This is a genomic window from Ligilactobacillus faecis, from assembly GCF_029889745.1.
GTDB classification, from domain to species: domain Bacteria; phylum Bacillota; class Bacilli; order Lactobacillales; family Lactobacillaceae; genus Ligilactobacillus; species Ligilactobacillus faecis.
Window position 1 is genome coordinate 472,501 of record NZ_CP123639.1, and the last position, 230,686, is coordinate 703,186.

The 230,686-nt window shown below is 39.5% G+C and carries 176 protein-coding genes, 4 tRNA genes, 2 rRNA genes, 5 pseudogenes and 2 riboswitches (2 of these 189 running past the window's edge); of the genes and pseudogenes, 56 read left to right on the top strand and 131 right to left on the bottom strand.

Annotated features, from left to right (window positions below; all coding sequences use genetic code 11):
• The 11 genes from QFX10_RS02550 to QFX10_RS02600 form a co-directional block, all read right to left on the bottom strand.
• A 23S ribosomal RNA gene (locus QFX10_RS02550) occupies positions 1-242 on the bottom strand (it extends 2,681 nt beyond the left edge of the window).
• A gap of 154 nt (positions 243-396) precedes the next feature.
• Positions 397-469 (bottom strand) — tRNA-Ala (locus QFX10_RS02555).
• Between the two features lie 16 nt (positions 470-485).
• Positions 486-559, bottom strand: a tRNA-Ile gene (locus tag QFX10_RS02560).
• 81 nt (positions 560-640) lie between these two features.
• A 16S ribosomal RNA gene (locus QFX10_RS02565) occupies positions 641-2,205 on the bottom strand.
• Together the 16S and 23S rRNA genes with 2 tRNA genes alongside form the textbook arrangement of a ribosomal RNA operon.
• A gap of 480 nt (positions 2,206-2,685) precedes the next feature.
• Positions 2,686-3,306, bottom strand: coding sequence for a histidine phosphatase family protein (locus tag QFX10_RS02570; RefSeq protein ID WP_280606665.1), 621 nt, complete (start codon positions 3,304-3,306; stop codon positions 2,686-2,688).
• Between the two features lie 80 nt (positions 3,307-3,386).
• Entirely contained in the window at positions 3,387-4,673 is a 1,287-nt protein-coding gene (gene serS, locus QFX10_RS02575) for a serine--tRNA ligase (RefSeq protein ID WP_280606666.1), read from the bottom strand.
• Between the two features lie 319 nt (positions 4,674-4,992).
• On the bottom strand, positions 4,993-6,477 hold the full coding sequence (locus QFX10_RS02580) for an amino acid permease (protein ID WP_280606667.1): 1,485 nt from the start codon (positions 6,475-6,477) through the stop codon (positions 4,993-4,995).
• 120 nt (positions 6,478-6,597) lie between these two features.
• Positions 6,598-6,774, bottom strand: a riboswitch (Lysine riboswitch).
• Between the two features lie 51 nt (positions 6,775-6,825).
• On the bottom strand, positions 6,826-7,542 hold the full coding sequence (budA, locus tag QFX10_RS02585) for an acetolactate decarboxylase (protein ID WP_280606668.1): 717 nt from the start codon (positions 7,540-7,542) through the stop codon (positions 6,826-6,828).
• A gap of 16 nt (positions 7,543-7,558) precedes the next feature.
• Positions 7,559-9,238, bottom strand: a complete 1,680-nt coding sequence (gene alsS, locus QFX10_RS02590; RefSeq protein WP_280606669.1) for an acetolactate synthase AlsS — start codon at positions 9,236-9,238, stop codon at positions 7,559-7,561.
• A 102-nt stretch (positions 9,239-9,340) separates the two neighbouring features.
• A complete protein-coding gene (locus tag QFX10_RS02595) occupies positions 9,341-9,850 on the bottom strand; it encodes a GNAT family N-acetyltransferase (protein ID WP_280606670.1) in 510 nt (169 codons plus the stop codon).
• A gap of 21 nt (positions 9,851-9,871) precedes the next feature.
• Entirely contained in the window at positions 9,872-10,654 is a 783-nt protein-coding gene (locus QFX10_RS02600) for a zinc-ribbon domain-containing protein (protein ID WP_280606671.1), read from the bottom strand.
• Positions 10,655-10,854: 200 nt separating this feature from the next.
• Here QFX10_RS02600 and QFX10_RS02605 point away from each other — a divergent pair, with 200 nt between their 5' ends.
• The 3 genes from QFX10_RS02605 to QFX10_RS02615 are packed head-to-tail and all read left to right on the top strand — an operon-like array spanning position 10,855 to position 13,139.
• Positions 10,855-11,700 (top strand): sulfite exporter TauE/SafE family protein, encoded by an 846-nt coding sequence (locus QFX10_RS02605; protein WP_280606672.1) that lies wholly within the window; start codon positions 10,855-10,857, stop codon positions 11,698-11,700.
• Positions 11,700-12,071 carry a DUF1634 domain-containing protein gene (locus QFX10_RS02610; RefSeq protein WP_280606673.1) on the top strand — a complete coding sequence of 124 codons (372 nt, stop codon included), beginning with the start codon at positions 11,700-11,702 and terminating at the stop codon, positions 12,069-12,071. The genes QFX10_RS02605 and QFX10_RS02610 overlap by 1 nt, the downstream gene beginning before the upstream one ends.
• Positions 12,072-12,101: 30 nt before the next feature.
• Entirely contained in the window at positions 12,102-13,139 is a 1,038-nt protein-coding gene (locus tag QFX10_RS02615) for an LCP family glycopolymer transferase (protein WP_280606674.1), read from the top strand.
• A gap of 168 nt (positions 13,140-13,307) precedes the next feature.
• Here the strand turns inward: QFX10_RS02615 and QFX10_RS02620 are convergent, their stop codons facing one another.
• The 5 genes from QFX10_RS02620 to QFX10_RS02640 all read right to left on the bottom strand — a co-directional run bounded on the left by QFX10_RS02620 (position 13,308) and on the right by QFX10_RS02640 (position 17,222).
• Entirely contained in the window at positions 13,308-14,615 is a 1,308-nt protein-coding gene (locus QFX10_RS02620) for an IS4 family transposase (RefSeq protein WP_280605492.1), read from the bottom strand.
• Between the two features lie 322 nt (positions 14,616-14,937).
• On the bottom strand, positions 14,938-15,138 hold the full coding sequence (locus QFX10_RS02625) for a cold-shock protein (protein WP_280606675.1): 201 nt from the start codon (positions 15,136-15,138) through the stop codon (positions 14,938-14,940).
• A gap of 150 nt (positions 15,139-15,288) precedes the next feature.
• Positions 15,289-15,942: a metal-dependent transcriptional regulator gene (locus QFX10_RS02630; RefSeq protein WP_280606676.1), complete on the bottom strand. Its 654-nt coding sequence runs from the start codon at positions 15,940-15,942 to the stop codon at positions 15,289-15,291.
• Between the two features lie 193 nt (positions 15,943-16,135).
• On the bottom strand, positions 16,136-17,017 hold the full coding sequence (locus QFX10_RS02635) for an RluA family pseudouridine synthase (RefSeq protein ID WP_280606677.1): 882 nt from the start codon (positions 17,015-17,017) through the stop codon (positions 16,136-16,138).
• A gap of 28 nt (positions 17,018-17,045) precedes the next feature.
• The gene (locus tag QFX10_RS02640) at positions 17,046-17,222 is read right to left on the bottom strand and encodes a hypothetical protein (protein ID WP_280606678.1); all 177 of its coding nucleotides are present in this window, start codon (positions 17,220-17,222) and stop codon (positions 17,046-17,048) included.
• Positions 17,223-17,350: 128 nt separating this feature from the next.
• Here QFX10_RS02640 and QFX10_RS02645 point away from each other — a divergent pair, with 128 nt between their 5' ends.
• Entirely contained in the window at positions 17,351-17,992 is a 642-nt protein-coding gene (locus QFX10_RS02645; RefSeq protein ID WP_280606679.1) for a phosphatase PAP2 family protein, read from the top strand.
• A gap of 127 nt (positions 17,993-18,119) precedes the next feature.
• On the opposite strand, the gene tnpA (QFX10_RS02650) is transcribed toward QFX10_RS02645, so the two are convergent.
• Entirely contained in the window at positions 18,120-18,569 is a 450-nt protein-coding gene (gene tnpA, locus QFX10_RS02650) for an IS200/IS605 family transposase (protein WP_280606323.1), read from the bottom strand.
• A 74-nt stretch (positions 18,570-18,643) separates the two neighbouring features.
• On the opposite strand from tnpA (QFX10_RS02650), the gene QFX10_RS02655 reads away from it, so the two are divergent.
• On the top strand, positions 18,644-19,894 hold the full coding sequence (locus QFX10_RS02655; protein ID WP_280606680.1) for an RNA-guided endonuclease InsQ/TnpB family protein: 1,251 nt from the start codon (positions 18,644-18,646) through the stop codon (positions 19,892-19,894).
• Between the two features lie 1,708 nt (positions 19,895-21,602).
• Here QFX10_RS02655 and QFX10_RS02660 read toward each other — a convergent pair.
• Together QFX10_RS02660 and QFX10_RS02665 are read right to left on the bottom strand one after the other, a co-directional pair.
• A complete protein-coding gene (locus QFX10_RS02660) occupies positions 21,603-23,237 on the bottom strand; it encodes an APC family permease (protein WP_280606681.1) in 1,635 nt (544 codons plus the stop codon).
• A gap of 230 nt (positions 23,238-23,467) precedes the next feature.
• Positions 23,468-24,394, bottom strand: a pseudogene (locus tag QFX10_RS02665) (transposase); the annotation flags it as partial.
• A gap of 238 nt (positions 24,395-24,632) precedes the next feature.
• On the opposite strand from QFX10_RS02665, the gene QFX10_RS02670 reads away from it, so the two are divergent.
• Entirely contained in the window at positions 24,633-25,169 is a 537-nt protein-coding gene (locus tag QFX10_RS02670; protein WP_280606682.1) for a super-infection exclusion protein B, read from the top strand.
• A gap of 377 nt (positions 25,170-25,546) precedes the next feature.
• Here the strand turns inward: QFX10_RS02670 and QFX10_RS02675 are convergent, their stop codons facing one another.
• From QFX10_RS02675 to QFX10_RS02755, 17 genes are all read right to left on the bottom strand, one after another.
• Positions 25,547-33,256, bottom strand: coding sequence for a mucin-binding protein (locus tag QFX10_RS02675; RefSeq protein WP_280606683.1), 7,710 nt, complete (start codon positions 33,254-33,256; stop codon positions 25,547-25,549).
• 17 nt (positions 33,257-33,273) lie between these two features.
• On the bottom strand, positions 33,274-39,819 hold the full coding sequence (locus QFX10_RS02680) for a mucin-binding protein (protein WP_280606684.1): 6,546 nt from the start codon (positions 39,817-39,819) through the stop codon (positions 33,274-33,276).
• A 123-nt stretch (positions 39,820-39,942) separates the two neighbouring features.
• Entirely contained in the window at positions 39,943-40,083 is a 141-nt protein-coding gene (locus QFX10_RS02685) for a hypothetical protein (RefSeq protein ID WP_280606685.1), read from the bottom strand.
• Between the two features lie 302 nt (positions 40,084-40,385).
• Complete coding sequence (locus QFX10_RS02690) at positions 40,386-41,720, bottom strand: serine hydrolase (protein WP_280606686.1); 1,335 nt, start codon at positions 41,718-41,720, stop codon at positions 40,386-40,388.
• Positions 41,721-41,797: 77 nt separating this feature from the next.
• Positions 41,798-42,985: a sensor histidine kinase gene (locus QFX10_RS02695; protein WP_280606687.1), complete on the bottom strand. Its 1,188-nt coding sequence runs from the start codon at positions 42,983-42,985 to the stop codon at positions 41,798-41,800.
• A 10-nt stretch (positions 42,986-42,995) separates the two neighbouring features.
• The gene (gene croR, locus QFX10_RS02700; RefSeq protein ID WP_280606688.1) at positions 42,996-43,685 is read right to left on the bottom strand and encodes a response regulator transcription factor CroR; all 690 of its coding nucleotides are present in this window, start codon (positions 43,683-43,685) and stop codon (positions 42,996-42,998) included.
• Between the two features lie 105 nt (positions 43,686-43,790).
• The gene (locus tag QFX10_RS02705) at positions 43,791-44,510 is read right to left on the bottom strand and encodes a hypothetical protein (RefSeq protein ID WP_280606689.1); all 720 of its coding nucleotides are present in this window, start codon (positions 44,508-44,510) and stop codon (positions 43,791-43,793) included.
• 119 nt (positions 44,511-44,629) lie between these two features.
• On the bottom strand, positions 44,630-45,877 hold the full coding sequence (locus QFX10_RS02710; RefSeq protein ID WP_280606690.1) for a glutamate-5-semialdehyde dehydrogenase: 1,248 nt from the start codon (positions 45,875-45,877) through the stop codon (positions 44,630-44,632).
• Positions 45,878-45,900: 23 nt separating this feature from the next.
• Positions 45,901-46,701 (bottom strand): glutamate 5-kinase, encoded by an 801-nt coding sequence (gene proB, locus QFX10_RS02715; protein ID WP_280606691.1) that lies wholly within the window; start codon positions 46,699-46,701, stop codon positions 45,901-45,903.
• 77 nt (positions 46,702-46,778) lie between these two features.
• Entirely contained in the window at positions 46,779-47,636 is an 858-nt protein-coding gene (locus tag QFX10_RS02720) for an alpha/beta hydrolase (protein WP_280606692.1), read from the bottom strand.
• Positions 47,623-48,933 carry a PTS transporter subunit EIIC gene (locus QFX10_RS02725; RefSeq protein ID WP_280606693.1) on the bottom strand — a complete coding sequence of 437 codons (1,311 nt, stop codon included), beginning with the start codon at positions 48,931-48,933 and terminating at the stop codon, positions 47,623-47,625. Before QFX10_RS02725 ends, QFX10_RS02720 begins: the two co-directional genes overlap by 14 nt.
• A 280-nt stretch (positions 48,934-49,213) precedes the next feature.
• Entirely contained in the window at positions 49,214-56,773 is a 7,560-nt protein-coding gene (locus tag QFX10_RS02730; protein WP_280606694.1) for a MucBP domain-containing protein, read from the bottom strand.
• 457 nt (positions 56,774-57,230) lie between these two features.
• On the bottom strand, positions 57,231-58,190 hold the full coding sequence (locus QFX10_RS02735; protein WP_280606695.1) for an ABC transporter ATP-binding protein: 960 nt from the start codon (positions 58,188-58,190) through the stop codon (positions 57,231-57,233).
• A 12-nt stretch (positions 58,191-58,202) separates the two neighbouring features.
• The gene (locus QFX10_RS02740) at positions 58,203-59,300 is read right to left on the bottom strand and encodes an ABC transporter ATP-binding protein (protein ID WP_280606696.1); all 1,098 of its coding nucleotides are present in this window, start codon (positions 59,298-59,300) and stop codon (positions 58,203-58,205) included.
• 8 nt (positions 59,301-59,308) lie between these two features.
• Positions 59,309-60,334, bottom strand: a complete 1,026-nt coding sequence (locus QFX10_RS02745; RefSeq protein WP_280606697.1) for an ABC transporter permease — start codon at positions 60,332-60,334, stop codon at positions 59,309-59,311.
• Between the two features lie 5 nt (positions 60,335-60,339).
• On the bottom strand, positions 60,340-61,269 hold the full coding sequence (opp3b, locus tag QFX10_RS02750; RefSeq protein ID WP_280606698.1) for an oligopeptide ABC transporter permease: 930 nt from the start codon (positions 61,267-61,269) through the stop codon (positions 60,340-60,342).
• Positions 61,270-61,364: 95 nt separating this feature from the next.
• Complete coding sequence (locus QFX10_RS02755; RefSeq protein ID WP_280606699.1) at positions 61,365-63,002, bottom strand: peptide ABC transporter substrate-binding protein; 1,638 nt, start codon at positions 63,000-63,002, stop codon at positions 61,365-61,367.
• A gap of 488 nt (positions 63,003-63,490) precedes the next feature.
• Here QFX10_RS02755 and hflX point away from each other — a divergent pair, with 488 nt between their 5' ends.
• The 3 genes and pseudogenes from hflX to QFX10_RS02770 all read left to right on the top strand — a co-directional run bounded on the left by hflX (position 63,491) and on the right by QFX10_RS02770 (position 67,750).
• Complete coding sequence (hflX, locus tag QFX10_RS02760) at positions 63,491-64,747, top strand: GTPase HflX (RefSeq protein WP_280606700.1); 1,257 nt, start codon at positions 63,491-63,493, stop codon at positions 64,745-64,747.
• A 114-nt stretch (positions 64,748-64,861) separates the two neighbouring features.
• Positions 64,862-66,341, top strand: a pseudogene (locus QFX10_RS02765) (IS1182 family transposase).
• A gap of 86 nt (positions 66,342-66,427) precedes the next feature.
• Positions 66,428-67,750, top strand: coding sequence for an APC family permease (locus QFX10_RS02770; protein ID WP_280606701.1), 1,323 nt, complete (start codon positions 66,428-66,430; stop codon positions 67,748-67,750).
• 56 nt (positions 67,751-67,806) lie between these two features.
• On the opposite strand, the gene QFX10_RS02775 is transcribed toward QFX10_RS02770, so the two are convergent.
• The 7 genes from QFX10_RS02775 to QFX10_RS02805 all read right to left on the bottom strand — a co-directional run bounded on the left by QFX10_RS02775 (position 67,807) and on the right by QFX10_RS02805 (position 73,125).
• A complete protein-coding gene (locus QFX10_RS02775) occupies positions 67,807-68,133 on the bottom strand; it encodes a hypothetical protein (protein WP_280606702.1) in 327 nt (108 codons plus the stop codon).
• Positions 68,134-68,417: 284 nt separating this feature from the next.
• On the bottom strand, positions 68,418-68,930 hold the full coding sequence (locus QFX10_RS02780; RefSeq protein ID WP_280606703.1) for a hypothetical protein: 513 nt from the start codon (positions 68,928-68,930) through the stop codon (positions 68,418-68,420).
• Positions 68,931-68,957: 27 nt separating this feature from the next.
• Positions 68,958-70,211: a glycosyltransferase family 2 protein gene (locus QFX10_RS02785; protein ID WP_280606704.1), complete on the bottom strand. Its 1,254-nt coding sequence runs from the start codon at positions 70,209-70,211 to the stop codon at positions 68,958-68,960.
• A 372-nt stretch (positions 70,212-70,583) separates the two neighbouring features.
• A complete protein-coding gene (locus QFX10_RS02790) occupies positions 70,584-71,513 on the bottom strand; it encodes a DUF6681 family protein (RefSeq protein WP_280606705.1) in 930 nt (309 codons plus the stop codon).
• 15 nt (positions 71,514-71,528) lie between these two features.
• Positions 71,529-72,020 (bottom strand): hypothetical protein, encoded by a 492-nt coding sequence (locus tag QFX10_RS02795; protein ID WP_280606706.1) that lies wholly within the window; start codon positions 72,018-72,020, stop codon positions 71,529-71,531.
• Between the two features lie 51 nt (positions 72,021-72,071).
• The gene (locus QFX10_RS02800; protein WP_280606707.1) at positions 72,072-72,512 is read right to left on the bottom strand and encodes a Fur family transcriptional regulator; all 441 of its coding nucleotides are present in this window, start codon (positions 72,510-72,512) and stop codon (positions 72,072-72,074) included.
• A gap of 49 nt (positions 72,513-72,561) precedes the next feature.
• On the bottom strand, positions 72,562-73,125 hold the full coding sequence (locus QFX10_RS02805) for a nucleoside/nucleotide kinase family protein (RefSeq protein ID WP_280606708.1): 564 nt from the start codon (positions 73,123-73,125) through the stop codon (positions 72,562-72,564).
• 382 nt (positions 73,126-73,507) lie between these two features.
• On the opposite strand from QFX10_RS02805, the gene QFX10_RS02810 reads away from it, so the two are divergent.
• Together QFX10_RS02810 and QFX10_RS02815 are read left to right on the top strand one after the other, a co-directional pair.
• On the top strand, positions 73,508-73,675 hold the full coding sequence (locus tag QFX10_RS02810) for a hypothetical protein (protein WP_280606709.1): 168 nt from the start codon (positions 73,508-73,510) through the stop codon (positions 73,673-73,675).
• A 113-nt stretch (positions 73,676-73,788) separates the two neighbouring features.
• Positions 73,789-75,186, top strand: coding sequence for an APC family permease (locus tag QFX10_RS02815; RefSeq protein ID WP_280606710.1), 1,398 nt, complete (start codon positions 73,789-73,791; stop codon positions 75,184-75,186).
• On the opposite strand, the gene QFX10_RS02820 is transcribed toward QFX10_RS02815, so the two are convergent.
• From QFX10_RS02820 to QFX10_RS02830, 3 genes are all read right to left on the bottom strand, one after another.
• Positions 75,155-76,843 carry an IS1182 family transposase gene (locus tag QFX10_RS02820; protein ID WP_280607220.1) on the bottom strand — a complete coding sequence of 563 codons (1,689 nt, stop codon included), beginning with the start codon at positions 76,841-76,843 and terminating at the stop codon, positions 75,155-75,157. The genes QFX10_RS02815 and QFX10_RS02820 overlap by 32 nt on opposite strands.
• Before the next feature lie 160 nt (positions 76,844-77,003).
• Positions 77,004-78,173: a cation:proton antiporter gene (locus QFX10_RS02825; RefSeq protein ID WP_280606711.1), complete on the bottom strand. Its 1,170-nt coding sequence runs from the start codon at positions 78,171-78,173 to the stop codon at positions 77,004-77,006.
• A gap of 456 nt (positions 78,174-78,629) precedes the next feature.
• A complete protein-coding gene (locus QFX10_RS02830; protein ID WP_280606712.1) occupies positions 78,630-80,246 on the bottom strand; it encodes a peptide ABC transporter substrate-binding protein in 1,617 nt (538 codons plus the stop codon).
• Positions 80,247-80,413: 167 nt separating this feature from the next.
• On the opposite strand from QFX10_RS02830, the gene QFX10_RS02835 reads away from it, so the two are divergent.
• The gene (locus QFX10_RS02835; protein WP_280606713.1) at positions 80,414-82,825 is read left to right on the top strand and encodes a Xaa-Pro dipeptidyl-peptidase; all 2,412 of its coding nucleotides are present in this window, start codon (positions 80,414-80,416) and stop codon (positions 82,823-82,825) included.
• Between the two features lie 84 nt (positions 82,826-82,909).
• Here QFX10_RS02835 and bsh read toward each other — a convergent pair whose 3' ends face one another.
• Complete coding sequence (gene bsh, locus QFX10_RS02840) at positions 82,910-83,884, bottom strand: choloylglycine hydrolase (RefSeq protein WP_280606714.1); 975 nt, start codon at positions 83,882-83,884, stop codon at positions 82,910-82,912.
• Between the two features lie 668 nt (positions 83,885-84,552).
• On the opposite strand from bsh, the gene QFX10_RS02845 reads away from it, so the two are divergent.
• On the top strand, positions 84,553-85,953 hold the full coding sequence (locus QFX10_RS02845; protein WP_280606715.1) for a helix-turn-helix domain-containing protein: 1,401 nt from the start codon (positions 84,553-84,555) through the stop codon (positions 85,951-85,953).
• A 232-nt stretch (positions 85,954-86,185) separates the two neighbouring features.
• On the opposite strand, the gene QFX10_RS02850 is transcribed toward QFX10_RS02845, so the two are convergent.
• From QFX10_RS02850 to QFX10_RS02910, 13 genes and pseudogenes are all read right to left on the bottom strand, one after another.
• Complete coding sequence (locus QFX10_RS02850) at positions 86,186-86,902, bottom strand: GntR family transcriptional regulator (protein ID WP_280606716.1); 717 nt, start codon at positions 86,900-86,902, stop codon at positions 86,186-86,188.
• Between the two features lie 132 nt (positions 86,903-87,034).
• Positions 87,035-88,450, bottom strand: a pseudogene (locus tag QFX10_RS02855) (IS1182 family transposase).
• Between the two features lie 114 nt (positions 88,451-88,564).
• Positions 88,565-88,960: a fluoride efflux transporter FluC gene (locus tag QFX10_RS02860; RefSeq protein WP_280606717.1), complete on the bottom strand. Its 396-nt coding sequence runs from the start codon at positions 88,958-88,960 to the stop codon at positions 88,565-88,567.
• 18 nt (positions 88,961-88,978) lie between these two features.
• Complete coding sequence (crcB, locus tag QFX10_RS02865; RefSeq protein ID WP_280606718.1) at positions 88,979-89,356, bottom strand: fluoride efflux transporter CrcB; 378 nt, start codon at positions 89,354-89,356, stop codon at positions 88,979-88,981.
• A 23-nt stretch (positions 89,357-89,379) separates the two neighbouring features.
• Positions 89,380-90,225 carry an urease accessory protein UreD gene (locus tag QFX10_RS02870; protein WP_280606719.1) on the bottom strand — a complete coding sequence of 282 codons (846 nt, stop codon included), beginning with the start codon at positions 90,223-90,225 and terminating at the stop codon, positions 89,380-89,382.
• 4 nt (positions 90,226-90,229) lie between these two features.
• Positions 90,230-90,859, bottom strand: coding sequence for an urease accessory protein UreG (gene ureG / locus QFX10_RS02875; protein ID WP_280606720.1), 630 nt, complete (start codon positions 90,857-90,859; stop codon positions 90,230-90,232).
• A 12-nt stretch (positions 90,860-90,871) separates the two neighbouring features.
• On the bottom strand, positions 90,872-91,585 hold the full coding sequence (locus QFX10_RS02880) for an urease accessory protein UreF (RefSeq protein ID WP_280606721.1): 714 nt from the start codon (positions 91,583-91,585) through the stop codon (positions 90,872-90,874).
• Positions 91,575-92,030, bottom strand: a complete 456-nt coding sequence (locus QFX10_RS02885) for an urease accessory protein UreE (protein WP_280606722.1) — start codon at positions 92,028-92,030, stop codon at positions 91,575-91,577. Before QFX10_RS02885 ends, QFX10_RS02880 begins: the two co-directional genes overlap by 11 nt.
• A 98-nt stretch (positions 92,031-92,128) precedes the next feature.
• Complete coding sequence (ureC, locus tag QFX10_RS02890) at positions 92,129-93,850, bottom strand: urease subunit alpha (RefSeq protein WP_280606723.1); 1,722 nt, start codon at positions 93,848-93,850, stop codon at positions 92,129-92,131.
• Between the two features lie 17 nt (positions 93,851-93,867).
• Positions 93,868-94,212, bottom strand: coding sequence for an urease subunit beta (locus QFX10_RS02895; protein ID WP_280606724.1), 345 nt, complete (start codon positions 94,210-94,212; stop codon positions 93,868-93,870).
• A gap of 160 nt (positions 94,213-94,372) precedes the next feature.
• Positions 94,373-94,675 (bottom strand): urease subunit gamma, encoded by a 303-nt coding sequence (locus QFX10_RS02900; RefSeq protein WP_280606725.1) that lies wholly within the window; start codon positions 94,673-94,675, stop codon positions 94,373-94,375.
• 25 nt (positions 94,676-94,700) lie between these two features.
• Complete coding sequence (locus tag QFX10_RS02905; RefSeq protein WP_280606726.1) at positions 94,701-95,219, bottom strand: AmiS/UreI family transporter; 519 nt, start codon at positions 95,217-95,219, stop codon at positions 94,701-94,703.
• A gap of 39 nt (positions 95,220-95,258) precedes the next feature.
• Positions 95,259-96,467 (bottom strand): ammonium transporter, encoded by a 1,209-nt coding sequence (locus tag QFX10_RS02910; protein WP_280606727.1) that lies wholly within the window; start codon positions 96,465-96,467, stop codon positions 95,259-95,261.
• 526 nt (positions 96,468-96,993) lie between these two features.
• Here QFX10_RS02910 and cbiM point away from each other — a divergent pair.
• From cbiM to QFX10_RS02925, 3 genes are read left to right on the top strand one after another with little or no spacing between them, the layout of a single operon-like run.
• Positions 96,994-98,013, top strand: coding sequence for a cobalt transporter CbiM (gene cbiM, locus QFX10_RS02915; RefSeq protein ID WP_280606728.1), 1,020 nt, complete (start codon positions 96,994-96,996; stop codon positions 98,011-98,013).
• Positions 97,985-98,806: an energy-coupling factor transporter transmembrane component T family protein gene (locus QFX10_RS02920; protein ID WP_280606729.1), complete on the top strand. Its 822-nt coding sequence runs from the start codon at positions 97,985-97,987 to the stop codon at positions 98,804-98,806. Before cbiM ends, QFX10_RS02920 begins: the two co-directional genes overlap by 29 nt.
• A 19-nt stretch (positions 98,807-98,825) precedes the next feature.
• Positions 98,826-99,551: an energy-coupling factor ABC transporter ATP-binding protein gene (locus tag QFX10_RS02925; protein ID WP_280606730.1), complete on the top strand. Its 726-nt coding sequence runs from the start codon at positions 98,826-98,828 to the stop codon at positions 99,549-99,551.
• 47 nt (positions 99,552-99,598) lie between these two features.
• Here QFX10_RS02925 and QFX10_RS02930 read toward each other — a convergent pair whose 3' ends face one another.
• Positions 99,599-100,477, bottom strand: a complete 879-nt coding sequence (locus tag QFX10_RS02930) for an ROK family protein (RefSeq protein ID WP_280607221.1) — start codon at positions 100,475-100,477, stop codon at positions 99,599-99,601.
• A gap of 285 nt (positions 100,478-100,762) precedes the next feature.
• On the opposite strand from QFX10_RS02930, the gene QFX10_RS02935 reads away from it, so the two are divergent.
• From QFX10_RS02935 to QFX10_RS02945, 3 genes are all read left to right on the top strand, one after another.
• Positions 100,763-102,073, top strand: coding sequence for an MATE family efflux transporter (locus tag QFX10_RS02935; protein WP_280606731.1), 1,311 nt, complete (start codon positions 100,763-100,765; stop codon positions 102,071-102,073).
• A gap of 12 nt (positions 102,074-102,085) precedes the next feature.
• Positions 102,086-102,469 (top strand): VOC family protein, encoded by a 384-nt coding sequence (locus QFX10_RS02940; protein ID WP_280606732.1) that lies wholly within the window; start codon positions 102,086-102,088, stop codon positions 102,467-102,469.
• Positions 102,470-102,643: 174 nt separating this feature from the next.
• Positions 102,644-104,005, top strand: a complete 1,362-nt coding sequence (locus QFX10_RS02945; RefSeq protein ID WP_280606733.1) for an ISL3 family transposase — start codon at positions 102,644-102,646, stop codon at positions 104,003-104,005.
• Between the two features lie 109 nt (positions 104,006-104,114).
• On the opposite strand, the gene QFX10_RS02950 is transcribed toward QFX10_RS02945, so the two are convergent.
• Positions 104,115-108,776 carry a glycosyl hydrolase 53 family protein gene (locus QFX10_RS02950; RefSeq protein ID WP_280606734.1) on the bottom strand — a complete coding sequence of 1,554 codons (4,662 nt, stop codon included), beginning with the start codon at positions 108,774-108,776 and terminating at the stop codon, positions 104,115-104,117.
• A gap of 55 nt (positions 108,777-108,831) precedes the next feature.
• Complete coding sequence (locus QFX10_RS02955) at positions 108,832-111,786, bottom strand: GH25 family lysozyme (RefSeq protein WP_280606735.1); 2,955 nt, start codon at positions 111,784-111,786, stop codon at positions 108,832-108,834.
• Positions 111,787-111,920: 134 nt separating this feature from the next.
• A riboswitch (PreQ1 riboswitch) is annotated at positions 111,921-111,968 on the top strand.
• Between the two features lie 7 nt (positions 111,969-111,975).
• Between QFX10_RS02955 and QFX10_RS02960 the strand changes: the two genes are divergently transcribed.
• The 3 genes from QFX10_RS02960 to QFX10_RS02970 are packed head-to-tail and all read left to right on the top strand — an operon-like array spanning position 111,976 to position 113,462.
• Positions 111,976-112,464, top strand: a complete 489-nt coding sequence (locus QFX10_RS02960; RefSeq protein ID WP_280606736.1) for a QueT transporter family protein — start codon at positions 111,976-111,978, stop codon at positions 112,462-112,464.
• Positions 112,465-112,476: 12 nt separating this feature from the next.
• Positions 112,477-112,704, top strand: coding sequence for a DUF2829 domain-containing protein (locus tag QFX10_RS02965; protein WP_280606737.1), 228 nt, complete (start codon positions 112,477-112,479; stop codon positions 112,702-112,704).
• Positions 112,704-113,462, top strand: a complete 759-nt coding sequence (locus QFX10_RS02970; protein WP_280606738.1) for a 3-oxoacyl-ACP reductase — start codon at positions 112,704-112,706, stop codon at positions 113,460-113,462. Before QFX10_RS02965 ends, QFX10_RS02970 begins: the two co-directional genes overlap by 1 nt.
• A gap of 52 nt (positions 113,463-113,514) precedes the next feature.
• Here the strand turns inward: QFX10_RS02970 and QFX10_RS02975 are convergent, their stop codons facing one another.
• The 3 genes from QFX10_RS02975 to QFX10_RS02985 form a co-directional block, all read right to left on the bottom strand.
• The gene (locus QFX10_RS02975; protein ID WP_280606739.1) at positions 113,515-114,363 is read right to left on the bottom strand and encodes a DegV family protein; all 849 of its coding nucleotides are present in this window, start codon (positions 114,361-114,363) and stop codon (positions 113,515-113,517) included.
• A gap of 81 nt (positions 114,364-114,444) precedes the next feature.
• Entirely contained in the window at positions 114,445-114,963 is a 519-nt protein-coding gene (locus tag QFX10_RS02980; RefSeq protein WP_280606740.1) for a GNAT family protein, read from the bottom strand.
• 11 nt (positions 114,964-114,974) lie between these two features.
• Positions 114,975-115,703, bottom strand: a complete 729-nt coding sequence (locus tag QFX10_RS02985; protein WP_280606741.1) for a TerC family protein — start codon at positions 115,701-115,703, stop codon at positions 114,975-114,977.
• Positions 115,704-115,938: 235 nt separating this feature from the next.
• Between QFX10_RS02985 and QFX10_RS02990 the strand changes: the two genes are divergently transcribed.
• Positions 115,939-117,606 carry an IS1182 family transposase gene (locus QFX10_RS02990; RefSeq protein ID WP_280605715.1) on the top strand — a complete coding sequence of 556 codons (1,668 nt, stop codon included), beginning with the start codon at positions 115,939-115,941 and terminating at the stop codon, positions 117,604-117,606.
• 35 nt (positions 117,607-117,641) lie between these two features.
• Here QFX10_RS02990 and nhaC read toward each other — a convergent pair whose 3' ends face one another.
• From nhaC to QFX10_RS03010, 4 genes are all read right to left on the bottom strand, one after another.
• A complete protein-coding gene (gene nhaC / locus QFX10_RS02995) occupies positions 117,642-119,018 on the bottom strand; it encodes a Na+/H+ antiporter NhaC (protein WP_280606742.1) in 1,377 nt (458 codons plus the stop codon).
• A 395-nt stretch (positions 119,019-119,413) separates the two neighbouring features.
• Positions 119,414-120,250 carry a YitT family protein gene (locus tag QFX10_RS03000; protein ID WP_280606743.1) on the bottom strand — a complete coding sequence of 279 codons (837 nt, stop codon included), beginning with the start codon at positions 120,248-120,250 and terminating at the stop codon, positions 119,414-119,416.
• Positions 120,243-120,656 carry a helix-turn-helix domain-containing protein gene (locus tag QFX10_RS03005; protein WP_280606744.1) on the bottom strand — a complete coding sequence of 138 codons (414 nt, stop codon included), beginning with the start codon at positions 120,654-120,656 and terminating at the stop codon, positions 120,243-120,245. The genes QFX10_RS03000 and QFX10_RS03005 overlap by 8 nt, the downstream gene beginning before the upstream one ends.
• 55 nt (positions 120,657-120,711) lie before the next feature.
• On the bottom strand, positions 120,712-121,809 hold the full coding sequence (locus tag QFX10_RS03010) for a low temperature requirement protein A (RefSeq protein WP_280606745.1): 1,098 nt from the start codon (positions 121,807-121,809) through the stop codon (positions 120,712-120,714).
• 201 nt (positions 121,810-122,010) lie between these two features.
• On the opposite strand from QFX10_RS03010, the gene QFX10_RS03015 reads away from it, so the two are divergent.
• Genes QFX10_RS03015 through QFX10_RS03025 form a run of 3 tightly spaced genes read left to right on the top strand, consistent with a single transcriptional unit; the run spans position 122,011 to position 124,296 of the window.
• On the top strand, positions 122,011-122,709 hold the full coding sequence (locus QFX10_RS03015) for an amino acid ABC transporter permease (protein WP_280606746.1): 699 nt from the start codon (positions 122,011-122,013) through the stop codon (positions 122,707-122,709).
• 13 nt (positions 122,710-122,722) lie between these two features.
• A complete protein-coding gene (locus tag QFX10_RS03020) occupies positions 122,723-123,466 on the top strand; it encodes an amino acid ABC transporter ATP-binding protein (RefSeq protein WP_280606747.1) in 744 nt (247 codons plus the stop codon).
• Positions 123,467-123,483: 17 nt separating this feature from the next.
• Complete coding sequence (locus QFX10_RS03025; RefSeq protein WP_280606748.1) at positions 123,484-124,296, top strand: transporter substrate-binding domain-containing protein; 813 nt, start codon at positions 123,484-123,486, stop codon at positions 124,294-124,296.
• A 729-nt stretch (positions 124,297-125,025) separates the two neighbouring features.
• Here QFX10_RS03025 and QFX10_RS03030 read toward each other — a convergent pair.
• The 11 genes from QFX10_RS03030 to QFX10_RS03080 form a co-directional block, all read right to left on the bottom strand.
• Positions 125,026-126,012 carry a beta-1,6-N-acetylglucosaminyltransferase gene (locus QFX10_RS03030; protein ID WP_280606749.1) on the bottom strand — a complete coding sequence of 329 codons (987 nt, stop codon included), beginning with the start codon at positions 126,010-126,012 and terminating at the stop codon, positions 125,026-125,028.
• 603 nt (positions 126,013-126,615) lie between these two features.
• The gene (locus QFX10_RS03035; RefSeq protein ID WP_280606750.1) at positions 126,616-127,392 is read right to left on the bottom strand and encodes a tyrosine-protein phosphatase; all 777 of its coding nucleotides are present in this window, start codon (positions 127,390-127,392) and stop codon (positions 126,616-126,618) included.
• A 5-nt stretch (positions 127,393-127,397) separates the two neighbouring features.
• Positions 127,398-128,129: a CpsD/CapB family tyrosine-protein kinase gene (locus QFX10_RS03040; RefSeq protein ID WP_280606751.1), complete on the bottom strand. Its 732-nt coding sequence runs from the start codon at positions 128,127-128,129 to the stop codon at positions 127,398-127,400.
• A 16-nt stretch (positions 128,130-128,145) separates the two neighbouring features.
• Positions 128,146-128,916 carry a YveK family protein gene (locus QFX10_RS03045; protein ID WP_280606752.1) on the bottom strand — a complete coding sequence of 257 codons (771 nt, stop codon included), beginning with the start codon at positions 128,914-128,916 and terminating at the stop codon, positions 128,146-128,148.
• 31 nt (positions 128,917-128,947) lie between these two features.
• The gene (locus QFX10_RS03050; protein ID WP_280606753.1) at positions 128,948-130,162 is read right to left on the bottom strand and encodes an O-antigen ligase family protein; all 1,215 of its coding nucleotides are present in this window, start codon (positions 130,160-130,162) and stop codon (positions 128,948-128,950) included.
• A 72-nt stretch (positions 130,163-130,234) separates the two neighbouring features.
• Positions 130,235-131,206, bottom strand: coding sequence for a glycosyltransferase family 2 protein (locus QFX10_RS03055; RefSeq protein ID WP_280606754.1), 972 nt, complete (start codon positions 131,204-131,206; stop codon positions 130,235-130,237).
• A gap of 4 nt (positions 131,207-131,210) precedes the next feature.
• Positions 131,211-131,984: a DUF4422 domain-containing protein gene (locus tag QFX10_RS03060; protein WP_280607222.1), complete on the bottom strand. Its 774-nt coding sequence runs from the start codon at positions 131,982-131,984 to the stop codon at positions 131,211-131,213.
• Positions 131,985-131,993: 9 nt separating this feature from the next.
• On the bottom strand, positions 131,994-133,217 hold the full coding sequence (locus QFX10_RS03065) for a glycosyltransferase family 4 protein (protein ID WP_280606755.1): 1,224 nt from the start codon (positions 133,215-133,217) through the stop codon (positions 131,994-131,996).
• A 19-nt stretch (positions 133,218-133,236) separates the two neighbouring features.
• Entirely contained in the window at positions 133,237-134,241 is a 1,005-nt protein-coding gene (locus tag QFX10_RS03070; RefSeq protein ID WP_280606756.1) for a glycosyltransferase family 8 protein, read from the bottom strand.
• Between the two features lie 278 nt (positions 134,242-134,519).
• Positions 134,520-135,512, bottom strand: coding sequence for a dTDP-glucose 4,6-dehydratase (rfbB, locus tag QFX10_RS03075; RefSeq protein WP_280606757.1), 993 nt, complete (start codon positions 135,510-135,512; stop codon positions 134,520-134,522).
• Between the two features lie 236 nt (positions 135,513-135,748).
• Entirely contained in the window at positions 135,749-136,276 is a 528-nt protein-coding gene (locus QFX10_RS03080) for an RNA polymerase sigma factor (RefSeq protein ID WP_280606758.1), read from the bottom strand.
• Between the two features lie 252 nt (positions 136,277-136,528).
• Between QFX10_RS03080 and QFX10_RS03085 the strand changes: the two genes are divergently transcribed.
• From QFX10_RS03085 to QFX10_RS03110, 6 genes are all read left to right on the top strand, one after another.
• Positions 136,529-137,275, top strand: coding sequence for a hypothetical protein (locus tag QFX10_RS03085; protein WP_280606759.1), 747 nt, complete (start codon positions 136,529-136,531; stop codon positions 137,273-137,275).
• Positions 137,276-137,381: 106 nt separating this feature from the next.
• On the top strand, positions 137,382-138,248 hold the full coding sequence (locus tag QFX10_RS03090; protein WP_280606760.1) for a DegV family protein: 867 nt from the start codon (positions 137,382-137,384) through the stop codon (positions 138,246-138,248).
• Between the two features lie 308 nt (positions 138,249-138,556).
• Complete coding sequence (locus QFX10_RS03095; RefSeq protein WP_280606761.1) at positions 138,557-140,365, top strand: heavy metal translocating P-type ATPase; 1,809 nt, start codon at positions 138,557-138,559, stop codon at positions 140,363-140,365.
• Between the two features lie 144 nt (positions 140,366-140,509).
• A complete protein-coding gene (locus QFX10_RS03100) occupies positions 140,510-141,385 on the top strand; it encodes a beta-1,6-N-acetylglucosaminyltransferase (RefSeq protein ID WP_280606762.1) in 876 nt (291 codons plus the stop codon).
• Between the two features lie 310 nt (positions 141,386-141,695).
• Entirely contained in the window at positions 141,696-142,694 is a 999-nt protein-coding gene (locus tag QFX10_RS03105; RefSeq protein ID WP_280606763.1) for a glycosyltransferase family 2 protein, read from the top strand.
• A 2-nt stretch (positions 142,695-142,696) separates the two neighbouring features.
• On the top strand, positions 142,697-143,728 hold the full coding sequence (locus QFX10_RS03110; RefSeq protein ID WP_280606764.1) for a glycosyltransferase: 1,032 nt from the start codon (positions 142,697-142,699) through the stop codon (positions 143,726-143,728).
• A gap of 43 nt (positions 143,729-143,771) precedes the next feature.
• Here the strand turns inward: QFX10_RS03110 and QFX10_RS03115 are convergent, their stop codons facing one another.
• The 10 genes from QFX10_RS03115 to QFX10_RS03160 all read right to left on the bottom strand — a co-directional run bounded on the left by QFX10_RS03115 (position 143,772) and on the right by QFX10_RS03160 (position 155,575).
• Positions 143,772-144,947 carry a hypothetical protein gene (locus QFX10_RS03115; protein ID WP_280606765.1) on the bottom strand — a complete coding sequence of 392 codons (1,176 nt, stop codon included), beginning with the start codon at positions 144,945-144,947 and terminating at the stop codon, positions 143,772-143,774.
• Entirely contained in the window at positions 144,947-145,987 is a 1,041-nt protein-coding gene (locus tag QFX10_RS03120) for a glycosyltransferase (RefSeq protein ID WP_280606766.1), read from the bottom strand. Before QFX10_RS03120 ends, QFX10_RS03115 begins: the two co-directional genes overlap by 1 nt.
• Positions 145,980-147,008 carry a glycosyltransferase gene (locus QFX10_RS03125; protein WP_280606767.1) on the bottom strand — a complete coding sequence of 343 codons (1,029 nt, stop codon included), beginning with the start codon at positions 147,006-147,008 and terminating at the stop codon, positions 145,980-145,982. The genes QFX10_RS03120 and QFX10_RS03125 overlap by 8 nt, the downstream gene beginning before the upstream one ends.
• 126 nt (positions 147,009-147,134) lie before the next feature.
• On the bottom strand, positions 147,135-148,565 hold the full coding sequence (locus QFX10_RS03130) for an oligosaccharide flippase family protein (protein ID WP_280606768.1): 1,431 nt from the start codon (positions 148,563-148,565) through the stop codon (positions 147,135-147,137).
• A 2-nt stretch (positions 148,566-148,567) separates the two neighbouring features.
• Entirely contained in the window at positions 148,568-149,683 is a 1,116-nt protein-coding gene (glf, locus tag QFX10_RS03135; RefSeq protein ID WP_280606769.1) for a UDP-galactopyranose mutase, read from the bottom strand.
• 277 nt (positions 149,684-149,960) lie between these two features.
• Positions 149,961-151,673, bottom strand: a complete 1,713-nt coding sequence (locus QFX10_RS03140; RefSeq protein ID WP_280606770.1) for a putative glycosyltransferase family protein — start codon at positions 151,671-151,673, stop codon at positions 149,961-149,963.
• A gap of 117 nt (positions 151,674-151,790) precedes the next feature.
• A complete protein-coding gene (locus tag QFX10_RS03145) occupies positions 151,791-152,981 on the bottom strand; it encodes a hypothetical protein (RefSeq protein WP_280606771.1) in 1,191 nt (396 codons plus the stop codon).
• 18 nt (positions 152,982-152,999) lie between these two features.
• On the bottom strand, positions 153,000-153,383 hold the full coding sequence (locus QFX10_RS03150) for a GtrA family protein (RefSeq protein WP_280606772.1): 384 nt from the start codon (positions 153,381-153,383) through the stop codon (positions 153,000-153,002).
• A gap of 166 nt (positions 153,384-153,549) precedes the next feature.
• Complete coding sequence (locus QFX10_RS03155; RefSeq protein WP_280606773.1) at positions 153,550-154,482, bottom strand: glycosyltransferase family 2 protein; 933 nt, start codon at positions 154,480-154,482, stop codon at positions 153,550-153,552.
• Positions 154,483-154,513: 31 nt separating this feature from the next.
• A complete protein-coding gene (locus QFX10_RS03160) occupies positions 154,514-155,575 on the bottom strand; it encodes an acyltransferase (RefSeq protein ID WP_280606774.1) in 1,062 nt (353 codons plus the stop codon).
• Positions 155,576-155,962: 387 nt separating this feature from the next.
• Here QFX10_RS03160 and QFX10_RS03165 point away from each other — a divergent pair, with 387 nt between their 5' ends.
• Positions 155,963-157,348 carry an amino acid permease gene (locus QFX10_RS03165; RefSeq protein ID WP_280606775.1) on the top strand — a complete coding sequence of 462 codons (1,386 nt, stop codon included), beginning with the start codon at positions 155,963-155,965 and terminating at the stop codon, positions 157,346-157,348.
• 132 nt (positions 157,349-157,480) lie between these two features.
• Here the strand turns inward: QFX10_RS03165 and QFX10_RS03170 are convergent, their stop codons facing one another.
• The 8 genes from QFX10_RS03170 to QFX10_RS03205 form a co-directional block, all read right to left on the bottom strand.
• Positions 157,481-159,268, bottom strand: a complete 1,788-nt coding sequence (locus tag QFX10_RS03170; RefSeq protein WP_280606776.1) for a putative glycosyltransferase family protein — start codon at positions 159,266-159,268, stop codon at positions 157,481-157,483.
• A gap of 35 nt (positions 159,269-159,303) precedes the next feature.
• Positions 159,304-162,285 carry an alkaline phosphatase family protein gene (locus tag QFX10_RS03175; RefSeq protein ID WP_280606777.1) on the bottom strand — a complete coding sequence of 994 codons (2,982 nt, stop codon included), beginning with the start codon at positions 162,283-162,285 and terminating at the stop codon, positions 159,304-159,306.
• A gap of 206 nt (positions 162,286-162,491) precedes the next feature.
• Positions 162,492-164,969, bottom strand: coding sequence for a glycoside hydrolase family 68 protein (locus tag QFX10_RS03180; RefSeq protein ID WP_280606778.1), 2,478 nt, complete (start codon positions 164,967-164,969; stop codon positions 162,492-162,494).
• 256 nt (positions 164,970-165,225) lie between these two features.
• Positions 165,226-167,187: a PTS fructose transporter subunit IIABC gene (locus QFX10_RS03185; protein WP_280606779.1), complete on the bottom strand. Its 1,962-nt coding sequence runs from the start codon at positions 167,185-167,187 to the stop codon at positions 165,226-165,228.
• A gap of 21 nt (positions 167,188-167,208) precedes the next feature.
• Complete coding sequence (pfkB, locus tag QFX10_RS03190; protein WP_280606780.1) at positions 167,209-168,123, bottom strand: 1-phosphofructokinase; 915 nt, start codon at positions 168,121-168,123, stop codon at positions 167,209-167,211.
• Positions 168,120-168,875 carry a DeoR/GlpR family DNA-binding transcription regulator gene (locus QFX10_RS03195; protein WP_280607223.1) on the bottom strand — a complete coding sequence of 252 codons (756 nt, stop codon included), beginning with the start codon at positions 168,873-168,875 and terminating at the stop codon, positions 168,120-168,122. Before QFX10_RS03195 ends, pfkB begins: the two co-directional genes overlap by 4 nt.
• Positions 168,876-169,064: 189 nt before the next feature.
• A complete protein-coding gene (locus QFX10_RS03200) occupies positions 169,065-170,408 on the bottom strand; it encodes a PFL family protein (RefSeq protein WP_280606781.1) in 1,344 nt (447 codons plus the stop codon).
• Between the two features lie 186 nt (positions 170,409-170,594).
• The gene (locus QFX10_RS03205; RefSeq protein WP_280606782.1) at positions 170,595-170,861 is read right to left on the bottom strand and encodes an ACT domain-containing protein; all 267 of its coding nucleotides are present in this window, start codon (positions 170,859-170,861) and stop codon (positions 170,595-170,597) included.
• Positions 170,862-171,045: 184 nt separating this feature from the next.
• Here QFX10_RS03205 and QFX10_RS03210 point away from each other — a divergent pair, with 184 nt between their 5' ends.
• Together QFX10_RS03210 and QFX10_RS03215 are read left to right on the top strand one after the other, a co-directional pair.
• The gene (locus QFX10_RS03210; protein WP_280606783.1) at positions 171,046-172,416 is read left to right on the top strand and encodes an MFS transporter; all 1,371 of its coding nucleotides are present in this window, start codon (positions 171,046-171,048) and stop codon (positions 172,414-172,416) included.
• Position 172,417: 1 nt separating this feature from the next.
• Positions 172,418-172,852, top strand: coding sequence for a MarR family winged helix-turn-helix transcriptional regulator (locus QFX10_RS03215; protein ID WP_280606784.1), 435 nt, complete (start codon positions 172,418-172,420; stop codon positions 172,850-172,852).
• Positions 172,853-172,938: 86 nt separating this feature from the next.
• On the opposite strand, the gene QFX10_RS03220 is transcribed toward QFX10_RS03215, so the two are convergent.
• Together QFX10_RS03220 and QFX10_RS03225 are read right to left on the bottom strand one after the other, a co-directional pair.
• Positions 172,939-175,548, bottom strand: coding sequence for a C39 family peptidase (locus QFX10_RS03220; protein WP_280606785.1), 2,610 nt, complete (start codon positions 175,546-175,548; stop codon positions 172,939-172,941).
• 132 nt (positions 175,549-175,680) lie between these two features.
• Positions 175,681-176,382 (bottom strand): NrtR DNA-binding winged helix domain-containing protein, encoded by a 702-nt coding sequence (locus QFX10_RS03225; RefSeq protein ID WP_280606786.1) that lies wholly within the window; start codon positions 176,380-176,382, stop codon positions 175,681-175,683.
• 435 nt (positions 176,383-176,817) lie between these two features.
• On the opposite strand from QFX10_RS03225, the gene QFX10_RS03230 reads away from it, so the two are divergent.
• Both QFX10_RS03230 and QFX10_RS03235 read left to right on the top strand, forming a co-directional pair.
• Positions 176,818-177,159, top strand: a complete 342-nt coding sequence (locus QFX10_RS03230) for a hypothetical protein (RefSeq protein ID WP_280606787.1) — start codon at positions 176,818-176,820, stop codon at positions 177,157-177,159.
• Between the two features lie 219 nt (positions 177,160-177,378).
• Positions 177,379-177,627: a hypothetical protein gene (locus QFX10_RS03235; RefSeq protein WP_280606788.1), complete on the top strand. Its 249-nt coding sequence runs from the start codon at positions 177,379-177,381 to the stop codon at positions 177,625-177,627.
• Positions 177,628-177,672: 45 nt separating this feature from the next.
• Here the strand turns inward: QFX10_RS03235 and QFX10_RS03240 are convergent, their stop codons facing one another.
• The 3 genes from QFX10_RS03240 to QFX10_RS03250 all read right to left on the bottom strand — a co-directional run bounded on the left by QFX10_RS03240 (position 177,673) and on the right by QFX10_RS03250 (position 179,578).
• Positions 177,673-178,440, bottom strand: a complete 768-nt coding sequence (locus QFX10_RS03240) for an epoxyqueuosine reductase QueH (protein WP_280606789.1) — start codon at positions 178,438-178,440, stop codon at positions 177,673-177,675.
• 375 nt (positions 178,441-178,815) lie between these two features.
• Positions 178,816-179,142 carry a carboxymuconolactone decarboxylase family protein gene (locus tag QFX10_RS03245; RefSeq protein WP_280606790.1) on the bottom strand — a complete coding sequence of 109 codons (327 nt, stop codon included), beginning with the start codon at positions 179,140-179,142 and terminating at the stop codon, positions 178,816-178,818.
• A 13-nt stretch (positions 179,143-179,155) separates the two neighbouring features.
• A complete protein-coding gene (locus tag QFX10_RS03250; RefSeq protein ID WP_280606791.1) occupies positions 179,156-179,578 on the bottom strand; it encodes a cupin domain-containing protein in 423 nt (140 codons plus the stop codon).
• Positions 179,579-179,953: 375 nt separating this feature from the next.
• Here QFX10_RS03250 and QFX10_RS03255 point away from each other — a divergent pair, with 375 nt between their 5' ends.
• Positions 179,954-180,976, top strand: a complete 1,023-nt coding sequence (locus QFX10_RS03255) for a branched-chain amino acid aminotransferase (RefSeq protein ID WP_280606792.1) — start codon at positions 179,954-179,956, stop codon at positions 180,974-180,976.
• A 34-nt stretch (positions 180,977-181,010) separates the two neighbouring features.
• Here QFX10_RS03255 and QFX10_RS03260 read toward each other — a convergent pair whose 3' ends face one another.
• Positions 181,011-181,760: a flavodoxin family protein gene (locus tag QFX10_RS03260; RefSeq protein ID WP_280607224.1), complete on the bottom strand. Its 750-nt coding sequence runs from the start codon at positions 181,758-181,760 to the stop codon at positions 181,011-181,013.
• Positions 181,761-181,913: 153 nt separating this feature from the next.
• On the opposite strand from QFX10_RS03260, the gene QFX10_RS03265 reads away from it, so the two are divergent.
• Complete coding sequence (locus QFX10_RS03265) at positions 181,914-183,359, top strand: amino acid ABC transporter substrate-binding protein/permease (RefSeq protein ID WP_280606793.1); 1,446 nt, start codon at positions 181,914-181,916, stop codon at positions 183,357-183,359.
• Positions 183,360-183,397: 38 nt separating this feature from the next.
• Here the strand turns inward: QFX10_RS03265 and QFX10_RS03270 are convergent, their stop codons facing one another.
• The 3 genes from QFX10_RS03270 to QFX10_RS03280 all read right to left on the bottom strand — a co-directional run bounded on the left by QFX10_RS03270 (position 183,398) and on the right by QFX10_RS03280 (position 186,550).
• The gene (locus QFX10_RS03270; protein WP_280606794.1) at positions 183,398-183,940 is read right to left on the bottom strand and encodes a 5-formyltetrahydrofolate cyclo-ligase; all 543 of its coding nucleotides are present in this window, start codon (positions 183,938-183,940) and stop codon (positions 183,398-183,400) included.
• 66 nt (positions 183,941-184,006) lie between these two features.
• A complete protein-coding gene (locus QFX10_RS03275; protein ID WP_280606795.1) occupies positions 184,007-186,145 on the bottom strand; it encodes an ATP-dependent Clp protease ATP-binding subunit in 2,139 nt (712 codons plus the stop codon).
• A 177-nt stretch (positions 186,146-186,322) separates the two neighbouring features.
• Positions 186,323-186,550, bottom strand: a complete 228-nt coding sequence (locus QFX10_RS03280; RefSeq protein ID WP_280606796.1) for a helix-turn-helix domain-containing protein — start codon at positions 186,548-186,550, stop codon at positions 186,323-186,325.
• Positions 186,551-186,838: 288 nt separating this feature from the next.
• On the opposite strand from QFX10_RS03280, the gene QFX10_RS03285 reads away from it, so the two are divergent.
• Positions 186,839-188,146 carry an IS4 family transposase gene (locus QFX10_RS03285; RefSeq protein WP_280605492.1) on the top strand — a complete coding sequence of 436 codons (1,308 nt, stop codon included), beginning with the start codon at positions 186,839-186,841 and terminating at the stop codon, positions 188,144-188,146.
• A 352-nt stretch (positions 188,147-188,498) separates the two neighbouring features.
• Here the strand turns inward: QFX10_RS03285 and QFX10_RS03290 are convergent, their stop codons facing one another.
• Positions 188,499-189,749 (bottom strand): RNA-guided endonuclease InsQ/TnpB family protein, encoded by a 1,251-nt coding sequence (locus QFX10_RS03290; RefSeq protein ID WP_280606797.1) that lies wholly within the window; start codon positions 189,747-189,749, stop codon positions 188,499-188,501.
• A 73-nt stretch (positions 189,750-189,822) separates the two neighbouring features.
• On the opposite strand from QFX10_RS03290, the gene tnpA (QFX10_RS03295) reads away from it, so the two are divergent.
• On the top strand, positions 189,823-190,278 hold the full coding sequence (tnpA, locus tag QFX10_RS03295; RefSeq protein ID WP_280606798.1) for an IS200/IS605 family transposase: 456 nt from the start codon (positions 189,823-189,825) through the stop codon (positions 190,276-190,278).
• A 50-nt stretch (positions 190,279-190,328) separates the two neighbouring features.
• On the opposite strand, the gene QFX10_RS03300 is transcribed toward tnpA (QFX10_RS03295), so the two are convergent.
• Positions 190,329-190,805: a nucleoside 2-deoxyribosyltransferase gene (locus tag QFX10_RS03300; protein ID WP_280606799.1), complete on the bottom strand. Its 477-nt coding sequence runs from the start codon at positions 190,803-190,805 to the stop codon at positions 190,329-190,331.
• A gap of 205 nt (positions 190,806-191,010) precedes the next feature.
• Between QFX10_RS03300 and QFX10_RS03305 the strand changes: the two genes are divergently transcribed.
• The 9 genes from QFX10_RS03305 (at position 191,011) to QFX10_RS03345 (ending at position 199,284) form a co-directional block, all read left to right on the top strand.
• Complete coding sequence (locus QFX10_RS03305; protein ID WP_280606800.1) at positions 191,011-191,757, top strand: deoxynucleoside kinase; 747 nt, start codon at positions 191,011-191,013, stop codon at positions 191,755-191,757.
• A gap of 58 nt (positions 191,758-191,815) precedes the next feature.
• A complete protein-coding gene (locus QFX10_RS03310; RefSeq protein ID WP_280606801.1) occupies positions 191,816-192,697 on the top strand; it encodes a CPBP family intramembrane glutamic endopeptidase in 882 nt (293 codons plus the stop codon).
• A gap of 71 nt (positions 192,698-192,768) precedes the next feature.
• Positions 192,769-193,242: a universal stress protein gene (locus QFX10_RS03315; protein WP_280606802.1), complete on the top strand. Its 474-nt coding sequence runs from the start codon at positions 192,769-192,771 to the stop codon at positions 193,240-193,242.
• Between the two features lie 491 nt (positions 193,243-193,733).
• Positions 193,734-194,603 (top strand): YitT family protein, encoded by an 870-nt coding sequence (locus QFX10_RS03320; RefSeq protein WP_280606803.1) that lies wholly within the window; start codon positions 193,734-193,736, stop codon positions 194,601-194,603.
• Between the two features lie 31 nt (positions 194,604-194,634).
• A complete protein-coding gene (locus QFX10_RS03325) occupies positions 194,635-195,309 on the top strand; it encodes a Firmicu-CTERM sorting domain-containing protein (RefSeq protein WP_280606804.1) in 675 nt (224 codons plus the stop codon).
• Positions 195,309-195,908, top strand: a complete 600-nt coding sequence (gene xrtG, locus QFX10_RS03330; RefSeq protein ID WP_280606805.1) for an exosortase family protein XrtG — start codon at positions 195,309-195,311, stop codon at positions 195,906-195,908. The genes QFX10_RS03325 and xrtG overlap by 1 nt, the downstream gene beginning before the upstream one ends.
• Positions 195,909-196,038: 130 nt before the next feature.
• The gene (locus tag QFX10_RS03335; RefSeq protein ID WP_280606806.1) at positions 196,039-197,376 is read left to right on the top strand and encodes a TIGR03111 family XrtG-associated glycosyltransferase; all 1,338 of its coding nucleotides are present in this window, start codon (positions 196,039-196,041) and stop codon (positions 197,374-197,376) included.
• Complete coding sequence (locus QFX10_RS03340; protein ID WP_280606807.1) at positions 197,369-197,752, top strand: 6-carboxytetrahydropterin synthase; 384 nt, start codon at positions 197,369-197,371, stop codon at positions 197,750-197,752. Before QFX10_RS03335 ends, QFX10_RS03340 begins: the two co-directional genes overlap by 8 nt.
• On the top strand, positions 197,752-199,284 hold the full coding sequence (locus QFX10_RS03345; RefSeq protein WP_280606808.1) for a TIGR03766 family XrtG-associated glycosyltransferase: 1,533 nt from the start codon (positions 197,752-197,754) through the stop codon (positions 199,282-199,284). The genes QFX10_RS03340 and QFX10_RS03345 overlap by 1 nt, the downstream gene beginning before the upstream one ends.
• A gap of 54 nt (positions 199,285-199,338) precedes the next feature.
• Here QFX10_RS03345 and QFX10_RS03350 read toward each other — a convergent pair whose 3' ends face one another.
• From QFX10_RS03350 to QFX10_RS03415, 14 genes are all read right to left on the bottom strand, one after another.
• Entirely contained in the window at positions 199,339-200,409 is a 1,071-nt protein-coding gene (locus tag QFX10_RS03350) for a GGDEF domain-containing protein (protein WP_280606809.1), read from the bottom strand.
• 100 nt (positions 200,410-200,509) lie between these two features.
• Positions 200,510-201,211 (bottom strand): EAL domain-containing protein, encoded by a 702-nt coding sequence (locus QFX10_RS03355; protein WP_280606810.1) that lies wholly within the window; start codon positions 201,209-201,211, stop codon positions 200,510-200,512.
• A 236-nt stretch (positions 201,212-201,447) separates the two neighbouring features.
• A complete protein-coding gene (gene rlmH, locus QFX10_RS03360; protein ID WP_280606811.1) occupies positions 201,448-201,927 on the bottom strand; it encodes a 23S rRNA (pseudouridine(1915)-N(3))-methyltransferase RlmH in 480 nt (159 codons plus the stop codon).
• Between the two features lie 214 nt (positions 201,928-202,141).
• Positions 202,142-203,452, bottom strand: a complete 1,311-nt coding sequence (locus QFX10_RS03365; protein ID WP_280606812.1) for a S1C family serine protease — start codon at positions 203,450-203,452, stop codon at positions 202,142-202,144.
• A gap of 95 nt (positions 203,453-203,547) precedes the next feature.
• Positions 203,548-204,366, bottom strand: a complete 819-nt coding sequence (locus QFX10_RS03370) for an MBL fold metallo-hydrolase (protein ID WP_280606813.1) — start codon at positions 204,364-204,366, stop codon at positions 203,548-203,550.
• A gap of 89 nt (positions 204,367-204,455) precedes the next feature.
• Positions 204,456-206,123 carry an IS1182 family transposase gene (locus tag QFX10_RS03375; RefSeq protein WP_280605405.1) on the bottom strand — a complete coding sequence of 556 codons (1,668 nt, stop codon included), beginning with the start codon at positions 206,121-206,123 and terminating at the stop codon, positions 204,456-204,458.
• Positions 206,124-206,259: 136 nt separating this feature from the next.
• Positions 206,260-207,069, bottom strand: a complete 810-nt coding sequence (locus QFX10_RS03380; RefSeq protein WP_280606814.1) for a two-component system regulatory protein YycI — start codon at positions 207,067-207,069, stop codon at positions 206,260-206,262.
• Between the two features lie 3 nt (positions 207,070-207,072).
• Positions 207,073-208,419, bottom strand: coding sequence for a YycH family regulatory protein (locus tag QFX10_RS03385; RefSeq protein ID WP_280606815.1), 1,347 nt, complete (start codon positions 208,417-208,419; stop codon positions 207,073-207,075).
• Positions 208,409-210,274 (bottom strand): cell wall metabolism sensor histidine kinase WalK, encoded by a 1,866-nt coding sequence (walK, locus tag QFX10_RS03390; RefSeq protein WP_280606816.1) that lies wholly within the window; start codon positions 210,272-210,274, stop codon positions 208,409-208,411. Before walK ends, QFX10_RS03385 begins: the two co-directional genes overlap by 11 nt.
• Before the next feature lie 18 nt (positions 210,275-210,292).
• Positions 210,293-211,006: a response regulator YycF gene (gene yycF / locus QFX10_RS03395; protein ID WP_280606817.1), complete on the bottom strand. Its 714-nt coding sequence runs from the start codon at positions 211,004-211,006 to the stop codon at positions 210,293-210,295.
• Positions 211,007-211,187: 181 nt separating this feature from the next.
• A tRNA-Lys gene (locus tag QFX10_RS03400) sits at positions 211,188-211,260 on the bottom strand.
• Between the two features lie 81 nt (positions 211,261-211,341).
• A tRNA-Lys gene (locus tag QFX10_RS03405) sits at positions 211,342-211,414 on the bottom strand.
• 134 nt (positions 211,415-211,548) lie between these two features.
• Complete coding sequence (locus QFX10_RS03410; protein WP_280606818.1) at positions 211,549-212,109, bottom strand: ECF transporter S component; 561 nt, start codon at positions 212,107-212,109, stop codon at positions 211,549-211,551.
• 21 nt (positions 212,110-212,130) lie between these two features.
• Entirely contained in the window at positions 212,131-212,955 is an 825-nt protein-coding gene (locus tag QFX10_RS03415) for a pyridoxamine kinase (RefSeq protein WP_280606819.1), read from the bottom strand.
• 211 nt (positions 212,956-213,166) lie between these two features.
• On the opposite strand from QFX10_RS03415, the gene QFX10_RS03420 reads away from it, so the two are divergent.
• Positions 213,167-213,538 (top strand): DUF1304 domain-containing protein, encoded by a 372-nt coding sequence (locus tag QFX10_RS03420; RefSeq protein WP_280606820.1) that lies wholly within the window; start codon positions 213,167-213,169, stop codon positions 213,536-213,538.
• 133 nt (positions 213,539-213,671) lie between these two features.
• Here QFX10_RS03420 and QFX10_RS03425 read toward each other — a convergent pair whose 3' ends face one another.
• Entirely contained in the window at positions 213,672-214,913 is a 1,242-nt protein-coding gene (locus QFX10_RS03425) for a NupC/NupG family nucleoside CNT transporter (protein WP_280606821.1), read from the bottom strand.
• Positions 214,914-215,884: 971 nt separating this feature from the next.
• On the opposite strand from QFX10_RS03425, the gene QFX10_RS03430 reads away from it, so the two are divergent.
• The 3 genes and pseudogenes from QFX10_RS03430 to QFX10_RS03440 all read left to right on the top strand — a co-directional run bounded on the left by QFX10_RS03430 (position 215,885) and on the right by QFX10_RS03440 (position 220,675).
• Positions 215,885-218,554, top strand: coding sequence for an HAD-IC family P-type ATPase (locus QFX10_RS03430; RefSeq protein WP_280606822.1), 2,670 nt, complete (start codon positions 215,885-215,887; stop codon positions 218,552-218,554).
• Between the two features lie 115 nt (positions 218,555-218,669).
• Positions 218,670-220,085, top strand: a pseudogene (locus tag QFX10_RS03435) (IS1182 family transposase).
• Between the two features lie 89 nt (positions 220,086-220,174).
• Positions 220,175-220,675 (top strand): acyl-CoA thioesterase, encoded by a 501-nt coding sequence (locus tag QFX10_RS03440; protein ID WP_280606823.1) that lies wholly within the window; start codon positions 220,175-220,177, stop codon positions 220,673-220,675.
• Positions 220,676-221,609: 934 nt separating this feature from the next.
• Here QFX10_RS03440 and pflA read toward each other — a convergent pair.
• Positions 221,610-222,443 (bottom strand): pyruvate formate-lyase-activating protein, encoded by an 834-nt coding sequence (gene pflA / locus QFX10_RS03445; protein WP_280606824.1) that lies wholly within the window; start codon positions 222,441-222,443, stop codon positions 221,610-221,612.
• A 36-nt stretch (positions 222,444-222,479) separates the two neighbouring features.
• A complete protein-coding gene (gene pflB, locus QFX10_RS03450) occupies positions 222,480-224,741 on the bottom strand; it encodes a formate C-acetyltransferase (RefSeq protein ID WP_280606825.1) in 2,262 nt (753 codons plus the stop codon).
• 291 nt (positions 224,742-225,032) lie between these two features.
• On the opposite strand from pflB, the gene QFX10_RS03455 reads away from it, so the two are divergent.
• Entirely contained in the window at positions 225,033-225,371 is a 339-nt protein-coding gene (locus tag QFX10_RS03455; protein WP_280607225.1) for a potassium channel family protein, read from the top strand.
• A gap of 6 nt (positions 225,372-225,377) precedes the next feature.
• The gene (locus QFX10_RS03460; RefSeq protein WP_280606826.1) at positions 225,378-226,604 is read left to right on the top strand and encodes a chloride channel protein; all 1,227 of its coding nucleotides are present in this window, start codon (positions 225,378-225,380) and stop codon (positions 226,602-226,604) included.
• A gap of 63 nt (positions 226,605-226,667) precedes the next feature.
• On the opposite strand, the pseudogene QFX10_RS03465 reads toward QFX10_RS03460, so the two are convergent.
• The 4 genes and pseudogenes from QFX10_RS03465 to QFX10_RS03480 form a co-directional block, all read right to left on the bottom strand.
• A pseudogene (locus QFX10_RS03465) lies at positions 226,668-228,238 on the bottom strand (IS3 family transposase).
• Between the two features lie 170 nt (positions 228,239-228,408).
• Positions 228,409-229,707, bottom strand: a complete 1,299-nt coding sequence (locus QFX10_RS03470) for an adenylosuccinate synthase (protein WP_280606827.1) — start codon at positions 229,705-229,707, stop codon at positions 228,409-228,411.
• Between the two features lie 194 nt (positions 229,708-229,901).
• A complete protein-coding gene (locus tag QFX10_RS03475; RefSeq protein WP_280606828.1) occupies positions 229,902-230,207 on the bottom strand; it encodes a hypothetical protein in 306 nt (101 codons plus the stop codon).
• A 93-nt stretch (positions 230,208-230,300) separates the two neighbouring features.
• Positions 230,301-230,686 carry the 3' portion of an NCS2 family permease gene (locus tag QFX10_RS03480; RefSeq protein WP_437178597.1) on the bottom strand. Its footprint extends 925 nt past the window's final position, so only the last 386 of its 1,311 coding nucleotides appear in the window; the start codon falls outside the window, past its right edge; the stop codon is at positions 230,301-230,303.

The following is a 230,686-nucleotide window of genomic DNA, read 5'->3' on the forward strand; positions in this document are numbered from 1 at the left end:
AGGGAATCGAATTTTCTTTCTCTTCCTGCGGGTACTTAGATGTTTCAGTTCCCCGCGTCTACCTTCAACTGAGCTATGTATTCACTCAGCGATAATAGGCGATAAAACCTATTGGGTTTCCCCATTCGGAGATCTCCGGATCACAGTTTACTTACAACTCCCCGAAGCATATCGCAGTTAGTCACGTCCTTCATCGGCTCCTAGTGCCAAGGCATCCACCATGCGCCCTTAATAACTTAACCTAAATTATCTTACGATAATGGTTATGAGTTTAGCGATACAAACTAATTTGTTTTAAACTCTTTAAAACGCGGTGTTCTCGGTTATTTTAATTAACAAAGAAATAAAAGATATTATCTAGTTTTCAAAGAACAAGTTTGATGACTACGTCATCAATGGAGCTTAACGGGATCGAACCGTTGACCTCCTGCGTGCAAAGCAGGCGCTCTCCCAGCTGAGCTAAAGCCCCAAAATATTTATTTGAATGGGCCTAAATGGACTCGAACCATCGACCTCACGCTTATCAGGCGTGCGCTCTAGCCAGCTGAGCTATAGGCCCAAATAAGCACCTTGAGAAAAGTAAATCTCTCAAAACTAAACAAAGCATTCGATAAAGTGCAGGTTTCCGTAATATCCTTAGAAAGGAGGTGATCCAGCCGCAGGTTCTCCTACGGCTACCTTGTTACGACTTCACCCCAATCATCTGTCCCACCTTAGACGGCTGGCTCCAAAAGGTTACCCCACCGGCTTTGGGTGTTACAAACTCTCATGGTGTGACGGGCGGTGTGTACAAGGCCCGGGAACGTATTCACCGCGGCATGCTGATCCGCGATTACTAGCGATTCCGACTTCATGTAGGCGAGTTGCAGCCTACAATCCGAACTGAGAACGGCTTTAAGAGATTTGCTAAACCTCGCGGTCTTGCGACTCGTTGTACCGTCCATTGTAGCACGTGTGTAGCCCAGGTCATAAGGGGCATGATGATTTGACGTCATCCCCACCTTCCTCCGGTTTGTCACCGGCAGTCTTGCTAGAGTGCCCAACTAAATGCTGGCAACTAACAACAAGGGTTGCGCTCGTTGCGGGACTTAACCCAACATCTCACGACACGAGCTGACGACAACCATGCACCACCTGTCATTCTGTTTCCGAAGAAAAAGTCCTATCTCTAGGATTGTCAGAAGATGTCAAGACCTGGTAAGGTTCTTCGCGTTGCTTCGAATTAAACCACATGCTCCACCGCTTGTGCGGGCCCCCGTCAATTCCTTTGAGTTTCAACCTTGCGGTCGTACTCCCCAGGCGGAATGCTTATTGTGTTAACTGCAGCACTGAAGGGCGGAAACCCTCCAACACTTAGCATTCATCGTTTACGGCGTGGACTACCAGGGTATCTAATCCTGTTTGCTACCCACGCTTTCGAACCTCAGCGTCAGTTACAGACCAGAGAGCCGCTTTCGCCACTGGTGTTCTTCCATATATCTACGCATTTCACCGCTACACATGGAGTTCCACTCTCCTCTTCTGCACTCAAGTCTCCCAGTTTCCAATGCACTACTCCGGTTAAGCCGAAGGCTTTCACATCAGACTTAAAAGACCGCCTGCGTTCCCTTTACGCCCAATAAATCCGGATAACGCTTGCCACCTACGTATTACCGCGGCTGCTGGCACGTAGTTAGCCGTGGCTTTCTGGTCAGATACCGTCGAAACATGAACAGTTACTCTCATGCACTTTCTTCTCTGACAACAGGGTTTTACGATCCGAAGACCTTCTTCACCCACGCGGCGTTGCTCCATCAGGCTTTCGCCCATTGTGGAAGATTCCCTACTGCTGCCTCCCGTAGGAGTTTGGGCCGTGTCTCAGTCCCAATGTGGCCGATCAACCTCTCAGTTCGGCTACGCATCATTGCCTTGGTAAGCCTTTACCCCACCAACTAGCTAATGCGCCGCGGGCCCATCCGAAAGCGGTAGCCGAAACCACCTTTCACATAAACACCATGCGGTGTTCATGGTTATGCGGTATTAGCACCTGTTTCCAAGTGTTATCCCCCTCTTTCGGGCAGGTTGCCCACGTGTTACTCACCCGTTCGCCACTCAACTCTTTATCGGTGAGTGCAAGCACTCGGTGATAAAGAAGTTTCGTTCGACTTGCATGTATTAGGCACGCCGCCAGCGTTCATCCTGAGCCAGGATCAAACTCTCAATTTAAAGTTTGTGACTCTTTATTTTTACTAGCGAATTGACTTCGCAAAATGTTTATTTGCTCTTATCGCTTAGATAAGAGACCCTGCACATTTGCTTATCGAAACTTTGTTCAGTTTTCAAAGATCTACTTGATAATCAGTTGCCGAAACAACTTCTTTATTATATCATCTCTTAGAAATTATGTCAACAATTATTTTTTAAATAATTTATTAAATGATTTCTAGGCGACTTATTTATCTTATCAGATCAACAATGATCTGTCAATAAATATTTTAAATTTTAAATCGTTGTCTTTAGCAACAACTTTTATATGATAACATCATCAACAACTCAATGTCAATAATTACTTTTTAGCAAGTTATTTGCTCATCTCAACGACAAATAATATCTTACCAAGATACGCGACTGCGGTCAACAATTTTTTTAAATTTTTTAAAAAAAAGAACCGTGGTCACTTCACAGATCACGACCGCGGTTCTTTTACTATTTTAGATGTTTTGTGTAATTCCAAGTTTTTAATTCAAAATCTTTGAAATCATCGGTCTCAAGTACTGTGATCGAAGTATTAGCGACTAACCCTTCTTTTCTGATCGTATTAAAGTCTGTGCCTAATAACGATTTCACTCCGATCGAGATCACTAAGGCGTGAGCTGCTACTAAAACATCATCAGTTGGATGTGCTTGAAAGATCTTTTCTAATTCGTACGTGACCCGTTTTTTTAAATCTAAATAGCTTTCAGCATTAAATGAGCTTCCATCAAAATGGAGTGGATCATGAATGAAATCATATAAGCGCGGATCACTACTATGCTTAGCGATCGGATCACCATCCCAATCACCAAAGTCAAATTCTCGCAATTCATCTGCCGTTATGATCTCAGGCCTTACTTTTAATTGGGAGATCACTGCTTTAGCAGTATCTTGGGCCCTTTTTTGCGGGCTAACATACGCTTTAGCAAAGGACACATCTTGTAAATAAGCACCGGTCTTTTTAGCATTTACGATACTTTCAGCCAATAAAGGCGAGTCGACTCGGGCTCCTTGTAAAATATCAGCTTGATTGAACTCTGTTTTTCCATGGCGTACAAAATAAAATCTCGTCATCTCTTCTACCACTCTTCTAAAAATCTGTTTACTAAAAGCTTACCTTCAGTCAAAACTAAAGGTAAGCTCAACGTTAAATATTATGCTTCTGGATCATCTTTAGTGATCTTTTCTAAACCACCCATATATGGACGTAAAACTTCTGGGATCGTGACCGAACCATCTTCATTTTGATAGTTTTCTAAAATGGCTGCGACTGTACGTCCAACAGCTAACCCTGAACCATTCAAAGTATGCACGAATTGTAATTTACCATCGTCATCCCGATATTGGATGTGCGCGCGTCGTGCTTGGAAATCTTCACAGTTCGAACAACTTGAGATCTCACGGTACGTATCTTGGGCTGGCATCCAAACTTCAAGATCGTGAGTCATAGCCGCACTAAAGCCCATATCACCAGTCGAAAGTGTGATCACGTGGTAAGGTAACCCTAGTTTTTCCATGATATTGCCTGCATTTTGCGTCATTTTTTCTAATTCTTCATAAGAATTTTCTGGTTTGGAAAATTTGACCATTTCAACTTTATTGAACTGATGCATCCGGATCAAACCACGTGTATCACGACCAGCACTGCCAGCTTCAGACCGAAAACTTGGTGTCAAAGCTGTGAAATAAACAGGGAGATCTTCTTCTTTGATCACTTCATCGCGGTAATAGTTAGTCAAAGGTACTTCAGCAGTCGGGATCAAAGTCATATCTTCGCCGTTTACTTGATAAACATCTTCTTTGAACTTAGGAAATTGTCCTGTGCCATACATTGTTTGGGCATTTACGATATATGGAGGTAAAACTTCAGTATAACCTTCTTTAGCATGTTCATCTAACATGAAGTTATATAAAGCACGTTCTAAGCGAGCGCCCCACCCTTTATAGTAAACAAAACGTGCCCCAGAAACTTTTGCGCCTCTTTCAAAATCTAAGATCCCAAGGTCTTCGCCGATATCCCAATGAGCTTTAGGTTCAAAATCAAACTTACGGGGTGTCCCGACTTTGCGGATCTCAACGTTGGCTTCTTCGTCAGCCCCAACTGGGATCGTTTTATTTGGTAAATTAGGTAAGCGCGCTGCCATATCGTGGACGAGCGCTTCAACTTCAGCTAATTTAGCATCAAGCTCTTTGATCTTGCCCCCGACAGTCCGCATTTCCATGATCGCTTCGGTCGCATCTTCTTTATTGCGTTTAGCTTGTGCGATCGCTTCGGAAACTTCATTGCGCTTTTGTTTCAAACTTTCTGTTTCAACTAAAAGTTCGCGTCTTTCTTTATCTTTTGCTAACAAAGTATCGATCGTTTCAGCCGCTACTCCACGTGTTGCTAAACGTTCTTTGATCTCTGTTGGATTTTGTCGGATCATTTTGATATCTAACATATATCTGCACCCTCTATAATATAGAGTTTTTCCTTTCTTAAAATGAATTAATCGAAAAAAAGAGCCATTCCATCCCCTGATTGGGACGAAAAGACTCTCTTCGCGGTACCACCCAAGTTCGACTAAGTCGCACTCGATCAAATAACGGTCTCCCGTGCGGCATTACCCGCCCATACATAGTTACACTGGAGTTTCAGCTCACGGTTTCCACCGACCACCGTGTCTCTTGCTTGCTTACTTATGGCGAACTTTGATGTTTCGATTATTTATATCAGTATCATAATATTAATTTTGCAAAATAGCAAGTCTCTTTCACCACTTATTCGAGCGTCTCATCGATCTTTACTTGTTTTTCAAGTTTTTCTTTTGAAATATCATGTGGTGTCAGATCGACTTGCTCTAGCGGGATCAATTTCGTCTTATATTTGACTTTATAGTAAATGTATAAGATCAAAAAGAGAGGCACTGACATGTAGGAGACCCCGATCGCTTGCCAGTTGAAATCTTTGAACGACTGGATATCTTGTCCAATGATCACTAAGATACATAAGATCAAGGCTAAGATCGGTCCGATTGGGAACCATTTAGCCTTATATTTCAACTCGCTTAGCTCATGTCCTTGAGCCTTAAAAGCCCGACGAAAACGATAGTGTGAAACAGCGATCCCGATCCAGGCGATAAAGCCTGTCAAACCACTGGCACTCACTAAGAAACTATAAACTTGATTACCAAAAATACTTGCTAGGAAAGTAAAGAGTCCCACTAAAGTCGTGCCTAAAAGCGCAAAAACTGGGATCCCATGAGAGTTGATCCGTGAAAACATCTTTGGGGCATCCCCATCGACTGCTAAACTAAAGAGCATACGCGTTGAAGCATACATCCCTGAGTTAGCTGCTGATAAAACTGATGTTAAAATAACAGCATTCATCACCGAAGCTGCCGAAGCTAAACCAGCACGTCGAAAGACTAAAGTAAACGGACTGATCGCGATATCACTTGCTTCAGAACCTAAAAGGTTAGGACTTGTATATGGAATGATACATGCGATCACAAAGATCGAAAGGATGTAAAAGAGCAAGATCCGCCAAAAAACTTGTTTGATCGCTTTTGGCAAACTCTTTTCAGGATCTTTAGTCTCACCTGCTGTGATCCCGATCAATTCAGTCCCTTGAAACGAGAAACCAGCCACAACAAAGACGCTCAAGATCGTTGGGATCCCCCCAACAAAAGGTGCATCTTTATATGCAAAGTTTTCTAAATAAGTCGCATGTCCACCTAAGATCCCAAAGATCGTTAAAAGCCCAACTGCTAAAAAGACTAACACAGTGATCACTTTGATCAATGCCATCCAATACTCGGCTTCACCAAAAGATTTGACCGAAAGCGCATTGATCGTAAAAATGATCAGTAAAGCCCCTAGACTAAAGATCCACGAAGGAATATGGGGGAACCAAAATTTCATAACTAAAGCAACCGTCGAGATATCGACTGCTAAAGTGATCGCCCAGTTGAACCAATAGTTCCACCCCATCGCAAAACCAAAAGCCGGGTCAACAAAACGTCTTGCATAGGTTGCAAATGATCCAGTTACAGGAAGATAAGTTGCCATCTCCCCTAAAGAAGTCATCAAAAAGTAGACCATCAAACCGATCCCTAAGTAAGCGACTAACGCGCCTCCTGGACCAGCCGTCGAGATCGCCGAACCACTTGCGACGAATAACCCAGTGCCGATACTTCCGCCAAGCGCGATCATTGACAAGTGCCTTGTCTTCAACGAGCGCTTCATCGTATTCTTCTCTGCCATAAAAAAATCCTCCTATTTTTTAGAGAAGGCCATGCAAGCAATTAAAAAACGCATCTTCGCCTAAATGTCGAAAATGCGCTTGTTTTTATCTATCAAAATATTATCAAAATCAGTTCATTTTATCTCGATAGCGCTCCGCAGTTCTAACTGCGACAGTCCTTAGTCTCTTAAACTAAGGCCCAGTTACACTAAAATAAAGTTTAGCTCCCTTCGGCAAAGACCCCTTTCACTGTTCATCTGCGTTGCTTTATCAACTCCAAACAGCTACTGATAGTCTTTGCGACCTCTTCTCCGACAACTCTGATTTTAACTTGGATCTGCGTTGATTGCAAGTAAAAATTTTGTGTACTACCCTTCTGCTTGCTTGAGCTGAGCATGAAGACTTGCACTTTCGATCTGTTCAGCTAAAAAGCTTTCATCTTGGAGTGGAAAATGTTGTTCAACAGTCGCAAACGGTTCGACTGAGATCTTACCGCTCGCCAATTCAAAATCTAACACATGGCCCCCAAAACTCTTTGCGTCATCTAAAAAATGCAAGTGATATCCAGCAACTGCCATCCCATCAAAAAGTCCTGGCGCATAGTACCCTAGCAAAGTCCCAGTAACATTTTGTTTTTCAAAAACAGTTTGGGCAGCTGCTACTGCAGTTAAAGGTGGATAGGGTGGTTCTTGTTTGGCCACAGCCCGTGTTTTGACTTGTTTAAAGCGCCCCGTGGCTGTGACTGCAAAAAACAAATTTTTATACGGATACTTCGCTAAGACCGCTTGTTCAAATGCCTTTTTATCCAAAGCTTCACCTTCAAAAGTATCCTTTTTCTGCGCAAAATGCACAGTTGCAAAGGGAACTTTTTCAGATTGCTCCAAGATCCGTACCCGACCAGTACTTTGAACTAAATAAGGTGTCCCAGCTAATAAGATCATCTCACCATCAAGTCCACTTGCCGTTCCGATCCCATGATCGCCGTGCTCTAACAGTTCGGCTACTGAGAGCGTCCCGTTAAAAAGCCCTGGGACAAGCATCCCCAACGTTCCGTGTTGATAAACTTTTGCTTCTTTTTGTTTCATCGCATTCACCTTCATTTTAGTGGAGTTGATCTTCTAAGATCGATTTGCCTAACTCATGGTTGAAACTATAATCAACTGGGATATCAACGATCGTTGGTCCTTTTTCCTTAAATGCTTTATCTAAAACAGCTTCTAACTCGGAAGCTTTATTGACCCGATAACCTTTTGCCCCAAAGCTTTCCGCATATTTGACAAAATCGACTGGCCCAAACTTGACAGCAGCAGCTTGCCCATATTTCATCTCTTCTTGGAATTTGACCATGTCGTAATTGCCGTCATTCCAAATGATATGCACGATATCTAGATCAAGGCGCACTGCAGTTTCAAGATCTTGCGAAGAAAAAAGAAAACCTCCATCACCAGAAATAGAAACGATCTTTGTCTTAGGGCGCACTAAAGCCGCTGAGATCGCCCAAGGCAAAGCAACACCTAACGTCTGCATCCCATTACTAAAGAGAAGATGGCGTGGTTCGTAGCTTCGGAAATGCCGTGCCATCCAAATGTAAAAACTACCCACATCGACCGTAACTGTCATCTCATCAGTAACACGATCTTGAAGTGCTTGAATGATGCTCAATGGATGACTCAAAACTTGATCTTTTGTCACTTCAGGGGGAACATCTCGCTTTTGGAGCGTTTTTCGGAGTTCTTCTAAATAGGCTTTAGCTTCTTTCGGGACTGAATAACCTTTCATATATGGTAATAAAAAGTCGAGTGTCTGCGAAATATCACCGACTAATTCGCGCTCTGGTTGATAGTGCTTATCGATCTCAGCCCGCATTGAATCGATCACAACGATATTTGCACTGCGATCTGAATTCCAGTTACGTGGCTCATATTCGATCGGATCGTATCCGATCGCGATCACTAGATCACTTTTCTTCAAGAGCTGATCCCCAGGCTGATTACGGAAAAGTCCAACCCGCCCAAAGAAATCGTCTTCTAATTCGCGCGGAATGATCCCAGCACCTTGGAAAGTCTCGACAACTGGTAAATGCGTTGCTTGGATCAAACGCCGGATCGCGTCTGTCGTTTCTGGATCTGACGCGCGCATCCCTAATAATAAGACAGGTAGTTTAGCTGCTTTGATCCGTTGTGAGAGCAAAGTCGATTCGATCGGACTGGCTGGTCCAAGTTTAGGCGCTTCTAGCGGTTCGATCACACTTGTCTTGACTTTAGCATCAGTCACATCTTGTGGGACTGAGACAAAACTTGCACCTTGTTTAGCTGCTTCGGCTTCTTGGTAAGCGTTGGCGATCACTTCTGAGATATTTTCTGGTTCTTGGACTTCAGCACTATATTTCGTGATCGGTTCAAATAAGGCCGCGTTTTTCATGCTTTGGTGTGTCAAGCGCAAAAGATCAGTGCGTTGAACTTGACCAGCGATCGCCAAGACTGGATCACCTTCGGCTGTCGCAGTCACTAACCCCGTTGCTAAATTAGACGCACCTGGTCCCGAAGTCGTGATCACGACTCCAGGGCGGCCTGTGATCCGTCCGATCCCTGCCGCCATAAACGCCGCATTTTGTTCATGTCTTGTCAAAATAAATTGTGGTGTGCGTGGATCTTTTGGATGCTCTAAAAGTTCAAAAACGCGATCGATCTTCGCACCCGGGATCCCAAAAACGTATTTGACATCATGATTGATCAAACTATCAACGATCGCATCTGCACCATAATATTGTTTCTCTGTCACGGTTCAATTGCCCCCTATCAAACTAACTTTTGCTATTACACAATATTTCATTACTGTAATTAATTATAGCACAACAAAGAGCCCACACAGTTGGTGAGCTCTCTAGGCTAATTCTAAATAAAAAAGTTGCTGATCTTTATTTTCATTTTCGACATACCAATCATCGACGTGATATTTTTCACCGGCTAAAAAACCATTTTTCAATAAAACTTTGCTTGAAGCTTGATTATGCCTTGCAACTCGGGCTTCTAAGCGCTTGAGTCCTCGAGCTTTAGCGTATGCGACCACGGCTCCCAAAGCTTCACTCATATAGCCTTTATGCCAGTAATCTTCATTCAAGGCATATCCTAGCTCACATACTTTATCTTTGTGTGCGACTTGATAAAGTCCGATATTGCCGATGACTTTTTGCGTTTCTTTGAGTTCCAACATCAAGCTTCCAGCACGCTGTAACATCGCACCAAATAACATCGCCTGAGGTAACGTTTCACAGCAACTAAAGCCTGCAGCACGTGCAACTTTTATTTGATTGGCATATTCAAATAGATCTTCAACATCAGCAGATCCAAAGGGACGCAAATATAAGCGTTTTGTCTCCAGCCGTACTTCCACCGGATCATTCATCCCCTTAACCTATTTTCTTCGTTTGTCTCGTGACTTGAAAGTATAGCGTTCATTTGTGAGCGCTTGTGGTTTTAGTGCTAATAACAAACAGATGATCTCTCCGACTCCAGTTAATAATAGGAGCAAATAAATAAGTGGGATCTCTGCATCATGGAAACGCCGCGTCAAAGCAGTCAAGACAACTAATAACCAAAATGTCATACAGATAAAAGAGAAAAAGCTAAGCACTGAAGCACGATCAAAGGTAAGTGAAGCTCTTAAAGTATCGATCAAAAGAAACCCACACGTTATCACGCTCAAAAAGAGCAGATATGAGCCTAAGAGACCATACCAAAAATCAGCCCGTCCCATTCGTTTGTCAGTTTTAAAACAGTCCTTTAACATCAATTTAGTGGATGCTATTAATCCTGGACGTTTTGATTCGTTCCTAGGAAGTTGCAATTTAGCCCGTAAAGCTTCTTCTTTTTGTTGTTTTTCTTGGATCATGCGCGCATTTTCTTGGCGGATCTGCTCGATCAGATCTGTCAATTCAGTCGCATCAGTCTCGAGTCTACTCTGCTCATTCTCAGATGCAAGGGGCTCTGGTTCTTCTTTTGGTGTTTCTTTATATTCAAAGATCGCCTGATCATGACCACAATATGGACAGTAATTTGAATTGACCGGGATCTGCTCTTCACATTTACGACACGGCTTTTTTTCACCTGCAAGATCACGCTCTTGTAAAACACCGCAGTAAGGACAATGCGTAGCTTCAGTAGCGATCTTACGGTCACAACGTTGGCAATAATACATTTTTTCTTCCTAATATATGACTTTGACTAAGATCAAAGCCATATAGTTTTCCTTTCCAGATAAAAGATAGTCTTACTTAGATGATATCATATTGTTATTTTATACCCAAACTCAAGACTTTTATTATTTTTTAAGGTTTAACGAGGGCTAATTTGTTAAAATTAGAACTGTATATTATTTTATCAAAGGATGATTTTATTATGTTAGACACAGCCTTGCTCATGTTATTAGTCGGCATTTTTGCTGGGATCATGGGTGCTATTCTTGGGATCGGAGGTGGAATGATCGTCACTCCGATCGTCACTTTAGCGATGGGGCTCGATATCAAATATGCGATCGGGGCCAGCATCGTTGCCGTGATCGCTACTAGTTCAGGTTCCACGATCGCCTTTTTAAAGGATGATGTTTTAAATTTGCGCGTTGCGATGTTTTTAGAGATCGCAACTACGATCGGAGCGATCATCGGTGCCCTTTTGACTGGTGCCTTTGATCCTACGATCTTGTATGTGCTATTTGGGAGTTTACTTGTCTTTTCAAGTTGGAATATGTACCGCAAGATGCGCGCTGGCAAAGAAGTCTTAAAACGCGTCCACCCTGACAAATGGGCGGAAAAGCTCAATTTGAATAGCTCTTATTATGATAAAAACTTAAAAAAACAAGTTGATTACCAAGTCGAAAATATTCCCGGGGGCTTTTTGATCATGCTAGGTGCTGGACTAGCTTCTGGCATGCTTGGGATCGGCTCTGGCGCGTTTAAAGTGATGGCCATGGATGGTGCGATGAAAATGCCTTTAAAACCATCGAGTGCCACAAGTAATTTAATGATGGGCGTTACTGCCGCCGCAAGTGCAACAGTCTACTTTTTTAACGGTTCGATCCGCCCAGACATTGCTGTTCCGTTAGCTTTAGGGATCTTAGTTGGTTCAACTTTTGGGAGCCGGATCATGCAGATCTTACCGTCAAAAGCGATCCGGATCATCTTTATCCCGATCTTACTTTACTTAGGTCTGCAAATGATTCTTAAAGGATTTGGGGTGACGATCTAATGACAGAAAAAAAGACCACACGAAAAGAAATGCTTGAAGTTGAGATCGTGATCGGTAAGATCATGCGTATTGGGGTGATCATCGCCGCTTGTGTGATGCTTCTAGGCTTAATGATGTTTTTTGCCACTGGCCAAAGCGGTTATCCAGGGACGACTTTTCCAACGTCATTTACTGCGATCTGGCAAGGTCTCTTAGCTTTTAAAGCTTATGCTTACATGATGGCAGGGATCTATCTTTTGATCTTGACGCCTGTTTTACGCGTCGTGATCTCGATCTATGCTTTTTATAAAGAACATGACTATCTTTATGTCAAGATCACAAGCCTTGTTTTAGCGATCTTGATCCTCAGTGTTTTTATCGGTCATCACTAATTTATCTTTTAAGGAAAGGAACGCTCATTTATGGCAAAGCAAAATGACCGTGAGATCCAAAAATCAGCTAGAAAGCATACATCTAGCAAGGCGCGCGCTCGTGGTTGCTTTTTTTGGTTTCTTTTGATCTTTGTGATCACAATATTTTTAGGTGGAAAATTTGTCAATGAAAAATATATTGTAGCTCGTAAGGCGGCCGACTCGATCTATAGCCCTTCTAAACAAAAAAAGACACGCAACGTTTCACAACTCTTAAAAGCTGGGCGCCCGATCTCGATCTTGATGATGGGGACTGACACAGGAGCTTTAGGGCGGGATTTTAAAGGACGAACAGATACTTTGATCGTAGTTGTCTTAAATCCAAAGACCCCAAAAATGACAGTCGTTAGTCTCCCACGTGATGCCGAAGTTGCTGTTTATGGCTATGAAGATGCTTTTCCAAGTAAGCTAAATTCAGCGTACGAATATGGGGGATCCCTGACAGCCGTTGAAACAGTCCAAAAATATTTAAATGTGCCGATCGATTTTTACGCAACGATCAACATGGGTGGCTTGGAAAAACTGATCGATGCAGTCGGCGGGATCGAAGTCGATCCGCTTTTGACTTTTAGTTATGACGGTCAAAGCTTTACTAAAGGCCAAAAAACTAAGATGAATGGTAAACGCGCACTCGCCTATGTTCGGATGCGTTATGACGATCCACGAGGTGACTATGGTCGCCAAGATCGCCAACGTCAAGTCTTAACGCAAGTCGCTTTTAAAGGTGCCGACGTTAGCAACCTTCTAAATGAAAAATTTTTAAAAACGATCTCTAAACAAATGGTGACCGACCTAAGTTTCAACGATCTCATTTTGCTTGGTCTCAAATACCGCGTTGCTACACATGATATGCAGACCGATAGTCTGAACGGTCAAAGTCAAATGATCGCCGGGCAATCGTTTGAGGTCCCGACAACTTCTGAAAAACAACGGGTCACTGACCTTTTACGGGCTGCTTTAGCTCTCAAAAAGGCGCAAACTGGTAATACTTTGACTGATTCAACAACGATCGATACGACTCAAGATTGATCTAAACGAAAAAAAGGCATCTTAAGGCAATGTCATTAAGTTAAGCCTACAGTACTAAAGATTAGATATTGAAAAAGAGATCAGAAACATATTTTGTAGTTATCTGATCTCTTTTTATCACGACAAATAAGCTGATAGTTAATCAAATTTTTTTATCAGCACGTTCTTTTATGTTATTCTGTAGTTGAATCCTGATGCTTTTCTTCTGCTGGATGATCTTTTATAATGCCGACCATTCCTGATTGGAAGAATATTTTTAGAAATATAGGATTCTAACCGTTTTGGTGGGGATTTTCCTCTAATAAAAGATCTACACAGTCTCACAGCGACTGTAAAATTAACTTTATATTGATATGATCGAGCCTTTTCTTGGAGTGATACATGATCTATGATCATTTGGGTGAAATTGTACACTATAAGTTTAGCGTAGATCTCTTGAAGGATCCCCACTATTTTTTTAGCGTGAAAGTTCAATAATCCCAAGGTATGTTTCAATGTCCTGAATGCTGTTTCTATCCCCCAACGTAAATGGTAAAGCTTTTTTAGTTTCCAAGCTGGATATGAACTTTGATTTAGATTAGTTACTACAGTCACATCCTTGTCTTCGGATACAGAAAAACGTACTATTCTAAATTCAAGTGAATAAAATTCAGTTGGGTCAGCTTTCTTGGTTTTTTGTGATAAAAAATCGAAGGTCACATTGGCCGGTATAAATCTATAAGAATTACGTTCTCTAAATAATTCCTTAGTTTCTCTAGTTTGTTTACGTGTTAATTTTAGTGTGAAATGTTTATCGAATTGGCGTTCATCTGGAAGTGCTATTCCACTGATCACGCCATTGTTGTTTCGTACTCTGATCAAGAAAGACCAACCTTTTTCTTGGATGTGCGCTAAGGTATTATAAGATTCATATCCTCTATCGCCAATAATGAGCGCCTTAGGGATTTTAGAACGAGCGATCATTTTATTCAAGGCATTGCGCTCATTATCCATACCTTTTTGGACGATCACATCTGTATAAATTTGTTTGTCTAAGTCAAAGAGTGCGTTAAGGTGAAGTAAATTATAAGCTTTGCGACCATTTGGAGATGGAAAATAAGAGCTTTTATCAGTTGGATCAGTTGGGATATGAATACTAGAGCCATCGATAGCTAGGATCCTGATTTGACTTTGAGTGTTTTGTGATAATCGATCGGAAAACAGATGGAAGAATTTTTTAAACGCCTCAGCTTTTACTTTATATCTTTGTTGTGTAAAAGCTGAAACAGTGAGTTCCGGTATACCTCCTGTTAGTTGTGATAATTCACTTAGAATAGTCCCGCCACCCATTGATAGAATATAAAGTAGCGTGTCTTTAAAAACAAGTTTTCTCTGACGTATAAAATCACGTTTGGGATCGACAACATATTTTTCTTTTTCTTGGTCGATCGAGTCAAGGGTAGTTAAAAATAACTTTTTCAGTTGTGCTATATTCATAATGCTCACCTCCGTACATTAATAATCTCTATTAACGTCATAGATGTCAAAAAAGAGAGCTTGTATCAAATTTCTAAATTGAAATTTGATACAAGCTCTCTTAACTTAATGACATTGGCATCTTAAGGGTGTCTTTTTATTTATGTCATAATCGTCTTCTTTATCTATGTTCGGAAACAAATTTTTTGGAAAGTAATATAGTATCGTACTAAGGTTTAGTAGTGAATCTAGGCACAACACAAAAAAGAGAAAAGTATCTCAGAAATCTTCTGGGGTACTTTTCTCTTATAGAGGCTAATTACGTCACAACCTCTTGATGCTTTTAATCTTTTACAACGTTTGCGGCTTGTGGTCCACGTTCGCTTTCTTCAACATCAAAAGTCACATGTTGACCTTCTTCTAAAGTCTTGAAGCCTTCACCTTGGATAGCTGAGAAGTGAACGAATACGTCACTACCATCTTCGCGTGTGATGAAGCCAAAACCTTTGTCTGCGTTAAACCATTTAACTGTTCCTTGTTCCATAATATGAGATCCTCCTCGTGCCAAAATGGCATAATTAATTGTAATTCTTGATCGGCACATTGATGGAGAAAGTTATAAAGAAACATCCTAGCCACAATACCCTATACAAAAATACGATTTAATTATAGCATACGGTTATCTTGATTGATACTAAAACGCCTTGACGAAGATGTAATGTGCTGCTTTGTGACCAATACTTGTCTCTTCGCCACTTTCTTTAAAGCGCAATTTGATCGGACCTTCAAATGGGGCATGCTCTAAAACTTCCAGCTGATCGCCGATCTTGATATCGATATCGGCCAAATAGGCTAATAGTTCGTGGTTATCAATAAAACGGTCAACGACGAGCTCAGAACCGTCTTTAGTATCAGCCAATGTTAGGTGACTCTCTTCTTCATAGTGTCCCAATTTATCTGGGATCACGCCCCCATGTGGACAATGATCTGGATAGCCAAGAAATTTTTCTAAGTGATCCATCAAATTATCACTAGTCACATGTTCCAAAACTTCTGCATCACTATGCACATCTTGGAGCTTATAATTTAACTTTTCAACTAAAAAAGTTTCCCATAGACGGTGACGACGAACTAATTTCTCAGCAACTTTAACGCCTTCTTCAGTCAAAGAGATCCCCGCGTATGGTGTATGCGTTGCTAAACCTTCTTTGACTAACTTATTGACCATTTCAGTCACTGAACCGGCCGCAATATTTAAACTCATTGCGATCTGTTTATTTGAAACTTGCTGTTTCCGACCGCCTAATTCGAATATTATTTTTAAATAGTCTTCCTTTTTAGGTGTCATCTCAATCTTACCTCTATTAAAATACGTCGACTGTCGCAACAGTTACTAACGTGATGTTTTATCCATGATCCAAGGATAAAACTTTTTCTTTAAATCATCTCAACAATATTTGAGCGTAGGCAAAGGTATGGTCCTTAGCCCATACCTTTCAGTCCATTATACACTAATTTCCATGCTTGAATCTAATAATAGTTTAGAGCTCAAGATGCTCAATAAGTGTCTGCATATCGGGCGGGAGCGGGGCTTCAAACGTCATTTTTTTGGCAGTAAACGGATCGATGAAGTCTAACTTCTGAGCGTGCAGCGCTTGACGTGCGATCAATTCTTGCGATCCGCCATAAAGCTTATCCCCTAAAAGTGGATGCCCGTTAGCACTAAAATGAACTCTGATCTGATGAGTCCGTCCGGTATGCAATTTAACAGCAACTAAACTCGTCCCATGAGCATGACCTTTGACCCAATATTCTGTTTTAGCTGGCTTTCCATCTGAAACGACCCCATAGCAAAATGAATCTGCTAAACGTCCTAACGGTTCCTCGATCAAGCCATGTTCAGGAGTGACTTTACCAAAAACAAGTGCCAAATAACGTTTATCTAACATAGCTTTTTGCTTGGCCAATAACGTTTGACCGAAACTATGTTTTGCAAATAAAACAACTCCACTTGTATACCGATCGAGCCGCGTAATGATCCGCGGTGTCTGCGTGCCATCTTTTTTTGTAATTAAATATCCTTTGACGCGATTGACTAAAGTGTCCGTCTGGTTACTTGGTCCAGGTACACTTGTCAGCCCTGCCGGTTTATCCACAACGATCCAATGCTCATCTTCATATAAGATCGTGATCGGCGCAAAACTTGGCGCCACATGCTCTTCTGGCGGATCAGGAGGCAATTCTAAAGTGAGCTCAACTTTTTTAGGTAATAAAACAGGGACGGCAGTTTTGACTCCATCTAAATAAACTGTGCCATAACCCTTTTTTATTTTGCCATAAAGACGTTGGCTCACTCCTTGCCTTAAAAGAAAATTTTTTAATGTCACTTCTTTAGCATCATTTTTTTGCCAAGTGATCTTCATCTGTAATAAATTCCTTTCACTTCAACTTTTAACGCCAATAGATCATCATTAAAATATCAAAGACCATGACCATGATCAACAAAACGAGCATAAATTTGACCCAAAAATCTTGACTGATAAAAAGTGGCGTTACTAATGTCTCAACACAGTATATATATATCCCGATCAAAATGACCGCCATCTCAATATAATTTCTCTTATGCATGACTTTTCCTTAAGCAAAATTGATTTCTCTAAAAAATATACCAAGCATTGCCTAAGAGATGCAAATAATAGTGTTAAAATAAGAAGTAATGCTTTTAATGGCAAATGATTTTTAGACCGAGGTTTTCTATGTTACATGTCAAAACAAAAAAATATCGTCCGTTTATAGCAAGTATTTGCTTAGTGATCTTTGTCAGCCTAGCTTTTTTAGTCGAAACTAAAGTTAGCTTGATCACCCAGCTCGATTCTACGATCCAAAGAGCTTTAGTTCCTTATACGACAGCCAATATGACAAATTTAGTCGAAAAGATCACCTTTTTAGGCGGCCCTGAAATGGCCTTTGTCTTTTCACTTCTTTTGTGCTTATTCATCTATTTAAAACATGATCTGATAGATGCAACTTGGGCATTATTGAACGTCATCAGTTGTAATTTGATCAACTATTTAGTTAAAAATCTAGTTGCTCGTCCACGCCCAAGTGATAAACTCGTGGCGATCGGGGGCTATAGCTTCCCAAGTGGACATACTTTTGGAACAGCACTCTTTGTTTTTTTAGTACTCCATTTCCTTTTACCACACTTAAAGCGGATCAGTTCCAAAGCGTTATGGATCTTTCTTGGTGGTTTTTGGATCTTAGTGATCGCATTGACCCGGATCTATCTACATGTTCATTATCCAACTGATACGATGGTAAGTTTTTTCCTTGTTTCTTTTCTCTTTGAAAGTTCACTCATGATCTATGCAGCTGTTCAAAAAAGATATTATTCTTAATGACATACATGAAGAGATATTCTTAAATTTCAAAAGCGTTTATGCTTAGAGATATATTTATTTTTAGATTTTTAATGAGATTCAGCCGGAAATCCCGTGACTTCAGTCATGGGATGGATAGGCCCTGTCAAGCTCCGTAAGGGGCTTTTTTCATCTCATTGTATTTTTGATCGTTTATATATTTTTCAACTACTTCTTTACTCATATTACCTAACGTGCTCATGTAGTAACTAGGAGACCATAAATGACCACTCCAGTATCGAGACTGCCGAATTTCCGGGTGTCGACGTAAGAAAATAAAGGCACTTCTGCCTTTGAGCGCTTTGATGGCGCTAGTCGGTGCCTTGCTAGGCGGAAAGCTAATTAAGACATGAACATGGTCAGGCATAACTTCCATTTTCTCGATTACGATTTCGTTATCCTCGGCTACTTGCCATAGGATATCCTTCATTTCGTTTGATAACTCATCAGTAGTAAAAGTTTTATGACGATATTTAGTAACCCAAATTAGATGGAAATGGAAGTTATAGATATATCGTCTGGTATATACTGCGTCTTTGATTTTATCTTTACTCATTTTATTTACCCCTATATTTATTATCATTGACATATGATACAATATCATTATATCAATTAAGGAGGTGGAATTAAATGAAATCAATGGCGAAAATGCAATATCATTATGGCCTGAAAATGCGTTGCTACCCTAGTGACCAACAAAAGCAGTTGATTAAAATTAACAGTGACGCTAGTCGCTTTATCTATAACGAAATGGTTGCGATCGGTAAGGAACTGATGCAACTTCGCAGAGTTAAGTTACCGATTGACACAGTCCAGGAGCGTATTAAGCAACTAACTATGCGTCAAAACGCTAAACAAATGTCTAATCACTATCAATTTTTAGAAGATAAACGAATTGACAGTTTGGCGAAAGCTAATGCCATTCAGAACTACCGAAAAGCTTGGAATGCCTTTCGGAAGGTTCACACTGCTGGTGTTCCTAAATTTCATCGAAAGAGTTATCGCTGGCGTTATCAAACCAATTGTCAATACCCAGGGCAAAAGACTGCGTTGCTAACTAACGGTACAGTATGTTTTCTAGATAATAGCCATATCAAAGTACCTAAAATAGGATTGTTACGTGTTGCCGGTTCCCAAGCACGTCTCTTGAGGAGAATGTGTGAGACTAGAATTGGTACTGTGACATTGACTAAAGATCCAGCGGATCACTTCTTTCTATCAATGCAACTAGCTTCAGATGAATCTTTTGTTAAAGTGTCCAAAGCTAATCACGGACATATTGGAATTGATCTTAATACTGATAATTTCTTAACCGATAGTGACGGTAACACAGTTCCTAACCCACGATATTATCGTACTATTAAAGGCAAATTAGCTAAAGAACAGCGTATTCTATCTAGACGACAACGCCGTGCCAAGAAAGAACATCGCTCTTTACAGAATAGTAAAAATTACCAAAAGCAACGCTTGTTAGTTGCTAAACTCCATGCCAAAGTAATGAACCAAAGACATAATTTCCTCCAACAAATCTCTACTGCACTAATCAAGAACCACGATTTAGTAGTAACTGAGGAGTTGCGTAGTAAGAATATGCTCAAGAATCATGCTTTAGCGCTTAGTATTTCTGACGTTGGCTGGCGAACATTTCTCGGCATGTTGGCTTATAAAGCTAAGCTGTATAATCATCAGTTCGTGACTGTCAGCCCGAAAAATACTACTCAAACTTGCAATGATTGTAGTTTTATCATGGGAACTAATAACACCGAGAAACTAACCTTGGCTGATCGTGAATGGACGTGTCCTAATTGTGGTATTCATCATATTCGTGATTGGAATGCAGCTAAAAATATTCTGGATAAGGGAATTGCTAAATTATCCTAGCTTATCTGTCCCTATGGCAACCTGGGGACATAAAAGGCGTTGGTAATTAGACGACCGCTACTTGATTGCAACCTTGGTTGGTCAAGCAAGTTGTCCCTATCTACGCAAATTGTGGTCTGAAATTCACGAGGATTTTCGGCTCACAAGCCATTGACTTTAGTCAGTGGTGGTTGACTTTACAATTCAAGCGCAATTGTCCAAAGCATTGATAAAGCTCAATTGCTCTGTCCCCAATACTAATGAAAAGAGATTACGATAATATTTGAAAAAATCCATACCAGCTGTAATAATTTATATAGTCACACTTGAAAGGAATGGTGCCTAGATAATTATTTCAAACATTATTGACAAGATAAATAAATCTTAAAATCGTAAATTCAACCACTAACATCAATTTGACTGATAACACCCCAAGATCTGCAACATCTTGGGGTGTTTCCTAGTGAAAAAATTGCTATATTTTAGATAGATGGAGATTTGAACTACCCCAACTTAACCTAAAACTGCCGTTTCTTAACGGTTTGAAGTTGGTGATTTTGGGAACACAGCAAACTTGCCAGTCTAGTTTTTCACTAAGTCGGTAGCGGTCACTGCTTTGTTACCATTCACAACACGTTTTTTAGCTAATTTTCTTTGATGTTACTTGTCGATCAGCAGGAGTGATGAACTTTTAGAGTTCTAACTGTAACGTCTGATCTTTCAGCCGTTTCTTTTGTTTTTATCATTGACATAATACTCATCACACACTTTATTTTTTCTATAGGTGTTACATCTTTTAATATGTTTTGGCAACAGTTAAACTACTCCCAACACTGTAAAATCAGAACAGTAGCAGCTAAACATAGCCACTTCTTTTGGTTCTAACATCGCCATAATATCTACCTCGCATTTTACAACAAGGTGATTTCTTCGTTCGCTCCGAACCAAATGATTAATTCAAAGTTTTCTTTTTATATTTTTAAGATTATTATTAAAAAGATTGATTTTTAATTAAATTTATTATAGAATTTATAACTGAAAGGTGCTTTGATCATCTCACCTTTCATGTCTAATGCTCACCTACAGTTTTTATAGTTGCTTCTGTAGAGCTTAGACTATCAATTCCGCTGTGTGCCCTCGATAAACGGGGGCATTTTGCTTATATATTTGAGAATAACACCTTAACAACAAAATTCCTCGTCAATCTTAAGCGAACATAGAAAATATTTCCATTGTGTAGAGGCAAATAATTACTAGGCCGAATGTTTACTTCTACTCATTGGGATTAACTAAGGTTCAAAACAATTACTTAAATTTAGAATGTAATTTCCCAAGATTTATTATAAAGCATAGTGGAGTTGGTTAAAGTGCTCAGATGTGGTGCCCACAGAATTATAACTTTCTGAGAGGGTTAGTTTCCAAAAACAAGTTAAAAGATATACTTTCTCTGAGCTATATGTTAAATTTATATTAAGAGCTAACTAGCGTGGTGGCTCAGTTAAACTCTTCTTTGCTCGAGGTCGCTTTGTAGTTTTCAAGGTCTATAAAGCCAACTCGTATTATGTTTTCACTCTCGATGCGAGATCGAGAGTGTTTTTTTTGATTCTACCAAACAAAAAGCCCCGCTAAATAAAATATCGAAACTATGTAGATCAAATGCTAAGCGCCACATAATCAGAAAAAATTACAGTTTTTCCTTTCCTAATTTTATTTACTACCGCATCCTACACTAAGAAAGTTTTACCTTTTCATTCAGACGATCAGCTTCCTCTAGATCTGGGTTGATCAGCAACCTGCTTTTTAGCCCCCACCAGTAGAAAAATAAACTTACGATAATGATCGTCAAGAAATCATACGGATATTTGAAAAAATCATTCCCATGAAAACCACGACTACCAGCATACGACATCACTGATAGAAAGACAAGATAGCATAAAAACCAACCACCACTTTTTAGTTGCTCTTTTAAAGAAGTTTGCTTGTTCTTTAATTCATAGTAAATATAAAGCGGTAACCCAAGTGCGATCGCTCCGATCACTTGAACAGTCGTCGGCCACATCGCCCAATAGATCGCTAAACTCGCGATCACAAACGTCACTGGTGCAACTAGTGGCATCCATTTTGACTGCACTGGACGGGTATAGTTTGGTCGGAGCTTTCTCAGTGAGATCACTGTGACTGGTCCTGTCGCATACGCTACTAAAGTTGCCACACCCATCACACTTGCTAGCAAACTCCAATCACGAAAGACTAAGACTAAAAGTGTCCCCACAAATAAATTAGCCAAATAAGCCAAACGTGGATTACCATATGTGCTATCGACTTCACTTAACCACTGCGGGATCCGGCGGTTGCGCGTCATCGCCGCTAACGTCCGTCCTGACGTTGCTGCAAAAGAAACACCTGTGCCAAACGGTGAAATGAAGGCATCTAAATAAAGTAAGATCGATAACCAATGGAGCCCAAGTAAGATCGCAATATCTGCAAATGGCGAGGCAAATTTTAGTCCACTCCAACCAGCTTTAGCTAACTGTGCTGGTTCAACGGCTCCAATAAAAGCGACTTGTAAAGCAATATAGATCACCGTTGCAACTGTCAATGAGATCGTGATCGCCCAAAAAATATTTTTCTGTGGATCTTTGATCTCACCCCCGATATTGATCACTGTTTGAAAAGCATTATATGACAAGATGATCCCCGAAACAGTCGTTGCTTCAAAGATCGGACTTGTTCCATTTGGCATAAAAGTCGCTAGTGAGTGTCCAAAATTTTCACTATGAAACCCAGAATACATCAATAAAGTGATCGTAAGTAACGGTACTAAGATCTTAAAGACTGAGATCAGATTAGTAAAGCGTGTCAGCACACTGACTGACCAAAAGTTGATCAACGTAAAAACGACCATAAATAAAAAGACGATCCCTAGTCCCGCTAAAGTCAACTGACCTTGGCGCATAAAGTTGCTCGTCCAATTAGCCCATGACCACGGCCAAGTGCTCATATATTGGACTGCTGCTACCGCTTCGATCGGGATCAAAGCTACTAGTGAGAGCCAGTTGGCCCACGAAGCGATAAACCCAACCAATGGTCCGTGGCTATACTGGGGGTAACGACTCATCCCCCCGCTTTCAGGAAGCATCACACCTAGTTCGATATAGTTGAATGCGATGATCCCGATCACAAAAGCCCCGATCACCCATGAGATCACCGCGGCTGGTCCTGCAACAGCGGCAGCTTCACTTGAACCAAAAAGCCATCCCGAGCCGATCAACGAGCTGATCGCAAGCATCGTAGCTGAAAATAAACTTATCCTTCTATTTTTCACTTTTATAAATCCCCAAATTCTTTTAGCGTTACTTTTCATTGTAACATATTCTTTCTAGACCAAACTCACCTAAAACACTTACAAATTTGCATAAGCATACTCTTCTATACAAGATGTAAGCAAGTATATCAAATGATTATATCTTAAAAAGAAATATAGCTTTGCCTTTCCTAATTTTATTTATTACCCAGGTTCCTATATCCTAACTTGAGGTAATGACATTGACTAGCGCCGGTAACTTTAGAGTATGGCCCACCTTGTTATATTTTCTAATTTGATAAGATCAAAAGATCAGCTACCGCATTTTCATCTCTGTCCATAGCTACACCACATTCATAACAAATATATTCATTATGCTTATACCATCAAGGCCAACTTTATCTTCACCAGACTTAATGAAGTCCAACTTAGGACAACACTGCGTGCTAAGCCAGTATTTATAGATTACTTTTTCACTAATACTTGTCTAAAGTGGTCGAATAATGAACGTTGTAGCTCTTTAGAAACAACATGTATCATCTGTTTTTCTTGGCTAGATCTTCTATCGCGATCTGATTGTAGTTAATTACTAACTTAGTAGTAAACTTTTGAATAATGTCACGTTATACCAGCCACTTTACGATTATCCCGCTGTAACTTTGGTCTCGTCTTAACGTAATTATTTGTTTTAGTAGATTTTTTACCATCACAACCCGTTTTTTAGCCAAATTTCTTTGATAATGCTTAATACGTTCATAGAGTCATTTCAAATTATCTGGCAAAGTATTGATCTTACCGTCTGTGTAGTTTAGATGTCCTACATTGGCGTCAACAGCTAAGTTCTTACCTGCCTTTTCATCTCGACTCAAAAAGTAAATTAAAACAACTCTTAATTTATCTTCTAAGTTCTTAACAATTTTAAATATAATATCATATCAAGTTTTGATTCCCAGAGACCTCTCTAAGCGTAGTTCCCCCATTAACACTCTTAACTAAATCTGCTTCAAAGCCTTACCTAGATCAAAAATCGCTAATTGTAAATAGCAAACAGATAACAAGTATTGCCAATTTTCTTTATTGGCTATTGATTCATCACAGACTTTACGCTCACTAAGTCGAGCTTTCGTATCTTCTAAAATCAACGAGCTATCGTAAATATCATTCTATAAAGCTAAATCTTGATTCCGACAAAAACATCGATAATCATATAGATCATCCTATCTTGCCCCTATATTTCCTTAAACTAAACGGCAAGAAAACACATGAATAATACTTACCAAATCATCTACAAGTTCTTGTATCGGTCTCTATGTAACTTGGCAAAATACCCTAGCACTGAAGAATACATGTTATTCAAACACAGTAGGATCCTATGTCCATAACTAACAATTCACCCAAAATTAACTTTATAATTATATTCAAATCTTGTTATAATTATGTTTAGGGGGAGATAAAATGCTGAATATAAAAGCTATAATAAGTATTTTAAAATTGAGTATCAAGGAACATTTTATACTGTACTTTTTTGCTTTTTTAATGCTGATGGGAAATTTATTTGAAAAAGCATTGCACCTAGAATGGCTTTATAATAATTCTGCTTGGATAATACCTTTATTGACATTATTTTTTATCGCCATTTTAACTGGTGAATTCCTCGAAAGTAGACAAAGAGAATTCGCAGAAAAAAAAGTTTTTAAGAAAGTTCATTGGAAGAAACATCATAAACAGTTACAATACAAGAATTATATTTTAAACCTTAAAGGTAGAAAAAAAACAATAGTATATTCGATGTATGAGAGTGATCGACATAGAGGTTACCTTAATATCTACGATTCGGATGTATTGGATTTATTAGGACATGAAGTTATTATTCCACCGAGTAAAAGAATATTAGTCGATCACTACAGTAAGGTCATAAAACATAATGAAATACAGCAATTGTTTATCTTAGCACCTATGGCTGTACAGATAATCGAAGAAAATCTACTGTAAGACTGGCAGACTGAGTCATCAGCGTACGTTCTCTGGTGACTTTTTTGTATATCCTCAAAAAACAGCTATATAGGTATCTGACATGCTCCTTAAATCTCGTTATTCTTCCATTTTTATAGTGTTTCAACAGAAGTTTCCAGTCTTTTAAACATTTCTTTTGATTTTATTATTGGCATATACACACTCCATATTTGCTTATATTCTAAAAATGTCACTTGCCCTGTTTTATTTATAAATACATCTGCGACTTAGCCTGCCTATACCCTCAAAAAAAAAGAAAAGTACCTCAGAAATCAATTCCTCTAAGGTACTTTTCTCTCATAGAAGCAAATTGTGGTATTACTTCCTTAAGATATCCTATTTAACTGTTTAATCCACTACTTGTTTCTTTTTCTTCGTTCTCTTTGACCTAGTTCTGTGGCGCCTAACAAGGCTGCTCCACTCAACAATCCTAGTCCTAGTAACATTGACTCTTCATCGTTTTCATCACCAGTTTGTGGTAATTCACCTACAACTTCTCGATTCACGATCTGGTTTTGATCCAAAACTTGATTTGAACCTTCTGATGATGCTTGTCTTTGGTTTACCTGAACTTTCTGGTCACTTTCTTTCCCCTCTCCAACAGATGTCGGTGTTACGGAGTTTGGCTTGGCTGGCTCTGTGACATTTGGTTCACCTGCAGTGTAATAGTATACCGTTTGACTTTGATTCTTCATATCTGGTGTCAATACTCTTCCAGCCACTACTAGTTTATCTGGCGTATATCCATCTATAGCTGGAACAACACTTGGATCTATCGTCCCATCACCATTCCATACAATTTCGATCGTCTCACCTGTCACCTTATCGATCACATATGTCGGCGTAAAGACTTTTTCTACCACACTAGGTGGAAACGCTGGCTCGCCTTTATGAGGACCATTACCGTAAACATAGTTGATCGTATCAGTAACAGTTACTGGGATATCTGTAACTGTTTTTGTTCCATGTTCTAGATAAACATAGTAGTCTTGCTGTTTGTTCGTATCTTCATCAAACATTCCCTCACTAGCCTCAGGCTGTGCATAAACTAATTCATAACCTTTTGCACCGTAGTCTTGAAGCCTATTACTATATTTTGTTCCGGCTTCACCACTTAAGTGTTGGATAAAGTCTGTGATCTCTTTTCCATCACTTGGAGTATATCCAGTATTTTTGGTCTTTGCACCGTTAACGTCAATATAATGGATCGTCACCAGTTGCTCCCCAACATAGTAGTTGATCGTATCTTTTAAGTTTGCGCTATTATGGTTGAGCTGAGTTGCACCAACTGTCGCTTTATCTGCCACATATCCTGCAACTGTTGGACTTGCAACCGCTTCTGTCATTTGCGCTGGACTCCATGTTGTAGCCAAAACCTCTTTGGTTACTGCATCCAACGTATTTCTTGAAGTAAAGACGTAGTCTTTTTCATATGTCTGTGCGACTTGCCCACCCTTCAGAGGACCATTGCCATAGACATAATTAATAGTTTGTTTGATCGTCTTTGTTTCACCATTTTCTTCTAAACGACCATGTTTCAAGATAACTTCAAAGATCTGATCCACATTCTTATCATTATCAAAGATCGCATCTGTTGGGAAACCATCATTCACTAACACGTACCCTTTATTTGTCAACTCTTTGATCTTGCCCACCGTCGTATATTCGATCTTGGCGTTATTTCTACCTGTAACACTATCTGAACCTAACTGTTGTCCTGTCGTTTCATCGATATAATTGATCGTTGCTTTTTGATCATCATAGTTGTAAACGACTTTTGTATCTTTCCCTGGATCTTCTGGAGTGATCGTCGGTACTTCTGGCGTCATTCCTGGAATATTTGGTACTGGTTGATCTGGGGTCGTCTTACTTGGATCAGTCGGATCATTTGGATACTGTGGATTTGGTACATCTGGGATCGGATTACCATCTGGATCTACCGGAACGATCTTGCCTAATGGGCGGTAAACGACTTGTTCAGTCAAGTTTTCTTGCACTGTGTCTTTAGCGTTTACGACTGCTTTATCAACATAGTACCCTTCAACAACTGGAGATTTGACTGCATCATATTGTGACTTGTCAGCCGTCCACGCTTCGTTAGGGTTCTTGACTTCTCCTGTTACCGTATCGATGAATAACGTCCGCGTCCATGTGGATGTTTGCACATTGTCATCAGCAACTTTGTTGCCTTGTTCATCAACATAAGTGATCGTTGATGTGTAGTCTTTGCGGTATTGATCTTTAGCTGGCCATTTTGGTCCGTTTGGATCTGGATCGTTAGGGTTCACTGGAGTTTCTGGTTCGTGTGGATCATTTGGTCCAACTGGCTTTTCTCCGTGTTTCAAGATAACTTCAAAGATCTGATCGACATTCTTATCATTATCAAAGGTCGCATCTGTTGGGAAACCATCACTTACTAACACGTACCCTTTATTTGTCAACTCACTGATCTTGCCCACCGTCGTATATTCGATCTTGGCGTTATTTCTACCTGTAACACTATCTGAACCTAACTGTTGTCCTGTCGTTTCATCGATATAATTGATCGTTGCTTTTTGGTCATCATAGTTGTAAACGACTTTTGTATCTTTCCCTGGATCTTCTGGAGTGATCGTCGGTACTTCTGGCGTCATTCCTGGAATATTTGGTACTGGTTGATCTGGGGTCGTCTTACTTGGATCAGTCGGATCATTTGGATATTTTGGATTTGGCACATCTGGGATCGGATTACCATCTGGATCTACCGGAACGATCTTGCCTAATGGACGGTAAACGACTTGTTCACTCAAGTTTTCTTGCACTGTGTCTTTAGCGTTTACGACTGCTTTATCAGCATAGTACCCTTCAATAACTGGAGATTTGACTGCATCATATTGTGACTTGTCAGCTGTCCACGTTTCATTAGGGTTCTTGACTTCACCTGTCACTGTGTCAATGATCAATGTTCGCGTCCATGTGGATGTTTGCACATTATCATCAGCAACTTTATTGCCTTGTTCATCAACGTATGTGATCGTAGCGGTGTATTCCTTACTGTATCGATCCTTTGTAGGCCATTTTGGTCCATTTGGATCTGGATCGTTAGGGTTCACTGGAGTTTCCGGTTCATGTGGATCATTTGGTCCAACTGGTTTTTCTCCGTGTTTCAGATGGATCACTACATTTTGATCAACATCATCATTGTCATCAAATGTTGCTGGTAATCTATCTTGACTCACTAACACATAGCCCTTGTCAACGTAACCATGGATGATCTGTTGGTAATCTTGGAGAACACCTGCGCCGATCACACTTGAACTGTCACCAACGGCTAATCTCACTTCGTTTTCTAAGACTCTACCATTATCACCATCATCGATCACTGTATACGTCAATACTTGTTCATTTGCGCTGTAGTAGACTGTCACTTCACTGTTTTGACTAGCTGAGGTGACGGTTTGGGCTTCGACCACAGCTTTATCAGCTGTATAACCAGCGATCGTTGGACTTGTTACCGCCACAAACGTATCTGTGGCTGGATTCCAGATAGGATCACCAACATTTTGTTTTGTCACTTGATCTACTTTATAGGTCGGCACAAACGTCTTTGTCTCGGTTACGCTATCAGCTGCTCTTTGACCTGCTTTTGGTCCGTTACCATAAACATAGTTGACTACTCTTGTGACGTTTACTGGTGTACCTTCTACGTCTCTTAACGTATGCGTCAAGTAGACATAGTAGTTTTGATCGACACTTGGATCAGTATCAAAAGTCCCAGCGCTTGCTTCTGGCTGTGCTTCTACGAGCTCATAACCAGCTTGTCCGTAATTCCACAACGTATTGGTGTAACTTTGGTCTGCTTCACCTGTCAATGTTTGTAGTTGGGCTGTCAATTCAGTCCCTGAGGTCGGCGTATAACCTGTACCTTTTTCGACTCCGTAAACGTCCACATAGTGCACTTTTACTGTTTGAATCCCAGCAGTATACGTTACGACATCATTTAAGTCAGTCGATTCATGCGTCAAACTTTGACTACCAACATTTGTCTTATCAGCGACATAGCCGGCAATTGTTGGGCTCGTTACTTCTAGTGTTGTTTGTGGCTTGCTCCAAACAGTAGTCAGCACTGCTTTCGTTACTGCATCTAACGTATTTCTTGAGGTGAAGACGTAGTCTTTTGTATACGTTCTGGCTGCTTCTTCACCTTGTTTTGGTCCATTGCCATAGACATATCTGATCGTTTGTTTGATCGTCTTCGTCGCGCCGTTTTCTTCTAAACGACCATGGTTTAAATGGATCACTACATTTTGATCAACATCATCATTGTCATCAAATGTTGCTGGTAAGTTATCTTGACTCACTAAAACATAGCCTTGATCAACATAACCATTAATGATCCGTTGGTAATCTTGGAGAACACTTGCGCCGATTACACTTGAGCTGGCTCCAACTGCCAATCTCACTTCGTTTTCTAAGACTCTACCATTATCACCATCATCGATCACTGTATACGTCAATACTTGTTGATTTGCGTTGTAGTAAACTGTCACTTCGCTATTTTGACTAGCTGAGGTGACTGTTTGAGCTTCGACTACAGCTTTATCAGCTGTATAACCAGCGATCGTTGGACTTGTCACCGCCACAAACGTATCTGTGGCTGGATTCCAGATCGGATCGCCAACATTTTGTTTTGTCACTTGATCTACTTTATAGGTCGGCACAAACGTCTTTGTCTCAGTTACGCTATCAGCTGCTCTTTGACCTGTTTTTGGTCCGTTACCATAAACATAGTTGACTACTCTTGTGACGTTCACTGGTGTACCTTCTATGTCTCTTAACGTATGCGTCAAGTAGACATAGTAGTTTTGATCGACACTTGGATCAGTATCAAAAGTCCCAGCACTTGCTTCTGGCTGTGCTTCTACGAGCTCATAACCAGCTTGGGCATAGTTCCACAACGTATTGGTGTAACTTTGGTCTGCTTCACCCGTCAATGTTTGTAGTTGAGCTGTCAACTCAGTCCCTGACGTTGGTGTGTAACCTGTACCTTTTTCGACTCCGTAAACGTCCACATAGTGCACTTTTACTGTTTGAGTCCCAGCAGTATACGTTACGACATCATTTAAGTCAGTCGATTCATGCGTCAATGTTTGACTGCCAACGTTTGTCTTATCAGCGACATAGCCTGCAATTGTTGGGCTCGTTACTTCTGGTGTTGTTTGTGGATCGCTCCAGATAGTATCAATAACAGCCTTGGTTACTGCATCTAACGTATTTCTTGAGGTGAAGACGTAGTCTTTTGTATACGTTCTGGCTGCTTCTTCACCTTGTTTTGGTCCATTGCCATAGACATATCTGATCGTTTGTTTGATCGTCTTCGTCGCGCCGTTTTCTTCTAAACGACCATGGTTTAAATGGATCACTACATTTTGATCAACATCATCATTGTCATCAAATGTTGCTGGTAAGTTATCTTGACTCACTAAAACATAGCCTTGATCAACATAACCATTAATGATCCGTTGGTAATCTTGGAGAACACTTGCGCCGATTACACTTGAGCTGGCTCCAACTGCCAATCTCACTTCGTTTTCTAAGACTCTACCATTATCACCATCATCGATCACTGTATACGTCAATACTTGTTGATTTGCGTTGTAGTAAACTGTCACTTCGCTATTTTGACTAGCTGAGGTGACTGTTTGAGCTTCGACTACAGCTTTATCAGCTGTATAACCAGCGATCGTTGGACTTGTCACCGCCACAAACGTATCTGTGGCTGGATTCCAGATCGGATCGCCAACATTTTGTTTTGTCACTTGATCTACTTTATAGGTCGGCACAAACGTCTTTGTCTCAGTTACGCTATCAGCTGCTCTTTGACCTGTTTTTGGTCCGTTACCATAAACATAGTTGACTACTCTTGTGACGTTCACTGGTGTACCTTCTATGTCTCTTAACGTATGCGTCAAGTAGACATAGTAGTTTTGATCGACACTTGGATCAGTATCAAAAGTCCCAGCACTTGCTTCTGGCTGTGCTTCTACGAGCTCATAACCAGCTTGGGCATAGTTCCACAACGTATTGGTGTAACTTTGGTCTGCTTCACCCGTCAATGTTTGTAGTTGAGCTGTCAACTCAGTCCCTGACGTTGGTGTGTAACCTGTACCTTTTTCGACTCCGTAAACGTCCACATAGTGCACTTTTACTGTTTGAGTCCCAGCAGTATACGTTACGACATCATTTAAGTCAGTCGATTCATGCGTCAATGTTTGACTGCCAACGTTTGCTTTATCAGCGACATAGCCTGCAATTGTTGGGCTCGTTACTTCTGGTGTTGTTTGTGGATCGCTCCAGATAGTATCAATAACAGCCTTGGTTACTGCATCTAACTTATTTCTTGAGGTGAAGACGTAGTCTTTTGTATACGTTCTAGCTGCTTCTTCACCTTGTTTTGGTCCATTGCCATAGACATATCTGATCGTTTGTTTGATCGTCTTCGTCTCGCCATTTTCTTCTAAACGACCATGGTTTAAATGGATCACTACATTTTGATCAACATTATCATTGTCATCAAATGTTGCTGGTAAGCTATCTTGACTCACTAAAACATAGCCTTGATCAACATAACCATTAATGATCCGTTGGTAATCTTGGAGAACACTTGCGCCGATTACACTTGAGCTGGCTCCAACTGCCAATCTCACTTCGTTTTCTAAGACTCTACCATTATCACCATCATCGATCACTGTATACGTCAATACTTGTTGATTTGCGTTGTAGTAGACTGTCACTTCACTGTTTTGACTAGCTGAGGTGACTGTTTGAGCTTCGACCACAGCTTTATCAGCTGTATAACCAGCGATCGTTGGGCTTGTCACCGCCACAAACGTATCTGTGGCTGGATTCCAGACTGGATCACCAACATTTTGTTTTGTCACTTGATCTACTTTATAGGTCGGCACAAACGTCTTCGTCTCGGTTACGCTATCAGCTGCTCTTTGACCTGCTTTTGGTCCGTTACTGTAAACGTAGTTGACTACTCTTGTGACGTTCACTGGCGTACCTTCTACGTCTCTTAGCGTATGCGTCAAGTAGACATAGTAGTTTTGATCGACACTTGGATCAGTATCAAAAGTCCCAGCACTTGCTTCTGGCTGTGCTTCTACGAGCTCATAACCAGCTTGGACATAGTTCCACAACGTATTGGTGTAACTTTGGTCTGCTTCACCTGTCAATGTTTGCAGTTGAGCTGTCAACTCAGTCCCTGAGGTCGGGGTGTAACCTGTGCCTTTTTCGACTCCGTAAACGTCCACATAGTGCACTTTTACTGTTTGAGTCCCAGCAGTATAAGTTACGACTTCATTTAAGTCTGTCGATTCATGCGTCAATGTTTGACTGCCAACACTTGTCTTATCAGCGACATAGCCGGCAACTGTTGGGCTCGTTACTTCTAATGTTGTTTGTGGATCACTCCAAACAGTAGTAAGCACTGCCTTCGTTACTGCATCTAACGTATTTCTTGAGGTGAAGACGTAGTCTTTTGTATACGTTCTGGCTGCCTCTTCACCTTGTTTTGGTCCATTGCCATAAACATATCTGATCGTTTGTTTGATCGTCTTTGTCTCGCCGTTTTCTTCTAAACGACCATGATTTAAATGGATCACTACATTTTGATTAACATCATCATTGTCATCAAATGTTGCTGGTAAGCTATCTTGACTCACTAACACATAGCCCTTATCAACGTAACCATTGATGATCCGTTGGTAATCTTGGAGAACACTTGCGCCGATCACACTTGAGCTTGCGCCCACTGCTAATCTCACTTTGTTTTCTAAGATCTTACCATTATCACCATCATCGATCACTGTATACGTCAACACTTGTTCATTTGCGTTGTAGTAGACTGTCACTTCGCTGTTTTGACTAGCCGAAGTGATCGTCTCTGCTTCGACCACAGCTTTATCAGCTGTATAGCCAGCGATCGTTGGACTTGTCACTGCCACAAACGTATCTGTAGCTGGATTCCAGACCGGATCGCCAACATTTTGTTTAGTCACTTGATCTACTTTATAAGTTGGCACAAACGTCTTCGTCTCAGTTACGCTATCAGCTGCTCTTTGACCTGCTTTTGGTCCGTTACTGTAAAAACGTAGTTGACTACTCTTGTAACGTTCACTGGTGTGCCTTCTACGTCTCTTAACGTATGCGTCAAGTAGACATAGTAGTTTTGATCGACACTTGGATCAGCATCAAAAGTTCCAGTACTTGCTTCTGGCTGTGCTTCTACGAGCTCATAACCAGCTTGAGCATAGTTCCACAACGTATTGGTGTAACTTTGGTCTGCTTCACCTGTCAATGTTTGCAGTTGAGCTGTCAATTCAGTCCCTGACGTTGGGGTATAGCCTGTACCTTTTTCGACTCCGTAAACGTCCACATAGTGCACTTTTACTGTTTGAGTCCCAGCAGTATACATTACGACATCATTTAAGTCTGTCGATTCATGCGTCAATGTTTGACTACCAACACTTGTCTTATCAGCGACATAACCTGCAATTGTTGGGCTCGTCACTTCTAGTGTTGTTTGTGGCTCGCTCCAAACAGTAGTAAGCACTGCTTTCGTTACTGCATCTAACGTATTTCTTGAGGTGAAGACGTAGTCTTTTGTATACGTTCTGGCAGCTTCTTCACCTTGTTTTGGTCCATTGCCATAGACATATCTGATCGTTTGTTTGATCGTCTTCGTCTCGCCGTTTTCTTCTAAACGACCATGGCTAAGGTGAATCACCACCAACTGATCTACAGATGAATCTGAATCATATTTATCTGGGATCTCAGACATACTTTCAATAATATATCCCTGTTTTTTATAATCATCTGCGATCTTTTGGTAGCGTTGATAGATACTTAACGGAACATCTGATTCTGATTCACCTGTCCCAAGCAACGTTTCTGGAACAAGATCTTTGTTTTCAGTATCATCTATCACTTGATAATTGAGCACTTGTTGCTCAGGAGCATAGTAAACGGTAAAACTCAGATCACTTTCTGGCGTTTCATGCGTTACATTGATACTTTCGATCTTTGCTTTGTCTGGTGTATAGCCTGAGACAGTCGGACTTTGGACTTCAACAAATGTTTGTGGACTGCTCCAAACTGTATTGATAACTTCCTTAGTTACTTTATCGATCGTATCGACAGAAGTAAACGTTATTGGTTGCGAAGTGTACATTGGCGCTGCAACGTCACCTTTATGGATCCCACTAGCATATAAATAATTGATCTTTTCTGTTAATGTTACTGAAGATCCTGCCTTATCCTCTGTATCATGCCGTAAATGGACCACTAATGTTTGATCGACTGTTGGATCATTATCATAGTTATCAGGCACTGGATCTTGGCTGACTACAACATACCCAGCAGCTTTATAACGTTCGATAATATTTTCATAATCACTCTTAGTCGAAGCACTGACTTCTGAATTTGATAAACCACTTCCAAGCTCTTGCTTGTCTACTAACGTAACTGGTGTATATCCTGCATCAGTTTTGGTGCCTTGATCATCGATAACAGTCACACGCAGAGTTTGGAGATCTTCAACATATTTGATCTCATACACTTGAATATCTTTGTCAGTATTACCATCATTTTCAGTGTTATCAAAAGTCAATTTAGCTGCCAAAGCCGCATCTAAACTGCTATATTCTTTTCCGTCTGGCGCAATAACTGTATAGCGGTAATTTTGACGTCTAAACGCCAAAGATCCATTTGCTAACGTAGTTGCATCTGAAAGAACAGGCGTTCCATCGGCACTATAGAACATCGTTCCTCCAGATACCCCGTCATTATAGAACGGAGTGGTATTTTCTGCCTCAGCTACCGTTGTCGGGAGCTCTTTTGCAGGATCGTTTTTACTGATGATCACAGCCTTTTGGAAATCACCAACATAATTAACGATAAAGTTTTGCGTGGCACCAGAGATATCACTGGTACTATCAAATGTTCCTTGAGCTGCTAAAGCTTCTGCTAAAGTATCATATTCACTGCGTCCATCTTTATCTGTCAGTAGTTTACCCGTACGATCGACTACTGTGATCGTATAGTGATATCCTTTACGAGCTAATTGTGCATCCGTTACACCAAAGCTGATAGTGCTGACCCCTGTAGGATCTTCTTGGAAGTTACTTCCAGTATTTGCTTGAGGATCACCAGTCGCAGTCGCCAACTCAGTCCCACTAAGCGAGCCTTCAAGCAAACGAGCCTTATCGACTTGATAGACCCTTGTCACCACAGTAGAACCATCTGCTTGTAAAAGAGTACTTGGTGAGAATGTGTTTCGTGTGAATTTATATCCAGTAATAGTTTCAGGAGGATCAAGCACTAAAGCTTTCCCCGCTTCACCAAAAAGATCACCATTTTCAATGACATACTCGCCAGTGCTTGGATCTAAAGCAGCTTTACCTTGTACTTCTTTGTAACCATTGATCTGATTTCCATCTTGATCAACGATCTTCAAAGTAGCATAAGTCGCATAAGTATCAGTAACTGTCCCTGGGATTAAAGAGAGCTGATTTTCATAACCCATGACTTGTCGTAAAGTAACTTTCTTCGACATATTATGCTCACTTGTTGGTGAATATGCGTTAAATTGGTAAACGACCTTGTTACTTTCACTTAACGATGGCACATATAATACCAACGATTTGATCGTTGACCAATCAGTTACCTGGTCGACAGTCTTTAATTGACTTGGGAGGGCCTGACCACGAGACCATGTTGAACCATCCTCAAAAGTCAAAGTCGTTCCATCTGCACTCAGTGTAGCTAACTGCGTCGAATAATACACTGTATGTGCATCATTAGCATAGTTATTAGTTGGGTCAACCGTTAGTGACCCAGATCCACTAATATTTAGCGTAAAATCTTGGGTCGCATCAGGATTATTGCCATCAGCCACTCCAGCTTGTGGCAGATTCATAACTGAAATAACGCCTTTTAACGGATCAGACGTATTGTTGACTATACTTAATTGTAGTGTCTGGAGCCCCGTCTTCTTCCCATTAACGTCAATATAATCTTGGGTCGGATAGTTCAAACCACTAGAAGATAAACCAACATCAGCAGTCCCTTTGATCATTGGCACAGGCTTAACTTCAACAGGCGCAATGATCCGCATATAACTTAGATTATTTCCAGGTGCTACCATTAGAGTATCCGCACTTGTGCCATCATCAAACTCAATTTTCGTTTTCTGCGCGTTAGCTAAATTAGAATTACTAAAATCTCCACCGACTTGAATCCAACTAGTATTACTGTCAGCATTAACATTAGGAGCATAGGCACGTAAACCTGCAGTTGACACGCCCATTGCTTGTAGTTGTGCTGCAGTATATAGATCCAAAGTCTTATTATTTGCTTTATCTTCATAGGCATACAGTGTTTCAAGCGTCTTAGCAGTATCAAAGCTATTTACTGCATCGGCACGAACTTTCAAAATAAAGTTTATTCCAGTATCTGGCTGCATCTCGTACCCTGTCCCAGTCCAGTCAAGCACAATAACACTTTGACCATTAGTATTATGTTTTCTAGACACTTTTGGCCTCGGTATGTTATCCGAACCTTCACCAGAAAATTTATAAATCGTAGATAATCCAGAGTACTTCACTATGTCCGTTTGATCAGGAATAGTTAAATATACAATTGGTTCTTTAACTGTGCTATATTGTACAGGCCATCTTCCTCCTGGTCCATCAGTTGGAGTGTTATTGGCTTTTCCTTCCAATATGCCACCAGCATCAAGGTTGGTCCTATCGTTCGCAACGCTTTTACTACCATCCGAATTAAGCGAAATTTTCAATTCACCATCCGGACTAACAACACTTTGATTATTTCCATATCCACCTGACACAGGTAATCCGTTCGCAGAAATATTAAGCTTTCTTTCAACTGCTTTTTTGATTACCATTTTCACAGAAACTTTCTTATGTTCACTTTCAACGCTTATATTTGAAATATACTCTTTTCCATCTTGGGCATCAGTATTCAAGTATCCCAATACACTAACGTACCCTGTTAGGACATCATTCAGACCACCATAGTTATTAGATGCCTGAATAGCATTAGCGTAATAAGGAACATCTGGGGTGACATCATAACCTGAAATTTTCACACCTTCAGGCAACTTCTCGCCATTACTAAATTTTCCAAAATGGTCTATAAGTCCAGTAATTGGATTATAGCTTTCACCTGCTTGTAAGCGTTGGGTGATTTTATGAGTGACCTCTTCTCCGCCTTCAGTAACTTTTCCAGTAACAACAACAGTATATCCAGTTTGTGCTGGATTATATGATCCAAAATCTGCATAGTCGCCACTTACATTATCTAGTGGCATGACTATTCCAGTACTCGTTATCTCAGATGGAAAATCAAAATGATACGTAGGCGTAAAACTAGTTAAGCCATTTGCTTGTAAACCAACTGCATAAAGTACTGGAGCTGCAGGAAAACCCTCCTTCGAGGTTGGCAAATTTCGCTGAATAGTTCCCGGAATAATAGTTACATTAGGTGACTTAACACTATCATACGTTGAGCCAACCGACGCAGGCACAGTTACTACCTGATTATCTGTACTATACAATACACGAAGGTTAAAATTCTCACGTGCGGCTGGAACAATAACTCCACTGGCGGTTGTTGTGTCATCCCTTGATATCACTGTTTCGTTAAATGACTCGCCATCTTTTAGCGCTAAAGTAGCATCTAGACTTTCATTAGTATCAATATTTATTTTTCCAAAATAATGTTTTTCGCCATCACCCAAGTCATACCAACCCGAAGGCTTTTCACTAGAACCGGTCGTCTGAATATCTGTGTAACGTCCAACAAAAGGTATGACCCTTTCATTAGAATAATCATTATTTAAAAAAATAGGGAGTTTCTGTGATTCCACAACTATTGCTGTTCCCTCTCCATTTGGTTGGGATATCTTAAGTACACCATTCAAGTACATCCCTCTAATCGGTGTGTCTTTAATTAGTTTGTCTGTTGCTTGTTGGTCCAAAAGAAAATGCTCTGGAACAGGAATATTCAACTTTAAAAATCCTTGAAGTGCAGTACCCTCGCCATAGTCTAAATGAACGATATAAATATAGTTTTCATCAGTCGTACGCTCATTTTTGTTAGCATTATCATATGGTTCCACAAAACAATCTGACACACTCGTCTTTTTTTCCAATACTACTCTATTTGTAGTATTGCTAGGCGCTTCAACCCCATTGATGAAAAATTTGATTTCCTGATATGCCCCATTTACAAGTATATGAGGAATTGCATCATTTCTGTACGGCTTGTTCGACTGACTAGCTTGGCTAAATGGTTCATTAAAAAAGTCAAATGCTGGCATCGTCTGCGTTCTAGTGACAGTAACATTATCAGGAACATCAGAAATCGTCCAAGTAAAAAGTACGCCATCACCAACTTTTTTTCTTTCAGGAGATCCGGTCGGTGTTGAGAACCACGGCACACTTTGAGGTAGGTCACCAGAGTCGTTGGGCCTCTTAGGCGTAATGAGCATACTGAACTTGTCACCTTTTTTACCTGTATATGATATTGTCATACCGAGTTTTCCACCATTTGAAAGTCGAGAAGTAGTATACGTATATTCTTTGGAGCCATCTTCTAATACTTTAGGGGCAGACAAAGTTCCATAGTTATCTCCTTTTGTTAAAGAGGTCAAACCAACTGATCTACCATCAGTCACATCTGCTACTTTAGGTTCTACACTTGCAGTAGTTGCTAATAACGAAGTTTCTAATTTATTTGTTGCGACTGAACGTGCTGTTCTTTTCAAAGGCGTTAGATCTTTTTCACGCTCTAAAAAGTCAATATTTGCTTTTGTATGTAGACCATTTACTTGACCTTGAACTTTTGCTGGTTCATCGGTTTGTTTTTGCTCACTAGATACTACTGAAGTGGCTGTTTTTGTTTCAGTCACATCATTATTGACTTTATCAACTACGTTTTCTTCTTTTGCTGTTGCTTGAATTTTGTTATCGGGAGTTTGCTCTCCTACCTTATCATCCTTAACCACCTCAACAGGAGCATCCTTTTCAGCAGGCGTACTTTCTTGCTTACTACCAGTCTCTGCTTGCCCCTTAGCACTCTCATCTTGGTCTTTTGGAGCATCTTGTCCATTGGATGTTTCAGTTTCCTTTGCAGTAACTTCTCCTTGACTAATAGTCCCTGCTTGAGGTTGGTCTACTTTATTTACAGCATCACTTTCCACAGTGTCTTGCGTTTGCTCTGATATCGTTTGGGGCTTGTCCGTAGCAGTTTGCTCATTTGATTCACTAACCTGTTCTTTTTCAGGCACTGAGGATTCAACAGTTTGACTAGATGAAGCATTTTCTCTTACTTCACTAGCATTTATCACCGCATCTGACTGAGAGGTCTCATCTTCAACATCATTTTGCGCAGTCGTATTTGTTAGTGGCGCCTCATCAGCAGAAACTTGTTGTACGAGCGTAGCAGTGCTAAAGAGCGACATCCCAGCTACGACCCACACTTTCTTCCTTTTATATAACTTATACCGTTTCTTCTCCTCAGTCGTATATTTAAACAGTCGCGAATTTGCATTATATCTAAGCATACTCTATTCCCCCTAACATAGATAATTACGTTCAGTAATACTTAGATCAAATTTTATGAGCCTTACGCACATAATTATATTTTTATTAACTTTAACTAAAACAATAATAGACCATCATTAAATTTATGTAAAGATATCAATATCAATATCAATATCAATATCAATATCAATATCAATATCAATATCAATATCAATATCAATATCAATATCAATATCAATATCAATATCAATATCAATATCAATATCAATATCAGATTTTAGCAATCTTTATCTCCATTATTTACTCTATTTTATAATTTAACTTTATTTTAATATTTGAATTTATCGTTATAATATCAAACCTTTTCTCATACTTCGTGTAATTCATAAATATTAAATCAACATTTGACTATAAAAAAATAATTATACTAACAGAGATTGTAATGTTAGTTTACTCAAATAAAATTATTTTACACGTCTCCATTTTTCTTTTTAAAAATTGGGAATATATTTGCAAAAAAAAACTCCCCACAATTCTCTTGTAGGAAGTGTTTGTAGGAATATCCATACCAGTTGACGGATACCCGTTAAAATAAACTTGTCACAGCACGCCAACCGATCACAAAGATATTTGCTTTCTTGACTTCACTTGTCGTTTGAGCTTTGGCACTCAAATGAGTCGTACCATCTAAGTAGTAGAGCTTTTGATCTTTAGCTGTAACTTCTAAAGTACCAACGATCTGGCCTTTTTTCAATGGAGCTTGTAGCCCATCTTTTTTGTACAACTTCTTATCTCCAACTGCCTTAGCTTGGAGTTGCTCCTTTGTGACCCCACTCTTTAGCCAGACATCTGTCGTTTGCCCTAGAGAAACTTTTGTTGTCAACTCTTTCCCATGGTAAACTGGCAAAGTATTTGTCTTTTTGAAAGTCATACCTTTAGTTAAAGTTGTGTAGGTGTAATTATTGTAGCAATATGACATGATCTTTTGTGTTTCTTCAAAGCGCGAAAGATCTTCTTGACTATCATGTTTAGCCCCTAAAACGATCGTGATCAAACGATGACCACCTTTATTGACTGTAGCTGCAAAACAGGCTCCGGCTGAGTCAGATGTTCCCGTTTTTAAACCATCAACTGGAAGTTCACTGTAGGCTTTAGCTAAGCCAGGTAACATCCAATTCCAGTTTTCCATTACTGTTTGATCAGTCCCGTTATTAAAGTTCATCCGTTTGATCTTTGTTGTCTCTAAGACCTCAGGGTAATCTTTTAATAAACGTTGCGATAAGATCGCCATATCTTTTGCAGAAAATTTATTTTCGGCTGTATCTGAAGCCCCTGGATATTTTCCATCTTTGACTTCACCATTTGTCAAACCGTTTGCCGTATAGATCTCAGCGTCTGTGATTCCCATCTTCTTAGCTTCTTTACGTGCTAGATCGATGAAATTTTTTTGCGTTCCGCCAACGGCATCAGCTAAAGCCATCGCAGCTCCATTGGCTGAATAGATCAAAGTTGCTTGGTAAAGAGACTTGACTGTATAGCTCTCACCTTTTTTCAAAGGTACGTTGGAAAGCGTCGTATCTTGGCTGACTTCTTGAGCAGCATCACTTGGGGTGACCTTTTGATCCCATTTGAGTTTTCCTTGATCGATCGCTTGTAAGACCATGTAAGCCGTCAAGAGTTTTGACATCGAAGCGACAGGTAAAGTCTGCTCTGCATTTTTAGCATACAAAACTTGTCCTGTTTTAGCATCAACTGCGATCGCAGCTTTAGCATCGATATTCAACGAACTGTCTGTTTGGTCAGGTAAAGTCGCTGCGCTAGCTTTAAGGGCAAAAAAACTTGCCACACTTAAAGAACTAACGACAGTCAAAACTGTAACTAAAGCCAAGAATGGCTTTTTTAGTTGTTTAAAAAATGTCATTTGTTTGATCCTCTCACTTAACTTCATCTATTAGAATAACGAAAATATCATTTTAATTCAATCAAAAAAACGGCCCTTTAGTTAGCAGTGGCCGTTTCTTTACGATTGGTCCGTTTTGTTTTTAATAACTTAATCGCCTGTGTTACAGGAAAATGCATCACAAACTGTGTCAATTTTTGATCTGAAGTCACATAAATATAGCCGTTGTGCAATTCGACGATCCCTTGTGCGATCGCAAGTCCTAAACCTGAACCACCTGTTTCGCGTGAGCGTGAGCTTTCAGCTCGATAAAAACGGTCAAAGATCTGATTCAATGACTTTTCTGGGATCTGTTCACCATCATTTGCGATCACGACTTTCAATTCTTTAGAAGTGACTCGCTTGGCCTTTAAATAAATATGCTTACCACCAGCTCCATACTTTAAAGCATTTGAGACTAAATTATTGAAGACCCGTGCCAACTTATCAGCATCAGCTTCCATTACTAACGGTGCATCTGTTATTTCGACCTTGATCTGCATCCCTTTCTTATTTGCTTCTAACTCATAGCTAGCTGCGATCTGTTCTAGCATCGCTCCTAAGTCAAGTTGACGCACTTGAAGCGTCACTCCTTCTTGTCTGACTTTAGTGTACTCAAATAGATCGTCGACTAAAGACTTCATCTGGTTAGCTTTTAAAAAAGCGGTATGCGTATATTGCAATAACTCGTCTTCACTTGTATAGCGCTTATTTTCGATCAGGCCTAAATAACCAATGATCGAAGTCAAAGGTGTCCTGATGTCGTGGCTGACATTTGTGATCAATTCATCTTTAGAACGTTCGATCCGACGCTCTTCTTCCATTGCACTGATCGTACTATCGACTAGCGAGTTGACGCTTTCTACGACACGTTGCATTTGCCCTGTCAACTTGAACGGAATCCGATGTTCAAAGTGCCCCGAGGCGATATAATGCAATTCTGCGATCACGTGACGTAGTTGCATTTGCCGATAACGTCGCATCAAACGCCAATAGACGATCCAAACATCAGTTAAGAGCATCAAAAAGGTAAAAAGTCCACCCCAACTCCAAACTTGGAGATCAGTCGGTCCAAGCAAAAGCGAGGTCTTGATCTGAAAGATACCATTTTGCAGACCAGGATTAGTCGAGATCTCTTGATTGATGATCATAAAGATCGACATATTGAGCAAGAGCAAAATGATGATCGTAACGATCCCTTCACCAAAGAGCTCACTTTTTTCGCGCGCTGTCAATGAAAATTTCATCATGATCCTATTAACGTGCTTCGATCTTGTAACCTACGCCCCAAACTGTTTGGATGACTTTTTCGCCTCCAGTCGCCTCTTCGATCTTATCGCGTAAATGACTGACATGGACCATAACAGTTTTGGCTGAAACAACTGATTCTTGTTGCCAAACGCGTTCAAAGATCTCATCGGCAGAAAAGACGCGATTTGGATGACTTGCTAGAAGATACAAGATCCCAAATTCCAAGGCTGTCAAAGAGATCTCTTTGCCATCGACTGTTTGGACTTCATGTGAATCTTTTTTGATTATCAATGAACCAGCTTCGATCTGATCAGGCTCGCTATTTTTGACTTCATGTTGTGAACGACGTAAAAGTGATTTGACCCGTGCCATTACTTCAAGTGGGTTGAATGGTTTTGTGACATAATCATCAGCCCCTTGGACTAAGCCTTGGATCTTATCAAGATCATCTGTCTTAGCTGAAAGCATCAAGATCGGGATCTGACTATCTTTTCTCACTTCACGCACAACTGCCATTCCATCTAATTGTGGCATCATCACGTCTAAGATCATCAGATCGATATCTGGATTAGTATGGATCTTTGTGATCGCTTCCTTACCGTTGTATGCTTTTTCGACTTCATAGCCTTCATTTTTTACATAAATGCTCAACAATTCAACGATATCTTTATCATCATCAACGATCAATATTTTCATCGGTATTTCCCCCTTGAAATTCAAGCTTACTCGTAACTTCATTTTACCAAATCCTTATTTAGATAGGTTTAAAAAATTCTCTAAAATTAAGGTTTACGTTGCTTATTATTTAACTAAAAAAACTTTATCTTTAATTGCATCAAACGGTTGGTGCAAAGTATTCAAGCTAGGCACATAATTTAGTTTGGCTTCTTGCCAAAAGCGCTTTGAATTAGTCGCTCCGTTTTTTTCGCCGATCACGATAAAACGTCCAGACCACTTTTTTTGCCGTAAAAAGGCTAAGATCTGCTGATCTTTAGTCGTTGTTTCTGGGGCCCATGCTAAGATCAAATTATTGACTTCAGTGTAATATCTTTGCACTGCTTCTAAAGCATCTAGCCGATAAACTTTTGTCCACGGATCTGGACGCTCATTATCTTGCCCTTTCCAATCGAGCTCATCAACTGCAAAAGTCGCTGGCAAATTCTTGGCTAATAATGCATTACCCGCCATCAACTCTATCGTTTTTCCTGGATAAAGCTCTTGTTTCAATGCCTCACACCAAGCACTTGAGAAGAGATGCCAGACCCCAAAATTTTCGATCGCAACTTGTCGCACTAAATTTAAAACGCGTTCAAGTTCAAATAATTCAGGGTGATCTAACAAATGTCGCTCTAAATAAGCCGTGGAAAAACCTAATTTAGGTAACGGCGCTTTAGGTAACTCTTGCTTTGCCAAAGCACTTAAAGTCGCTTTGACTGCTTGGATCTGTGCCCTAGCTGGGCTAAGACTTGCCACTTGATGTTCAAATTCAGATAACGTTGCTAAATACTTGCCATATTCCACTTCAAAACCTTCTATAAATAACACTAGATCAAACAATTTAATTCTATCTTAAAAAATAGTAACGTCAAGATTTTTGCTAAATACCCCAAAAAAGCTAGACCTTAGCCTAGCTTTTCTTCTTATTGTCTGATCTGACCGTTACCAGTGATCACATACTTTGTCGTCGTTAAAGCCTCTAGTCCCATTGGTCCACGCGCATGTAATTTTTGGGTCGAGATCCCGATCTCGGCTCCTAATCCAAAAGCAAAGCCATCGGTAAAGCGCGTCGAAGCATTGAGATAAACACACGCTGCATCGACTTCGTTTAAAAAGCGTTGCGCATTTGTTTGATCATTTGTCACGATCGTTTCTGAGTGTTTTGTGTTATGTGTGTTGATATGTGTGATCGCATCTGTCAAAGAATCGACAACACGTACTGCCAAAATATAGTCATTGTATTCTGTATCCCAGTCACGTTCATCTGCTAAAACGCTCGCATCACCTAAGATCTCACACGTTTTAGCATCGCCGCGCAATTCAACATGGTATTTACCAAGGGTATCAGCAACTTTAGGTAAAAATTCTTCGGCTACAGCTTGGTGGACTAACAACGTCTCAGCTGCATTGCAAACTGAAGGACGCTGACATTTAGCATTTTCGATAATCTTTAACGCCATCTGGAGACCTGCACTTTGATCAACGTAAACATGACAATTTCCAGCTCCTGTTTCGATCACAGGCACTGTTGCTTTTTGAACGACAGTCTGGATCAAACGGGCTGAACCTCGAGGGATCAAAACATCGATATAACCATTCAATTGCATGAATTTTTCTGCAACATGATGCGAAGTTTCTGTGATCAATTGGAAGATATTAGGATCGAGTCCATTTGCCTCTAAAACGGCACGTAAGATCTCAACAAGCTTTTTATTTGTCGCTAAAGCTTCTTTGCCCCCACGTAAAATGACTGCATTTCCCGCTTTAAAACACAGACCGCTAGCATCGACAGTCACATTAGGCCGAGCTTCATAGATCATCCCGACCACTCCAAGTGGGACCCTTCTTTTGACGATCTGCAAACCGGCTTCATTGACCCAACCTGTATCGATCTTTCCGATCGGATCAGGCAAAGCTTTGACTTGTAGCAAACCATTTGCGATCTCTTTGATCCGGTCTTCATCTAAACGCAAACGATCGACAAAGCTTGCTTTGAGGTCTTTAGCTTGAGCTAGATCTTTTTCATTTGCTGCGCAGATCACCGCGCTATTTTCTAATAAAGCTTGCGCCATCTTAGCTAAAAGCTCATTTTTCTTTGTTGTTGGTAGTAAAGCTAGATCATAGGCTGCTTGTCTGGCCTTTGTTCCCATCATTTCTAGATCAAGTGTCATTTATCTTTTTCCTTTCTTTTGCTTTATTTGGCAAAAAGTGTGCCTAATGGTTCACCCGCTAATAGCTCATCGATGATCATCGGTTCTTTACCATTAGCTAATAACATCATGCGATCTTCAGCTAACATTCTTTGGGCAGCTTTTAGCTTCGTTGCCATCCCACCTGTTCCAAATTTTGTGCCTTGGCCACCACCAGCTTCTAAGATCTTCTCATCGATCGCCCTGATTCGCTGATAAAGTTTAGCATCTGCAAATTTGCGGGGATTTTTATCGTAAAAACCATCGATATCTGAAAGCATGATCAAGAGCTCTGCATCAACAAGCGAAGCCACGCTTGCTGAAAGTTGATCATTATCACCAAATTTAGTTTTATGATCTAATTCATCGACTGCAACAACGTCATTTTCATTAACGATCGGGATCACGCCCCATTGTAAAAGACGCTCTAGTGAATTCAATGTATTTTGACGACTTGTTGGGTAAGCTAAGACGTCATGCGTTAAAAGAACTTGTGCGATCCGTTGCCCGTAAAGAGTAAAACGCTGTTGATAAAGTGCCATCAAGCCACTTTGCCCGATCGCCGCCAATGCTTGTTGTGCTGAGATCGCTTGGGGTCGTTCATGGAGGCCGACACGCCCCATCCCAACACCGATCGCCCCTGAAGAAACTAAGACGACTTCTCGACCTTCATTGACTAGACCTGTTAATATATAGCAGAGTTGATCGAGTGCCTTTAAGTTGAGCTTCCCATTCTCATGGACTAAAGTGCTTGTCCCCACTTTGACGACGATCCGTTCTGCCTTGAACTGACGCTTACTTACCATACATCCTCTATCGCTACATCCTTTGATATAGCGTTCCTTTCTTTTTTCTTGACTGCTTCTTTTATTATACTATACGATCAACTATTCTTTTTACTTTTAGGTTTTTGCCCTTGGTTTTGCTGTAAAACATAACGTTCTAATAGATCAATGATCTGATCATTTTGCGGAAGATCAGAATGTTGTGCATCTTGCCCAGTTACTGTGATCTGGGTAAAATGCTTCACAGCTCCTTGATAGATATATTTTCCAGCTTCAACACTGCGTTCTGGAACGAGTCCATCTGAATCATAAGTTTCAGTTCCCGCTACCGTATAGACTGTCAGATCTCTTGGAAGTTGATCACGTTTTTGGATAAAATCCGCTAGCATTTGTGTTTTTCTCTGAAGTGATGTTTCTGAAAAATTATAAGGTGTGCCGACTGTCATCAAAACTTTCGGCGTTATATCGTAATCAGACATGTAATTTTCAAAAAACGCAGTATAGATCAAGCCCCCATTTGAGTGTCCAAATGCTTTAAAATTATTGAATTCATATTTTTCACTTAGTTCAGCAAAAGCCTTGTTGAAAAGTTTTGCTTGCTTCAAAATATTATTGTAACCGTCTTTGTTGTTTTCAAAACCAACAACAATAAATGGTTCTTCATCTTTTGGACGGATCTTTCCAGAGTATTTGATCGTTCCGTCATTATAAACTTTGACTTTCAGTAAGCTATGTTTTTTGGCACTACGCTCATTGATCTTTTCAACTAAACCATCAAAGCGATTTTGCGTAGCAGAGCTTCCAGGGATCATGATGACTGGCGAAAGTCGTGAATTATGCCAACGCGCAAGATCTTTTACATTTGTTTGACTCCAAAAATAAGCCGGGATCGCTAAGAAGAGGCAAAAAAAGATCACGCAAAGTGATGCGAGCAAGCCTTTTTTATTTAACTTCATCTAAATGCTCTTCCTTTCTGCGCTCACGCTCTAATTCATCTGTCACACGTTCTGCAAATTTGACAAAGGGAATATATAATAGAATATCGCTAACTAATAAAGCTAAAGTAAAGCCTAGGACTGACCAAGAACCATTTGTCCCGATAAAGGCATAGAGAGGCCCCGGCGTTGAAAGTAAAACTGGATAAACGGCAGGCAATAACCCTAATTTTAACGCCAAAGCACCCATTAAAATATTAAAAAGTGGGATCAAGGTAAATGGGATGACATAAAAAGGATTAAACAAAACTGGTAAGCCGATCATCAAAGCTGAAGAGCTGTTGAATAAAACTGGTCCTGCTGACCAATAGGCTAACTTACGCTCATTTTTCCGTTTGGCAACTATCATCAAAGCTAAGGCTAAGGCAAGTGTTGCTCCAGTTCCTGCGACCATTCCAAAACTAAAGTAAAGTGTATTCGCATTATATTTATCTGGGATCTGGCTCAAGTCACTGTGAGTCAAAGCATAACTCAAATTTTTCAAGGCACTTTGATCACTGTCAAATGTATTATTAGCATACGGTCCACTGAGGCCGATCCATGAAAAGAGCAAACTGAGCCAGGCAAAAAAAGTCACACTTAAAACACTTTGACTTTTTAGCGCATTACTTTGGAGCCAGTTATCGATCACTGTAAAAACTTGATATTTATACAATAAACCAAATAATAAGTTAGCTCCTACAGCTAAGACCAAAGCCAACGTCAAGGGTAGGAGCGCTTGAAAAGAACGTTCTGATAAAAAACGATTATCTTCAATTTTTTTGATCGGTGGCGTTAAATAATTAAACAAAAGTCCTACGACATAGCCTAAAATAAGGCCCAGGAGCAACCCATTAAAGCCTAAAAGGTCGAGCCGAAAGGTGAAGTTTCCCGCCGTTTTATTCATACCTACATTTGGCTGATAACATAAAGCCAAAAAAACTAACATTCCTGTTAAACCAGCCATCTGTCCGTCTCGACCGGCCAATTTAGCAGTATGTCTGGCTGCCAAGAGCGCGGCCAAAACTGAGATCAACCCTGCAGTCAACATATAGATCGAACCTAACGCTTGATTTGCTGCTTTATAGTGAGGCAACCACTCTGAAAGATCGAGCAGATTACCTAAAAAACCATCTGGATATAGGAGTGAAAATTCAAAAACTTGAGCAAAACTTCCCAATAAGATAAACGGGAATAAGACTGTAAATGTGCGTTGGATCACTCTAAAAAATATCATTTTCCGTACTTTTAGTCCAAAAGCCACGATTTTTTCTTCCAATTTTGATCCCTTCTTTAAGCATAGATTTTAAATCGTTAACACTAGTATACAGTTTTATTCATTCTAAAAACATAGACTGAGTTGAAATAACATGATCTTAGTAACTACCAGAGCATCACCCCTTTGATCATTAACAACTTATTAAGTGATATCTAGCTATTACAAAACAAAAAACCCCTAGGGTAATCTAAACGACCTGTGATTACTCTAGGGGAATTATTTATTTTATAGAAAGTGATCTAAACATATCTGATAGAGATCACTTTTCTAATCAAACCGATCAGTTCTCTTTTTCGTCATCCTTTTTCTTAGCGAAACCGATGATCCCTAAGAGACCAGCTATGATAGAAGCACCTACTGCAGCTAACGTATTATTTTGTTCATCACCTGTTTGTGGTAACTCGTTTGCCTTAGTTTCACCTTCAGAAGCCACTGGTGATTTTGCAGGCTCTTTAACTGGTGTCTGAACATTATTGACTGGCGTTGCTTTTGGCGCTTCTGGAGTTCCAGGTGTTTCCTGGTTTTCTGGTTTTTCAGGTGCTCCTGGATTTTCTGGAGTCCCTGGTTTTTCTGGTGTTACTGGTACATAGATCACCGGTGTATCTTCACCCGGTTTATCTGGCGTAACTGTTGGCACCACTGGACGATAACCCGGGATCTCTGGTACTGGTTGGTTTGGTACTGTCTTACTTGGGTCAGTTGGATCGTTTGGATATTGCGGTGTTGGTACATTTGGAATTGGGTTTCCATTTGGATCAACTGGAACGATCTTACCTAACTTAGCGTACGTAAAGGTTACTGTGACGTTGTCTTTACCAAATTTACCTTTAGCGTTATCTGAAGTCTTGATCAAGTAGTAACCATTGATAACTTTGGCATCGCCTGTGACGTCGTACTCTGTACCTTCCTTGTAGTCTGTACCTTTAGTTACAGAAGCAGATAGTTCGTTACCTTCTTCATCTACGAAGCGTTCTGTCAAGCTATACTTGTCTTCTACAACTGGCACATAGATCACTGGTGTATCTTCACCTGGTTTATCTGGTGTCACACTTGGTACTTCTGGACGATAACCTGGGATCTCTGGTACTGGTTGGTTTGGTACTGTCTTACTTGGGTCAGTTGGATCGTTTGGATATTGCGGTGTTGGTACATTTGGAATTGGGTTTCCATTTGGATCAACTGGAACGATCTTACCTAACTTAGCGTACGTAAAGGTTACTGTGACGTTGTCTTTACCAAATTTACCTTTAGCGTTATCTGAAGTCTTGATCAAGTAGTATCCATTGATAACTTTGGCATCGCCTGTGACGTCGTATTCTGTACCTTCTTTGTACTCTGTACCTTTAGTTACAGAAGCAGATACTTCGTTACCTTCTTCATCAACAAAGCGTTCAACCAAGCTGTACTTGTCTTCCACAACTGGCACATAGATCACTGGTGTGTTTTCACCTGGTTTATCTGGTGTCACAGTTGGCACTTCTGGACGATAGCCTGGGATCTCTGGTACTGGTTGATCTGGGACTGTCTTGCTTGGATCAGTTGGATCATTTGGATATTGTGGTGTTGGTGCATCTGGAATTGGGTTTCCATCTGGATCAACTGGAACGATCTTACCTAACTTAGCGTACGTAAAGGTTACTGTGACGTTGTCTTTACCAAATGTACCTTTAGCGTTGTCTGAAGTCTTGATCAAGTAGTATCCATTGATAACTTTAGCATCGCCTGTGACGTCGTACTCTGTACCTTCCTTGTAATCTGTACCTTTGACAACTGTTGCGGATACTTTGTTTCCTTCTTCGTCAACAAAGCGTTCAACCAAGCTGTACTTGTCTTCTACAACTGGCACATAGATCACTGGTGTGTCTTCACCTGGTTTATCTGGTGTCACGGTCGGTACTTCTGGACGATAGCCTGGGATCTCTGGTACTGGTTGATCTGGGACTGTCTTGCTTGGATCAGTTGGATCATTTGGATATTGTGGTGTTGGTGCATCTGGAATTGGGTTTCCATCTGGATCAACTGGAACGATCTTACCTAACTTAGCGTACGTAAAGGTTACTGTGACGTTGTCTTTACCAAATGTTCCTTTAGCGTTGTCTGAAGTCTTGATCAAGTAGTATCCATTGATAACTTTAGCATCACCTGTGACGTCGTATTCCGTACCTTCCTTGTAATCTGTACCTTTGACAACTGTTGCGGATACTTTGTTTCCTTCTTCGTCAACAAAGCGTTCAACCAAGCTGTACTTATCTTCTACAACTGGCACATAGATCACTGGTGTGTCTTCACCTGGTTTATCTGGTGTCACGGTCGGTACTTCTGGACGATAGCCTGGGATCTCTGGTACTGGTTGATCTGGTACTGTCTTGCTTGGGTCAGTTGGATCGTTTGGATATTGTGGTGTTGGTGCATCTGGAATTGGGTTTCCATTTGGATCAACTGGAACGATCTTACCTAACTTAGCGTACGTAAAGGTTACTGTGACGTTGTCTTTACCAAATGTTCCTTTAGCGTTGTCTGAAGTCTTGATCAAGTAGTATCCATTGATAACTTTAGCATCACCTGTGACGTCGTATTCCGTACCTTCCTTGTAATCTGTACCTTTGACAACTGTTGCGGATACTTTGTTTCCTTCTTCGTCAACAAAGCGTTCAACCAAGCTGTACTTATCTTCTACAACTGGCACATAGATCACTGGTGTGTCTTCACCTGGTTTATCTGGTGTCACGGTCGGTACTTCTGGACGATAGCCTGGGATCTCTGGTACTGGTTGATCTGGTACTGTCTTGCTTGGGTCAGTTGGATCGTTTGGATATTGTGGTGTTGGTGCATCTGGAATTGGGTTTCCATTTGGATCAACTGGAACGATCTTACCTAACTTAGCGTACGTAAAGGTTACTGTGACGTTGTCTTTACCAAATGTTCCTTTAGCGTTGTCTGAAGTCTTGATCAAGTAGTAACCGTTGATAACTTTAGCATCGCCTGTGACGTCGTAATCTGTACCTTCCTTGTAATCTGTACCTTTAGTTACAGATGCAGATAATTCGTTACCTTCTTCGTCTACGAAGCGTTCTGTCAAGCTGTACTTGTCTTCTACAACTGGATGGTATGGTACAGGTGTATCCTTACCTGGATCTGTTGGTGTCACTGGGTTTGGATTATCTGGTTCATATCCTGGTACGTTTGGCACCGGTGTTGGTGTTACCTTACTTGGATCCGTTGGATCTGTTGGGTATTGTGGTGTTGGCACGTTTGGAATTGGGTTTCCATCTGGATCTACTGGGATCAACTTACCGTTTGGTGCGTATGTTACTGTTACTGTGTAACTATTATTTTCATGAGTAAGCGTTACGCCGGCTACGTTGTTTCCATCTTGATCTTTATCAACACTTACCAAGTGGTATCCTGGTACGACTGGTGATTTAACACCGTTGATCGTTTGTGATTGTGACCATGTTAATGGTGTGATCCATGCTCCAGTTACCTTATCAAGTACACCACTGGCTGTGAATTTGACAGCTTGTTCAACTGAAGCGCTGACTTCTTCGCCTTTATTATCAACATACTTAATGGTACGAGTTACGTTCTTTGTAAGAGCGTTTGGTGCAGTACCATCTGGGTACTTAGGTCCATCTGGATCGTTTGGATTGATCGGTTGCCCTGGTGTTTCTGGACCTGGTTGGTCTGGATTTACTGGGACTGTTCCGTGTACAAAGTCGATGTAGAAAATTTGAGTCTTACCATTATCGTTATCAAATACAGCGCCTTCTGGGAAACCGTTATTCTTGAGTACATATCCCTTATTTTCTAACTCAGAAATTCTTGTTTGAGGGTTGTAAACAATTACCGAACCTGCTTCACCCTCGACCTTATCTGCTTCGCCAATAGTAACGATCTTAGCTGGATCGTTGACATCGCGATAAACGATTTGAGCAACTTGTTGCTCTACTGGCACATATGGTACTGGTGTATCCTTACCTGGGTCTGTTGGTGTGACTGGGTTTGGATCTACAGGATTGTAACCTGGAATATCTGGTACCGGTGTTGGTGTTACCTTGCTTGGATCCGTTGGATCTGTTGGGTATTGTGGTGTTGGTGCATCTGGAATTGGTTGATTATCTGGTCCAACTGGAATCAACTTACCATTTGGTGCATACGTTACTGTTACAGTGTAACTATCATCAGTATGTGCAAGTGTTACACCTTTAACGTTATTACCTTCTTGATCCTTATCGATGCTTACCAAGTGATATCCTGGTACTACTGGTGACTTGACCTCATTGATACTTTGCGCTGATGTCCAAGTCAATGGTGTGATCCATGCTCCAGTTACCTTATCAAGTACACCACTGGCTGTGAATTTGACAGCTTGTTCAACTGAAGCGCTGACTTCTTCGCCTTTATTATCAACATACTTAATGGTACGAGTTACGTTCTTTGTAAGAGCGTTTGGTGTAGTACCATCTGGGTACTTCGGCCCATCTGGATCGTTTGGATTGATCGGTTGTCCTGGTGTTTCTGGACCTGGTTGGTCTGGATTTACTGGGACTGTTCCGTGTACAAAGTCGATGTAGAAAATTTGAGTCTTACCATTATCATTATCAAATACAGCGCCTTCTGGGAAACCGTTATTCTTGAGTACATATCCCTTATTTTCTAACTCAGAAATTCTTGTTTGAGGGTCGTAAACAATTACCGAACTTGCACTACCCTTGACCTCGTCTGGGTTACCAATAGTAACGATCTTTGCCGGATCGTTAACATCACGATAAACGATTTGAGCAACTTGTTGCTCTGCTTTTACATAAATGACAGGCGTATCTTTTGTTGGATCTGGTGGCGTCACCGTATTTTGACTTGGTGTGTAACCATCGATCGTTGGTACTGGTTCATCCGGTATTACCTTAGTTGGATCTGTTGGATCATTTGTGTAAGGTAGGTTTGGAACATTTTCAGTTGGATTCGTTGGATCTGGAATTGGATTACCACTTGGATCTTGTGGCACAATATTTCCGACCTTCTTATAAACAACTGTATATGTTCGATTGCGTTGAGCATCACTAGCTCCTGGAGTCGTAGTGAATCCACCAGTGATCACCTTATCATTGTCATCACGGCTATAACCACGAACTGCTACATAACCGTTGATAACTGGAACATCTTCTGCCGTAAAGTCATGACTAGTAGCGTCCCAAGATCCGCGACTGATCAGTTCATTAGTTACAGCATCATAAGTATCACCTGAGTAGTTGAAATCAAAGTTTGAAACTTTAGTTGGGCTAAGTTCGTTTCCACTTTCATCAACATACTTGACTGTTTGTGAAGCTTTTACATTTTGATCGTTATCAAGTCGTGTACCATTTTTAACATAAGTTACAGTAATGTTGATATTATTACTATCTTTAGTAATACCATTAATTGCTGCAACATTATCACCATCTCCATGCTCTGAAACACTGTCAACATGATAGCCACGTTCAGCAGGTGAAGTTACTGCGGTAAATGAACTATTGACTGGTGTCCAAGTGATTTTTGGTGCTGCTGTGTTAGCAGTATCAACTATCCAATTGCCATTATCATCTTGCTTAGCGTTGACTAATTGTCCAGTTACCTTGCTGATGTATGCAAGTCCGTTAAAAGTAAGTTTTTGTTGTGCATTAGTTGGGATCGTCCCAGTGAATGTAGAACCATCGCTATTAACATAATTAACATTTAAAGTAACATCTTTAGTTAAAGCATCTGGACGAGCATTATCAGGTGTATTGTTAGGAACATCTTCCGGTGGAGTAGTTGGTGTAACTGGTTGGACACCTTGGACAAAGCGAACTTCAAAAACTTGTTCTTTGTTTTTATCGTTATCAAAAGTTGCATCAGCTGGGAAACCATCGCTTACAAGAACATAGCCTTTATCAGTAAATTCTTTGATCTTATCTGCTGTTGAGTATTCGATCCTAGCATCGCTCTTACCTGAAACACTGTCAGTGGCAAGTTGTTGATCTGTCGTTTCATCAATATAGTTGATCGTTGCTTTTTGATCATCAGCAGTATACAAATAGGTTTTTTCATTGACTGCCTTATTGATTAGACCTCTGAGGTTCCATTGACCACCAAACGAATCACCTTCTGGATACCACCAACCTGGTCCCTCGAAAGTCACGCCCGTGTTACTTGTGCGTTTTTCGCCTTCTGCCAGATATTGAATTTTAGCGATGTACCACCGGCCAGCAGTTCCTTTATGTTTATCTGTACCACTAAACCAACCAACCAACTTATACGTCTTATTATCACTAGTCCAAGTCTTAAAAGTATAAGCCTGCTGTGCCTCAGTAACTTCAGTTTGAAACGGACTCCATATCCGAAGGGTTTCGATTGTATGTGGTCCCACAATCGTTGTATCTTTATTCCAATAGTCCTCGCTATCCACACCAGCTTCTAAATCGCTTGTTTCAAAAATTTTGGTAAATCCAGTCATATCAAGTGAATTATAAACAACTGGGCCTGTATAGCTAGGATCTTGAAGCCACAATTCTTTCTTTAATGTTCCGGCTGCATCCTGTACAATTGCTACCACCTTTGTTAAATTGTTAGCGTCATAAGAAGAAAGATATACTGTACCTGGAGTGAGCCCCCTAGCTTCCGAAGTTGTAGTCTCTTTAAAAGTATACCCCTTAAATTCTCGTTGCCCTGATGGGGTAACTGTTTGACCACCAATTATGGTTTGCTCATAACGGGCAATCTCTCTTCCGTCCTCAGTCTTGTAATAAGTAGTATATGTCCCATAAGCCGGCACTAACTTTGCAAAATAACTAACTCCTTGAGAGACATATTTGATGTTGCCAAAGCTTCCCTCATTGCCACTAGATGTATCATATTTAAGAAATTTACCATCATCAAAGGCTACCGTTGTTCCAGGGGCCACGACTGTACTTACTGAAACATCACCACTGTTCTTGTTAACCAATTCTACCAATACATCTTGGGTCGTGGGGTCCGAATTGAGGGAGTAACGGATATAATAACCGTCCCTAATATATGACATTGGAGACTGCCACTCAAAGGTGTGCCAGCCCTCTTGACTAGTTGAAGCATAACCATCTGGGGCTTGCACGTCTTCGACTTTTGCTCCATTTGGATTGCTCATCTCTGGATCGGCTACTGTATCTTCATTATCTAAGATCCCTGTGCCATCTCCAACAGATTGAGTAGGCGTTGCTTCTGCTGTTGCAGCTCTAAAAGACACCGCCTGCCCATTTTCTGAATGGGGTGCTCCCTCAGTTGACAAAGAAGTGTCTACTTCATCCTTGGTCTCTTTGGTTTCCGAACTTGCTGTATTCTCTGACTTGTTGGCATCACCCGTCTTTACATCGCTAGTTGGATCAGAAGATATATTCTCAGCATCTTGCCCACTAGTCGATACCGTCACTTCTTTGTCACTGGTTTTTTCAGAATCAGAAGTATCAGCAACCGCCACAGAAGAGTTGTTTGATTCAGTAGTTTCTGAACTTACTGTATCCTCTGCCGTATTAGAACTATCTGTCTGCGTATCCTCAGTTACATTAGAAGACGTATTCGCAGTATCTTGTGCACTAGCTGATAGAGTTACTTCTTTAGCACTGATCCTCTCAGAATCCGTTGTATCAGCAACTGTCTCTTTTACTGTATCCCCATCAGTATTAACAGAATCATCAGCGGAAACACTATCGTTACCACCTGAATAAAAAGCAAAAGTCGTCCCGATCAAAACAGACGCCACACCAATGGTGAACTTTTTGATCGCAAAACGCTGTTTTTTCGGTTCCATTTTCTCGTTCCACAAATTATTATTGTTTTTCGAGAGCATAATATATGACCTCCCTTTCTTTAATCAAAATTAATCAATTTATTAAATTAATTCTACACTTCTAAAGAAATTATAGCATATCAGAAATGTAAAATGGGTTTAAAACTCTCATATGTACTGCATACATTCTAGTTTTATTGTTTTATACAATATTTTCTTCAAAAACTCGAACAAACAAAAAACTGCATTGGAAGCGTTTGTATTTTTTTAAAGGTGTCGCCTTTTGCTTCCCTTCTTTCTTTAGCAAAATTTACGTAATAACTATAACTTTTTTGTTATGATACTTTAATGAATCCTCATAGAATTTCTAATATCAACCGCTAGATGATGTACTTTTTTTACAACTCCATTTTTTCCAGTCCAATAAAAAGCGACCTAACTTCAGAAAATACTGAAGCTAGGTCGCTTTGCAATTCAACTATTTAGTTATTCATTTGAAAAAGCTCGACTGAGCCTCTCATTTCGCCACTTCATAACTCTGGGCTTTCTTTTGATAGGAAGCTATCTCTGATTCTGCACAACGAACATAATGCCCTGGTGTGATCTCATGTAACTTACGCGTTTGTCCTTTGCGATCATCTTCGATCGAAGCATCGTATTCTAACTGCTTACGATTTCTTTCAAATTCTGGATCTGGTTCAGGTACAGCCGAGATCAAACTAGCAGTATAGTCATGTAACGGTTTAGTATAAACTTCCTCAGCAGGCCCAACTTCGAGCAAACGACCGTAATGCATGACCCCGATACGATCAGAGATATATTTCACCATCGAAAGATCATGGGCGATAAAGAGGTACGTCAAACCTTTTTCAATTTGCAATTCTTTCAACAAGTTCACGACTTGAGCTTGGATCGAAACGTCTAACGCTGAGATCGGTTCGTCAGCGATGATAAACCGTGGTTCTACCGCTAAAGCACGGGCGATCCCGATCCGTTGCCGTTGTCCCCCAGAAAATTCATGCGGATAACGACTGGCATGATCACGATTCAAGCCAACTGTTTCTAAAAGATCTTCCACTTTTTTGCGCCGATCTTGTTTATCTTTCGCCAGCCCGTGGATATCGATCCCTTCAGCTACGATATCTTCAACGGTCATCCGTGGATTGAGCGAAGCGTATGGATCTTGAAAGATCATTTGCATCTCGCGACAAAATTCAAGATGTTCTTTACGTGAATTCAACTTGCTGACATCTTTACCATTAAAGAGGATCTGACCATCTGTTGGCTCATATAAATGGATGATACTGCGTCCGGTCGTTGTCTTACCCGAACCAGATTCACCTACGAGCCCAAAAGTCTCACCTTCATAGATATGGAAACTAACATCATCGACAGCTTTGACCATGCTAGGTTTGCCCACACCAAAATATTGTTTTAAGTGCTTGACTTCAAGCAATTTCTTTTTCTTTTCTGGCATTCCTGTATCCCCCTAGCCTTCTTTGTTTTTAGCTGCCGCTTTTAGATCTGCTTCACGTCGATTTTTAGCCACTTCTTCTTGTTCTTGGATCTCACGCCAGATCTTAGCTCGGCGCATGACCTCAGCTGGTGGCTCGATCTTTGGCGCATCAGGATGCAAAAGCCACGTTGCCGCGTAATGCGTCTCAGAAACTTTGAAAAATGGCGGTTGCTTCTTTGCATCGATCTGCATCGCATATGGATTTCGAGCTGCAAACGGATCACCAACCGGCGGTTCTAGCAAATCTGGCGGTGTTCCTGGGATCGCTTCGAGTTTTGTACTCGAAAGTGTTGGCATTGAGTTCAAAAGCCCCCAAGTATATGGATGTTTTGGATTATAAAAGATCTCATCGACAGTGCCATATTCGACGATCTGCCCTGCATACATTACGGCAACACGATCAGCCATGCCAGCAACAACACCTAAGTCGTGCGTGATGAAGATGATCGAAGTTTCGATCTTTTCTTGTAATTCTTTCATCAAGTTCAAGATCTGGGCTTGGATCGTCACATCGAGCGCTGTTGTCGGTTCATCGGCGATCAAGATCTCAGGATAACAAACTAACGCGATCGCGATCACGATCCGTTGCCGTTGTCCCCCAGAAAATTGGTGCGGATAATTATTGATCCGCTTTTCAGCATCTTTGATCCCAACTAACTTCAAGATCTCAAGTGCTTGTGCCAACGCTTTTTTCTTATCCATATTTTTATGGACCATCAAAGGTTCGGCGATCTGGCGCCCGATCTTCATCGTTGGATCAAGCGAAGTCATTGGATCTTGGAAGATCATTGCGATATCTTTACCACGGATCTTTTGCATTTCTTTTTCTGTCTTTTTCAAAAGATCTTGGCCGTTGAACATGATCGAACCACCAACGATCTCAGCGTTATTAGCTAATAAGCCCATGATACTTTTAGTCGTAACTGACTTACCTGAACCAGACTCACCTACGATCGCTAACGTTTCACCTTTATTTAAATGGAAACTCACATCACGGATCGCTTTAACATCGCCTGCATACGTATGGAAATTGATCTTTAGGTTTTTAACATCTAAAATTCTTTCAGCCATAGTCTAACCTACCTTCTAGTTTTTGGATCAAATGCATCGCGGAGCCCGTCACCAAGTAAGTTAAAGGCGATCATCAATACACACAACACAATGGCTGGGTACCACATTTGATATGGTAAAAATTGGAAATTCTTTTGTCCTTCATTCAGTAACACACCGAGAGAAGTTTCTGGTGCTGAGATCCCGATCCCGATGAAACTAAGGAAAGCTTCAAAGAAGATCGCACTTGGGATCGTGTACATCGTTTGAATGATGATGATACTTGATAAGTTAGGCACTAAGTGTTTCCAGGCAACTTTGACTGGCGATTCACCTAAAGTTCGCGCCGCTAAAACATATTCTTGACTCTTCAACTGCAACGTCTCTGCCCGGATCATCCGCGCCATCGTTGTCCAACTTGAGATCGCGATCGCTAAAATGATCGAAGCCATCCCCGGTTTCAAAACAACTAACATCAAAACAACGATCACTAAACTTGGCACAGACGAGATGACTTCGATGATCCGCTGCATGACATTATCAGTCCGTCCGCCTTTCCAACCTGAAACGATCCCGTACGTGACCCCGATCGTTAGATCAAAGAATGTCGCTACAAGCGCTACGATCAACGAGATCTTTGTCCCATAAACGATCCGTTGTCCTAAAGAACGTCCTAAATAGTCTGTTCCTAATAGGAAATACTTATCTTTAGGTACGCCTGCTTGTTCATACTTATCGACCCAGGTCCCAGCCACTTTAGCCTTTCCGTTCAACCCATTGATATCAACACCTGGGATCTTAGTTGGTAAATTAGCGTATTGGGGTTGCGATTTGACCAACGTATCACGGTTGACAAAAGGTGTCGACCCAAAAGAAACGACGATCATAAATAAGACGATAAAGAGCGAAACGAGCGCACCTTTATTTTTTTTCAAACGCCGCCAAGCATCTTGCGTAAAGGTCAAAGAAGGAGCGGCGATCTTTTCAGCATCAAGTTCATTTTCAACTTGAAGTGCTTGAAAATCTTCTGCGGTAATCTTCATTTTTTCTTCCATAATGATCAATCCTCATTTCCAGCAAGTCTGATCCGTGGGTCGATGATGCCGTAGACGATATCTGTCAATAAGATGACCGCCACTAAACCAGCTGAGTAGAGCATCGTTACCCCCATGATCGTTGGGTAATCGTTAGTCAAGATCGACTTAACGAACTGCTCCCCGATACCTGGGATCGAGAAGATATTTTCAATAACCATCGAACCGGTCATCAAGGCAACAGTATATGGCCCGATCAAAGTTACTAACGGGATCAAGCTGTTGCGTAAAGCATGATGATAGACGATCTGGAATTTGCTCAAACCTTTAGCGCGGGCTAACTCGATATAATCCGAGTTCAAAACATCGACCATCCCAGTCCTGACAAACCGGGCCGTTTCTGCTAAAGGTCCTACCCCTAAGGCAATCGTCGGTAAGACGGTGTAGGCAAAGCCACCCCAATCGGCGATCGGGAACCAACCTAATTTCAAAGCAATATAGTACTGTAACAAGACCGCTAAAACGAAGTTAGGTACTGATTTCCCTAGGATCGATAGCACTGTAACTGTTGTATCGACCCAAGTATTTCGGTTGATCGCAGCGATCGAACCAAAAACGATCCCGATCGCGACCCCAAAGATCATCGCTTGGATCCCTAATTGAGCTGACGCTCCGATCCGGCTAGAGATCAAATAGGAAACAGGTTGATTACTAAATTGGAATGATGTTCCTAGATCACCGTGGAGCATCCCACCGATATAGAGCAAGTATTGCATCCAAAGCGGTTTATCGAGACCATATTGTTGGTTCATGATCGCGATCTGTTCAGGTGACATTTTTTCTTGGTTTGAATATGGCGTTCCGGGCATGAGCTTCATCAAAAAGAATGTGATGGTCGCTACTAAAAACAGCGTCAGCACCATATAGAAAACCCTTTTTAACAGGTATTTCTTCATAGATATATCCTCTCGATCTTAGAGATGTTTTTTTGCTAAACAACGCAGGATTAGTCGTCCTGCGTTGTTGTTAGTATTTAGATCAATGATCTATTTTAGTTGCCAGAGATGTATGTTTCTTTAAAGTTATAGCTAGCACCAGCTGAATTGTAGATGATATTCTTCACAGATGGTTTGATCATCCAAGGTTGTGCCCGTTGATAGATCGGAGCGACCCCTTGATCTTCCATCAAGATCTTTTCAGCTTTGACCATGTCATCCCAACGTTTGGCTGGATCGTTGACGTCTGTTGTCTTCGAAGCTTCGATCAAGCGATCGTATTCTTCATTCTTCCATTTACCATCATTTTGTGCGTTATCTGATGTCATAAGATCTAAGAATGAGATCGGATCAGAGAAATCTGCGCCCCAAGCTGTCATCACGACATCAAAATTACCGGCATCTGAGCGTGCTAAACGCGTCTTGAATGGTACGTTTGAAACTGTGATCTTAACTTTATCAGAGCCAAATGTTTCTGTTAAAGCACTTTGTAAGAATTCAGTCGTCTTCTTACCACCATCAGTATCATCGCTTAAGATCTGGAATTCGAGTTTATCGCGTCCAAGTTCTTTTAGCCCTTCATCAAAGAGTTTTTTAGCTTCTGCTTTGTTATAATCAACACCTGATTTAACATAAGCTGCATCAGCAAAATCTTTACCGTTACGTTCAGCTAGACCACTTGAAACAAAACCTTTAGCTGGTGTTGAAGCCCCAGCTAAAACTTGTTTGACGTATTGGTCACGATCCACAGCTTTGGAGATCGCTTGGCGGATCTTTAAGTTTTGGAACTCAGCTTTTGTTTGGTTGAATTGTAAGTAGAAAGTCGTCGCTTCTTTACGGGTCAAATAGCCTGTTTGCCCTTTGAGCTGTTTAGCTTGTTCAGCACCTAAGGCTGTCGCATCAACTTTACCTGATTGATACAAGTTGTAAGATGTTGAAGAAGATTTATTGACACTGTAGTTGATCGTGTTCAACTTAACTTTGTCTTTATCCCAGTAGTTTTTGTTCTTTGTCAACTTCCAAGATAAGTTAGAACCTGTCCAACCTTCAAGGACGAACGGTCCGTTATAGACCATGTATTTTGAAGCCGTTCCGTATTTAGAACCGTATTCTTCAACTGCTTTTTGATTTTGTGGGAAGAAGGCTGGGAAGCCCATCAACAATCTAAAGTAAGGGACATTCTTTTCAAGCGTTACGACTAACTTGTAATCACCATCTGCTTTGATCCCTAATTCACTCGGTTGTTTTTCTCCGTTCATGACCGCAGTTGCGTTTTTAATACCTTCAAATAAATATGCATACTGAGAACCTGTTTTCGGATCAACTGTTCGTTGCCAAGAATAGACAAAATCTTTGGCAGTAACTTTATCACCATTTGACCATTTAGCGTTTTTACGAAGATCAAATGTATAAGTCAGCCCATCGTTTGAAACAGTTGTCTTAGTCGCGATCCCTGGTTCGATCTTAGCATTTTTACCGATCCGATAAAGACCTTCTAACGAATTATTCAACTGTGAGAAACTTACCGTATCTGTTGCCTTGGAAAGATCCATCGTTGGCAATTCAGCACTTTCGCTCCAATTGAGCACTTGTTTATCAGCAGTGCTCTCATTTGAGCTTTTACCACAAGCAGCTAAAAAAATCGCTGATAAGGCTACAACAGCACCTGTTTTAGCAAATTTAGCTAATTTCATATATTCACAACTCCTTAATAATTGCTTACATCATCCTACTAGATAACTTTGACTAAAATATTATATGAAAACACAATTAAAATCAAGTATTTATTCTAATTTCAGATGAATAAATTTATACATTTTCGCATACCCCCTTGAAAAATCCGCGTAAACCAGCGCTAATATCAATTTTTTTCGACTCATTTTTACTTAAAAAATTTTCCTGATTTTTCTAACATTTCAGTGCAAACAAGGCTTTCAAACAGCAGGAGTTATGAGTGATTTTTGAGCAACAATCTCATATTTTGCTGATCCAAACTTAAATTTTGCTCATTAGCAGATAAGAGAACAAGTAGTGGTATAATTCAGAGTAAATGCATATATACTCTACAAGAAGATAAATGTGAGGTAGAGTTTTTACGTTCAAATAAAAAAGAAAGGAAGGCTATATTTCTTTTTCAGAGCTGCACTGCATCTCTGCTTACATTTATATAGCATCAAATTATATGACACCTGTGATCTTAGCTGGTATCGAAAACGAAACTGAAAATTTTTCTTATACGATCGCTGAATTAGATGCTTTGGCTACCGCTGCAGATCTGCAAAGTACGCGGATCTTCAAGCAGAAACTCGAGCATCCGATCGCTGCTACTTATTTGGGCAAGGGTAAGGCAGAAGAGATCAAAGAAGCAGCACTCCAAACTGAAAGTGAGATCTTAGTCGTCAATGATGAATTGACTCCGACCCAGATCCGTAATTTAGAAAATATTACTGGGCTAGAAGTGATCGACCGCACTGCTTTGATCTTACGCATCTTTTCAAGCCGGGCGAAAACACGCGAAGCTAAGCTCCAAGTTCAGATTGCTAAATTAAATTATCAATTACCCCGTCTCCATACAAATTCAGCTGAAAAACTGGATCAACAAACTGCTGGGGGCGGTTTTACTAACCGCGGGGCTGGGGAAAAAAGACGCGAGCTAGACCGCCGCGTCATCCAAAAGAAGATCAGCGCTCTAAACAAAGAATTAAAAGAGATCGCAAAAGAACACGAGACAAAGCAAAAACAGCGTCTTCGCTCAGATATCAAAACAGTCGCTTTAGTTGGCTATACAAATGCTGGCAAATCTACAACTTTGAATGGTCTCTTGCAACTCTTTGGTCAAAATAAAACAAAACAAGTCTTTGAAAAAGATATGCTATTTGCAACGTTAGATACTTCGGTACGCAAGCTGACTTTTCCAGATAATAAGTCACTTCTTCTAAGCGATACAGTCGGTTTTGTCTCCAAACTGCCTCATCAACTAGTCAAAGCTTTCCGCACAACGTTAGCCGAGGCTAAAAATGCGGATCTTTTATTACACGTCGTCGATCTTTCAGATGAACATTATCAAGCGATGATCGAAACGACTGAGCAAACTTTAAAAGAGATCGGTGTAAGTGAGATCCCTATGCTATATGTTTTTAATAAGGCCGATAAGCTCAATACAAAATATCCTGTTTTAACAGGAGACGAACTGACATTTTCTGCCAAAGATCCAGCATCTTTACAAGCTTTGGCCGAGCTGATCAAAACTAAACTCTTCAGTGACTATCAAACACAAACGTACTTGATCCCGTATGACCAAGGAAGTATAGTTGAACGCTTGAATAAAGAAGCCCATGTCATTACGACCAAATATCTACCGGAAGGAACGCAGATCACCGCCGAAGTAGCACCCGTTTTTGCTCAAAAATTAGCTTCTTACCAACAAACAAACAACTAAAAAAACAGCGTCGTTACTGCACGCTGTTTCAGAATGTAGACTAAGTCATCAGAGTATGTGCTCTGGTGACTTTTTTTTGTATAATTAAAGAAAACGGTTACGGAGGTGCTCATTATGCTTCACAAAAGTGATCCCAATCTCAAACGCTGTGAATATGCTCGTACTTCTCTAGATGATTTGGTCCCAAAAGATCATTTACTCCGTAAAATTGATCAAATTATTGATTTCTCTTTTATTTATGATCTTGTCGAAGATTCCTATTGTAAAAATAATGGTCGTCCTAGTCTTGACCCTGTACTACTCATAAAGATTCCTTTGATCCAAAATCTATTTGGTATTCGTTCTATGCGTCAAACGATCAAAGAAATTCAAGTTAATGTCGCTTATCGATGGTTTCTAGGACTAGGTTTAAATGATCCTGTTCCTCATTTCTCTACCTACGGTAAAAATTATAAAAGAAGATTTGCTGAAAGCCATGTAATAGAAGCTATTTTTGCTCATATTTTGAAACTCTGTTTAGAAAATGATCTTATCGACACAACTGATATCTTTATTGATGGAACTCATTTGAAAGCTGCTGCTAACAGCCGTAAATATACTACTGAAGTTATTGAAACTAAGTCAAAATTTATGAGTGAAGATCTCGAAAAAGAAATAAATGTAGATAGAGCTAAACATCAAAAGAAACCCTTAAAAGAAGAAAAACCTAAAAAAAAACTAGACAAGTAAAAATATCTAAAACTGATCCTGATAGTGGATGGTTTCATAAGGGTGAACACAAACAGGTTTTTGCCTATAACGTTCAAGCTGCCTGTGATAAAAATGGGTGGCTCTTAGCTTATGTGGTCGGTGCGGGAAATATCCATGATACGCAACTTTTTCCTGAAATATTTGAAAAAGTACGGAAGTACGACCCACAATATATTATCGCTGATTCTGGCTATAAAACACCCACGATCGCACACTTTTTACTATCTCAAGGCATAATTCCCATTCTTCCTTATAAACGCCCAAGGGGCAAAGTTGGTACGCTTAGACCCAAAGATTTTGTTTATGATGAATATTATGATTGTTATTTATGTCCTGGCGATCAAATCTTAATGTACTCCACAACTAATCGAAGTGGTTATCGTGAATATAAAAGTGATCCTACAATCTGTGAAAAATGTCCTTTACTGCACAAATGTACACAAAGTAAAAATCATCAAAGAGTTATCGCTCGTCATGTTTGGCAAGATAGTATGGAAAAATGTGAGGATATCAGGCATCAAACTGGCTCAAAATTAAAGTATGAAGCGCGAAAGGAGACGATCGAAAGAAATTTTGGTTCGGCAAAAGAATATCACAACTTGAGATACGCCCGAGAAGTAGGAATTGATAAAATTCTAGCTAAAGTCGGGTTGATATTTGCGTGCCTAAATCTAAAAAAATTGGTAAAAATACTGGGGAAAAACCCTGTTATATTCGTATATTTCAAAGTATATAGTCATAAAAATACATAAAAAAACAAACTCTATCCATTTTGAATAGAGTTTGTCTACGTTCTGAAACAGCGTCGTTACTGCACGCTGTTTTTTTAGTTGCCGATTTTTGAGTAAAAACATTTAAAATAAAACTTTTAATGTTTTCTAAAATATGCTACCGTTTAACTTATATTAATTCTAAAAAGGTTGGTGTCTCATGGAGAAAAAAGAACAAGTCCACTTAGAGCGTTCGATAGACCTATCTTCTGCTTTAGCTTTAGTGATCGGGACCGTTATTGGTTCTGGAATCTTTTTTAAACAAGCTTCAGTTTTAAGTTATTCTCACTCAACAACACTTGCTCTTTTAGCTTGGTTTTTGGGGGGCGTCTTGACTTTGACAAGTGGTTTGACTATCGCCGAGATCGGTTCCCAGATGCCACAAACAGGCGGATTATACATCTATATGCATAATCTGTACGGTAAAATTTGGGGCTTTTTATCTGGTTGGATGCAGATCACCGTTTATGGCCCTGCCGTGATCGCTGCACTAGGAGCTTACTTAGCGATCCTCTTACAAGCTTTTTTTGGTTTTGATCAAAGTTTAACGCCTTATGTCGGTGTTTTATCAGTCATTTTGATCTCTCTTTTTAACTTCTTAGCCAATCGCTTCGGTTCGGCGTTACAGATCATCACGACGCTATGTAAACTTTTACCGATCGCTTTGATCATTATCTTTGGTCTCTTATTTGGTGATCAAAATGCATTAGGTCAAGTATTAGCGACACAAGCTGCGACGCCAGCGGGAAATTTTGGTGTTGCGATCTTAGCGACTTTATTCGCTTACGATGGTTGGATCTTGATCGCCAACATGGGTGGGGAGATCAAAAATCCGCAAAAGATCTTACCCCTTGCGATCATCCTTGGTCTCTCAGCCGTTTTAGTGATCTACGTTTTAGTTTCATATGGGATCTTCAAGACGATGCCGGCTGAAATGATCCAACGCTACGGTGAAAATGCGACGCCACATTTTGCAGTAATGGCCTTTGGACCTTTAGGTGGCAAACTCTTAAACATCGGGATCATCATCTCGATCATTGGTTGTATGAATGGAAAAGTCATGACGATCCCACGGATCATGTATGCAATGGCCAGAAACAACGAACTGCCTTTTTCAAAACAGTTAGCCTACATCAATAAAACGATGCATACTCCGATGGTCTCGATCTCAGTGATCGCGCTGATCGCTTCAGGCATGATCTTGACTGTCGATCCTGACCGCTTGACTGAGATCTGTATCTTTACGATCTATTGTTTTTATGTAATGACCTTCTTTGGGATCTTTAAGTTGCGCAAAGTTTCTACTACTAAGAAACGGCCTTTTTCAGTTCCACTTTATCCATTCACACCGATCGTAGCGATCTTAGGAGCTGCCTTTGTGCTAGTCAGTGAACTTTTCTCTGACTTAAGTGGGGTTTTGATCTCTCTTGCGATCGTCTTATGTGGAGTCCCGCTTTACTACTGGAAAGAAAAGCACAAATAGCCAAGATGTCGTTCATCTGTTTCCAGCTACTTTCAGAACGAACACGCGCTATTTAATTAGACCACTTGATCGATAAAGATTGCACGAATAAAAGAAATAATTATGAGGATAAGGTAAGGGATCATAATAAATAACAACGTAATTTTACTTTCTTTGTGGCAAAATTTATTGGATATAAAAATGAAACTGATAGCGCCTGTCCAAAAAAGCATCCCTAAGACCTCCCAAAGATAGCCTCCACTACCATCTCGGATATTACCCTCAGTATACTCATTTAGAAAAGGGAATTTTGCAGTAATACCTGCATATAAACAAAATAAATATCCACATACTGATAAAGTTTCCAAAAGGAAGAAAAGGATCTTCTTAACATTTTTTGCCATATATTTAATATTCCTTTCTTGGTAAGGTAAAATAACTACCACGTTTAGTGATAGTACAATTATATTGTCACTAGGCTATCTACGCAATTTCTAAAGGGGCACGAAGTAATATCGTCCTGAGTTTTTGACATAAATAAAAGGCATCTTCGATTTCTCGAAAACTGAGAGCTTGAAGATGCCTTTGTTTAACTTAAAAAATGTTTTTTCTACCTTATGAGTAAACACTAATTTTTAAAGGGTCTCTTTGTTAGTGTACCTAGCAACAAAAATGTTACAGTCACTTTTTAACGATACCAATAACAGTTATAGGCACGGTGGTAATTATAACGATAGCATGTTTTTTGGTAAATGATGATCCAGCACCGCTTTTGACAAGGTTGACCTTCACCGGCCGCTGTTGGCGCTGTTGGGGCCGTCGGAGCGGTTGGAGCCGTTGGGGCAGTCGGGGCAGTCGGGGCAGTCGCTGCAGTTGTATCGGTCGCTACCGTTCCGGCTTTTCCGGCTGTTCCTGCTGTCCCAGCAGTACCAGCCGTCCCTGCTTGAGCGATCACATCTGTTTTAGGACCACAAGCTGTTTGAGCCATTTGGGCCGTGTCTGCCGTTTGAGCGGTCGGCGCAGTCGGAGCTACTTGCGCCACTTCACTTGTTGTGGGCACATCATTTGGACCAGCAACTTGCCCAGTCGGAGCGGTCGTCCCAGTTGCTGCAGTTGGGGCAGTATCCGCCACAGCGACTGTTCCTCCAAGCGCAATAAAAAGACAAGTGGCAATGGTTGTGAAAAAAATTTTAAATTTCATTTTTTGATTTTCCTTTCTTTAAATGATCTATTCTTCTAAAGTTTGTGAATCTGAGCCAACATGACTTGTCTTGACCCAATGAGTCTTTTTCCGAAGCTTATTATAAAAAGCTAGCAGGATCGCAAAATAAAAAAGATAGTTATACACTAGCATGATCAATAACAGCCACAAAGCATTGAAAAATGTTATCTGTCCGGTCACTTTGCTATACCGCTCCATGATCCGAACGTTGATCCAAGTATTGATCAACAATAAGATCACTGCTAAGAGCCAATAACGCGCAAAAAAAGCAATGATAAAGAAAAAGACCAAAATATTAGCTAGACCAGTTACGATCGAGATAAATGGTAAGAAGAGATAAAAGGTCATCTCTAGCTTCGCTCCAAACCTCAAAGTTCGACTGCGTAAGATCTTGGACCAGTATTTAAAAAGGCAATCCAGCCCACCTTGACACCAACGGGCTCTTTGCCGAATAAACGGAATAATCTTGGCAAGTGCTTCTTGATAAATGATAACTTCTCCAGCATAGTATGTTTTTTTTCCTTGTAGTAAAAAGCGCGTACTGAATTCAAAATCTTCTAGTAACGCATTGCCCCAAGGCCTCGTCTCAGGACTGGCATTCAAGCGAATGAATTGTCCGTTACCTGAAGCCGCAGCATTTTTTAGCCGATTGCGAATATTTTGGATCCAGTTATTGATCACGATAAATTCAATATCTTGCAACTTTTGGAGCCAATTTTGTTCTGCAAACATTCCAACTCGTGTCTGTACAAGTGCAAGCTCAGGATCATTTTCAAAAATCGCGATGATCCGCCGATAACTTGCTTCACTCAAGTAAGCATCAGCATCTAAAACACCACAAACGATATTCTTTGTGCCTGCGTTTGCTTTGATCTTTTGATAAGCCCAGTTCAAAGCTTCACCTTTTCCCGTTTGTGCTTCTGGTAATTTGCGCTGCAAAATTTGGACTTTTGTCGTTTGGTGTCGCTTGAGCAAAGCTTGAGCTAACTGAGCGGTAGCATCGCTTGAAGCATCATCGATGATATACATTTTAACTTGTGGTAGTTTTTCTGTACTGCGTAAAAAATTATTGATCGTTTGCTCGATCACAGACGCTTCATTCAAGGCTGGAACTAAGATCACAAGCTGGTCGATCTTCATTTTTGGTGGTAATGAAGTGACTTCGTCTTTTCCCTCACCAAATGTTAATAAGATCAAACACCAAAACAAATAGATCCCCACACCGACTAATGAAATACTAAAAAAGAGTTCGATCTTCACGTCAATCCTTTCCCCCTACTTAAGAAACTCACCCATCCTGCAATTGCTAGTCTGATCACACTCCTTTGCTTAGTTTTGCCTAAAGTTTATTATATTCAAATTAGACTTCCCACCTTTTTTTATAAGATATTTCTTTAAAAAATTACTAATCGCTTTTTTAGGCAAAGATCTAGGCAAATCAAGCTAAGGCGCTCGTTCAAACAGCTCAAGTCCTTAACGGGCCATCAAGTAGTGGCGCTTTTTTGTGAAAAGAGAACTACAAATCCTTCAGATTTTTTAAACTCTATTTGTTGCTTACAAAATTCAAATATCTTTTTTAACAAATAAAAAAGGCCTTCTATGCTTTGGGCATAGAAGACCTCTTACTTTTTCTTAGTTATTTCGATTTTTAGCACGCCGACTCAAATGTTCTTTTTCCAATTGTTTCTCACGCGCTTCAAAGTCTTGTTCTTTTTGACGGAATTCATCTTTTAAACGCGCTTCAAAGTCTGGGTGCGCTTCGCGTTCACGATAAGCGATCTGGATCTGTAGCTCATATGGTTCATCTTTTTGCATCATCGTCGAACGACCAGCAAATTTGTAAGGTCCCTTAGCTAAAAGTACAGTCGCAAGTGAGAGTTGATACCGCTTGAGCGCTTCATAGCCTCTTAATAGTCCAACTTGTGTCACTTCACCTAATTCGACCGCCTCGATCTGATTGACACCACCGTATACAAGGAGCTTGCCTTTCTTTTCACGCAATTCATAGTACGGCAGAGCGACTGGCGTGGCTAAAGCGTAAAAACGTTCTCCTGTCTTGGAACTTTTGAAAAGCTCTTGATCGTTTTTACCAGCAAAATCTAATTTAAGATAGCCGATCTTTTCTAGTTGAGCAACGACTGCTTTAAGATTTTCGCGTTGCTTAGTACTGAATTTAAGCGTTGATGGCAAAAATTCGTTTTGATCAAAGATCCCATTTGTCTGAACGAACCCTGGTGCAACTTGGCTTTTTTCTTGAGCCGTTGTATCTGGGATCTTGATCCCAAGTAATTTTTCGATCTTAGGTGAGATATCAAATTTTGAAGTCTTATCTGGGGTAAAGAAATACAAAACGTTTAAATACGTAAAGTATAACAAGATCAAAAAAACAAGGATAAAAAGTGAGCCTCGTCCGATAAAACCATTTGCAAAAAAGCGATAAGCTACATACAAGAGATAGAAGTTACCGATCCCACCAACGATCGTATAGATCCGTCCCTTTAAAGTTGCATTCATATTGAAATAGCCGATATAGCTATTGATCATGCCTAAAAGACTAAACATCGTCTACCACCTCTACTATTGAGTTGCACCGTTTGTTGTTTGTTCCTCTGTTTGGCCAGCCTCTTGTTGGTTATTCGTCGCTGGAGTAGTTTGTGAGCTACTTTGTGCACTACTGCTACTTTCAGTTGTTTGCCGCGTACTTGTACTTGCACTAGCACTTGAGCTGCTTTGCGTTTGCTGTGTCGTATCATTTATTGCACTGCTTGAGCGCTCACTTGCTTGGCTTTCATCAAGTTCATCTGCAGCTTTTGTTGAGGAACTATCACTTGAACTTGTTTTATTCGCCGAAGTACTTTCTTCCTCATCATCTTTTGCACTACTACTAAGAGATGAGGTCGATCTATTTGTCCGTAGCGTATCAGAACTGCTACTCGTGACTACACTAGACACGGCTTTTCCTTCATTTGTATGGGTCACTTTATTGACCGCGACATTAGTTGCACCTAGACCAAGAACGATCGATAAGATCGCAAATGGTGTTAAGATCGGTGGCGTTCGATATGCCATATTACAACCCCCTTAATTCCTTATGATACTCGAAAATCCTTCTTATTTACGTTAAATATCAGTAAAATTTTTTCTTTTTTGGGTACACTCTGGACAAAGACCATATAGCTCAAAGCGGTGCCCAGTAAGCGTACATCCAGCCAACTGATCGTCAAAAAGCGTGACTGGACATAACTCAACTTCTTGAACTTTACCACAAGCCTGACAAATAAAATGGTGATGGTGGAGATTACCAAAATCACATTGATATTTGACGCACGATCCAGATGGTCTTGTTTTAGTTTCGATGATCCCGATCTCACTAAAATCTTTTAGGTTACGGTAAACAGTATTATAACTCATTCCAGGATAAAGTTCTTTCATATGTTCAGTTACTTGCGTAATGCTGACATACTGGTCTTTGAATCCTGAAAGATACTCTAACAGGCTCCTACGCTGTTTAGTTATACGATAGTGGTGGCTTTGTAAAAGCCGGATCGCTTCATTTATCAACTCATCGCCCCCTAAAGAATAATTATTACTATTTACTATAATAGCATGCTCATCCCGGTGTGTCAGTGACAATTCGTTTAACTTGAGCTAAAGTCTTTGCTAACTCTTGATTTACAAGCACGTGCGCCACAGACTCTAACTCAGGCGAAAGCTTCTCATCTCTTTTAGCTTCTTTACTTGCTAGGCGTTGTTTGATACTAGCCAAATTATCGCCCCGTGCTATGAGGCGTTCTTTTTGGAGCTTTTTAGACGGGACTTTCAAAAAGATGACCGTCAGTAGCTCCGCGGGTAATTTTTCTAAATACGCCTTGACGCCTTTTGTATCTAAAACGATCACTGCTTTTCCCGTCGGTAAGAGAGCTTTTTTTAAACCTTCAAAAGAAGAACCATAAGCTTGCCCGTCATAGACCACCGTCTCTAAATAATGTTTACTTTTAAAACTCGTTGCTGTTTCAAAATAATAATCATGTCCATCTTGCTCTGTCGCCCGTCTTTTTCGCGTCGTATGGGTGATCACTTTGGTAAAACCTGACTGGACTAGAAAATCTTGGACAGTTGTCTTACCACTCCCAGGCGCACCGCATAAAATGACTAACTTTTGTTGCTTTTGCACCACTTTGATGATCCTCTCTAAAATTCATATTACTTGCAAAATCAAATATTTCACGGTAACATTGAAAGCGTTGACAGGTAGATCTATTCTTTTAGATTTAACTGTCAACTTAATTGTATCAAAATATTGGCTCAGCATGTTCGCTCGTTGAGACAATTTGGTATTAACTAGATACCAATAATTAAAATATACCGTATGTTCGCTGATTTGACCATACGTTTACGAACTTAGATCTTTTTACAAAAAAAGCTCACGCTGAGTTAGATCCACACGAAAGGTAAAATGTGAAGTGGAAAACATCATAAACAGACGATATCGACTTTTATGAAAGGACAAACTATCTTTCTTTCGGATTCACATTTTAGATAGTAGGGCAGAGGCTATGAAATTTGGTGAATTTTCAAAAGCAAACTACTCGATCTCGCTTGATACCAAAAGCCAACTCTTTAGTGCCCGTTCAAATGAAGAACCTAAATTTGAAGCAACGGGCGTTACGATCCAAGACGCGCTTATGGCACTTGAGAAATTGAGTTCAAAAACAACTAAATAGTTGCTAAAGACCGGAGTTTAGCTCCGGTCTTTTAGCGAATACTAATTGACATTTAATATATTAATAAGTATCATAAAGTAATTAAATTATTTAAGAAAAGGGGTATCTGATCTATGAGTATTAAAGAGCGGATCTTCAGGAAAGAAAATCTTGATCGTTATTTGGTGGAAGATCGTCGATTTAATAAGACTCTTGGCTCAGGCGATCTGATCTCGATGGGGATCGGAGCTGTGATCGGAACTGGGATCTTCATCTTACCCGGGACTGTGGCTGCCTTACATAGCGGTCCAGCGATCACGATCTCTTTTGTGATCGCAGCCCTTGTCTGTTCGACGGCTGCCATGTGTTACGCTGAGTTTTCTTCCGCCTTACCGATCGCGGGAAGTGCATACTCATTTGGTAATGTCGTGTTTGGCGAGATCGTAGGTTGGTTTTTAGGTTGGGCATTGGTCCTAGAGTATATGCTCTCTGTAGCTGCTGTCTCGACTGGGTTTTCGGCATATTTCAAATCACTTTTAGCCGGTTTTGGCTTGCACTTGCCAAATGCGCTCAGTGGTCCTTTTAATCCAGCCAACGGAACGTATATCAACCTACCGGCGATCGTGATCGTTTTATTTATTGCATTTATTTTATCTAAAGGTGTCCGGACATCGATGACGATCAATACGATCATCGTTTATGTCAAGATCGCGATCATTATCTTGTTCTTATTAGTCGGGGTGTTTTATGTCAAGCCAGCCAACTGGGACCCATTCATGCCATTTGGGACTAAAGGCGTTTTAGTCGGCGCAGCTCAAGTTTTCTTTGCCTATTTAGGCTTTGATGTCGTTGCTTCTTCAGCGGCTGAAGTCAAAGAGCCAGAGAAAAACATGCCTAAAGGTATCATTGGGACGCTTGCGATCTGTACTTTACTTTATATTTTAGTTTCGATCGTTTTGACTGGCATGATCTCCTATACAAAATTAAACGTAGCTGATCCAGTCTCCTTTGCGCTTTACGCTGTCAAGCAAAATTGGGTCGCAGGAGTGATCTCAGTCAGCGCCTTAGCAGGAATGTTTACGATGATGGTCACGATGGTCTATAGCTCTTCACGTTTGATCTACTCGATCGGGCGTGACGGCCTTCTACCTAAATTTTTAGGTCAAGTCAATGAAAAGACTAAAGCTCCAGAAAACAGTATGTGGATCGTAACTTTGATCATTGCCTTTACCGGTGGTTTCTTATCGTTAGGCCAATTGACGAACCTCGTTAACATCGGAACACTTTTAGCCTTCATGTTTGTTTCATTAGGGGTCTTACCACTACGAAAGCGTAAAGACATTCCAAATAATGACGGTTTTAAAGTACCTTTCTATCCAGTCTTGCCGATCATTTCTGTTATCTTATGTGTTGTGATGCTAGCCCAACTTTCTTTAGAAACTTGGCTTGCTGCTATCATCTGGTTCATCTTAGGTATGATCATTTACTTTAGTTACGGGATCAAACATAGTAAATTGAACGAACAAAAATAAACCCAAAATAAGAGGCTGTGACATAAGTAGTCTCTATAAGAGAAAAGTATCTCAGAAATCGAAAATTTGATTTCTGAGATACTTTTTCTTTACGTATTTTGTTTATCTTGGTCACTACTGTGACTAATTTGTTGATATTCATTGCCAAAACTACAATGCCCATTTCCTTTTCGACTCTTTCGCTCCCCCTAACTGAGAATCGGTTGAATCCCAAAGAAGCCTTCAATCTTCCAAAAACAGGTTCAACATCAATTTTGCGCCGTGCATAGATTGATCCAGTATTAGAAGATGAAAGTAAAGCTCGTTGTTGTGCTTTAAAATATTCCCAGGCATTATTGACCATGATCTTCCTTACGTGTCCACTTTTAGTTAAGGCTCGGGGATCTATCAAATGATCATCATCAAATTTTTCAGCAGTATATACTTTAAAATCTCTAGTAAATCCATACTTATCAGTTCTTTTAGAATAGTTTGAAAAATTGAATCTAACACCGTTAAGGTCTAAATAATAGTCATCTTTTTCATTATAAGACCAATTCATGATTTTATGATCATCAGTTTTCCATTTGCGACTATTCTCTTTGAGCATTGTCCCATAAGGGATCAAAACGGTGCGATCACCGTAATTATCGTCACAAAAACGATAATTACTCTCAGAACCATACCCAGCATCAGCAACGATAGTTGAACCAAGTACGCCATTGTCATTCAAATGGTCAATAAAAGTAGGAAGCGTTCTTGTATCAGTTGGATTAGCAAATAACTTATACCCGGTAATAAACTGGTTACTAGTAGCAATTTGAAGATTATAAGCAGGTTTTAGTTGTCCGTTTAACATTGGATCTTCTTTTACACGCATAAAAGTAGCATCATGGTCAGTTTTAGAGTAACTATTTCGTTCTCTAAGGATGTCTTTTTGTTTTTGGTGATTTTGCATTTTTTCTTTACGCGTTAATAGTTTTTTGTAGGTTGCCTTTAATTTTCGACGTTCTTGTTTCGCAGGGTTCGGCGATACTTGTCTAGTTTCTTCGACTTTTTGATCTAAAGCAACTAGATAATCTTCAAACTTGGCAATTATTACATCTAATGCTTCCAAAGTCAGGTCAGATCCTTTGGGGATCTTTCCGATAACTTTAGCTTCGTGGAGCTCGCCTAAAAGTTCAACAACTTTTTGACGATTGAGCTCATCAAAACGAACGACATTTTTCTTCCAGACAAAAGAATACTTATTAGCATCCGCAAGGATCTTCGTACCGTCAATGAAAGAAATGTCATCAATCAGATTATGTTTTTTTAGAAAAGCTGTCAATTTAGTTAAACTCTCTTGTGTTAAGGTAGCTAACTCATCAGAGATCCGAAAACGACAAATAGTTCGATAAGAAGGGACTTGATCAGCGATCAACCAACCAGCAGGCTTATTTTCGCGAGCAAATCTCTCAATTTTTCGACTACTAAAGATACCATAGCTATAAGCAAGTAAAGTGAGCTTTAGCATAGCAGCTAGATCATATTCACGAGGGCGTCCAAATTGATAGTTATACTTGAGTTCTAAACTTTCAACAAGTTCATTGATGTAGAGAGCTGGATGATTTTTTTCAGGAATATATTCTAAAGAGATGTTCAAAATAGTCTGATTAATGTTATAATGACTGTGTATCATTTTATGTTATCCTTTCGAGGGTAATTGTGAGGTAGCCGGGCGTGGCTACCTTTTTTCTTTGATTATAATTCAAAAGCTGGATATATGAAACACGAAGGTTTCCATACATCCAGCTTTATTTTGTAGACTTATGTCACAGCCTCTTATTTTATTAGTTTTATTCAGCTTTTTTTTGCCGCATGATCGCCTGTTTGATCATAAACGGTGCAATGATCGTCGTCAAGATGATCACGATGATCACGCCTGAATAGTACTCACTTGTTAAAAGCTTAGCACTATAACCAACTTGAGCGATGATCAATGCCATTTCACCACGTGAGACCATCCCTGCTCCAATGATATCTGCTGAATGCCAACTCATTTTGAGCATCTTTGCCCCAGCACCACAACCGATCCACTTAGTGATCAAAGCTAAGATCGTCAACGGAATAATAAAGATCAAATCAGATAAAAATCCATCAAAGGTCATGTGTAACCCGATACTTACAAAAAACATCGGGATAAAGACGGCATAGCCGATCGGTTCGACACTTTCTTCGACTTCTTTTTTATAAGCAGTCTGTGAAACTGCGACACCAGCAAAAAACGAACCTACGACGCCACTTAGACCGACCAATTCAGCTAAGTACGCCATACCTAAACAGATCACAAGTGACATCAAGATCACCGAAGAGGCTACTGACATTTTTTCACCTAAGCCCATCAAAAGTGGAGTAAGCCATTTGAAAACCACGTAGATCCCTACAAAATACAAAGCTTGGAACGTCAAACTCAAAGCCAAGTTCGATTGGACATGGCCACCACTACTTTGTGCCACATCGCTAAAAATGCTGACTAAAACACTTAAGATCAACACTGCCAAAATATCATCGATCACAGCTGCTCCTAAGATCGTCGTCCCTTCTTTAGAGTCTAATTTTCGTAATTCTTTTAAAACTTCGACCGAAATGCTGACCGAAGTTGCCGCAAATGTCACCCCTAAAAAGAGAGACTGCTCGTTATTAAAAGAAAATAGACGTCCAAAAAGATAAACTAGACCGATCGGAACAACGATCCCACAGACAGCCACTGAAAGTGAAGGTTTCAAATATTTCTTTAAAAGTCCAAGATCACTTTCGAGTCCAGCCATGAACATCAACAAGATCACGCCGATCTCAGAAAAAGTATGCACAAAGTCATTTTCAGTGACCCACCCTAAAACAGCTGGTCCTAAAATTATCCCTACTAATAATTGCCCGATCACGGCTGGCATACCTACCCGCCGACTAAAATGCCCGGCTAAAGCAGTTGTGATCAATACTAAACTTAATGTACCTAAATATGCCATTTCTTTCTCATTCCTTTCTCTTTGCCGACCATATGCCCTAAAACTATGTAGCATTATATTACATAATTAAAAAAATATAGCCTTTTCTTACCTAGATCTTATTCACTTCTGACAGTCCTAGTCGCCTCATAGACCAACTAGAAAAAAGTTAAAACCCTCTTCTTCGCGCTTAAAGAGCTCGCTTTCTCTGAATTTTCAAGTTGACCGTCACCAACTCGCATAAGACTGCTGTCATTTTGGCTAAAAACAACTTTTATACGCTCTTCAAAGCGTCTGACTTTTTCTAGCACTCATAAACGTTGCCTTACAGTCGTCAGTTTAAGTTACTTTCAATAAGAATAATTATAACTAAAATTTAACCGTTTTGCTACTAAAATACTTATATATCTATTAGAAAAAAGCCGAGAAATCAAAGTTCTCAGCTTTTTTGCCTAAATATTAAATTTTAGCTAAGGACTATTCTACCTCGACATCACGATACAAAAGCACTGTGCCATAAGGTGAGATACTTAAGCCTTTGACTTTAGAAGATAGTAAGTAAGTCATCGCACCTTGATAGACTGGCGCAGTATACGTATCATCTTTGATCAACTTTGTTTCAGCGTCGATCAATGTTTCCCACCGCTTAGCTGGATCGTTAGCGTACGTCGTAGCAGCTTGATCTAGATCGTTCCAAAAGGCTTGGTTCGTATAATCTGTATTCAAGTGATATTGTCCCCCATCACTGATAAAGTTGACGGGATCAGCATAGTCAGGCTGCCATGTTCCATAAACAACATCATAGTTATAGGCAGTTGTCGCAGCTAACCGCGATTTGAGCGGGATCGAGCGTAAATTGACTTTGAGCCCAGGAAGGTTTTCCTCAAGTTGGCTTTGCAAATAAGTTGCAACTTGTTTGGCTTCATTTGTATCAGATGATAAAACTTCTAAAGTCAACTCATCTTGCCCCAGTTCTTGCTTCGCCAAAGCCCATTCGGCCTGCGCCTTCTTCTTATCATATGGTAAAAGGTCGCCAGCTTGTTTACGATATTCTTTATCTGTCGCAGAGTTATAAGCAAAGTCAGCTGGTACGATCCCATTTAACGGAGTCCCAACATTCAAAACATTTTTAACTAGTAGCTGTTTTTCAAAGCCTTGGGCGATCGCTTTTCTAGCGTGAACATTGCCTGTGATATCTCTTTTAGTATTAAAACCTAAATAGCCGATCAACGGGATCTTTTTCGTATGATAACCTGGATCATTAGCATATTGTTTGGCAAACTCATTACCTAAGATCGTATAGTCGAGCTTGCCTGTTTGATAAAGTTTACCCGCAGTTGAAGTATCTTTGACGACTTGGATCTCAGCTTTAGCTAATTTGACCGCCTTTTGATCCCAATACTGCTTATTTTTTACGTAATTCCACTGGTCATTCGTCCCTTGCCAGCCACTGACAACAAATGGTCCATTGTAGACAGCATTTTTAGAAGTCGTACCGTATTTTGAACCAAACTTTTCAGCTACTTTTTGGTTCTTGGGGAAAAACGGAGCCCCAGTCAACAATTCATCCAAATAGCTGATCGGAGCTTCAAGTTGAACTTGTAGCGTCTGATCATCTAGCGCTTTGACTCCTAGTTGAGTAGGTGAGAGCTCTCCTTTACGGATCGCTTGCGCATTTTTGATCGGGTCTAGTCGTTGTGAGTTTGGTGAAGCTGTACTTGGTGAAATGATATTTTGCCAAGCATAAACGTAATCGCTAGCTTTAACTGGATCGCCGTTTGACCACTTAGCCTTTTTGCGTAATTTGAAAGTATATATCGTATGCTCTTCATTTGAAGTAACACTTTGAGCTCCAGCTAAAACTGGCTTGCCTTTTTGATCAAATCGATAGAGCCCTTCAAAGGCATTATCCATCGCTTCTAAACTGATCATATCACTGTACTTGGCCGTATCAAGCGTTGCCATTTGGTCACTGACTGCTGAGCGGATAGTTTGAGTACTAGCCTGTTGGTCATTTTGAGAACGACCACAAGCACTTAAAAATACCCCCGTTACGATAACACCCATCAAGGCAAATAATTGCTTTGTCTTCACGCAAATTCCCCCCATCTTTTTGGTTTACGTAATATATTTTGCCCTATTTTTTATGAATTAGCAATCATTTCTACTTACAAATAGGAAATGTTTCTAAGACTAGCTTTTCAGTTATCAAAAGGCTACAATACTTCTTATATATTTATAATTTTAAAGGGGGGCTTTCTTTGAAACATCACCAATTTGCACATGTCAACGTTCCACTAGAACAAAAGATCTGTGAGCTAAAGCAGATCGGTTTTTTGAATCATGACGTCAAACGGACCGAAGAATTAAATGAACTCTGGTTGCTCTTTTTAAATCAAGCTTTACCACAATACTTGACGAAAAGTGCTAAGCAAGTTCAACTCAAAACTTTTTTAGCAACAGCAGAATTAGATCTTTTGAGTTATCTCGAACAAAAAACTGTTGATCTACATACTTTTTATAATGTCGGGCTCCAGTTGCTCTTATTTCGTCCTGGAGTCGACTTTAAACTTAGCGATCCTTTGAGCGCTATGGAACGTTTAGGACTCTATCATGCCGAGAAACTTACGACCCACACTGATCTTTTAGGGGCTTGGTATGACCTTTTGTGTACTCAAACACGCTTAGGGCAAACGTTACTTGATCATTTGGCAGGACTTGGGTATTTCACCAAATTTTATGACCTTCCTGCGATCAAAAAACCACTCTTTTTTAATGGTAAAGCCCAACCGATCTTTGATACCTCAAAGCTGATCTATGAAGTCGTCTATATCGAATCCGACTTAGATACTGACGAAGATGGTCACTGCGACCTTTTGCGTGCAGAGATCATTCGCCCAAAAGAGACTGAACACGGCTTAAAAGTCCCAGTACTTTATACGGCTAGCCCTTATCATCAAGGAACAAATGATGATGATGGCAAAAAGTTGCTCCATCCGGCTAATGTCGCTTTACAGCACAAAACACCAACGACAACTTCTAAGCCAACTTTTCTACGCTCCAAACCAAAAAAAGCCCCCCAAAAAAGAACAGTCATGGGCCGTTCCACCCGGGCTGAAGAAACATTCGGTCGCGAAACATCCTATAGCTTAAATGATTATTTTCTCGCCCGTGGCTTTGCCGTTGTTTATGCAGCTGGGATCGGCACTAAAGGTTCTGACGGACTTCGAACTTGTGGTGATCTTGCCGAGACAAGTTCGACGATCGCGATCATCGAATGGCTGACAGGAAAACGGAAAGCTTTTACAAATCGCACAGAAAACATCGAACTCAAAGCATGGTGGTGCAACAAAAAGGTCGCGATGACTGGCAAGTCTTACTTAGGCACTTTAGCTATCGCAGCCGCAACGACTGGTGTTGCTGGGCTTGAAACGATCATCGCTGAAGCAGCGATCTCAAGTTGGTATGACTATTATCGCGCTGGCGGTCTTGTTGTTTTTCCAGATGGTTTCATCGGTGAAGATGCTGACGTCTTAGCCCAAGAATGTTTAAGTATGAAACAAGATTTTGCTAAATATCGTGAAGTTCGTTCTTTATGGAAAGAAAAACGCGCTCAGCTCACACAAGAGCTCGATGAAGCAAGTGGTAATTACAATGCCTTTTGGGAGGCCCGCAACTATCTCAACGATGCTCATCAGATCAAATGCGATCTAGTCTTGATCCACGGACTCAATGATCAAAATGTCAAACCTAAAAATCCTTATCAGTTACTAGAAAAGGTCGCTGACCTCCCTGTGGCTAAAAAAGTCATCTTACATCAAGGGGAACACATCTATATCAATAATCTAGCTAGTCTTGATCTGACTGACATGCTGAATCTCTGGCTCTCACATAAACTTTATGGCTTAGATAATCAAGCTAAAGAATACTTGCCTGATCTTCTTGTCCAACAAAACACAGCACCTGATGCTTGGATCACACCATCCACATGGGGTAGTGCAAAAAAACAGATTTTTACTTTAACATCAAATAATGAGTTATCTAAAACTGCCAAGCAACCACTTACAGAAAAAATGTCTTTTGCAGACCACCTTGACCAAGCAACTTTTGCACACTACACAAATGATCTTGCCAAATGGCATACTGATCTTGTTGCAAATAAAGCACCTTTAAGCGCAAATAGTTTGCACTTTGTCACCGAGACCTTGACTTCACCTTTGACGATAAACGGCGTTGCTAAACTTAAAGTCTTTGTTGCAAGTAGTGCTGACCATGGTCTTTTAAGTGCGATGCTAGTTGATCTAGGTGAAGCAAAGCGGTTGCAAAAAAAGCCTACACTGTTAGCTGCGAAAGCTTTAAATTCTGGTTTCCGCTGGCGCGTAGATGACCTTGTCGGCTTTACGTACGGTCCAACGACGCCTTATCAGATCATCAGCAAAGGTCACATCAATCTCCAAAATCGCACTGCGCCGTGGCAAAATGATGAACTATTTCCTGGGACATTTTATGATGTTGAGCTTTCTTTCCAACCAACATTTTATACTGTGCCTAAAGGGCGAAAGTTAGCTTTGATCATCTATGCCACTGATCTGAGCGCAACTTTACGTGGAAATGAAGCGCTGACTTATACATTAGCAGACGCTCCTAATCACTTGATCTTACCCCTTGAATAAACAAGCCGTTATTCTTACTAAAAAAGACATCAGCTAATCCCTTTCTGGGCTTTGCCGATGTCTTTTTGCTTAAGCTACCACTTTTTAATTTTGATAGTGGACATTTTGTTCTGTTAACAATGGATAAACGTTTGGTTCTGAGCCATCAAGATCTACTTTGTGAAGATCAAGCGCAGTCAATTGCCGATTATCATAAGTCGAATAATAAAGGAGACCCTTAGCTGTGTTGTAGCAGACCGAATAGATCGTATGTTCGAAATGTCCTTCTTCTAATTCACAACAACCTTTGACTTGCTCAACGGAATTTAAAATATGGAAACATTGACTCACACTGCTCATTTCCGTTGGTTCACAAATCGAGTGTGCTTTAGTGAAAACAGCCCGCGCAAAACGCGAAGAAGATGTTAGATCACCAGGAAGCCCAAATGTCCCCATCCCACGACTATAAACAGGTAAGTCGACAGCTGGCGCAAAGGTATTTTCAGGAGTCTTAGCTGAAAGACCACGATATTTGCTCAAAGTCAGCAACTGTTTGTCAAAAGTCGGATTGTTTGTTAAAACACCAACTGGATCATCAGAGAGCTTTAGTCCTGAAGCCAAAGGTTCAACAACTAGTGTTTGTTCTTTATCAGCTACGATCCAATGTAATGGCGATAACGGCAATTGCTCACTGAAAGGAATGTTGACCAAGTTGATCTTTTCGAGCAATGCTTTAGCTTCCGCAACAGTCTTGCATTGTCCTAAAATATACGGAATAAATTCAAAAGGTGTCACATTCAGTTTTTCTGGCACTTCTTCCAAGTAGACAGCATTTCCTTCAAAATTCAAGCCTGCCATAGAAAGGCCATATTCATTGACGGCATCATAATAGAGCGGAACATCATCAAAGATCGCAGCGATCCCGATCAACGCATAGTGTTCAGTTAGATCCTGAAGCTTTCTCATTTTAAAAGGATAGTTGCGGGGGGTGATGACTGCCTTTTCGCCGTAGGAAATGTCAAGGTCAAAGTTTCGCCCGAGATAATGTTCTTTTGATAAAAAAGATACTGCTGTACACATCAATTATTCATTCCTTTATATAAAATTTATTTTTATGTATCGATCCTATGTAGGTTTAGTTACAGGGCAATTTATCGTAAGCTTTTAGTGAGGATATTATCGTATGTTGCTTTCGAACAGTGACAGACAATAGCAGTCCATAAATCATACTGTTTTCTAATAAAACCGATCGGTGTCTCAAACACCTTACGCTTATAATATACTTCTAAATGCCACTATTTGATAATCTAAGTTTTTTATTCTATTTAAAAAAACGAGTCATTGTGAACTCAAAACTAACTTTAGCTAGCTACCTCTTTAAAAATTTCATCATTTTTTAGTTTAAAAATTCGATAAATTATTCAATACTGTAAATAATATACTTTAAAAAGCATTCTGATCCTTGTTGATATTGCATGTTTTGCTCAACCTAATATATAATTTTGATGTTTAAGTTTTTATAAAATTATTATTTATGCACAATTTTGGCCTCAAGGAAAAAATTATGTTAGCTATTCTATAAATAACCAATAATTTATTAAATTCAAAAAATTTCAAGAAAGGGAATATAAACTTTCTACAGATATCGTCGCACCTTGATGCTATTTGTTCAACATTTTATATGGCACACTTCTATGCACAACGAACAACTTTTTGATCACAAAAGTCTACAGATCTACTCTTTGCTGATGGAACTACACCTTAAAAATAACCATCTTTCAAAGACCGAACTCTGTACATGTTTGAAGATCACTGCTCCAACTTTAACGCAACTGATCGAGCATATCAATAGCTTTGATCCTCATATTTTAACAGTGACTCGTCACGAAGTCATTTTAGAGTTACCGTATAAAAGTTCAACGATCACAAACTTGAACCATACATTACTAGCAACATCACCTAAATTTCAGTTACTTGATACTTATTTCAAACATTCTTACTTAACGCGAGAAGAAGCCGCGCAACAGTTGAATATCAGCTTGACTTCGATCAACAAATTAGTAGGCGAATGCAATACTTTATTAAAAGAGTTCAAACTTGAACTCAAGCAAAATATGGTACGTGGTTTAGGGATCCAATATTTCTATTTTTATTACAACTTTTATTGGAATAATCCTCATATCGGGAACGGTCTAGACAATATCGTGCTCTCTGACCATGGGTTCAAAGACTTCGCATTCACTAAACTCAACTGTGACTTAAATATTATTCAAGTCCAGCAGATCAGTCTTTGGCTCTCATTACTCAGTGCTAAACATGAATTGCTTCAAAAATATTTTGTACATGAAGAGCGTCCAGAAAATTTTTATGCGATCCGCGAAACTCCTCTTTTTCAGATGCTATTGACGTATTTCAAACAAAACTGGACTTATTTGAACGTTTCCATCATTGAATACTATAGTTATTTGACCTTTATTTTTCTAAATATCCACAACGTGATCTACTATCCGATCACAGAGATCAACTCGCTTTTTGTTGGTTCTGAATGCCAACAACTTTTAGAACAAGTAACGACGATCTTGACTAATAGCTACAGTTTCAATGATAACTTTATCTCTTTACGAAGTAGTTTATATTTTACGATCAATAAACTTCTCTTATTAGACGGTTACTATTATGCTTACGACGTACTAGTCTTAAAAAACAGTGCCCGTAAAACACAGCCTTTTGAAGAAAAAGTTATCCAAGAGATCCTTCAGATCCCAGTCTCCTTAGGTTTCAAACTTCCTGCCTATAAATTGACTGCCATTAGAGACAATTTACGCATGATGATCTATCCGTATAAAAATTTGAAACGTCAAGCGCTTCAGATCGGCGTGATCTCACAACTACCGATCGCAACTCGGTATGCTTACATCACAGGCATGCAAAATATTTTGAATAAGGATCATAACGTTGTTGTCAGTGATTTTGTCGCCCACCATCACTATGACTTGATCATTTCTGACTTTGAACTGACAGAACCACAGCAATTTCATACTCCGATCTTGACTTTAGATGATCTCAATATCCAAAGTAATCTCACTTTATTAGAAAAAACGATCGCTAAGCTTGAAAGTGAAAGCTATCAACCGCTTATATTGCAATAAAAAGAGGGCAGGCATACTACCTTGCAACAAGTTCCTTGCTGTAAAATTTTTAAAGAGATGTGCAAAGTCGGCTACTCAACGTTATAATTTTATGTTATCCTTTCGAGGGTCATCGTAAGGTAGCCGAGCGTGGCTACCTTTTTTCTTTGATCATAATTCAAAAGCTGGATATATGAAACACGAAGGTCTTCATATATCCAGCTTTATTTTATAGACTTATGTCACAGCCTTTTTATTTTTTTCGGTCTAAGATCGTATAGGCATGTTCGCCATTATACGGATGGCGACTAAAAGAATATTCAAAGGGGCGTCCGTCTTGTAAATAAACGACTTGTTCAACTTGTAAGATCGGATCATGTTCGGCTGATCCGAGATATTTGATATCGTTAGCAGTCGCTTTTTCTGCTGTGATCTTGCGAAAAGCACTTCCGATCTGAAGATGAAGCGCTTCATTCAAATACGCATAGATCGAATTCAATAGTTCATGCTCACTTAACCCTGGGATCAGCTCGATCGGCATAAAAGTATGCTCGAGCGCATATGGTTTATCATCGACAAGTCGCAAACGTAAGATCTCATAAACTGGTTCATTTTTTTGCAATTCGAGCCGTTCTCTGACTTCTTCTGAAGGAAATTTTACATCAAAAACGATCGGTCGGCTCACAACTTTTCGATCGCCTAGTTGTTGACTAAGTCCTCCATACTCATCAACGGGGAGAGCATCACGCTGCGCTAAAGCATTTTTCCGTACAAAAGTTCCGGCCCCCCGTTGCGCATAAATATAACCTTCGATCGCCAAAATATCTAATGCTTTTTTTACAGTCATGCGACTTGTTTTAAATTCTTTAGCTAAAGCATTTTGATCTGGGATCAAACTTCCAGCCGGATAATCCCCAACTAAGATCCGATGCTTAACAGTTTCTAAGATCTGTTTATACTTTGGTTCCATTGCTAACGCCCCTTTTTGTATTTACTTTAACTTCATATTATCAATACTTTTATGATAAAGTAAAGTTAAAAAGGTACTTTTTATAAAGAAAAGGAGTTGGCAAACCAACTCCTTCCAGAACGTAGACAAACTCTATTCAAATCGGATAGAGTTTGTTTTTTTATGTATTTTTATAACTATATACTTTGAAATATACGAATATAACAGGGTTTTTCCCCAGTATTTTTACCAATTTTTTTAGATTTAGGCACGCAAATATCAACCCAACTTTAGCTAGAATTTTATCAATTCCTACTTCTCGGGCGTATCTCAAGTTGTGATATTCTTTTGCCGAACCAAAATTTCTTTCGATCGTCTCCTTTCGCGCTTCATACTTTAATTTTGAGCCAGTTTGATGCCTGATATCCTCACATTTTTCCATACTATCTTGCCAAACATGACGAGCGATAACTCTTTGATGATTTTTACTTTGTGTACATTTGTGCAGTAAAGGACATTTTTCACAGATTGTAGGATCACTTTTATATTCACGATAACCACTTCGATTAGTTGTGGAGTACATTAAGATTTGATCGCCAGGACATAAATAACAATCATAATATTCATCATAAACAAAATCTTTGGGTCTAAGCGTACCAACTTTGCCCCTTGGGCGTTTATAAGGAAGAATGGGAATTATGCCTTGAGATAGTAAAAAGTGTGCGATCGTGGGTGTTTTATAGCCAGAATCAGCGATAATATATTGTGGGTCGTACTTCCGTACTTTTTCAAATATTTCAGGAAAAAGTTGCGTATCATGGATATTTCCCGCACCGACCACATAAGCTAAGAGCCACCCATTTTTATCACAGGCAGCTTGAACGTTATAGGCAAAAACCTGTTTGTGTTCACCCTTATGAAACCATCCACTATCAGGATCAGTTTTAGATATTTTTACTTGTCTAGTTTTTTTTTAGGTTTTTCTTCTTTTAAGGGTTTCTTTTGATGTTTAGCTCTATCTACATTTATTTCTTTTTCGAGATCTTCACTCATAAATTTTGACTTAGTTTCAATAACTTCAGTAGTATATTTACGGCTGTTAGCAGCAGCTTTCAAATGAGTTCCATCAATAAAGATATCAGTTGTGTCGATAAGATCATTTTCTAAACAGAGTTTCAAAATATGAGCAAAAATAGCTTCTATTACATGGCTTTCAGCAAATCTTCTTTTATAATTTTTACCGTAGGTAGAGAAATGAGGAACAGGATCATTTAAACCTAGTCCTAGAAACCATCGATAAGCGACATTAACTTGAATTTCTTTGATCGTTTGACGCATAGAACGAATACCAAATAGATTTTGGATCAAAGGAATCTTTATGAGTAGTACAGGGTCAAGACTAGGACGACCATTATTTTTACAATAGGAATCTTCGACAAGATCATAAATAAAAGAGAAATCAATAATTTGATCAATTTTACGGAGTAAATGATCTTTTGGGACCAAATCATCTAGAGAAGTACGAGCATATTCACAGCGTTTGAGATTGGGATCACTTTTGTGAAGCATAATGAGCACCTCCGTAACCGTTTTCTTTAATTATACAAAAAAAAGTCACCAGAGCACATACTCTGATGACTTAGTCTACATTCTGAAAGGAGTTGGCAAACCAACTCCTTCTTCTTATTTAGCAAAATCACTTAAATCAGTACGTAAAACGACCTTTAACCCTAAGTAGACCGCTAATAGACCTAAAAGCATATTAGCTGCGATATAGCCTAACCCGACTAAAATATGTGTGGCATCAAATAGATCAACGATCCCATCTGCAAACGATGAAAAAGTCGTCAACCCACCACAAAAGCCGGTTGAGGTCAATTTACCAAATTCAGCCGATAAATTTTTCTTGAATAGACCAGCACTGATCAAGCCGATCAAAAAACAACCACAAACATTAACGACTAAGATCGCAAATGCTTCTGAAACACTAGGACCGATCAAAGTTTCACAGACATACCGCAAAGCACCCCCAAAGAAACAACCGATCCCAACTAACCATAATTCTGTCGATTTTTTCATTGCAAGTTCCCCTCAACTTTAAAATAGCCGTCCTAAGCCTAGGCCTAAGTAGACACAAACGATACATAAGACTACACTACCGCACCAGTAAAGTGCCCCGTGCGCAAACTTTTGTTGTTTGAAATATTTAAACGTCTCAAGTGAAAAAGTTGAGAAAGTCGTTAAACCGCCACAAAAACCACCGGCTAGTAAAGTGTTTCCAAGTTGAGATAAAGATCCTTGGGCAACTAAAGCGGCAAAGATCCCGATCAAAAACGAGCCGACTAAATTAGCAGCTAAAGTTCCATACGGAAAAGTAGCTGTTTTTTTGTTGAACCAATCTGAAAACAAGCTTCGTAAGCAGCCGCCAAAGAAAGCGCCTAGACCAGCAGCCCCAAAGCCAAGCCAAAATGTCATTTTTATTCCTCTTCTCTTACACGTTAACTATAAGTTCGATCATTTTTCCGTAATTGTAATGGAGCATAACCTTTGAAGTGTTCACGGTAAAATTCGATAAACTGATTTTGGATCTGACGATTCATATAACCATCAAAACCTAAGATCCGTAAAACTGCCCCATTATTTTCCAGTAAGGAGATACCAAACCTAACATTTTCTGCTTTTTCTACGATCGCTTCGCGTGCTTGAGCAACAAAATCAGCATCGATCTTTTCATCGATCACAACGACCGAATTAAAGTTAGTATATCCTTCAAAATAACCTAGCTCATCTAGTTGATCCTCATGTGGAGTACATAACAAATAATCATTATACACTAATCTGCCCCCAACTTTGATGCGCGTCCGCATTCCGACATCACGATATTGGAAACGTTTTTCATCTGGTGACCAACCACTAGTTAAGCCGTCTGTTAAGATCAAAGAAGCATTTTTGGCTAGATCGATATCCATATATTGACGGTAATAAGCATTCTTATATGGAATCACTTCGTCCATATAGTATTCCAAAAAGGCACCTTCAGCTAATCTGATCGTTGTTTCCTGACATGTTTGTTTTAAATTATCACATTTATAGACATAATTCGGTGTTTGAGTCGTTAAAACAGCATGGGCATCTTTTTCTAGTTCGATATCGACTTTGTACTGTTCACCTTCAGTAAAGCCACCACCAGTTGAGATCAGGAAATAATACGGTAACTGGCCTTCAGTTGCTGGAATAACAGAAGAGATCCGCGAATTTCCCTTATGATATAGTCTTTGCGCGATCGTTCGACCATTTCGTGGGAGAAATTTCATCTCGATCACGCCATCGTACTTCTTTTCCATCTTATTAGTTTTCCTTATCTTCTAAATCTTCTAGTAAACAATTCTTTTTGATCCAAGCGATCACACTTTGAAGACCTTCATCTTTTTTCAAGTTGGTAAATAAGAAAGTCCCGTCATTTCTAAACATCTCTGAATCGCTCTTCATCCGTTCAAGATCTGCCCCAACATATGGTGCTAAGTCGATTTTGTTGATGATAAAGAGGTCGGATTTGATCATCCCTTGACCAGCTTTCCGAGGGATCTTTTCACCTTCGGCCACATCGATGATGTAGATCGAAAAATCAACTAACTCTGGACTAAAAGTTGCAGCCAAGTTATCGCCACCACTTTCAACAAAGATGATATCAAGTTCGTTGTTGAAACGCTCTTCTAATTCATCGATCGCGGCTAAGTTCATCGAAGCATCTTCACGGATCGCTGTGTGTGGGCAGCCACCTGTCTCGACCCCGATGATCCGGTCTTCACCTAAGACCGAATTTTTTACCATAAACTCAGCATCTTCTTTGGTATAGATATCATTTGTGATGACGGCCATATTGTAGTCATCTTGCATCGCACGTGTCAACCGTTCGATCAACATCGTCTTTCCTGAACCAACTGGTCCACCAACACCGATTTTAACTGCTTTTTTCATTTTTTAGTCCCCCTACGACATAAATAATCTTGAGCCTTGTGTTTCATGTTTGATCTGAGCTAATTCAAGTCCCGGAACATTAGCCCCTAAATAGGCTTCATCAAGCTTTTTGACCACTGGATAAAGATCACCTAAAAGCGCGATCACATCATGCAAAACGACTTGCCCGTCACGTTGACCTAACGGGATCGCCCGAACTGCATTTTGGACCATCGTTGAACCGATACTATAGCCATACATCATAAAAGTATCCATTAAAGATAATTTTTGATGTTTAGCAAAGATCGTAAAGACGATCGCCGGACTCCCAGCTGATTCGCCTGCCTTGATCCGAGCTTCATAAGTATCAAGCGGTTTGATCGTCCCATACATCCGTTTGATCAAAGCTAACATCTGCTTTGCGATCAACTTTTGACCATTACGCGTTTCAAGTGCTAATGTCGAATTTGTAATAATGTCATCATATTCCCATAATTTTTCAAGCTCATCTTTTTCTAAAGCCCGCCAACAAAGAACGGTCAAAAGACCTTCACCGTATTTGAACTGTGATTTGAAATAATTTTCGAACCATGTTTGAAATTCAGGTGCTTTTTTGATCCGACGGTCATGAAGATAGTTTTCCATCCCAAACGAATGATTGAATGTTCCGATCGGAAAAGTTGAATCACAGATCTGGAAAACTTCAAGATGATCTAAAAGTGTCTGCAATTTGTGCTTATTTTCCATTTGTTAAATCCACATAACGCAAAGGTTCAGTCAATTGCGCCTTTTCTACCGTATATTTTGTTTGACGTTGATCTAAAGTCTTGACCACAACGGGATCAAAAAGCAAAGTGATCTGACCATTTTCAACTTGGACTGGTTTATGCAAGTTACCGAGCAAGTGCGCTAAAACGCCCATATCATCGATATCCTCTGGTACGATCTTGATAACTTCATCTGGTAAAACGCTCAAAACAACTAAACGCTTTGGTCCGATCTTAAAGGCGGAACCATTTTCAAGTCCTTCGCTGTCATCATCTAAACGAATCCCATAATCGTTGCCATGATCGGAAGTCACACGTAAGATCCGCTTAGTTAGATCATCACTCTTAACGAGACAAGTTTCGATATGATAAAGTTCTAGATCATTGATCTCATCAACATTTGCAAACACTTTTGTTAAAATCATGTTGTATTCCTCCATTATTACCCAAACAAAGGGCCGAGACGATCGGTCCTGCCCTTTGCTCGATTATCTTCAAGTTGTATTTTTACTTACTCATCTTTTTAGAAGAGGTAGTAACGTTGTGCTAAGGAAGCTGTCTTGATCGGATCACAAGTGATCAATTTACCGTCGATCGTAACATCGAATGTATGTGGATCAACTTCGATCGTACTTGGCACATAGTTATTCAACTTCATATCACGTTTTGTCAAATTACGAGTGTTATGCACTGGTAAAACGATCTTGTCTAAGCCAAGTTCTTCTTTGATACCATGGTCATAAGCATATTTTGAAACAAAAGTAATATTTGTTGCACCGACAGCTTTACCTTCAGCACCATAAAGATCGCGCATCATCCGTGGTTCAGGTGTTGGCAAACTTGAGCTTGCATCCCCCATGATACCGTATGTGATCATCCCACATTTTAAGACCATCTTAGGCTTTGTCCCAAATTTTTCAGGTGTCCAAATAACTAAGTCAGCAAATTTACCAACTTCAACAGAACCGATGTAATCTGAAACACCGTTGACGATCGCAGGGTTGATCGTGTATTTAGCCACGTAACGCTTGATCCGATTATTATCGTTGTATTCACTATCGCCTTCAAGTGGGCCACGTTGAGCCTTCATCTTGTCAGCTAATTGCCAACAACGCATAGCAACTTCACCAACACGCCCCATAGCCATCGCATCAGAAGTCATGATACTCAAAGCACCCATATCATGTAAAACGTCTTCAGCTGCGATCGTTTGTTTACGAACACGTGATTCAGCAAACGAAACATCTTCAGGAACTTTAGGGTCAAGGTTGTGACAAACCATGACCATATCAAATAATTCATCGATCTCATTATCTGTATATGGGTTAGTTGGGTTAGTTGAAGAAGGCAAAACATTCTTTTGACCTGCAACGACCATGATGTCCGGCGCATGTCCACCACCAGCACCTTCAGTGTGGAAGGTGTGCACTGTCCGACCTTTGAAGGCATCGATCGTATTATCGACAAAGCCACCTTCGTTCAATGAATCGGTATGTACGGCAAATTGTACATCGTATTTATCAGCAGCTTTCAAGGAATTATCGATCCCAGCAGCTGTAGCACCCCAGTCTTCGTGAGTCTTGATCGCACAAGCCCCAGCTTCGACCTGTTCACCGATCGTTTCAGGAACATCACCAGTACCTTTAGCCATGACCCCTAAGTTGACTGACATATGATCTGTCGCTTGTAACATCCGGTGAATGTGGTAAGCACCGGGAGCACATGTCGCTGAGTTAGAGCCATCAGCTGGACCAGTACCACCACCAAAGAGCGTCGTGATCCCGTTGTCTAAAGCTGCGTGAGTCAAACCAGGCGATAAGTAGTGAACGTGTAGATCGATCCCACCAGCAGTAACGATCAATCCTTCACCGGAGATCGCTTCAGTACTTGCACCGACAACAAAGTCGATGTCATCCATATTATCTGGGTTACCACCTTTACCGATCGCTAGGATCTTGCCATCACGAATACCGATATCAGCTTTAATGATCCCCGTATAATCGATGATCGTTGCTCCTGAAATGATCGTATCAGCAACAAGGGGATTATCTTTCCGCATTTCAGTTGCGTTTACTCCCATGCCGTCACGTAAAACTTTACCGCCACCAAATTTGCTTTCTTGACCGTGAACAGTCAAGTCTTTTTCGATCGCAGCAAACAAGTTCGTATCACCTAAACGAACACTGTCGCCTACAGTTGGACCAAACATTTGGGAATATTGTTTTCTGTCCATTTTGAAACTCATAAACTATTCCTCTTTTCTTAGCTTAACTTGTGGTCAAGGCCACGATTGTCATTATCTAAGTAGCCGTCGACTTTATCATTGAAACCAAAGACACGACGTTTACCACCCATATCGATCAAAGACACAGTCCGTTTTTCACCAGGTTCAAAACGAACAGCTGTCCCAGCCGGGATGTCAAGGCGCTTACCCCATGCCTTGTCGCGATCAAATTGTAGACCACGTTCATTAGCTTCATAGAAGTGGAAGTGAGAACCGACTTGCACAGCACGGTCACCAATATTTTTTACTTCAACTTTGATCGCATCGTAGCCTTCGTTACATAATACGGGTTCGTCAGCTAATTTATATTCTCCTGGAACCATTTGAATTTCTGCTATATAAATGTGACTAAGTATCGTCAACTATAAAGAAGACGATATTTAAGAAAGAAATATAGTTTTTCCTTTCATAAATTTAGGCATTTGCCTTAAGTATCGTATGCTCATCAGTTGCACATTTTAACTTTCTAACTGATAGATCCAATTATTGGATCGGATCGTGGATCGTAACTAATTTTGTTCCGTCAGTGAAGGTCGCTTCAACTTGGATCATTGGGATCATCTCAGGAACACCTTCCATGACATCTTCACGAGTCAAAACTTGACGACCTTCATCCATCAATTGAGAAACCGTCTTGCCCGCACGAGCACCTTCTAACACAAAACTTGTGATCAAAGCCACACTTTCAGGATGGTTCAATTTGATCCCGTTATTCTTTCTGTTTTGAGCGATCATGCCAGCTAAACTGATGATCATCTTTTCACGTTCACGCTCTGTTAATTGCATATTTAAAACTCCTTTCTGCTACAGTTTATTTAGGCCAAACGCCAGTCAACATCATAAAGCCTGGGATCCAGGCTGTGATGATCCCTTCTAAAACGCCTAACCAACCGACAAAATTGCCGAGATTTTTCTTCATAACTGTTTCGATAAAACCTGTCAACCAAAGGATGCCCCATAGCCACCAGATGATACCATACCAGGCGTTACCGCCGTAACCTTGGAAACATAACAATCCTGCTGGGATCGAGTTGATAGCTACAAATAAGCTATACCAGCCATATAAACGTTGATCGAGCTCATAGATCGTATTTATTGCCGTATAAAGGTATGTAAATGCGAACAAAAGTCCTGTTGCGCTTGCGTAATACCAGCTAGGATCTGCATTTTTAGCCACACCGATCGAGATCGCGATGATATTTAAGATCAAACCTAATCCACCAGTAAAGATGTTCATCACAACGACCGATTTGTCATTGATTTTTGTTAGTCGGCAAAGCCCATTACTCATCAAGACCATGCCAACATAAAGTAAGATCACGCCTAACACTTAGTTTTCACCTCCCTTCAAGTCGACAACTAGAAGAAGCTATTTTTCGTCGTAAGCTGTCTCTTCAAGTAAGGTCTTATCCAAACCTTCTTCGATCTGTTTTTGAGTTGGTTTGATATTTGTAAGTGCACCTAAGATCTTGAGTAAGACGTATGTCAAGATAAAGGCATAGATCGCAACTAACACGACCCCACCAACTTGAACGAGCAATTGGTGAGCACTAGCTCCGACACCATTGACTGTCTTATCAGCCAAAAGTCCGATCAAGATCGTTCCGGTAAAGCCACCGACACCATGAACGCCCCAAACATCTAAAGCATCATCCCAACCTTGTTTTTCGCGGAAACCAACGGCTAAATTACAGATCACACCAGCAACGATCCCAACAATGATCGCAGAACTTGGTGCAATATAACCGGCACAAGGTGTGATCGTGGCTAGACCAGCAACTGAACCAGTCATAACATCGACAAAGTTGATCTTGCCACGTAAAACTTTAGCCATGATCAACCAAGCGATCATCCCAGTTGCAAGCCCGATCAAAGTATTCGTAAAGGCCTTTGTAGCTAAAGCACCAGCCGAAAGAGCTCCACCTGAGTTGAAACCAAACCAGCCAAACCAAAGAAGTCCTGTCCCGATCGCAGCTGCCATCAAGTTATTTGGATGCATTCCTTGTTTAGCGACTTTTCGTTTTCCTAAAACAAAAATACTTGCTAAAGCGGCAAAACCGGCTGTCGTATGGATGACAGTCCCACCAGCAAAGTCAACAAAGCCCCATTTTGAGAGGAAGCCTTCGCCCCAGACCCAGTGACAAACTGGGATATAAACTAAAAGCGTCCAAAAGATCAACAATAAAATGTAACCTTTAAGATTTAAACGTTCTGCAAAAGCCCCAGTCATCAAAGGTACTGTGATCACACAAAACATCAATTGGAATAAAAAGAAAAGTGCAAATGGGATCGAAGCTGCATGAACTGCATTTGGAACAAGCCCCACGTGTGCTAAACCAAAGTAATCAGTAAAGTTTCCGATCACCCCATGGATATCTTTCCCAAATGCAAGGCCAAAGCCACCATACATCCAGATCAAAGTCACGATCCCCATCGAGATGAATGACTCCATCATAATAAATAAGATACTGCGCTTCCGAGCTAGACCCCCATAAAAGAAGGCAAGGCCTGGTGTCATCAAGCAGACCATCGCAGTACAAAGCATCATAAAGGCAGTATCGCCACTATTAATTGCCATATGTAGTCCCTCCAAAATTTTTTCAGGTAAAAATCCTTCGCATTTAAATCTACTCTTATTTTTAGAATGAAATCTTTTAACTTTTTAATTCAAATAAAAAAAAGGCGTTTCCGCCTACTGTTAACGTCTAAATATCGTTAAAATATTTGTACTTCTCTATTTTGTAACGGCTTTTTTGAGCTTTGAACGTTTACTTTATCGCTCAAAATCGTAAAAATAACACAAAATTATGTTTTAAAGTAATATATAACGGACTTTTAAAAGCAAGATTCACCCTTATAATTTCCTTGTATCTTAAATCTATTAAATAGGTTATGCGCAGGGAACAAAATATTTGAACAAATTTAGTCAAAAGCACTACTTTCAGGGGAGGATAAAGTTAATGAGCAAAGACGCTTTGTTCGAGTTGCACTTACACAGGACCACATTTTACATAGTAAAAGTTAGTTTTATCGTATAGAGCACATTTTGTATCAGTCTTTTTAGTGATTTTAGATACCGCAATTTTTAGAAAAGAGGTTTTATCATGCATATTCCTGATAATTATTTGAGTCCTGCCACATGCGGGGTCTTATTTGTTGCTGCAACACCTGTTGTAGCGATCTCACTTTCCAAAACTAAACAACAGTTGACCAAGAATCGCGAATTAGCACCAATGCTTGGGATCTGTGCTTCGCTTTCATTTTTAGTCATGATGTTCAATGTCCCGATCCCTGGCGGAACAACAGCCCATGCAGTCGGCGCAACGCTACTTGCGATCCTAGTCGGTCCGTATGCCGCGTGTGTCGCCGTCACCGTCGCGTTACTACTTCAAGCTTTTCTTTTTGGTGATGGTGGTCTTTTAGCTCTTGGCGCAAATATCTTTAACATGGCATGTGTCATGCCTTTTGTTGGCTATTGGATCTATGCTGCACTCAAAAAGCATGGTCATGATCGTTTAGGAGTGGTCTTAGGCTCTTATTTAGGGATCAACGCTGCCGCCTTTTTAGCTGGGGTCGAACTTGGGATCCAACCGATCATTGCAGTCTCGGCTAACGGACAACCACTATATAACCCATATCCATTGAGCATCGCAGTTCCTGCGATGATGTTTGCTCATTTAGTCGTTGCTGGGGTCGTTGAAGCATTCTTTACTTACGTCGTTTACGCCTTTGTCAAAAAAGTCGCTCCAGCTGAGATCTACGCCCCAAGTCGCGCAACTTCAGCACAAGCAGCTAAGATGAAAACTGGATTCAAATATTTCTATTGGTTGATCGGGGCAATGATCGTCTTGAGTCCCCTCGGTCTTTTAGCTAGTGGTACTGCTTGGGGCGAATGGGATACAAGTGAATTATTAGCCAAAATGCACGCTGAACACTTAGGAAATACTTTACCGCATGGTATGGCACACGGGATGAGCTTCAATGCAGCCTTCGGTGGTTATACTGTGCCAGGAACAGCATTACCTTTAGGTTATATTTTAAGTGCAGTCACTGCAGTTTTAGTTTTCTTGATCATCGGGAAGATCTTGATGGCTCTTGGTACAAAACATGAACAACTCAACTGATCCAAAGTTGCCAACTTGGCTGACTACAAAAAATGATACCCATTTAGACTTTAAGAAAAAACATGATTTTGTTGGAGTCAATATTTCTTCGATCGGTAAACTGCTCCACTTTTTGACAAATGTTACGCCAGTCTACCATGTAGACTCCTCGCCGTGGTTTCGCGTTTGTTCGCTCTTACTGACGACCTTGCTCGTCTTACTGTCGCAAAATGTGATCTTCTTGTGGGCAGTCTCACTGATCATTTTAGGTCAGATCGCTTTTTTCCCGGGCAATGCGATCTTAGCGATCCTTAAAAAGTATTTCAAACTCATACTTTTTACTTTGATCTTTATTTTACCTAGTCTGCTTCTGAGCCATAAAGCAGATCTTGCTCTCTTTTTGATGCGGATCGGGACTTTGCTCCTTGCTTTAGCTTATTTTTCAGGTACCACGTCATGGCAACAATTTATTTTAGCGTTAAAACAACTTCACTTTCCAAGCGTTTTGATCTTAACGCTTGATATCACTGTAAAATATTGCTATTTAGCAGGGATCTATCTGCAAGAATCACTGTATAGCATCCGCTTTAAAACTCTAGGTCAAAAAGCTTCACTTCATTTGCTCGGTAATTTGATCGGTGAACTATACTTATCGCTCAAACAACGGATGAATGATCTTTACCAAGCAATGGTCTTGCGCGGTTACAAACTTTCAAATACAAATAAAATGCGTCCTCGCTTTCAAAAACACGATCTCATCCCAGGCCTGATCTTACTTGCGATCTGTGCTTTGTTTATCGTCATGCGGGGCTAGTAAAAGGTGAGAAAATTTTATGATCAAATTAAGTAATGCCGTCTTTGACTACGACGGACATGTCGCTTTAGATAAAGTTTCTTTAGATGTTTTTCCAAATGAGACTTTAGTCATCATGGGACCAAACGGCTCAGGGAAATCGACTCTTTTAAAGATCTTGACTGGCTTTTTTCCACTTCATGCTGGAGAATACTACTTCAATGATCTAAAGATCGATGAAGCTTTCTTAAAAGACCCTAGTCAAGCAGCTAAACTTTACGAAAAAGTCGGTTTTGTTTTTCAAGATAGTGACGTCCAACTTTTTAATATGAGCGTTGCCGAAGAACTAGCTTTTGGTCCACGACAACTAGGTCTAAGCCCTGCTGAAGTCGACCAACGCGTAAATGACTGTTTAAAATTACTTTCGATCGAACATTTAGCTGAACGTGTCCCGTATCATCTTTCTGGTGGCGAGAAGAAATTGGTCGCGATCGGGAGTGTTTTGACGATGAATCCTGAGGTCTTTGTTTTAGATGAACCGTTCAATGGTCTTTCGCCACACTATCGCACTTTGATCGTCGAGCTTTTAGATAAACTCCACCAAAGTGGGAAGACGATCATCATGTCAAGTCATCATTTTGGTCAGATCAAAGATATCTGCGATCGCGTCATCTTATTTTCTGAAAAACATCGGATCGAACGGATCATGCCTAAAGATCAGATCTTGGCTGACCCAGTTGAATTGAAACACTTAAGTGTCCTCTAAACCAAAAGAAGCCCCCTTTCGGGAGGCTTCTTTTGGTTTAGTAAACTTTATTGTTCAACAGCTTCTTTAGCTAATAATAAGCACCCTGTGATCCCTGCATCGTCTCCTAATTGAACATGGACGATGTAGTCATCGAGGTCTGGCGTGCTAACATAATCTTTCATCTGTTCTGCAAAAGAACGACGGATCATTGGGAAGAGTTGCTCTTGTTTAGAAACACCACCACCAAAAATGATCTTTTCAGGTGATAAGATCAAAGTTAGATCAACACATGCTTGAGCTAAGTAGTAAGCTACGATCTCCCAAGCTTCATCATCTTTAGGAATATCATAAGCTTTAATACCACCTTGGCGCGCTTCGATCGCTGGACCAGCCGCTAACCCTTCCAAACAATCTTGATGGAAAGGACAATGTCCGGCATATTGATCTTTTGGATGGCGCCGCATCACGATATGACCGATCTCTGGATGTTGGTAACCTTCGATCACTTTGCCATTGATCACAACACCGCCACCGATCCCAGTGCCGACTGTCAAATAAACACAGCTATCTTTGCCGTAAGCTGCACCTTTTTTTAATTCACCGTAAGCCGCACCATTAACATCAGTCGTCCAAGCGTACGCCACATCAAAGCGTTTTTTCATTTCACCTAAGAAATCGTAGTTTTTCCAACCTGGTTTAGGGGTATTAGTGATATAACCATATGTCTCTGACTTACGATTAACATCGATCGGACCAAAGGAGGCGATCCCGATCGCAACTAGCTCAGTTTGATATTTTTCAAAAAATTTAAAGACATTTGCCATCGTTTCAGCTGGTACAGTCGTCTTGATCGAAACGCGTTCGATAACTTTTAGATCTTCATCTGCGACCGCACAAACGAATTTTGTTCCACCAGCTTCGATCGCACCATATAATTTACTCACCATTAATCACTCCTGCTAAAATAGTAATCGTTTTCTTAATAATTATATTAGCGCAAAGTAAGCGTTTTGAAAAGTAAAAAATCAAAAATATGTTAAACGTTTAACATTTTTTCTTTCAACTCGCTCAACTAGTATTTTACTTTAAAATTTGTTAAAATCATCTTTGCTTTCTCAAATTAAATAAGGGTCGCAAAATCGCCGGGTTTTGCCAAAAAATAACGCTAGCCGATCTTCTGACAGGCGATCATGATTGATAGAGGAAGATCAAACATTGGAGGTATTTTTTTGCAAACACTCAGTATCAAACGTGAAGTCGGGCAATACATCGTGCGAAATATTTTTGCTTCTTTAGGTCTTTCCTTATATGTTTTAGTTGATACGATCTTCATTGCGGCTGCAGGCGGTTCACTTGGCTTAGCGGCATTGAATATCGTATTACCGTTGTTCAATCTCTTCAATTCCCTAGGGCTTTTGTTTGGGATCGGCGGGTCTACGATCTACTCGATCAATAAGCTCAAAGATCCTAAGCGCGTTGAATCGCTTTTTGGGCAGTTGTTGCTCTTTTGCTTTTGCTTAGGCGCGTTACTTGCACTTCTTTTTAATATATTCCCGACCCAAGTTTTGACACTCTTAGGTGCTAATGCCCAGACGATGAATGTTGCTTTACCATATATGCGCGTGATCGTCTTAGGAGCACCATTTTTTATGTGTAATTATGTTTGTGTCAATTTTATTCGAAATGACGGCAACCCTCAGCTTACGATGTGTGCAACTTTATCTGCTACCGCCGTGGTCGTTATTTTAGATTGGCTTTTGATCTTTGTTTTTGATCTTCATATGCTTGGAGCAGCGATCGCAACACTTTTTTCACCATTGACAAGTTTAGGTGTCTTGACTTTGCATACACGCTTTAAAAAAAGACAGCTTAAACTCAAATGGGCGTTGCCAACTTGGACCAACTTAAAAAAAGCAGCTGCTCTAGGCATACCTTCCTTTTTAACTGAGATGAGCACTGGGATCAGTATCTTTGTTTTCAACTTGGTTTTACTGCAACTAAGTGATAATTATGCTGTTGCTGCTTATGGGGTGATCGCAAATATCGCGGTCGTCGTTTTAGCTCTGTCAAACGGGATCGCACTAGGCGTCCAACCGATCGCTAGTCGCGAGTATGGCAGTCACAATTGGGATCACGTCAAAGAAGCGATCTTTTTAGGTTTAAAAGTTGCTTTAGGTCTTGCTTGTATCCTATATTTTGTCTTAGTCTTTTTCAAATATCCGATCATCAGTGCTTTTGACCATGATCATTCACTTGCTTTGCTCAAGATCGCTACTAACGGGCTGCCCCTTTATTTTCTAAGTGTTTTTTTTGCCAGCCAAAATTTAGTGATCATGTTATCATTAGTAGCGATCGAACGGGCTAAAGCGGCCTTTGTCCTTTCGCTTTTACGAGGTTATTTTATCTTGATCCCAAGTGTGCTCTTGTTTGCACTTCTCTTCGATCTGAACGGAGTCTGGTTGAGTGTGCCGTTCACTGAAGCTTGTGTCTGGGCCCTTGGATCGTATTTCTTATTCAACGCATTAAAAAATAAACAATAGAGGTGTTTTATCTTGAAGATCAAACGTTTTGATCATATCGTTCTCTCCGTTACAAATCTGACAAAAGCTGTCAACTTCTATCACGAAGTCTTTGATCTCCCTGTTTTAGAAGAACTTAGCACTACCGATCGCAAAGTCATGCGCTGTGGGCATCAGCTTCTTTACTTACAACAGCTCGATGCGTTTTCGGAATTGACACCGAAAACACCGACGAGTGGCAGCGCTGATCTTTGTTTAGTCGCAAGTGATCCTTTAGAAAATATTCTCAATCATTTGAAAAGTTACTTTATCGAGATCATTGCTGGACCAAAAGAAGCGGTAGGGGCCAATGGAAAGATGCACGTCATCTACTTGAACGATCCCGACGGAAACTTGATCGAACTTGCAGTTTACTAAATCACAAAAAAGAGGCTCTATACTTTTTGCTGTGTAATGATAATCTGTTCATTACACAGCTTTTTTGATATGGTATGTAAATAAAAATTTTTACACAAAAAAAAGAGCCATAATGGCACCTTTTTCTCTTGTGTATACAACCACGAAAACATCATTAGAAAGTATGGTGACATTATGACTTCTTTAAATTATACTACATATTCTGTTGATTCGATAGTTAAATCTTGTCTTGATATCAGTGATCCTCATCTTCACTTCTCTAATGAACCTTATGATGAAATGATCAATGGTATCTCTTATAAAGTTTTTCAAGCTACTATCAGTTTCTTGCCTCACGAATTAACGAACTTTCGTTGTAATAATTGTGGCTTTACCACTTTTTACCGTAATGGTTACACTCCTAAACGACTCATTCGGATCCCAGCTGTCAACGCCACTCATCAAACTACTATCCAAGCTCGTTCAGCTCGTATCCGTTGTCGCAATTGTAATTCAACTATTTCTGCCAAAACTACGCTCCTACCTCCAAATTGTCAGATCTCTTATTCACTTAGAGCTAAGATTGCCACTAAACTAAGACATGACATTTCCGCTAAAACGATCGCTTATGAAGAAGGTGTTTCTGCTTCAACAGTTAACCGTATGTTATCTCATACTCGTTCTGAATTTCGGAATAACTTCAATTTCTTACCGCTCCATCTTTGCTTTGATGAATTTAGAGGTACTCACAATGGCTATCATTTTATTTGCCTTGATTCGGATAATCATGTTATCCAAACTATCTTACCTAATAGGTTTAAAGATACTATCATCAAGTATTTTATGAAATTCCCGGAATCCGTCAGACAGTTAGTGCGCACCGTCAGTTGTGATCTAAACTCTTACTACGTTGATATTGCTAAAACTCTATTCCCTAATGCTAAGATCATCATTGATCGTTTTCATATAGTTCAAATGCTTAACCAAGCACTTAACTCTATGCGAACTGATTTGATGAATAGCTTTGAACGCAGCTCTAAAAACTACAAACTATTTAAGCGGAATTGGAAATTATTCTTAAAACGCTATGACGACCTAGATTGTACCCATCAATTTTATGAACGTTCACTAAAAATTTGGACTACTTCAGAGCGCTTAGTAAATTTGGGACTTAAAGTTGGTGATCAAACCTTTAATGAAGCTTACTGGGACTATCAACGTTTATTAGAGATCATCGTCGCTCCAACTAAAAACAAAATAGACATCTTTAAACAACGTATTAACGAAGTTCATCAAAAGTACCTTATTAAGCGTACCTTAGCTACTAAATCTGAAAAAGTTCTTTTATCGTTCTTTGACAATTTAGACGCGATCATATCTGCTTTAGATCCAATGTATTCACGTTACACAAACGGTCCTTTGGAAGGGATCAATCGGAAGATCAAACAGATACAACGTACTGCCTATGGATATAGAAACTTTGATCATTTAAAAGCACGCATTTACCTTCAAACCTATCTTGGAAAAGATACAAGAAGTTCCATGAAGATAGCCTAGACCATCTCCATGGAACTTCTAAAAAAATTTAACTTTACACAGTGGTTGACAAAGAGCCAAAAAAGAAGACTATCTGCCAAAAACGCAGATAGTCTTCTTTAGTTTAAGTTTAAGCTTTAGCTTCGCCCCAAGTTACAGTTGCTTCGACTTTAGCTGTCAAAGTTTCACCATACTTAGCTGTTTGATTATCGTTGTAGAAGTTCCAAGCTTTTTGTTCGGCTGTTTTTCCTTCGGCCAACCAGAAAACATAGTGGTAAGCTTCGCCAGTGGCTGTGTAATACGTTTTATTACCTTCAAGTGCCGTTGTGACACCCCCAAGGCCACTTCCGATCTTTTCTAAGTTAGTTTGACCGAGCGCTTGACCTTCTTCACCGCGCAAAAGTGCTTGGGCGCTTTCAGAAAGTGCATTGGAAACTTCATTTGCGCTGACTGTATCTCCAACATTCAAGGCATCTTTTAATTGAACATTATCACTGTTCCAAATTTTATCGACTTTAAAGGCAACACTTGAACTAACTTTTTCAGGTGCTTTTGGCGTTTCATAACCAGTTAAAAAGCCGTTATACATCTTAAGTGATTGTAATGGGTAGCCTAGATCATCGAATAAAGCAACGTTATCCCAAGTCGAACCACCCCAGGTCGGTTTGCCTTCATAGTACATCACACTATCTGGTGCATAGCCAACGGCATGTTTAGAAGCCCAACCAGTTCCGTACTTGTCAGATGCATCTTTGTTGTATTGCCAGTTTTCCCAACCAGCTTTTACTGGGATCCAGGCTGGTTCCCACCAGAAACCACCTAGACCACCTTGAGCTACTAAAGCTTTATACATATCAGACATGGCATCGACTTGGCCTTGTGGATCGTGGCTGTAAGCTTGGATCTCAGAATCAGCTCCGATCGAATTTCCTGTTCCATCAGAATCACGCACATTATTGATCCAACCTGTTTCTAAGACGACAACTTTTTTACCAAATTCGTCTTTAGCTAACATTTGCACACCTTCTAAACTCTTTGGTGTGTTTGCGCCCCAACCCATATTAAAGTCTTTATACCAGCCGTTACCGTCGTGTGTTGACCAGAATGGGTAATAAGATGTCCCTAAAAGATCATAATCAACGTTATTGTTTTTCAAAGCTGTCATGATATTACGGTATTTCGTCACATTTGGTGTTTCTAATTGGATCGCGATCTGCGCATTTGGCAATACTTTACGAACGGCTTGTGAACCCGCATTTAAATATTGTGAGATCAAAGCGGCTTTTTGTTTATTGCCCCAAACATCTAAATAAGATTCACCGCGGTCACGGTTTGAATAGATCCCAAAGACCCCATTTGTGATCTCATTTCCGATCTGGACCATACCAACATCAACGCCAGTGGCTTTAAGATCGCCTAAAACTTTACTTGTGTAATTATAAACGCTCTTAGCTAAAGCATCACCAGATTGATCGACCCAAGCTTTTGGAAGAGGTTGTTTAGCTGGATCAGCCCAGAAATCTGAATAATGGAAATCAAGCAAGACTTTTAAGCCATATTTTGAAGCATCTTTAGCCATTTTGACAACGTTAGCTTCACTACATGCCCCACCAGCATACGTTTCGTTTTCAGCATCGAATGGATCGTTCCAAACACGTAATCTGATCCAGTTGACTCCAGCATCAGCTAAAACTTTATAGATCGGTGCTTCGTTGCCAGCGAAGTCGTAGAATTTCACGCCAGCATCGATCAATGATTGATAACTACCGATATCGACCCCACGGATCATATCTGAAGTCATCCCAGCGATCGGTTCGACTTTAACTGCATCATAACGTAGGCCAGTATCTGTCCCTGTCTTATAAGCCAGATCGATCTGTTCTGTTGTCATTTGGCTCGTAGGTGTGCCTGCAGCTGGTGTCTCTGGTGCAACTGGTGCGCCCCAAGTCAATGTTGCTGAATAGCTGACTTTGATCGGACCACCATAAACAGTATCTTTATTAGCAGCTAAGAAAACAGCTTGCTTGCCGACTGTTTGGCCATCAACTTTATCGTTCAACCAGAAGACATAGTGGTAAACGTTCCCGTCTGTTCCTTCATATGTCTTTTGTCCTTCAAGACCACTTTCATTTCCAGCTAGACTGCTAAAGATCATATTTAAGTTTTGTTCACTGATCTTTTCGCCTTTAGGCCCTGTCAATAAACTTTCTGGGATCTTAAAGCTTCTAAGATCAGCTGTTTCAAGCACACTGCCTGGTGTTAGGCCGTCTTTAGCCGTTATGTTGACCCCTGGTGCCGTATATACATCGCTGACAGTTACAGTCACAGGTGAAGTTGTCGTTTGGACTTGTGAACTAGTATTGTCACCTAAAGTAAAGACGACCACCGCCACGTTCATCCCGTTTTCAGTTTCTTTGACACCTACGCCAAGAGCTGTCTTAGAAAGATCACTTAAAGCTGGATAAGCTTGCATAAAGTCAGCGACGATATTTTGAAGCCCTTTTTCCTTGTCACTTTGCGTATAACTCTTGACCCAAACGACATCAGCCTTACCAGTAAATAAAGCATTATTCTTCAAGTTAGTTTGCACAGCTTCACTTGTAGCGGCTAAATTGCTTCGGGCAACTAATTGTGCCACATCATGTACGCTATAAGCTAAGTAGTTATCATTTTGGTTGTCCCAATCATGATCGATCTTTTGACCAGTTGTTGTTTCGATCTTTTTAGCGATCTCTTGTGCGATCTGTTCCCGATATGCTTGAGTCGTCATTGGTAATAAACGACCTTTAGCATCAAAAGTATAATCTTTGCCATCAATGTTATGGCTTCCTGTATACATCGCACCATCAAACGTATCAAAGTAGTATTTATCATCAGCGATCTCTTGCCAACCATATTGCATTTGACCGTTTGGTGCATAGTAGACCGTCTTATTTTGTTCTGGGATCTTCACAAAACCTGTCTTCATTGCGCCGTCAAACGTATCAAAGTTATACCAATTGTTATTGATCTTTTGTTGGCCATATTGCATCTTAGCTGTCGTAGGACTGTAGTAGACTGTCTTGTTTTGATCTTTGATATTTTGGAAACCAGTTAAAACTTTACCATCATTACTGAAAAGATACCAATCTGCCCCAAGTTTTTGTTGACCAGTAGCTTTCAAAGCACCATCAAACGTATCAAAGTTGCGGGTAACGCCAGCGATCTTTTGTTGACCGTAAAGCATCCAGCCATCTTGGTTATAATAAACGATCTTTTGTTGTTCTGGAATATATTGGTAGCCTCGTTGCATGGCCCCATTTTGGGCAAATAAGTACCAATGTCCGTTGATCTTTTGTTGACCTGTCTTCATTGCCCCGTTGAAGGTATCGAAGTAACGTGTGGCATTATTGACCCATTGCCAACCATAAAGCATCCAACCGTCTTGATTATAGTAGACCGTTTTATTTTGTTCTTTGATCGTTTGGAGTCCCCGTTGCATAGCTCCGTTTTGATCAAATAAGTACCAATGACCATTGATCAAACGTTGCCCTGTTGTCATCGCACCGTTGAAAGTATCAAAATAACGTGTGGCATTATCGATCCAGTGCCAGCCGTATTGCATTTGACCGTTAGCTGCGTAATAGACTGTCTTATTTTGTTCTGGGATCTTTACAAAGCCAGTCTTCATCGCGCCGTCAAATGTATCAAAGTTATACCAATTGTTATTGATCTTTTGTTGCCCATATTGCATTTGACCGTTTGGTGCATAGTAGACTGTTTTATTTTGTTCAGGGATCTTCACAAAACCTGTCTTCATCGCGCCGTCAAACGTATCAAAGCTATACCAATTGTTATTGATCTTTTGTTGCCCATATTGCATCTTAGCTGTCGTAGGACTGTAGTAGACTGTCTTGTTTTGATCTTTGATATTTTGGAAACCAGTTAAAACTTTACCGTTGTTATCAAATAAGTACCAATTGTTGGCGATCTTTTGTTGACCTTTACCAACAAAGGCGCCAGTGACTTCGTTTGTTTGGTAAGTTTGCCCTGCGATCGTAACTGTCCCATGTTGCATTTGACCTTTTTCATTGTAGTAAACTAACTTATCTTGGTCTTTGATATATTGAACTCCAGTTTGCATCGCACCATCGAACGTATCAAATAAGTACCAGTCACCATTGATCTTTTGTTGACCGTATTGCATTTGATGATCAGTCGGATCGTAATAGACGACCTTATTTTGCTCTGCGATCGTTTGGAACCCAGTCATGTAGTTTCCAGCGGTATCTTTTAAATACCAATTTCCGTTTTCTTTGACTTGAGTATAAGTTGGGGCTTCTTTAACTGGTGTAGTTGCATTTGTTGACGCAACGTCTTTTGTTTTTTGCGCTGTATCAGGCGTTTTTGTTTCTTCTGCTTGAATTGTAGCAGCAGGTGCCGCTACTGAAGTTGTTTGTGTTGGCGCCGTTTTTTCTGTTTGAGTTGTTTCACTTGCTGTTGTAGCTGACGCTTGCAGTTCATTTGTTTGAGCCTCAGTCGTTACTTCTTGTGGTGTTGCTTTTACATCTGTAGCAGCTACTGTTTGAGCCTCTTTTGTAGCCTCAGTCGTTGTTGCATCTGGTTTGGCAGTTTGTGTCGCAGTTTGCGTTGAAGCCGTTTGACTGACTGCTGTCGTTGCTTCGGCTTGTGTCGTCTCATCAGCTGAAACAGTCGTTGTCATCACTGTTCCAAGGGCAAAAGTCGTGATCGCTGCAAAGACCCACTTCTTACCAGCTTTATACATTTTGTAGTGAACTTTTCTTTCAAACATTATCTCTTTCGCTACTTTTTTATTAAAGTAGCTTTCTGACCTCTTTTCTTCTAAATTATTTCATTGCACCGGTGACTGGATCAAAGTAATACTTTTTCCCAGCAATGGTCTGTTCGCCATAAAGCATTTGACCATTTACATCGTAGTAAACTGTTTTATTTTGTTCTGGAATTTTCACAAAACCTGTCTTCATCGCACCATCAAATGTATCAAAGTTGTACCAATGGCCGTTGATCTTTTGTTGACCGTATTGCATTTGGCCATTGCCACTATAGTAAACTGTTTTATTTTGTTCTGGAATTTTCACAAAACCTGTCTTCATCGCACCATCAAATGTATCAAAGTTGTACCAATGGCCGTTGATCTTTTGTTGACCGTATTGCATTTGACCGTTTGGTGCATAGTAGACTGTTTTATTTTGCTCTGGGATCTTCACAAAGCCAGTCTTCATCTTACCGTCAAACGTATCAAAGTTATACCAACTGTTATTGATCTTTTGTTGACCATATTGCATCTTAGCTGTTGTAGGACTGTAGTAGACTGTCTTGTTTTGTTCTTTGATATTTTGGGAACCAGTTAAAACTTTACCGTTGTTATCAAATAAGTACCAATTGTTGGCGATCTTTTGTTGACCTTTACCAACAAAGGCGCCAGTGATTTCATTTGTTTGGTAAGTTTGCCCTGCGATCGTAACTGTCCCATGCTGCATTTGACCTTTTTCGTTGTAGTAAACTAACTTATCTTGGTCTTTGATATATTGGACTCCTGTTTGCATCGCACCATCGAACGTATCAAATAAGTACCAGTCACCATTGAGCTTTTGTTGACCGTATTGCATTTGTCCATTGCCATTATAGTAGACTGTCTTATTTTGCTCTGGAATTTTCACAAAACCGGTCTTCATCGCACCGTCAAATGTATCAAAGTTGTACCAATGACCATTGATCTTTTGTTGGCCATATTGCATTTGTCCATTGCCATTATAGTAGACTGTCTTATTTTGCTCTGGAATTTTCACAAAACCGGTCTTCATCGCACCGTCAAACGTATCAAAGTTGTACCAATGACCATTGATCTTTTGTTGACCGTATTGCATCCAGCCATCTTGGTTATAGTAGACTGTTTTATTTTGCTCTGGGATTCGCACAAAACCGGTCTTCATCGCACCATCAAACGTATCAAAGTTATACCAATTACCATTGATCTTTTGTTGACCGTATTGCATCCAACCTTCTTGGTTATAGTAGACTGTTTTATTTTGTTCTGGGATATATTGAAGACCACGTTGCATCTCACCGTTGTCGTTGAATAAATACCAGTGACCATTGATCTTTTGTTGACCTACAGCCATTTTCCCGTCAAATGTATCAAAATAATGTGTTGTATTACCGATCCATTGCCAACCGTAGACCATTTGCCCTTTATCATTGTAGTAGACGGTCTTATTTTGTTCTGGGATCTTCACAAAGCCAGTCTTCACCGCACCCGTTGTAGCGTCAAAATTGTACCAGTAGCCTGCGATCTTTTGTTGACCGTATTGCATCTGACCATTTGTTGCATAATAAACAGTCTTGTTTTGTTCTGGGATCTTCACAAAGCCAGTCTTCATCGCACCCGTTGTGGTGTCAAAATTGTACCAATGACCATCGATCTCTTGTTGACCATATTGCATCTGACCATTTGGAGCATAGTAATGCGTCATGTCATCTACTTTTTGGAGACCTGTCAAATACTCGCCTGTCTCGTCATCAACTAAATACCAATGTCCGTCTTTATTGACTTGAGAAGCAGTGTTAGCTGTCTTAGAACCTAACAATAGACCGTTGAAATCAGTCGAAAGATCGAGCGTCCCCATCGCTTCACGCCCTGGAATATATGCTGTCGAAGAAAATTGCCAAGCACCATAACCTTCGGCACGCCATTTCTTTTCGTAATAACCATCACGCACAGGTTCATATGGGTATTGAGCTAACCACGTTTTATCTTTGCCAACGGTGTTGATCGCAGCATCACGATAGAGGTAGCTACCAGATGTATATACCCCGTGGTTCTTATAACCAGCTTCGGCTAAAGCACTCCAAAAATGATTTAGATTATCAGCAATATTGACACTATATGTGCTTTCATCTTCCATATCAGCAAAAATAAGTGTATCTTTAGCTAGATCTAATTTTTGTAAAGTCGTTGCCATATGTTGTCCTTCGGCATAACCACTTGAGGCATTATCAAAGGTCGCATAGTGGTAAACAGAAATGTTGAGCCCAGCTTCACGCGCCTCATGGATCTGCTTTTGGGCTGCTGGATTGACATAACTTGTCCCTTCAGTCGTCTTGACGATGACAGAACTTACGCCAAGCTCTTTTAATTTATTAAAATCATCTTGTGTCATCCATGATTGATAAGAAGCGACATCAACTGCGTCACCTTTTACATATTGTGGATCCCCGATCGGAAAATGTGCAGGTGTGTCAGTCGCACGTGTAGTCGCTTTTGAAGTCTCTGCTGTTTGCGTAGCTTCAGCAGTCGCAACAGTTGTTACTTCAGCTGTTTTATTATCTGCTGCGCTATCTTGTGAAGCTGTTGTCTCAGCCTTAGTATCTGCTGGTGCTTGTGTGCCCGCGTTTTTTTGCGCGTCTAAATTTTGCTGTGCATCTACCACAGTCGTTTGTTCTTTATTTTCATTTGAGACAGTAGCAGTCGCTTCTGTTTGAGGTGTCGCAGTCGTTTCTGCTTCTGTTTGTTCTGCTGTAGTTGTAACGTTATCTGCTGTTGCCTTTTGTTGACCGCTTTGCGTTGTTAAAAGATCGCTTGCAACTTGTTGGCTATTTGGTTCAGCCGTTACTTGTTGTTGAACTTGGGTTTGTTTCGCAACTTGATCGGCTTTAACGCTTTGTTCAGTATACATTCCAGCCGAAAATGCCATCACAGTCAAACTTGAAGCAACGAGTAACTCTTTTTTATGTAATTTTTTATATTCAAAAAGAGCCTTCTTTTTACGTCTATAATCCATACTTAGCTAGATCCTTTCTCTTAAACAAAATTTAATATTCAAGCGTATTTACGTGGCTATTATAACATTTTCTTAATATTTTATGTAGAGATAATTCTAGAATTGCATTTTCAAGGTTTTCTTTCTATACTATAGTCTTGGTGGTTCGTGACCATCCCACCGTAATAAAAAACTAGGAGAGATTTTTTTATGTCAAATACTGCAACTAAGACGCTCGAATTAGCTAAAGTCGGCGTCGTCGCCGCTTTATACGTCGCTTTTACTTTGATCAACCCTTTGAGTTTTGGAGCTGTCCAACTGCGCTTTTCTGAACTATTTAATAATTTTTCTGTTTTCAATAAGCGCTATATTTGGGCAGTAACTCTTGGCTGTGCGATCGCTAATCTATTTTCGCCTTTAGGGATCGTTGATGTGATCTTTGGTTCTTTGGGAACTTTAGTCATGACATCTTTAAGTTACTTTGTAACGCGTAAAATGACCTCAGTTCCGAAAAAATTGATCTGTTGTGTTTTGATCTGTACGTTGATGTCTTGGAGCGTTGCTTTAGAATTATACTTTGTCAGCGGTCTACCATTTTGGGCAACATACCTCTCAGTTGGGGCCGGCGAATTTATCTCGATGGCTCTTGGAGCAGTTGTCGTTTATCTTCTGAATAAGACTGTTGACCTGACAAAATAATGAGGTGAAAAAATGACTTTTGAAGAGATCTTACCTGCTTTAAAAGCTGGAAAAAAAGCTGTTCGGACCAAAGGTTGGGGCGCAAGTGAAGAATATATTTTTGTCGTCTCCGATGACACTCTAGCTGGTGAAAAGATCAATCCATATTTGATGATCCGCACACAAGAAGAACCAGCACTTTCTCAATTTATGCCAACTTCGTGTGATGTTTTAGCCGATGATTGGGAGCTTGTCGACTGATGAGCCAATACCAGGAATTTTCAACAAAAGTCGTTGGCGGAACTGGTGTCGCTTCTGGGATCGGGTTAGCACAAGCAGAAGCTTTTTTACAAAATGGAGCAACTTTCTTTGGAGCTGATCTCCAAGAGACAAAAGAGCTTAAAGCTTTGCAACAAAGCTACCCTGATACTTTTCATTTTTTCAAATGCGATGTCCGTAAAAGAGATGAACTTCAGGCTTTTGCCAAAAAAGTTTTGCAACAAGCTGGTCAGATCGACATCTTGCTCAATACGGCTGGGATCTTGGATGCTTACCGTCCGACTCTTGAAACAAGTGAAGAACTCTGGGATGATATTTTCAACACAAATCTAAAGAGTATCTTTTTACTAACAAATGAATTCTTACCCACGATGCTGGCGCAAAAAAGAGGTACGATCATCAATATGGCTTCGATCGCAGGTCTCGTTGCTGGTGGTGGGGGGGCAGCTTATACCGCTAGTAAACATGCGATCATTGGTTATACAAAACAACTTGATCTAGATTATGCACCAGTGATCCGGGCTAACTGCCTTGCCCCAGGTGCGATCAAAACGCCGATGAATCAGGCCGATTTTTTAGGGGAAGCTTTGATGGCTAAAGAAGTCGCCCAAGAAACTCCTGCCAAACGTTGGGCCCAGCCAGAAGAAGTCGCTCAGGCAACTTTATTTTTAGCCAGTCAAGCAGCAGACTACATTCACGGTGTTACTTTACCGCTTGATGGTGGTTGGCTTGAAAAATAAAAACTAAAGAAGCTACGCAACTAGTTATAAAAACTAATTGCGTAGCTTCTTTTTAAGCATAGATCCAACTGATCAACAAACTTTTTTCACCCGTATGGACTCGGATCGAAGGCTTAAGTCGCGCTACAGTAAACGTTGCAGTCGGTAAGTCTTGTTTGAAACGCTCGAGCCATTTATCGGCTAATTCACTTGAACCGACATCATACATCAACATCAACTGAAGCTCAGTCGGATCAGCTTGAGCGATCTGTTCTAAAACTTTTTGGTAAACTTTTTTCATGCGCATCCCTGTGTCTAACACGGCAAGCTTCCCATCGTCAGTAAATTCAAGTAATGTTTTCAAATGCAAAAGTGCATTTGAAAAAGCAGGCGTTCCGTTGGATACGTAACCTGTCTTTTTTAAATTTTTGATGTTATCGATCACGATCGTTTGTGTTTTAGCTCTTAGCTCTTCTAAAGCTAAGATGATCTGAGCTGGACTTTTTTCTAACAGTGCTAATTTTGCCGCATAGCGGACCATTTGCGCTTGTGCTGCTCCAGTTGTATGTGAATCAAAGATCTTCACTTCCAAAGCCCGTTCTTTTAAGGCTGCATAAGAGCGCAAGTTGTCGTCTAACCCAGTGATCCCATTTGAAAGATGGATGCAGATCACTGTCTCATAACCAGCTTGGGCCAACTCTTGCATCGCCTCTGCGATCAACTCTAAAGAGACTGGCGCAATATTGATACTTTCTTTTGTTTGCTCAGCTAAGCTAAAAAGCTCTTCATCTGCTAGATCTTGGCCTTCAAAATATGTTTTTTGTCCGATCAAAAGTGGTAACGCTAAAAGTTTGACTCCGAGTTTTTTAGCCTCGGCTGGGGTCAACCCAGTCGAACTATCAGTCAAAATTGCTGTTCTCATTTGTCACATACCTATCTTTAAACTATTTTCGCAGACTAAAAAAGCCTAACTAACTCATTCTAACATATCTCTTTGACCCTGTTACAGCGCTAATGTCCATAACGTCAAAGGAAGTGTTTTTTCAGCTAAAACAGTCGTCGTCTCTTGCTTAGGTAAAAAACCTTGGCATCTCAAAAAGTGCTTGGCATTTTCATCTGTGCTCAAGCTTGAAGCAAGCATCGTTGTATAACCTTCACGCTTTAAACAACTTCTTAAAACTTGCATGACTTTGGTAGCTTTACCTTGACCTAAATGCTTTTTAGCGCCGATCACGAGACCTAAAAAAGCACTTTGTGTTTTAGGATAGTCCAAAACAAGGTCGACGATCAAGACCAATTCGTCTGCTTCATAAAAACCTAAATAAAATTTTTGTTCGGGAAAAACACCCGCAGGTAAAGTCGTCAGATCGGCTAAAACATCTGCTTTTGTTAATTCATGCGCTAAAAACTGAGCGTGATAAGCTGGATGCTCTTTTTGCAGAGCATAGATCTCTTCTAACTCAGCCTGCGTAAGTAACTTGACTTGATATGGTGTCAATAACTCTAAACGTTTGAGTAACATCTTTTATTCCTTTAATTTCTAAACTTGTGAACGATCAAAGTCACGATCACTGAGCCTAAGACAACGATCCCAAATGCAGCGGCTGGGATCTCGATATCGATCATCGGGATCGTTAAAAAGAGTTTGATCGCGATCAGGCCGATCAAGAAATAAGCCATCACCTCAAGCTCTGGGACAAGATCGATCAGACGCATGATGATCTCAGCGATCCCCCGCATACATAAGATCCCGATCAAGCCCCCGATCAAAACGATCACTGGATTAGGTGAGATCGCTAATGAAGCTAAGATCGAATCGACTGAAAAGACGATATCCATCAATTCGATCGAGATCACGACTGACCAAAAAAGGGGTAATAATGGCTTGCGCTTTCTTGCATTTTTGCGTTTGACTCGTTCGGGGTATTTCATTTGATAAAAATGATTCAACGATAAATACATCAAATAGCCTGCACCTAAAACTTTGATCTCCCAAAAGTTGATCAAATATGAACCAACTCCGATCAAAAGAAAGCGGAAAAGATAGGCACCCCAAAGACCATAAAATAAAGATTTTTCTTGTTGTTTCTTATCTGGGAGCTTTTGCGTTTGAGCTGCTAAAACGATCGCATTATCGACTGACAAGAGACATTCGATCAAGACTAAAGAAAAGATGATCATCCAATCTTCCCCAGATTCGATCACAGTTTTCCAGTTTTCTAGATCAAAAAAAGGACTATATAATTTAACTAAAATATCCACTATTTTTCTTCACTTTCTATGCTAGATTTTATCCCCCGTCTATCCTACCATACCACCCCAGATTTTGGGATATCTAAAGCTCTTTTTTTAAAATATCTAAAAAAGGGGCTGGGAAAAAACTCAGTTCTAATAAAGAAAGAGGCTCACGTCGAATTTTTTTCAACGTGAGCCTTTTCATATGATCGATCTCTTGCTAATATTAAGTTGACCAAAACCAATAAAGGAGAGACCTACCATGTATAAAAATTATAACACATCTGAGCTGGAATTAGATATCACTTATTCAATGAAATTACCTGATGATCATATTGCTGTTTTGATCAGTCGCTTTGTTGATTCGATCCCCCAAGATATTCTTTTAGAGGACACTTCACATACCGGTCGTCCAGCTTTTCATCCAGCTATGCTTTTAAAAATGACTTTATTTGCTTATCTTGAATCCGTCTTTTCTGGTAGAAAGATCGCTAAATTGAATCAATACTATCTTCCAATGATGTGGTTAAGTGGAAATACTTCTGTTAGTTATAAGACTATCAATAACTTTCGGTCAAGTGATCATGCTAAAAAGATCATCGAAAAAACCTTTGTGCTGTTTACTTTGCTTCTATCTAAAAATGGTATGTTAGATGCCGATGAAGCTTTATTTATTGATGGTACTAAATTAGAAGCTGATGCTAATCGCTATAGTTTTACCTGGAAAAATGCTTCTGATAAGTTTGAAAAGTCGCTTGATGAAAGAGTAGCTAAGACCTATGACGAGCTGATCCAACACCAAGTTGATATCGCTATTTCAAAAGATATGCTGGGGTCCAGTGATGCGATAAAGGAGCTTATTAAGGGGACCGATCTTAAATTAGATGCGATTGAAGAAGATATCGCTACTGAACCTAAAGTCATAAAAGGTGGTTCAAAAAATAAGCGAGCTCGTCGAAGACTAAAAAGCATCAAACGCAAACTCCAAACTGATCTTCTGCCAAGAAAAGAAAGATACGAACGTAATAGGAAGATCTTTCAGGGACGAAATAGCTTCTCAAAAACAGATAATGACGCTACTTTTATGCGTTTAAAGGAAGATCATATGAAAAATGGGCAACTAAAGCCTGCTTACAATTTACAGATCGCGACTAGCGGTCGCTTTGTCCTACATTATGATATATTTCCTAACCCAACGGACACACGGACATTAGTGCCATTTTTAAAATCTTTTACTAACTTAGAACTATTCAAATATATAGTGGCGGACGCTGGATATGGGAATGAAGCTAACTATCAGGCTGTTACTGATATGTTTGAAAAGATCCCATTGATGCCCTATCCAATGTATCAAAAAGAACAGAGTCGTAAATACAAAAAAGATCCACGCAATATCAAAAATTGGACATATCATGCAGAAGATGATTATTATATAGATCCTGACGGTGTAGTATTTAAGTTTCAAAGATACAGTTCAAGTGTGGACAAATATGGATTCAAAAGAAACTTTAAAGTTTATGTAGCTGATATTTTCCAGGCTACTAAAGAACTTGAAAACTTAGCTAAGACGCCTAAAGGCTATCAGCGAACTAAAGCCATAAATTATAACTGGGAATTTTTTAAAAATAGTGCCACAGAAGACCTTTCAAGTGAAAAGGGTTCAAAGATCTACGCGAGAAGACGTACAGATGTTGAAACCATTTTCGGAGATATGAAGGGTAATTTTGGCGTACGCCGAGTACATGTTAGAGGAGAGAAAGCAGTTCGAAATGAGATCGGACTGATACTTTTGACGATCAATATATCAAAATTATGGCACCTATTCAAAGAAATAGGGGGAGGATTTTTGAAAAAACGATCCGAAAACAAGCATAAAAGAAAAATACCTGATCAAATTTCTCAAAAACGAGATTTGATCAGGTATTTTTAGTTCAGGCTAGTAGTTTTTTCCCAGCCCCTTCTTGACTAAACCGTTGTTTGCCGATCGTACTTGAGTCCGATCCCGGTGATCCCGCTTAAGATCGAAAAGAGTGGACACAAAAGGCTAAAGAAAGTAAATGGTAAAAAGGCCAAAACTGGGATGCCTAAAGTCGAAGCTGCAAAAGATCCAGCTACGCCCCACGGGATCAAGTAGTTGATCACGCTTCCCCCGTCTTCTAGAACGCGGCTCAAACTCAACGGATCAAGTTTCAAACGTTCAAAACTCGTCTTGAACGCCCGCCCTGGTAAAATGACAGAAAGATATTGTTCACCAACAAAGAGATTGATCGCGATCCCAGAGAAGATCGTTACAGTAACTAATTTTCCTGGCGTGTTCAATTTCTTAGCCAAAGGATCCATCGCAGCCGCAACGATCCCAAACTTCATCAAAAGTCCACCAAGTGCTAAGGTCATGATGATCAACGAAACGGTTCCCATCATGTTACCGATCCCGCCACGAGTCAATAAAGCATTGACATCTTGATTATTAGTTTGAGCAACAAAACCTTGTTCCACTAAAGTTGCAAACTTTTTGATCGTGTAATGTGGATCGTTGATAAAGATCATTGCCGTTGAAACAAAGATGTTGATAAATAAAGTTGGGATCGCTGGGATCTTGCACCAAGCACAGACAAACATCAAAATGATCGGCAAGCTAGCCCACCAATTGATCGTAAAAGTCTGTTCTAAAACTTTGATCGTTGTTTCAACTTTTGTCATATCTGGTGTTTTACTTGCATGACCTAAAGCTAGAAAACCTAGAAACGAAAGGACAAAGGCTGGGACCGTGGTCCACATCATGTTTTTGATGTGGGCAAATAACTCAGAACCCGCAACAGCTGAAGCTAAGTTAGTCGAATCAGACAAAGGGGACATCTTATCACCAAAGATCGCTCCTGATAAGATCGCTCCTGCAACTAAGGCTGGGTCTAAGCCCATCGTAAGCCCCATCCCTAAGATCGCGATCCCGACAGTTGAGATCGTTGTAAAACCACTACCGATCGAAAGACCTACAAGTCCACAAACGATAAACGCCGATGGTACAAAGAACTTGACGCTCAAGCTATTGAACCCAAAGACCATCAACGCTGGAATGATCCCTGCCTTGATCCAAACAGCGATCAAAGTCCCGATCAATAAAAAGATAAAGATCGGAATGATCGCCGTTGTGATCCCCTCGGTAATCCCTTGATGGATCTCCTCAAAACTTGCTTTTTTTAAACGTGCCCAACCGATCAACAAGGCGATCACAAATAACACCGGAACTTGAGGCGAGAGCCCAAAGCCGATCACCCCTGTTCCTAGAAAAACTAACATCAATAACAATAAAATAATTGCTTCATTAAAACTAACTTTTTTCATTTCAGTTCCCTCCGTCTATATTTTTTGGCCAGCTGTTTTTTAGCTTGCGATAACGCAGTAAGCCCCCACATTTTTTCATCTTTTAGCCCCCTTGAAAATAAAAAAAGCCGTCCCTAAATAAAAGGGACGACTAAATAAACCGTGGTACCACCCAGCTTAAGCAAGCATCTGAAAAGCTCACTTCACTTTCGCCGGTCAGATAACGGTCCGGTCTTTCCGTTCAGAATCTCGTCGTATATATTTGGTCCAGATCACCCTGACCAGCTCGCATCGACCGCCGGCTTTCTGACTCCCAGATGATTGACTACTTGGTACGACTTCTGTTGCTTATCATAATACTGATTTTATGAGACCTTGTCAACTGTTTTTTAAAATAATATTAAACTAATATTAAATCACAATAATTTAGCTAATTCAAACCCATAAGCACTGCGCACATCTTCTAAAACAACGAACGCCTGCGGATCAAGTTCTTCGATCTTACGCATCAATTTGACTGTATCTTTAGCTTCACAAATACAGTAAATAACTTTTTTCGGCTTTTGACTGACATAGCCTGTTGCTTCCAACAACGTGATCCCAGTTTGGTTGAGCTTCGCCAAAGCGCAAGCGATCTGCGCACTTTTATCAGAGATGATCATAAATGAGCGTTTGACGACAAATACTTCGAGCATTTTATTCAAAACATACGCTGAGATATAAAGCTCGATCACCGTCAAAAGCATATTTTCAAAACCGATCACCACGAAGGAAGGGACAGCGACTAAAAGATCAAAAAATAATAAAGCACTCCCAGTTTTGATCCCCAAAAATTTATTGACGATCTTAGCTAAGATCGTACTGCCAGCGATCGTGCCGTGCCCTTTGATGATGATCGCCATCGCAAGCCCCATCAAAACGCCGCCACTGATCGCTGCCACAAGTGGATCATGTAGTTTGAAGTGCCACAAAGCAGTAAGACGCAAACAAACTGAGATACTCCCCACCGCTACAAGGGTATAGAAAACAGTCCGTTTGTCTAAAAGTTTCCAACCGACAAATAACAATAAGCCATTCAAACACAGATTCGTCAAACTCGGTGGAAGCTTCAACCAGTAGTAAAAGATCGTCATCAAGCCTGTTACACCGCCTTCGCCTAAATGGCTCGGCAATAAAAAGCAGTTGATCGCTACAGCATAACAAAATGCCCCGCAGACGTTCAAACTCAAAGAAGAAATAAACTTTTTAAGCATGTGTTTGTTCATCCAATTCAAGTTCTAGGTTGAATTCTTCAGGGTATTTAGCTTGCGCGCGCCCACTCAAATAACCTTTGATCAAAGCGTAGATCTCGGCTCGCGCTGTCGCATTGAGATTTTCCGTTTGAAAAGTCAGCTGTGCACTAGATGAGAAAAGTTCGCTCAAGTCAAACCCATCATAGGAACGTCCGCTCAAATAATCGAGCGAGACTCCAAAATATTCTGCAAGTTGGCGCACTTCTAAATATGAGGGCGTCGTCGTACCTCGCTCCCATTTGCCGATCTGTGAAGCCGTCTTTTTGCGTTTAGCATACGGCACTGCCATCGCATTCAATTCTTTTGCTAGTTCAGGTAAAGAAAGCCGAGCTCCTGTGCGTAAAGCTCTCATTCTTTCTGGAAACATCCGATCACCTACTTTGATTTGATTACTTTAATTTTAACATTGATCGCGATGCTTGTTAGCCTTTTTGTTGCCGAAAAAGCGTGTAACCATATTCCGCGCCACACAACAACGTCAAAAGACTTAGAAAGCCTAGTGGATCGTTTTTTTGCCAAAAGAGGCCTAAACAACCCAAACAAAAGATCACTAAAAACCAGAGGAGATCTTTTAACTGTAACCGATACTTTGCTTTATTGTAGACACTATTGCTAAATGTTCCTAGATAAAAACCTAAAAGGCTCAAGATCGTTATTCGAAAAAGAAAATCACGCGAAAAAGTTGTTTCAGTGATAAATAAGACACTGACTGTCAACGTCAAAAGGCTCAAGATCAATAAAGCATGGCTATACATCAGCGTAAAACCACGGGTCTGTTGGTGATGATCACTTAACTCTTCGATCTGTAACGTATAAGTTCCAAATAATGTGAGCAAAAGAAGAAAAACTAGGATCGAAGCAGGCGCAAAGAGCGTTCCTTTAAAATAGCTCGTGATATTGACAACTGCTTCTCCAAAAGTGATGATGATCAATAAACTCAAACGCTCAACTAAATGTGGAAAATTGACATTTTCCGCAGCAAAAGAACGATAGATCACAAGGGGCGCAAGAAAGCCGACTAAATAACCGGCTTCAACAAAATAAAGTCCGTGAGTATAACCTAGGAAAACACCGCTTGCGATCAAAAGTGCTTCAAGACTCAAGATCCCTAAAAAAGCACGCACATCTAATTTTTTACGTTCGGTCTGGGAAACCCCCAAAAAATATTGGATAAACAAAGCTACTATGATCACAAGCATCGCTTGATTGAAACTTTGAAAAGTTACCGTCCAATCAGTATTGATGTTATTTGCAACTGAGATCATCGCAAACATCGTCACTAAAAGGCCCCCACGATCAAACGCTCTTTGCATTCCAAAACGATTGATATAGACAGTTTGATATAACCAAACTTGGATGATCACGATCACTACCAATACAAACTGTAAGTAGGTCGTCAAAGAAAGCCCACCATGATGTGGATGATGGATCATCGCCGTCATTTTTGCGACAGCATAGACAAAAACAAGATCATAAAAAAGTTCGAGCATCGAGACTTTTTTGGCAATAATTTTATTCATAAATTTCCCCCTAGATCATTTGCTAAAACTTTTGTTTTATCATACTAGGAAGCGTTTTTCTTGTCAATTTCAACTAAATTTAAAAAAATTAGCTATTTATTTTAATTGATTCTTGCTTTTCTATTGCTTATTTAGTGATAACAACGTACAATAAACTAGTCTTAACTTACAAAAAGTACATTAATAAAGGTGGTGGCTCAAATGTGGCAGATAGTTTGGTCTTCATTGCCGCAACTGATCAATGCTGGGATCAAGTATACGATCCCCCTTGCAGTTATTTCGTTTGCTTTAGGGTTGATCCTCGCATTGATCACGGCTTTGATCCGTATTTCACAGACTAAAGGTCCATTTTTGATTATCAAAGCAATTTTCAGATTTTACGTCTGGCTCTTTCGGAGTACGCCTCTGATCGTCCAGTTATTTATCGTTTATTTTGGTTTACCATATCTCAAGTTAAAGGGGATCGCTCCTGACGGGATCAAGTTAGAACCATTTACCGCTGGGATCATCGTTTTTACATTGAACACTGGAGCGTATGCTTCTGAAACGATCCGAGCTGCGATCGAATCGATCCCTAAAGGCCAATGGGAAGCAGCCCAAGCTATTGGAATGACCCGTTATCAAACGCTCTTTCGGATCATTATCCCCCAAGCGGCGCGAGTCTCACTTCCGCCACTCTCAAATAGCTTTATCGGGTTGATCAAAGATACTTCACTTGCTTCAACGATCACGATCGTTGAAATGTTTGAAGTCAGTCAGCAGATCGCCGCGGAAAATTATCAACCTTTAGTAATGTACTGTACGGTGGCTGCCTTATATGCGATCTTGTGTACGATCTTGTCTTTTATTCAAGGTTGGCTCGAAAAAATAACGACACGTTACGTCAAACCACAGATCTAAGGGGGCAGTCAAAATGTTAAGACTTGAAAATGTAACTAAAACTTTTGGGAAGCAAAAAGCTCTCAAAGATATCACAACAACTTTTAAAGATCACGAAACGACCGTTTTAGTTGGCCCTTCTGGTTCAGGTAAATCAACTCTTTTACGTTCTTTGAACTTATTAGAACGACCTGAAAGTGGGTTGTATGATTGTGATGGCATCCAACTTGATTTTGCTAAAAAGATCACGAAAAAAGAAACACTTGCTGTCCGTCAAAAAACGGAAATGGTCTTTCAAGACTATAACCTTTTTCCACATTTAACTGTTTTAAAAAATATTATGGAAGGTCCAGTCCACGTTTTAAAAGAAGATAAAAAAACAGCCGAAAAGCGTGCGTTAGCATTATTAGAAAAAGTTGGCTTAAAAGATAAAGCTTTAGCTTACCCAAGTCAGCTTTCTGGGGGGCAAGCTCAACGTGTGGCGATCGCCCGTTCATTAGCGATGCGCCCGCGCTATATTTTACTAGACGAACCGACAAGTGCTTTAGATCCTGAGCTTGAGCTTGAAGTTTTAAAAGTCTTACTTGAACTTGCAAAAGAAAAGCAGTCGCTCATCATCGTGACGCACAACTTAGAGTTTGCTCGGCACGTAGCCGATAAGATCCTCTTTATCGAAGCGGGAAAGATCTTTTTTGAAGGAAAAAAAGACGATTTTTTCAATTCAGACAACCAGCGGATCAAGGACTTCATCAATGCAATGACACTTGATGCTTTATAAGAAAGGAAAAATTAAAGATGAAAAAAACACTTAAAACACTTTTAGTCACAACTGGACTTTTAGGCTTAAGCTTTAGTTTAGCCGCCCTTAAACCAACAACAGCTAAAGCAGCTGAAAAGCTCCCTACTCAAACGACCAAAGAATTAAAAGATAAAGGAACTTTAACGATCGGACTTGAGGGAACTTTTGCACCTTACTCTTACCGTAAAGATGGGAAATTAACTGGTTTTGAAGTTGAACTTGGCAAAAAGATCGCTAAAGAGATGGGACTCAAGGCTAAATTTGTTCCAACAAAATGGGACGGTTTGATCGCTGGGGTCGATACTGGAAAATTTGATATCGTCTTAAATAACGTGACGATCACAAAAGAACGCCAGGAAAAATACCTCTTCTCAAAACCATACATCTACTCCCATTTTGCTTTGATCACAAAGAAAAATGCTGATCTAACAAAATTAAGTCAGATCAAAGGGCAAAAGATCGCGGCTGGAACTGGGACTGATAATGCGCTTGTTGCTAAAAAATATAACGCTGACGTCGTTCCATCTTCTGACTTTACGACTTCACTTGATTTGATCAAACAAGACCGCGCTAAAGGTGCGATCAATTCGATGTCAGCTTGGTACGCTTATAAAAAAGATCACTCAACTAAAGGTCTAAAAGCAACTGATGTTTCCAGTGAAGAAGATCCAGCTAAGATCGGTGCTCTGATGGCTAAGAAAAATACTGCGCTCCAAAAGAGCGTCAACAAAGCTCTCGATAAACTTAGAAAAGACGGACAATTAGAAAAACTTTCTAAGAAATACGTCGGAGGCGACATCACAAAATAAGCGCACATAAAAAAGAGTGGTACGGATCCTAAGTACCACTCTTTTTGTGTGAGAAAAAATCTCAGAAAGCCCTTCACTAAAAGGGAGCTAATTTCGCTCAATTAGAGCCATCTCTGTAAAGCTCTTAACCAAATAAAAAATCCCCAGTTATCGGAACCAACGACAAACTCGGGGAGTAGAGGAAATATACTGTATCAACTAACTATAACTAATTAGCCTGTTAAGTCAATTTATTTATATTTAAATGATACTATACTAATAATGAAAACGCAATACAAAAAAATACACTTAAAATATTTTTAATGGAGACTGGAAATTTATGTTAATCGTTACCAGAAAAAACAAGCTATTGTCGAGAAATACGACAATATGGATGAAAAGTTCTATATCCAACTTTTTTGCGCAAAAAAAAGGACATTATGTCCTCTCGTTTACAATGGATCCACCATAAACTAATAATAATCTCTGAAGTAAAATCGGCAGCATTGACCTAAAAGTTCAGTACTAGCGCTTTATTCGCAAAATCCTCCCGAATACTAAGTCGTTTTCATATCTTCCAGTTAACTGGACATGCTTTAAATAGCCCTCGAATCGTTCTCACTAGATCATTGAATAAGCTCTGCCTAATATAGACGAAATACTATGAATTTTATTTTCGTATCCATATCATATCTTTCTAGTGAATACTGCTTTACCAAATACTTTATATACTTATTTTCTGTAAAGTACCTATTTTGCACACTGTACACGAATAAACTTCTTCAATTCTGGTGATTTTTCAAGATCAAATTTTCGCGCAAAAAAATGACCTAATTCAGTCGCATCCTCTAATCTATGTTCATCGCCATCTTGCCACACATATGGGGAACTACCAGATAGGCCTTCTTCCCACCAATTGATATATCTTAAATTTCCTTGTAACTCATCTGGCCGATCATGAAGTTCAGCCTGTAAATAAAGCTTATCTTCCATTTTTTCTCTGGATATCATCGTTGGTATAAAAACTTCATCACAAAGCACTGAGCGCTTAAAAACGTGCTCAATATATTTTTCATTTTTAATAAGCATTTGGGCTGCTTCATCATCGATCGTGAACCATTGCGATGCATACCCCACTTCAGTTAGACCATTTTGGGCTAACCAATTTTTCTTTAACATTTTTTGGATCTTGACGCCCAATCTATCTGCTTTTTGATAAAATTTCCCTAATGATTTTACACGTAAATTTTTGCTTTGCATTCGATTGAAATAATGTTTATATTTTACGCGCTCATCAATTTGATTTTTCTCTTTGATTTCTGAACTAACATTTGAAATGAAAATCTTATTAGGATGTTGATCAAAAAATGCATGGATCTTATCTTGTGATACTAAAGGAAGATCACTTCCTGACAGAAGATGATAATATTCATAATGCCGTTTTCCCGCTTCTTCTAGTAAAATCATTTCTGCTTTTATAAGGCTATAATCGCCCCAGCGAACATCTATTCTTTCAACTAACCGCACTTTAGAGACACTACAAGCACTTTCTAACGCTTTAAGTTCAGACGGTGATATTGTAGCTTTTTTATCGATCATTAAAAAAATATCGTTACGCTCGTCGTCTAATAAGCCAAGTAAAAATTTAAGTTGTTCAAAATTATTATGCGCCATTATCAAATATGCGTGCCTCTTCATTTTCAATACCCTCTCGTAATATAAATTTTTAGGGGACATCTTCGATACCCCGCAAAAGATCAAATAAAATATTTCTCAATATATCCAGATTTACCTTCGATATTGTGGTCCACCTAAGATAAAATTCATTAGGAAAGGATCCTTATAAGTAGTTATATTCCCCTTTGTTGCCTGACTTCTTAAAAAGCATAGTGCCTAGACCACTGTTACATGCCAACACGATGTTTGTTGCGTCACTTGTTGATCGAATACGGCAATAGGATTCTGCTATGCGAGGATGTTATAGCCAGTATTATCTTGGATAGCCAATAGTATCGAAACCACGATCTCAGTAAGAAGACATATTCCTGAATAGAGAGTTCTGTCAAAAGAAAACTAACGAGCATTTCCCATAACATAATAAGCACAAACAAGCTGTCATTATAACCGCGCAAAAAAATTTACGCGTCTGGTTTACACCCTAACTAAGTGAACCGTAACTCTATATACCAAATGCTAGAATCAGTCTTAGCCGAAGAGTTCCCAAACTAGGGCGTGAGAACTTTTTTCAAATCCGATCACGATCTAAAGGTACTAAACATATCCTTTTTAACTACCTATATTGAATATTCTCTCTTTTTTTATCCAATGTGCTTTATTTGCTCAAAAGAAGAAAAATTTCTTTTTCTTCTTTAGCTTTTGATAGTCCTTTGCAAAAACTGGTTCAGAATTTAAGATATTCTCAGCATTTTTTTCAAATGAATATGCTACTTCTTCACCAAAATCAGCACCGATTTTCTCTAGAGCTTCACGTAAAACAAAATTACGTCCACTAAGAACATGTGCATCAGAAGCTACAACTTGAACTAAACGGTTTGCTACTAGTTTTCTCGAAAATTCGGCTACTTCTTCGCCAAATCCTCCGATATAACTTGTTGCCGTTACTTGGGCTAAAGCTCCTTGCTCAATAAATTCATATAAAAGATCCGGATTTTTTAAGATCTCTTTGTTACGTTCTGGGTGAACGATCATTGGGATCGTTCCGATTTTTTGTAGTTCAAAGATCAACCGCTTTGTATACGCTGGAACATTACCATGTGGTAGCTCCAATAGCATGTACTTTTTACGTACATCTGCCCCTAAAAGATCAGCATATTTCTGTATCAATTCACCATTGATATGTACTTCTTGACCAGGAAAAACTTTTAATTCAATATTCCGCTCATCTAACTCTTGCTGGAAAGAATCAACTGCTTTAAGTACATCTTCCTTATGATTAATATAATTTCGATCCAAATGGTGGGGTGTCGCTAAAATATGCGTCACTCCATCTTTTATTGCAGCATTGGCTAACTGTAACGAATGCTCTAAATCAGGCGAACCATCATCGATCCCGGGTAAAATATGACAATGTAGATCTACAATTTTTTCAAAATTCATTGATCTCACTTCTCACTTGCTGTTTTGCCGTAGTAACCATAATAACCTGCTTCATCACTATTAACATCATTTAAGATCGTCCCGATAAGTTCACCGTGAACATGTTCGATCAAGTTAACTGCTCTTCGAACATGTTCTTTTTCAGCAACATTTTCACGAACTGTCAGGATCGTTCCATCGACTTTAGTTGCTAAAATCTGTGCATCCGTTACAGAAAGAACAGGTGGAGCATCGTAAATAACAAGATCAAAGGCTTCTTGTAAACTATAGATCAATTTCTCCATTCTTTTTGAACCAATTAATTCAGAAGGGTTAGGAGGAACTGGACCGCTTGGTAAGACGTACAATCCTTCAACCGAGGTTTTATAAAAAATATCATTGACACTTGTTTTGTGTTCGGTTAAGAAATTCGTTAGTCCAGTTGGGTTACTTATCGCAAATGTTGCATTGATCGTTGGACGTCTTAGATCTGCGTCTACAAGCAAGACTCTTTTACCTTGTCTTGCAAAAGAAACTGCCATATTAGCTGCAACTGTCGACTTACCTTCAGAAGCCGTAGCTGAAGTCATTACGATCGATCTAAATGTTTTATCAACACTTGAAAATTCAATATTTGTACGAATCGTATTGAATTGTTCCATGTTCACAGATGAAGGTTTAGCTACAGTAACTAGATAAACCCCTTTTTCCATACTATTAGTATCAAGTTCTCTTTTTTTCTTTTTAAATAGCTTCATTTTTCAATACCTCTCGCTACACTCGTCTATTATCTTGCCAATTACCTGGATCTTTTTCATCCTTGACAACAACTCTAGCCACATTATAATCTCTGTCACTCAAGTTTAAGTGATTTACTTTCCCCAAAATCGTCAAGCCCAGCTCTTCAACAAGGAACTCTTCACCATTGATCGTTGTATCTCTCATTTCAGCAATAAATGCGATCATTAAGCCGACCATTAAGCCAACAAGAGCTCCTAAAGCAAGATTCAATTTTTTCCTAGGTGAAACTGGATCTGTGTCAACTGTAGCTTTATTTACAATCGTAACATTATCAACTTTCATGATCTTTTTGATCTTACGGGTAAAGACATCCCCGATCATATTGGCAATATCTGTAGCAACATATGGATTTTTATTAACAACTGTTACACTAATAACTTGTGAGTTATTTTCATTAGAGATCGAGATATCACTCTTTAATTGATCGATACTACCAGTATAATTATCTTTTTGTTTTGCTTCTTTCAAAACATCATTCAAGATAACACCTTTTGTCAAAACATCTTTATATGTTCTGATCGCCTGTAGGTCAGCTTGCTGTACATTATATTGAGCGGCTACGTCATTTGTCCGTTGATTAACTAAGAGATCAACAGTCGACTTATATTTAGGTGTCATAAAACCAAATGTCACTACTACTGCAACTACGATCCCAATGCACATCCACGTAATGATCATCGCCATATGCTTCTTAAATATATTTAAATACTGTGTAAAACTTATAAAATTCTCTTTATTATCCATCTAAAATTTCCTCTTCTTTACTAAAAATAAATTATGTTAGCTTTTGACAAAATGTAGCTTTATTTGAAATAACTAAAAACCAAGCTAAAATAAATACCAATAACAATGAACCATAAACGATCAAAATAAATAATATAGCAATGACTACTAAAGAAAAGATCCAGATTTCATTTTTATATTTGATCCCCATTACTAAAACTTTTATCATCGGATAAGCATATAGAGCTGTCAAATATATCCCACCATATGCCAACATCGCTGACCAACCTAAGCTATACCAAGCTTGGTTCATTCCCATATACATATAGAAACGTTCTGCCGCCATAAATTGTTGGATCGAAGCTAAATTATCTAATCCTGACCCCATAAATGGATGCAGCAACCAAGCATAATATCCAGCTCTAAAATCATCTGCTCTCAATGATGTTGATAAAGTATCGTTAGATGATTTAAAGTTTAAGATCACTATGAAAATATATACTACTACAAGGAGTAATATTGGGATGAACGTTCTTAAAATAAGTTCGTACTTATTGCCTCTAATTTTCTTTAAGAAGTACCACAAGATCACAAAAAGTGCTACAACAACAGCCGTAGTCGAAAGCGTGGTAAACATTGCTACCAATAAATAAACTGTCTTCCTAGAATGATCTTTTCGGACAAAATATCCGTAAGTAAGCGCAATGATCAACACAAATGCGTACATTGGTGCTTCAGGATAAATACCAGAATTTCGAAAGATATTGATCCCCATAAAATTATATGTCTGACTCTCAAAATAGATCTTTAAAAAATTTTCAGTACTGCGATATCCCCCCCAAAAATATTCTGTTTCACCAGTTGTTGGAATAATCCTTAAAACTGAGATCAATAGCCAACATACAATGCTAACTATCGCTAAAACAACTACTAATAAATAAACTTTGTCGATCACCCCATTGATTATCGTATGTTCTTGAGAATTTTTGATCCCCAAATAGATCACGAACAAGGCAAAGAGCATGATCACTAACATATAGGTGACACGATCGAACTCACTGTATACGCTAGCCGCATAGAGATAATATATCCCTAATAAAATTACATAGACCATCACTCGCAGCAATAGTAAACTCAATTCATTTACGCTGACCCTATTAGTCATCAATTCAACAGTGATCGCAAGGCAAAGTAGAACTAACACTACTGCATAGATATATTTGGCAGGATAAACTAGACTATAGATACTTGAACTACATACGATCAAACTTCCCGCTATCAAAAATTCTAAGATGGAGATCAGTTGTTGCCATCTCGATTTTTTTTCATAGGTTCCCAACTAGTTCACACTCCCACTTTTCACTTGTCCTCTCAACTTTTTGATCAAAAAATATAATCTAGTTTTCAATAATAGATACTTGACCTTATTCTTTTTATTTATTTTACCATTTGTTTCATAAAAACGCTGATCGATCTCATTGATCAAACTCGCTGTATATTTACTTCCATAACTTTGATCCAAAAACAAAAAAAGCATGTTTAATTCTAAATTGATCAATCTATGACTCACTGCTGGATAATTTTCAGCTATGTAGGTCGCGATTTCTTCTAAATTTAACTTAGTATCCAAATAATCTTGATATTTCCAAGTTTTAGTGATCGAATTCATATTATTTTGATAATAATAGTACAAATGCTTATCTAGGTATCCTATCTTTTGGCTGTTTCCTAATAAGCGATAGGTCGTCCCTAGATCCTCATAAGTTCTTCCCTCAGGAAAATAGATCCCATTATTCTTGAATAGATCTAATTTTGCTAAACTCGACCAAGCGTAGTTACCAAACCGGCAATCAAAAAGAGCGGTTAAAGCTTCGTCTGGTGTATATAAACCATCAGGTCGATCGGAGAACCATTCTTGTTTTTTATATTCAGTTGAACTTTGAGCTAGATAGAAATCAAAAAATACCATATCTACCTGCTTTTCTTCTAAATAATCAACACACATTTCAATTAGCTCAGGGGCGATCCAATCATCTGGGTCTAAAAAATAGATATATTTCCCTGTTGCCTCATCTATCCCTGTATTTCTTGCACCTGAAAGACCTTTATTTTTTTGGTTGATCAATCGATAACGCTTGTCTTTGGCTACGATCTCTTCTAACAATTTTTGGGTGTTATCAGTCGAACCATCATTTACAAAAATTACCTCATAATTACTATACGTTTGTTGTTCTAAGCTTTCAACACAGCGTGCGATATAATTTGCAACATTATAGGCTGGTATTACGATAGAGACTAGACTATCAGCCATTATTTCATCCCCCCAAGATTTTTTTAGCTACATAGGAGCGTTCTCTAGTTCGCGTATCAAATACTGGCAAATACTTGATCTTCTTTTGTGGATCATGTTGTAACCATACATTGAAGAGACGTTCTGATAAAAAACCATATATTCTTGCTTGATAATCATCATAGTCTTTGATATCAACTCTAATTTCAACTTCTTCTAAAATATCAAAAAGCCATTGACAATACTTATCGAACTCTTCTTTAGAAGTGTAACACATATTGAATTGACTAAATTCGTTCCCTGCTAAAACTCTATCAAATGTTGCTGTATATTCTGGATAAATTTCAGAAATGACATCCCTAGTAGTTACCAGATCTTTTTCATAATGGAAGTTGACATAATTTTCATAAAGATCTTTTTCACCATCTTCTAAGGCGATCTTTTCTGGAACGATCCAGTCATTTTCTTCTAAATATTTATCTAGCCGAGCGATCTTTACCGGATTTACCCAACCTTTGAACAAAGCTTCTGCATATTCTGTTAATTTGCTCTTATCTGAAAAATATCGTCTATAGTGAGAGACACCTACATTTTTCTTGTCTGAATTTTTCCAGATCCAATACATTCCTGTAAGCTCACAGTAATTCTTATTTTTTTGTGAAATATTTTCTTCAGTATCATCATACAAATAATTATCGACACCTTTTAAATTGACCCGATTACTAGTAGCTCCTACTAATAAGTTACTATAGCCTTCAGGTAATTTATAGCTATTTTCCTTATGTGTCATTACATACATTGTCACTTTCTAGTCCTCCAATTTGGTTACAAAATCGTTGTAGAATTCCTTTGTTCCCCAGCCCTTTGTTTTTTGTTTCAACAACTCTGTCATTTGCTCGCGTTTTTGCTCATCATTAGCCAACATTCGTAATGCATGCGCAATATTATCACTTATTTTAGCATCAGGTTCTAAAATAATACTTGATCCACGCTCAGCATATTCTGGTGTCCCACCAGTATTTGTCGTTATCAGGGGTTTATATGCACTTAAAGCTTCAATGATCGTCAAAGCCGCAGGTTCATCCCACATTGATGGTGCAGCTACTATATCAGCTAAAGCCAGTATATCTGGCATTTCTTCATAATTTATAAATCCACTAAAGACGACACGATCTTTCATTTGATCAGCCAACTCTTTGATCTCTTCTTCATAAGGGCTTTTCATCCCACTACCAAAATAATAGCTACCTACGATCAATAACTTCGCCTTGATGTCTGGCACTTGTTTCCAAGCTAAAAGCAATTCTTTGATCCCTTTTTCCTTATTTAATCGTCCTGAGAACAAAACTACTAATTCGTCATCTTTTATGTTAAATCGTCTTTTCAATTCTTTTTGACGCTCAACTGTTAGCTTACGTCTAAATTTTTCACTATCGATCTTATTACGTAGAACATCATACTTGATCGTACTATCTCCGACTGTGTCTTTTAAGGTTCCATTGATATAATTGCTAACGCCTAATACTTTATGAGTGTTTAAGATCACCTCTTCACAGCCATACATGCTTTTTACGACATTATGCAAGTGATAGTAGTAACGACCTGCATATTTAAGATAATTCTTACGTTTTTTCAACGTCATGAAAAGAGTAGCATGATTTTCTAAGACAACTTTATCATAGTCATTTTTTTTCAGAGCTACTGATACTTTATCAATAAAATGCAGCCGTTGCAAAATATATCTATATGACATCCCTTTCGATTTTCTTAAGATCTTAGTACAGATAAAATAGATCATCAAGTCAAGTAATTGAATTATCTTTGGTGTTTTGATAAAGCTAAACGTTGTATTTTTATACTTTTTGCTAAACTCTACCGCCTTTTCGTCGTAGGAAGAGAATATATGGAACATTAATTTTTTCTCTTCTTCATTTTCATCTATCAAATTCTCGACCAGGGCCTCAACTGCCCCACCCCTAGTGGCTGGAACTGGAAAATATCCCGTAGTTACTACCGCTATCTTTTCTTTCATCACATAACTCCTCTAGTTGCTACTTATTATTGCTCCTTAATCTATAGAAGACTGGTCTCATATATATTTGAAAACCTGCAGCTAGTATCAATACTAAATGTTTCGGTAAAATTTTGACTAGCCTTTTGAATTTTTTAGGTTTTCGACTCCTAAAATCATCTTCAGTCCAATCACTTTTATCCCTATAACTGATCCACAAATCTTTCAATGGATGAGTACATCCTACTTCCCACGGTCTTTGTGTCATAAAGCTACTAGTATAATGAATGATGACTGGATCTTTCTTCGCAACTGCGATCTCTTCTTGACTATAGAAAGCATGGGGACTGCGGTAAAGCTTTAACTCAGCATAAGTAAGCTCATATAACACTGATACCATATTGTAGCGTGGATCTAATACCTTAGTTCGATCACTTAAAACTGCATTTAGCAATCCTTGATCTCCTTGCTGTATTTCGCCACCATATTGATTCATTACAGCTAATAAATCATCTTCAACATTGAATGAGCGCCACTTCTTCAGATCGATCAACATGATGCCTGAATTAAACATTACTGCATCTTCAGCTAATCCTACATTTCTCCGATAATACTTACTAAATGCGTCATTAAAAGCACCTATGATATTACCGTCTAAGTCTAAATTCCATAATTCGCTCAGACTACTTACTATTAACGTATCACAATCCAGATACAGCACCCGATCGATTTCTTCAGAAAATATCTCCGATAAAAAAATTCTAGCATACTGACTAACTGAACCCCTATCGGTATTTACACGCATACCTATCTTATTTTCAATATTCGTGGCAACTACCCAATTAGGGGTCGACCTTCCATATTTTTCACAGAGATCCTCTATCTTTTTCTTATTTTTGCTAGAAATATTAGTATCTAATATTGTTAATGAAATATTTTTTGCATCTTGGTTATTTTCAAAAAGAGATAGTATTGATATTCCCATAATTGGGGCAAAATTATCGTCTGCGGCATACACTACATTATATGAACTATGTTGAAACATTTTTAATTACCATCTCCCATTTAAAAAATTAGTTCCTTTTATTAAGATAAGCTATATTGTATGTGGCGGGCGAAATCATTTGACTTCGATATTTGATAAATAGACTATAATTACAAGAAACAACATTTTTTCTAAAAAGCCCTAGAATTTCTTAAAGATACCACCAGATATATTCAACAATGATCTTTTTTCACAATACGAGCTTTGTAAGCATACTATATGTTGGATCCTATATTTAAGTAAGCCCCAGCCTCCATTTCCTCTAAAATTTTTGTGCGTCAATCACATTTAAACATCGCCTGCTCTTTTAATGGTCGCCACCAATTTTCATGCTCTAAATACCACGCTACTGTCTCGGCAAGTCCAATATCAAAAGTATATTTAGGGCGCCATCCCAGTTCAGACTCGATTTTTGTAGGATCGATCGCGTAACGTCGATCATGGCCTAAACGATCACGGACATGTTCGATAGAATTTTCATCAAGTGCTAACTCTTTAACGATCATATTTCCGATATCATTGTTAGTCCGCTCATTATGCCCACCAATATTATAAACTTCGCCCTTACGCCCTCTATGTAATACAAGATCAAGTGCTTGACAATGGTCATAAACATGGAGCCAATCACGAATATAATTACCATCACCGTAAATCGGTAATTTTTGTCCATCTATTCCATTTGAAATCAGCAAAGGAATCAGCTTTTCTGGAAATTGATATGGACCGTAGTTATTTGTGCAACGTGTAATATTTACATTTAAGCCATAAGTTTCATAGTAAGCCTGAACAAGTAGATCAGCTGAGGCTTTACTTGCGGCATATGGAGAATTAGGCGCTATTGGGGTCGATTCATTAAAATATCCTGTTTTACCTAAAGTCCCATAAACTTCATCCGTAGAAATTTGCAAATACTTTTTGATCGCTAATGCTCTAGCAACATTCAAAAGCGATACAGTTCCTTGAACATTTGTTTTTACAAAAATCTCTGGTCGTAGTATCGAACGGTCAACATGGCTTTCAGCAGCAAAATTAACGATCGTATCGATATTATACTTTTTAACTAAATATTCAACTAATTCTTGATCAAGAATATTTCCGTGTACAAAAAAATAATTAGGGTTCCCCTTTAAATCGTCTAAATTATGTATATTTCCCGCATAAGTTAAAGAATCTAAGTTGACGATCCGATATCTTGAATATTTATTTAATATATAACGTATAAAATTACTACCAATAAATCCTGCTCCACCAGTTACAAGTAAGTTCTTCATTGCTTAGTCTCCTCGTAAAACATTTCCGAAATATAACTATTCTTCTGAGATAAGATCAATTTATAGGTATGTAGTAATCAGCATAGTTTTTTAACGATTGACCTTTTTACATTTTCGGCAATAAATCACCTCTGAGGCTCGATAATTTTCATCTACTTACACCGTATTATGATTACATATATTTTCATAAATTTCCATTACATTTACGTTACATAATTGACAAATTTACTACCTATTTACCCTTTTTCATTTTCCTTGTTTAATCTTTTATATTTTTCTTGCAACTTTTTACGCAAATTGTAGACAGTTTGCCGGCTGACGCCCAGTCTCAACGCCACTTCTGTAGGAGTTTTCTCTTCAAATATCAGTAAAATTAGGCACTCCTGTTCCAGAGGACGACAATTTTGATAGAGCTCTGACAAAAATTCTTGCTGTACAACTTTTTTTTCGGCTCCGTTGCTGACCCCACCTTTTTCTAATAAAATTTCATCACCAATGTTTGCCTCTCTAAGCTTTAATTTGTTTTCTTTCCGCAACAGATCAAGCAAACGCCAGGTGACATTTTGATAGAGATAAACGTTCAATCTTATTTTAGGAGAACGCTTATAGTATTCTTCATACGCTTTAGCATAGCTGATCCGTGCTTCTTGGAGAAGATCTTCATATATCGGAGCAGTGCGCATAACATGCAATTTTTTTAAGACGCCATAGATCAACTTTTCGTGTTCAGCTTCAAATAAATACGCAAATCCTTTTTCATACATTTTTTCTCACCTCATATTTAAAACTGTTCCTACCATATAAAAAAGTTGATCTTTGTCCTAGACTGCATATCTTCATAAAAATACCTGCATTCAGACTCTGAAACACCACTTTTCCTTTAAAAATAAAGCGTTGACGCTACAGCATTGCCATGTATTTTTTTTATAAAAATTCAGTAAAAAGATAATCATGTTTATTTAATTATTTTTCTTCAATAAAGTACTTATAATATGTATAAAAAAGGAGGGTTTTATATGCATCACATCCACTTGCTCCACCTTGATAAAGAGGGATTAACACACTTATATGAAAAAGGGACCTATTTTCCTGAATTACGTTTGAATCGTTATACGACCTTATTGATCTTAGACTGTCACGAACTTGCCTTACCTAAATGCCGTTCTTTAGTTATTGACGCAGCTTTAGGCGTTGTCTTTAGCGAACGTACGACGACTTACCTCATCAACCATTTTATCGACCAACAAACAGTCGACCTGCTTTTTATCCGTACGCTCCTCACTACTCTTTTCCCAACTAAAACGCCGTGTCTTCCTTTTGTTTGGGGCGAGATCGCCTTGATGCCTTTGGGCGGGCAGACACGTCATCCAACAAGTTGGGTCATGCTCCACCATGCTTATCACAATTTTTTATCAGGTCCAAATGAAGTTACCTTTATCTTTAAACAAGATCAAACATTGCGTTTTCAGATCCCGATCAACAAAAAGATCTATACGACTAATCTGCAAACGACTCTTGATCTATATGCCACGCTCCATCATTTTATCGATGAGATCGTGACTGAATTCAATTCGAGTTTGCCACATTTAGCCCACTTAGCCCTTTCACGCTCAGAACCACAGTTTTTTCCTTCAGCCAAACAGATCTTACAAGCGCAGTTACCATTTTTTGTCGGTCTGACTTATCGTCATGCTGGGATCTTTTCACTGGAACAAGTCCAAATTTTAAGCAACCAACTTCAAAAGAAATATGGACGTTTGTAACGCTAGCTAGACTTAGATTCTATGTCTTATTGATTCACAAGCCATAAAAGTTATAATATAATGGAAATGACTATAATATGAAGCTATCCAAGGAGCGGTACGCATTATGACACAACCGATCAAAATCGTTACTGATTCATCAGTTCAATTAACGCCAGAAGAGATCAAAGAACACAACATTACGATCATTCCTCTTTCTGTTGAGGTCAATGGTAAAAACTATATCGATGGTGAGACGATCACCCGTAAAGAACTGGTAGATGAACTTAGAAAAGGCAATATCCCCAAAACAAGTCAACCAGCCATGGGACGTTTTATCGAAACATTCGATCAACTCGGAGCAGATGGTAGCAAGGTCTTAGCGATCTTGATCTCAGATGTTTTAAGTGGAACTTATGAGACTGCTCTGACGGCTGCTGAGATGTCTGAAGCCGACGTAACTGTCATCAACAGTAAATCGACCGACCGCGGGCTAGCTTTTCAAGTTTTAGCGGCTGCTAAAGATACAAAAGCCGGCAAAACGATCGCAGAGATCAAAGCACACTGCGAAGACATCTTCGCCCGCACGACGATCGATGTTTTAGTTGATAATTTAGACTGCTTAGTCGCTGGTGGACGCGTCAGTCGCTTTGCTGGAGCCTTGACAAAATTGATCAACTTAAAGATCATCGTACGTTTACGTGAACATAGTTTAGATGTTTACGCTAAAGGGCGCAGTCGAAAAACATTTATCAAACATTGCAAAGAATTAGCTGAGCGTCATCAAAACAATCCGATCGAAGCTCTCTCACTTTCAAATGTCGGGACTGATCCCGAATTTTTAGAAAAGATCAAAGATACTTTGCTCCCAGCCGACAGCCAAGCTACTTATATCGCACGCTTGACTAGCCCGATCATCATGACGCACACCGGCCTCAATGCAGTTGGGGTGATCACTTTAGCAGAAAAACCTGAACCAGAAGAATATCGTTAAATGTTTTGAGACACTCCAACGAGTGTCTCTTTTTTTGTCCTAATTGAGAATATTTTTCATTTATCTTTTGAACAATTAAATTTAAAAAAACCTTATATATCAAGCTTTTGCCACTTGTAATTGAGAATGATTTTTATTTAGAATCATTCTAATTTACTTTGTTTTTTTTGAGTGTTACGGTTTAAGTGGAAATAATAAGACTTACTTCTACTAAGAAAAAATGTGAGGTAGAACAAACACTTAAACTAAAATGAAAGGACTAGCTATCTTTTTCTTTAACCATCACATTGAGATAGCGGGACAAAACAATGAAACACTCAACTAAACTTAGTTTGATCATTTTGATCGCGCTCAGTGCAGCTGTCCTTGAATTTGGTTTTAAAGCTACTCTTAGCGCTCAGATCATCGTGACTTTGACAGGTACTCTCATGGCTTTATCAATGTTAGTCGAAATGATCAAAACTTTACGTGCTGGCAACTATGGCGTCGATCTTTTGGCGATCACTGCTGTAGCAGCGACCCTTGCGGTAGGACAATACTGGGCTTCCATGATTGTGTTGATCATGTTAGTCGGTGGTGAGTCTTTAGAAGACTATGCCGCTAAAAAAGCCCACACTGAGTTAAAAGCGTTGTTAGATAATTCGCCTCAAACTGCACACAAGTTAACAAAAGACGGAGAAACTAGTGATATCAGTGTTGAAGAAGCTCAGATCGGGGATAAACTTCTCGTTCGCCCAGGAGAAACAGTTCCTGTCGATGGACATATCATTTCTGGGAGCAGTCTCTTTGATGAAGCGAGTTTGACAGGTGAATCACGCCCGATCGCAAAAGATCAAGGCGACACGATCTACTCTGGTTCGATCAACGGTGACAGTGCGATCACGATGGAAGTCGACAAACTCGCTAAAGACAGCCAATATCAACGTCTCGTTCAATTAGTCAAAGAAGCAGACAGCACACCAGCAGATTTTGTCAGACTAGCTGATCGCTATGCCGTCCCTTTTACCGCGATCGCTTTTGTGATCGCTGGGATCGCCTGGTTCTTATCAAAAGATCCGGTTCGTTTTGCTGAAGTTTTAGTCGTTGCCTCACCTTGTCCGCTGATCTTAGCTGCTCCAGTCGCGATCGTTTCAGGGATGAGCCGTTCTTCGAGAAATGGGATCGTCGTCAAAACTGGGAATGTGCTTGAAAAGCTTGCCAGCGCTAAGACCGCAGCCTTTGATAAAACGGGCACGATCACTAGTGGGCGCTTATTTGTCGACAAGGTCGTCCCAACTTCAGGTACGACTAAAGAAGAGCTTTTACAATACGCTGCTAGCGCTGAACACTCTTCAGGTCACATTTTAGCGCGTTCACTTTTAGCTTATACTTCAAAACAAGCCCTTAGACCCTTAGCAGTCACTGAGTTGATCGAAGTTACTGGTAACGGCGTCAGCGCCAAACTCAACGAACAAACTTTAAAAGTCGGAAAAGCTTCTTTTGTCGTTTCTGAGCCTCAAAAGCTCACTTTACCAAATCAAACGAGTATCTTTGTTTCCCTTGATGGTAAATATCTTGGCTATATCTCTTTTATCGATAAATTACGGCCAGAAGCTGCTGAGACGATGCAAGTTTTAAAACGCCATGGGATCAAAAACTTATTGATGTTGACTGGTGATCAGCCACAGATCGCCCAAAAGATCGCTAAAGCCGTTGGGATCACGACGGTCAAAGCCAAACTCTTGCCTGAAGAAAAGATCCAAGCTTTAAAAGATGTGCCTAAAGCAGAGCATCCTGTGATCATGGTCGGAGATGGGGTCAACGACGCGCCTTCTTTAGCTGTGGCTGATGTGGGGATCGCCATGGGGGCTCATGGAGCGACCGCTGCTAGTGAGTCAGCAGATGTTGTCATCTTAAAAGATGATCTCCTAAAAGTCGCTAAAGCCGTCGAGATCGCCCAAGACACGATGAAGATCGCGCGCCAAGCAGTTTTGATCGGGATCTTTATTTGTATCTTCCTGATGTTAGTTGCCAGTACTGGGGTGATCCCAGCGATCATCGGAGCGCTTTTCCAAGAAGTGATCGATACCGTTTCGATCCTTTGGGGCTTACGAGCTCGTTTTTCAAAAGAAAAATAAAAAAAGACGCATTTTGTTGCTAAGGTAGCAAAATGCGTCTTTTTGAGCGAACTTTTCAACTTGTTTTTTGACGCTTAGATAGCTAAGATAAAAATAACGGAATCTAAACGAAAGGAAGGTCTCAAACAGACCTAAATCATTTTTATGCAAGCTATTTTGATCTTAGCCCACAAAGATGTCGAACACGTTAAGCGTCTGGCGCTCAAATTACAGCGCTCGTTTGCTATTTATATTCATTTTGATCAAAAATTAAAACTCACGCCAGCCGACCAGGCTTTTTTTGAAAAACATGGGATCCACTATATCTCAGAAGTCGCCGTCAACTGGGGCAGTTGGAGTATCGGCGAAGCAACAGTCCGCTTGATGCAAAAAGCGTTAGCTGACCCCTCGATCACTTACGTTCACGTTATTTCAGGACAAGACTGGGTCACTCAAAATGTCCCCAAACTCTATCAGCGTTTTGAAAATGACGACAAGATCTACATGACTTATGAGCGTGCACGTGACGTCAAAAAATCTGGAGAACCGATCATCTGGTGGCAACAATACTACTTTAACTATGACCGCATCAAACGTCGAACGCTCTTTGGTAAGATCTATCACCGCTTTTCGTTAGCTATCCAAACACTTTTACGTGTCAATAAGTTCAAACGTCTCGGGATCGAGCTTGAGATCTATGCTGGAGCTAATTGGGTCGATCTGCCACGCGATGCTGCTCTTTATTGCTTAGATTACTTAAAGACCCACCCTGATCTGCAAAAGATGCTTGCAACTGGCTGTTTTTCAGATGAATTTTGGATGCAAACGATCTTATGTAACGCACCTCAATTTACTTCACGGATCACAAACGACCATCACCGTTTCATCAAATGGGAACCACAACATGGCAGTTATCCAGCGATCTTGGACGAACGTGATCTATCTGCTTTAAAAGAAAAAGAATACTTCTTTGCGCGCAAATTAGAATCTGGTCTTTCAGATACTTTGATCGCTGAACTCGACACTCATAATCAGAATTGAGCACGAGAAATAGATGCAACATTGTATAAAAAATAGTATCATGGTTACTGAGTGCTTTATTTACCACAGCCTATTCTGAGGAAGATAAAGTTTTATTTGTTTAGCAACTAAAAATGATCCTAACAGTCTCAGATCCATTGGAAAATCAAAATGTGGAATGGATCAGTCTCTCCTGCGGATCCCTACGAGTTAGACTCGTTTTCATCAAAGAGTTTCTACGATATTTTTATGAAAGGACAGGCTATATTTTTTCCAAAAAAACGACTTAGCTCTTTTAAGTCTATTTCACACGTTATATAGCAATATCATTATGCTGATCTCTTTTATCATTCCGACTTACAATGCCGTGAAAACATTAGAAAGAACAGTCGCTAGTATCCTGGACCAACAAATGGAGACTGATTACGAAGTCTTACTTGTCGACGATGGTTCAACTGACAAGACTTTAGCATTAGCTCAAAAGTTGGCACACGATCATCCAAAAGTAAAATGTTTCACAGCAGGACACGGCGTTTCACACGCGCGAAATATCGGCTTAGCTCATGCTAAAGGAACATACATCACTTTCATCGATGCTGACGATCACTATTTACCCCAAACATTACCTCAAGTCGTAACAAAGTTGAAACAGACTGATAGCGATCTAACTATTTTTAGTTTTGAGCATGGGCAAACTCCTGTCATTTTGAATTTAGCTGGACTAGATCATGCCCAAAGTCTAGCCTTGATGCTCAGCAAGCCAACAAACTATCTCACTGCTTGGGGAAAATTCTTCAAACGTTCATTGCTTATCAAACACCAGCTCTACTTTGATGAAGAGCTCACGATGGCTGAAGATAGTGACTTTGTGATCCGCTATTTATTAGCTTGTGAAACGATCGTCTCCTCTGATTTGGTCATCTATCACTATACGATCGATACACCTTCGGCTACCCGAACTTTTGATGAGACTAAAACAGCACGTTATTTAACAGCGTTAGCTAAACTCAAACCGTTGATCGCAAAAAGTTCTGAACCGCTGACGACAAGTTTTTACAAATATGTTTTGATCCAACTAAATATCATCGCCGTGCGCACGATCTATCCGAAAAATAATCCTGAAACATCACAGGAGAAAAAGCGACGCTTAAACCGCGTCCTACACGATCCGGTGATCAGTGAAGCTTTACAAAAGATCTCACTTAAAGATTGTTTGACACCTCACTTACTTCCCGGGTTATTTTTAAAACTTCAGTGGCGCGCATTAGCGATCGCATTATTCAAATTACGTAGTCAACAAAATTATAATAAGGAAAATTCTAGCAAATAGTTATGAAATTAAAGTTTTTATGTATGTTTCTTTCTGGCACCGGTGGCACAGAGACTGTCTTAGTCAAAGTCTTGAACGAACTTTGCCATCAAAATGAGATCGAACTCATCTTGACCAATCGACCTCAAGAAGATACTTGGTTAAAAAAGCTCGATCCAAAGATCACGCTCAGTATCTACGAAGGGAAGTTCAAACGTCTTTCTCGGATCGCTTGGACTTTCTTGACCGCTTCAAAAGATACATGTTTTATCTCACTTAGTCCTAAAATGATCAAACTTGGGGCTAGGCTGCGGCAGTTATTTCACAAAGACTATAAACTTATCTCTTGGATCCATTTCTCATTAAATGAGCAAAACATGTTTGATGCGCAAACAACTTTACCGTTAGCCGACGGGCATCTGGCGATCAATTCTGTGATCAAAGAGCAACTCATCAGTTACGGGATCGCACAAGAGAAGATCTTTTTGATCCATAACCCGATCGAACCAGTCGCTAAAGCGCTCAAACCTAGCACTAAACCTAAAAGTTTCTTTTACGCTGGTCGGATCACTTTTTTAGGTCAAAAAAACCTCAAAGAACTTTTAGATGCTCTAGCTCTTGTTGAAGATGCAACGTTAGATGTCTATGGTACAGGCGAAGATCTGGAAAAATGTCAGACTTATGCTGCTTCACTAGGGATCGCAGAGCGGATCACCTGGCATGGCTTTACCGCTGAGCTTTGGGAGCAGATCAAGGTCAGGCCAAGCGCTTTGATCTTGACTTCGACCTTTGAAGGATTACCGATGATCGCGCTTGAAACTGCTGCACATGGGATCCCGATCATCTGTAGTAACTTTAATGGCTATCGGGACATTTTACAAGAAGATCGCAACGGTTTCAGTTATCAACTCCACAACATCGAGCAACTTGCCCAAAAGATGAATATGATCGATCAAGTTGCCTTTGGACCAGAGCAGATCAAGGCTAGTATCCAAGCTTTTTATCCGCAAACTTATTTTAAAAATTTTGAAAAAGCCTTGCATAAATTAAAATAGGAAGTTCTCATCACTCTCGTATGAAGTAATGAGAACTTCCTATTTATATTGCTTGCTTTTGCGGTAGTTTGGCAAACAACGCCAAGAAGATAAAATTATATGAGATATTCCAAAGGTGTTGGTCGATCCCTGAAGTTAAAATAACTAGTAGAAAACAGATGATCCAGTAATTTAGTTCAACTTTTTTGAATCTTACAAAAAGCACATAGATCAATACAAGTAGTAGTGAAAAGACAACTAGACCATGCATCATCAATGTCCGGACATACGATGAATCAAGATAGAAATAATCTAAGATCTTAAAGCCACCACCAAAACCATTTTGGTAAATGAATTGCCCTAAGATCGGAACATTATAATTTTCAAAAGCCACATGCTCATAAAAAAGCCGCCCTGACAGAAAATTATTTATCTTTGCCAACAATCCAAACTGGGGCGAGTAAAAATATCCCGACAAAATGATCACAAAAATGTAAAGCGTACTCAATAAACTTAAGGCTTGCGCACTTAACTTTTTCAAAAAAACATTTAAGCGTTCATAAAAGAAAATACATCCGATCAATAAGAGCATCAACATCAGATCGATCCGAGTATCAGTTACGACATAGATCAATAATGTCAACGCCACATAAGAGATATACTCAGCAACAGTCAACTTAAAGCGTTTTAAAACAGCATAAGCCATCATCATAAAAAAGACTCGGGAAGCTAGATCAGTTGGATAGACAGCCCCAAGAGCAAAACGTAACGCTGGTGAATCACTGCGCGTTACGATCACACTCTTTACGCTCCCTAAGCTTGAAAACACAAAGGCCAGACCGATCACAAAAAGATTGACACTGAGAAAAACTTTTAAGATCTGATCGATATTGATCCCTTGCGCACCAACGATAAAAAATAAAAAGTAAAAGATCAAAAATTCGTCGGCACTTGTTCCAACTGCAAACAAAACTACTTCCAACAAGAAAAAGATCGCTAAGTCTTTTAGATCATGTTCATCTAGAAAAACGATCTTTAATAAGACTAAAAACGCAGGTAAAGCAGAGAGATAAAAGATCCCGCGCTGGGTGATCAAAAAATTGACTAACATCGTTCCTTTGAGTGCCATCGCTAAAAGATAGATACTCAAAGCCCCTAAATAGATCCAGGTCCTTAGCTCCGGAAAGCGTGTCGTCAACTTCGCCTTGTACTTATTTCTAACCGTCATTAATTCTTCCATTATGCTCGATCCTTTTCATCTGTTAACTTTGCTACTGCAGTTTTGATAAAGTGTCCTGTACGTAATTTTTCTGCTAAAGCAACTGCATTTTTTTTCATCGTTGAATATTCTTCCGGACGCATCGTTTCTAAGCGACTGGCAACATCTGTTAAACTTTCAACGGCAAAACCCAGGTTATTTGTTTCGACAAAATCAGCGAGCGCTGCTTGGCGCCAAACAATGATCGGTAAGCCACTACTCAAATATAACGAAGCTTTATGGGGATCATTATATTTAGTATACTCACCAAAGAGCCCATCACATTCAGTCAAACTCGTTCCGTCCCAAACAAGGCCAAAATTTTGCGTCAAATATTTAGGTAATTCTTCTGGACTATAGACCCCTAAATATTGTACATTCGTCGGATAATTAGCTGCAGGATTTGGTCCAAAAAGTTTCAGCTGAAAATCAGCTTTGGCTAATTTAGTCAAAAATTTCGATTTTTCTAAATTACCAGCAAATACGACTGAACGATCAAACGTGTAAGTCTCAGCTAATTTTATCGGATTATGGTAATCAAAGAGACCTAGATCAACGAGCGGTGTTTTGATCCCTTGAGCTTTTAACCAAGCATGCATCTTTTCATTATGATCGATGATCCCGTCGACTTCATTGAAAATTCTCAATTCATTTGCCACAAATTCGGGGTCATCTTTAAAGAGCCGTAACGTTTCGATGTCATGGATCACCAGATATAATTTAGCATTTGTATATTTTCGGATCGCTGCGATCAAAACGTTTGTCAAATAAGTCGAGTAGATCGGATATTGTAACAAGATCATCTCAGCTTTGATTTTTTTTAAGACTCGGGGAATATAGACTTTGCCTAAATAAAGCTTGTGCAATTTAGCTTTAAAACTGGCATCTTCAGGATCTAGGTCGAGTTTTAACGGTAATCTTTCAAAATTTTCTTGTTCTAAAAAGTATAAAATATCTTCTTTAGCTTTAGGTCCGGCATTATTTTTCTTTGGATCTTCAATCGTTAAAATATATTTACTCATTTTTTTCCTCATCATCTAGTTTTTTGATCAAAGTTTCGATCGCCTGGCGCATAAAATATCCATGTCGCATTTTTTTTGCAATTCTGACTGTATTTTCATAAAGTTCAGTATACTCTCTAGGCGTCAAGCGGTCTAAAATATCACTTACTTCAGTTAAGCTTTTGACCGTTAGCCCACAACCATACCGTTTGATAACTTTGGCAACAGCGGCTTCTTCCCAAACAATGACGGGAAGACCAGAACTCAAATAAAGTGACGTTTTGTGGGGCGCATTATATTTGAGATATTCGCCAAAATTACCACTACACGTTGTAACTTCTGGTCCATCCCAGATCAGACCAAAATCAGCCTTGAGTTTTGTCGGTAACTCTTCAGGACTGAAGACTCCTTGATACGTGATCGAGCTAGCGTATTCATCAAGCTGTGGCTCCTTGCCAAAAAGCAGTAATTTATTTTTTAACGCATATTTTTTCAAAAAAGTTGATTTAACTAGATTCCCAGCAAAACAAAGACTCTTATCATAGGCATGTTTAGGTTGGATCGGTTGGGGATTGTCATAATCCCAAATATTCAATTCCGTGATCGGAGCCACGACATTTCTATCTCGAAGCCAAGTCGTCATTTTAGGACTCAAAGAGATCAGTCCGTCAGCCATTTGTAAAAACTCTAACTCCTGCTTATTTTCGTCAGCATGCTCTTTGCCAACATGTAATCTTAGCGCTTCGATATCATGAATGACCAAGATCAATCTGGCGCCCGAAAGATGCTTGATACCGTTCAAGATCCATCGACGGAGAAAAACTTTTCCCGAAGGAAATTGGACGATCACATTGCCCTGTCTGATCGTTAAAAAGATGAACGGTAAGACAAAAAAAACGTATAAAACTTTGGCCACTTTACCATAAGGCGTATCAATGACCTTATAACCTTCTGCTTTAAAAAACTCATTTGTATCTTCTTTTGCCTTTATCCCACCATCTGCACGTACACTATCATGCCATAATAAGACATAATTTTCCATTTTCTGAATCCTTTCCTTAAAAGCAAAAAGTAACTGCTGTAGTAACTTTATTGTATCAAAAAAATTTCTTTGATATAGCGCTACTTTTCAAAAAAAGAGCCACGCTCGTTTAATACGTGACCCTTTTTAAGCTCGCTTTACTTTACTTTTTATGATCTGCTCAACTTGAGTCAACGACGTTGGGCGTAAAATGTAGATCATCACTACATAGACCACGACGCCTAACAAGATCTCTAAAGCTAAGCTCAAGATACTTGTTTTAACTGTATTACTCAAGAAAAAGACGGGGATAAACATCACGATCCCAGCGATCAAATATTTGGGAATATTGATAAACATCTGCTTAAGTTGCACGATATTTCTAATATACCAGAGTTGGTAAGCGGTCACCATAACTTCAGAAAGTACAGTTGCAAACATTGCCCCATTCAAGCCCCAGAGATAGATAAATGGGAAGTTGATGATGATATTGATGATCGCGCCTAACATGACCGAAGTCGTAAAGGCTTTGACTTTATTTGTTGGTAGTAGATATTGTGTCCCAACGGCATTACTCCAGGCGATCAAAATGATCACAATAGATTCGATCAACATCGCTGGCCCAACTGGTCCAAAACCTGCGCCAAAGAAATATGGACCTAATTGAAGTGAGATCGCAGCGATCCCAAACATCATCGCCATCGATAAGAGTGAGATAAAATCAAACGATGTATAGAGCAACTTATTGACTTTTTCTTTATCTCCCTTAGCAAAAGCTGCCGCCATATGCGGTAACATAACTGTTCCAAGCGAAGTCGCTAACGTCAAGACGATCTTGATCAACTGATCAGCATTATTGTAATAACCAGAATACTTCGCACCGATCATCGCCCCAAGCATCGTTTTATTCAACTGCAAGTAAACTGAAGTCGCAACTTGCGGGATAAATAACGAGACAGTCGCATTGAAATGCTTGAACGGATGCAGATCACGTAACTTGACTGGCACTAGCAATTTACGCAATTGTGGCCATAAGATCAAATTCCCAAGTAAGGCTGAAAAGCCCACAATAAAGATATAGAGACCAACATCGCCAGCATCTCTAACTAAAGTCAAGATCAAGACGACTGATAACAATTTAACAAACGTATTGCGGATCACAGTCTTTTTAAAATCTTCGATCCCCATATATAGCCATGAGATATCAAACGCGACCGCGATGACGTTGATCGATTGGATCCACAGATACCACGTATATTTCGTGTAGATCTGTAAAAAGATGATGAACCCGATATATGTTACTAAGGTCGTTAACGTCTTTAAGATCTGGATCTCCCAAAAAGTTTCTGAGAGTTTTTGCCGATCTTCTCTGCGATAAGCGATCTCACGGTTGCCATAATAACCGACACCAAGACCTGCAACTAAAACAAAATATTGGATGATCGAATTCGTATATGCATTAGCACCGACACCAGAAGCGTGTAGCACACGGCTGATATACGGACTTGTGATCAACGGAACGATGATCGCTAAGACTTGATAACCCGCATTATAGAGGTAATTGCGGAGAACCTTCATTTTTATTCACCAAATTCCTGTGCAACTGTTGTCAAAGCAGCAGAGATAACTTGATCCATATTATAATAACGATACTGGCCTAAACGCCCACCAAAGATCACATTTTGAGCTTCATTAGCTGCCAATTCTTGATATTTTGTATAAAGTGAATTGTTCTTCTTATCGTTGACTGGATAATATGGTTCATCGCCCCGTTTCCAGTCAGCTGGATATTCACGGGTGATCACAGTCTTATCTTTATCACCTTTGCCGAATTCAAAGTGTTTATGTTCAATGATCCGAGTGTATGGTGTTTTGGCATCTGTATAGTTGACGACTGCATTTCCTTGGTAGTTATCAACATCTAAGTTTTCTGTTTCAAAGCGTAAGCTCCGATATTCTAATTCACCTAATTTGTAATCAAAGAATTGATCGATCATCCCAGTGAAGAGAACTTTATCATAATCAGCTAAATACTGGTCTTTCTTGTCAAAGAAGTCAGTCTTTGTCTTAACTGTGATCTGGGGATGATCCAACATCTTTTCAACGATCTGAGTATAACCGCCGATCGGGATCCCTTGGTATGTATCGTTGAAATAGTTATTATCGTAAGTCAAACGTACTGGTAAACGTCGGATGATGAAAGCTGGTAATTCTGTTGCTTTCCGCCCCCATTGTTTTTCCGTGTAGCCTTTGATCAATTTTTCATAAATATCAGTTCCGATCAAAGAGATCGCTTGTTCTTCTAGATTTTCTGGTTTTTTACCTTTTAAGACTGCACGTTGTTCATCGATCTTAGCTTGGGCTTCTTCTGGTGTCACGACTCCCCAAAGCTTATTGAACGTATTCATATTGAATGGTAAGTTATAGATCTCACCGTTGTAATTTGCGATCGGTGTATTTGTGTACCGATTGAATTCTGCAAACTGATTGACATATTCCCAAACTTTTTTATTTGAAGTGTGGAAAATATGTGCGCCATATTGATGAACTTGGATCCCGTTGACCTCTTTTGTGTAAATATTACCTGCAAGATGATCACGTTTTTCGATCACAGTCACTTCATGCCCTCGCTTAGCAGCTTCATTTGCAAAAACAGCTCCAAACAAACCTGCACCAACAACTAAATATTTAGACATTATTATGTATCCTCCAAAAATGTTCAATTTATTTAATCAAACAAAAAGCCGTCTAAAGACGGTGATCCTTTTTGCATTATACCACATAACATTATGTGCGCCTACTTTTCCAAAAGAGCAAATATCAATAAAAAAATATTACCAAGTTTTTGATGTTGCTAAAAACAATTTTTTCACTAGATTTCTCATGATCAAGTAAGCCGTTTCCTACTCAAGTTATCCTACAAAAAAGCAGCTAAAGATCTTTGTTTTTGATCTTAAGCTACTCGAGCATATTTCACTGTGAAATATTTTGACTCTGTTTAGTTTTATTGCCTCGTTTGCAAGAGCTTAAGCTACCATACACCAACAAAATAAAGATCGTTGAAACTGAAATGATCTTTGCCAGCTTGATCTTATTATTTGGTACATATACAACTTTGACATCATACTTGCCCTTATTTAGATCTACAAGCACTGTATGCCGACTAGATATGCCTGACATTATTTGTTTTTTGTTAGCGTAGACTTTGTATTTAAAGCCACCGTAGGCTAACATTGGTAGATCGACCTTTGATCGTTGAGTAAGTGTAATATCTTTAAATACCACACCATTGACGATCCCTTTTGTTTTTACAACTTTAGTCTGCCCATTGATAATAGCTCTATGATCTTCTAAAGCGCTATAGTATTCAGTCGCTTTCTGAGGCCAATAATCCAAACTTCCTACGCCATTATAATTTTTATTGACTATATTGTTATAATTTTTTGTATTACTTATTTTAAAGTTGACAAATGGCAAGCTCTTTGTCATTGTTGGCCTATAATCTAATTCTGTATAAGCAGTTCTAGCATTAAAAAAATCTATACTATTGCTGAGCCATAAAAGGACTGATAAAGTGAGCAAGACGCCACAATAGACTCTTCTAGAAAAAATTTCAACAAAAAGTCGGTCAGAGACTGAAACGACCAGTGCAATGACTAGAAAGACTAATAATACTCTAAATCTTCCAGGCCACTGGATCATTTTTAGCGGTGTTTTGGAAAGATAATACCATAAAAAATTAGAAATATTAGTTAACATGACTGCATAGATCAAGGCATACATCGCTAAATATTTTTCAGAAACAGTAAATTTTTTCCAGGCACAGAGACTAATTATAAAGGCAAGCGCCACAACTATCCCTAAGATCACATTTATTAATGAATTAGAAAAAGAAGCAAGATTTTCACCTGTTATCGCCGCTTTAAACTCTGTAGTGTATATTGTGGTATCACTGTATATGCTCCTAAACGAGACCCAATAAAATAAAGTTGCACTGATCGTTACTAAGATAGCCAAGCCAAAATAAATATAACGTCTCACATCAATCTGCTTTACAAGAGCTGTTAGGAATAATAATGCTACTAAAGATGAATATATCAATGTGCTGAGCAAATGAGTATATATCACCCCTGTCATACCCAAACTAAGGATCCACCATTCTCGCATATTCGTAAAGAAGATCGCATAAGCTCCATAAGCGATCATTGGCAAGAACAACATTGCTGAAGCTTGGCCTAAGCTAAAGCTTCCAAAATAGATATCAAAGCTGTAGGCAGAATAGGTATATAAAAGCGCAAATAGTACGGCTTTATATCTTGAATGCCAAAATTTATATGCGCTAAAATATGCGATCACACTCGTTAAAAGCAATAATATGTATATCCCTAAATAAATTGCAGTTATTTTGTTTTTTACGACTAACATGGCTACTGCTAGCGGATATACAGGTAAAACACCATACACCATATTTACTGCTGTCCCGACATTATTCAAACTTTGAGTATTCAAGTAACTAAATATATGCCCACTTTTCAATGTATTATATACTTCTGATACTCTATTTAGATGAAATCCCATATCAACACCAGTATACAAGATCCCATGCCTAATAAAGGGTACGATAGCGATCAGCCCCGTAACTGTCAGCAAGAGTAGATCCCAAAACATTTTTTTATTTCTTACCAAAATTGATGACCCACTATACTTCTTTCCTAAATACAATGTGATTTCAGAAAGAAGATAGTTTTTCCTTTCCTAATTATTTTCAACACAAATCTTTTTTTACCTTGTTGGGTTTAAAAGTCAGCTATCCAACCGACTGTTTTGCTCTAGCTCTTTTCTGTCTGCTTTTAGACGCCTCCCCAATTGAGCACATGCTGCTAACGGTAGAATATTATATGAAATACTCCAAAAATGGTGATTGATCGCCATACTGAGCACGACAAGCAAAAGAGCGGCAACAATACTATAAGCCTGCACTTGAAAGCTTCTTTTAACAAGCTGACCTAATAAGCAAAGCATGCCAACAAAAAAGACGATCCCAAACATCATTAATGCCTGAATAAAAGCAGAATCAATGAAATAATAAATAGCGTATCCACGCGGATCACCAGTACCATTTTGATAAATATATTGACCAAAAAGGCGAAGTGGGTAGTTATCAAAGGCGATCTTGCCAAAAAATAACCGTCGTGAAAGTAAAATATCTAGCTTTTGATAGAAGGGAGACATGGGAGCATAAGCATACGTGAGCAATAGATCTAGGCCTGCATACGCCATGATCGCTCCACTAACTTTTAACGCTCCTATTTTTTTCAAGAAATAGAATAAATATCTCTGGTAGCGTAACATTCCTAATAATAACAGCATCAAAAGTGCATCTAAACGGCTATTAGTCACTGCAAAAACTAGAGTTGCGATCAAACTTAAATAAACTAGCTCTTGTCGGTTTAATTTAAAGTCTCGATAAATAGCATAAGCTAACATTACATAAAAAATATGCGAAGCTAGATCTGAGGGAGACGCTAAACCTAAACCAGCGCGTGGGATCCCTTCCCCTTCTCGCCAAAGAATATTATTAGGAAGTAGCTTCAAAAGCGTCGCCCCATAAACACCGAACAACAAACTCAGTTCGGTGATAAGATACGTCTTTAATATCTTTTGATAGGCGATCTTATAGGCGCCTAACATAAAACACGTAATAAAAAACGGATCAAGCTCGCGAGCTTGCTTACACACAACAAATAATAAGGTGAGTCCTCCACCAAATACTAAAAGTTTTTTCAAATCATGCTGATCTAAAAAGAAAACTTTAACTAAGACTAAAAAGGCTGCGAACTGTGAAAATCGTAAAAAGAGGACGATCGTATTTAAGCCATAGACTCTAGAAAACGTTGTTCCTGCCATAAAATTAACGATTAAATACAAAACTAAACTAAAGAAATATAATCGTTCACCTAATCTATTTTGATTCAAGTCCAGTGTTTTTATCATGATCATTTCATCCTTAAATCACACTTCTTCTTTAAAAGCCCAAAAGCGTTGCCCTAGATAATTCAAGCCAACAAAAAAGACTGAACCAGCTAACATTGCAAGATTATTTTGCACATGTTGATCAAAACCTGTGAACATCCAGACTGCTAATGGCTTCGCCACTCCATAAGCGATCAGGTAGCAAACCGTGATATTGACCGTAAATTTAACGATCGTCACTATACTTTTTGACTTATTTTGGAAAGTATAGTGTTTATTCAAAAAATAACTTAAAATACTGCCAAAAATATAATTAGAAGCCGATGATACCCAATAACTGAAATGAAAGAAGTTATAAAAGATAAACATTATGCCCATCCCAAAAATCGTATTGACGATCCCTACTAAGATGAACTTCAACATCGTTTTATCAAATAAATTTTTAAGTTTACTTATGATAAGTATCAGTCCCTATATCTTATTTTTTCTTCTTGAATAGTGTAACACATGCTTTTTTTCTTCTAAAACTGCTATTTACCAATTGAAAAAGTTCCTCGATCTGCTAGATTTGTTTCACGTGGAACATCATTTATTTCTTTTCTTTGATAATATAGACCGGTCTATTTTTCACCTCAGTAAAAATTTTCCCGATATATTTGCCAACGATCCCCAAACAAAAGAGTTGGATCCCGCCGATAAATAACATGATACAAATAGTAGAAGCCCAACCACTCGTTGGATCACCGTGGACTAAGTAACGAATAATGATAAATAAGATCGCAAGTCCTGAGATCACTGAGGAGCCAAAACCAACGAAGGCCGCAATATCAAGTGGAAACTGCGAAAAATTTACGATCCCGTCGATCGAATATTTAAAGAGACTCCAAAAATTCCAACTAGTTTTACCGGCTACTCGTTCTTGATTTTCATAATTTAAATATTTAGTTTTAAAGCCGACCCAACTAAAGATCCCCTTAGAAAAGCGATTATATTCACTCATTTGAAGGATCGCATCGACCATTTGACGGGTCATCAACCGATAATCACGTGCGCCATCAACGATCTCTGTGTCTGAGATCTTATTGATCAGCCTATAAAACATTCGCGCAAAAAACGATCGTACTGGTGGTTCTCCTGCCCGATCGATCCGGCGAGTCCCCACACAATCATAGTCACTTGTCTCCACGATCTCAAGCATCTCAGGCAACATCGCTGGCGGATCTTGCAGATCGACATCCATTACGGTCACATAATCGCCGGTAGCTTCGCGCAATCCACAATATAGTGCTGCTTCCTTTCCAAAGTTACGTGAGAATGAAACATAGTGGACATGCTTAGGATCTTTGGCCTGTAACGCTTGCATCTCTTTTAAAGAATTATCTGTCGAACCATCATTAATAAACCAATATTCTAGTTCGACTCCTTTGAGTTGATCTTTTATTTCCTCTACTGCTTGATAAAATAAAGGGATCGACTCTTCTTCAAAATAACATGGAACAATGATCGATAATTTTTTTGTCATGATATATTCCTCTAACTTAATAATAATTGCTTTATGGTATCAAGATCTTACCTAGACGGAGCTTTTTGATCAACAATACACAAGGCGTGAGTATAAAATATGCGATGATCGGCAGGATTAAAATATGGATCAATGAACTCAAAACCTCAAGGTAAGCCGGCCAATCTCTAACAGATGTTTTGAAGACGATCTTATCAAAAAATGCATAGAATAGTGGGTGTAATATATATATCCCTAAACTTGCACCTGAAAAAATTTGAAAACTGGCTAAAATTTTTTCATTATTGATCTGCGCAACTACTCGTTTAACGATCAAATATAAAGCGACCGAGTATAAAAATGACGAGTAACCACTTAAGAAAATATATTTACCGTCAGTGATCACATCTGCAAGCGAAGCACTCAAAGTGAGCAAGCCTAAAAAGATCAAAATATTTTGAACCCGCTTAGAAAAATAATCTTCTCTGATCAAATAGCCCATTAAAAAAAAGCCTAGCCACGACGATGTAAGTAACGGTTGTGCAATATGTTGCGTAACAAGTTGATAACCTGTTACATGGCTCACATAACTTAAGACATCATTAAAAAAGAAATAAATACAAACGACATAACACAAAACGTCTTTGTGCTTATCTACTAAAGTTGAAAAGATCGGTGTCACTAAATATAAAGCAATAATTGCATAAAAGAACCAAAAAAGATTATTGATATCATTATTCAAAAAAGCTTTGATAAATTTAGCAAAACTTATCCCTGCACTATGATCAGATGGTCCAGGAAACGCTCTGAATTTTGCATCAAAAAAATAATAAGCGAGCGACCAAAATAAAAAAGGTAGTCCGACTCTTAGAAAACGTCTTTTAGCAAATTCTGCTGTTGTTTGTCGTTTGCGATAAGTAAGTAAAGTTGCCCCTGAGTTCATGAAAAAGATAAAAACAGCGGGAATGCATACTGCCTGTAATATTGTCGCTAATAGATAATTCGGTGCATCTTTACCCCCAAAATGAGCTAACTGTGCTGAATGTAAAACTAACACAAAAAAAATAGCGATACAATTTAATACATCTATGTAATTCAACCTTACTCTCTTCATTCTCATTCCCCGATCTTTCAGTTAGTTATGTAGATCTTTAGCTTAGAACTACTATATACACTAAGAAGTATATTACATTTTTTTGCACTATACTACAAATTTTGACTTACTATTGTTAAAAATTTCAACTTGCATGTCCCTAGCCTTAATGGTATTCTAACCTTATAACAATCTCATGGAGGTCAATTATGCTATATTTTAGAGCATTGATAAACTTGAACAATAACACAACGACCACCACCTCAACCACAACTATTTAAGCTGGTTGGGGCTCTTTGAGATAATTACAGATGCCGATAAAAGCTAACTGACCAGCCTAAGACTAACTAGATCTTCAGGAGGGCAGTTAGCTTTTTTATCTATTCAACAAGAAATGGGGAATTTATTATGAGTAAGGAACAAAATGAGCAATCGCATCAACATTTGAATCGCTCATTGACATCAGGCCAAATGGAAATGATCGCCTTAGGTGGCACGATCGGAGTCGGACTTTTCATGGGATCAACTTCAACGATCAAATGGACTGGTCCTTCTGTCTTACTTGCTTATGCTTTTGTTGGGATCGTTTTATACGCAGTAATGCGTGCTTTAGGTGAAATGATCTACATCAAACCTGGGACAGGATCTTTCGCTGATTATGCCACTGATTACATCCATCCTTTAGCAGGATATTTAACTAAATGGAGCAATATTTTTCAATATATCGTTGTTGGGATCAGTGAAGTCATCGCTGTGACACAATACTTGAACTTTTGGTGGCCTGATCTACCCGACTGGGTCTCAGGCCTTGTCGTGATCATCACTTTGACTTTAGCTAATCTGGCTTCTGCTAAAGCTTATGGAACGCTTGAATTTTATTTTGCGTTGATCAAAGTCGTGACGATCGTTTTGATGATCGTTGTTGGTCTGATGGTGATCTTTTTAGGTTTTGGTAACGGTTGGCATCCACTTGGACTTTCAAACCTTTGGTCACATGGCGGTTTCTTCACTGGTGGCTTTAAAGGCTTTATGTTTTCACTTTCGATCATCGTCGGTTCTTATCAAGGGATCGAACTTTTAGGGATCACTGCTGGGGAGGCTGCTGATCCTAAAAATGCGATCGTATCAGCAGTCAAATCGATCGTGTGGCGGATCTTGATCTTTTATATTGGTGCGATCTTTGTGATCGTTACGATCTATCCTTGGGATCAACTAGCTGCGATCGGCTCACCTTTTGTTGAAACATTTTCTAAAGTCGGGATCACTGGAGCTGCTTCGATCATCAACTTTGTTGTTTTGACAGCAGCTATGTCTGGGGCCAACTCAGGGATCTATAGCTCGAGTCGAATGCTCTTTAAACTTTCGATCGACCGTGAAGCACCAAAAGTCTTTAGTAGACTTTCTAAACACGTTGTGCCAAATATCGCGATCTTAGCGATCTCAGGTGGGATCTTACTTGGCTTTATCTTAAATATCATCATGACAAGTTTGAGCAAAAGTACAGCTAATCTTTTCGTGGTCGTTTATAGTTCCAGTGTTTTACCTGGGATGATCCCGTGGTTTGTGATCTTACTTTCTGAACTGCGTTTTCGACGCCAAAACCAAACAGCACTGACAGAGCATCCTTTTAAGATGCCACTTTACCCTTTTTCAAATTATTTTGCGATCATCTCGCTTTTAGTGATCATGATCTTTATGTTCATCAATCCAGATACGCGCGTCTCAGTCTCAGTCGGAGCGGCCTTTCTCCTGCTCTTAACAGTGATCTTTTTCCTCAAAGAGCGTAAGAAATAACTAAAATGAGGCTGAAAAAACTCGATCACTAAGTAAAAATAACTAGTTATGACATTAGAAAAACGCTAGGGACAACTTTTTAAAGCACTGTTCCCTAGCGTTTTTGCTATTTTGAATTTTTTCAGCCTATTTTTATTGTTGTGTTTTCTTGCATCGAATAAGATCCCACAAGATCCAACCAAGCAATAGCCCCCAACCCAGCAAAGCAACTTTTCCGCCTAAAAAGAACCAGCGTGATGGCTGATAGCTGATCGTTAATTGGTGTTTTCCTTTGGGAACTTGGAGTGCGATCGTTTGCCGTTTGCTATTTTGATAGCTCACCTCTTGACCGTCAAGGATTACGACCGTGTGTTTATAGTGGATGATCGGTAGGTCTAACATCGTTTGTTTAGCTAGATCTAATGTATAGTCAAAACGATTAGCTTGGGTGACTGGCCTTAACGGACTGCTTTTTCCATCAACATAAGTTTCATTGCTGATGATGCTATAAACATCTTTATTAGTTCGGTAAGCTTTTTCCCAATCCATCACGATATATTCTAAAAAGTGATCTTTTTTTAGCGTCTTAGTCGGAAAATAATCGACTTCGCCTGTTTGCGCCCAATAATCAAATGGGTATTGATAATTCTTATTGTTCAAAAGCCCAGCGTACAAGATCTTTTGTTCACCTGGAGCTAATTTTTTCAATACGGTCGCTTTATTTTTTTCAGTCGATGCTAAGCGGTCAGTCAAATTACTGATCGAACCAAAATAACCTAACAACATCACGATCAATAAACTACAGACAGTGGCCTTTTTTCCTTTTGGTGTCAAATACCACTTTTGCCGAAGGAAAAAAGTCTCGAGCCCCCGGGCAGCTAAGATCGCAGTAAATAAAATAACATAGATCAAATAACGGTACGGCAATTGAAGCACCGTCAAAAAGGTCCCGTTAAAATATTTCCAAGGAAATACTGAAGTCGAGAGCAGTGTCAAGATCAACGCTGCCACATATAAAGGAAGCTCATAAGAATCTTTTTTGATCCACTTCCAGCCACTCAGTAAGACAAGTAATAAAACTAGGCCTACACTCGAGCTTGTCGCAAGGTTACTAAACGAAGCAACGACAACTTCACCTAACGTTTGCAACATTCCTACTCCAGGATAAGTAGCTGTGATCCCTTGGCCTACATAATCGGTCAACAGTGGGATCAAGATCGGCAAGCCTAAGATCAATACAACTAGCGCACTTGCACACAAGGTCAATAAACGCGACCAAGCCAGCTTTTTTTGTTTGAATGACCCCCAAAGTAAAAGACCAACTAAGATCTCAGCCGTCAATAAAACGCTCAGCATATGACTATAAAGTAATAAAGTCATCCCAAGCGAAAGCAAATACCATTTCGAACGTTTTCCCCACATAACTTGATAAAACCCTAAGAAGACTAAAGGAATAAACGCTGTGGCCACAAATTCTCCGATCACAAAACTAGCCGGTCCAAGATACAGGTGATACGGCGCCATAGTGTACAAAAGAGCAAACAGCAGGCTTCTTACATGAGCATTTTTTGAAAAAGACAACATGCTAAAATAGCTGATGACCATTGTCAAAAAGAGCACACCTGCGACCCAAGCATAGTACGCTTGAACTGGCGCTAAAACAAAGCGCAATAACGCCCACGGGTAGATAAAAACAACTGGATAAAACAAAAATGATCCGACACCTGTTCCTTGAAACGTTGAAGTCGCAATATAAGTAAACAAACTACCTTCTTTTAAATTGCGATAGATCTGTTCAACACGCGAGGCGTGAAAAAGCCAGTCGACTTGTGCTGCGATCCGCCCAGTTGTAACTAACGGACTGACCATGAGTATGGCAAGCAATAAAAAGAGTAATACGACACTGCAATTGATCATGAAATTATTTTTTTTATTCAACATTTAATATCTCCCCCTCTAAGAACTCAGTAAATCTCTCACTTGTCAAAATTTTCTTTTGCCAGATATTGTTTTCCAGCAGTTATATCATATTGAACTAGTTGATAATCATGCAAGATCTGCTTTTGTTCTTGGGTAAGCTCTTTTTTAGTAACTTGAGCACCTTTTTCATCGATCAATTCTAAGCTTGTATTATAACTATTACTTGTACTCTCAGAAGTGTTCATCGTAAGTGCTGGAAGTTTATTAGTCACATCAGTCAATAAAGCATAATAAGCTGAGATCTTTGCATTGGTCTGCTCAGTCGTTAACGCTGGAAAATCAGTTGGCGTAACAAGCTGAGTCGCTTTTGTCAACTTTCTAGCGCCTAATTTCTGAGCATAAGCATTTGAATAAATAAAGTAATCCGTCTCATGTAATGTCAGCCCATACTTTTTCATATCGACTGTTGGATAAATACCTGGTAAATGATCGCCGTAAAAAACAAAGGTGATCGGTTTATCGATCAGATCGATCTGTTTGATGAACTCTTGTACAGCTTTATCAGAGTGGGATAATCCTGTGGCGTAGTCCTTGACCATCGTCTTGACATCTGCACTTGCTGCTTCACCTTCTGGTTCAAATTTATTTGAATCATTATAGTAGTGCTTATTATATGGATAATGATTTTGCATCGTAACTAAATTGATAAATAGCCCACTTTTAGCTTGCTTTATTTGAGCTAATGTATTCTTGTAGGCAGTCTCATCTGAAAGATACGGACTTCGATCGATCTTCTTTTGGTACTTGATCGGATACTGACTCCCAAGATACATAAAGCGATCAAACCCAAATTTTTGATAAACACTTTGTCGATTATAGTAAACGCCTATATATGGGTGGATCGCAACTGATTCTGGGAAATATTGTGTGATATTTGGAGCATAGCTTTGCCTTGAAACTAGTTGCGTATATGGCGTCGGTAAAGTTGGTGAGAAATTAGCTAAATTTAGCCCAGTTAGCGCCATATATTCCATATTTGCAGTTCCACCACCATAACCTGAACTAAGCATATAGCCTGAAGTCGTTGCTTGTTTTAAAGAACGCACATAGGGGATCGGATCATTTGGCAAAGCGAGCCCTGGAATACGCGTTGGATCAGCAAAACTCTCACTTAAACCAAAGATCACGATTTGATCGCCTAAGTTATTTTTCCGTGTTTTATTGATCTGTTGTGCTCGTTTTGTATAGCGCCTAGCGATCTCTTGCATCGTTTTTTCAGAATAATCTGCTGGCTTAGCCATGATCTCGACATCAAGGTTGTTCACAAATTGCAAAATCGGACCATTTCTTTGTGCTCCAGCTAATTGGTTATAAAAAGTTGGTAGATTCCCAATTTTATCCATAAAGACTCTGACATATGAATTAGGATGGTTGATATAAAAAGAACTGCTAAAAAATAAAATCGGTACAAACACCCAAATCAAGCGTTTTGGCCAGCTTTTTCTACCAAATGGATATTTTCTTTCCAGATAAATACTCAAACCGACTGCTAACGCCAAGACACACAAAGCAGTGATCACGATCCAATTTTCTACCATACTAAGTAAACTACCGAGGGCTTTGACCATCGCTAATTCAGATGGTATGATCGGCTCGGCTCGAGTCTCGATCTTTAAGCGGTTAGCAACTGTCCAAATGATCACAAATGAGCCTACCAAAATCTCTGATAGCCAATAACGATCTGTTAAAGCCCAAACAAACTTAAACAGTAGGCAGATCACAACAGTCGTTAATAAGACCTCGATCTGACGAGCCCCTAATGTATAAGCAAAAATATTATAATGAACATCGACATCGATCTCGATCGACCATGACGTATTCATAAATAAAAATGACAGACAAGCCAAGATGTAGGCCCCTATAAGTCCGCTCAAATAAGGCATATGACTCTGACAAAAGTCTCTGACTTGAACTAACCGTTCTTTGAGCCATTGATCTGCTGTTTCGACAGTAAAAGGAGGTAAAGCTTTTGTGATCTTCTGTCCGATTCTTTGTACAAATGGTAAATTGATCAAAATAAAATTGATAATAAAAATACAACTTAATCCTAGCACGACCTCTAGTGTTATAAGACCGGCTACTTTCAGAGTAGCTTTCCCAACTACTTTATCATTAAATGCGATGATCATATTAGTTACATCGTTTAAGTTACTGATCACTAATACAGAAAGGACTAAATATTCTACATGGCCTCTCATTTCAAACCCCAAATACCTCTTGAGCAATAAAAATAAGCAGACCGCTAGCGCTACAGTGAGAAACGAAGCTGCAGTATAAAATCTTCCTATCGTATTTAGATCATTATGAGCCGCCATTGAAAATGTCGGCATAATAGCGGCTAACAATAGTTGCAAAACTACGCTCACACTTAATAAGCACCAAACTTTGCCATTCGTCAATTTTAACGGTGCTATAGTCAAAGTGCTCCCAAGATAAAACAACGCTAAACTTGCCACTATTGAATCTCCACCACTAGTACCAAAGATATCTTTATCAAAAATCATCGGTAATAAAAAAATGATCCCTAAAAAGACATATGTAAAGTAAGGCGCTTTGGCAACTATACGTTGATAAAATGGCAATAACACTAAGCCTATGATGATCCCAGTTATTATTGGATACGTATTACGTAAAATCGGTAAAAAAACACCATAGAGCAACCAGGCCGAAATATCTTTCTCTACTAAAAAATATACCAACGCCATCAAAAGACCACAAAAAAAAGTATACAGCCAAAACTTTGCAGCTTTTGCAACTGGATTTTTACTTTGAACACTATATGCTCCTAACCCAAGCAAAAGTAGGGGTTCCCCGATCACTGTCAAACTATGGAACATATTTAATGAACTTAACTGTAATGACGGTTGCGTATAGTATGAGACTACATTTGGAGTCGTAGCCCAAAATAGATCAGCAGTTGCAAATATAAATACCCCCACGAGCATTATGATCTGACCTTTTATCGAATTATCTTTCACTTTTTCACCGCCTGAATTCTTAAATTAGATACAAAGTTTATGATACACTACATCAGTTCTGATATTCAATGCTGACTAATTGCTTCAGCTGGATCTCCCACTAGTTTAATAGCACTAAACAAAAAAACACTAGGAGATCCTAGTGCTTTTTTAGTAGCGTAAATATCAGATTTTACTTTGGACTAAGTTTTCCCAGTCCTAAAAATTTAGTTTGAACGCCGCTTTTTAGTTGATCTTAAGCCTAATCCCATCAAGACCGCACTCATGCCAGCTGCAAGCATAGCTAAACTACCACCTTTTTCTTCATTCAATTGTGGTAATTCAGTTTGTGTATCTTTAGCAACATGCGAAGTTGGTTCAGTTGGAACAACGTACTTATCAGGTACAACTGGTGTTTCTGGCGTTGTTGGTACTTCTGGCACACTTGGTGTCTCTGGAGTCGTTGGTACTTCCGGATTACTTGGTGTCTCTGGAGTCGTTGGTACTTCCGGATCACTTGGTGTTTCTGGTGTTGTTGGCACTTCTGGTACACTTGGATTTGTTGGTTCAGTTGGTTTTGCTGGCGTATGTGGTTTTAAGCCATAACCGATCAGATCCCAATCAACTGGCTTTTCACGTTCGCCTGGTAAAGCAGCAGTTTCAAGGGTTCCCATCATTTCAGGATTTTCACTACTATCATCCCAGATCCAATCACCTTGGTTAGTCATTTTAGCTAATACTTGAGTCGTCCCATCCGGGTTAATTTGAACTAAAAAGCTTGGTGACCAAGTAGAGTTCTTACCTTCACCTGCTACTTCACCACGATTCGTCATATATGCTGTAACTAAGACACGGTCACTATATCCCTCGACTGGAACGGCATAGTATGAATAAGTCGCAGTTCTCCAGTTAGCAGGAACTGAGGCAGTCAACACTACTCCAGAACTATTCAACGGACGATAGCCACTCTTCAAATTATCTGAAACATAACCCAGCATAATAACGTTATCACCAACCGTTTGGTTAGCCTTTGTGATTAAATCAGTATCTACACCTCTAGTCAACCGACTAGCTGCAAATAAGTAATATTTATCTCCAAGTTTTACAACATTAGGACGTTCGATCTCATCGCTTACCATTGGAGCAGTTACCAAAGGATCAAAAATAGTTTCCACTTCTGGACGTTTTTGATCATTAGTTAATTTCAAAATTCCAATAGCTGCATTAGCCCACTTAGCACGTGACTTTTTATCAGCATTACTTAAAATATTAAAGAAACTATTTGTATTAAAAGCTGCATCGCCACCATAGTTAGACCATTTATAGATCTGGTGCTCACCCTGATAGTCTTGCATTCCTGTATTAGCTTCAAAAACTAAGTAGCGATCACCATTTTCATCTTCTACAACATGAGAATCACGCAAAGTAAAGTCATCATCAAAAGTTTTATGATTTGCCCATTGATCATAAGTTTGGTAGTGATAGCCATCACCAGAAAAGATCACACGATCATTTTCAACTTTAGCAATCGAAACTTCATTATTATTGTGATCTAAGTAGATTGTTGCAGTCGCTACACGTTGATCATTGTGGCGCCCATTTCCGGTATTATTCTTAGTATAAAATAATTGGATGGAATTGTCTTTGTTTACAATAGCTGAACCAGACCATTCTTGAATATCTGGTGTTTCGTTATACCCAAAGATCGAACCTGCATTCTTCCAATGTGAGAAATCATTATCTCCATATTTATTATAGAGTAAGTAAAGATGGTTATCTTCATATCCTGGACGTCCCATCATTGCGATCACAAGTTGATATCCGTTCCAATTTGAAACATATCCTGTTTGTGCATCTTGAACAGGCCAAGAATCCCAAATATCTAAGTCGGCATATTCACCTGTCTCTGCATCACGTGTGTATGCAGCTGGCATATTTTTGATTTGTGAGGCATTAAAATATGGAATAGCATAACGTGAATCTTGATTGATCAAAGCATTTGCAATGTCTTCAAAGTTTTTGTAAGTCATTTTCGTTCCATTTGAATCATCTACAATAACTTTATTTAAAGCATTGATTTGTTCATCAGTTAAATCATTAGTATTTAACTTAGCTTCATCTGCAATTTTTTGAGCTGTCTCATTTAATGTTGGACGAGTACTTTCATTTTTTACTGTCGCTTCAATTTTTGTAACTGCAGACGTTGTCTTATCGCTATTTTGTGTAGCTAACTTAGCTGTTGTTGAAATCTTGGTCTCACTAGCTGTCGTAACTTCGTTGTTTACTGATGTCGCGTCTTTTGAATTTTCCACGCCAACAGTTGTATCAACTTTTTCTGTTTGTTCTGGTACTGATGCTTGTACTGAGCTAGCTAACTGAGCTTCATCCTTACTCGTATCCGTTACGTTAGAAGATGTAGTTTCTTGTGCTTCAGATATGTTTTTTTCAGCACCTGACTGAATATCACTATCGTTTGTCACCTCTTTTTGATCAGCTTGTGTAGTTAACTCCACCTCATCACTTTGTGTTTTTGCGACACTCATTTCAACTTGAGGTGTATCTTTTGCTGTTACTGTATCATTTTGATCGGCAGATACTGCATTGGTCCCAGCTAATAGTGAAGAGGCTACAACAGTTGCTACGACCCAATGCTTACCAGACTTATACATTTTCTTACGTTCGATCACAAGTACTCCTTCTTTCATTATAGTTATTCATTCAATATGTTAATCGTTTAACATATATATCATCGGTGCTATGTTACTATAATTTTTTAATTTTTTCAAATTATTTTTTACGTTTTATGTAATTAAATACGAAAAAAGTTCAAAGTTACTTTTAATAAGCTTTTTAGCACAAAAAAGGTAGTCGAACTTTCTAAAACTTTCGACTACCTTTTTTCATTTCTACTTTATAAAGAAAAGAGTTAGTTAAACAGATCAACTAACTCTTCTTACTTTATTATTTACGTTCTTTTTTCCAAAGACCTAAGATCACACCAGCGATGATCGAACCGATCACAACTGCCCCGATGTAACCTAATGGATTCGTAGCTAATGGTGTTACCCAGAAACCGCCGTGTGGGGCTGGCACAGACACATGCCAAAGCCCAACAAGAGCTCCCCCGATCGCAGAACCGATCACACATGATGGGATCACGCGACCTGGATCTGCACTAGCAAATGGGATCGCACCTTCTGTGATAAAGGAGAAACCTAAGACCCAGTTGGAGACCCCAGCACGACGTTCTTCTTCAGGGAATTTATTTGGGAAGAAAGTCGTTGCGATCGCTGTTGCAAATGGAGGAATCATCCCGCCGACCATCACGGCTGCCATCAAACCAGCAGCTGCAACAGATTTAGGATCGTTAGCAAAAGCCCCAGAAGCAAAGACATAAGCAGCTTTGTTGAATGGGCCTCCCATGTCGACGGCCATCATCCCAGCTAAAACAAGGCTCAAGACAACAGTATTTCCTGTTCCTAAATGATTCAAGAAGTTCGTGATCCAAATGTTGACTGTTGAAAAGATCGGATTGATGATGTAATACATGATCAACGCAATGAACAACAAGCCTAAGATCGGGTAGATCAACATTGGCTTCATACCTTCAACTGAACGTGGTAAGTTAGCACAAAGCTTCTTTAAGCCAACCATCAAGTAACCAGCGATAAAACCAGCAGCGATCCCACCTAAGAAACCAGCAGCCGATTTAGCATCTGACATTACGTTTGCTGTATAAGCTCCGCCAAATGACCCAGAGTAAACTGTCGCCATGAAACCACCGACAAAACCAGGCATCAAGGCTGGACGATCACCGATCGCTTCAGCGATATAAGCGGCTAAAACAGGGACCATGAAGGCAAAAGCCATGTTCCCAGCGTTATTTAAGAAGATAAAAGCTGGTGATTTAGCGCCTCCCATATATTGCTCAACGATAAAGGAGATCGCCATCAAGATCCCACCACCAATAACAAATGGTAGCATGTGAGAGATCCCGTTCATCAATTGTTTATAGATATTGCCCCAAACTGAACCGTTCGAGCTTTCTTCTTCGTCTGCTGTAGCATCAGAAGCACTAGCGTGATAGACCGGTGCCTTATCTTCTAACACTTCATTGATCAATTTTTCTGGTTCTTTGATCGCGTCTGTTACCGGACGGTTGACTAATTCTTTACCGTCAAAACGAGCCATCTCGACTTTTTTGTCAGCTGCCACGATAACACCTTTAGCTCGTTTGATCTCTTCTGGTGTCAAACGGTGCTTGATCCCTTCAGAACCATTCGTTTCGACTTTAATGTCGACGCCCATTTCTTTGGCTTTTTTCTTCAAGTTTTCTTCGGCCATATATGTGTGCGCGATCCCATTAGGACAAGCTGTTACGGCAACGATATATGGCTTAGAATCATCGACTGGTGCATTTTGAGCTGCTTTTTCTTGTTCTTCTTGAGCTTTATTTTCAGCTTCTTTTTTAGCCACAGCTTTAGCAAAAATATCTTGTACTTTTTGTGGCGTATCAGCTGCTTTCAAAGCACTAACAACTGCTGGATCAAGTAAAACTTGTGACAAAGCAGCTAAAGCTTTTAAGTGCGTGTTGTCGCCACCTTCTGGGGCAGCGATCATAAAGAACAAGTGCGCTGGTTGCCCGTCCATCGATTGATAATCGACACCTTTGACACTGCGCGCAAACATCACAGCTGGTTTTTTGACAGCTTCATCATGTGCATGTGGGATCGCGATCCCATCGCCCATACCAGTTGAGCCTTCAGCTTCACGCTTTAAAATATCTTTTTTGTAAACTTCTTCGTTATCGATGATGCCATGTTCGTAAAGATTATGCACCATTTCATCGATAACTTCTGCTTTTGTCGTGGCATCAAGATCCATGATCATGATATCTGTCATCAACAAATCGCGAATATCCATTCTTTGCACTTCCTTTTTGTTTTATTTATACTCTTCGATCTTGATCAATGGTAAGATCTCATCGATCTTTGCTTTATCAGCAAGATCTTCAGAAAAGGCTGTGGCTGAACCACAAGCTAGCCCATAGCGGAAAGCTTCCAAGGGATCATTTGTTTTAGCAAATGTTCCAGTGAACCCCCCGATCATTGAATCGCCAGCACCGACAGAGTTGACCACGGTTCCCTTTGGTGCATACGAACGGTAAACTTTATCTTTTGTGATCATCAGACCACCATCGCCAGCCATTGAGATCAACACGTGTTGGGCTCCCATTTCAAGGAGCTTTTTCCCGTATTTGACGATATCAGCGATACCATCTAACTCAACATCAAACAATTCCGCCAATTCATGGTTATTTGGTTTTACGACCAATGGCTTTTCAGGCAACGTTTTTAACAAGCTTTCCCCAGTCGTATCGATCACAAATTGGGCACCTTTTTGGCGGATCACTTTGATCAGATCAAAATAAAAATCATCGTCTAAACTTGGGACTAAACTCCCTGCAAAAATAACGACATCATCTGGTGTCAATTTATCAAATTGTGCTTTGAAACTAGCGATCTCTGCTGCGCTCAACTGCGGTCCACGCCCGTTGATCTCTGTTTCAGCTTGTGCTTTGATCTTTACGTTGATCCGCGTGTCGTCTTTGATCGGAGTAAAATTCGTCTTCAAACCTGTCTTCTCTAAAGCTTCTTTGACAAATTCACCTGTAAAACCACCAAGGAAACCCAAAGCTGTATTATCAAGACCAAGTTCTTTTAAGATCCGTGAAACATTGATCCCTTTGCCTCCAGGTAATTTGTTATCATAATCCATTCGGTTGACTTCGCCTAAAGTCAATTCTTTTAATTGGACGATGTAATCGATCGATGGATTGACGGTTACAGTATAGATCATCTTATTGCCCCCTGAATCGTTGTTTGTTCACTATAGCGTGCGTTTAACTGTGGTGAAAGACCAGTCGTAATGATCGTAGCTTGCGAAAGATCAGCAACTTTGACAAATGAAACGATATCAAACTTAGTCGGATCAGCTAAAACAAAAGTTTCCTCACTTTGTTCTAGTGCCATTTGTTTGACTTCAGCTTCATCTGGATCAGGTGTCGTAAAGCCATATTTATGGTGGATCCCATTTATACCTAGAAATGCTTTATTGAATCTAAATTGACCTAAGTAACTGACAGCTTTGACACCTACGATCGCTTTAGTCGTGTTCTTCAAAGCACCACCAACTAAGATCGTCCTGATCCCACGATCAGCTAGATATGACGCATGTAAAACACCGTTTGTTACAACTGTTAGATCATGCTTTTCTGCTAAATATGGGATCATCGCTAAAGTCGTCGTCCCTGCGTCTAAGTAGATCACATCATCATCTTCGATCTGTAAGACAGCTTCTTTAGCCAGGAGCGCTTTTTCAAGCACATTTTTAGTGGCTTTGCCATCCATGTCTAACTCTTGTTGAAGCGAATGTTTGATCTTTGCTCCACCATGGATCCGCACTAAGCGTCCTTGTTCTTCTAATAGTTGAAGATCACGCCGCGCCGATGATTCCGAACAAACGGCTCGTTCACAGATCTCTTGTAGCTTAACAACGTTGTTTTCTTTCAACATCTGCATGATCAGTTGTTGCCTTTCTTCTGCAAGCACTTTCATTACACCTCCCAAATTATCTTAGCACTCATTTAGCTAAAAATCAATCACAAAACTTCAAAATCATCCAAAAACGAGCAAAAAGTATGCAAAAATTTCCTAAAAAAAGATACTAGTTTACGCTTTTTCCCACATATCCTAGTATCTATCGCTCCTATTTATTCAATTTCTTTCAAAAACATTCGCCTAATTCTTAAAACTATGGATCGGAGCTGGGATCGATCCACCACGTTCGATCAACTTTCGACTATCAGCACGTACATAATCCATCAGTGGCGCATAGCCTAAAAGTCCGCCAAATTCAACTTCTTCTCCTACCTTCTTTCCTGGGACTGGTAAGATCCGAACTGCTGTCGTCTTATTATTGATCATCCCGATCGCTGCTTCATCGGCAATCATTCCACTGACTGTTGTCGCAGGGATATCTCCAGGAACGGCGATCATATCAAGGCCAACAGAACAAACAGCTGTCATTGCCTCTAATTTAGCTAGTGAAAGCGTCTTTTCTTTAACAGCTGCGATCATCCCTGCATCTTCCGAAACGGGGATAAAAGCACCTGAAAGTCCGCCAACATGGCTACAAGCCATAATACCACCTTTTTTAACAGCATCATTTAGTAACGCTAGTGCTGCTGTCGTACCATAGGCCCCTACTTGTTCCAACCCGATCTCTTCCAAGATCTGTGCAACTGAGTCGCCCACTGCTGGCGTAGGTGCTAACGAAAGATCAACGATCCCAAAAGGCACATTTAGACGCTCAGATGCGATCGTGCCAACTAATTGTCCCATACGTGTAACTTTAAAAGCCGTCTTTTTGATCGTTTCCGCCACCTCATCTAAAGGTCGACCTTTGACTTTTTCTAGCGCCACTTTGACAACGCCTGGTCCAGAGACGCCAACATTGAGAACGACATCTGGCTCAGAGACGCCATGAAATCCACCAGCCATAAACGGATTATCTTCGACTGCATTGCAAAAAACAACTAGTTTAGTATTAGCACGATAATCGATTTTAGCTGCTTCAGTGATGACTTCACCCATCTGACGGACTGCATCCATATTGATCCCACTCTTGCTCGAACCGACATTAACTGAACCACACACAAGTTTAGTTTGTGTCAAAACTTCTGGTAAAGAAGCGATCAACCGCTCATCTGCTTTAGTCATGCCTTTTTGCACAAGCGCAGAAAAACCTCCGATAAAGTCTACTCCTAAATCTTTTGCAGCACGGTCAAGCGTTTTTGCATATTTAATATAATCTTTAGCCTCAGAATCTGCTGCCACTAAGGAGATCGGGGTCACCGTGATCCGTTTATTGATGATCGGGATCCCATATTCCATCTCGATCTGCTCAGCAACTTTAACGAGGTCCTTAGCCTTAGTCGTAATTTTAGTGTAGATCTTTTGGCAAGCTTTATTACTATCGCTATCAACACAATCAAGGAGGGAGATCCCCATTGTGATCGTGCGTACATCTAAGTTTTGGTCTTTAATCATCTGGATTGTTTCTAAGATCTTTTCAAATTCCATCGACTCACACTGCTATATATAATATAGTCTTCCTTTCTTGATTTTAATTAATACCGACAACATTAGTGTTTTCATATCTTAACAAATAAGAAATGACACTTGATCTTTCAGATTTTTCTTTAGCATTTGATACTCGATACAATATTCGTCCTACATTTTAACTTTCTCACGAACGTTATATCACTTCTATAGTTGATGCATCGCATTATAGACAGCTTCATTCCTTAAATTGATCTCCACTTTTAGCTCTTGCCCCAAGGCAGATAGCTTAGTCTCGAGCTCTTTTAGATCACACTTTTCGGGAATATATACCGCCATCATCATCGTAAAATATTTATCTAAGATCGTCTGGCTGATATCTAAGATATTGATCTGTTCTTGTGCCAAAAATTGACTCACAGAAGCAACGATCCCGACCTTATCTTGTCCCACTACTGTTAAGATAGCTTTCATCATGTACACCTCATTTTCAAACTAAGATCACTATACTACTATATTTTTCATTATACATTTCATTCCCAATCATTTTCTAGTTTAAATATCATCATTTTGTAATCACACAAATACATTGCAATTAAATGCAATAGCATGTATCATATTAAATGCATTTACATTTATTTTTGAAAGGAATTTTTTAATGGTCAATATCGCTAAAACGATCGATCCTAAGATCAGGCTGATCGTAACTGCTTTGCTTTTATTCTCTAGTTTTATCAGCTTAACGAGTCAAACGATGATGATCACTGCTTTGCCTGTGATCGAACATGAAATGGATACGAGTTTGACTTTAGTTCAATGGCTCACAACAGGCTATACTTTGATGATCGGGATCATCACTCCGTTATCGTCTAATATGTATGAAAAATTTAAAAATCGTAATGTCTTTTTGAGTACGATCGCAACATTTTTACTTGGAACTTTGATCGGTTGCTTTGCAACGAATTTTTGGTCGTTGCTCTTAGCCCGGCTCGTACAGGCCTGTGCTAGCGGGATCTTGATGTCCTTTCAAATGACAACGATGATCTCGATCTATCCGTTAGAAAAACGCGGTACGATCCTTGGAATGTCTGGCCTTGTGATCGCATTTGGACCAGCGATCGGACCAACGCTTTCTGGTTTGATCGTCAATAGCCTAGGTTGGCGTTACATTTTCATCATTGTCTTTCCACTGATGATCTTAGTTTGGTTGATCGGTTTCTTGGTATTTCCTAATTTTACGACACCAAAAGAGATCAAGATCGACTTTTTCTCAGTCTTTTTATCTCTTCTTGGTTCTGGCTTAACGCTTGCTAGTTTGACCTTTTTCCAAACACAAGCTCTGCTTGGTTGGATCATGTTACTAAGTGGTCTTTTGATCTTATCTTTCTTTGTCAAACGCCAACTCACTTTAAAACAACCGATGTTGAAAGTGCAATTGATCAAAAATCGTTCTTTTAGACTGATGACTTTAGTGGGGATCTGCGCTTTTATGGTCTTACTTGGCACAGAACAAATGCTCCCGATCTTTACCCAAAACGTCTTACACGTCAATAGTATGGTCTCTGGGATGATCCTCTTACCAGGAGCAGTCGCCAATGCATTGAGTGCTGCTTTAGTAGGCCGTTTTTACGATAAACACGGTCCAAAATATCTGATCATCTCAGGGGGGATCTTGATGTTGATCGCAGCGATCCCCTTTGTCTTTATCTCTAAAACAACACCGCTTTGGCTTTTAACAGTCGCTTATATGTTGCGCATGATCGGAAATGCTCTTGTCTTTTCTCCTGCGATGTCAGAGGCTTTCATCGAGATCGCACCTGAAAATGTCAGTCATGCCACAGCACTCAATAACAGCTTACGTCAAGCCTTTGGCGCTTCTTCTGTTACACTCTTGATCGTTATCGCCAATATCCCAACGAACTTTATCACAGGAATGCGTCTTTCGATGTGGACGACTGTTATTTTAGTTTTACTCATGCTTTTTGCTTTTCTCACTTACTTGCGCCACAGTCCACGAAAGGAAGCTTAAGATGGTCAAAGAAGTCGACAAATATGCCTCGATCTTTAATAATAAAGTGCGCCAGGAGTTGAACTATCACTGTGAGCAACTTGGCTTAAGTGAATCAAATTACTTTTACTTAAAATTTCTTGCAGAAACGCCTGGGATCAGTCAAAACTATTTTATCGACTCACTTCACCGCGAACAAAGCGTCGTGACTCGCCAGATCAATCGCCTCGTACAAGATGGTTGGATCGATAAAAAAATCTCTGCGACTGACCATCGACGCTCTGAACTATATTTGACTGAAAAAGGGCAAGGTGTTTTAAAAAAGTTAGATGCGATCACTGCTCTAGTTGATGAACATGCTTTAGCAGGTCTGACTTCAACAGAAGCTGAGACTTTTGCGCACCTCTTAAAAAAAGCTGCTTTAAGTTACTCAGTCGAAAAATACACAGATCTGTGAGATATTTCTCGGGAAATACTAAAAGTCTCACTTCTCTAAGACAAGTGTCAGAGAAGTGAGACTTTTTTATTTGCTGTCAGAAGTTATTAATAACTTAACGCTCTTTGTCTATCAGCATTCCAATGCGTATAGAATTGTCCAAGTGTCAGCTGTTCTTTATGAGCAGTCCAAGGATTGTTATAATAAACGAGCCCATTATGATACCCAGTTAACGTAACCGCATGATTTATAAAACCATTCATATGCGCTACCCATGCCACAACTAAATGGCCTTTTAGCAATTGTTGGTATATCTCAGACCAGCTAGCTCCTGTCATGACCTTGCTAGTGCCTAGGTGATGATCGACTACTGGAGCTACGCCTGTGGGAAAGACCCACCAGCCAGTCACACTAAATGGATCACCAACAAAGCCATAGTCTCCATTGTTACTTCGTGGCATTTCATGAGCTAGTTGGATCTTATTAACATCTTTTCCCGCATAGCGCAACATCATTGTTACCGCTGTTATCTCACAGCCAGTAGGCAATTCAGGATTTTGTCCGATAACTTCAGCATCATTTAACACTCCAATGATCGAACCTGTAACTAGATCTGTATAATATGTTATCTTCCCTGCACGAACTGTTCCATACTGCATTTGCCCATTATTAGCATAGTAGACTGTCTTATTTTGATCAGAAATATATTGAAGTCCAGTCTTCATCGCTCCGTTGAATGTATCAAATAAGTACCAATGACCAGCGATCTTTTGTTGCCCATATTTCATTTGACCTTGGTCATTATAGTAGACTGTCTTATTTTGATCAGCCAAATATTGGAAGCCTCGCGCCATTACACCCGTAGCAAGATCAAAATAATACCAAGCTCCATTTAATTTTTGTTGGCCTGTGATCACCTGCGTGTGATTCAATAAATATGTTTGTCCTTTGAGGGTTATGAACTGTTGTCCTAAAACTCTAAGGATCCCAGTGGTAAAATCATATGTTTTACCATCTAAAATGATATTACCTACTGTTTGTTTTCCATCCTTAGCGTAATAACTCAAAGTTCCAGTTTGTCTATCATAACCCGCACCATCTATTTTTAAAGCGCCTGTGATCGGATCGAAATAATATTTGGCTTGTTCTATCTGTTGTACCCCATACAACATCCAACCATCTTGATTATAATAGACTGTTTTATTTTGCTCGGGAATATTTTGGAAGCCTCGTTGCATTGCACCTTTTTGATCAAAAAGATACCAATGGCCATTCAGCTTTTGCTGTCCGATCGCCATCTTACCATCAAAAGTATCAAAATAGCGGGTCGCATTATCGATCCACTGCCAGCCGTATTGCATTTGTCCTTTTTCATTGTAATAAACTATCTTATTTTGAGTCGGAATATTAACGAAGCCGCGTTTCATCGCTCCGTCATACGTATCAAAATTGTACCAATGACCATTCAATTTTTGCTGACCATAAAGCATCCAGCCATCTTGATTATAGTACACAGTCTTATTTTGTTCGGGAATATTTTGGAAGCCTCGTTGCATTGCACCTTTTTGATCAAAAAGATACCAATGTCCATTGATCTTTTGTTGTCCGATCGCCATCTTACCGTCAAAAGTATCAAAATAACGCGTTGCATTATCGATCCACTGCCAACCATATTGCATCCAGCCATCTTGGTTATAGTACACAGTCTTATTTTGTTCGGGAATATTTTGGAAGCCTCGTTGCATTGCACCTTTTTGATCAAAAAGATACCAATGTCCATTGATCTTTTGTTGTCCGATCGCCATCTTACCGTCAAAAGTATCAAAATAACGCGTTGCATTATCGATCCACTGCCAACCATATTGCATCCAGCCATCTTGGTTATAATAGACTGTCTTATTTTGCTCGGGAATATTTTGGAAGCCTCGTTGCATTGCGCCTTTTTGATCAAAGAGATACCAATGTCCATTGATCTTTTGTTGTCCGATCGCCATCTTACCGTTAAAAGTATCAAAATAACGCGTTGCATTATCGATCCACTGCCAACCGTATTGCATTTGTCCAGACTGAGCGTAGTAAACCACTCGGTCATCTTTTAATTTTTGAAAGCCTGTATACTGCGTATTAGTTTGTGGATCATACAAGTACCAATGGCCAGCTTCCTTTTTCTCCACATAGTTTTGAGGTGTTTTGAAATCAGCCTTTGGATTTGAAGTATCCTTTTGGTTTTCTGAGCGGATCTCTTGTTTCTCAAGTGTGCTTGAACTCTGGGCTGGTAATTCTTTGACCACTTGCTTTGAACTTTCTGAAACGCTCTCAATAGAAGTTTCGCCTGAACGATCAAGTTCGACGGCCTGATCTGTAGTCGTTTTTTCAGTTGTAACTTTTGGAGCAGTTTGACTTGAACTTTCAGTTTCCTCAGTCACTTTATGTGAATCTTCTGAAGTAGCTGCGTCATTTTCTTTTGTCACGGTCGCTGATAAAGTTGGGACTGTTGTTTGCTCCTGACTTTCTTTAGTTTGCGTTTCAGTGTCTGTTTGTGCTGTCGTTGCTGCCACTTGGCTAGCAGTATTCGTTTGGAGAGCTGTATCTGCTAAAGCAGGCCTCACATTTACACTGGCCCCTAGAGCTATCCCTAAAAAAATCAACGGTAACATGACCCAGTGTTTTTTGGCTTTGTACATCTTATAGCGAAGCTTACATTCACGCTTTAACATCTCTTCACCCTTTCTATTTTTTAATTAACTTTATAATAATTTAATATTTTTTTGATTTCAATTTTTTTGCGTAATTTAAAAGACCAACTTGCTTAGCAATATCTGCTTGCAAGTTGGTCTGATCTTTTTTACTCAAAATTGAACTTCATCTTTTAGTCGATATAAGCGCGCTGGACGTCCAGGGCTCTTTTTCATCACTTGTCCGACTTCGACTAAGATCTTACGGTGCGTCTTTTTGAAATTTGAATTATCAAGCTGATTGATCTTGATCTGCAAAAAACTTGCATAGACGCTCCGCGCTTCACGTAATGTGAAACTTTCACCTAAGATCTTTAAGATCAAAGGCATTTGTTCAAGCGAACGTTTGATATAACGACATGCGTATTGTAGGGCATATTCATAAACTAACGGGCTTGTTTTATTTACTTCGTGATATTTAGCTTCATCTGCGATCGCCGTGAGTGAAAAAGCTACTTCACCGCGATAAAGCTGATATTTACTATTGCTCGTCCGTAATGTAAAAAGTTTATGCACTGTTGTATCTAGCGTTGGATAAAAAGGCAAATAGGTCATATACACTAAAATGACTTCACGTTCCCCAGCATGAACTAATGTTGGATGTGATAAAGTCGTCAGCTGTTCGACATGATCGGCATCTAGCACTTGTCCTGTGACCTGTTCTGTCAACCGTAAGATCGCTTCTGTGCCACTTTCAGCTTGTCCCAAATTTGTTTTGGGGAGTTGCCAAGTGGCATCGTGCTCTAAGATCACTTTGACCTGTTCTGCTTCACGGTCATAGCACCACATAATATTTAGCAATTTTATGTGCATCATTGTCCCCACTTTCAAATTCTCTTGACTATATTTCTACCATGGCTTAGCTAGATCAATAATTTCCTAGTCTTTTGGCGCAATCTTCAGCAATGATGTAACTCAAAAAGACGCTGCACCCAACCTAATAGAGTCGACCAGTCAACAAACTTTCAGAATGGCTCCTAAAAACTCTCGTGGACAACTTTACGACTCGTTTGGCAATTGCTTTGTTTCAAAAATTATTTGTAAGCCGCTTAAACTAAAAATTCAAGTTTAGCTTAACTGGAACTGATCTGATCCCCTCTATACCGTTAGCAAAAGCCTTCGGTACTATTTTCTTAAGGTCTGTTGAGCTAGAGCTATCTAAGATAGCATAATGTTTGTCATTATTATATTTTATAATGCATTTTAGTCAGCTATAATAAGGGTAAAACTAACTTAAGGAGTGTAACGATCATGTTTCATTTGATCCCAGACGATCTTGCTCAAGCAAAAGAAAAATTGGCTTGGCTCAAAGAAAATGGCTATGAAACTTCCACGATAACAAGCGTTACCAATGATATGACCAAAGACGGCGTCCAAGATATGCTAGACGTTGCGCTTGAAGGTCCTTATTTTGGTACTAAATGGGAAAAGCCTGGTCAAGTCTTACTCATCACAGATGCTACAGGAGCTAAGATCTGCCAAGTTTTGCCCCGTCAAGGATTCACATCATTTTTAGCCGACCTGGAAAATAACAATATTTTATATTGGCGTAATCTTTCAGCTCAAGTCAGCCAAGCGATCGGTAGTGATTAACTCTTAGTAATAACTAACATTAGCACATCTTTTATTTTCAAACTAGTTTCTTTACGTCCCTCTTAGACACGTAGGAGGCTAAAACCCTTGAAAACATTGAACAAAACTTGAATGATTAAGAAATGTTTAAATGTTTTTATCTTTATATCAATGAAAATTGACTTGCATTTACATTTTACTGTGATAAAATTTAAGTAATTTTTCAAGGGGGAAAATATTATGGTTAAATTTAGACGTATTCCTGCGTTTGAATCAAGTACACGTAAAGATCTAGTTGTCGAAAAAAAAGATATCCAGATCTCTGGTCATACGATCAAAAATGTACCAGTTCAGGTCGAAGATACAAAGTCTGAAGAAATCAACTATCTTATTTCAGACCCGATCTTCAAACGTCTTTATTCGCTGATCAGAAAAAACAGCGAAGACGTTGTCCTTGATTTTGACAATTTGTCGTCTAAACAAATTTGATTAAATTATGAAATCCAACCACGCTCAAAGTAAGCGTGGTTTTTTTTAGACTTCTTTTCCGTCTATCTTAAATAAGATCCCAGCAAATTCAGTAGCGCCATCTTTATCTTTCATAAATTCTAAAGCTTCGCGCCTCGTTTGGCTCAAGTCGATCCCTTGTTGCTTAGCTGCAAATATACATCCACAATAACACTGGCGGTAAATATCATATTCTTTACACATCTCGACTGAGCGACGATACCCGTTACCTTTTTTGAAATCACTTGGTAAATAATTAACATCGTAAAAACTTTGAACTTCGATCCCAACTGCATTGATGACTTGCGAATTTTTATGAGGGCTGATCGTCAATGCGCTCCCAAAGTAATCAAAACCTAACTCGACCGCTTTTTTAGCGACCATATCTAGCCGATAATCAAAGCAGGCGCGACACCGATCACCACCTTCGGGTTCTTTTTCTAACCCCCGGACAGCTTGAAAATATTCTTGTGGTTTATACGGAGCCGCTAAAAATTGAACGTTATTTTCAGTTTTTTCATTAAAATCATGAATAAATTTTTGTTGGACATATTCCCGCCGTTGATATTCAGTACGCGGATGGATATTTGAATTTGCAAAATAAACAGTCACATCTGCAAACTCCGTCAAACGCTCGAGAGTCGTTGTGCTACATGGGGCACAACATGAGTGCAATAAGATCTTAGGCCGTAATTCATTTTTTTGCCACGTAGCGACCATCTTCATCATCACTTTATCGTAATTGATCTTTTGATTTAAGTTCATTTTGGCTAAGATCTCTTGTAGATCGATCATCGGTAGGCCTTCTTTCGTAAAATTTCTAAGTCAAAGTATAGCACAAGTCACAGTCTTTTTACGGTATAATGAGATTAAAGTTTTTATCAGGAAGGTGTTGAAGAGGCTTTTTTGCTGTTAAAATGGAACGATATCGTCTAAAACTCATCTGTTTGAGCGTAGTTTTACTTTGCTTAACGTTTTTAGCTGCAACTGCTTTTAGCTATTTTTGGTTTTCAGCTGGCAATAAATGGCTCCTGTTGGCTTGTTTGCTCTTCCTCTTTTTAGCGTTGAGCTCCTTTATCTCCACGCTTGTGATCTTATTCTTACCACTTTTACGAAAATTAATGCAGAACAATAAAAAAACAAAGTGATCACTAACGACCACTTTGTTTTTTATTGTTCTTCTTGCCAGATCTCTTTAGCTAAACCAAAAGCCGACCATGCTTTGGGCCAGCCAACATAAAAAGCTAAATGTGTAATGATCTCTGCGATCTCATCTTTCGTGATCCCATGAGCTTTTCCTAACATCATATGGGCTTTGACTTGTTCAAAATTGCCCCCTGAGATCAAAGCAGCTAGTGTGATCATACTCCGATCATGAGCAGAAAGTTGCTCTTCGCGTGACCAAACTTCACCAAATAAAACATCATCATTTAATTGGGCAAATTTAGGCGCAAATTCCCCTAAATTATCGCGCCCTGCTGTTTGTTTCTTGACCATTTTTCTTACCTTTCTATTCTTGAGCAGTCAATGCATCATACCAAGCATCACTGACTTCTTCACACCATTCGCTCGTGCCTTTAGTGATCGCGATATGCGCAAACCAGCTAGCTTTTGTCGCTCCATGCCAATGTTTGATCCCTTCGTTGATCTTGACTGCATCCCCGACTTTCAAAAGACGTGCTGGCTTGCCTTTTTCTTGATACCAACCTTCGCCAGCTGTTACTAGCAAAAGTTGGTAGCCATCGTGATGAATGTGCCAATTATTGCGACATCCAGGTTCAAAAGTAACGTTAGCAACATTGACATCAACGTTATCATCGCCTGAGATCAAAGGCTTCAAATAGCTAGCTTTATTAAAATATTTAGCGTAAGCTTCATTTTTTGCGCCAAATCCAAATGGATCATTTTTGGCTTCCCGTTCAAAATTACTCATCGATAGCACCCTCTCTATATTTTTCTCTTTTAGTCTAACCTTTCTATTATTTAATGTAAAATACTTATATCAAGTAATAAATCATCCATTTTAAACATCGTTTTAGAGCATGCTAATAAGTTAACTACTTGGGCAATTTTATTAAAAATAAAATAAATTAAACGACCGTTTTTAGTCTATCTGTGATATACTTCACTCAACATACATAATGCTTTATGTAGGCGTGTTCATCAGAAAGTGTAAAAATGAGGGGTGCACACGCTGAGCAAACATACCTGCTCAGGAAAAGTCGTTTTCAAACTCATAGAAAGGAAAAGCTATATTACTTTCTCTTAGTTAATTACTGAGCCTTTATTTTGTATAGTAGGGTCGCATATGTCAACAGTTGAACTAGATTGGGAAAACTTAGGATTTGATTACATGGAATTACCATACCGCTACCGGGCCTATTATCGTGACGGTAAGTGGCAAGAAGCTGGCCTAACTACAGATGCCAACATTACTTTAAATGAAGGTTCACCTGTTTTTCACTATGGTCAAGCTGCTTTTGAAGGACTTAAAGCTTATCGGTGTAAAGACGGCAGCATCAATCTTTTTCGCCCTGATCAAAATGCCAAACGTCTCCAAAACAGTTGTCAACGGCTTTTGATGCCTGAAGTACCAACTGACATGTTTATCGAAGGCTTAAAACAAGTCGTCAAAGCAAATGAAGCCTATCTTCCACCTTATGGTACTGGAGGAACTTTGTATTTGCGTCCAAATATCATCGGAGTCGGACCAAACATCGGGGTGCACCCAGCTAAAGAATATATCTTTACGATCTTTGCGATGCCAGTCGGAAACTACTTCAAGGGTGGTTTGACGCCAACTAACTTCTTAGCTGCTGATTATGATCGGGCAGCCCATAAAGGTACAGGGCAAAGTAAAGTCGGGGGAAATTATGCTGCTAGTCTTTTGCCTGGCGCTCAAGCTAAGGCAGCTGGCTTTGCTGACTGTATTTATTTAGATCCACTGACACATACTAAGATCGAAGAAGTCGGATCAGCTAACTTCTTTGGGATCACCAAAGATAACGAATTTGTCACACCAAAGTCTCCTTCGATCTTGCCAAGTGTAACTAAATATTCTTTACTCTACTTAGCTAAGCACCGGCTTGGGATGGAAACAAAAGAAACTGATATCTATTTAGATGATCTTGATCATTTGACTGAAGCTGGCGCTTGTGGGACAGCTGCTGTGATCACTCCGATCGGTGGCTTCCAGATCGGCGATAAACTTCACGTCTTTTATTCCCAAACTGAAGTCGGACCAGTTACTAAGAAGCTTTACGCTGAGTTGACTGGGATCCAATTTGGAGATGTCAAAGCACCTGAAGGGTGGATCGTCAAAGTCGATTAAAGCTAAAAAAAACGTCTCAAGTCGAGGCGTTTTTTCATTTGCGCTTATGTTTGACGACAGTAAAGAAATGTAAAGTGACTGCTAGTAAAGTATAAAAGATCACTACAAATGAGATAAAATTATTCCAAAAACCTAGCGTCTGCCCTAATAAGTGTAGTAAACCAGCTTGAATAAGCATCGTAATAAAAGCCATCACAGTAACGATAAAAAATAATTCAACATAACGTTTCATGCGCTGATCATCCTTTTTTTCTGCATTTCGTGCTTTTTGCCCTAATTTCAAGAGCTCTGTTTTTTTCTTAGGTGAAAGTTCCGTTATAAAATACGTATTTGTTTGAACTGCTTCGCCTAATTTGAGTAATCCGGCTGTCGTTAAGACTTTATCCATCGTGCGCAAAGCGCTATCAGTCACCCCAGTCACTAGATTCTCAAACGTCTTACTGTAACAATTTGTTAGAAGCAGGTAATGTTTGTCTTTAAATGTTGGCAGTGGATGTGGATCACCTTTTTTGTCAAAGCGTAAGATCTGAGCCCGTAAAGCATCTAAAAAGCTTTTCATTATTCCTGAAAGTCCCCCAAAATACGTTGGCGCCGCTAAGATCCAAACGTCTGCTGCTTTTAATTTTTCCAATAATTTTTGTTGATCTTTACTGTTTGGTGCCAGATCATAGTCGAGCAAAAAGATCGTTTCTGTTTCTTGTTGTGTACCTTTGAGTACTTCATTCAACATTTTGCCAGTGATCCCATCTCGCTTATAGCACCCCGCGATCCCGATGATCTTCATCTTCTTTCCCTTCTTTATCACTTAGTATCCTTATCTTACTGCTAAGCCGACTTCTTTGACCAGTATCTAGCTTTTTAAAATTTTAACTAAGCCTAAATTCAGTGTTATGGTATATTAATATATATATCATTTTTTAGTTTAAGGGGAATGCTTATGTCGAAAAAGCTACTTATCATCTTAAGTACGCTATGTACTTTGCTTTTTTTTACTAGCTTTAGTAGCACAGCTAAAGCACAAAAAACTTATCAGATCGGAACAGATGTGACTTATCCTCCATTTGAATTTGCAAATAAAGATAATCAATACGTTGGGATCGATATCGATATTTTAAAAGCGATCGCAAAAGCAGAAAATTTCAAAGTCGAGATCAAGCCAGTCGGTTTTAACGCAGCTGTTCAATCGCTCCAATCAGGACAGTTAGATGGGGTCATGGCTGGAATGGCGATCACTGATGAACGTAAAGTAAAATTTGATTTTTCCAAACCTTACTATAAAACTGGTTTTGTCATGGCAGTCGCTAAAGATAGTTCGATCAAAAGTTTAGCGCAACTCCGTGGAAAACGCGTTGCTTTAAAAACTGGGACAGCCGCCGCAGAATATGCGCTATCATTAAAAGACAAATATGGGTTTTCAACAGTAACTTTTGATGATTCTGATAATATGTATAACGATGTTGTCACTGGAAATTCAGTCGCTTGTTTTGAGGACGATCCAGTCATGCAATATGCGATCAAAACTGGAACTAAATTAACGATCGTCACTAAGCCAGCACGTGGGGGCTACTACGGTTTTGCCGTTGCTAAAGGTAAAAATCAAGAACTCTTGCAAAAATTCAATGCTGGGCTAGCTAAGATCAAGCAAAATGGTGAATATGCTAAGATCAAAGCCCGCTATTTGAGCACAAAAACAGTCAGTCAACAAAAAGAAGCTAAAACAGATAGCGCAAATGAAAGAACTTTTTGGGGCTTGCTCAAACAAAATCGCGAAGCCTTGTTGAAAGGTCTGGGTGAAACACTTTACTTAACGATCGTAGCGATCTTTTTTGCAACGATCTTTGGAGTTATCGTTGGTCTTTTAGGGATCTTACCTAATAAGTTTGCTCAAGGACTTTCAACAACGATCATTTATATTTTCCGAGGCTTACCACTCCTTGTCTTGGCACTCTTCATCTATAATGGGATCCCTTCCTTAACTGGGGTCAAGATCCCTGCCTTTATCGCTGGGGTCATTACTTTGATGTTAAATGAAGGAGCTTATACCGCTGCCTTTGTCAAAGGTGGGATCGAAGCTATCGATAAAGGGCAAATGGAAGCAGCCCGTTCATTAGGTCTTCCTTTTGGTAAAGCGATGCAAAAAGTCATCTTACCCCAAGGTTTGAGGCTGATGGTCCCTTCATTTATCAACCAATTTATCATTACATTAAAAGATACTTCGATCTTATCGATCATTGGGATCTTAGAATTGACTCAAACAGGTAAGATCATCATCGCCCGTAACTTAGAAGGTTTCAAAGTTTGGACGATCATTGCTTTGATCTACTTGATCGTGATCACGTTACTTACTTGGCTCTCAAATTACGTTCAAAAGAAAATGAATTAAAAAAATTCCGGCAAGTTCATTGCCGGAATTTTTTTAGCTCAAAGTGTGATCAGCTGATCGATCGGAATATCAAAAGCTTCCACGGTCCAAGTTGCCGTTGGATAAGCCATTGCCGGGGCGACTAAAGCGATCTTATTTCCTGGGAAATCTTTTAAATAACGATCGTAATAACCGCCCCCAAATCCGACCCGATAGTGTGTATCAAGTGCAAAAGCGATCCCCGGAACGATCAGCAGATCTATGTTAGAAATGATCCGTTCAGGAACATATTTAGGCTCTAAGACCCCAAAAGAGCTTCGTTCTAGATCTGCCGCTGTCAAAGCTTCTAAAAAGATCATTTGCCGTTTAGGTAACGTTCTTGGAAAAGCAACTTTTTTCCCTTCTGCATAGGCTTTTTGAATGAGTGCTTCGGTCGGAACTTCGATCTCACCTGCTAACGTCACTCCGATCGAGCGAGCGTTTTTCCAAGCCGATGTTTGCACTAATTTAGCTAGCAAATGTTGTGCGGCTTCTTTTGTCGCTTCCTTTTGCGCTGCTAATTTAGTTAGTTGTTGTTGACGAAATACTTTCTTTTCAAGCATAGTAGTCCCCCCTTTTCTTTATCTTACTACAAAAAAAGGATCGAGTTTCCCCGATCCTTTTAAAAATTAGTCTTCTTTATCTTCTTTAGTAGCATCGTCAGTTTGACGTTCTTTAATGACTAATTCACCGTCTTGCATAACAGCTTCTAAATGCTTAACATCAATGTTTTCCAAGTAGAAGTCTGTAACTTTGTCTCTGATCTGTTGTTCGATCACACGACGTAATGGACGTGCCCCCATGGCTTCATCGTAACCTTGTTCGATCAAGTAGTCTTTTGCTTCTTCATCAACGACAAGGTCGATATCTTTCTTAGCTAAGTTGCGGTTAACGTCACTCAACATCAAATCAACAATGTGGTGTAAATCTTCTTTGTTCAAATGCGAGAATTCGATCACACCGTTGAAACGGTTCAAGAATTCTGGTCTGAAGTATGGAGCTAAACGCTTCATGATCTCTTCATCTTTTTGATCATCACCTGTCAAAGCTTCATTACCAAAGCCGGCGTTTGAAGTTGCAATGATGACAGTATTCTTGAAGTTGACTGTATTTCCTTGACCATCTGTCAAGCGTCCATCATCTAAAACTTGTAATAACAAAGTAATAACTTGTGGATCTGCTTTTTCGATCTCATCTAATAAAACGATCGAATATGGTTGACGACGAACACGTTCTGTCAAAGTGTTGCTATTGTCATCATAACCAACATAACCCGCTGTCGTCCCGATCAATTTCGAAACAGCCGTCCGATCAGAGTATTCAGACATATCTAAACGAATGATCGCATCTTTGTTACCAAACATGTCGTAAGCCAATTGTTTAGCTAATTCTGTCTTACCAACACCTGTTGGTCCAACAAATAAGAAGGAACCAATTGGTCGATTACCGTCATCAAAACCAGCACGGTTACGACGAATAGCCCGTGAAACGGCTTCAACAGCTTCATCTTGTCCGATAACTTTACCCTTCAAACGACTTTCGATGCTTCTCAAGCGTTCGATATCACTAGCCCCCATCTTCGAAACTGGGATACCAGTCAAACGTTCAACTGATTCAGCCACATCATTAACAGTTGCAGTAACTTTTTGAGCTTCAGAATTACTGTTCAATTGTTTTTCTAATTCATCGATCTTAGCTTTAACATTCAAAGCTTCTTCATAGTCTTCTTTATCTGCTGCTGCTTGTTGTTCATCTTTAGCCTTCTTGATCTCAGCTTCAAGTTGTTTGGCATCAACAACTGTATGTTGTGATGCTAAGTGTGCTGAAGTCATATCTACAAGGTCGATCGCCTTATCTGGCAATGTTCTTTGTGGGATATATTGAACTGAGAAATCAACAGCAGCTTTCAAAACATCATCTGGTAAGATCACGTTGTGGTGATCTTCATAAAGCTTTCTGATCCCTTCTAAGATCTTCAATGTGTCTTCTGGACTTGGTTCATTAACGACAACTTCATTGAAACGCCGTGCTAAAGCAGCGTTCTTCAAGATCGTATTCCGATATTCGTCTTGTGTCGTAGCCCCGATCACAGAGATCTCGCCCCGTGACAAAGCTGGCTTCAAAATATCAGCAAGTCCTTTAGAACCACTATCACCGCCAGTTGAACCAGCCCCTAAGATCTGATGGATCTCATCAAAGAAGAGGATGATATTGCCAGCTTCTTTAACTTCGTTGACTAAGTTTTGAATATTTTCTTCAAAACTACCACGATATTGTGTACCAGCTTCAAGCGAAGAAATATCAATACTTACGATCTCTTTGTTCTTGATCGCTGCTGGAACATCACCTTTGACGATCGCTTGCGCAAGTCCTTCTACAACAGCCGTCTTACCAACACCAGCATCCCCTACTAAAACTGGATTGTTCTTTGTTCGACGTGCTAAGATCTCAGCTGTTTCTTGGATCTCTTTCTTACGTCCGATAACAGGATCTAACTTGCCTTCACGTGCATCATTTGTCAAGTTACGTCCTAATTTTTGTAAAACGCTACCTTCTTGTTGACCAGCTTGTTGCATTGCTTGTTGTTGCGCTGCAGCTTGTTGATTTTGTGGAAGTTTACCTGTTTGACGATATTGTCTGAATTCTTCCGGTGTCACTTCATGACCGTTGATCATGTAGCGACTGTTTTCATTACCTAAGCCATTGTTTCCCCATAATTGATTGAAAATGTCGTCCATATCTCCAAAAGGATCTGTATATCTTGCCATAATTATCCCTCACTCCTGTTTTTAATAACTCTTTCTTTATAACATCTGTAATTTACAACTTATTTTTTGAATTTGCAACCAATAAGACTCACACATCAAAAAGCCCAAGTTCACCTAGCACATATCGTACTTAACTAGAGCTTTTTTGTCATAAACCGTTTGCCATCATCGACTTAGTCACTTCCAAGTCAGATAATTCTCCTCTAACTCTTGCAACACTTGCCACATCGTCACGTGCTGTGCTTTAGCTAAAGCATCAAGATCACGGAGATTCAGAGAAGTCGCACGGGTCTGTTGCTTATTGAACGATTTATGCAGGGTCGTATATCCATAACCCGACCTCTTGGATACTTCATAGATCGTGAGTTCTTTTTCACGTAAGTACCCTTTGATGTCGATCTCCACGAAGGTCACCTGCCATTTCGATTTTTAGGAGAAGATCATCATTGATCATCCTCACAAATATAGTATATCACATCTGTGGAGTTTTACAAGTGTAAAATACCAAAAATGTGAAATAATTTTTAAAATTATTTCATACTCTTTTTTATGTAAAAAAAACACCACTGACTAGCGCAATGTCATTAAGTTAAGAGAGCTTGTATCAAATTTCAATTTAGAAATTTGATACAAGCTCTCTTTTTTGACATCTATGACGTTAATAGAGATTATTAATGTACGGAGGTGAGCATTATGAATATAGCACAACTGAAAAAGTTATTTTTAACTACCCTTGACTCGATCGACCAAGAAAAAGAAAAATATGTTGTCGATCCCAAACGTGATTTTATACGTCAGAGAAAACTTGTTTTTAAAGACACGCTACTTTATATTCTATCAATGGGTGGCGGGACTATTCTAAGTGAATTATCACAACTAACAGGAGGTATACCGGAACTCACTGTTTCAGCTTTTACACAACAAAGATATAAAGTAAAAGCTGAGGCGTTTAAAAAATTCTTCCATCTGTTTTCCGATCGATTATCACAAAACACTCAAAGTCAAATCAGGATCCTAGCTATCGATGGCTCTAGTATTCATATCCCAACTGATCCAACTGATAAAAGCTCTTATTTTCCATCTCCAAATGGTCGCAAAGCTTATAATTTACTTCACCTTAACGCACTCTTTGACTTAGACAAACAAATTTATACAGATGTGATCGTCCAAAAAGGTATGGATAATGAGCGCAATGCCTTGAATAAAATGATCGCTCGTTCTAAAATCCCTAAGGCGCTCATTATTGGCGATAGAGGATATGAATCTTATAATACCTTAGCGCACATCCAAGAAAAAGGTTGGTCTTTCTTGATCAGAGTACGAAACAACAATGGCGTGATCAGTGGAATAGCACTTCCAGATGAACGCCAATTCGATAAACATTTCACACTAAAATTAACACGTAAACAAACTAGAGAAACTAAGGAATTATTTAGAGAACGTAATTCTTATAGATTTATACCGGCCAATGTGACCTTCGATTTTTTATCACAAAAAACCAAGAAAGCTGACCCAACTGAATTTTATTCACTTGAATTTAGAATAGTACGTTTTTCTGTATCCGAAGACAAGGATGTGACTGTAGTAACTAATCTAAATCAAAGTTCATATCCAGCTTGGAAACTAAAAAAGCTTTACCATTTACGTTGGGGGATAGAAACAGCATTCAGGACATTGAAACATACCTTGGGATTATTGAACTTTCACGCTAAAAAAATAGTGGGGATCCTTCAAGAGATCTACGCTAAACTTATAGTGTACAATTTCACCCAAATGATCATAGATCATGTATCACTCCAAGAAAAGGCTCGATCATATCAATATAAAGTTAATTTTACAGTCGCTGTGAGACTGTGTAGATCTTTTATTAGAGGAAAATCCCCACCAAAACGGTTAGAATCCTATATTTCTAAAAATATTCTTCCAATCAGGAATGGTCGGCATTATAAAAGATCATCCAGCAGAAGAAAAGCATCAGGATTCAACTACAGAATAACATAAAAGAACGTGCTGATAAAAAAATTTGATTAACTATCAGCTTATTTGTCGTGATAAAAAGAGATCAGATAACTACAAAATATGTTTCTGATCTCTTTTTCAATATCTAATCTTTAGTACTGTAGGCTTAACTTAATGACATTGCTGACTAGCGGTGTTTTCATAGATATTTTTCGTCAACCACCACTGACTAAAGTCAGTGGCTTGTGAGCCGAAAATCCTTACAGATTTCGAACCACAATTTGCGTAGATAGGGACAACTTATTTGACCAACCGAAATTGTAATCAAACAGCGGTCGTCTAATTACCAACGCCTTTTATGTCCCCAGGTTGCCATAGGGACAGATAAGATAAGCTAAGCTAGTTTAGCTATTCCCTTATCAAGAATATTTTTAGCTGCGTTCCAGTCACGAATATGGTGAATACCACAGTTAGGACAAGTCCATTTTCGGTCATCTAGCGTTAGTTTGTCCGTCCCATTAGTGCCCATCACAAAGCCACAATCGCAACATGTTTGGGTAGTGTTTCTTGGATTGATTGTGATAAATTGACGCCCATAAAGCTTTGCTTTATAAGCCAACATGCCAAGAAATGTTCGCCAACCAACGTCAGAAATACTAAGTGCTAAAGCATGATTTTTAAGCATATTCTTGCTACGCAACTCTTCGGCTACTACTAAATCGTGGTTCTTGATTAATGCAGTAGAGATTTGTTGGAGAAAATTATGTCTTTGGTTCATTACTTTGGCATGGAGTTTGGCAACTAGCAAGCGTTGCTTTTGGTAATTTTTACTATCGCGTAAAGAACGATGTTCTTTTTTTGCACGTTGTTGCCGTCTAGATAAAATGCGCTGTTCTTTGGCTAATTTACCTTTAATAGTGCGATAATATCGTGGATTAGGAACTATGTTACCTTCACTGTCGGTTAAGAAGTTATCAGTATTAAGATCAACTCCAACATGCCCATGAGTAGCTTTGGCCACTTTAACAAAAGATTCATCTGAAGCTAACTGCATTGATAAGAAGAAGCGATCCGCTGAATCTTTAGTCAACGTCACAGTACCAATTCTAGTCTCGCATATTCTTTTCAAAAGCCGTGCTTGCGAACCGGCAACACGTAACAGTCCGATTTTAGGGACTTTGACATGGCTATTATCTAGAAAACAGATTGTACCGTTAGTTAGCAACGCAGTCTTTTGCCCTGGGTATTGACAATTGGTTTGATAACGCCAGCGATAATTCTTTCGATGAAACTTAGGAACACCAGCGGTGTGAACCTTCCGAAAAGCATTCCAAGCTTTCCGATAGTTCTGAATGGCATTAGCTTTCGTCAAACTATCAATTCGTTTATCTTCTAAGAATTGATAGTGATTAGACATTTGCTTAGCGTTTTGGCGCATAGTTAGTTGCTTAATACGATCCCTAACTATGTCAATCGGTAGCTTAACTCTGCGAAGCTGCATCAGTTCCTTATTGATCGCAACCATTTCGTTATAGATAAAGCGACTAGCGTCACTGTTGATTTTAATCAACTGCTTTTGTTGGTCACTAGGATAGCAGCGCATTTTTAGGCCATAATGATATTTCATTTTTGCCATTGACTTCATTGGATTTCACCTCCCTTATTGATATAATAACATTATATCATGATGTCAATATATTAACAAAGGAGACCATATTATGACTAAAGAAAAAATCAAAGAGGCCATTTATACTCGTCGTTATATCTATAATTTCCATTACCATTTGATCTGGGTAACTAAATATCGCAATCAGACTTTTACAACCGAGGCCTTATCTAACGAAATGAAAGCTATCTTGCAGCAAGTTGCAGATAACAATGACATCGTAATCGAAAAGATGGAAGTCATGCCGGATCACATTCATATGCTGATCAGTTTTCCGCCAAGCAAAGCGCCGGCTAGTGCCATTAAGGCGCTCAAAGGACGTAGTGCCTATATTTTTTTACAAAATCATCCAGAAATACGACGTAGCCAATATTGGGGCGGTCATCTTTGGTCGCCAAGTTACTATATGAGTACATTGGGCAATATGAGCAAAGAAGTTGTCGAGAAATATATCAATGACCAAAAATATACAGAAACAAACAAAAAGCCCCATAAAGAGGCTCAATAGTGGCCTATCCATCCCATGACTAAAGTCACGGAATTTCCGGCTAGGCGTCATTAAATAACTGGACGAGGACAATATTTAGGCATCAAAAGATCAAAGTCATAAGCTTCTAATGCTTTAAGTCCTTCTTTTGTAACATCAAAGTAAGCTGTCAGACCTTGAGCGATCATCAAATTGACTTCTTTTTCACTGTCAAATTGGATCACGATCACAGGCGTCCGTGTTGCATAAGCATAACCGATCTCAAAAGCTGTTCCTGAGTCTGGTTCGTTTTCTTTTGTTTCTTCTAACTTGTAATCAACGATCGCAACGACCACATCGCTTGCATCGATCTGAGATGTGTCTAGTTGAAAAGCTGCTTTTTGCCATTCTAAGCTTCCAAATTCAGCTTTTGTATATTCATTTTCATGTGGGACAAAGATCGCTTTTTCATCGATCGTCGGATTTTTTTCTAAAGCTGCTTTAACTTGGGCGATCCGCTCTTTTTGTGCTGGACTAAAAAATGGTGATGCTAAATATACTGATTTCATCAAGTTCTCCTCTAAAAGTTAACATTATTATACTTCAAGTATAAATTATTCGTATTTTTTCAGCAAGTGATATCTACCCACAAGATGTTGTGGGTCTTTAAAAAAATACACAAGATACGCTTTATTTTTTACTGATTTCCGAGTATGATGGTTAGAGGTAATTATAATAGTTAACGATTTTTAGAGAAAGGATGCTTCAATCATTTTGATCACACTATCAGGAATCATCGGCTCAGGTAAGTCGAGTTTAACAGAGATCTTAGCCCAAGAATTAGGCACTAAAGCATACTATGAACCAGTTAAAGATAATCCCGTCTTGCCGATCTTTTATAAAGGTAATGAGATCGCAGCCAAAAAACGGGCTGCTGGCGACAAAGACGCTACTAACCCCTATGCTTATCTTCTTCAAACTTTCTTTTTGAATCGACGCTTTGCAATGATCAAAGCTGCGATGCAAGAAGACAATAATATTCTTGACCGTTCGATCTATGAAGATGAGATCTTCATGAAGATGAACACTGAAATGGGTAATGCAACAGATGTTGAATATGATATCTATAAGAGCTTACTTGCGAATATGATGGAAGAGCTCCCCTTTGCTTCACATAAAAAATCTCCCGATCTGATGATCACGATCAAAGTTTCTTATGATACGATGATCAAGCGGATCGAGAAACGGGGCCGTGAATATGAATTAGTCGAACGCGATCCTTCTTTAGTTGAATACTATCAACGTCTCTTACGTCACTATGACATTTGGATGGCAGAATACGATTCTTCACCATTACTCGTGATCGATGGCGATAAATATGATTTTGTCTCAAATGTAACTGATCGTGTTGCTGTTTTAGAACAGATCGAAGACAAACTTTTTGAATTAAACAACCTTGATGCACAACAATTAGCTCGTTTGAAAGAAAAACACGTTGAATTACTCAAAGAGATCGGTTAAAAATAAAGTTAGGTCGACTTAGACCTAACTTTATTTTTTTCGAAAGTGAGGTATCTTTATGCCACTACACACAAAACGTCCGTTCACTTATCCACTTTGGATCTATTTGTCATGTTCCCTGCTCTTTCTAGTCGTTTTAAGCCTCGCTCAATTGGCAATACCTACCTTGTCTGAAAATAGTGGCTGGCCTTATTTTTTGGCTGTCATCGTCATTCTTTTTACGCTCTATCTTGCAAGCTCAAGAAATTTATTAAACCAACTCAAAACTACCTTTGAAGTACAACGCCCTTCCAAAAAGATGCTTCTTTATATGATCAGCTGTCTTTTTTTATGTCAAACGCTCTTTTCTTTCAGTGATGGGCTGGTCGAAGGGCTACTAAACTTTATTGGCCACAGCGCCACTGAACAGATCGAAGCTGCTAGTGGTAGTAGTACAACTTGGTCGATGTTTTTTTATACGATCTGTCTTGCACCTTTATGCGAAGAATTGCTCTTTCGCGGTTTTCTTTACCAGAGTTTTTTAAAGTGCGGTAAAAATTTTGCTATCTTTTTTTCCGCACTGCTCTTTGGACTTTACCATGCCAACATCGTGCAAACGCCTTTTGCTTTTGTCCTAGGGATCGTCCTTGGCTATATAACGGCTATTTACGGCTTGAAATATGCTATTTTCTTACATATTTTCAATAATCTAGTCCTCGGAGAGATATTTGATCTTTGCTTGCAACATTTTCCCCAGATCAGCGGGCCATTGCTCGAGATAACGCACTTTAGCTTCGTTTTGATCGCACTTTATTTCTTATATCACTACCGCACAAAGATCAAATACTTTTATCAAAGGGCACCTTTTTCAAAAAAAGTTTGGCGCCAAGCAACTTTCAATTTGCCGTTTTGTCTGATTTTAGTGACAACGTTTGGCTTGATGTTTCTCACCTTAAACTAGCTTATTGCTTGCAGTTCAACAAAGTTAAGCGTTATGATAAAAATAAATCATTAAAGGCAGGGTGAAAGGTTATGACAGTTACTTATAGACAGATCCTAGTTGCAGTCGATGGTTCTAACGGGGCAAACGCCGCCTTGAAAACAGCGGTCGAAGTTGCAAAACGTAATGATGCTCATTTAGATATCCTCCGTGTTTTAGATCTCAACTCACTTGAATACGGTGGCGCTGGGATCGCCTTAGACGGTGAACAGATCTACCGCATCGAACAAGAAAATGAACAATATCTGCTCGAACTACGTAATGATCTGATCAAAAAGTATGACTTCAGACCAGAACAGATCAATGTTCATATTCGTTTTGGAAACCCTAAACTCGTGATCGCAGAAGACTTTCCTGAAGAATATCAGTCTGATTTGATCATTGTTGGTTCGACTGGCAAAAATATCTTACACCGGATCGTTACTGGTTCAGTCGCTGCTCACGTTACCCGCGTAGCAAATTGTGACGTTCTCGTTGCCCGCACGACAGAGGCTGACCTCAAATAGTTTTTTCTAAGAGCTCGTAAAAGGGCTCTTTTTTTAGCTAAAACGGCGTTGCGCCTTGAATATGAGTGTGGTATCATAAGCTCCGTTAGTGTCACTTATATCCTTGATGCTGCGCGGTAAAGCAATTTTACTGCGCAGTTTTGAGACACTTTCCTCTACTGCAGCTGATCTGTCTTAGTTTTTTGAGTATTTGCGGTACTCGTTTGCTTGACAATATCAGCTGCTTTTTTAGCGCTTCAATAAAATTTTTTGGTCATTCATTTAATGATATCCCCATTTTATTATAACTTAAGTATTAAAAAACTTTTATATATCACCATAAACTTGGCAAGATCTTTCACTTGTATAAGAAAACGCAGTTAAACAGATCATTTTAAACTTGATAAAATGAACTTTTTTTAATTTTTACCCAAAAAGTACATCACCTAATAGGTGTATAATGTTGTTATTCTTGGCGTTTTATACTTTTTTATAGAAATGAGGGATAAGCTATGTTAAAAGCTTTAGTTATGTTCACTAAACAAAAGCATGTCAAAAACTGCTTCTTAGCCGTAACTTACGGGCTACTTTCTGCGATCGCCGTCAATCTCTTTTTGAATAACGCACAATCGTATTCGATCGGCGTAACTGGGATCGCCCAACTCTTACAAGCGATCTTAGCGGCAACAGGGATCCACCTCACTTTGAGCCTTTTGATGTTTCTTTTGAATATCCCGTTGTTTATCTTTGCTTGGCATGCTTTTGGCTTAAGGTATATTACATATTCGCTTCTAGCAGTCATCTCAAGTATCAGCTTTATCCAGCTTATCCCAGAAGCTGTGATCGTCAAAGATCCACTGACTAATACTTTGATCGGCGCGGCCCTTGTCGGGATCGGCGTTGGTTTTTGTTTCAATAACGGTTTTTCGACTGGGGGAACAGATATCATCGTTAACTTTATCCAATTGCGCTATCACAAAAAAGTCGGCTTCGTCAATAATCTGATCAACAGCTTGATCTTGATCATCACGGCCCTTTTCTTTGATCTAGGACGGACAGTTTATAGTTTGATCGGGATGCTCGTGACAAGTTATTTGATGGATCATTTCTTTATTTTACAAAAAGACGTCAATATTTTGATTTTTACTAAAAAATCAGCTCAGATCACTGATAGTTTAAAAAAATTCGTTCACGGAGCAACACTTGTCCAAGGAACGGGAGTCTATACCGGTGAACCGACCGATGTGATCATTATCGTTGCGCAAAAAAGCCAGTTAAATTACTTAAAACATTTGATCCAGGCAGTCGATCCCGATGCCTTTATCAGTACGCAAAGCGCAAACGCCGAATTAGGAAACTATCAACGCGTCTTTGACGCTTAACGTTCGAGCAAGTTAGAAAGGTTTAGTAGTCATGAAAAAATTTTTGTTATTTTCCACATGTTTATTCACATTCTTGTGTTTTAGCCCTGTTGTCAAAGCTGATCAAAAGATCACGATCGATGGTAAATTTGATGATTGGAATGATGTTCCTAAAACAGACATCTCTTTTTCTTATGATACTTACAACATCAAACAGATGGCACTCTTAGCAGACGACAAAGATCTTGATCTTTACATCAACATGTCACCTTACCGTGGCAACGGTTATAGTACTTTGCAACCTGCTGGCTATCAACTTTGGATCGGTGAGCGGCATTATTTTTTAGACTTTAAATCAGTCGACGGTCAATATTTTGACAGCAATAACTTAGCTCCAGGAAGCTCAAAAGAATTCAAAGTTTATATTTATGAAGAAAACGGTCGTGTCAATAAACTTTCTGCTACTTCTAAAGGTTATGTGACACGTGAAAAAACTGACTTGAGTCACAACGATATCGCCGAAGTCAAACTTCCATTGCGCGATTTTGAAGTCGATAGCTTAGTCGATCAAAAGATCACGATCAAAAATTATAACCTGGGTGATCAAGAACTTGTCGTTACTGGAGCTAGTACAAGTCCCTATCTTCTAGCAGCACTTGGTGCACTCTTTGCCACTAGTTTTGTTTATTATAAAAAGCGTTCTACTAAAGTTAGGTGGCTCGGTTGATGTTATATACGACGATCTTTTGGATCTGCTTTAGTTTATGGATCTATGCACTCTCAGTCTTAAAACGCGCTAAACTCGCCGGCTTTTATTTTATCGTTGGTAGTATCGGACTTTTTGCGACATGTATCTTTCTTTTTCAAGATTACTTAGTTTGGCTGTTTTCAGCGGTTCTTTGTCGTAGTTTAAGACCGATCGGACTCTTTACAGGTCTTTTTTCAACTGTAAACGATAATTTGCTCATTTTAAAGCGTCCTTTAGAGACACTTTACGTTTACCTTGATTTTGAATGCTCTGGCGTGATCGAAACGACTGCCTTCTTTGGTCTGATCATGTTTTATCCCCTCTATACAAGAAAAGAGCGTTCATTTTTAGCTTTGACTGGAATAGCTTATATTTACTTTGCTAACTTCTTTAGGATCTTATTGATCGTAGGGGTGCTCCAAATGGGTGGTAGCACTTGGTTTTATTTTGTACACTCGATCTTAGGACGTTTATTTTTCTACGTTTTGATCATTACTTTATACTATAACGTCTTTACCCGTTCGCATATCGTACAAAAATATCTCCAACGCCTCGAGCCTGGGGCAACACTAGCTTAAAAAACTGTCGTACAAAAAGTTAAATGTGGGTCAGACAGTTTTTTTAGGTCTGTAAAATTATTTAGAAAGGATAAACTATATTTCTTTTTCGTCGCTTTTTGACGCCACATCGATATAGTAGATTTCTCTGATGGCTTTGATCTTTTCCCGGTTAGGCTTTTGGTTAGCTTGGCTCTTGATCCCGATACTTTTTGAATTTTTACCTACTTGTAGCTATTTTTTGCGATTGCGTTTCTTTAAAAAAATAGCTCCTCCTCCAGAGCCATTGACCTACTTTCCTTATATCACAGTGATCATCCCCGTCTATAATTCTGAAAAAACGTTATATAAGTGTCTAGCTTCGCTCAACGATTCGACTTATCCAAATAGCTCGATGCAGATCATCGTAGCTAATAATCACAGCACTGATCAAAGTTTTGCGGTCTTTGAGCGAGCGCGTCATGATTTCAATCGTTTGAATCTTCAGTGGCTCGAGACTGATCCTGGCAAAGCGCGGGCCTTGAACGCTGCGATCTACAATGCACGCGGAAAATACATTTTAAATATCGACAGCGATGGTTTTCTTGAAAAAAATGCGCTTTTAAATATCGTTACCCGGTTTGAAAATGATGCCCAGATCTTAGCTTTGACGGGGACGATCTTGATCAATAAAGAATTGATCAAACAAACTAAGAGCTGGAAATTGCGTTTTTTACAGGCTAATGAATATTTTGAATATACACGCGCTTTTCTAACTGGTCGGCAGATCGAAAGTGCTAAAAATCAGCTGTTCACTCTTTCAGGGGCTTTTTCAGCTTTTCGCAAAGAAACGCTCTTTCAAACTTTTTTATATAATCCACAAACAGTTGGCGAAGATACTGAGATCACCTTTCAGATCCGAACCAAGCTCAAAGGAAAGATCGTCCTCTGTCCAAATGCGATCTTTTACGCTGAACCAGTTGAAAGCTTAGCCGCCCTTTATTTACAACGGCAACGGTGGCAACGGGGCCAGATCGAGACGGCCCAAGCATTCATGCAAGAAAATGCTGATCTAAAAACTTTTTTCAGCAATTTTATGATCCGTAAGATGATGATCGACCACACCTTTATTTTTTGTCGGATCATTTGGGTCTTTGGGTTATTCGTCTTAGTCTACCTAGGCTATTCGCCATTGCTTTTAGCATGCTCACTAGGCTTATTATACTTGTTATATATTTTTAACGAGTTTTTGAATCTCTTGATCGCCCTCCATTTTTTGCGCGATTTTCCAAAAGAAAAAACATATCTCCGCCACAAAGCCTGGTGTTGTTTGACGATCCCTTTTTATAATCTACTTTGTGCTTTGATCCGCTTGCTTGGGATCATCAATTCGATCACTTTCCCAGCTAAGTGGCGCGCTCAAGAATTTTCAAGTGAATGGTCACAAGTGACCACTATCGTCAAAAAAGATCTTAAACATTTAGCTCAAAGGAAGGATCAACATGAATAAAAAATATTTTTTTAAGATCACAAATTATTTAAACGCAGGACATGCGATCCGCTGGGAAGACAGTACTGGACAAACACATATCCATACTTGGGAGATCATCGCTCAGATCTCAACTTTCAAGCAAGACGCTTTTCCTGCTTACCGTTTTACTGCGATCGAAGAACGGCTCCTACGTATTTTAGAGCCTTTTTCACAACAAGAGTTGAATTCGATCCCACCATTTGACAAGCTCAATCCAACTTTAGAAAATTTTACCGATCATCTATTTAATGAATTTGATCGTTCTTTAAACGAATTATCTTGCCAATTGGCAACTTTAGAAGTTTCTGAATCACCAACAAGAAGTTGTGTGATCACGAGAAAGGATCGCGAATAATGCGTTTGAAGCTTTTTGCTAAAACTAAAACTAGTATCAATTGGATCTTCACTATTTTTATCTTTTTAACGACGTATTTTGCATTAGTTTCACCTAATTTTACTTTAGGGGAGACTCAGACTCCACAAACACTTGGCGCGAAAACGACTCACATCACCTTACTTTTTTTAGGGTGTCTCCTCGGTCTTTTCTGGGGTTGTTGGGCTAGTTCTAAATTTCGAACTTTATTGCAGCGCCTCTTTATTACGCATGCCCTGCTCTGCTCAAGTGGACTCTTTATTTTAGCGCTTTTATGGCAACTCGCCTTTTTATTTGCTGTTCATCCAGCATTTGGTTTTGACGTCACGGCTTTGCACAGTGCCGTAATAGATCCAACTGACCGTGAATTGATCGGCTATTTTAGTTCAAATACAAATAATCTTTTTTTGCTCCTGATCATGCATAAGTTAAGTCAGATCTTTGGCACGCATTCATGGTTTTTCTTTGCCAGTTGTTCTGTCTTCTTGACTTTTTGTAGCGCTTGGTTAAATCTCCTTTCAGTTTGGGTCTATGATCGGACAAAGTTACCAGCTATTTTATACATTCAAGCACTCTGGCTTTTTGTTTTCCCGATGTCAGTCGTTGCTTATTCCGATATTTGGGTCTTACCGCTAGTCTCTTTAGTGATCTTGTGCTATATTTTGACTTTCCATAGTTCTTTAAAAACAGGACGGCTCTTTTTTGCAGTTTGCTTAGGCGTAACAGTCGCTCCGCTCTACTTTATCAAGCCTTCAGCTGTGATCCCCCTCATTGCTATGGTCCTTAGTGAACTTTTATTTGCAGTGGCTAAAAGACCAGCTCACCTAAAACTTTTTTTGGCTTGTCTTAGTCTAGTTATTTTAGGAACTGGCCTTAGTTGTTCCTACACAGATCATGCGCTCAAACAGCAGACTTACATTGCGCTTTATCCCGATAAAACGATCCCCCCGATCCATTTTATCAGTATGGGGATGACTGGAACTGGTGGTTACGATCCAAAACAAGCTTTGGAGATGGCCAAATTACCTGACAGAAAAGCTCGTGTTACTTATTCGAAAAAGATCATCAAACAACAGCTACATAAAAAAGGTTTCTTTGGTTATTTACGCTTTTTATTTTTCAAACAGCAACGTAACACTGCCGACGGAACTTTTAGTTGGTTGCTCGAAGGCCATTTTATCAAAGGGCAAGCGGCTACCAAAAGGCCCCATGGCTTCTTTCAGCAATTTGTTTATCCTAAAGGTCGTTACTTAGGCGATTTTCGTTATTTGGCACAAAGCTTTTGGTTATTCTTACTGCTGATCATTACGCTTGGACGTAATTTCAAAGCTCCTACGCCTTTGATCGTCATGTTAAAATTAGCGATCCTTGGCGGCTTTATCTATCTACTTATTTTTGAAGGTGGGCGGTCGCGGTACTTGATCCAATTCCTTCCCCTCTTCTTGCTCCTAGGTTCGCTTTCACTCACTAATACTTGGCAAATTTTAAATAGATCTTTTGCCTGGATAAAATGACAAAGACCTCACTTAAGTTAAAGTCAAACTAACTTAAGTGAGGTCTTTAGTTTTTTACAAAGCAGTAGCTAAACAGATCCGACCACGCCCTTGTTTTTTAGCGTTATACAGTGCCATATCAGCTTGATGTAAAGCTTCTTGCACAGCATGTGTCGCCGTCGCATGAGCGATCCCACATGAAAAACTCAATTTGATCGCTTGTTTATCTTCAGTTATAAACGGCGTTTGTTGTAATTTAGTCTCAAGTTCGTTAAAGAACTCCCAACACGTTTGAAGAACTTCTTCTTCGATCAAAACACAAAATTCTTCGCCACCAAAACGGTAAACTTTACAACTTTGTCCAAAATACCTCCGACAATTTTCACGTAAAAAATTAGCGAAATAGCGCAAAGCTTCGTTCCCCTCTAAATGACCATAAGTATCATTTATTTGTTTAAAATGGTCAAGATCAAGCGCACAGATCGTGGGAAAATGTTTTTGTTGTTCGAGATGCTCATGAAAAGCAGTGTAATTCAACAGATCAGTCAAACCATCATGCGTACTACTATATTCGATCTGAGCATATTTATTTTCCTGTGAGCGCATGTATTGATGGTAAAGATTATCAAATAAGAGCAACGTAAAGGTCCCTAGGCCTAACCATGCTAAAGTTGAAAAATCGATCTCAGTCTCTAAACCATAAAGGCTCCATTCGATCACAGGCGCTAGTAGCGTCAATGTGATAAAAGTAAGCGCAAAGCCTAAGTAACTTCTGGTCAAAGCCTTTGTTACATAGCATAGAATAAATAAAATAAACGTTTCTAACACAAAATTAGCGATAACATTAAATTTGATCAATTGTTCAGCATACAAAAATATCACGATCGTCAGAGGCGTTAGCGCCAGTAAAGTCGTTCCAAAGTATTTTCTTCCCATAAAAAAAACGGTCATCGCGATCATATATTGAAAATAAACATATCCCAAGGTTGAAAGGGAGAATTTTAAAATAAAATACTCTTGGATCAAATATACAGCGGCCGATACTGGATACGCCACCCACCCAAGCTCATATTTAAGCAAAAAATCGTGGAAAGCCAATTTCCCTAAAAAAATACTTGCGATGATCGTTGGTAAAACAATTGTCATAATAAGAAATTCGTACACCAATGCTCACCTACTATCAAAAATATAGATACGCTCTACATTGTAGTAGAAATACATTCAGATTAAAAATAGTGCAAAACATTTATGTTACTATCGGCCAAAAGTTTCCTTGCTGAAGGCAACGTAACTCTTTTAAAGTTTGAACGAGCTGATCATCTTCAACACCTTCGATGACTAACATCAGCTCCTTTTTTTCACAATAAGCGCGATACTTCTGAATGACCTTCAGTTTAGTTGCTTCTGAAAGGGGGGCTAACTTGAGCAGTGAAAGTTTGAGCGCTAATAAATTTTGGCTCATGCTATAATGTTCGATCATCCCGTAACGATTTATCCCTGTTCCGACATCATCTAAGACCATTACATAGCCGAGACTTTCAAAACCTTTTAAAAAACGGGTGATCGTTGCTGAATTTAAAAAGATCGGTTCTTCAGTGATCTCTAAAATAAGTTGTTTTCGTAATGATTTGAGTCGATTTAAGAATTTCCACGTAGCTGTAAAACACAATTGTTGTGGCGCTAGATTCAAACAGATCTTTAAGTTTGGATCGGCTTGTAATCGTCTTTTCAATTCAGCTTCTTGCCAGTTTAAAAAAAGTTTATTTGCCAGCTCATCATTCAAAACAAGTTCGAGTAACTGCCTTGGTAAACGTCCTGTTTTTTTTGAACGGATCAAAAGCTCATAACTGACCACTTTTTTAGTACCGTCTTGTGGAAAAAAGACGATCGGTTGCAAAATACATGTAAGATCCCGCAATTCCATACTTATCTGTTCAAAAATTCTCATAATCTACAACACATCCTTAAATTACTTCTTAATTATAACAAGACATTTTATAAATACAAAGAAGCAGGTGGCATGATCTTTGATAAATTTGACCCGAACAGCTCTCGAAAGAGTACTGGCTATACGTCTACTACGAAGCTTTTGGCCATAGCATTTTTTATTTGAAATAAGATCGTCTTCTCAGATCACTCTTATATAATATGAAAAATTTTTAACTAAAAAGTTACTCGTTTTAGTCACTTATGATATGGACTTCCTTGTTCGATCATAAATGCACGATAGATCTGCTCTGTTAAAACTAGGCGCATCAACTGATGTGGAAGCGTAAAACGTCCAAATGAGATCTTAGTTTGAGCTCTTTTTAAAACAGCTGGACTCAAACCTAACGAACCTCCGATCACAAAAGTCAGATCACTATGACCGTACGTCATCAGCTGCGTGAGTTCTTTGGAAAATTCTTCTGAAGAGCGTTCCTTTCCCTCGATAGCTAATGCATAAACATACTCTTTATCTTTGATCTTATGCAAGATCCGCTCACCTTCTTTGACTTTGACGCCTTCCATTTCAGCGGGACTTAGCTTTTCTGGAGCTTTTTCATCAGGAACTTCAATGATCTCAAATTTACAAAATTTACTGAGGCGCTTCGCGTATTCTGCGATCCCTTGCTTTAAATACTTTTCTTTGAGTTTTCCCACACAAACGATCTTAATATTCATCTTTTTTCTCCTTTTTCCACAAGTTATCCACAAAGTTATCCACATTTCCACAGAGTGGACCACAAGATATTGAACTTATTCTTCAGATATCCCCCATATTTATGGGGAGAATTTTATTGACTTCAAATATGTATTATTATGCACAAGTTAAAAAGTCACGTCAATAAAAAAGAGTAAGAGTCCTTAACAGCACTCTTACTCTTTTTTAGCTCATCTATTCACCTTGATCTGAATTCTCATTTGATGAAGTTGTTGTATTCGAATCATCAGCTTCAAGTGTCAATTTAACTTTTGTCTTTTGTTCTTTTCCTTCGTGATAGTAGCCGACTTCAACTGTATCCCCGATGCTATGTTTGTAAAGAGCTTGGCGTAAAGTTGCTAGATCAGTGACTTTAGTCCCCCCGATCGAGGTGATCACATCATATTTGGCGATCCCACTATCTTTTAGCGGGGAGTTATCTTCGATCTTCATCACAACGACACCACTTGTAACATCTGTTGGTAATTTCAAAGTGCTCTTGCGTGCACTTTCAGAAATATAATCAAGGTCAACTAACGAGATCCCTAAAGCCGGTCGCTTGATCTTCCCATTTTTAACTAATTCATTGATCACCGAAACGACTTCATTACTTGGGATCGCAAAGCCCATCCCTTCAACAGTCGCTGAGCTTGAACCAGAACTAGAAAGTTTCATCGAGTTGATCCCGATAACTTGCCCCGCAAGGTTGACTAACGCTCCCCCAGAGTTCCCTGGATTGATCGCTGCGTCAGTTTGGATAACAGTTGCTTGCCCAGTCGTGACACCATTACTATTCGTTACATCGATCGTCCGGCTTTTAGCAGAAATGATCCCTTGCGTCAAAGAAGTAGCATATTCAGAACCTAGTGGCGAACCGATCGCAAGCGCCGTCTCCCCTACTTTGATATCATCTGAATTGCCAAAACTTGCAACTTGTTTAACATCGTTTGCACTGATCTTTAAGACAGCTAAGTCTGTAACAGCATCATGCCCTACGACTGTTGCTGAAAGTTTCTTTCCGTTGCTCAATAAGACTTCAACTTTATTTGCACCAGAGATCACGTGGTTATTTGTAACAACATATGCAGTATTCCCACTCTTTTTATAGATCACACCTGAGCCTTCACTTGTCGCAGTCTGACTTTGGCTCGAACTACTGCTTTGACCAAATAATTCTTCTAAAGAAGAGCTGGATTGTTGCTCTGAGTAGGCTTCGACCGAAACAACAGCATCTTTGACTTTATTAAAAGCTGTTGTCGTTTGAGTACTAACGTTGACTTTAACGTTACTTGTCGAGGTCACACCTTGTGAATTGCTAGCTAACTGTGAAGACGCATGGTCTTGATAATAATTATAACCACCAACAGCTAGGCCACCACCGACAAGCCCTGAAACGAGTCCTACTAAAACGATCTTACCTAGACCATTTTTAGGTGCTTTTCTTTGTGGTGCTTGCATACTGTCATTTGCTTTGAATTCACCATCAAATTTTTCATCTTTACTCATCAAGTTCACCTCTTAAGTCGATATATAGCTATTATAATAGCTCTTTTTTACCTAAAATATCCATAATCCTAATTAACTTTAAATTATTTTTAAATTTAAAAGACACTTAACGCTGTCGCTTGACTAGGATCAGTATCACAGAGAAGGAAATCGTGATCAACACCTAAGTCGTGTTCTTTCAAGTAGTTAGCTACTGTCAAATGCGCTAACTGCTTAACGTTATTTTCTTGACTCAAATGTCCTAAGTATATCCGCTTTGTCCGTGCACCTAAGATCTGCACTAAAGCTTCTGCACTGTCTTCATTTGAGAGATGTCCCCGATCGCCTAAGATCCGTTGCTTCAAAGACCATGGATAACTCCCTGCACGTAACATCTCAGTATCATGATTACATTCAAATAAATAACCGTCAGCATTTTTCACGATCCCAGCGATCTTTTCAGAGACATAACCCACATCCGTCACGATCGCAAAAGTCTTATTAGCGTGTTGAACAAGATAAAATTGTGGATCAGCCGCATCATGTGATACGCCAAAACTCTGGACTTCTAGATCAGCAAAAACTTTTTCACTGTCGCGGGCGAAAACATGCTTTTGTTCTGGTCTTAACTTACCGATCTTAGGCGTTAAAGCTTCCCAAGTAGCTTCATTAGCATAAACATCTAGACCATACCGCCGCGCTAAAACACCCACACCTAAACTATGATCGCCGTGTTCATGTGTCACTAAGATCTTATCAACATCCGCTACCGTTTTACCGATCGAATTCATCAAAGCTTCGATCTTTTTGCCAGACAATCCTGCGTCAACTAAGATCTTTTGGTGTGGCGTTTCGATATAAGTCGCATTTCCACTACTTCCACTAGCTAACACACTGACTTTTAAGCCATCAGATTTTGTTTGCTCTTGTCCCATCTAAGATTTCCTTTCTAAAAATCGCTATTATTAATATAGCACTTTTTGAAACTAAACAAAAGGGGCTGGGAAAAAACTACTAGCCTGAACTAAAAATACCTGATCAAATCTCGTTTTTGAGAAATTTGATCAGGTATTTTTCTTTTATGCTTGTTTTCGGATCGTTTTTTCAAAAATCCTCCCCCTATTTCTTTGAATAGGTGCCATAATTTTGATATATTGATCGTCAAAAGTATCAGTCCGATCTCATTTCGAACTGCTTTCTCTCCTCTAACATGTACTCGGCGTACGCCAAAATTACCCTTCATATCTCCGAAAATGGTTTCAACATCTGTACGTCTTCTCGCGTAGATCTTTGAACCCTTTTCACTTGAAAGGTCTTCTGCGGCACTATTTTTAAAAAATTCCCAGTTATAATTTATGGCTTTAGTTCGCTGATAGCCCTTAGGTGTCTTAGCTAAGTTTTCAAGTTCTTTAGTGGCCTGGAAAACATCAGCTACGTAAACTTTAAAGTTTCTTTTGAATCCATATTTGTCCACACTTGAACTGTATCTTTGAAACTTAAATACTACACCGTCAGGATCTGTATAATAATCATCTTCTGCATGATATGTCCAATTTTTGATATTGCGTGGATCTTTTTTGTATTTGCGACTCTGTTCTTTTTGATACATTGGATAGGGCATCAAGGGAATTTTTTCAAACATATCAGTAACAGCCTGATAGTTAGCTTCATTCCCATATCCAGCGTCCGCCACTATATATTTGAATAGTTCTAAGTTAGTAAAAGATTTTAAAAATGGCACTAATGTCCGTGTGTCCGTTGGGTTAGGAAATATATCATAATGTAGGACAAAGCGACCGCTAGTCGCGATCTGTAAATTGTAAGCAGGCTTTAGTTGCCCATTTTTCATATGATCTTCCTTTAAACGCATAAAAGTAGCGTCATTATCTGTTTTTGAGAAGCTATTTCGTCCCTGAAAGATCTTCCTATTACGTTCGTATCTTTCTTTTCTTGGCAGAAGATCAGTTTGGAGTTTGCGTTTGATGCTTTTTAGTCTTCGACGAGCTCGCTTATTTTTTGAACCACCTTTTATGACTTTAGGTTCAGTAGCGATATCTTCTTCAATCGCATCTAATTTAAGATCGGTCCCCTTAATAAGCTCCTTTATCGCATCACTGGACCCCAGCATATCTTTTGAAATAGCGATATCAACTTGGTGTTGGATCAGCTCGTCATAGGTCTTAGCTACTCTTTCATCAAGCGACTTTTCAAACTTATCAGAAGCATTTTTCCAGGTAAAACTATAGCGATTAGCATCAGCTTCTAATTTAGTACCATCAATAAATAAAGCTTCATCGGCATCTAACATACCATTTTTAGATAGAAGCAAGGTAAACAGCACAAAGGCTTTTTCGATGATTTCTTTAGCATGATCACTTGACCGGAAGTTATTGATAGTCTTATAACTAACAGAAGTATTTCCGCTTAACCACATCATTGGAAGATAGTATTGATTCAATTTAGCGATCTTTCTACCAGAAAAGACGGATTCATGGTAAGCAAATAAAGTCATTTTTAAAAGCATAGCTGGATGAAAAGCTGGACGACCGGTATGTGAAGTGTCCTCTAAAAGAATATCTTGGGGGATCGAATCAACAAAATGACTGATCAAAACAGCAATATGATCAGCAGGTAATTTCATTGAATAAGTGATATCCAATTCTAATTCAGATGTGTTATAATTTTTATACATGGTAGGTCTCTCCTTTATTATTTTTGGACAACTTAATATTAGCAAGAGATCGATCATATGAAAAGGCTCACGTTGAAAAAATTCGACGTGAGCCTCTTTCTTTATTAGAACTGAGTTTTTTCCCAGCCCCCTTCTGCTATTTAACACTGATCGTTTCATCCATCACATTACCGTTGAAAGCATTGATCCGTCGGTATTGGATATTGCCAGTCGTGTTATTTTTGATACAAAAGTTCCAAGTTGGCGTATAGACCATACTATTATTGACAGCTAATAAACGCGTATATCCCATATGGCACCATAAAACTTGTGAGTTAGAGGGTAACTTATTATATTGATATAACCAGATCAACGCTCGTTGTTGACTGATCGTTTCTTTTCTTTCCCGTAAGATCTTGATATCATCCATATAACCTTGGGAATAACCCGTAATATAGCCATTTTTTAGGCTAAAGCGGAGTTGCCCATCACTTGAAAAAACTGGTTCACCATAGATCGTTTGGGTGTAGACAACAACATTTTTAGTTGATAAGGCTTGATTATAAGTATATTCTTTCCCAAATAAAACAACTTGTGAATCACTTAATAATTCATCGATCGTTGCATTAGGCTTTTCAGGATCAGCGACTTTGACCCCACTTGTAAAATCGACCGTCAACCTGCGATTTGAATATTCCCAACTATAGCGCAACTCTTCGGCTTTATCCCGTAAAATATTAGAATTTGAACTTGAGACATAGTAACCAAAACGTGCTTTATCTGAAAGTTTACCATAATTGATCTGATCATTTTTGATCCCTTTTAAAACTGAAACCGATGCATTACTTGAAAATGAAGTCGTTCGTTGATCGATCGTATCATTTTGAGTAATATAAACACTCAATAAAAAGATATCTAAAGCGATAAAAGCAATGACAAAGATCCATTCGATCCGTTTAAAATTCATTTCTTACCCCTCCACCTTTTTACCGTTGATCAGATCTTCATAGTTGATCCAGACATTATTATATTTAACAAAATAAGTTGGGGTCAGATCGATCACTAACGAAGCTGTACTATTTTGCGAAACGCTATATCCGATCTGGATCCCACTGATCTTTGGGACCTCAACTTGTTGCGAAGCTTCGAGTTCTTTAACGACATCTTTTGTAGCTGGTAACGTAACTGCTTTGCCTGCAGCCGGCACCGGAACTTGCAGACTGCATTGTGAAAAAACGATCTTCTTGTTGCGCACACGATTTTGGATCTGGTAAGTTCCAAAATCACGATCGGAAATCACTGGAAAACCATCGATATAGCTCCGATAGATGACATTTTTCTCTTGCTCATCAAATTCAGAATATTTTACGTCATTCAAATTAGCGCCTAACTGTTCTAGGTCGCTAAAAGCATTGGTCAAATAACTGTTCCAAGTCCAATTTTGTCGTGCCGTATCATCAGTCAAATAATCTGTATATGTGATCAATCCAGTCTTATTGTTGACACTCAATTTTTGCCCTGAATCATCTGTATATGTTGTTTGTTCACCTTGTTCCCGCGTTGTCAGTGAAGCTGGGTTACTTTTTTCAGTTCCTAACAAACGTGTCACATACATACCGATATTTTCCCGGTTATACAAATAGCTATAACGTGGGACACTGAGCGCTTCATCATAGTATTGTAAAAGATCATCATTTTTATAACGATAAGTGACTGGGACTCGCTTGATATTTTCGTTAGTTTTGAGTTTTTCGACTTGCGTCAGATCACCCTTACCTAATTTAGCAGTATAAACTTCCGTCTGGTCATCATTTAAAAAATAGACCTGCTTTCCTTTCAGATCAAGGGCGATATGCTCAAACGTATATGTCTTGTCTTTTGGGGTTTCAGTTAATAAACTTTTGATCGCTCCAAAAGACGTTTTATCACCATAGTTCAAAAGCAAGAGCTGGTCTTTTTTCAAATAGTTCAAGTATTCTTGCTTACTAAGTGATCGTGGATCCTCAATATTTGAAAAGCGTACTTTAGCAAGAGCTTCTAACGTTGTTGCTACGACATCGACTTGGTTGCTCATCAACTGCATCGTTTTGTTTCTTTCATTTAGTCCGACTGAAACAGGACGATAGATATCAGCCAATTTAACTTTATCTGCTGTCGTACTATCGTCTACGATTCGTTCGCGTTTAGCTGTCGTCACTCCAGTCAAGCGCTGCAAATAACTGGGGGTGATCCAGATCAAAGCCGTAAAAATAACACTGATCAAAACGACGATGATCAATAAAATATGAACAAACCAGCCACTAAATCTACTCTTCATCCCAGAGATCTCCTTCCCCATATTCTTCGTATGGCAATGAGATATAAAATGTCGACCCCTTGCCTTCGGTACTGTCGACCCAGATCCGACCACGATGCATCTCGATCACTTCTTTTGAGATCGCAAGACCAAGTCCAGTCCCTCCTTGTGCACGTGAACGCGCCTTATCAACGCGATAAAAACGCTCAAAGATATGTGCAAGCTCTTTTTTAGGAATCCCTAATCCTTGATCAGTGATGCTCATGATCACATGGTTATGTGTCTCCAAAAGCCGACAAGTGATCACTCCACCATCTGGTGAGTACTTGATCGCATTATTCATAATATTATCAACGACTTGAATGATCTTATCAGTATCTACTTCGACCCAAAGATCTTTATCTGTAAAATCACGCTTGATCGTATAATTTTTAGTTACTTCTCGCGTATCATTACTGTCTTTTTCAAGCATCATATCAAAGCGATCTAAAATATAATTGAAAAGTTCATTCAAATTGACTAGTTCAAGTTCTAGTTCAACTTTACCCAGATCCATCCGTGAAAGGCTCAAAAGATCGTTGATCATGCGGATCATTCGGTCAGTTTCTTCTTGAGTTACTTTCAAAAAGGCTGGTGCGATCTCAGGATCTTGCCAAGCCCCTTCATTCAACGCTTCGATGTAGCTGCGCATACTCGTCAAGGGCGTCCGCAACTCATGTGACACGTTCGAAACAAATTGCCGGCGTTCACGGTCGATCTTTTGCTGTTCAGTAATATCATGTAAAACACAAACGATCCCGATGATAAAACCTGAACGCCGTTGGATCAACGAAAAATTAGCATTCAAGATCTGATCACGCATCGTATCTAGATCTTCTAAGATGATCTCATCTTGACTTTCGAGTAATTCACGGATCGAATACTGATCACGAATATTCAAGACATCTAAGATCGAACGTCCAGTAACTTCAGTCGCCGAAACTTCTAACGCTTCACATGCCATTTCATTTATGATCGTGATCTTACCACCTCGATCGGTCGCGATCACCCCATCTGACATATGGGCTAAGATCAGGTCTAAGCGGCGCCGTTCTGACTCGGTCGCCTCTTGAGCTTCTTCGACGCGGGCTGAGAGATTATTGACTGCTTGAGCTAACTGTCCTAACTCATCTTGACCATAAACGTGGACTTGTCCTGAATAGTCTCCCCGCGCGATCCGAGCCGTCTGCTTTTTCATCTCGTCGATCGGTCGCGTGATCGCACTTGAGACAAAGATCGCAAGGGCTAGCCCGATCCCAGTCGCGATCAAAGCAGCCGTAATAAAGATCACCGTCACACTATTGACGGAATCATACACGTTTTCTAAATTGGCCCGCACATAGATCGCACCGACCACCGTATTATTATTTCCCGAAGCATTGAAAAGCGGGGTGATCGAAATATAGTACCGATGATTATCGCGTTCGTTATACATCGTCTGGGTAAAGGTCCGACCACTATATAAAACTTGGGTGATATTTGTGTTCGTCACCTTTTGCCCGATCATCGAGCGATTATTGACATTATTTTCGCCCCGGATCACCCCTTTAGCATCAACGACTTGAATATCGGAGATATTATTATTATTGATATCATCTAAGATCGTCTTGATCTTGTCGTTAGCCTTAGCAGTATCAGCTTCATTCAACTGCGTCACCAGCATATTATTGACATATGCTGGGATCTCGATATTTTGCTTGAACTGCTTTAAGTTCTCGCTTTTCAAACGTTGGATGAAAACAGCTCCGACGATCTGAAAAGTGATAAATAACAAAAGCGCAAAGACAAGTGCGATCTTAAAATGGATCGATTGGAAAAAATGTAATTTCTTATTCATCTGCCGCGCTTCTTATCCTTATTCTGCTTCAGGGTTACGCAAATAATAACCGACACCACGGCGCGTCACAAGCCAAGTTGGACGACTTGGTGTATCCTCGATCTTTTCGCGTAGACGCCGGACAGTCACATCGACAGTGCGCACATCACCAAAATAATCATAACCCCAGACAGTTTGGAGCAAATGTTCCCGTGTCATCACTTGGCCCAAATGTTTTGCTAAATAATATAGCAATTCAAATTCACGATGAGTCAGTTCGATATTTTCACCATCTTTTGAAACGACATAAGCTTCAGGGTGGATCGTTAGATTTCCGATCGTGATATCACTGCTCTTCTCATCTTCTTCGCTTGGTGTATTTGCAGCAACTGTCGCTTGGCGGCGCAAGTTAGCTTTGACACGCGCGACTAATTCACGATTTGAAAATGGCTTTGTAACATAATCATCAGCCCCCATTTCCAAACCTAAAACTTTATCTAATTCAGTATCTTTAGCTGTGACCATGATGATCGGCATCTCATATTTTTTGCGGATCTCACGCGCCACTTCCAAACCATCGATCTTAGGTAACATCAGATCTAAGATCACTAGATCAGGTAAGACTTCTTCAACTTTTTCCAATGCTTCTTGACCGTCTTCAGCGGTAAATACTTCATAACCTTCTTTATTTAAATTGAATTTGATGATGTCTAAGATCGGCTTTTCATCATCAACTACTAAAATCTTTTTCATGATATAAATTCCTCTTTAGTCTGATCCTCTTACTTTTTACATGCCATGAGACCGTTTAAACTATCATGACATCATTCTTATTGTACTACATTCAAAGGTCCTCTTGGTCCAATATGTGCTTAATGGTAAAAAAACAGCGACCACAGAGCAAGATCTGTGATCGCTGTTAGTAAATCTCTGATGGGTGGTCAGGGGATCGAACCCTGGACCCACGGATTAAGAGTCCGTTGCTCTGCCAGCTGAGCTAACCACCCATTTCATCAACGAATAATACTATAACAAAAACAAATATGAAAAGCAAGCTTTTCTAAAAGATACTTCAAACTAAGTACCGATGGGTGGTCAGGGGATCGAACCCTGGACCCACGGATTAAGAGTCCGTTGCTCTGCCAGCTGAGCTAACCACCCGTTTTATCAACAAAAAACATTATAACAAAGTTTAAAACCTAGTACAAGCTTTTTTTCAACTTTCTAAATACTAAAATACCGCTCTAAAGCTAAGTCAGCTCAAGCGGTATTTTGTCAAATTCAGTTGTTATACTTTATGTTTGGCGCTGTTGCACCAAAGTGTAGATCCTTTTTACTACGAAATATAAAATCGGTGCGCAGATCGCCGTTGAGATCGCATTGATCACAGTTGCGGGGAGGCTAAAGAAAGCCGCTACAGCAGCTACCTTAAAGCCTGTCCCGACCATCAATGCCTCAATGATCGAAGCGAAGTAGGAAGTTACGATCTTAGTGATCCCTGCAGCGATCGCTAAAATTGCAATGTTTTTCTTACTATCATCATATGAAAAAGCTTTGAAAAGTCCGGAAATTATCAAAGCTACAACAACGACTTCAAGCATCGTCAGCCAAGAAACAGCTAAATATCCATTCAAGATATCAAAGCCTCCCAAGCCGATGATCCCCGCCAGCATACCATTGCGTCTTCCTAAAAAAAGGATCGCCGTAACTGTCAAAGTATTACCAAAATGAATGAACGGACGTCCGACCATCGCAGGGATCGGGATCCGCAACATCCAAATACCGATATAAATGATCGCGGCAAAAAGACCGGTCAAAATGACACCACGCAATGTATTTTGCTGGTCACGCAACATATTATATCCCCCTTCAAAAAATCATAGCTTTTCTAGCAAATAAGGTAACGCAGCTGCATAGTCGACTCCAAAACGGGCATCTCGTGGCTGAGGTGTGAGGCGGATCGCAAGGGTGATAAAATCCATTGCGATCTTAGTCGCTGCCCGCAGATCTTGTCCTTTGAGCATGCCAGCCAGTAAAACACTCGCAAAAATATCTCCCGTCCCAAAATAATTCCCAGCTGATCTTGGGCGGGCTTCATACCAGAGTTTTCCATGATCATAACCGACAACGATCACTTTATCTGCACTTTTTATCCCAGTCAAAAGTGCTTGTTCTAAACTAAAACAGTCAACTAATCGCAGTAAGAGTTGCTCAGCTTGGTCAAGTGCAACTGGAGAAGTAGTCAAAGCCTCATCTAAAAGGAGTTGGGCTTCTGTTAAATTAGGTGTTGCAACTGTCGCATGCTTGAGCAATTTTTTCATTTGAGTGACATAATCAGCATCGAACCCTTTATAAAGTTTACCATCATCGGCCATAACTGGATCGACTAACAAAAGCGTTTCTGGTGTCTTTAAATAGTTGATGTTTGCTAAAATGACTTCGAGCGGTCTTAGCCCTAAATATCCCAGATAAACGGCCGAAAACGAGAGCTCTAATGTTTGCCAATGCTGGAGAATGCGTGACATTTCAGAGGAAAGATCTAAGTAGGTATTTTCACCAAATCCGCCGGTGTGCGTTGATAACAGCGCAGTCGGCAAAACATCAGGTCGAAGGTCGACAGCACTTAGCAAGGGTAGCGCAACGCTCATCGAAACCTGACCCACACAAGACAGATCTTGACTGATCAAAACATTGGCCTTCATTTCAGTTGGTCACATCCTTTTTTTGGCACCATAACTTATTACTAGTATGCTCGATCATACGAGCTTGTAAGTATTATATCATCTTTAATACGCACTTAACCACGGCATTTACAATTCTTTTTGAGAAAAGGTAGATTTATTGTGCGAAATCAAGTTATAATACGAATGCTTTATATTCGCTAAAAAATTAAAGCCAGAAAGGAATCTTACTATGTCATTGTTCTCAACGATCTTACTTTTTGTTGTAGCTTTAGAAGCACTTTACATCATGGGACTTGAGATGTTTGCTTCTAATGAAAAGCTCCATGAGATCTTTGGACTCAGAAAAGAATATTTAGAAATGCCTGAAGCTCGGGTTGCTATGGCCAATCAAGGGCTTTATAACGGTTTTATCGGAGCTGGGCTCTTGCTTAGTCGTTTTGTTTTACCAAGTAATGCCCAATACAGTGCAAGCTTGATGTTTGTTTGTTTTGTCGTCGTTGCAGCGATCTACGGCTGGTTGAGCGCTAAAAATCCTAAGATCTTATTAGCACAAGGTTCACCTGCGCTCTTAGCCTTACTAGCCTTGCTCATCTTGCACTAAAAAACAGTTTAGGTCAGAGGCCTAAACTGTTTTTTCATATATAAGATCAGGTATTTTGAATGACGATTTCTTTTAGACTAAAAAAATGATCTCAAGTTTGCACTTGAGATCATTTTTGAGTGCTATTATATTTTTACCAAACGAACAAGCCGACCATTGCTGCTGATAGTAAGGAAACTAAGATCCCGGAAAGCAACATGTAGCCTACGTTCTTCGAGATAAGATCGTTCTTTTCACGGTCAACGATCCCTTTGAAACAGCCGATGATCATCCCAACGGTCGAGAAGTTCGCAAAAGAAGTTACAAAGACTGTCAAGACTGCTTTATAGTGTGGAGCAAAATCTTTGATCGTGTCAGTCACTTGACCCATAACAACAAATTCATTTGTAACTAACTTCATCCCCATATATTGTGAGAATTGGAAGGCTTCACCTGCTGGAAGACCCATCAACCATGCAAATGGATACATCACGATCCCAAGTAAATGTTCTAATGAAAGCCATGGATTGATCAAACCTAAAAGCTTGTTGATCAAAGCAGCTAAAGCAACGAAAGCAATAACGTTGGCAGCAATGATCAAGATCAAACGACCTGCACCTAAGATCGAATCACCTAAGAAGGAGAAGAAAGGTTCTTTCTTAGGTTTACCGTTAGCATCAACATCACCGATCTCAGCTTCAGCCATCGCTGAACCTTTCATCGTTGCGATCGTATCTTCTTCAGGAGAAACTTTGACTGGGTTCAACATCGCTACGACTGTTAAGGCGTTGATCACGTTAACTGGCACAGCCGTCAAGATGTATTCACCTGGCATCATCTGTGTATAAGAACCGATGATCGAAGCTGTCACACAGCTCATCGACATCATCGCCAATGTCAAATTACGTTTGGCATTGATCTGTTTAAGTTGTAAGGAAGAAACAGCAAGTGCTTCAGTATTCCCAAGAAACATCATTTCGATCGCAAAGAATGATTCAAACTTAGGTTGTCCTGTAAGTTTAGATAACCCCCGACCGATCCATTTGATGATCCAAGGTAAAACACCGATATAAGTCAAAATATCAAACAATGGAACGACCATCAAGATCGGGAGCAGAACTTGCACGAACCAGTCCATTTGCTTGACTTTGACCATACTTGGGATCGCAAATTCGATCCCAACGTACGCGATCTTCATCAATTCGTTAAAGCCAGCAGCTGCCCCTTCAACGATCGCACGTCCGACCGAAAAGCTCGTTAAGAACCAAGCCATCACCAAGTTGAACACGACCATCGTGAGCACCCCACGCCAATTGATCGCATGCCGATCCTTTGAAAAAGCGTAACCGATCGCCAAGAAGATCACTAAACCTACAACATTTATTGCTAAATACAAGATAATTTCTCCTCTCTTTATCAATAAAAATAATAGCAATACTGATATGACTGTAAAACTTCAATTAGTATATCTATTTCCATCAGATTTGTAAATATCCTTATTATTTTTATTTAATCTTCAAAAATAAAAAAAATATAATCTATTCCTACAAAAGATACGTACCAATCGCAAAATAAATAACGGTCGATCAACAAAAAGAACGAACAACCGCCTAACAAAAGAACGAACGATTATAACAAAATTAGCCGATTAATCAAAAAATAATTTCATTACGTGCATATTTTAACAAAATCTCGCACCCGAGTAAACTTTTGCGTTTTCCCGAATGAAAGCGTTGACAAAAAGAATACAAACGAGTAGAATAAAACTTGAAAAGGAGATAAAGCCACTGTACGTACGTTATAAAATGTTGGTATATCAACGTTTTCATCTTGATGATTTTTTAGAACTCAAGCGACTTAGATCTCCTTTTGATCGCTAGACAGACGGATCACCGATAATGTAAAAGAAGATCGTGAAAGAACGCTAAGCGGTGATGAAAGGTCTGTTTAGTTACATGTATCCAAAGAAAGAGGGAGCGCCTTGCTTTAGAGGCGTTCCCTTTTTTAGCTACTCCAACCCTTTGATATCAGCTTTTTAAATAAAAACACGAATGTTTAACAGAAAATATTTTTTATTTTTTCGGGTGTTTATTTTTAAGTGTTACTTTTGTCGCCAAGATCTTTTAAGCTATTTTAAGTTTCCTTTAAACTAAGGCATGTGGCTCTATCTCAAAATACACCTCATGCTAAAATATACTTAAATAATTATATATTTTTCGATAGAAAGGTAGGTTTGCACGAGTGGACGACTCTCATCCCCCGCGCTTTATTTTGATCCAATCCCATAAGGTCTTAGCTATTTACCGTGAATAATTTCTTGAATTTGACTATTACATTGTTCATTTTTAGAAAGGAAGACACAAATAATTGGAACCTTATCAGAGTAAATCAGAAGAACTACTCCAAAAATATGAAGAACACGACCCGCTGGCTGGACTGACGAGTGCTCAAGCTCACAAACAGTTGGCTCTTGATGGTCCAAACACTTTAACGACTAAAAAGACACCTAAATGGCAACTATTTATCCGTCAATTCAATAATATGATCATTTATATTTTGTTATTGGCGACAGCTTTGACACTTTTTTTAGAGCACTATACCGATGCGCTCGTGATCTCCGCTGTGATCATCGCCAATGCGGTGATCGGCTACTATCAGGAAGCAAATGCGGCCGATGCTCTAGCAAAGATCAAAGAATTATTGGCGACAAAAGCAACTGTTTATCGCGATAAAAGACGCCAAGATATCGAGGCCAAAGAACTTATCGTAGGTGATGTCGTTTATTTAGAAGCAGGCGATCAAGTTCCCGCAGACTTACGCCTTTTAAAAACAGCCGACTTGCGGATCGAAGAATCTGCTTTGACTGGTGAAGCAGACGCTGTTGATAAAGAGGCCTGTGAGCTAGCAGAAGCGCACCTGCCCCTAGCTAAGCAACTCAATATGGCTTTTTCCTCCACGACTGTTGTCAATGGTTCTGGGCTGGGCGTCGTAGTTGCAACGGGAAAAAACACTGAACTTGGAAAGATCTCACAAGCTGTTTCAAATGCGAAAACACGTCCAACACCATTGATGCGTGACATCAACGCGCTTGGAAGAACTGTCTCACTTTGTGTTTTGAGCGCCGCCATTTTGCTCTTTATCCTAGGGTTATTTTTAGAGAGCTACTCGCTTTCAGTTTTGACTTTAGCGATCGTCACGATGATCGTTGGTTCGATCCCAGAAGGACTTCCAGCCACAACTTCAGTCATTTTAGCCTTAGGTGTGGCTGACCTTGCCAAAAATAAAAATGCGATCGTCAAAAGCTTACCTTCAGCTGAAACTTTAGGGGCTGTTGATGTGATCGCAACTGACAAAACTGGGACTCTGACTAAAAACGAAATGACTTTGACAGATATTTATCTTGCCAAACAACATCTTTCTGTCAGCGGAAGTGGTTATGCTCCTTACGGCGAATTATTTGAAAAAGGCCGTCCTCTCAGCAAGCGCAGTCCTGAGCTCCAAGAACTTTTGACTGCGGGCTTTTTCGCTAACGATACAACGTTGACCCAAAGTAAAGGGACTTGGGAGATCAACGGCGAACCGACCGATGGCGCCTTTTTAACGGCATATTACAAATTATTGCCTAAAAAACAACAGTTACCACTGACAAAACTCGATCTCTTACCGTTTGACTCAGTGCACCGTTATATTGCTAGTTTAGTCATGGCCGCCGATCAAACAAAAAAGATCTATTTGAAAGGTGCCCCAGATAAAATCTTTGCCTTTGCCCAAAAACAAGATCCAAATTTTGAGCGCAGCTTCTGGCAAACACGCGCTGATCATTTAGCAAAACAAGGAAAACGTGTCGTTGCTTTAGGCGCGATCACAGCAGATCAAGCACTCACAGAATTAGAGCATGAACATTTAGAACAAGGTTTCAAATTTCTAGGCTTAGTTGGGATCATCGATCCACCTCGTCCTGAAGTTATCGCTGCTTTACGCGAGATGCGAAAAGCTCACGTCGAAGTAAAAATGATCACAGGTGATGCCCCACTGACAGCTAAAGCGATCGGGCAACAGCTAGGTTTGAGCGAGCGTAAACTTCAAGCGATCACAGGTCAAGAATGGGATCAACTCTCTGCGGCCGAAAAACAAGTGGCCGCTGTAGAAAATCAGATCTTTGCCCGTACGACTCCAGAAAATAAACTTGAGATCATCGAAGCTTTGCAACAAAAAGGCAAAGTTACAGCGATGACAGGCGATGGCGTCAATGATGCTCCAGCTTTGAAGAAAGCTGACATCGGTGTTGCGATGGGGATCAAAGGGACAGACGCAGCAAAAGAAGCAGCCGATATGATCTTGACAGATGACAACTTCCAAACGCTGACAACTGCGATCCGCGAAGGACGACGGATCTATGACAATATCAAAAAGAGCATTCTCTTTCTTTTACCGACGTCTTTTGCCGAGGGATTGATCATCTTTTTAACGATCCTCTTTGATCGCGAGATGCCTTTACAAGCAACACAACTCCTTTGGATCAACTTAGTTTCAGCTTTGACGATCCAGTTTGCGTTCATCTTTGAACCAGGAGCGAGCGATCTGATGAAACGGCCACCCCGTGCTAGCGCAAGCCGCTTATTAGGTAAGCGCGAATTGATCCAACTTGGCTACGTCTCGCTTTTGATAGCTTTAGTTGGTCTTTTAGCTTACGAAGGCTTGATCCAGACTGGAGCTTCAAGTGCGCTCGCAAGTACTGCAATGGTCAACATCATCGTCTTTAGCAAGATCTTTTATTTGTTCAATATCCGCACAGATGCTTCTGCTTTTTCAAGTGCGTCTTTTACAAATAAAAAAGCCTTTTTGATCATCTTACTCATGATCGTACTCCAATTAGGGCTGACCTATCTGCCTTTCATGCAAGATGCTTTTAGCACGACTGGGATGCAATTAGGTGAATGGATCTTGACCATTCTTTGCGGTTTTAGTATTTTAGTCATCACTGAATTAGAGAAAGTTTTTTTCCATAAGAAAAGAGCGCTTCGTCTCAAAGCGTAAACAAAAAGCAGGCTGTAAATCAGCCTGCTTCAGAATGTAGACTAAGTCATCAGAGTATGTGCTCTGGTGACTTTTTTTTGTATAATTAAAGAAAACGGTTACGGAGGTGCTCATTATGCTTCACAAAAGTGATCCCAATCTCAAACGCTGTGAATATGCTCGTACTTCTCTAGATGATTTGGTCCCAAAAGATCATTTACTCCGTAAAATTGATCAAATTATTGATTTCTCTTTTATTTATGATCTTGTCGAAGATTCCTATTGTAAAAATAATGGTCGTCCTAGTCTTGACCCTGTACTACTCATAAAGATTCCTTTGATCCAAAATCTATTTGGTATTCGTTCTATGCGTCAAACGATCAAAGAAATTCAAGTTAATGTCGCTTATCGATGGTTTCTAGGACTAGGTTTAAATGATCCTGTTCCTCATTTCTCTACCTACGGTAAAAATTATAAAAGAAGATTTGCTGAAAGCCATGTAATAGAAGCTATTTTTGCTCATATTTTGAAACTCTGTTTAGAAAATGATCTTATCGACACAACTGATATCTTTATTGATGGAACTCATTTGAAAGCTGCTGCTAACAGCCGTAAATATACTACTGAAGTTATTGAAACTAAGTCAAAATTTATGAGTGAAGATCTCGAAAAAGAAATAAATGTAGATAGAGCTAAACATCAAAAGAAACCCTTAAAAGAAGAAAAACCTAAAAAAAAACTAGACAAGTAAAAATATCTAAAACTGATCCTGATAGTGGATGGTTTCATAAGGGTGAACACAAACAGGTTTTTGCCTATAACGTTCAAGCTGCCTGTGATAAAAATGGGTGGCTCTTAGCTTATGTGGTCGGTGCGGGAAATATCCATGATACGCAACTTTTTCCTGAAATATTTGAAAAAGTACGGAAGTACGACCCACAATATATTATCGCTGATTCTGGCTATAAAACACCCACGATCGCACACTTTTTACTATCTCAAGGCATAATTCCCATTCTTCCTTATAAACGCCCAAGGGGCAAAGTTGGTACGCTTAGACCCAAAGATTTTGTTTATGATGAATATTATGATTGTTATTTATGTCCTGGCGATCAAATCTTAATGTACTCCACAACTAATCGAAGTGGTTATCGTGAATATAAAAGTGATCCTACAATCTGTGAAAAATGTCCTTTACTGCACAAATGTACACAAAGTAAAAATCATCAAAGAGTTATCGCTCGTCATGTTTGGCAAGATAGTATGGAAAAATGTGAGGATATCAGGCATCAAACTGGCTCAAAATTAAAGTATGAAGCGCGAAAGGAGACGATCGAAAGAAATTTTGGTTCGGCAAAAGAATATCACAACTTGAGATACGCCCGAGAAGTAGGAATTGATAAAATTCTAGCTAAAGTTGGGTTGATATTTGCGTGCCTAAATCTAAAAAAATTGGTAAAAATACTGGGGAAAAACCCTGTTATATTCGTATATTTCAAAGTATATAGTTATAAAAATACATAAAAAAACAAACTCTATCCGATTTGAATAGAGTTTGTCTACGTTCTGAAGCAGGCTGTAAATCAGCCTGCTTTTTGTTTACAATAGACTTAACATGTTCTAACTCAAGGGGGAAAAATAATGACACACACAATAACTTGTCGCCAAACTTTAGCCGTCACAAGTCACCGCGTCTTAGCTAGCGATCTAAATGAACACGAAACAGTCTATGGCGGAAGACTCCTGAGTTTACTTGATGGCACAGCTTCGATCTCTGCTAGTCGCTGCGCTAGAACTCAATGCGTGACTGGTCTAGTAGAAGATGTTGACTTTATCGCTCCTTTTGCCTTACAAGACTCCCTTTGCATCGAAGCTTATGTCACTGGGATCGGTCAGAGATCCCTTGAAGTTTTTGCCAAAGTCATCGGCGAACATTTAAATACAGGTGAACGCTTTTTAGGAGCAACAGCTTTTTTGACGTTTGTCACGTTAGAAAAAGTCGCGCTACCGACTTTACAGCCTGAAACACCAGAAGAAAAAGCTTTGTGCCAAGGCTTTTTAGCACGGCAAACGACCCGCAAACAAAAACGGCAAGCCAAAAAAGTCCTTTTTAAGCAGCTCACACTTACGCCCCCATGGTAAAAAAATAGTCACCAGTATCAGACTAGTGACACTTTTTTAGATCAACGCTTCCCTTGGGCTAGGTCTAATAACAATCGGATCGCTTCTTCGTAGCTACAAGACCTTTCTTTCATCACTGTTTGGACCAACTCTTCGGTTGAAGTTTTAGCTGAGATCGTCATAAAATGCCCGACTATATCAAGATGTGACTGCAGTTGAGTAGTAAAGCTACACAACTTCGAGAAAATATAGTTTATCCTTTCTTGATTGTACTGCAACTACTACCAACATCAGCCCTTGACCTTGATAGTTACTGCTCTATGCTTTTTGCACTGCACGTTTAAAATATAACTAACGCACATCTTTTTCTCACCGTTAGTCATATTCGATGCTTTTGGTCATTGACCAACAAACTCCGCTTTTATAAGCGAACGTCCGTTCATTTATTTTGATTACTTTTCCATTCTAGCGCGCTCATCCTAAAAAATAAAGCATTAATATTGTTCAATTTTTTTAAATATCTTAGTAAGTCGCATTACATCAAGCAAAAGCCTGTTAAAATTTTTTTGCGTAAGATATTTTATGCATCTTTTTATTGAAATATGCATAAAACCTTTAATAACAACCTTTACACCGAACATTTATCACTTCAAAAAAATCCTTATAAATCATGTTTTCATGATTATTTTCAAAACTCTTTATACATTCTTTTGCAAATTATTATAAATACAATAAATAATAACTTATCGTTTTAAAGTGGCTTATTTTTCGTTTTCAGCTACTTTTGGCAAATACCCTAGCCAAGATAGCTACTACTTTTTTACAAGCTAGGCTCGCAGATCACAGCGTTAAAATATCATTTTAATAACAAACACTAAGATTTACTACGTCCACAAACGTTCTTTATTTTAAAGCACTAAAAAAGCAGAGCCCAAAGAGACTCTGCTTTTTACAGCTATAGCTTTTGCTGTTTTGTATTTATTCCAGGGTGCCAAGTCAAATACCCTTGATAATCGGCTACATGAAGCAATTTTTCTGCATTTTCGACTCGCTCGGCCGTCGGTGGTTCAACGCCTTCAAGCCGATATCTGATCCCCATCTCCTTGTACTTATGCACACCCATCGTGTGGTACGGCAAGACTTCGACCTTTTCGACATTTTTTAAGGTCTTGATATACTCACCTAACTGCTGTAAATATTTATCATTATCAGTGAGCCCGGGGATCAAAACATGTCTGATCCAAACTGGCTTGCCAAGCTCAGACAAATATTCACACAAGTCTAAAATATTTTCGTTTGGATAACCTGTCAGACGCTTATGCTCATCAGAATCGATATGCTTGATATCAACAAGTAAGATATCAGTGACTTCAAGTAACTCGTTAAAAAGACTAAACCATGGTTCACGCCGGGTAAACGGTTGCCCACACGTATCTAAACAGGTGCTGATCCCCTGAGCTTTACACTTCTTAAAAAGTTCAAGCGCAAATTCAGGTTGTAACAAGATCTCTCCCCCAGAAAGAGTGATCCCACCATCTTCACCCCAAAAAGCCCGGTAAGGTAAAGCTTTTTCTAGTAGTTCATCTGAAGTCATCTTCAGCCCAACTCTTGTTTTCCAAGTATCTGGATTATGGCAAAACTTGCATCGCATATTACATCCTTGCATGAAAGCCACAAATCGGATCCCTGGTCCATCAACTGCCCCAAAGGTTTCGAGTGAATGGACATACCCCACGACTTGGCCGTCTTTAGTTGGAACTGGAGCAAGATATGGATTATCAGCTTTCATAATTGATCACGCCGCCTTTACTTTTATATCTTAGTCTTACATCGAAGTATGGAACGTTCTTGCGATAACGTCATCTTGTTGTTCTTTAGTCAAGTCAGCAAAGTAGACACAGTAGCCAGAAACACGAACTGTCAAAGTTGGATATTCTTCTGGATGTGCTTGTGCATCAATTAAAGTGTCGCGGTTAAAGACATTGACATTTAGATGATGCCCATCATTTTTCATGTAACCACTGATCATATTGACTAAAGTCTTTTCTTCAAGTTTTTCATCATGCCCTAACGTTGATGGTGTCACTGCAAATGTATTGGAGATCCCATCTGTTGCATAACGATATGGTAACTTAGCTACAGATAACAGTGAAGCTAACGCCCCGTTCGTTTCAGCACCATAAGCTGGATTTGCACCTGGTGAGAATGGTTCACCGGCTTGACGTCCATTTGGTGTCGTACCTGTATTTTTACCGTAAACAACATTTGAGGTGATCGTCAAAACAGATGTCGAAAGTTTAGCACCACGGTAGAGATGGTGTTTATTCATCTTAGTATAAAGTTGTTTTACTAACCAAGCTGCGATCTCATCGACACGATCATCATTATTTCCATAACGTGGGAAATCATTTTCAGTTTCAAAATCGACTGCGACTCCATTTTCATCACGAATAACTTTAACTTTCCCGTATTTGATCGCCGAGATCGAATCAGCTGCGACTGCTAGACCTGAGATCCCCGTTGCAAAAGTCCGATCTAAACGAGTATCTTTCAAAGCTAATTGAGCTGATTCATAGTAGTATTTGTCGTGCATGTAATGGATGACATTCAACGCATTGACATAAACATCTGCGACCCATTCGAGCATATCATCAAATTTCTTCATAAATTCGTCATAATCGATATATTCTGATGTGATCGGTGCGTAGGCTGGCCCACATTGCATTTTTGTCAACTCATCGACTCCACCGTTGATCGCATATAAAACGGTCTTCGCTAAGTTAGCGCGAGCCCCAAAGAACTGCACTCCATCAGCGATCGGTTGAGCAGACACACAGCAAGCGATCCCGTAATAGTCAGTCCCCCATGTTTCCATCATCAACTCATCATTTTCATATTGGATCGTTGAACTTTCGATCGAAACACTTGCAGCATAATTCTTGAACGGCTCTGGTAAGCGTTCTGACCATAACAACGTGATATTTGGTTCTGGTGCAGCGCCCATATTATGCAATGTGTGTAAGAAACGATAAGTCGTCTTAGTTACATGGTGACGTCCATCCATCCCCATACCAGCAATCGACAAGGTCGCCCAGATCGGATTACCTGAGAATAAAGAATTATATTCTGGTGTCCGAATAAAGGTCACCATCCGCAATTTCATCGTAAATTGATCGATCAATTCTTGGGCTTCTTTTTCTGTCAAACGTCCTGAAGCTAGATCACGTTGGATATAAATATCGATGAACGCATCGATCCGGCCGATCGACATCGCAGCCCCGTTTTGTTGTTTGATCGAAGCTAAGTATCCAAAATAGAGCCATTGGATCGCTTCTTTTGCATTCGTAGCTGGATATGAGATGTCATAACCGTAAGCAGCGGCCATCTTCTTCATATCTTGTAAAGCACGGATCTGATCAGAAACTTCTTCGCGTAGACGGATGACTTCATCTGTCATCTCACCATCGCCACAGTTTTTAAGATCTTCTTTTTTAGCTGCGATCAAACGGTCGATCCCATAAAGTGCGACCCGTGGAAAATCAGCGATGATCCGTCCCCGTCCATAGGAATCAGGTAACCCAGTCACGATCTTGTTATGCCGTGCCCGTTTGATCTCATCATCATAAGCATCAAAAACGCCTTGGTTATGTGTTTTATGCAGATCAGTGAAGATCCGTTCTGCTTCAGGGTCAAGTTCCATACCGTAAGCTGCTAAGGCAACTTTGGCCATCCGGATCCCACCATAAGGCATCAAAGCTTTTTTCATTGGCTTTTCAGTCTGAAGTCCAACGATCTTTTCGAGATCTTTATCTAAATATCCCGGTCCGTGTGACGTGATCGAAGAGATAACTTTCGTATCTGCTTCTAACACCCCACCAGCTGCACGCTCTTTTAACTTGATGTCGATCAACTTGTCGTTTAACGTCTTAGTTGCTTCAGTTGCTTCTTCTAAGAATGACTGATCACCATCATATGGTGTAAAGTTGCGGTTGATAAAGTCACGTACATCGATCTCATCTTGCCAATCTCCGCCTTTAAAACCATTCCATGCAGTTGTGACTGTTTCTTTACTGTTGTCTTTGAGCATCGGTATTCCTCCCTGTATCAAAACTTACTTTTTTGATCTAAAATCAACTTGTAGTACGCACTAAAAAACGTTTTTTGTCAACGCTTTCATCATAATATTATCTGAAATTATTGCTAAATACAAGTGCTAGTCGCCCTTTTTTAGAATTTTTATCAAAATATTGAAAAGTTTAGAAAAGTTTGAAGGTTTCATGCTATGATTATTTCAAATAATCTGCTTCATATCACCTAAAATCAAAGAAAGGAAGCTCCAGCTACTTTTGACAGCGCTGAGCATCGTTAGTTGACTGATATGTTATCATTTTTCTTACTTTTCAAACGGATCAAAACGATCTTGCACCTTATTTTTAAGCAAGAAGATCAAAAAGCCCTCTTACTCAGTACCTTTTTTATCTTAATGATCGGGACCTTATTTTATCATACTATCGAAAAACTTGACTACTTAGATGCGTTATATCTCGCAGTGATGACACTGACCACTGTCGGCTACGGTGATCTAGCTCCGCAAACCACTTTAGGTAAACTGTTTACGATCGGCTACGTTTTTGTCGGGATCGGTCTTATTTCAGCTTCGATCGCAACATTTTCTTCAACCATCGATAAACTAAAACATAATGATCAAAGGAAGTGATTAGCTTTGCATTTCAAAGGAATTTTTATTTTATATTGTTGTCTTCTAGGCTTTTTCGTAGGTTCTTTTTCAGCCTTATTTTTAGCTCTAGTCGAGTTTATGCTCCACTTTATTTGGGAAACTATCCCCAATACATTTGATCCCCCGCTATTTTATCCGCTTTTGATCGGGATCTACGGTGGGGTTTTAGTTGGTCTGACACAAAAATATTGGGGACCTTACCCTAAAACAATGCACGAAACACTCCATGAATTTCAACAAACAAAACGAGTTGCGTATACTAAAGTACTAGCAAAAAACTTTATCAGTGCCATTATCGTCTTAGGATTTGGCGCAAGTTTAGGTCCAGAAGCAGCCCTAGCGAGTATTCTTGGTGGACTGATCACCTGGGCAGGTGATCACATGAAACTCACTTTTTCGCGTAAAGAGGAGTTAACTGAACTAGGTTTCAAAGCTGTCTTCGCGGCCGTCTTTTCAGCGCCACTTGTAGGTTTATCAGATGCATTTGAAGATGAAAAGGGCCAAAAGCTCTCTAAAAGTCGCTCAAAAACGCTACTCTACACTTTGAGCACTGTGGCTGGTTTTTTAGGCTTTTCTTTTATCAATAGTTTTCTCCCTAAAGAAAACATATTCTTTATTCGGATCCCGACCGTTACTTGGGACTATCGCCTCATATTCAGCGCTCTGCCTGCAATATTACTTGGGATCAGTTTTGGCTATCTCTTTTTAGCGTTAGAAAAATTTAGCGATAATTTAGTCAAAGGTCACACGCGCCCTATCTTCTTTGCCCTTTGTGGTGGTCTTTTGCTGGGAGGCTTAGGCATGTGCTCACATTATTTCCTATATTCAGGTGAACATGCTGTCTTTCCGCTCTCAAGACACTACACTGAATACAGCATACTTTTTCTAGTTTTCCTAGCTTTAGGTAAAGCTTGCTTGACTCATCTTAGTTTCGCCTTTGGTTGGCGAGGAGGAAAGATTTTTCCTGCTATCTTCGCAAGTACTGCTCTTGCCTGTGCCTTCGCCAAAATTTTTCCGTACACTCCAGGAGCAACCGTTGCCCTCATCGTCGCTGCCAGCATCACGATCATTTTAAAACGTCCACTCTTTACAGCTCTGCTTCTCTTACTGCTCTTTCCACTCCAGTATTTTCCTTTGCTGTTATTGGCTTGCTTTTTAGCTAAACAAAGCGATACTTGGCGCAAAAACTACTTCAAAAAAATCTCGAAATAAAAAAGCTAGCGAGCTTCATTATGATCTGAGACCCGTCAAGTGAACAACTAAATAATTAAAATTCTAGGCAGCCTGATTCCGGTATTCTTCTGGAGTCAGGCTGTTTAGTTTTATTTGGTAACGTTGGGTATTGTAGAACTTGATATAGTTTTCGATCATTTCTACAAGTTCTCCATATGTTTCACATTTTAGCCAATAATAACATTCTGTCTTGAAATGACTCCAAAAACTTTCCATTGGTGCATTATCGATACATTTTCCCACTCGAGACATACTTCTTGTAACACCATGCCTTGAGGTCAACCGGAGATATTCTCTTGAAGTATATTGAAATCCACGGTCACTGTGAAGAAGTAGATCAGCTCCATTTAAATGCGTGAATGCTTTTTCCAAAGTCTTCATGACAAGCCGATTATCATTTCTTTTACTAATTTCAAAACTTATGATGGATCCATCGTATAGATCCTTGATCGCACTTAAATAAGCTTTTTGTCCTAAGCCATACTCTAAATAAGTGACATCAGTCACCCACTTTTGATTAGGTTCAGTAGCGGAAAAATCACGACCTAAAGTATTTTCTTCGTAGTTTAAATGTTCTGAATGAGTACAACCTCGGCGTTTGCGTCGGATCACTGAATATAAACCAAGGACTCTCATTAGGCGACGAATACGTTTGAAGTTATATTGTTTTTGATACTTTCGATTGATAAGAAGAGTCATTCTTCTAGAACCGTAAATTCCATTTAAAGCATGAAATTCTTTTTTTATGATCTCACTTAACCATTCATTTTCCAAAGTACATTGTGATTTTGGAGCAGTTAAATAACGATAATACCCTGAGCGCGATACATTTAAGATCGCACAAAGGATCCAGAGTTCAATTTGTGGAAACTCTTTAAGAACTTCCTGAATAGCTTTAAAACGCAGATTTTTAGGTATAAAGCTTATCTCCTCCTTTCGAGTTCGTCCAATTTTTTTAAAACGATATTTTCTGCTTCTAGATATTTATTACGTTCTTTCAAACGTAGGATCTCAAGCTTGAGACGCTCAGTTTCAGAAAGAGTCTTATAATCACGATCTTTAACTGTTTTACCACGATTATCGTATAATGCCTTTTCGCCATCTACTTCAAACTTTTTGACCCAATTATAGACTTGGGAATAAGAAACATTATATTTATCGATCGCTTTGTGATAATTCTTATTATTAGCAAGTGTATACTGAACTATTTCGAGCCGTTCCTTAAAAGTAGTTTTACGTCCATGTTTCATTCTATTACGACCTCCAATGGTAGCTTTAAAGCCTTTTCCATTAGTATACAAGTTGATCCATTTACGTAAAACCGAAACACTCGAAATATTGTATTTATCACAAATTTTCTTTGGTGAACGTCCATTTTCTAAATATTCTAGAACCGCAGTTGTTTTTAATTCAACTGAATATTCTTTCCAGGTTCTAGACTCTTTTAAGCCATCTAAACCGCCAGCTTTGTATTTTCTGATCCAATTATCAAATGTATTTTTAGAAATGGTATATTTCCGGCAGATAAAGTACTTACTATATTGTCCACTAAGATACTCGGAGACTGCCTGGTATCTTTCTTCAAGTGTATGTTTAGTAGTTCTTCTAGACATAAAAAATCCCCCTAGAGTGATCACAGAATCTTTATTATTTCCGTGTCCACTCTAGGGGAATCATATCATTATTGCCCGCTAGCTTTTTATATTTGACTTAGCAACTGGATCTTTCCCAGCCACTTATAACAACAGTTATACTCGTTGACAGATGCCTAGAAGTGGCTCTTTTAGGCTTCTTGCCAAATATTTTTTAAGACATTCGTTTGATCACGATCTGGACCAACTGAGAAAGTCGAAACTTCAACACCAACGAGTTCTTCGATCCGTTTGATGTAGTTACGTGCATTTTCAGGTAATTCCTCTAATGTCTTACAATTTGTGATATCTTCTTTCCAACCTGGTAGTGTCTCATAGACAGGCTTACATGCTGCCAATTCTTTCAAACTAGCTGGATAGCGATCGATAAGGTCACCGTTCAATTCATAAGCGGTACAGATCTTTAATTCATCTAAACCAGTCAAAACATCAACACAGTTCAAGCAGAGGTTCGTGATCCCAGAAACCCGTTTAGAATGGCGCATTACGACACTATCGAACCATCCGATCCGCCGTGGACGTTTTGTGACCGTGCCATATTCATGTCCTGCTTCACGGATGTAATCACCGATCTCATCATGTAATTCAGTTGGGAACGGACCATCACCAACACGCGAAGTATAGGCTTTGCAAGCCCCTACGACTTTTGTGACTTTAGCTGGACCGACACCAGAACCAGTCGTCACGCCCCCAGCGATCGGATTGGATGATGTGACAAACGGATATGTCCCGTGATCAACATCTAACATGACACCTTGCGCACCTTCAAAGAGGACATGCCCCCCTTGGTCAAACGTGTCATTTAAGATGACTGAAGTATCAGCCACATATTTTTTGATCTGTTGTCCATAAGCATAGTATTCTTCGTAGATCTTTTCAAAATCAAGTGGTTCGCCAGTATAATCGTACATTTTTTCAAATAAACGATTTTTATCGGCGATATTCTTTTTGAGTTTTTCAGCAAAAGTATCGGCTTCTAATAAATCAGCGATCCGGATCCCGACCCGGGCTGCCTTGTCCATGTAGCATGGACCGATACCTTTATTTGTCGTACCGATCTTGTTGTCTTTTTTAGCACTTTCTTGTAGACCATCTAAAATAATGTGGTACGGCAAAATAACATGGGCCCGATTAGAAACGCGAAGATTATCAGTCGGAATGTTATTTTCGTGTAAATATTCTAATTCTGCAACTAATGATTTCGGGTTCACGACAACACCGTTACCGATCACGCTGATCTTATCGGAATAAAAAATACCCGATGGGATCAAACGAAGCTTATAGGTGTTTCCCCCAAAAGCGATCGTATGTCCAGCATTGTCTCCTCCTTGATAACGTGCGATAACATCGGCATTTTTACTCAAGAAATCTGTGATCTTGCCTTTACCTTCATCGCCCCATTGACTACCAACAACTACTACTGATGACATAAACAGTCCACCTCATAATATTTCTAAGCTAACTTAGTGCTAGCCTGCAAGTCTTCAAATTAACGACCTTGATAATTGTAACAACCGGACCTCACTTTTTCAAGTAATTACGAATATTAATACTATAAAAAATGTTTTACACAAATAATTGCGAACTTTAATCTGGATTTTATGCTTCTTTTACGCAAAAATCGCTATTCATCCCAAGGGTCATAGCGACGAAAGGGTAAAATACTACGCTCGCGCGCAAGTTTTTCCATCTCTTTGACAAGCGCTAATGTCGTAGCATCCATCTTGATCTTTCCTTTGCCCCGTAAAACAGCTTCATATGCTGCTCTTGACATTTTTTCCATAATATTTTGCGGGGCGATCTGACGCGCTGCTAGTTCCTTTTTGCCATAACGTGCGATCTTTTGGAAAACTTTATCATCTGCTGTTTGTTGTTCAAACGCTACTGTCAGCTCAAGCGCCCTTTGTGCGATCTCTTTACGCGCTTTCATCTCTTCGATCCTTTCCTAGGCTAAACTGCCAAATACCGTCTTTATTATAACAAAAAAAGCTAGCCTTGACTTAGACTAGCTTTGCTCTCCCGATCAGTTATGGGGCAAAATATTTAATACATAAAGCATCACGATAAAGACAAAGAAGAGCGTAATCACAACAGGATTCAACTCTTTCCGACGCCCAGCCGCGATCATCGTGATCGGATAAACTAAAAAGCCAAACGCGATCCCATACGAGATGTTGTATGTCAAAGGCATGGCGATGATCGTCAAGAAGGCCGGTAAGGCGATCTCAAATTTTTCCCAATCGATAAAGCGCATCGACTGCGCCATCAAGGAACCGACAATGATCAAAGCTGGGGCTGTCACTTGCGTTGTCACAACTGTCAGTAATGGTGAGAAGAATAAGCTCAATCCAAAGCACCCAGCGATCACTAAAGATGTAAAACCACTCCGGCCCCCAACGGCGATCCCTG

Coding starts and splice junctions, on each gene's coding strand:
- QFX10_RS03155 (WP_280606773.1), bottom strand. CDS start 154,482: ATGACAAAAAAATTATCGATCATTGTTCCATGTTATTTTGAAGAAGAG.
- QFX10_RS03415 (WP_280606819.1), bottom strand. CDS start 212,955: ATGAAGGCCAATGTTTTGATCAGTCAAGATCTGTCTTGTGTGGGTCAG.
- QFX10_RS03250 (WP_280606791.1), bottom strand. CDS start 179,578: ATGAGTAATTTTGAACGGGAAGCCAAAAATGATCCATTTGGATTTGGC.
- QFX10_RS03110 (WP_280606764.1), top strand. CDS start 142,697: ATGAAATTAAAGTTTTTATGTATGTTTCTTTCTGGCACCGGTGGCACA.
- QFX10_RS02745 (WP_280606697.1), bottom strand. CDS start 60,334: ATGGAAGAAAAAATGAAGATTACCGCAGAAGATTTTCAAGCACTTCAA.
- QFX10_RS02945 (WP_280606733.1), top strand. CDS start 102,644: ATGACTTCTTTAAATTATACTACATATTCTGTTGATTCGATAGTTAAA.
- serS (WP_280606666.1), bottom strand. CDS start 4,673: ATGTTAGATATCAAAATGATCCGACAAAATCCAACAGAGATCAAAGAA.
- tnpA (WP_280606798.1), top strand. CDS start 189,823: ATGACTAAAGAAAAAATCAAAGAGGCCATTTATACTCGTCGTTATATC.
- QFX10_RS03080 (WP_280606758.1), bottom strand. CDS start 136,276: ATGTATGAAAAAGGATTTGCGTATTTATTTGAAGCTGAACACGAAAAG.
- QFX10_RS03220 (WP_280606785.1), bottom strand. CDS start 175,548: ATGTTAAAGCGTGAATGTAAGCTTCGCTATAAGATGTACAAAGCCAAA.
- QFX10_RS03315 (WP_280606802.1), top strand. CDS start 192,769: ATGACAGTTACTTATAGACAGATCCTAGTTGCAGTCGATGGTTCTAAC.
- QFX10_RS03385 (WP_280606815.1), bottom strand. CDS start 208,419: ATGAAGAGTAGATTTAGTGGCTGGTTTGTTCATATTTTATTGATCATC.
- budA (WP_280606668.1), bottom strand. CDS start 7,542: ATGAAACAAAAAGAAGCAAAAGTTTATCAACACGGAACGTTGGGGATG.
- QFX10_RS02570 (WP_280606665.1), bottom strand. CDS start 3,306: ATGACGAGATTTTATTTTGTACGCCATGGAAAAACAGAGTTCAATCAA.
- QFX10_RS03335 (WP_280606806.1), top strand. CDS start 196,039: ATGGCTTTGATCTTTTCCCGGTTAGGCTTTTGGTTAGCTTGGCTCTTG.
- proB (WP_280606691.1), bottom strand. CDS start 46,701: ATGGTAAGTAAGCGTCAGTTCAAGGCAGAACGGATCGTCGTCAAAGTG.
- QFX10_RS03020 (WP_280606747.1), top strand. CDS start 122,723: ATGTTAAGACTTGAAAATGTAACTAAAACTTTTGGGAAGCAAAAAGCT.
- QFX10_RS03310 (WP_280606801.1), top strand. CDS start 191,816: ATGCCACTACACACAAAACGTCCGTTCACTTATCCACTTTGGATCTAT.
- QFX10_RS03370 (WP_280606813.1), bottom strand. CDS start 204,366: ATGGGACAAGAGCAAACAAAATCTGATGGCTTAAAAGTCAGTGTGTTA.
- ureG (WP_280606720.1), bottom strand. CDS start 90,859: ATGAAAAAAGCAGTTAAAATCGGTGTTGGTGGACCAGTTGGTTCAGGA.
- QFX10_RS03275 (WP_280606795.1), bottom strand. CDS start 186,145: ATGGCAAGATATACAGATCCTTTTGGAGATATGGACGACATTTTCAAT.
- QFX10_RS03320 (WP_280606803.1), top strand. CDS start 193,734: ATGTTAAAAGCTTTAGTTATGTTCACTAAACAAAAGCATGTCAAAAAC.
- QFX10_RS03380 (WP_280606814.1), bottom strand. CDS start 207,069: ATGAATTTTAAACGGATCGAATGGATCTTTGTCATTGCTTTTATCGCT.
- QFX10_RS02925 (WP_280606730.1), top strand. CDS start 98,826: ATGATCAAATTAAGTAATGCCGTCTTTGACTACGACGGACATGTCGCT.
- yycF (WP_280606817.1), bottom strand. CDS start 211,006: ATGAAAAAGATTTTAGTAGTTGATGATGAAAAGCCGATCTTAGACATC.
- pflA (WP_280606824.1), bottom strand. CDS start 222,443: ATGAAAGCTGATAATCCATATCTTGCTCCAGTTCCAACTAAAGACGGC.
- QFX10_RS02770 (WP_280606701.1), top strand. CDS start 66,428: ATGGAGAAAAAAGAACAAGTCCACTTAGAGCGTTCGATAGACCTATCT.
- QFX10_RS03010 (WP_280606745.1), bottom strand. CDS start 121,809: ATGAATAAAATTATTGCCAAAAAAGTCTCGATGCTCGAACTTTTTTAT.
- QFX10_RS03085 (WP_280606759.1), top strand. CDS start 136,529: ATGCATCACATCCACTTGCTCCACCTTGATAAAGAGGGATTAACACAC.
- QFX10_RS03045 (WP_280606752.1), bottom strand. CDS start 128,916: ATGGATAATAAAGAGAATTTTATAAGTTTTACACAGTATTTAAATATA.
- bsh (WP_280606714.1), bottom strand. CDS start 83,884: ATGTGTACAGCAGTATCTTTTTTATCAAAAGAACATTATCTCGGGCGA.
- ureC (WP_280606723.1), bottom strand. CDS start 93,850: ATGAGTTTCAAAATGGACAGAAAACAATATTCCCAAATGTTTGGTCCA.
- QFX10_RS03265 (WP_280606793.1), top strand. CDS start 181,914: ATGTCGAAAAAGCTACTTATCATCTTAAGTACGCTATGTACTTTGCTT.
- QFX10_RS02710 (WP_280606690.1), bottom strand. CDS start 45,877: ATGACACTTGATCTAGAAATGATGGGAACAAAGGCCAGACAAGCAGCC.
- QFX10_RS03355 (WP_280606810.1), bottom strand. CDS start 201,211: ATGAGAATTTTTGAACAGATAAGTATGGAATTGCGGGATCTTACATGT.
- QFX10_RS02740 (WP_280606696.1), bottom strand. CDS start 59,300: ATGGCTGAAAGAATTTTAGATGTTAAAAACCTAAAGATCAATTTCCAT.
- QFX10_RS03065 (WP_280606755.1), bottom strand. CDS start 133,217: ATGAAAGAAAAGATAGCGGTAGTAACTACGGGATATTTTCCAGTTCCA.
- QFX10_RS02815 (WP_280606710.1), top strand. CDS start 73,789: ATGAGTATTAAAGAGCGGATCTTCAGGAAAGAAAATCTTGATCGTTAT.
- QFX10_RS03170 (WP_280606776.1), bottom strand. CDS start 159,268: ATGTTGAATAAAAAAAATAATTTCATGATCAATTGCAGTGTCGTATTA.
- pflB (WP_280606825.1), bottom strand. CDS start 224,741: ATGCTCAAAGACAACAGTAAAGAAACAGTCACAACTGCATGGAATGGT.
- QFX10_RS02850 (WP_280606716.1), bottom strand. CDS start 86,902: ATGGAACCAAAGTATAAACAGATCTTAGAAACTGTTAAGCATCGGATC.
- QFX10_RS02950 (WP_280606734.1), bottom strand. CDS start 108,776: ATGTTTGAAAGAAAAGTTCACTACAAAATGTATAAAGCTGGTAAGAAG.
- QFX10_RS02670 (WP_280606682.1), top strand. CDS start 24,633: ATGCTGAATATAAAAGCTATAATAAGTATTTTAAAATTGAGTATCAAG.
- QFX10_RS03060 (WP_280607222.1), bottom strand. CDS start 131,984: ATGTATGTAATGACACATAAGGAAAATAGCTATAAATTACCTGAAGGC.
- QFX10_RS02720 (WP_280606692.1), bottom strand. CDS start 47,636: ATGAAGTTAAATAAAAAAGGCTTGCTCGCATCACTTTGCGTGATCTTT.
- QFX10_RS02605 (WP_280606672.1), top strand. CDS start 10,855: ATGTTAGACACAGCCTTGCTCATGTTATTAGTCGGCATTTTTGCTGGG.
- QFX10_RS03145 (WP_280606771.1), bottom strand. CDS start 152,981: ATGATAAAAACACTGGACTTGAATCAAAATAGATTAGGTGAACGATTA.
- QFX10_RS03185 (WP_280606779.1), bottom strand. CDS start 167,187: ATGGATATTCGCGATTTGTTGATGACAGATATCATGATCATGGATCTT.
- QFX10_RS03095 (WP_280606761.1), top strand. CDS start 138,557: ATGAAACACTCAACTAAACTTAGTTTGATCATTTTGATCGCGCTCAGT.
- QFX10_RS02625 (WP_280606675.1), bottom strand. CDS start 15,138: ATGGAACAAGGAACAGTTAAATGGTTTAACGCAGACAAAGGTTTTGGC.
- QFX10_RS03165 (WP_280606775.1), top strand. CDS start 155,963: ATGAGTAAGGAACAAAATGAGCAATCGCATCAACATTTGAATCGCTCA.
- QFX10_RS02790 (WP_280606705.1), bottom strand. CDS start 71,513: ATGTTTAGTCTTTTAGGCATGATCAATAGCTATATCGGCTATTTCAAT.
- QFX10_RS02620 (WP_280605492.1), bottom strand. CDS start 14,615: ATGAATATAGCACAACTGAAAAAGTTATTTTTAACTACCCTTGACTCG.
- QFX10_RS03030 (WP_280606749.1), bottom strand. CDS start 126,012: ATGTCCCCTAAAAATTTATATTACGAGAGGGTATTGAAAATGAAGAGG.
- QFX10_RS03205 (WP_280606782.1), bottom strand. CDS start 170,861: ATGAAAGCTATCTTAACAGTAGTGGGACAAGATAAGGTCGGGATCGTT.
- cbiM (WP_280606728.1), top strand. CDS start 96,994: ATGCATATTCCTGATAATTATTTGAGTCCTGCCACATGCGGGGTCTTA.
- QFX10_RS03090 (WP_280606760.1), top strand. CDS start 137,382: ATGACACAACCGATCAAAATCGTTACTGATTCATCAGTTCAATTAACG.
- QFX10_RS02680 (WP_280606684.1), bottom strand. CDS start 39,819: ATGCTTAGATATAATGCAAATTCGCGACTGTTTAAATATACGACTGAG.
- QFX10_RS02655 (WP_280606680.1), top strand. CDS start 18,644: ATGAAATCAATGGCGAAAATGCAATATCATTATGGCCTGAAAATGCGT.
- QFX10_RS03005 (WP_280606744.1), bottom strand. CDS start 120,656: ATGTTTCCAGAAAGAATGAGAGCTTTACGCACAGGAGCTCGGCTTTCT.
- QFX10_RS02645 (WP_280606679.1), top strand. CDS start 17,351: ATGTTACATGTCAAAACAAAAAAATATCGTCCGTTTATAGCAAGTATT.
- QFX10_RS02775 (WP_280606702.1), bottom strand. CDS start 68,133: ATGGCAAAAAATGTTAAGAAGATCCTTTTCTTCCTTTTGGAAACTTTA.
- QFX10_RS02755 (WP_280606699.1), bottom strand. CDS start 63,002: ATGAAATTAGCTAAATTTGCTAAAACAGGTGCTGTTGTAGCCTTATCA.
- QFX10_RS03230 (WP_280606787.1), top strand. CDS start 176,818: ATGTTTCATTTGATCCCAGACGATCTTGCTCAAGCAAAAGAAAAATTG.
- QFX10_RS02990 (WP_280605715.1), top strand. CDS start 115,939: ATGTATAAAAATTATAACACATCTGAGCTGGAATTAGATATCACTTAT.
- glf (WP_280606769.1), bottom strand. CDS start 149,683: ATGTCTAAATATTTAGTTGTTGGTGCAGGTTTGTTTGGAGCTGTTTTT.
- QFX10_RS03015 (WP_280606746.1), top strand. CDS start 122,011: ATGTGGCAGATAGTTTGGTCTTCATTGCCGCAACTGATCAATGCTGGG.
- QFX10_RS03225 (WP_280606786.1), bottom strand. CDS start 176,382: ATGATGCACATAAAATTGCTAAATATTATGTGGTGCTATGACCGTGAA.
- QFX10_RS03130 (WP_280606768.1), bottom strand. CDS start 148,565: ATGAAGGTTCTCCGCAATTACCTCTATAATGCGGGTTATCAAGTCTTA.
- QFX10_RS02660 (WP_280606681.1), bottom strand. CDS start 23,237: ATGAAAAGTAACGCTAAAAGAATTTGGGGATTTATAAAAGTGAAAAAT.
- QFX10_RS03025 (WP_280606748.1), top strand. CDS start 123,484: ATGAAAAAAACACTTAAAACACTTTTAGTCACAACTGGACTTTTAGGC.
- QFX10_RS02600 (WP_280606671.1), bottom strand. CDS start 10,654: ATGTATTATTGCCAACGTTGTGACCGTAAGATCGCTACTGAAGCTACG.
- QFX10_RS03235 (WP_280606788.1), top strand. CDS start 177,379: ATGGTTAAATTTAGACGTATTCCTGCGTTTGAATCAAGTACACGTAAA.
- QFX10_RS02610 (WP_280606673.1), top strand. CDS start 11,700: ATGACAGAAAAAAAGACCACACGAAAAGAAATGCTTGAAGTTGAGATC.
- QFX10_RS02870 (WP_280606719.1), bottom strand. CDS start 90,225: ATGGAAAAGAAGTACGATGGCGTGATCGAGATGAAATTTCTCCCACGA.
- QFX10_RS02635 (WP_280606677.1), bottom strand. CDS start 17,017: ATGAAGATCACTTGGCAAAAAAATGATGCTAAAGAAGTGACATTAAAA.
- QFX10_RS03055 (WP_280606754.1), bottom strand. CDS start 131,206: ATGGCTGATAGTCTAGTCTCTATCGTAATACCAGCCTATAATGTTGCA.
- QFX10_RS02955 (WP_280606735.1), bottom strand. CDS start 111,786: ATGGATTATAGACGTAAAAAGAAGGCTCTTTTTGAATATAAAAAATTA.
- QFX10_RS03455 (WP_280607225.1), top strand. CDS start 225,033: ATGTTATCATTTTTCTTACTTTTCAAACGGATCAAAACGATCTTGCAC.
- QFX10_RS03350 (WP_280606809.1), bottom strand. CDS start 200,409: ATGACAATTGTTTTACCAACGATCATCGCAAGTATTTTTTTAGGGAAA.
- QFX10_RS03365 (WP_280606812.1), bottom strand. CDS start 203,452: ATGAGTAAAGATGAAAAATTTGATGGTGAATTCAAAGCAAATGACAGT.
- QFX10_RS03180 (WP_280606778.1), bottom strand. CDS start 164,969: ATGAAAGAAGGAGTACTTGTGATCGAACGTAAGAAAATGTATAAGTCT.
- QFX10_RS03245 (WP_280606790.1), bottom strand. CDS start 179,142: ATGGTCAAGAAACAAACAGCAGGGCGCGATAATTTAGGGGAATTTGCG.
- hflX (WP_280606700.1), top strand. CDS start 63,491: ATGACACCTGTGATCTTAGCTGGTATCGAAAACGAAACTGAAAATTTT.
- QFX10_RS03420 (WP_280606820.1), top strand. CDS start 213,167: ATGTCATTGTTCTCAACGATCTTACTTTTTGTTGTAGCTTTAGAAGCA.
- walK (WP_280606816.1), bottom strand. CDS start 210,274: ATGAATAAGAAATTACATTTTTTCCAATCGATCCATTTTAAGATCGCA.
- tnpA (WP_280606323.1), bottom strand. CDS start 18,569: ATGAGTAAAGATAAAATCAAAGACGCAGTATATACCAGACGATATATC.
- QFX10_RS03270 (WP_280606794.1), bottom strand. CDS start 183,940: ATGCTTGAAAAGAAAGTATTTCGTCAACAACAACTAACTAAATTAGCA.
- pfkB (WP_280606780.1), bottom strand. CDS start 168,123: ATGATCTATACTGTAACCGTCAATCCATCGATCGATTACATCGTCCAA.
- QFX10_RS02900 (WP_280606725.1), bottom strand. CDS start 94,675: ATGCAATTAACAGAGCGTGAACGTGAAAAGATGATCATCAGTTTAGCT.
- QFX10_RS03000 (WP_280606743.1), bottom strand. CDS start 120,250: ATGCTTAAAAAGTTTATTTCTTCTTTGAGTTTGAACGTCTGCGGGGCA.
- QFX10_RS03325 (WP_280606804.1), top strand. CDS start 194,635: ATGAAAAAATTTTTGTTATTTTCCACATGTTTATTCACATTCTTGTGT.
- QFX10_RS02880 (WP_280606721.1), bottom strand. CDS start 91,585: ATGGAAAATAAGCACAAATTGCAGACACTTTTAGATCATCTTGAAGTT.
- QFX10_RS02640 (WP_280606678.1), bottom strand. CDS start 17,222: ATGCATAAGAGAAATTATATTGAGATGGCGGTCATTTTGATCGGGATA.
- QFX10_RS03285 (WP_280605492.1), top strand. CDS start 186,839: ATGAATATAGCACAACTGAAAAAGTTATTTTTAACTACCCTTGACTCG.
- QFX10_RS03300 (WP_280606799.1), bottom strand. CDS start 190,805: ATGAAATCAGTATATTTAGCATCACCATTTTTTAGTCCAGCACAAAAA.
- QFX10_RS02730 (WP_280606694.1), bottom strand. CDS start 56,773: ATGCTCTCGAAAAACAATAATAATTTGTGGAACGAGAAAATGGAACCG.
- QFX10_RS03035 (WP_280606750.1), bottom strand. CDS start 127,392: ATGAATTTTGAAAAAATTGTAGATCTACATTGTCATATTTTACCCGGG.
- rfbB (WP_280606757.1), bottom strand. CDS start 135,512: ATGAAGAACTTACTTGTAACTGGTGGAGCAGGATTTATTGGTAGTAAT.
- QFX10_RS02810 (WP_280606709.1), top strand. CDS start 73,508: ATGAAATTTGGTGAATTTTCAAAAGCAAACTACTCGATCTCGCTTGAT.
- QFX10_RS03210 (WP_280606783.1), top strand. CDS start 171,046: ATGGTCAATATCGCTAAAACGATCGATCCTAAGATCAGGCTGATCGTA.
- croR (WP_280606688.1), bottom strand. CDS start 43,685: ATGAAAATATTGATCGTTGATGATGATAAAGATATCGTTGAATTGTTG.
- QFX10_RS02630 (WP_280606676.1), bottom strand. CDS start 15,942: ATGACACCTAAAAAGGAAGACTATTTAAAAATAATATTCGAATTAGGC.
- QFX10_RS02695 (WP_280606687.1), bottom strand. CDS start 42,985: ATGAAATTTTCATTGACAGCGCGCGAAAAAAGTGAGCTCTTTGGTGAA.
- QFX10_RS03200 (WP_280606781.1), bottom strand. CDS start 170,408: ATGGAATTTGAAAAGATCTTAGAAACAATCCAGATGATTAAAGACCAA.
- QFX10_RS02965 (WP_280606737.1), top strand. CDS start 112,477: ATGACTTTTGAAGAGATCTTACCTGCTTTAAAAGCTGGAAAAAAAGCT.
- QFX10_RS03290 (WP_280606797.1), bottom strand. CDS start 189,749: ATGAAGTCAATGGCAAAAATGAAATATCATTATGGCCTAAAAATGCGC.
- QFX10_RS02980 (WP_280606740.1), bottom strand. CDS start 114,963: ATGTTACTCAAACGTTTAGAGTTATTGACACCATATCAAGTCAAGTTA.
- QFX10_RS02975 (WP_280606739.1), bottom strand. CDS start 114,363: ATGAGAACAGCAATTTTGACTGATAGTTCGACTGGGTTGACCCCAGCC.
- QFX10_RS03240 (WP_280606789.1), bottom strand. CDS start 178,440: ATGATCGATCTACAAGAGATCTTAGCCAAAATGAACTTAAATCAAAAG.
- QFX10_RS03100 (WP_280606762.1), top strand. CDS start 140,510: ATGCAAGCTATTTTGATCTTAGCCCACAAAGATGTCGAACACGTTAAG.
- QFX10_RS02795 (WP_280606706.1), bottom strand. CDS start 72,020: ATGGCATATCGAACGCCACCGATCTTAACACCATTTGCGATCTTATCG.
- QFX10_RS02970 (WP_280606738.1), top strand. CDS start 112,704: ATGAGCCAATACCAGGAATTTTCAACAAAAGTCGTTGGCGGAACTGGT.
- QFX10_RS03070 (WP_280606756.1), bottom strand. CDS start 134,241: ATGTTTCAACATAGTTCATATAATGTAGTGTATGCCGCAGACGATAAT.
- QFX10_RS03215 (WP_280606784.1), top strand. CDS start 172,418: ATGGTCAAAGAAGTCGACAAATATGCCTCGATCTTTAATAATAAAGTG.
- opp3b (WP_280606698.1), bottom strand. CDS start 61,269: ATGAAGAAATACCTGTTAAAAAGGGTTTTCTATATGGTGCTGACGCTG.
- QFX10_RS02780 (WP_280606703.1), bottom strand. CDS start 68,930: ATGAAATTTAAAATTTTTTTCACAACCATTGCCACTTGTCTTTTTATT.
- QFX10_RS03105 (WP_280606763.1), top strand. CDS start 141,696: ATGCTGATCTCTTTTATCATTCCGACTTACAATGCCGTGAAAACATTA.
- QFX10_RS03470 (WP_280606827.1), bottom strand. CDS start 229,707: ATGTCATCAGTAGTAGTTGTTGGTAGTCAATGGGGCGATGAAGGTAAA.
- nhaC (WP_280606742.1), bottom strand. CDS start 119,018: ATGAAAAAAGTTAGTTTTAATGAAGCAATTATTTTATTGTTATTGATG.
- QFX10_RS02825 (WP_280606711.1), bottom strand. CDS start 78,173: ATGGCATATTTAGGTACATTAAGTTTAGTATTGATCACAACTGCTTTA.
- QFX10_RS03375 (WP_280605405.1), bottom strand. CDS start 206,123: ATGTATAAAAATTATAACACATCTGAATTAGAATTGGATATCACTTAT.
- QFX10_RS03120 (WP_280606766.1), bottom strand. CDS start 145,987: ATGAGTAAATATATTTTAACGATTGAAGATCCAAAGAAAAATAATGCC.
- QFX10_RS02910 (WP_280606727.1), bottom strand. CDS start 96,467: ATGGCAATTAATAGTGGCGATACTGCCTTTATGATGCTTTGTACTGCG.
- QFX10_RS02895 (WP_280606724.1), bottom strand. CDS start 94,212: ATGGTTCCAGGAGAATATAAATTAGCTGACGAACCCGTATTATGTAAC.
- QFX10_RS02960 (WP_280606736.1), top strand. CDS start 111,976: ATGTCAAATACTGCAACTAAGACGCTCGAATTAGCTAAAGTCGGCGTC.
- QFX10_RS03475 (WP_280606828.1), bottom strand. CDS start 230,207: ATGAAAGCGCGTAAAGAGATCGCACAAAGGGCGCTTGAGCTGACAGTA.
- QFX10_RS03255 (WP_280606792.1), top strand. CDS start 179,954: ATGTCAACAGTTGAACTAGATTGGGAAAACTTAGGATTTGATTACATG.
- QFX10_RS03150 (WP_280606772.1), bottom strand. CDS start 153,383: ATGTTGAAGTTCATCTTAGTAGGGATCGTCAATACGATTTTTGGGATG.
- QFX10_RS02845 (WP_280606715.1), top strand. CDS start 84,553: ATGGAACTACACCTTAAAAATAACCATCTTTCAAAGACCGAACTCTGT.
- QFX10_RS03340 (WP_280606807.1), top strand. CDS start 197,369: ATGAATAAAAAATATTTTTTTAAGATCACAAATTATTTAAACGCAGGA.
- QFX10_RS02860 (WP_280606717.1), bottom strand. CDS start 88,960: ATGAAAAAATCGACAGAATTATGGTTAGTTGGGATCGGTTGTTTCTTT.
- xrtG (WP_280606805.1), top strand. CDS start 195,309: ATGTTATATACGACGATCTTTTGGATCTGCTTTAGTTTATGGATCTAT.
- QFX10_RS03125 (WP_280606767.1), bottom strand. CDS start 147,008: ATGGAAAATTATGTCTTATTATGGCATGATAGTGTACGTGCAGATGGT.
- QFX10_RS03160 (WP_280606774.1), bottom strand. CDS start 155,575: ATGAAGAGAGTAAGGTTGAATTACATAGATGTATTAAATTGTATCGCT.
- crcB (WP_280606718.1), bottom strand. CDS start 89,356: ATGACATTTTGGCTTGGCTTTGGGGCTGCTGGTCTAGGCGCTTTCTTT.
- QFX10_RS02885 (WP_280606722.1), bottom strand. CDS start 92,030: ATGATTTTAACAAAAGTGTTTGCAAATGTTGATGAGATCAATGATCTA.
- QFX10_RS02735 (WP_280606695.1), bottom strand. CDS start 58,190: ATGCCAGAAAAGAAAAAGAAATTGCTTGAAGTCAAGCACTTAAAACAA.
- QFX10_RS03115 (WP_280606765.1), bottom strand. CDS start 144,947: ATGGAAGAATTAATGACGGTTAGAAATAAGTACAAGGCGAAGTTGACG.
- QFX10_RS03040 (WP_280606751.1), bottom strand. CDS start 128,129: ATGAAGCTATTTAAAAAGAAAAAAAGAGAACTTGATACTAATAGTATG.
- QFX10_RS03345 (WP_280606808.1), top strand. CDS start 197,752: ATGCGTTTGAAGCTTTTTGCTAAAACTAAAACTAGTATCAATTGGATC.
- QFX10_RS02615 (WP_280606674.1), top strand. CDS start 12,102: ATGGCAAAGCAAAATGACCGTGAGATCCAAAAATCAGCTAGAAAGCAT.
- QFX10_RS03410 (WP_280606818.1), bottom strand. CDS start 212,109: ATGTTGCGTGACCAGCAAAATACATTGCGTGGTGTCATTTTGACCGGT.
- QFX10_RS03440 (WP_280606823.1), top strand. CDS start 220,175: ATGACACACACAATAACTTGTCGCCAAACTTTAGCCGTCACAAGTCAC.
- QFX10_RS02580 (WP_280606667.1), bottom strand. CDS start 6,477: ATGGCAGAGAAGAATACGATGAAGCGCTCGTTGAAGACAAGGCACTTG.
- QFX10_RS02690 (WP_280606686.1), bottom strand. CDS start 41,720: ATGACATTTTTTAAACAACTAAAAAAGCCATTCTTGGCTTTAGTTACA.
- rlmH (WP_280606811.1), bottom strand. CDS start 201,927: ATGAATATTAAGATCGTTTGTGTGGGAAAACTCAAAGAAAAGTATTTA.
- QFX10_RS03260 (WP_280607224.1), bottom strand. CDS start 181,760: ATGAAGATCATCGGGATCGCGGGGTGCTATAAGCGAGATGGGATCACT.